At 69.7% G+C, this 230,686-nt stretch carries 187 protein-coding genes, 2 pseudogenes and 1 riboswitch (2 of these 190 cut by a window edge); of the genes and pseudogenes, 95 read left to right on the forward strand and 94 right to left on the reverse strand.

The features are described from left to right. From ACIHFB_RS26865 to ACIHFB_RS26890, 6 genes are all read right to left on the reverse strand, one after another. Positions 1–600: the start of an alpha-galactosidase gene (locus tag ACIHFB_RS26865; protein ID WP_400128143.1), read on the reverse strand. 1,491 nt of this gene lie to the left of the window's left edge; only the first 600 of its 2,091 coding nucleotides appear in the window; it begins with the start codon at positions 598–600; the stop codon falls past the left edge of the window. Continuing rightward, positions 597–1,466 (reverse strand): carbohydrate ABC transporter permease, encoded by an 870-nt coding sequence (locus ACIHFB_RS26870; protein ID WP_400128144.1) that lies wholly within the window; start codon positions 1,464–1,466, stop codon positions 597–599. Before ACIHFB_RS26870 ends, ACIHFB_RS26865 begins: the two co-directional genes overlap by 4 nt. Next, a complete protein-coding gene (locus ACIHFB_RS26875) occupies positions 1,466–2,401 on the reverse strand; it encodes a sugar ABC transporter permease (RefSeq protein WP_365282903.1) in 936 nt (311 codons plus the stop codon). The genes ACIHFB_RS26870 and ACIHFB_RS26875 overlap by 1 nt, the downstream gene beginning before the upstream one ends. Position 2,402: 1 nt before the next feature. Continuing rightward, positions 2,403–3,689: an extracellular solute-binding protein gene (locus ACIHFB_RS26880; RefSeq protein WP_365282902.1), complete on the reverse strand. Its 1,287-nt coding sequence runs from the start codon at positions 3,687–3,689 to the stop codon at positions 2,403–2,405. Between the two features lie 115 nt (positions 3,690–3,804). Further along, complete coding sequence (locus ACIHFB_RS26885) at positions 3,805–5,964, reverse strand: glycoside hydrolase family 27 protein (RefSeq protein ID WP_400128145.1); 2,160 nt, start codon at positions 5,962–5,964, stop codon at positions 3,805–3,807. Positions 5,965–6,132: 168 nt separating this feature from the next. After that, on the reverse strand, positions 6,133–6,972 hold the full coding sequence (locus tag ACIHFB_RS26890) for a GntR family transcriptional regulator (RefSeq protein ID WP_365282901.1): 840 nt from the start codon (positions 6,970–6,972) through the stop codon (positions 6,133–6,135). 261 nt (positions 6,973–7,233) lie between these two features. Here ACIHFB_RS26890 and ACIHFB_RS26895 point away from each other — a divergent pair, with 261 nt between their 5' ends. The 10 genes from ACIHFB_RS26895 (at position 7,234) to ACIHFB_RS26940 (ending at position 16,765) form a co-directional block, all read left to right on the forward strand. After that, positions 7,234–8,502 carry an extracellular solute-binding protein gene (locus ACIHFB_RS26895; protein WP_400128146.1) on the forward strand — a complete coding sequence of 423 codons (1,269 nt, stop codon included), beginning with the start codon at positions 7,234–7,236 and terminating at the stop codon, positions 8,500–8,502. Between the two features lie 32 nt (positions 8,503–8,534). Beyond that, positions 8,535–9,527: a sugar ABC transporter permease gene (locus tag ACIHFB_RS26900; RefSeq protein ID WP_365282899.1), complete on the forward strand. Its 993-nt coding sequence runs from the start codon at positions 8,535–8,537 to the stop codon at positions 9,525–9,527. Beyond that, on the forward strand, positions 9,524–10,363 hold the full coding sequence (locus ACIHFB_RS26905; RefSeq protein ID WP_365282898.1) for a carbohydrate ABC transporter permease: 840 nt from the start codon (positions 9,524–9,526) through the stop codon (positions 10,361–10,363). The genes ACIHFB_RS26900 and ACIHFB_RS26905 overlap by 4 nt, the downstream gene beginning before the upstream one ends. A gap of 37 nt (positions 10,364–10,400) precedes the next feature. Continuing rightward, on the forward strand, positions 10,401–11,915 hold the full coding sequence (locus ACIHFB_RS26910; protein WP_400128147.1) for a beta-N-acetylhexosaminidase: 1,515 nt from the start codon (positions 10,401–10,403) through the stop codon (positions 11,913–11,915). A 52-nt stretch (positions 11,916–11,967) separates the two neighbouring features. Beyond that, positions 11,968–13,398, forward strand: a complete 1,431-nt coding sequence (locus ACIHFB_RS26915; RefSeq protein ID WP_400128148.1) for a cellulose binding domain-containing protein — start codon at positions 11,968–11,970, stop codon at positions 13,396–13,398. Positions 13,399–13,764: 366 nt separating this feature from the next. Beyond that, a complete protein-coding gene (locus tag ACIHFB_RS26920) occupies positions 13,765–14,277 on the forward strand; it encodes a lytic polysaccharide monooxygenase auxiliary activity family 9 protein (protein ID WP_365282895.1) in 513 nt (170 codons plus the stop codon). Positions 14,278–14,403: 126 nt separating this feature from the next. Next, positions 14,404–15,129, forward strand: coding sequence for a chitinase (locus ACIHFB_RS26925; RefSeq protein WP_365282894.1), 726 nt, complete (start codon positions 14,404–14,406; stop codon positions 15,127–15,129). A gap of 280 nt (positions 15,130–15,409) precedes the next feature. Continuing rightward, positions 15,410–15,868, forward strand: coding sequence for an SRPBCC family protein (locus ACIHFB_RS26930; protein ID WP_365282893.1), 459 nt, complete (start codon positions 15,410–15,412; stop codon positions 15,866–15,868). A gap of 118 nt (positions 15,869–15,986) precedes the next feature. Next, positions 15,987–16,229, forward strand: a complete 243-nt coding sequence (locus tag ACIHFB_RS26935) for a DUF6411 family protein (protein WP_365282892.1) — start codon at positions 15,987–15,989, stop codon at positions 16,227–16,229. 167 nt (positions 16,230–16,396) lie between these two features. Continuing rightward, positions 16,397–16,765 (forward strand): low affinity iron permease family protein, encoded by a 369-nt coding sequence (locus ACIHFB_RS26940; protein ID WP_400128149.1) that lies wholly within the window; start codon positions 16,397–16,399, stop codon positions 16,763–16,765. A gap of 107 nt (positions 16,766–16,872) precedes the next feature. Here the strand turns inward: ACIHFB_RS26940 and ACIHFB_RS26945 are convergent, their stop codons facing one another. Next, positions 16,873–17,739 carry a helix-turn-helix domain-containing protein gene (locus ACIHFB_RS26945; protein WP_400128150.1) on the reverse strand — a complete coding sequence of 289 codons (867 nt, stop codon included), beginning with the start codon at positions 17,737–17,739 and terminating at the stop codon, positions 16,873–16,875. 79 nt (positions 17,740–17,818) lie between these two features. On the opposite strand from ACIHFB_RS26945, the gene ACIHFB_RS26950 reads away from it, so the two are divergent. Together ACIHFB_RS26950 and ACIHFB_RS26955 are read left to right on the forward strand one after the other, a co-directional pair. Further along, entirely contained in the window at positions 17,819–18,637 is an 819-nt protein-coding gene (locus tag ACIHFB_RS26950; protein ID WP_400128151.1) for an alpha/beta fold hydrolase, read from the forward strand. Between the two features lie 69 nt (positions 18,638–18,706). After that, on the forward strand, positions 18,707–19,897 hold the full coding sequence (locus ACIHFB_RS26955; protein ID WP_365282888.1) for an MFS transporter: 1,191 nt from the start codon (positions 18,707–18,709) through the stop codon (positions 19,895–19,897). A 19-nt stretch (positions 19,898–19,916) separates the two neighbouring features. On the opposite strand, the gene ACIHFB_RS26960 is transcribed toward ACIHFB_RS26955, so the two are convergent. Both ACIHFB_RS26960 and ACIHFB_RS26965 read right to left on the reverse strand, forming a co-directional pair. Then, positions 19,917–20,333 (reverse strand): universal stress protein, encoded by a 417-nt coding sequence (locus tag ACIHFB_RS26960; RefSeq protein ID WP_365282887.1) that lies wholly within the window; start codon positions 20,331–20,333, stop codon positions 19,917–19,919. A gap of 1 nt (position 20,334) precedes the next feature. Beyond that, entirely contained in the window at positions 20,335–21,834 is a 1,500-nt protein-coding gene (locus tag ACIHFB_RS26965) for an APC family permease (RefSeq protein ID WP_400128153.1), read from the reverse strand. A gap of 217 nt (positions 21,835–22,051) precedes the next feature. Here ACIHFB_RS26965 and ACIHFB_RS26970 point away from each other — a divergent pair, with 217 nt between their 5' ends. The 3 genes from ACIHFB_RS26970 (at position 22,052) to ACIHFB_RS26980 (ending at position 25,603) form a co-directional block, all read left to right on the forward strand. Beyond that, the gene (locus ACIHFB_RS26970; protein ID WP_365282885.1) at positions 22,052–22,723 is read left to right on the forward strand and encodes a response regulator transcription factor; all 672 of its coding nucleotides are present in this window, start codon (positions 22,052–22,054) and stop codon (positions 22,721–22,723) included. Next, the gene (locus tag ACIHFB_RS26975; protein WP_365282884.1) at positions 22,723–23,826 is read left to right on the forward strand and encodes a histidine kinase; all 1,104 of its coding nucleotides are present in this window, start codon (positions 22,723–22,725) and stop codon (positions 23,824–23,826) included. Before ACIHFB_RS26970 ends, ACIHFB_RS26975 begins: the two co-directional genes overlap by 1 nt. Before the next feature lie 70 nt (positions 23,827–23,896). Beyond that, a complete protein-coding gene (locus ACIHFB_RS26980; protein ID WP_400128154.1) occupies positions 23,897–25,603 on the forward strand; it encodes an ATP-binding cassette domain-containing protein in 1,707 nt (568 codons plus the stop codon). Positions 25,604–25,640: 37 nt separating this feature from the next. Here the strand turns inward: ACIHFB_RS26980 and ACIHFB_RS26985 are convergent, their stop codons facing one another. Further along, positions 25,641–27,107 (reverse strand): aminotransferase class V-fold PLP-dependent enzyme, encoded by a 1,467-nt coding sequence (locus tag ACIHFB_RS26985; RefSeq protein ID WP_400128155.1) that lies wholly within the window; start codon positions 27,105–27,107, stop codon positions 25,641–25,643. A 129-nt stretch (positions 27,108–27,236) separates the two neighbouring features. Between ACIHFB_RS26985 and ACIHFB_RS26990 the strand changes: the two genes are divergently transcribed. Further along, the gene (locus ACIHFB_RS26990; protein ID WP_365282881.1) at positions 27,237–27,452 is read left to right on the forward strand and encodes a DUF4177 domain-containing protein; all 216 of its coding nucleotides are present in this window, start codon (positions 27,237–27,239) and stop codon (positions 27,450–27,452) included. Positions 27,453–27,459: 7 nt separating this feature from the next. On the opposite strand, the gene ACIHFB_RS26995 is transcribed toward ACIHFB_RS26990, so the two are convergent. From ACIHFB_RS26995 to ACIHFB_RS27020, 6 genes are all read right to left on the reverse strand, one after another. Further along, complete coding sequence (locus ACIHFB_RS26995; RefSeq protein WP_400128156.1) at positions 27,460–29,103, reverse strand: PQQ-binding-like beta-propeller repeat protein; 1,644 nt, start codon at positions 29,101–29,103, stop codon at positions 27,460–27,462. Beyond that, on the reverse strand, positions 29,100–30,944 hold the full coding sequence (locus ACIHFB_RS27000; RefSeq protein WP_400128157.1) for a flavin-containing monooxygenase: 1,845 nt from the start codon (positions 30,942–30,944) through the stop codon (positions 29,100–29,102). The genes ACIHFB_RS26995 and ACIHFB_RS27000 overlap by 4 nt, the downstream gene beginning before the upstream one ends. A 172-nt stretch (positions 30,945–31,116) precedes the next feature. Next, positions 31,117–32,805, reverse strand: a complete 1,689-nt coding sequence (locus ACIHFB_RS27005; RefSeq protein WP_400128158.1) for a hypothetical protein — start codon at positions 32,803–32,805, stop codon at positions 31,117–31,119. A gap of 108 nt (positions 32,806–32,913) precedes the next feature. Further along, the gene (locus ACIHFB_RS27010; RefSeq protein ID WP_400128159.1) at positions 32,914–35,160 is read right to left on the reverse strand and encodes an MMPL family transporter; all 2,247 of its coding nucleotides are present in this window, start codon (positions 35,158–35,160) and stop codon (positions 32,914–32,916) included. Between the two features lie 97 nt (positions 35,161–35,257). After that, complete coding sequence (locus tag ACIHFB_RS27015) at positions 35,258–36,442, reverse strand: GDSL-type esterase/lipase family protein (protein ID WP_400128160.1); 1,185 nt, start codon at positions 36,440–36,442, stop codon at positions 35,258–35,260. 16 nt (positions 36,443–36,458) lie between these two features. Then, the gene (locus tag ACIHFB_RS27020; protein WP_365282875.1) at positions 36,459–37,037 is read right to left on the reverse strand and encodes a WHG domain-containing protein; all 579 of its coding nucleotides are present in this window, start codon (positions 37,035–37,037) and stop codon (positions 36,459–36,461) included. 162 nt (positions 37,038–37,199) lie between these two features. On the opposite strand from ACIHFB_RS27020, the gene ACIHFB_RS27025 reads away from it, so the two are divergent. The 4 genes from ACIHFB_RS27025 to ACIHFB_RS27040 all read left to right on the forward strand — a co-directional run bounded on the left by ACIHFB_RS27025 (position 37,200) and on the right by ACIHFB_RS27040 (position 40,239). Further along, positions 37,200–37,820, forward strand: a complete 621-nt coding sequence (locus ACIHFB_RS27025; protein ID WP_400128161.1) for a lipoprotein — start codon at positions 37,200–37,202, stop codon at positions 37,818–37,820. 146 nt (positions 37,821–37,966) lie between these two features. Further along, on the forward strand, positions 37,967–39,190 hold the full coding sequence (locus ACIHFB_RS27030) for an SLC13 family permease (RefSeq protein ID WP_400128283.1): 1,224 nt from the start codon (positions 37,967–37,969) through the stop codon (positions 39,188–39,190). A gap of 4 nt (positions 39,191–39,194) precedes the next feature. After that, positions 39,195–39,695 carry a universal stress protein gene (locus tag ACIHFB_RS27035; RefSeq protein ID WP_400128162.1) on the forward strand — a complete coding sequence of 167 codons (501 nt, stop codon included), beginning with the start codon at positions 39,195–39,197 and terminating at the stop codon, positions 39,693–39,695. Positions 39,696–39,774: 79 nt separating this feature from the next. Continuing rightward, positions 39,775–40,239, forward strand: coding sequence for an N-acetyltransferase (locus tag ACIHFB_RS27040; RefSeq protein ID WP_400128163.1), 465 nt, complete (start codon positions 39,775–39,777; stop codon positions 40,237–40,239). A gap of 76 nt (positions 40,240–40,315) precedes the next feature. On the opposite strand, the gene ACIHFB_RS27045 is transcribed toward ACIHFB_RS27040, so the two are convergent. The 14 genes and pseudogenes from ACIHFB_RS27045 to ACIHFB_RS27110 form a co-directional block, all read right to left on the reverse strand. Then, positions 40,316–41,677, reverse strand: a complete 1,362-nt coding sequence (locus tag ACIHFB_RS27045) for an endo-1,4-beta-xylanase (protein WP_365282871.1) — start codon at positions 41,675–41,677, stop codon at positions 40,316–40,318. Positions 41,678–41,840: 163 nt separating this feature from the next. Next, positions 41,841–42,473, reverse strand: a complete 633-nt coding sequence (locus ACIHFB_RS27050; RefSeq protein ID WP_400128164.1) for an SRPBCC family protein — start codon at positions 42,471–42,473, stop codon at positions 41,841–41,843. After that, positions 42,466–42,825: an ArsR/SmtB family transcription factor gene (locus ACIHFB_RS27055; protein ID WP_400128165.1), complete on the reverse strand. Its 360-nt coding sequence runs from the start codon at positions 42,823–42,825 to the stop codon at positions 42,466–42,468. Before ACIHFB_RS27055 ends, ACIHFB_RS27050 begins: the two co-directional genes overlap by 8 nt. A 136-nt stretch (positions 42,826–42,961) precedes the next feature. Continuing rightward, positions 42,962–44,389 (reverse strand): alkaline phosphatase family protein, encoded by a 1,428-nt coding sequence (locus ACIHFB_RS27060; protein ID WP_365282869.1) that lies wholly within the window; start codon positions 44,387–44,389, stop codon positions 42,962–42,964. Between the two features lie 258 nt (positions 44,390–44,647). Beyond that, complete coding sequence (locus tag ACIHFB_RS27065) at positions 44,648–46,447, reverse strand: serine/threonine-protein kinase (RefSeq protein WP_400128166.1); 1,800 nt, start codon at positions 46,445–46,447, stop codon at positions 44,648–44,650. A 105-nt stretch (positions 46,448–46,552) separates the two neighbouring features. Further along, positions 46,553–46,981, reverse strand: coding sequence for a hypothetical protein (locus tag ACIHFB_RS27070; RefSeq protein WP_365282867.1), 429 nt, complete (start codon positions 46,979–46,981; stop codon positions 46,553–46,555). A 33-nt stretch (positions 46,982–47,014) separates the two neighbouring features. Continuing rightward, positions 47,015–47,467: an SHOCT domain-containing protein gene (locus ACIHFB_RS27075; protein ID WP_365282866.1), complete on the reverse strand. Its 453-nt coding sequence runs from the start codon at positions 47,465–47,467 to the stop codon at positions 47,015–47,017. Between the two features lie 211 nt (positions 47,468–47,678). Then, positions 47,679–48,338, reverse strand: a complete 660-nt coding sequence (locus ACIHFB_RS27080; RefSeq protein ID WP_365282865.1) for a DUF308 domain-containing protein — start codon at positions 48,336–48,338, stop codon at positions 47,679–47,681. Between the two features lie 147 nt (positions 48,339–48,485). Further along, positions 48,486–48,689 carry a hypothetical protein gene (locus ACIHFB_RS27085; protein WP_365282864.1) on the reverse strand — a complete coding sequence of 68 codons (204 nt, stop codon included), beginning with the start codon at positions 48,687–48,689 and terminating at the stop codon, positions 48,486–48,488. Between the two features lie 125 nt (positions 48,690–48,814). Further along, on the reverse strand, positions 48,815–49,327 hold the full coding sequence (locus ACIHFB_RS27090) for a hypothetical protein (protein ID WP_365282863.1): 513 nt from the start codon (positions 49,325–49,327) through the stop codon (positions 48,815–48,817). A 16-nt stretch (positions 49,328–49,343) separates the two neighbouring features. Continuing rightward, entirely contained in the window at positions 49,344–50,960 is a 1,617-nt protein-coding gene (locus ACIHFB_RS27095; protein ID WP_400128285.1) for an MFS transporter, read from the reverse strand. A 176-nt stretch (positions 50,961–51,136) separates the two neighbouring features. Continuing rightward, positions 51,137–51,355 (reverse strand): annotated as a pseudogene (locus ACIHFB_RS27100) (site-specific integrase); the annotation flags it as partial. A 376-nt stretch (positions 51,356–51,731) separates the two neighbouring features. Further along, positions 51,732–52,478 (reverse strand): 4-hydroxy-tetrahydrodipicolinate reductase, encoded by a 747-nt coding sequence (gene dapB / locus ACIHFB_RS27105; RefSeq protein WP_365282862.1) that lies wholly within the window; start codon positions 52,476–52,478, stop codon positions 51,732–51,734. 260 nt (positions 52,479–52,738) lie between these two features. Further along, positions 52,739–52,897, reverse strand: coding sequence for a hypothetical protein (locus ACIHFB_RS27110; protein WP_365282861.1), 159 nt, complete (start codon positions 52,895–52,897; stop codon positions 52,739–52,741). Positions 52,898–53,156: 259 nt separating this feature from the next. Between ACIHFB_RS27110 and tcuA the strand changes: the two genes are divergently transcribed. The 11 genes from tcuA to ACIHFB_RS27165 all read left to right on the forward strand — a co-directional run bounded on the left by tcuA (position 53,157) and on the right by ACIHFB_RS27165 (position 72,847). Next, positions 53,157–54,605: an FAD-dependent tricarballylate dehydrogenase TcuA gene (gene tcuA / locus ACIHFB_RS27115; protein WP_400128167.1), complete on the forward strand. Its 1,449-nt coding sequence runs from the start codon at positions 53,157–53,159 to the stop codon at positions 54,603–54,605. Between the two features lie 155 nt (positions 54,606–54,760). After that, positions 54,761–56,137, forward strand: a complete 1,377-nt coding sequence (locus ACIHFB_RS27120; protein WP_400128168.1) for a lysine N(6)-hydroxylase/L-ornithine N(5)-oxygenase family protein — start codon at positions 54,761–54,763, stop codon at positions 56,135–56,137. Between the two features lie 21 nt (positions 56,138–56,158). Further along, the gene (locus ACIHFB_RS27125; RefSeq protein WP_365282858.1) at positions 56,159–56,434 is read left to right on the forward strand and encodes an MbtH family NRPS accessory protein; all 276 of its coding nucleotides are present in this window, start codon (positions 56,159–56,161) and stop codon (positions 56,432–56,434) included. A gap of 72 nt (positions 56,435–56,506) precedes the next feature. After that, on the forward strand, positions 56,507–56,920 hold the full coding sequence (gene panD, locus ACIHFB_RS27130) for an aspartate 1-decarboxylase (protein WP_365282857.1): 414 nt from the start codon (positions 56,507–56,509) through the stop codon (positions 56,918–56,920). Positions 56,921–57,440: 520 nt separating this feature from the next. Beyond that, a complete protein-coding gene (locus tag ACIHFB_RS27135; RefSeq protein ID WP_400128169.1) occupies positions 57,441–59,306 on the forward strand; it encodes an SIP domain-containing protein in 1,866 nt (621 codons plus the stop codon). 41 nt (positions 59,307–59,347) lie between these two features. Beyond that, positions 59,348–60,331, forward strand: coding sequence for an ABC transporter substrate-binding protein (locus ACIHFB_RS27140; protein WP_400128170.1), 984 nt, complete (start codon positions 59,348–59,350; stop codon positions 60,329–60,331). 44 nt (positions 60,332–60,375) lie between these two features. Beyond that, positions 60,376–61,374: an iron chelate uptake ABC transporter family permease subunit gene (locus ACIHFB_RS27145; protein ID WP_365282854.1), complete on the forward strand. Its 999-nt coding sequence runs from the start codon at positions 60,376–60,378 to the stop codon at positions 61,372–61,374. After that, positions 61,371–62,480: a FecCD family ABC transporter permease gene (locus ACIHFB_RS27150; protein WP_400128171.1), complete on the forward strand. Its 1,110-nt coding sequence runs from the start codon at positions 61,371–61,373 to the stop codon at positions 62,478–62,480. The genes ACIHFB_RS27145 and ACIHFB_RS27150 overlap by 4 nt, the downstream gene beginning before the upstream one ends. Beyond that, positions 62,477–63,367 carry an ABC transporter ATP-binding protein gene (locus ACIHFB_RS27155; protein WP_400128172.1) on the forward strand — a complete coding sequence of 297 codons (891 nt, stop codon included), beginning with the start codon at positions 62,477–62,479 and terminating at the stop codon, positions 63,365–63,367. Before ACIHFB_RS27150 ends, ACIHFB_RS27155 begins: the two co-directional genes overlap by 4 nt. Positions 63,368–63,470: 103 nt before the next feature. Then, on the forward strand, positions 63,471–70,943 hold the full coding sequence (locus tag ACIHFB_RS27160) for an amino acid adenylation domain-containing protein (RefSeq protein WP_400128173.1): 7,473 nt from the start codon (positions 63,471–63,473) through the stop codon (positions 70,941–70,943). A gap of 107 nt (positions 70,944–71,050) precedes the next feature. After that, entirely contained in the window at positions 71,051–72,847 is a 1,797-nt protein-coding gene (locus tag ACIHFB_RS27165; RefSeq protein ID WP_400128287.1) for an SIP domain-containing protein, read from the forward strand. A 75-nt stretch (positions 72,848–72,922) separates the two neighbouring features. On the opposite strand, the gene ACIHFB_RS27170 is transcribed toward ACIHFB_RS27165, so the two are convergent. The 4 genes from ACIHFB_RS27170 to ACIHFB_RS27185 are packed head-to-tail and all read right to left on the reverse strand — an operon-like array spanning position 72,923 to position 77,517. Beyond that, a complete protein-coding gene (locus ACIHFB_RS27170; RefSeq protein WP_210587078.1) occupies positions 72,923–73,174 on the reverse strand; it encodes a phosphopantetheine-binding protein in 252 nt (83 codons plus the stop codon). Between the two features lie 55 nt (positions 73,175–73,229). Then, positions 73,230–74,087: a class I SAM-dependent methyltransferase gene (locus ACIHFB_RS27175; protein ID WP_400128174.1), complete on the reverse strand. Its 858-nt coding sequence runs from the start codon at positions 74,085–74,087 to the stop codon at positions 73,230–73,232. Further along, positions 74,084–75,847, reverse strand: a complete 1,764-nt coding sequence (locus ACIHFB_RS27180; protein WP_400128175.1) for an ABC transporter ATP-binding protein — start codon at positions 75,845–75,847, stop codon at positions 74,084–74,086. The genes ACIHFB_RS27175 and ACIHFB_RS27180 overlap by 4 nt, the downstream gene beginning before the upstream one ends. After that, positions 75,844–77,517 (reverse strand): ABC transporter ATP-binding protein, encoded by a 1,674-nt coding sequence (locus ACIHFB_RS27185; protein WP_400128289.1) that lies wholly within the window; start codon positions 77,515–77,517, stop codon positions 75,844–75,846. Before ACIHFB_RS27185 ends, ACIHFB_RS27180 begins: the two co-directional genes overlap by 4 nt. A 390-nt stretch (positions 77,518–77,907) precedes the next feature. On the opposite strand from ACIHFB_RS27185, the gene ACIHFB_RS27190 reads away from it, so the two are divergent. Beyond that, complete coding sequence (locus ACIHFB_RS27190) at positions 77,908–87,402, forward strand: amino acid adenylation domain-containing protein (RefSeq protein ID WP_400128176.1); 9,495 nt, start codon at positions 77,908–77,910, stop codon at positions 87,400–87,402. A 62-nt stretch (positions 87,403–87,464) separates the two neighbouring features. Here ACIHFB_RS27190 and ACIHFB_RS27195 read toward each other — a convergent pair whose 3' ends face one another. Next, positions 87,465–88,685: an FAD-dependent oxidoreductase gene (locus ACIHFB_RS27195; protein ID WP_400128177.1), complete on the reverse strand. Its 1,221-nt coding sequence runs from the start codon at positions 88,683–88,685 to the stop codon at positions 87,465–87,467. Positions 88,686–88,689: 4 nt separating this feature from the next. Next, the gene (locus ACIHFB_RS27200) at positions 88,690–90,315 is read right to left on the reverse strand and encodes a (2,3-dihydroxybenzoyl)adenylate synthase (RefSeq protein WP_400128178.1); all 1,626 of its coding nucleotides are present in this window, start codon (positions 90,313–90,315) and stop codon (positions 88,690–88,692) included. Positions 90,316–90,416: 101 nt separating this feature from the next. Between ACIHFB_RS27200 and ACIHFB_RS27205 the strand changes: the two genes are divergently transcribed. Continuing rightward, positions 90,417–91,103: a 4'-phosphopantetheinyl transferase gene (locus ACIHFB_RS27205; RefSeq protein ID WP_400128180.1), complete on the forward strand. Its 687-nt coding sequence runs from the start codon at positions 90,417–90,419 to the stop codon at positions 91,101–91,103. On the opposite strand, the gene ACIHFB_RS27210 is transcribed toward ACIHFB_RS27205, so the two are convergent. Beyond that, positions 91,070–91,372, reverse strand: a complete 303-nt coding sequence (locus ACIHFB_RS27210; RefSeq protein ID WP_400128181.1) for an alpha/beta fold hydrolase — start codon at positions 91,370–91,372, stop codon at positions 91,070–91,072. The genes ACIHFB_RS27205 and ACIHFB_RS27210 overlap by 34 nt on opposite strands. Positions 91,373–91,381: 9 nt before the next feature. Here ACIHFB_RS27210 and ACIHFB_RS27215 point away from each other — a divergent pair, with 9 nt between their 5' ends. Continuing rightward, complete coding sequence (locus ACIHFB_RS27215; RefSeq protein WP_400128182.1) at positions 91,382–91,690, forward strand: hypothetical protein; 309 nt, start codon at positions 91,382–91,384, stop codon at positions 91,688–91,690. Positions 91,691–91,925: 235 nt separating this feature from the next. Further along, positions 91,926–92,309 carry a hypothetical protein gene (locus ACIHFB_RS27220; protein ID WP_400128183.1) on the forward strand — a complete coding sequence of 128 codons (384 nt, stop codon included), beginning with the start codon at positions 91,926–91,928 and terminating at the stop codon, positions 92,307–92,309. On the opposite strand, the gene ACIHFB_RS27225 is transcribed toward ACIHFB_RS27220, so the two are convergent. Continuing rightward, positions 92,240–94,891 (reverse strand): LuxR C-terminal-related transcriptional regulator, encoded by a 2,652-nt coding sequence (locus tag ACIHFB_RS27225; RefSeq protein WP_400128184.1) that lies wholly within the window; start codon positions 94,889–94,891, stop codon positions 92,240–92,242. The two genes, ACIHFB_RS27220 and ACIHFB_RS27225, sit on opposite strands and share 70 nt — an antisense overlap. Before the next feature lie 175 nt (positions 94,892–95,066). On the opposite strand from ACIHFB_RS27225, the gene ACIHFB_RS27230 reads away from it, so the two are divergent. Continuing rightward, positions 95,067–95,999: a GNAT family N-acetyltransferase gene (locus ACIHFB_RS27230; protein WP_400128185.1), complete on the forward strand. Its 933-nt coding sequence runs from the start codon at positions 95,067–95,069 to the stop codon at positions 95,997–95,999. Between the two features lie 82 nt (positions 96,000–96,081). On the opposite strand, the gene ACIHFB_RS27235 is transcribed toward ACIHFB_RS27230, so the two are convergent. After that, on the reverse strand, positions 96,082–98,088 hold the full coding sequence (locus tag ACIHFB_RS27235) for a DUF1996 domain-containing protein (protein ID WP_400128186.1): 2,007 nt from the start codon (positions 98,086–98,088) through the stop codon (positions 96,082–96,084). A 356-nt stretch (positions 98,089–98,444) separates the two neighbouring features. Here ACIHFB_RS27235 and mgrA point away from each other — a divergent pair, with 356 nt between their 5' ends. Beyond that, on the forward strand, positions 98,445–99,488 hold the full coding sequence (mgrA, locus tag ACIHFB_RS27240) for an L-glyceraldehyde 3-phosphate reductase (RefSeq protein ID WP_400128187.1): 1,044 nt from the start codon (positions 98,445–98,447) through the stop codon (positions 99,486–99,488). Between the two features lie 64 nt (positions 99,489–99,552). Beyond that, positions 99,553–100,239, forward strand: coding sequence for a class I SAM-dependent methyltransferase (locus tag ACIHFB_RS27245; protein ID WP_400128188.1), 687 nt, complete (start codon positions 99,553–99,555; stop codon positions 100,237–100,239). 5 nt (positions 100,240–100,244) lie between these two features. On the opposite strand, the gene ACIHFB_RS27250 is transcribed toward ACIHFB_RS27245, so the two are convergent. Then, the gene (locus ACIHFB_RS27250) at positions 100,245–100,886 is read right to left on the reverse strand and encodes a class I SAM-dependent methyltransferase (RefSeq protein ID WP_400128189.1); all 642 of its coding nucleotides are present in this window, start codon (positions 100,884–100,886) and stop codon (positions 100,245–100,247) included. A gap of 296 nt (positions 100,887–101,182) precedes the next feature. Here ACIHFB_RS27250 and ACIHFB_RS27255 point away from each other — a divergent pair, with 296 nt between their 5' ends. The 5 genes from ACIHFB_RS27255 to ACIHFB_RS27275 all read left to right on the forward strand — a co-directional run bounded on the left by ACIHFB_RS27255 (position 101,183) and on the right by ACIHFB_RS27275 (position 104,786). Beyond that, complete coding sequence (locus ACIHFB_RS27255) at positions 101,183–102,334, forward strand: S1 family peptidase (protein ID WP_400128190.1); 1,152 nt, start codon at positions 101,183–101,185, stop codon at positions 102,332–102,334. A 182-nt stretch (positions 102,335–102,516) separates the two neighbouring features. Then, the gene (locus ACIHFB_RS27260) at positions 102,517–102,969 is read left to right on the forward strand and encodes a hypothetical protein (RefSeq protein WP_365282835.1); all 453 of its coding nucleotides are present in this window, start codon (positions 102,517–102,519) and stop codon (positions 102,967–102,969) included. A gap of 60 nt (positions 102,970–103,029) precedes the next feature. Next, the gene (locus ACIHFB_RS27265) at positions 103,030–103,404 is read left to right on the forward strand and encodes an SH3 domain-containing protein (RefSeq protein WP_365282834.1); all 375 of its coding nucleotides are present in this window, start codon (positions 103,030–103,032) and stop codon (positions 103,402–103,404) included. Positions 103,405–103,468: 64 nt separating this feature from the next. Beyond that, positions 103,469–103,843, forward strand: a complete 375-nt coding sequence (locus tag ACIHFB_RS27270) for a peptidase M23 (RefSeq protein WP_365282833.1) — start codon at positions 103,469–103,471, stop codon at positions 103,841–103,843. 184 nt (positions 103,844–104,027) lie between these two features. Then, positions 104,028–104,786 carry a carbonic anhydrase gene (locus ACIHFB_RS27275; RefSeq protein ID WP_400128191.1) on the forward strand — a complete coding sequence of 253 codons (759 nt, stop codon included), beginning with the start codon at positions 104,028–104,030 and terminating at the stop codon, positions 104,784–104,786. A 37-nt stretch (positions 104,787–104,823) separates the two neighbouring features. Here ACIHFB_RS27275 and ACIHFB_RS27280 read toward each other — a convergent pair whose 3' ends face one another. The 3 genes from ACIHFB_RS27280 to ACIHFB_RS27290 all read right to left on the reverse strand — a co-directional run bounded on the left by ACIHFB_RS27280 (position 104,824) and on the right by ACIHFB_RS27290 (position 108,207). Next, on the reverse strand, positions 104,824–105,276 hold the full coding sequence (locus ACIHFB_RS27280; protein ID WP_365282832.1) for an NAD(P)H-dependent oxidoreductase: 453 nt from the start codon (positions 105,274–105,276) through the stop codon (positions 104,824–104,826). 59 nt (positions 105,277–105,335) lie between these two features. Continuing rightward, positions 105,336–106,814, reverse strand: coding sequence for an MFS transporter (locus ACIHFB_RS27285; RefSeq protein ID WP_400128291.1), 1,479 nt, complete (start codon positions 106,812–106,814; stop codon positions 105,336–105,338). 169 nt (positions 106,815–106,983) lie between these two features. Continuing rightward, positions 106,984–108,207 (reverse strand): PP2C family protein-serine/threonine phosphatase, encoded by a 1,224-nt coding sequence (locus ACIHFB_RS27290; protein ID WP_365282831.1) that lies wholly within the window; start codon positions 108,205–108,207, stop codon positions 106,984–106,986. 195 nt (positions 108,208–108,402) lie between these two features. Here ACIHFB_RS27290 and ACIHFB_RS27295 point away from each other — a divergent pair, with 195 nt between their 5' ends. From ACIHFB_RS27295 to ACIHFB_RS27310, 4 genes are all read left to right on the forward strand, one after another. Continuing rightward, entirely contained in the window at positions 108,403–110,886 is a 2,484-nt protein-coding gene (locus ACIHFB_RS27295; protein WP_400128192.1) for a SpoIIE family protein phosphatase, read from the forward strand. 82 nt (positions 110,887–110,968) lie between these two features. Next, positions 110,969–113,710, forward strand: coding sequence for a SpoIIE family protein phosphatase (locus ACIHFB_RS27300; RefSeq protein WP_400128193.1), 2,742 nt, complete (start codon positions 110,969–110,971; stop codon positions 113,708–113,710). Between the two features lie 155 nt (positions 113,711–113,865). Continuing rightward, complete coding sequence (locus ACIHFB_RS27305; RefSeq protein ID WP_400128195.1) at positions 113,866–114,675, forward strand: chitosanase; 810 nt, start codon at positions 113,866–113,868, stop codon at positions 114,673–114,675. Positions 114,676–114,858: 183 nt separating this feature from the next. Continuing rightward, the gene (locus ACIHFB_RS27310) at positions 114,859–116,223 is read left to right on the forward strand and encodes an FAD-dependent oxidoreductase (protein WP_400128196.1); all 1,365 of its coding nucleotides are present in this window, start codon (positions 114,859–114,861) and stop codon (positions 116,221–116,223) included. Between the two features lie 284 nt (positions 116,224–116,507). Here ACIHFB_RS27310 and ACIHFB_RS27315 read toward each other — a convergent pair whose 3' ends face one another. Next, a complete protein-coding gene (locus tag ACIHFB_RS27315) occupies positions 116,508–117,077 on the reverse strand; it encodes a GNAT family N-acetyltransferase (protein WP_365282826.1) in 570 nt (189 codons plus the stop codon). Between the two features lie 270 nt (positions 117,078–117,347). Here ACIHFB_RS27315 and ACIHFB_RS27320 point away from each other — a divergent pair, with 270 nt between their 5' ends. Then, complete coding sequence (locus tag ACIHFB_RS27320) at positions 117,348–118,457, forward strand: hypothetical protein (RefSeq protein ID WP_400128197.1); 1,110 nt, start codon at positions 117,348–117,350, stop codon at positions 118,455–118,457. Positions 118,458–118,477: 20 nt separating this feature from the next. Here ACIHFB_RS27320 and ACIHFB_RS27325 read toward each other — a convergent pair whose 3' ends face one another. Next, positions 118,478–119,470 (reverse strand): hypothetical protein, encoded by a 993-nt coding sequence (locus ACIHFB_RS27325; RefSeq protein ID WP_365282824.1) that lies wholly within the window; start codon positions 119,468–119,470, stop codon positions 118,478–118,480. A gap of 201 nt (positions 119,471–119,671) precedes the next feature. On the opposite strand from ACIHFB_RS27325, the gene ACIHFB_RS27330 reads away from it, so the two are divergent. The 3 genes from ACIHFB_RS27330 to tgmB all read left to right on the forward strand — a co-directional run bounded on the left by ACIHFB_RS27330 (position 119,672) and on the right by tgmB (position 121,331). Next, a complete protein-coding gene (locus ACIHFB_RS27330) occupies positions 119,672–119,968 on the forward strand; it encodes a YkvA family protein (protein WP_365282823.1) in 297 nt (98 codons plus the stop codon). A 177-nt stretch (positions 119,969–120,145) separates the two neighbouring features. Then, a complete protein-coding gene (gene tgmA / locus ACIHFB_RS27335) occupies positions 120,146–120,337 on the forward strand; it encodes a putative ATP-grasp-modified RiPP (protein ID WP_210594334.1) in 192 nt (63 codons plus the stop codon). 16 nt (positions 120,338–120,353) lie between these two features. Further along, on the forward strand, positions 120,354–121,331 hold the full coding sequence (gene tgmB / locus ACIHFB_RS27340) for an ATP-grasp ribosomal peptide maturase (protein WP_365282822.1): 978 nt from the start codon (positions 120,354–120,356) through the stop codon (positions 121,329–121,331). A gap of 30 nt (positions 121,332–121,361) precedes the next feature. On the opposite strand, the gene ACIHFB_RS27345 is transcribed toward tgmB, so the two are convergent. Together ACIHFB_RS27345 and ACIHFB_RS27350 are read right to left on the reverse strand one after the other, a co-directional pair. After that, the gene (locus tag ACIHFB_RS27345; RefSeq protein ID WP_365282821.1) at positions 121,362–121,583 is read right to left on the reverse strand and encodes a hypothetical protein; all 222 of its coding nucleotides are present in this window, start codon (positions 121,581–121,583) and stop codon (positions 121,362–121,364) included. A 103-nt stretch (positions 121,584–121,686) separates the two neighbouring features. Next, positions 121,687–122,157, reverse strand: coding sequence for a hypothetical protein (locus ACIHFB_RS27350; protein ID WP_365282820.1), 471 nt, complete (start codon positions 122,155–122,157; stop codon positions 121,687–121,689). A 176-nt stretch (positions 122,158–122,333) separates the two neighbouring features. On the opposite strand from ACIHFB_RS27350, the gene ACIHFB_RS27355 reads away from it, so the two are divergent. After that, a complete protein-coding gene (locus tag ACIHFB_RS27355) occupies positions 122,334–123,296 on the forward strand; it encodes a helix-turn-helix domain-containing protein (RefSeq protein WP_365282819.1) in 963 nt (320 codons plus the stop codon). A gap of 26 nt (positions 123,297–123,322) precedes the next feature. On the opposite strand, the gene ACIHFB_RS27360 is transcribed toward ACIHFB_RS27355, so the two are convergent. Further along, positions 123,323–123,577: a DUF5133 domain-containing protein gene (locus tag ACIHFB_RS27360; RefSeq protein ID WP_365282818.1), complete on the reverse strand. Its 255-nt coding sequence runs from the start codon at positions 123,575–123,577 to the stop codon at positions 123,323–123,325. Positions 123,578–123,821: 244 nt separating this feature from the next. On the opposite strand from ACIHFB_RS27360, the gene ACIHFB_RS27365 reads away from it, so the two are divergent. Next, positions 123,822–124,178, forward strand: a complete 357-nt coding sequence (locus ACIHFB_RS27365; protein WP_365282817.1) for a hypothetical protein — start codon at positions 123,822–123,824, stop codon at positions 124,176–124,178. 11 nt (positions 124,179–124,189) lie between these two features. Here ACIHFB_RS27365 and ACIHFB_RS27370 read toward each other — a convergent pair whose 3' ends face one another. Further along, a complete protein-coding gene (locus ACIHFB_RS27370) occupies positions 124,190–125,959 on the reverse strand; it encodes an ABC transporter ATP-binding protein (protein WP_365282816.1) in 1,770 nt (589 codons plus the stop codon). 115 nt (positions 125,960–126,074) lie between these two features. Continuing rightward, positions 126,075–126,533 carry a hypothetical protein gene (locus ACIHFB_RS27375; protein WP_365282977.1) on the reverse strand — a complete coding sequence of 153 codons (459 nt, stop codon included), beginning with the start codon at positions 126,531–126,533 and terminating at the stop codon, positions 126,075–126,077. A gap of 279 nt (positions 126,534–126,812) precedes the next feature. On the opposite strand from ACIHFB_RS27375, the gene ACIHFB_RS27380 reads away from it, so the two are divergent. Both ACIHFB_RS27380 and ACIHFB_RS27385 read left to right on the forward strand, forming a co-directional pair. Beyond that, the gene (locus tag ACIHFB_RS27380) at positions 126,813–127,043 is read left to right on the forward strand and encodes a DUF397 domain-containing protein (protein ID WP_365282815.1); all 231 of its coding nucleotides are present in this window, start codon (positions 126,813–126,815) and stop codon (positions 127,041–127,043) included. Positions 127,044–127,138: 95 nt separating this feature from the next. After that, positions 127,139–128,062 (forward strand): helix-turn-helix domain-containing protein, encoded by a 924-nt coding sequence (locus ACIHFB_RS27385; RefSeq protein ID WP_400128198.1) that lies wholly within the window; start codon positions 127,139–127,141, stop codon positions 128,060–128,062. Between the two features lie 39 nt (positions 128,063–128,101). Here ACIHFB_RS27385 and ACIHFB_RS27390 read toward each other — a convergent pair whose 3' ends face one another. The 3 genes from ACIHFB_RS27390 to ACIHFB_RS27400 all read right to left on the reverse strand — a co-directional run bounded on the left by ACIHFB_RS27390 (position 128,102) and on the right by ACIHFB_RS27400 (position 133,658). Continuing rightward, positions 128,102–128,920: an SAM-dependent methyltransferase gene (locus ACIHFB_RS27390; protein WP_400128199.1), complete on the reverse strand. Its 819-nt coding sequence runs from the start codon at positions 128,918–128,920 to the stop codon at positions 128,102–128,104. A gap of 169 nt (positions 128,921–129,089) precedes the next feature. Beyond that, positions 129,090–131,399, reverse strand: a complete 2,310-nt coding sequence (gene metE, locus ACIHFB_RS27395) for a 5-methyltetrahydropteroyltriglutamate--homocysteine S-methyltransferase (RefSeq protein ID WP_400128200.1) — start codon at positions 131,397–131,399, stop codon at positions 129,090–129,092. A 156-nt stretch (positions 131,400–131,555) separates the two neighbouring features. Beyond that, a riboswitch (cobalamin riboswitch) is annotated at positions 131,556–131,779 on the reverse strand. Positions 131,780–131,849: 70 nt separating this feature from the next. Next, entirely contained in the window at positions 131,850–133,658 is a 1,809-nt protein-coding gene (locus ACIHFB_RS27400) for an FAD-binding dehydrogenase (protein WP_365282811.1), read from the reverse strand. 193 nt (positions 133,659–133,851) lie between these two features. On the opposite strand from ACIHFB_RS27400, the gene ACIHFB_RS27405 reads away from it, so the two are divergent. Further along, a complete protein-coding gene (locus ACIHFB_RS27405) occupies positions 133,852–135,015 on the forward strand; it encodes a helix-turn-helix domain-containing protein (RefSeq protein ID WP_365282810.1) in 1,164 nt (387 codons plus the stop codon). Between the two features lie 7 nt (positions 135,016–135,022). On the opposite strand, the gene ACIHFB_RS27410 is transcribed toward ACIHFB_RS27405, so the two are convergent. Further along, positions 135,023–135,880, reverse strand: coding sequence for an aldo/keto reductase (locus ACIHFB_RS27410; protein WP_365282809.1), 858 nt, complete (start codon positions 135,878–135,880; stop codon positions 135,023–135,025). Between the two features lie 211 nt (positions 135,881–136,091). On the opposite strand from ACIHFB_RS27410, the gene ACIHFB_RS27415 reads away from it, so the two are divergent. Beyond that, positions 136,092–136,964, forward strand: a complete 873-nt coding sequence (locus ACIHFB_RS27415) for a Gfo/Idh/MocA family oxidoreductase (RefSeq protein WP_365282808.1) — start codon at positions 136,092–136,094, stop codon at positions 136,962–136,964. A 129-nt stretch (positions 136,965–137,093) separates the two neighbouring features. Here the strand turns inward: ACIHFB_RS27415 and ACIHFB_RS27420 are convergent, their stop codons facing one another. Continuing rightward, complete coding sequence (locus tag ACIHFB_RS27420; protein WP_365282807.1) at positions 137,094–137,990, reverse strand: GNAT family N-acetyltransferase; 897 nt, start codon at positions 137,988–137,990, stop codon at positions 137,094–137,096. 342 nt (positions 137,991–138,332) lie between these two features. Between ACIHFB_RS27420 and ACIHFB_RS27425 the strand changes: the two genes are divergently transcribed. Together ACIHFB_RS27425 and ACIHFB_RS27430 are read left to right on the forward strand one after the other, a co-directional pair. Further along, positions 138,333–139,523 (forward strand): beta-1,3-glucanase family protein, encoded by a 1,191-nt coding sequence (locus ACIHFB_RS27425; protein ID WP_365282805.1) that lies wholly within the window; start codon positions 138,333–138,335, stop codon positions 139,521–139,523. Positions 139,524–139,683: 160 nt separating this feature from the next. Continuing rightward, entirely contained in the window at positions 139,684–139,887 is a 204-nt protein-coding gene (locus ACIHFB_RS27430) for a hypothetical protein (protein WP_365282804.1), read from the forward strand. A gap of 142 nt (positions 139,888–140,029) precedes the next feature. On the opposite strand, the gene ACIHFB_RS27435 is transcribed toward ACIHFB_RS27430, so the two are convergent. After that, on the reverse strand, positions 140,030–141,157 hold the full coding sequence (locus ACIHFB_RS27435) for a sulfite oxidase (protein WP_365282802.1): 1,128 nt from the start codon (positions 141,155–141,157) through the stop codon (positions 140,030–140,032). 147 nt (positions 141,158–141,304) lie between these two features. Between ACIHFB_RS27435 and sthA the strand changes: the two genes are divergently transcribed. The 3 genes from sthA to ACIHFB_RS27450 all read left to right on the forward strand — a co-directional run bounded on the left by sthA (position 141,305) and on the right by ACIHFB_RS27450 (position 145,409). After that, the gene (sthA, locus tag ACIHFB_RS27440; RefSeq protein ID WP_365282800.1) at positions 141,305–142,708 is read left to right on the forward strand and encodes a Si-specific NAD(P)(+) transhydrogenase; all 1,404 of its coding nucleotides are present in this window, start codon (positions 141,305–141,307) and stop codon (positions 142,706–142,708) included. 257 nt (positions 142,709–142,965) lie between these two features. Beyond that, a complete protein-coding gene (locus ACIHFB_RS27445) occupies positions 142,966–144,438 on the forward strand; it encodes an APC family permease (protein WP_365282798.1) in 1,473 nt (490 codons plus the stop codon). Positions 144,439–144,449: 11 nt separating this feature from the next. Continuing rightward, positions 144,450–145,409 (forward strand): hypothetical protein, encoded by a 960-nt coding sequence (locus ACIHFB_RS27450; RefSeq protein ID WP_365282796.1) that lies wholly within the window; start codon positions 144,450–144,452, stop codon positions 145,407–145,409. Positions 145,410–145,681: 272 nt separating this feature from the next. Here the strand turns inward: ACIHFB_RS27450 and prcB are convergent, their stop codons facing one another. The 4 genes from prcB to ACIHFB_RS27470 form a co-directional block, all read right to left on the reverse strand. Further along, a complete protein-coding gene (gene prcB, locus ACIHFB_RS27455; RefSeq protein WP_400128201.1) occupies positions 145,682–146,536 on the reverse strand; it encodes a proteasome subunit beta in 855 nt (284 codons plus the stop codon). A gap of 65 nt (positions 146,537–146,601) precedes the next feature. After that, entirely contained in the window at positions 146,602–147,537 is a 936-nt protein-coding gene (locus ACIHFB_RS27460) for a lysylphosphatidylglycerol synthase domain-containing protein (RefSeq protein WP_400128202.1), read from the reverse strand. Next, positions 147,534–149,009, reverse strand: coding sequence for a hypothetical protein (locus tag ACIHFB_RS27465; protein WP_400128203.1), 1,476 nt, complete (start codon positions 149,007–149,009; stop codon positions 147,534–147,536). Before ACIHFB_RS27465 ends, ACIHFB_RS27460 begins: the two co-directional genes overlap by 4 nt. 163 nt (positions 149,010–149,172) lie before the next feature. Next, entirely contained in the window at positions 149,173–149,568 is a 396-nt protein-coding gene (locus tag ACIHFB_RS27470) for an SgcJ/EcaC family oxidoreductase (protein ID WP_365282790.1), read from the reverse strand. 181 nt (positions 149,569–149,749) lie between these two features. Here ACIHFB_RS27470 and ACIHFB_RS27475 point away from each other — a divergent pair, with 181 nt between their 5' ends. The 4 genes from ACIHFB_RS27475 (at position 149,750) to ACIHFB_RS27490 (ending at position 153,678) form a co-directional block, all read left to right on the forward strand. Next, positions 149,750–150,412 carry a nucleoside/nucleotide kinase family protein gene (locus tag ACIHFB_RS27475; protein WP_400128204.1) on the forward strand — a complete coding sequence of 221 codons (663 nt, stop codon included), beginning with the start codon at positions 149,750–149,752 and terminating at the stop codon, positions 150,410–150,412. A gap of 10 nt (positions 150,413–150,422) precedes the next feature. After that, positions 150,423–151,181: a DUF429 domain-containing protein gene (locus tag ACIHFB_RS27480; RefSeq protein ID WP_400128205.1), complete on the forward strand. Its 759-nt coding sequence runs from the start codon at positions 150,423–150,425 to the stop codon at positions 151,179–151,181. Positions 151,182–151,193: 12 nt separating this feature from the next. Further along, positions 151,194–151,874, forward strand: coding sequence for a class I SAM-dependent DNA methyltransferase (locus ACIHFB_RS27485; RefSeq protein ID WP_400128206.1), 681 nt, complete (start codon positions 151,194–151,196; stop codon positions 151,872–151,874). A 163-nt stretch (positions 151,875–152,037) separates the two neighbouring features. Further along, a complete protein-coding gene (locus ACIHFB_RS27490) occupies positions 152,038–153,678 on the forward strand; it encodes a SpoIIE family protein phosphatase (RefSeq protein WP_400128294.1) in 1,641 nt (546 codons plus the stop codon). Positions 153,679–153,702: 24 nt separating this feature from the next. Here the strand turns inward: ACIHFB_RS27490 and ACIHFB_RS27495 are convergent, their stop codons facing one another. The 6 genes from ACIHFB_RS27495 to ACIHFB_RS27520 form a co-directional block, all read right to left on the reverse strand. Continuing rightward, complete coding sequence (locus ACIHFB_RS27495; RefSeq protein WP_365282975.1) at positions 153,703–155,532, reverse strand: hypothetical protein; 1,830 nt, start codon at positions 155,530–155,532, stop codon at positions 153,703–153,705. A gap of 70 nt (positions 155,533–155,602) precedes the next feature. Beyond that, positions 155,603–157,321, reverse strand: a complete 1,719-nt coding sequence (locus ACIHFB_RS27500) for a hypothetical protein (RefSeq protein WP_400128207.1) — start codon at positions 157,319–157,321, stop codon at positions 155,603–155,605. 2 nt (positions 157,322–157,323) lie between these two features. Continuing rightward, positions 157,324–158,226, reverse strand: a complete 903-nt coding sequence (locus ACIHFB_RS27505; RefSeq protein ID WP_400128208.1) for a carbohydrate ABC transporter permease — start codon at positions 158,224–158,226, stop codon at positions 157,324–157,326. Beyond that, positions 158,223–159,134 (reverse strand): sugar ABC transporter permease, encoded by a 912-nt coding sequence (locus ACIHFB_RS27510; protein ID WP_365282781.1) that lies wholly within the window; start codon positions 159,132–159,134, stop codon positions 158,223–158,225. The genes ACIHFB_RS27505 and ACIHFB_RS27510 overlap by 4 nt, the downstream gene beginning before the upstream one ends. Positions 159,135–159,253: 119 nt before the next feature. Next, entirely contained in the window at positions 159,254–160,576 is a 1,323-nt protein-coding gene (locus ACIHFB_RS27515; RefSeq protein WP_400128209.1) for an extracellular solute-binding protein, read from the reverse strand. A 273-nt stretch (positions 160,577–160,849) separates the two neighbouring features. Further along, positions 160,850–161,983 carry an ROK family protein gene (locus tag ACIHFB_RS27520; RefSeq protein WP_400128210.1) on the reverse strand — a complete coding sequence of 378 codons (1,134 nt, stop codon included), beginning with the start codon at positions 161,981–161,983 and terminating at the stop codon, positions 160,850–160,852. Positions 161,984–162,279: 296 nt separating this feature from the next. Here ACIHFB_RS27520 and ACIHFB_RS27525 point away from each other — a divergent pair, with 296 nt between their 5' ends. The 5 genes from ACIHFB_RS27525 (at position 162,280) to ACIHFB_RS27545 (ending at position 168,824) form a co-directional block, all read left to right on the forward strand. Then, positions 162,280–163,179, forward strand: a complete 900-nt coding sequence (locus ACIHFB_RS27525; protein ID WP_365282775.1) for a BadF/BadG/BcrA/BcrD ATPase family protein — start codon at positions 162,280–162,282, stop codon at positions 163,177–163,179. A 201-nt stretch (positions 163,180–163,380) separates the two neighbouring features. After that, positions 163,381–165,318, forward strand: coding sequence for a phosphatase PAP2 family protein (locus ACIHFB_RS27530; protein ID WP_400128211.1), 1,938 nt, complete (start codon positions 163,381–163,383; stop codon positions 165,316–165,318). A gap of 201 nt (positions 165,319–165,519) precedes the next feature. Beyond that, positions 165,520–167,124: a phospholipid carrier-dependent glycosyltransferase gene (locus ACIHFB_RS27535; RefSeq protein WP_400128297.1), complete on the forward strand. Its 1,605-nt coding sequence runs from the start codon at positions 165,520–165,522 to the stop codon at positions 167,122–167,124. 101 nt (positions 167,125–167,225) lie between these two features. Continuing rightward, positions 167,226–168,149: a MurR/RpiR family transcriptional regulator gene (locus tag ACIHFB_RS27540; RefSeq protein ID WP_365282772.1), complete on the forward strand. Its 924-nt coding sequence runs from the start codon at positions 167,226–167,228 to the stop codon at positions 168,147–168,149. Positions 168,150–168,452: 303 nt separating this feature from the next. Beyond that, positions 168,453–168,824: a hypothetical protein gene (locus tag ACIHFB_RS27545; RefSeq protein WP_365282770.1), complete on the forward strand. Its 372-nt coding sequence runs from the start codon at positions 168,453–168,455 to the stop codon at positions 168,822–168,824. Between the two features lie 9 nt (positions 168,825–168,833). Here ACIHFB_RS27545 and ACIHFB_RS27550 read toward each other — a convergent pair whose 3' ends face one another. After that, a complete protein-coding gene (locus ACIHFB_RS27550) occupies positions 168,834–169,469 on the reverse strand; it encodes a peptidoglycan-binding protein (RefSeq protein ID WP_400128212.1) in 636 nt (211 codons plus the stop codon). 223 nt (positions 169,470–169,692) lie between these two features. Between ACIHFB_RS27550 and ACIHFB_RS27555 the strand changes: the two genes are divergently transcribed. Both ACIHFB_RS27555 and ACIHFB_RS27560 read left to right on the forward strand, forming a co-directional pair. Further along, a complete protein-coding gene (locus ACIHFB_RS27555; protein WP_365282973.1) occupies positions 169,693–170,370 on the forward strand; it encodes a TetR family transcriptional regulator in 678 nt (225 codons plus the stop codon). Between the two features lie 160 nt (positions 170,371–170,530). Continuing rightward, complete coding sequence (locus ACIHFB_RS27560; RefSeq protein WP_365282768.1) at positions 170,531–170,944, forward strand: zinc ribbon domain-containing protein; 414 nt, start codon at positions 170,531–170,533, stop codon at positions 170,942–170,944. A gap of 25 nt (positions 170,945–170,969) precedes the next feature. On the opposite strand, the gene ACIHFB_RS27565 is transcribed toward ACIHFB_RS27560, so the two are convergent. Further along, positions 170,970–172,322, reverse strand: a complete 1,353-nt coding sequence (locus ACIHFB_RS27565; protein ID WP_400128213.1) for a Gfo/Idh/MocA family protein — start codon at positions 172,320–172,322, stop codon at positions 170,970–170,972. A 213-nt stretch (positions 172,323–172,535) separates the two neighbouring features. Between ACIHFB_RS27565 and ACIHFB_RS27570 the strand changes: the two genes are divergently transcribed. Further along, positions 172,536–175,301 carry an alpha/beta hydrolase family protein gene (locus ACIHFB_RS27570; protein WP_400128214.1) on the forward strand — a complete coding sequence of 922 codons (2,766 nt, stop codon included), beginning with the start codon at positions 172,536–172,538 and terminating at the stop codon, positions 175,299–175,301. On the opposite strand, the gene ACIHFB_RS27575 is transcribed toward ACIHFB_RS27570, so the two are convergent. Further along, the gene (locus ACIHFB_RS27575; protein ID WP_400128215.1) at positions 175,298–175,699 is read right to left on the reverse strand and encodes a PPOX class F420-dependent oxidoreductase; all 402 of its coding nucleotides are present in this window, start codon (positions 175,697–175,699) and stop codon (positions 175,298–175,300) included. The two genes, ACIHFB_RS27570 and ACIHFB_RS27575, sit on opposite strands and share 4 nt — an antisense overlap. 56 nt (positions 175,700–175,755) lie before the next feature. Beyond that, entirely contained in the window at positions 175,756–176,934 is a 1,179-nt protein-coding gene (locus tag ACIHFB_RS27580; protein ID WP_400128216.1) for a MalY/PatB family protein, read from the reverse strand. Between the two features lie 25 nt (positions 176,935–176,959). Between ACIHFB_RS27580 and ACIHFB_RS27585 the strand changes: the two genes are divergently transcribed. Together ACIHFB_RS27585 and ACIHFB_RS27590 are read left to right on the forward strand one after the other, a co-directional pair. Then, positions 176,960–177,991 (forward strand): hypothetical protein, encoded by a 1,032-nt coding sequence (locus ACIHFB_RS27585; RefSeq protein WP_365282760.1) that lies wholly within the window; start codon positions 176,960–176,962, stop codon positions 177,989–177,991. A gap of 96 nt (positions 177,992–178,087) precedes the next feature. After that, entirely contained in the window at positions 178,088–179,452 is a 1,365-nt protein-coding gene (locus ACIHFB_RS27590; protein ID WP_365282759.1) for a S1 family peptidase, read from the forward strand. A gap of 49 nt (positions 179,453–179,501) precedes the next feature. On the opposite strand, the gene ACIHFB_RS27595 is transcribed toward ACIHFB_RS27590, so the two are convergent. Both ACIHFB_RS27595 and ACIHFB_RS27600 read right to left on the reverse strand, forming a co-directional pair. Continuing rightward, complete coding sequence (locus tag ACIHFB_RS27595) at positions 179,502–179,687, reverse strand: hypothetical protein (protein WP_365282757.1); 186 nt, start codon at positions 179,685–179,687, stop codon at positions 179,502–179,504. A 100-nt stretch (positions 179,688–179,787) separates the two neighbouring features. Then, positions 179,788–180,936, reverse strand: a complete 1,149-nt coding sequence (locus tag ACIHFB_RS27600; protein ID WP_400128217.1) for an ROK family protein — start codon at positions 180,934–180,936, stop codon at positions 179,788–179,790. Between the two features lie 163 nt (positions 180,937–181,099). Between ACIHFB_RS27600 and ACIHFB_RS27605 the strand changes: the two genes are divergently transcribed. From ACIHFB_RS27605 to ACIHFB_RS27620, 4 genes are read left to right on the forward strand one after another with little or no spacing between them, the layout of a single operon-like run. After that, positions 181,100–182,065 (forward strand): carbohydrate ABC transporter permease, encoded by a 966-nt coding sequence (locus ACIHFB_RS27605; RefSeq protein ID WP_400128218.1) that lies wholly within the window; start codon positions 181,100–181,102, stop codon positions 182,063–182,065. A gap of 18 nt (positions 182,066–182,083) precedes the next feature. Then, positions 182,084–183,016 carry a carbohydrate ABC transporter permease gene (locus ACIHFB_RS27610; RefSeq protein WP_400128219.1) on the forward strand — a complete coding sequence of 311 codons (933 nt, stop codon included), beginning with the start codon at positions 182,084–182,086 and terminating at the stop codon, positions 183,014–183,016. Between the two features lie 10 nt (positions 183,017–183,026). Further along, complete coding sequence (locus tag ACIHFB_RS27615) at positions 183,027–184,382, forward strand: sugar ABC transporter substrate-binding protein (protein WP_365282751.1); 1,356 nt, start codon at positions 183,027–183,029, stop codon at positions 184,380–184,382. A gap of 14 nt (positions 184,383–184,396) precedes the next feature. After that, positions 184,397–185,599, forward strand: coding sequence for a Gfo/Idh/MocA family protein (locus tag ACIHFB_RS27620; RefSeq protein WP_400128220.1), 1,203 nt, complete (start codon positions 184,397–184,399; stop codon positions 185,597–185,599). 28 nt (positions 185,600–185,627) lie between these two features. Here the strand turns inward: ACIHFB_RS27620 and ACIHFB_RS27625 are convergent, their stop codons facing one another. Beyond that, positions 185,628–186,323: a L,D-transpeptidase family protein gene (locus ACIHFB_RS27625; RefSeq protein ID WP_400128221.1), complete on the reverse strand. Its 696-nt coding sequence runs from the start codon at positions 186,321–186,323 to the stop codon at positions 185,628–185,630. Positions 186,324–186,510: 187 nt separating this feature from the next. Between ACIHFB_RS27625 and ACIHFB_RS27630 the strand changes: the two genes are divergently transcribed. Next, on the forward strand, positions 186,511–187,905 hold the full coding sequence (locus tag ACIHFB_RS27630) for a pyridoxal phosphate-dependent decarboxylase family protein (protein ID WP_400128222.1): 1,395 nt from the start codon (positions 186,511–186,513) through the stop codon (positions 187,903–187,905). Between the two features lie 5 nt (positions 187,906–187,910). Here ACIHFB_RS27630 and ACIHFB_RS27635 read toward each other — a convergent pair whose 3' ends face one another. From ACIHFB_RS27635 to ACIHFB_RS27655, 5 genes are all read right to left on the reverse strand, one after another. After that, positions 187,911–188,708: an SDR family NAD(P)-dependent oxidoreductase gene (locus ACIHFB_RS27635; protein WP_400128223.1), complete on the reverse strand. Its 798-nt coding sequence runs from the start codon at positions 188,706–188,708 to the stop codon at positions 187,911–187,913. Positions 188,709–188,775: 67 nt separating this feature from the next. Then, positions 188,776–189,690: an SDR family oxidoreductase gene (locus ACIHFB_RS27640; RefSeq protein ID WP_400128224.1), complete on the reverse strand. Its 915-nt coding sequence runs from the start codon at positions 189,688–189,690 to the stop codon at positions 188,776–188,778. 79 nt (positions 189,691–189,769) lie between these two features. Beyond that, positions 189,770–190,162, reverse strand: coding sequence for a DUF4180 domain-containing protein (locus ACIHFB_RS27645; RefSeq protein ID WP_400128225.1), 393 nt, complete (start codon positions 190,160–190,162; stop codon positions 189,770–189,772). Next, complete coding sequence (locus tag ACIHFB_RS27650) at positions 190,152–190,781, reverse strand: MBL fold metallo-hydrolase (RefSeq protein ID WP_365282744.1); 630 nt, start codon at positions 190,779–190,781, stop codon at positions 190,152–190,154. The genes ACIHFB_RS27645 and ACIHFB_RS27650 overlap by 11 nt, the downstream gene beginning before the upstream one ends. Then, positions 190,781–191,869 carry an S-(hydroxymethyl)mycothiol dehydrogenase gene (locus ACIHFB_RS27655; RefSeq protein WP_365282743.1) on the reverse strand — a complete coding sequence of 363 codons (1,089 nt, stop codon included), beginning with the start codon at positions 191,867–191,869 and terminating at the stop codon, positions 190,781–190,783. The genes ACIHFB_RS27650 and ACIHFB_RS27655 overlap by 1 nt, the downstream gene beginning before the upstream one ends. A gap of 115 nt (positions 191,870–191,984) precedes the next feature. On the opposite strand from ACIHFB_RS27655, the gene ACIHFB_RS27660 reads away from it, so the two are divergent. After that, positions 191,985–193,739, forward strand: a complete 1,755-nt coding sequence (locus ACIHFB_RS27660) for an ABC transporter ATP-binding protein (protein ID WP_400128227.1) — start codon at positions 191,985–191,987, stop codon at positions 193,737–193,739. An 8-nt stretch (positions 193,740–193,747) separates the two neighbouring features. Here ACIHFB_RS27660 and ACIHFB_RS27665 read toward each other — a convergent pair whose 3' ends face one another. Then, positions 193,748–195,208 (reverse strand): aldehyde dehydrogenase family protein, encoded by a 1,461-nt coding sequence (locus tag ACIHFB_RS27665; protein ID WP_400128228.1) that lies wholly within the window; start codon positions 195,206–195,208, stop codon positions 193,748–193,750. A gap of 191 nt (positions 195,209–195,399) precedes the next feature. Between ACIHFB_RS27665 and ACIHFB_RS27670 the strand changes: the two genes are divergently transcribed. Then, complete coding sequence (locus tag ACIHFB_RS27670; RefSeq protein ID WP_365282740.1) at positions 195,400–195,753, forward strand: nuclear transport factor 2 family protein; 354 nt, start codon at positions 195,400–195,402, stop codon at positions 195,751–195,753. Between the two features lie 306 nt (positions 195,754–196,059). Here the strand turns inward: ACIHFB_RS27670 and ACIHFB_RS27675 are convergent, their stop codons facing one another. Then, on the reverse strand, positions 196,060–198,006 hold the full coding sequence (locus tag ACIHFB_RS27675) for an RICIN domain-containing protein (RefSeq protein WP_400128229.1): 1,947 nt from the start codon (positions 198,004–198,006) through the stop codon (positions 196,060–196,062). A gap of 166 nt (positions 198,007–198,172) precedes the next feature. Here ACIHFB_RS27675 and ACIHFB_RS27680 point away from each other — a divergent pair. Further along, positions 198,173–199,403: pseudogene (locus ACIHFB_RS27680) on the forward strand (glycosyltransferase). 335 nt (positions 199,404–199,738) lie between these two features. Here ACIHFB_RS27680 and ACIHFB_RS27685 read toward each other — a convergent pair. Continuing rightward, a complete protein-coding gene (locus ACIHFB_RS27685) occupies positions 199,739–200,416 on the reverse strand; it encodes a TetR/AcrR family transcriptional regulator (RefSeq protein ID WP_365282738.1) in 678 nt (225 codons plus the stop codon). Positions 200,417–200,598: 182 nt separating this feature from the next. Between ACIHFB_RS27685 and ACIHFB_RS27690 the strand changes: the two genes are divergently transcribed. Then, on the forward strand, positions 200,599–201,855 hold the full coding sequence (locus ACIHFB_RS27690; protein ID WP_365282737.1) for a YncE family protein: 1,257 nt from the start codon (positions 200,599–200,601) through the stop codon (positions 201,853–201,855). A gap of 12 nt (positions 201,856–201,867) precedes the next feature. On the opposite strand, the gene ACIHFB_RS27695 is transcribed toward ACIHFB_RS27690, so the two are convergent. From ACIHFB_RS27695 to ACIHFB_RS27720, 6 genes are all read right to left on the reverse strand, one after another. Continuing rightward, positions 201,868–202,233: a hypothetical protein gene (locus tag ACIHFB_RS27695; protein ID WP_365282736.1), complete on the reverse strand. Its 366-nt coding sequence runs from the start codon at positions 202,231–202,233 to the stop codon at positions 201,868–201,870. Positions 202,234–202,352: 119 nt separating this feature from the next. Then, entirely contained in the window at positions 202,353–203,558 is a 1,206-nt protein-coding gene (locus ACIHFB_RS27700) for a glycosyltransferase (protein WP_365282735.1), read from the reverse strand. Next, positions 203,555–204,343: a MerR family transcriptional regulator gene (locus tag ACIHFB_RS27705; protein WP_365282734.1), complete on the reverse strand. Its 789-nt coding sequence runs from the start codon at positions 204,341–204,343 to the stop codon at positions 203,555–203,557. The genes ACIHFB_RS27700 and ACIHFB_RS27705 overlap by 4 nt, the downstream gene beginning before the upstream one ends. Before the next feature lie 51 nt (positions 204,344–204,394). Then, a complete protein-coding gene (locus ACIHFB_RS27710; protein ID WP_365282733.1) occupies positions 204,395–206,257 on the reverse strand; it encodes a cellulase family glycosylhydrolase in 1,863 nt (620 codons plus the stop codon). Positions 206,258–206,322: 65 nt separating this feature from the next. Next, positions 206,323–207,798: a TIGR00366 family protein gene (locus tag ACIHFB_RS27715; protein WP_365282732.1), complete on the reverse strand. Its 1,476-nt coding sequence runs from the start codon at positions 207,796–207,798 to the stop codon at positions 206,323–206,325. A 157-nt stretch (positions 207,799–207,955) separates the two neighbouring features. Next, positions 207,956–209,929, reverse strand: coding sequence for a GTP-binding protein (locus ACIHFB_RS27720; protein WP_400128230.1), 1,974 nt, complete (start codon positions 209,927–209,929; stop codon positions 207,956–207,958). A 267-nt stretch (positions 209,930–210,196) separates the two neighbouring features. Between ACIHFB_RS27720 and ACIHFB_RS27725 the strand changes: the two genes are divergently transcribed. Genes ACIHFB_RS27725 through ACIHFB_RS27755 form a run of 7 tightly spaced genes read left to right on the forward strand, consistent with a single transcriptional unit; the run spans position 210,197 to position 217,621 of the window. Next, the gene (locus ACIHFB_RS27725) at positions 210,197–210,667 is read left to right on the forward strand and encodes a (2Fe-2S)-binding protein (RefSeq protein ID WP_365282730.1); all 471 of its coding nucleotides are present in this window, start codon (positions 210,197–210,199) and stop codon (positions 210,665–210,667) included. Then, positions 210,664–213,039 carry a xanthine dehydrogenase family protein molybdopterin-binding subunit gene (locus ACIHFB_RS27730; protein ID WP_365282729.1) on the forward strand — a complete coding sequence of 792 codons (2,376 nt, stop codon included), beginning with the start codon at positions 210,664–210,666 and terminating at the stop codon, positions 213,037–213,039. Before ACIHFB_RS27725 ends, ACIHFB_RS27730 begins: the two co-directional genes overlap by 4 nt. Further along, positions 213,036–213,890: an FAD binding domain-containing protein gene (locus ACIHFB_RS27735; RefSeq protein ID WP_400128231.1), complete on the forward strand. Its 855-nt coding sequence runs from the start codon at positions 213,036–213,038 to the stop codon at positions 213,888–213,890. The genes ACIHFB_RS27730 and ACIHFB_RS27735 overlap by 4 nt, the downstream gene beginning before the upstream one ends. A gap of 6 nt (positions 213,891–213,896) precedes the next feature. Then, positions 213,897–214,781 carry a MoxR family ATPase gene (locus ACIHFB_RS27740; RefSeq protein WP_365282971.1) on the forward strand — a complete coding sequence of 295 codons (885 nt, stop codon included), beginning with the start codon at positions 213,897–213,899 and terminating at the stop codon, positions 214,779–214,781. Beyond that, positions 214,778–215,905, forward strand: coding sequence for a VWA domain-containing protein (locus ACIHFB_RS27745; RefSeq protein ID WP_400128232.1), 1,128 nt, complete (start codon positions 214,778–214,780; stop codon positions 215,903–215,905). The genes ACIHFB_RS27740 and ACIHFB_RS27745 overlap by 4 nt, the downstream gene beginning before the upstream one ends. Next, positions 215,898–217,001: an XdhC family protein gene (locus tag ACIHFB_RS27750; RefSeq protein WP_400128233.1), complete on the forward strand. Its 1,104-nt coding sequence runs from the start codon at positions 215,898–215,900 to the stop codon at positions 216,999–217,001. Before ACIHFB_RS27745 ends, ACIHFB_RS27750 begins: the two co-directional genes overlap by 8 nt. 11 nt (positions 217,002–217,012) lie before the next feature. Next, positions 217,013–217,621, forward strand: a complete 609-nt coding sequence (locus ACIHFB_RS27755) for an SRPBCC family protein (protein WP_400128234.1) — start codon at positions 217,013–217,015, stop codon at positions 217,619–217,621. A 43-nt stretch (positions 217,622–217,664) separates the two neighbouring features. On the opposite strand, the gene ACIHFB_RS27760 is transcribed toward ACIHFB_RS27755, so the two are convergent. After that, positions 217,665–218,165 carry a metallophosphoesterase family protein gene (locus ACIHFB_RS27760; RefSeq protein ID WP_400128235.1) on the reverse strand — a complete coding sequence of 167 codons (501 nt, stop codon included), beginning with the start codon at positions 218,163–218,165 and terminating at the stop codon, positions 217,665–217,667. A 137-nt stretch (positions 218,166–218,302) separates the two neighbouring features. Here ACIHFB_RS27760 and ACIHFB_RS27765 point away from each other — a divergent pair, with 137 nt between their 5' ends. Both ACIHFB_RS27765 and rfbC read left to right on the forward strand, forming a co-directional pair. Then, entirely contained in the window at positions 218,303–220,243 is a 1,941-nt protein-coding gene (locus tag ACIHFB_RS27765; RefSeq protein ID WP_400128236.1) for a glycosyltransferase family 2 protein, read from the forward strand. Positions 220,244–220,247: 4 nt separating this feature from the next. Beyond that, a complete protein-coding gene (gene rfbC / locus ACIHFB_RS27770; RefSeq protein WP_365282722.1) occupies positions 220,248–220,850 on the forward strand; it encodes a dTDP-4-dehydrorhamnose 3,5-epimerase in 603 nt (200 codons plus the stop codon). On the opposite strand, the gene ACIHFB_RS27775 is transcribed toward rfbC, so the two are convergent. The 5 genes from ACIHFB_RS27775 to ACIHFB_RS27795 are packed head-to-tail and all read right to left on the reverse strand — an operon-like array spanning position 220,840 to position 227,048. Continuing rightward, entirely contained in the window at positions 220,840–221,643 is an 804-nt protein-coding gene (locus tag ACIHFB_RS27775; protein ID WP_365282721.1) for a class I SAM-dependent methyltransferase, read from the reverse strand. The genes rfbC and ACIHFB_RS27775 overlap by 11 nt on opposite strands. Continuing rightward, positions 221,640–222,515 (reverse strand): dTDP-4-dehydrorhamnose reductase, encoded by an 876-nt coding sequence (rfbD, locus tag ACIHFB_RS27780; RefSeq protein ID WP_365282720.1) that lies wholly within the window; start codon positions 222,513–222,515, stop codon positions 221,640–221,642. The genes ACIHFB_RS27775 and rfbD overlap by 4 nt, the downstream gene beginning before the upstream one ends. Beyond that, positions 222,512–223,483 carry a dTDP-glucose 4,6-dehydratase gene (gene rfbB, locus ACIHFB_RS27785; RefSeq protein WP_365282719.1) on the reverse strand — a complete coding sequence of 324 codons (972 nt, stop codon included), beginning with the start codon at positions 223,481–223,483 and terminating at the stop codon, positions 222,512–222,514. The genes rfbD and rfbB overlap by 4 nt, the downstream gene beginning before the upstream one ends. After that, positions 223,480–224,547, reverse strand: coding sequence for a glucose-1-phosphate thymidylyltransferase (locus ACIHFB_RS27790; RefSeq protein WP_365282718.1), 1,068 nt, complete (start codon positions 224,545–224,547; stop codon positions 223,480–223,482). The genes rfbB and ACIHFB_RS27790 overlap by 4 nt, the downstream gene beginning before the upstream one ends. Positions 224,548–224,591: 44 nt before the next feature. Beyond that, the gene (locus ACIHFB_RS27795; RefSeq protein ID WP_365282717.1) at positions 224,592–227,048 is read right to left on the reverse strand and encodes a SpoIIE family protein phosphatase; all 2,457 of its coding nucleotides are present in this window, start codon (positions 227,046–227,048) and stop codon (positions 224,592–224,594) included. Positions 227,049–227,210: 162 nt separating this feature from the next. On the opposite strand from ACIHFB_RS27795, the gene ACIHFB_RS27800 reads away from it, so the two are divergent. Continuing rightward, positions 227,211–229,361, forward strand: a complete 2,151-nt coding sequence (locus ACIHFB_RS27800; RefSeq protein ID WP_365282716.1) for a SpoIIE family protein phosphatase — start codon at positions 227,211–227,213, stop codon at positions 229,359–229,361. A gap of 99 nt (positions 229,362–229,460) precedes the next feature. On the opposite strand, the gene ACIHFB_RS27805 is transcribed toward ACIHFB_RS27800, so the two are convergent. Next, positions 229,461–230,686, reverse strand: the 3' portion of a protein-coding gene (locus ACIHFB_RS27805) for a S1 family peptidase (protein ID WP_365282715.1). 55 nt of this gene lie beyond the right edge of the window; only the last 1,226 of its 1,281 coding nucleotides appear in the window; its start codon lies off the right edge, out of view; the stop codon is at positions 229,461–229,463.

A 230,686-nucleotide genomic window follows, 5' to 3' on the forward strand; every position in this document is an offset into this window, starting at 1 on the left:
CCACGGCGCGTACGCGTGACCGGGCGCGCCCTGCGTGCTGCCGATGCTGAACGTGCCGCGGTGCAGGTCGAGTTGAGTGTGCTGGAACTCCTGCGACCACTGCCCGGTGAGGTACGTCAGCCGGGCCCCGGCGGTGACGGGAACGTTCACGGCGGCCGAGTCGAGCCGGTCCAGGCGCAGTTCCTCGCTTCCCGTGCAGGTGAGTTCGGTCCAGCGGTGCAGTACGTCGGTGCCCGGCACGGTGGCGTAGCACAGGACGGTGCGCAGGCCGAGGACGTCGTCGGTGAAGGTCAGCCGGAGGCTGTTCTCGTCCGCCTCCGCTCCCCCGAACGTCCACCACACGCCCCGTTCATGGCCGGGGCGGCTCGCCACGAGGTCGGCTCCGTTGAACGGCCGTAGCCCGTGGGGCAGGTACTCGGCGGGAGCGGCGTCGGCGCGTGTGACGAAGTGGGTGCGGTGGGACCAGTCCAGCGCCGAAGGCCCGGTCTCCACTCCGTGCGGTCCCCATGCGTCGAGCTCGGCCCAGGGGCCGTCCGGGGACAGCCGGACCGTGTAGGAGGTGTGCTCGGTGCGCAGGGTCCAGCGCTGGTACGACGTCACTTCACTGCTCCGAGGTTCAGGCCGGCCACGAAGTGGCGCTGGAAGCGGAGGAAGACGGCCACGGTGGGGGCGGCGGCGATGACCGAGCCGGCGGCGATGACGTTCCACATCGACACGTACTGCCCCTGGAGTCCGATGAGAGCCGCGGTGATCGGCATCTTGGTCTCGCTGCGCAGCACGGTGATCGCCCACAGCAGGTCGTTGAAGATCCAGGTGAACGACAGTGCGCTGAGCGCGGCGAGGGCGGGCCGGGTGAGCGGGAGGATGATCCGCCAGAAGATCTGCCAGGGGCCCGCACCGTCGACGACCGCCGCCTGCTGGATCTCGGCGGGGATGGAGCGCATGAAGCCGTGCAGGACGAAGACGTAGAAGCCGACGCCGAAGCCGATCTGCACGCCGATCAGGGCGGGCAGGGTGTCGTAGACACCTATCAGCTCGCTGAGTTTGGACACCGGGATGAGCAGGATCTGCGGCGGGAGCAGATTGCCGCCGAGCATGAGCAGCAGCAGGGAACGGCGGAACGGCATGTCGTAGCGGCTGAGGGCGAACGCGGCCATCGCGGCCAGCGCCAGCGTCACCAGCACGCACGGGACGGTCACGAGCAGGCTGTTGATCAGAGCGCGCTGCTGGCCTCCGTCGACCCAGGCCTGGCTGAAGTTGTCGAGGGTGAAGGAGCGGGGCCAACTGCCCAGGCCGTGGGCGGCGATGTCGTTGAAGGACCGCAGGCTGGTCACCACCACCAGGGCGATGGGCAGCAGCCACAGCAGCGCGAGGGTGCCTGCACCGAGGTGAAATCCCGCGGTCGCGGCACGGCGGCGGCGCAGCGCGGCGGAGGTACGGACGGTGGAGGTGCGGACGGTCGTCATCAGTCGGCCTCCCGGAAGGCCCGCACCAGGTACGAGGCGATGACGCCGAACGCCAGAATGAAGATGACGACGGCCAGTGCGGAGCCGTATCCCAGCCGCAGGGACTGGAAGGCGGTCGAGTACATGTAGGTGCTCAGCAGTTCGGACGAGTGGTAGGGGCCGCCGCGGGTGAGTGACCAGACGACGTCGAAGGAGCGCAGCGAGTCGATGATGATGACGGACAGCACGACGGCGTTGACACTGCGCAGCTGGGGCAGGGTCACATGGCGGAAGCGCTGCCAGGCTCCGGCGCCGTCGACCTTGGCGGCCTCGTACAGGGCGGGGTCGATGCCCTTGAGGCCGGCGAGGTAGAGGACCATGACGTAGCCGATCTGGCGCCACAGCGCGGGCACGATCACCGCGTACAGGGCGGTGTCCTGGTCGGCGAGCCAGGCATGGCGCAGGCTGTCGAGGCCCACCGCCTCGAGGAGTTGGTTGAGGACGCCGTCGGGCTGGTAGATGGCCTGCCAGACGAGGGCGGTGGCGACCAGGGAGAAGACGACGGGCAGGAAGAGCGCGGCACGGTAGAAGCCGACGCCGCGGCGCTCCTGTTGGAGCAGCAGCGCGGTGGCCAGGCCCAGCAGGGCGGAGAGGCCGCCGAACAGCACGAGCCACAGGACGGTGTGGCCGGCCGCGCTGCGGAAGACGTCGTCGCTCGCCATCTCCCGGAAGTTGTCCAGGCCGACGAACTTCGGCGGCGAGACACCGTCCCAGCTGGTGAGCGAGAGGTAGAAGCCCTGTAGCGCGGGCCAGAACACCCACAGTGCCTCGGCGAGCAGTGGGACCAGGACGAAGGCGAGGACGAGCGGCGGGGTGCGCCGGGGACCCCGGCCCCGGCCGCCACGGGACGGCGCCGGGACCGGGGACTTGCGGTGGGGGGCGGTCAGGACGGCCATCTCAGGCCTTCCAGATCTTCTCGGCCTCGCGCTGCCAGTCGGTGAGGATGCTCCCGATCTCCTTGGGCTTGGCGATGAACTTGGTCAGCGCGGCGTCGGCGGCGGGCTGCATGGCGTCGCTGGAGTCGCGGTTGAAGAACTGGGTGATCTCGGCCGCCTCCTCGATGTGCTTGCGGCCCTTCTTCACCAGCGGCGTGCCGGCGTCCTTCGCGTCGGGGTGGCAGGGCAGGGCCGTGCCGGACGATCCCTTGATGTAGATCTCCTGCGCCTCGGCCGTGGCGAGATAGCGCATCAGGTCGTCCACCCCGTCGCGGCGTCCGGTGCGGGCGCTGGCGAAGTAGCCGTCCGTGGGGGCCTCCTCGGCGAGCGGGACCTTCGCGTCGATGACGGGGAAGCGGAAGAAGTCGATGTCGTCGAGGGCGTCCTTGGGCGCCGCGTCGGCGAAGAAGGTGCCGATCAGCATCGTGCCGGTGCGGCCGCTGAGCAGGGCGGTGGTGGCGTCCTGGAAGGCGACGGCGGTGCCGTCCGGGTCGAAGAACGGCAGCACTTCCTGCCAGCGGTCGAAGACCTTGCGTACCTCGGGGTCGTCGAAACGGTGCTGTCCGGCGAGCAGTTGGCGGTGGTAGGCGGCGCCGTTGATGCGGATGTTCAGGTAGTCGAACCAGGCGGAGGCGACCCAGGCCGTGTTGCCGCCGGCACCCAGACCGATCGGCGCGACGTTCTTGCTCTTGAGTTTGTCGCACAGGTCGAGGAAGTCGTCCCAGCTCTTGGGTTCGCTCACGCCCCACTTGGCGAAGTTGGACTTCCGGTAGAACATGCCCCACCAGTAGTAGGTGGTGGGGACGAACACCTTCTTGCCGGAGCTCGCGGTGCACAGCGAGTTCAGCGCCTTGGAGTAGCGCTTGAGGTCGGGCGAGGCCCAGACGTCGTCGAGGTCGAGCAGCAGGTCCTTCTTCGCGTAGGCCTCCGCCACGGAGCCGGGGTACCAGGTGTACACGTCCGGCGGGTTGGCGGAGGTCAGGTACGTCGGCAGTTGGGTGCGGTAGGTCTCCGCGGCGACCGTGTTGAGGGTGACCTTGCCGGAGTCCTTCTTGCCGTAGGCGGCGACCATGTCCTCCATCGCCGCCTTGGCCTGCGGTGCGGACAGGTTGGACTGGAGGGTGACCGCGCCCTTGGAAGAGTTCTTCGAAGAGGAGGTGGAGGTGACACAGCCGCTGAGCAGCGCCGCCGTCCCGGCGGCGCCGAGTCCGGCGAGGATCTGCCGTCGGCTGGGCTGATGGTTCGTCATGGGTGGCTCCCTGTGGATCCGCGCGGCGGGGCCGGCCCTCCTGATGGCCGGGGCCCCGCTCGCGGCGGATCCAGGTTCGCGTGGCGTTCCCACCACGTCAAGATTAATTACTAATTTATTTGAACTGGGTCCGGTGGATGAGTCCGTCGACTCCGCGGAACACGGCGTCGACCGCACCGTCCGGCGCCGCTACCGCCCCGAGCGCGCCCTCGAAGGCGGCGCCGGGGAACTCCTGCCGCTTGGTCCAGCCCTGCCACGCGCCGGAGACAAAGCGCTGCTGCCAGAGCGTGTAGTCGCCCGCCCTCGCGTACAGCACCACGGCGTCCCCCACGGAGACGAGCGTCGGGCTGCCGCTCACGGTCCCGCCGAGCGAGGTCCAGGCCGACCACTCCCCCGACGCGGCCCGGGACCGTGTCCACACGTCGTCCGCCGCAGTGCGTACGGCGACATGGACGCGCCCCTCGGAGTCGACGACGGCGGACGGCCTGCCGTAGGTCGGACGGTCACCGGGCGCGGCGAGCGACGACCAGCCGGACGCCGGTCCCCGCTGCACGATCCGCCCGTCGGCGCCGCGCGCGACGAGGGTCCAGTGCGCGGGGTCGGAGAACGCGACGGACGGCGCGTCGGTCAACTGCCCGCCCAGGCTCTGCCAGTCGCCCCAGCGCCCCTCGGCGAAGACCCGTCGGTACGCGCGGGAGTCGGCGCCGCGCACGAAGACGTCGATCCTGCCGTCGGCTGAGGCGTAGGCGGCCGGCTGGCCGAGGATCTTCCCCCGCGCCGGGCCCCCGAGGTCCTTGGTGCGGGGCGTGCCGCTGCCGTCCGCGGCCGCCTGGTGCTGGACGAGGCTTCCGCGGGGTCCGCGGAAGAAGGTCGTCAGTGTGGAGCCGTCGCGCACCACGGCCGGGCTCGCCGTCGCGTTCTGGCCCAGGTTCGTACCGGGCAGCGCGTCCTCGCCGCTGAGCTTCAGGAACGCGGTGCCGTGTGCGGGGACCTCGACGGTGTAGGAGCCGGTGTGCGTGCCGCGATCGGTGCGTGCCCGCAGGTCGCGCACCGAGACCGCGCCGCCGAGCGCCACGTCGGAGAAGTTCACGGTGCGTTCGACCGGCTGGTCGGAGCGGTTGAGCAGGACGACCGCGCGCCGGCCCTGACCTGCGAGCACCTTGCTGTAGACGTCGCCCACGGAGTCGCTGGCCACCCGTACGCCCTGGACGGCGAGCGGGTCCTGGTCGACGGCGATGATCTCGGGGTTGCGCAGCGTCTTGATCATCGACGCGGACAGGGTGCGGGGGTCGGAGCCGAGGACGAGAGGCGAGGCCATCTCGGCCCACATCACGAACTGGGTGGTCGACTCCTCCTCGGTCAGCTCCAGGGAGCCGTCGGCCATCCGGCGGGTGGGGATGAGGTAGTCGGGGTCGTTGTAGTGACCGGGCCCCTGCGCCTCGGGATGCCAGGCGTTGGCGTCCATGTTGCGCAGCACGTTGGGCCACTGGCCCGGGCTCGGCGTCCCCCAGGCGATGTCCGTGCCGGTGCGCCAGGAGTCCGCGATCGTCGGCGCGTAGGCGTAGGTGTTGTGCGCGTCCTGCTCGGGCGTGTGCGGCACACCCCAGTCGTCGGTGAGCGGGTTGCACAGGTTGAGCAGCATCCTGCGCCCGGACTTGGCGACGGCGTCGCTGAACTCCTTGAACGCCGGCCCCGGATCGAGCTTCTCGGTGATGCCGCAGAGGAAGTCGACCTTGATGGCGTCGATCTTCCAGCCGGCGAACTGCTGTGCGTCCTCGGTGTAGTGGCCACGGCTGCCGAGCCCGCAGGTCTTGCCACCGTCGTAGGTGCCCGCGTCGGTGTAGATGCCGGCCCGCAGACCGCGTTTGTGCAGGTAGGAGACGAGGGACGGGATGCCTGAGGGGAAGCGGTCGGGGTGGGCCGCCAACCGTCCCTGTGCGTCGCGGGGATTGTCGGCCTGCCAGCCGCCGTCCAGCCAGACGATGTCGTAGCCGCTGTCGCGCAGACCGCTGCTGACGAGCCGGTCGGCGACCGCGCGGACCTCCTTCTCGGTGGGCGCGCCGAGACCGTAGTAGGTGTTCCAGCCCATGTACGGCGTCGGCGCCAGGCCGCTGTCGTAGTACGCGGGCGCCCCCTGGTCCACGGCTGTGTCCGCGGTCTCCGCGGTGGCGGCGGGGACGGCCGACGCGGTCAGGACCACGGCGATCGCGGCGGCGAGGGTGAGCCGAGCGGCCTGTCGGTGTCTGGTTCGTTGTGTGGACGGGCTTGAAGTCACGTGCCTCTCCCGGAGGTTGGGAAGCATGAGGAGGTGACGCGGGCCGCGCGGGTGCCAGGGCCGACGGCGTCACGGCGACGACTGTGTCCCGTGGCCGAAACCCTGTCAATATTTATTACTAATTTAAAGAGACTTCGCGAGCAGGAGCCGCCTGGAAGCCGCAGCGGCTCACGGAGCCGACTGGATGTCCCCTCGCGTGGAGGACTCGATGGTGTCGCGGTGCGCGAAGTCGCCCGGGGGGATGCCGGGGTGGTGGCCGAGCCGGCCCGGCGGGGCCGTGGCCGCGGGGCCGAGGGTGAGCCGGGAGACGATGCGATAGCGGTCGCCGCGGTAGATCGAGTGGACGTATTCGACGGGCTGGCCCGTGGTGTCCGAGGTGAGCCGCTCGAAGAGCAGCGCCGGGGACAGCTCGGGCACGTCGAGCAGCTCGGCCTCGGCCTGGGTGACGACGGTCGGCTCGATCGCCTGGACCGCCTCCTGGACATGCACGCCGTGCTGTTCGCGCAGGTGCTCGTACAGGTCGCCGGCCTCCAGTTCCTGGGCGGACAGGGTGGGGACCAGATCGGCCTTGATGTGCAGATGCTCGATGGCCATCGGGGCGCCGTCGACCAGGCGCAGCCGTGCCACGTAGACGATCTCGGCGGCGGGCGAAAGACGCAGCTTGCGGCCCACGCGGGCGCCCGCCGGGATGGTGGTGAACTCCAGCAGCCGGCTCGACCAGGTCCCGGCGGCCCGAGGCACGGTCATGGTCTGCTGACCGGAGACGAGTTCCTGGGTGATCTTCTCGGGTGCCACGAACATGCCGCGACCGTGCTCCCGCACCAGCAGACCCGCGGCGACGAGCTCGTCGACCGCCGCGCGCAGGGTCGGGCGGGAGACACCGAGCTGGGCGCAGAGGGAGCGCTCGGAGGGGATCGCGTCCCCCGGGCTGCGTGACTCGACGAGGTCGAGGATGAAGTCGCGAACGCGCTCGCGTTTGAGTACCGCACCCGGTTCGTCGGCCTTCATATCGCCCTCCCTCAGGCACGGAATCCCCAGTTGACCAGTTGACCAGTAGCTGTCGGCAACCGCTCCCGTGGTCAGGGAAGTGTAACCGCCACACCTTAGTGATCGTCCCGGCCCCGACTGGCCTGCGCGACAAAACCCCGGAAAGCAAGGGGGGTTGACGCCGCTATTGGTCTATGCCACCTTCATCCCCACATCAAGAGGTGAGCTGTCCAGTGGACCCCACTGGTCAGGTGGTCAGGTCATGTCCTCCAGGGGTGAACCGTGAAGCTCCGCTTGTTTGCCGGCGTATCCGTGCTCGTGATGACTGCCGGGCTCAGTGCCTGCAGCAGTTCCTCCGATACCTCCGACGACAGCTCCGACGGGAGCACGACGATCGACGTCTGGCTGATGCGCGACAGCGTCTCGGCCGCGTTCCAGAAGGACTTCGTCCAGGGCTTCGAGACCGCTCACCCGGACATCAAGGTCAAGGTGCAGATCCAGGAGTGGGACGGCATCGGCGAGAAGGTGACGGCGGCCCTCGCCAGCAACGACGCACCGGACGTCATCGAGACCGGCAACACCCAGGTCGCCCAGTTCGCGCAGAGCGGGGGGCTGCTCGACCTCAGCGACAAGGTCGACGAGCTCGGCGGGAAGGACTGGCTGAAGGGCCTCGCCGAGCCGGGCACCTACGACGGCAAGCAGTACGGCATTCCGTACTACGCCGCCAACCGCGTCGTCATCTACCGCACCGACCTCTTCAAGGCGGCCGGCGTCGACGCGGCCGCCATCAAGACCCGCGACCAGTGGATCGCCGCCACCGAGAAGCTCAACACCGGTGGCACACAGGGCATCTATCTGCCCGGCCAGACCTGGTACGCGCTCGCGGGCTTCATCTGGGACGAGGGCGGCGACCTCGCCGTCGAGTCCGGCGGCAAGTGGAAGGGCAGCCTGGACACCCCCGAGGCGATCCGCGGCATGGAGTTCTACGAGAAACTCCAGGCCCTCGGCAGGGGACCCAAGGACGCCGATGAGGCAAATCCGCCGCAGGCGGACGTCATGGCCAAGGGGAAGATCGCCCAGACCATCGCGACACCCGGCCGCGCGAGCGTCATCATCGAGAACAACCCGGAGCTGAAGGGCAAGCTGGCCTTCTTCCCGATCCCCGGGAAGACCGCCGACACACCCGGCGCGGTCTTCACCGGCGGCTCCGACCTCGTCATCCCCACGGCCTCCGCCAAGCAGGACGCGGCCTACACGTTCATCAGGGAACTCACCGGCGACACCTGGCAGAAGAAGCTCGCCCTCGCCATGAGCTACGTCCCGAACAAGACCACCCTGGCCGACGCGGTCGCCTCCGACCCGGGTGCCGCGGCCATGGCGGTCGGCGCCGCCGAAGGGCACGCCACGCCCAACACACCCGGCTGGGCCGCCGTCGAGGCCAAGAACCCGATCAAGGACTACATGACGGCCGTACTCACCGGAGGCGACCCCGAGAAGGAAGCCGCCGGTGCGTCCGAGGCCATCACCACCGCGCTGAACTCAGGCTCCTGAACCGCTCCGTCCCCACCGGAAGGAGGAGCGCCGTGTCGGCCGCCGTACGAGAACAGACCGCCCCTCGTCCCCCACTCGGCACCGGGCCGCTCCGGCGCTCCGCCGGCCCCGGACCGCGCCGGTCGTCGAAAACCGCCGGGCGCGGGATCTGGCCGTACGTCCTGATCGCGCCCGCGATCCTCGGCACGCTCTACCTGCTCGTGTATCCCCTGGTCCGCGCCGTGGTGATCTCGCTCCAGGACTTCGGACTGCGCCAACTCATCGTGGGCGAAGCGCATTTCGTCGGGTTCAAGAACTACGGGACACTGCTGGGCGACCGCCAGTTCTGGGAGGTCGTACGCCGCACCTTCCTCTTCATGGCGGTCAACGTCGCCCTGATCATGCTGTTGTCCACGCTGGTCGCGCTGATGATCGAGCGGCTCGGCCGGTTCGGCCGCACCGCCGTCCTCAGCGCGCTCGTGCTGACCTGGGCGATGCCCGTCATCGCGGCGACCACCGTCTTCCAGTGGCTGTTCCACTCGGAGTTCGGCATCGTCAACTCGGTCCTGACCGACCTGGGCTTCGAGTCCTTCGACCGCTACCCGTGGTTCGCACACGGTCCGGCCGCCTTCGCCATCGTGGTCGTCCTCGTCGTGTGGCAGTCCGTGCCCTTCGCGGCGATCACCCTGTACTCGGCACTCACCACCGTCCCCACCGAGTTGTACGAGTCGGCGCGGCTCGACGGAGCGTCCGGCCCGCGGATCTTCCGCTCCCTCACCTTCCCGATGATCCGGCCGATCTTCATGCTCGTCTTCTCGCTCGAAGTGATCTGGACCTTCAAGGCGTTCGTCCAGATCTGGGTGATGACCAACGGCGGGCCCGGCGACGCGACCACGATCCTGCCCGTGTACGCGGTACAGACCGCTCTGTCGAGCCAGCGCTACGACCTCGGATCGGCGGCCTCCATGGTCACCGTCGTGCTGATGTCGGGCGTGCTCGTCTTCTACTTCCGCCAGATGTTCCGCCAGGAGGACGAGCTCGCATGAGCACGACCCGGCCCCGCATCCGCCGCCTGCCCCTGAACGCCGCCGCCGTCGTCACGGTCGTGGTCTGCCTCTTCCCGGTCTACTGGATGGTCGCCACCGCGTTCACCCCGACCCGCGACATCCAGTCCGACAGCCCCCGGTTCGTCCCGGAGACCTGGACGCTCGACCACTTCCGCGACGCCGTGGGCGCGGACGGCTTCGGTCTGTTCTGGCGCAACAGCATCCTCGTCACGCTGACCGCCGTCCTGCTCGCCCTCGTCATCGCGCTCGGCGCCGCCTACGCGGTCGCGCGGATGAAGTGGAAGGGGCGCCGCCAGTTCATGCTCATGGTCTTCATCGCCCAGATGGCGCCCTGGGAGTCACTGATCATCCCGGTCTACATCATCTCCCGGGACACCGACATGCTGGACCGGCTGCCGACCCTGACCCTCGTCTACTTCATGATGACGCTGCCCTTCACCGTCATCGTCCTGCGCGGCTTCATCGGCACCATCCCCCCGGAACTGGAGGAGTCCGCCCAGGTCGACGGCTGCACCCGGCTCGGCGCTTTCCGCCGTATCGCCTTCCCGCTCCTCGCCCCGGGTCTGATGGCCACCTCGCTGTTCGGCTACATCACCGCGTGGAACGAGTTCACGTACGCCAACTTCCTGATCATCAAGCAGCAGGACAACCGCACCCTGCCCGTGTGGCTGTCCTCGTTCCAGAACGTCTTCGGCACCGACTGGGGCGCCACCATGGCCGCCTCGACCCTGTTCGCCGCCCCGGCGCTCGTGGTGTTCCTGCTGCTCCAGCGCCACGTCACCTCCGGCTTCGCGGCCGGCGCAGTCAAGGGCTGACCCCGCACACCCCCGCGACCCGTTCCGGAGGCGCCCCATGCCCGCACTAGTACCGCGTCCCACCGAGGCCACGTTCCGGCCTGGCCACTTCACCCTCGACGCCGACACCTCACTGCACATCGGCGAAGGCGCCGAACAGGCCGCAGAGCTGCTGCGCACCCTGCTGGCCCCTGCCACCGGACTGGCTCTACGGCCGTCCCCGGACGGCCGGTTCACCCTGGCGCTCGACCCCGGCCTCGGCGACCTGGGCGAAGAGGGCTACGCCCTCGCCGTCGACCCGAACGCGGTACTGCTACGCGCCGCGCACCCCACGGGTCTGCTGCGCGGCATCCAGACGATCCGTCAACTCCTGCCCGCGCAGGCCCTGTCGGGGCTCCCGCAGTCGGGCATCCGGTGGCTGCTGCCGTGCGCCGACATCACCGACGTCCCACGCCACCCCTGGCGCGGCGCGATGCTGGACGTCGCCCGACACTTCCAGCCCGTCTCCTATCTGCGCCGATACGTCGACGTACTGGCCCTGCACAAGATCAGCGTGTTCCACCTGCACCTCACCGACGACCAGGGCTGGCGCATGCCGGTCGCCGCCTACCCCAAGCTGACGGAGGTCGGCGGCCACCGCGCCGAGTCCCAGATCGGCCCGGCGGGCAGCGACACGTACGACGGCGTCCCGCACGGTGGTTCGTATACGCGGGCCGAACTCGCCGACCTGGTCCGGTACGCGGCCGCTCGCGGTGTCACCGTCATGCCGGAGATAGAGATGCCCGGACATGTACGGGCCGCCCTCGCCGCCTACCCCCGCCTCGGCAACCACCCGGAGCACACCCTCGACGTCTGGACGCGCTGGGGCGTCTGCGACACCGTCCTCGGCGTCCACGACGAGGTCCTCGACTTCTGCCGCACCGTCCTCGACGAGGTGATGGACGTCTTCCCCTCGCCTTACATCCACCTCGGCGGCGAGGAGTGCCCCACCACCGAGTGGACGCAGAGTGCCGCCGCATGCGGACGGGCGGCGGCGGAGGGCCTGGCGAACCCCGAGGCTCTGCACGGCTGGTTCCTCGGGCAGATCGGCGACTTCCTGGTCCGGCGCGGGCGCCGTCCGGTCGGCTGGGCCGAGGCCGGCGCCGAACTGCCCCTGGACTTCACCGTGATGACCTGGCGCGACTCGGCCCACACCCTGACGGCCGCCCGTCGCGGCCATCCCGTGGTCAGCGCGTACCACCGGGCCACCTACCTCGACTACGCCCAGTCCGACGACCCGCACGAGCCGCCGGCCCAGCCCGGAGGCGTCGTCGATCTGCACTCCGTCCACGGCCACGACCCCGTACCCGAGGAGGCGGACGCCGAGTCGGCCGGGCGGGTGCTCGGTACGCAGGCGCAGCTGTGGACGGAGTTCGTGACGACGCCCGCCCACATCGAATACCTCACGTACCCGCGGCTGTGCGCCCTCGCCGACCGCGGCTGGAGCGGCGCGGCCGACTGGGCCGACTTCCGATCCCGCCTCGGCGAGCACACGGCCCGACTCGACGCACTCGGCGTCCGCCACCACCCCTGACCCCTCGACGTCCCGTTCCGGGAAACCCCCACCGTTCTGGAGAGGAACAAGGATGAGATTCGCGAAGAACCGGCTACGCACCACCGCAGTCACCGCCGTGGCGGTGGCCATGGGCGCCGCCACGCTCACCGCGCTCCCGGCCGCCACCGCGAACGCGGCCGCCGACGGGCTCAGCGTGCAGTACCGCACGAGCGCCACGGGAGGCAGTGCCGACCAGGCCGAACCCTGGTTCAAGGTGAAGAACACCGGTGGCACGAGCGTGCAGTTGAGCAGCGTCAAGGTCCGCTACTACTTCAAGGCCGACTCGGCGAGCGCGAGTTATCGCTTCGCCTGTTCCTGGGCCGTCAAGGGCTGTGCCAACGTCACCGGCACCTTCGGTACGCTCACCAACCCGACCGCCACGGCAGACCGTTACCTGGAGATCGGCTTCACGTCCGGCGCCGGCTCACTCGCCCCGGGCGCCGACACCGGCGATCTGCAACTGCGCTTCTACCAGTCGAACTGGGCGCCGCTGAACCAGAGCGACGACTACTCCTTCGGCGCCTCCCAGACCTCGTACGGCGACTGGTCCAAGGTCACGGCGCAGCTGACCGGCGCCACTTTGTGGGGCACGGCGCCTTCGGGCAACGAGCCGACCGACCCGCCCACCGATCCGCCGACCGACCCTCCGGCCGACGGCGCCGCCCTGTTCGACGACTTCAACTACAGCAGCCACAGCGACCCGAACATCTCGGCGCACGGCTGGAACGTGCGGTCCAACTCCGGCGGCCCCGGCGTGCCCGGCGCCACCTGGGCGCCCGAGAACGTCACCTTCGCCAACTCCGGCGGCAACTCCATCATGAACCTGGAGACCTCGACCGCCGGTACCGGAGCGAGCACCGAGCAGACCGAGATCCTCACCAAGTCGATGAAGTTCAAGAACGGCACCTACGCGGCCCGCGTCAGGTTCAACGACGCGCCCAAGTACGGCCCGGACGGCGACCATCTCGTCCAGACCTTCTTCACCATCAACGACCTCAAGGCACCGATGGCGGACGACTACGCCGAGTACGACTTCGAGTACCTGCCCAACGGCGGCTGGGGCGAGCCGTCGAACATCCTCTACACGACGTCCTGGGAGACGTACCAGCCCGACCCGTGGGTCGCGGTCAACCAGCACAGCGAGAGCCGCCAGAGCTTCGCCGGCTGGCACGACCTGGTGCTGACCATCGACAGCAGCACCATCAAGTACTACATCGACGGACAGCTCTTCGGCACCCATGACGCCGCGTACCTGCCGGAGCGGCCCATGTCGATCAACTTCAACCAGTGGCTGATCGACCTCGCGGGCCAGACCAGCACCACCGCGCGGGCGTACGACCAGCAGGTCGACTACGTCCTGCACGTCAAGGACCAGGTCCTCACGCCGGCGCAGGTCGCCGCCAAGTTGGCGGCCTACCGCAGTGCGGGCACCACGTTCGAGGACACGGTCCCGGGCAGCTGAAGCCGTTCACCGGATCCCGGGGCGAGGGCGGCCGCGCACGTCGGAGCGCAGGCACCGAGTGCGCGGCCCTCCTCTCCTGTTCACCACTGCGTACGGCCATTCGAGGGCGTCCCCCCGACTGCGGACGAGCGATTTCCCCGACCAACCGCATCCCACCACACTCTTGACGTGACCACGCCCACGGGTATGGTCTAGTCCAAGTAGCAAATCCCGTCCGGATGGGCGCACTTCATTGCGTCTGCACACGGATCGGTGCTGCCGACCTTCGCACTCCTGGCCCCACCCACGAGAAGTCGACCCGCGCACCAGGTTCCCCACAACCCGGTGCATCCGCGGCAAGACCTGCAGTGAAGGAGAGACACGCACATGAGCAAGAAGACAGCCGTACTCATCGGCGCGGCGCTCGCCCCGGTGATCGCCGTGAGCCTGCCCGCAGCCTCGGCAAGCGCACACGGCTACATCTCCAACCCGCCCAGCCGGCAGGCGCAGTGTGCCGCCGGGACGGTCAGCTGTGGCGACATCAAGTTCGAGCCGCAGAGCGTCGAAGGTCCGAAGGGGCTGACGAGCTGCAGCGGCGGCAACTCCCGCTTCGCCGAGCTCGACGACGACAGCAAGGGCTGGAAGGTCACCCCGGTGAGCAGCAGCACTCAGTTCCAGTGGAACCTGACGGCCCGTCACTCCACCAGCACCTGGCAGTACTTCGTCGGCGGACAGAAGATCGCCGAGTTCAACGACAACGGCGCCCAGCCCGGCTCCACCGTCACACACCAGGTGAACTTCGGCGGCCTCTCCGGCCAGCAGAAGGTGCTCGCCGTGTGGAACATCGCCGACACCGCCAACGCCTTCTACGCCTGCATCGACGTCAACGTCGGCGGCTGAAGCAGCAGTTCACCGGCGGACCCGGACCCACCTCCCCCTCCCCCTCCCCCCACCCCACACCCCCCACCACTCCCCGTCGAGGGGAGACACGCGCTCTCACGCGCGCCTGATCCACGGAGTGATCCCATGCGTCGACGTACGCTCGGACTGCTGACCGCGACCGGTTCAGCGGCCCTGCTCTCCTTCATGACCCTCGCCGTACCGGCGGAGGCGGAACAGACGACGGCCGCGGCCGATTTCGTCGTCAGTGAAGGCCAGTTCAACCAGATGTTCCCGGGCCGGAACTCGTTCTACACGTACAGCGGTCTCACGGCCGCGCTGAGCGCGTACCCCGGCTTCACGACCACCGGCAGCGAAACGGTCCAGAAGCAGGAGGCCGCGGCCTTCCTGGCGAATGTCAGCCACGAGACGGGCGGCCTGGTCCACATCGTCGAGCAGAACACGGCCAACTACCCGCACTACTGCGACGCGAGCCAGCCCTACGGCTGTCCCGCCGGCAACGACAAGTACTACGGCCGTGGGCCGATCCAGCTGAGCTGGAACTTCAACTACAAGGCGGCGGGCGACGCCCTGGGCATCGACCTGCTCAACAACCCCGACCTGGTACAGAACGACTCCGCGGTGTCCTGGAAGACCGGACTCTGGTACTGGAACACGCAGACCGGCCCGGGGACCATGACCCCGCACAACGCCATGGTCAACAGCGCCGGATTCGGCGAGACCATTCGCAGCATCAACGGCAGCCTGGAGTGCAACGGCGGAAATCCGTCGCAGGTACAGAGCCGCATCGACAAGTACCAGCAGTTCACCCAGATCCTGGGCGTGGACCCGGGCGGCAACCTGAGCTGCTGACGCGCCGGCCGACCTGGATACGGGCGGCTGTCGGTGAAGGGAGCGGTCGGCTCCCTTCACCGACAGGGGCGAATCGATCAGCTTCCTGGTCGTGCCGCTCGCCTCGCTGGATGCCCGACGCTCCCGTAGGGTCGAGGTGCTGCTACGACGGGACAGGCGGTACGAGCGGCTCTCGCGCTCGCTCGCCCGTGCGCGAGGCGGTTTCGCGCGGCCCGGGGGTCCGTCTGACGTCCGCCGAGAGGGCGTAGGCGCGTTGCGGCTCGGCTCATCAGGAGTGCCCATGTCAGGACAGTTCGAAGCGGTGGTAGAGGTCGATCGGCCCGTCGAGGAAGTGTTCGCCTACCTCGCCGACGGACGCCACGATCCGGAGTTCAGCCCTCGGGTGCTCAGGATCGAGCGGGTCCCCGACACACCGACCACCGTGGGGACGATCTTCCGGAGCACGGTGAAGGACGCCGGGATGAAGTCCGCCAGGGAGTTCCGCATCACCGACCTCGAAGCCCCGGCGAAGATCCGGTGGGCCGAGGTGTCGAAGAACAGCGTGACGGCACGCGAAGGCGGTTACGACCTGGAGCCGCTGGCCGGCGGCACCACCCGGGTCCGTATCTTCAACGTTCTGGACGGCCACGGGGTGGGCAAGCTCCTCGTCGGCCTGGCGCTCGCCGCCGCCCGCAAGGACGCCGACGACTTCGGAGCCCGGATCAAGACGGCGGCCGAGGCGGCGATCGACCCACACTGAGACGCCCCGGACGGGCCCGCGAGCGGCCCAGCTCACACTCACACATGCGTGCCCCCTCACATACAGGCGACGTGAGGGGGCACTCGTCTCTCCCTCAGCCAATCAAGGGAGCAGGCTCATGGTCGTGGTCGCCATCGTCGCCGTATGTGTGGTCCTGGCCGTGCTGGCCTTCCTCGCCCCCCGCTTTTCCCGCCACCCCGAACGCGGCACGCAGCGATCACTCGGCGTCGGCGCCCGCGCAGGCAGCAAGGCACCCGGCGTCCTCGGCCGGCTCTTCAGCAAGCCCTTCCGCACCAGCTCACGCGCCGTGAGCCGCAGCGGCTCGGCAGGCCGCCGCGCCCGGGGCCGCATGCCCTTCTGACTCCGCCCCAGCTCGTACCGGAGAGGACTTGTGGTGAGTGAACACGGCGTCGCCCTGCCGGCGGCGGACGCACATCTGGAGATCCTGCCGCGGCTGGGCGCTGTGTCCGGCCGGTCCCTCGGCACCCCTGCCGACCGGCGGGCCTCGTGAAGCGGGCAGGCGATGTCATGGCGCCTCAGCACCCCGCGCACCGTGACGGCGACCGGCAGGGCCGGTTCACGCGTCTGGCGGAACACGCGTCGAACTTCACCAGCTCTCCGACCTTCTTCGGGGTGTGCCTCGTGCTGGTCGCCGGCGCGATCACCGCACACCTGCTCAAGCTGCCCACGCAGTGGCTCCTGGTGGTGGGCGAGGCGATGTCCGCGGTGTCGCTGCTGCTTCTGGCGCTGCTGAAGAACTCCGAACGGCGGGCCGAGCACGCCATCCAGCGCAAGCTCGACGCCATCGCCGCCGCGTTGCTGGAGATCCAGCGGCGAGAACCGGGAACTGCGAGCGAGGAACTCCGCCAGGCCGTCGGCATGGAGAACCAGACCTGACCTTCCCCGCGAATCATCAAGACTCCCCACGAACATGAATGCTGCATGGGAGCGGAGAGCCTCTCACGCCGGAAAGACCGGGGCGCGGGTGTCCGTCCGGCGCCGGCTCACACAGAACTCACGGAATCCGGCCCCGTGGGCCACGCGCGGTCGTCCACCGTCAGGAACGGCTCGCGCAGCACGGTCGCCGGGGTGGTGCCGGTGAACGCCATGACGTCCCGGTGCAGATGGGACTGATCGCAGTAGCCGCCGTCCGCGGCGACCTGGGCCGCGCTTTCACCCGCGATCAGACGGTGCACTGCGTGGTCGAAGCGGACCAGCTTCGCTGCACCCTTCGGTGGCAGGCCGATGTTCGCGTGGAACCGGGACCACAGCCGCTTGCGGCTCCAACCGAGTTCGGCCGCCAGGTCGTCGATCCGGACGAGGCCCTTGCCGACGACGATCCGGTTCCAGGCCCATGCCACCGCCGGGTCCACCGGCGACCGCGCCTCGAGCCGGCGGGCGAGCAACCTGTCCATGAAGACGAAGCGGTCCTCCCATGAGGGGATTTCGCGCAGTTGCTCGCGCATCCGTGACGCCTCCCTGCCCCACAGGTCGTCGAGGGACACCGGGGAACCGGCCAGCTCGGCCGGACGGGCACCCAGCACCATGCCCGCGACCACCGGAGACAGCCGCACCTGGACGCACTCGACCTGTTCGCCCCACGCCCGCACCCCGCCTCCCGCGCCGAACCCGGGTCCGGCGACGAGGCTTCCCCCGTGTCGCCGCCCGGAGTCGGCCTCCAGGACGGGCCGGCTCGCCCCGAACTCCAGGATCAGCATCACGGCCGGGTGCGGCACCACCCGCAGACCGCCGACAAGCGGGCCGGGGACCCGGAACCCGGCCATGTCGACACCGGCCACCCGGCCGGGCCGCTGCGGACGTGCGACGTCCCACGCGGCGGAATCGTCATGTGTGCCCGCGATGGACCTCATCACCACATGCTAGGCGACCCAGGAAGGAGGGGAACATTTGTCCAAGCCGCCGACGCACACCTGCGGCGACAGTGGACCCATGACCGAAGACTCGCTCCTCTGCCTGGACCACGGCGACCTCCACGTGCGTCAGGACGGCCCTCACGGCGCCTCCGTGCTCGTGCTCCTCCACGGAACCGCCACCTCGAGCCGTTCGTGGGACGCGCTGGTTCCGCTGCTGACCACGTCCCATCGCGTCATCCGGATCGACCTGCCGGGGAACGGCCGCTCGGCCGAACCGGCCGACGGCGACTACGCGATTCCCGAACAGGCACGCAGGATCGGCACTGCACTGGACCGACTCGGCGTCGAGCACGCCATCGTCGTCGGCCACTCCAGCGGCGGCTACGCGGCCACCGCTCTCGCCGAGCACCGACCCCACCTGGTGACCGCGCTCGTGCTCATCAACACCGGCCCCGGCATGGAGGCCTCCATCGCACCGGGGTCCAACGCGATCGACCCCGCGCACTGGCCACCGACCGACGAGCAGATCCGCCAGTTCGCGAGCACCGGATTCCGCGCGGGCTACCAGGTCCCACAAGAACTCGTCGACGAACTGCGCGGCATGACGTTCCACGCGCTCGCCGCTGCGATGCAGGCGTCCACCGCCTATCTGACGCAGCGTGCGCTCCCGGATCGGCTGAAGACCCTGGGCAAGCCGCTTCAGGTGATTTTCGGCGACCAGGACCGCAGATGGCTCCCCTCGTCCGCGGCCGACTACCACGCGGTGCCCGGCGCGAAGGTCGAGTTGCTGCCCGGCGCCGGACACACACCCATTCTGGAGGATCCGCCGCGGACCGCCGCACTTCTCCTGTCCTTCGCCGAGATCCACACAGCTCGAACGTCCGAAGCCGGCTGACGACTCCCGCCGTCCGACACGGCAGGTCCGGCACGCACCCCGGGCAGGTGCGGGGTTACCGTCGGCGCCATGGACAGTGATCGCCGGGGGTGGCGCGCGTGCTTGCTCGGTGGGGCGGTGTTCGCAGTGTGCATGGCCGGCACCACGCTGCCGACCCCCCTCTACCCCCTGTACCAGGAGAAGTTCGGGTTCTCCGAGCTGACGGTCACCGTCGTGTATGCCGTCTACGCCTTCGCGGTCATCGGCGTGCTGCTGCTGGCGGGCAACGCCTCGGACACCGTCGGCAGGCGTCCGGTGCTGCTGTGGGGCCTGGCCCTCGCGGCGGCGAGTGCCGTCTGCTTCCTGTGCGCCACCGGACTGGGCTGGCTGTACGCGGGTCGGCTGCTGTCGGGACTGTCCGCCGGTCTGTTCACCGGAGCGGCCACGGCGTATGTGATGGAGCTGGCGCCGTACGGCGGTGCCTCCCGGGCCACGTTCGTGGCGACGGCCGCCAACATGGGCGGACTGGGCTGCGGTCCGCTGCTCGCCGGGGTGCTCGCGCAGTACGCGGCGTGGCCGCTGCACCTGCCGTTCGTCGTGCACCTCGCCCTGATCGCCGGCTCGGCCGCTGTCCTGCTGGGACTTCCTGAAACCGTACGGGAGCGCCGGCCGCTGAGCAGCGTACGGCCGCAGCGGCCGGGCCTGCCCACGCAGGTGCGGGCGGTGTTCGGGCCTGCGGCGACCGCCTCGTTCGTGGGTTTCGCGTTGTTCGGTGTGTTCACGTCGGTCAGTCCGGCCTTCCTCGCCGAGTCCCTGGACGTGCACGACCACGCCGTGAGCGGGCTGATCGTCGCGCTGGCCTTCTTCGCCTCGACCGCCGGGCAACTGGCCGTCGGCCGGTTCGGGGTGGCGCGCTCGCTGCCGCTGGGCTGCGCCGTGCTGCTCGCCGGATTGGCGCTGCTCGCGGGCGCGTTGCGGTGGGACCTGCTGCCGCTGTTGGTGCTGAGCGCGATCGTCGGCGGGGTCGGACAAGGACTGTCGTTCCGCGGAGCGCTGTCCGCAGTGGCCGAGGCGTCTCCGGCGGACCGGCGCGCGGCGGTGATCTCGACGCTGTTCGTGGTGGCCTACGCGGGCATTTCGGTGCCGGTCATCGGTGTGGGGCTGCTGACGGGTCCGATCGGCCTGGAGGACGCGGGGCTGGTGTTCATCGCGTCCATGGCCGTCCTGGTCTCGACCGCGGCCGCCTACCTGCTCCGGCGACCGGTACGGGCGAGCGCGTGACCGCGTACGCAGGCAGCCGTCACTCCTCGGGCGGGACGCAGAGGACCGGCACGCTCGACATGTGCAGGAGTTTGTGGGGCGTCGAACCCAGGAGGGCGCCGCGTATCGGGCTCTCGCCCCAGCTGCCGACGACGATGACGCGTGCGGAATGCCGGGTCGCCGCGTCGATCAGGGCCTGGGCCGGCTTTGCGTCGATCACCTCGACGACCGTCTGCACGCCGGCCCGGTCGGCCTCCACGACCGCGTGTTCCAGACCGGCACGGCCGACCTCGCGGATGGCGTCGTAGTGGGACCCGTACTCCTCGCCCGAGGGACCGGGGGCCGCGGCGCCGTAGACCAGCACGAGCCGCTCGTCGAACGCGGCGGCCACCTCGACCGCGATGCGCAGTGCGCGGGCGGCGCCGGGGGACTCGTCGTAGCCCAGGACGACCGACATCTCAGGACTCCTTGCCGTGGACCAGGGCAGGGTCGGCCACGCCCGGCCGCTCCGCCCAGAACGCCGGCGCCCGCAGCCGCCACACGATCATGATGAGCACCCCGGCGACGGCGATGCCGATACCGATGACCAGCGGGGGGCCGAGGCCGAGCCACGAGGTGCCGCTGTAGGAGTTCTCCGGATCGGACATGTCGGAGACCGACCTCACCAGGAGCCACGCCAGCAGTCCGGCCCCGACCAGGGGGCCGAGGCCGATCAGCAGGAAGTTGTGGACGCTCTCCAAGAGATGGCGGCGGTAGTAGACCGCGCAGGCGAGGCCCGTGAGCGCGTAGTAGAAGGCGATCAGCAGCGAGAGCGCGGTGAGTGAGTCGAACAGGGCGTTGGAGCTGATCTGGTTCACCACGAGGTACCAGGCGATGGCGATACCGGCGACCCACCAGGTACTCACGTCAGGAGTGCGGAAACGCGGGCTGATGTGGCCGTAGTGCGCGGGCAGCGCCCGGCGACGCGCCATGGACAGCGCCGTACGCGACGCCGGGATGATCGTGGTCTGCGTGGAGGCGATGGCGGAGGTGGAGACGGCCAGCAACAGCAGCCAGTCCCAGCCGCCCAGCACGTCCGTGGCGAGCTGGGCGAAGATGAACTCCTCTTCCCCGGCGTTCTCGGCCAGGAACGTCGGGCCGGCGTAGGCGACGACCGCGAAGCCCACGGACACGTAGGTCACCAGCAGGATGACGGTCGACCAGAGGCCGGCCTTGCCGGGGGCGGTCGCGGAGTCCTCGACCTCCTCGGTGAGGTTGACCGCCGATTCCCAGCCCCAGTAGATGAAGACGCCCAGGAGCAGCCCGCCGGTCAGCGCCGCGCCACCGGCGCCGAACGGGTTCAGCCAGCTGAAGGCGGGGTCGACCGATTCGTACTTGCTCGTGCCGGCGTAGACGCTGTACATCGCCACACCGACAAAGATCAGCAGACAGGCGACCTGCGCCAGGATGAGGACGTTCTGCACCTTGGCCGACAGCTCGGTGCCGATGACGCACACGGCCGTCATCACGAGGATGAGCAGCACGGTGAGCAGCTGCCTCACGAAGGTGTTGTCCACCCAGCCGTCGAGGCCGAAGGCGAGCAGGGCGAAGGTCACCCCGACATCGGCGAGCGAGCCGACGACCAGGACGCCGGTCATCGCGATGGCCCACCCGCCCAGCCAGCCCGCCCAGGGGCCCATGGCGCGGGTGACCCAGGAGAAGGTCGTACCGCAGTCCTGATCGACCTTGTTCAGGTAGTAGAACGCGGACGCGATCAGCAGCATCGGTACGAAGGACGCGAACATCACGCCGGGTGCGTAGATCCCCACCAGGGCGACGACCGGGCCGATGACGGCCGCGAGGGAGTACGCAGGAGAGGTGGAATTGAGCCCGATGACGAGCGCGTCGACGAAACCGATCGCATTGGCCTTCAGTCCCGCGGGTGGCCCTGCGGGCGCGGCATCCTCGGCGGCGGCCATGTTCCCTCGCTCCGGTTGAGCCCAGACAGAACGGAGAGACGTATGCCCTTATCGTACCGCTGCGTCACGATCTTCACTGGCCGAACCCCCCGACCGGCTGGAACAGGCCCGCCGGTCGGCTGCCCTCGACCGCCGCGATGCCCACGGAGCGCCGGTCACGGCCTAGGGTCAGCAGGCCGACGGTGGCAGGCCGCGGTACGAGTGCGAAGGAACGACTGTGATCCGGGTAGTGGTGGTGGACGACGAGGCCCTGGTGCGATCCGGCTTCGAGCTGATCCTGAACGCGGCGGACGACATCCAGGTCGTCGCCACCGCGGTCGGCGCGGATGCGGTCGCGGCGGTGCGCCGTGAGGACCCCGATGTCGTCCTGCTCGACATCCGGATGCCGGACGTGGACGGACTGACCGTGCTCGCCGAGTTGCGGGCCCTGCCGGTGCCGCCGGTGGTGGCGATGCTGACGACCTTCGACACCGACGACTACGTCATGACCGCACTGCACTCCGGGGCGGCCGGGTTCCTGCTCAAGGACACCGAGCCGGGCCAACTGGCGCAGCTGGTACGCACCTTGGCGGCCGGCGGGGTCGTGCTCTCCCCGCGGGCATCCGGCGCGATCCTGCGGGACCGACCCAGCGATCCGACGCCGGTCGACACTGCGGAGGCCACCCGCGTGGGCCGGCTGACCGAGCGGGAGCGGGAGGTCCTCGCCCTGGTCGCCGAGGGCCTGTCCAACGCCGACATCGGCGCCCGGATGCATCTCAGCGCGGGGACAGTCAAGGACCACGTGAGCGCCATCCTCACCAAGCTGCGCGTCGGCAGCCGGGTCCAGGCGGCCCTCATCGCCCAGCGTGCGGGGCTGCTGGACGCGAGGGACCAGGCGGGCGACGCGTAATGCGGCGATGGTCCGTCCCCGTCCGGGCACGCGACACGGGACTCGTCGCCCTGGCGGCCTTCGACGTCCGGCTGAACCAGGACACCTTCACCCCCACCGCCCTGGCCGTGGCGGTCGTGGCCTGTGCCGCGCTCTTCTTCAGGCGCCGTTCGCCGCTGACCGTGTTCGCGCTGACCTTGCCCGCCACCTGGGTCGTGGACCTTGTGGTCGCCCCGATGGCGGTCCTGTACACGCTCGGGGAGCGCACCCGGGACCGCCGTCTGCTGGCCGGCTGCGCCATCGTCTACGCCGCCGCCCTGGCCGTCCCCTGGCCGGTGACAGCCTTCACCACACCGGGCCAGACCTGGACCCTGATCTACTTCGGATACCTTCTGGCCGCCACCCTGGCGCCCGTTCTCGTGGGCCAACTCGTGCAGGCCCGACGCGACTTGAGGCAGCAGCTCACGGAGATCGAGGAAGCGCGCGAGCACGAGCGGGCGCTGCACGCCCAGGCCCTGCTGGCCCGTGAACGCACCCAGCTCGCCCGCGAGATGCACGACGTCGTCTCCCACCAGGTGAGCCTGATCGCCGTCCAGGCGGGCGCCCTGCAAGTGGCCGCCAAGGACATCGGCACCCGTGAGGCGGCCCACTCGATCCGCTCCCTGAGCGTCACCACCCTCGACGAACTACGGCACATGGTCACCTTGTTGCGCGCCTCCGGAAGCCGGGCGACCGAGCTCACACCGCAGCCCACGCTCGCCCAGCTGGAGCAGCTGATCGCCAACAGCGGCATCGACGTCGAACTCAGCGGGACTCCCGCGACGAACATGGCGGCACCCATCCAGCGGGCGGTCTACCGCACCGTGCAGGAGGCGCTCACCAACGTACGCAAGCACGCACCGGGAGCGAGCGCCCGCATCGAGATCCGCCGGATCGGACAGGACACGGAGGTCACCGTCACCAACACCGCCCCCTCCCGTCCGGCCCTCGCCCTGCCCGGTTCCCGCCAGGGCCTCATCGGCCTGCGGGAACGCGCCGAACTGCTCGGCGGCACCTTCGAGAGCGGGCCGACGGACGCCGGCGGCTACCGGATCCGGCTGCGCCTGCCGACCCACACCGGCTGAACGGCCGGATCGCCGGTCCGCGCCCCCCCACCGGACTGACCGAGCGAAGACCGCCTGGCATGCTGCATCCATGTCGACGCCGCCGCTGCACCCACGCGCACCCATCGATGCACCCCTCCCCTCCGTCAACGGCCTGCGCCTCCAGGCGCGTCGGGTGAGCCGAGATGTTCGCGGGGCCGGTCGGGTACTGCACGACATGTCGTTCGATGTCGCTCCGGGGCAGCTCACCGTGATCGCCGGGAGCAGCGGCGCGGGCAAGACGGTTCTGTTGCAGACGCTGGCGGGGCTGAGCGCGCCGACCGAGGGCGAGGTGCTGCACGACGGGGCGCAACCCGGGCCGCCGGGGCCGGAGTTCGGTTTCGTTCCGCAGGAGGACATCATCCACCGCGAGCTGCCGCTGCACCGGACGCTGGTGTACGCGGCGGGCCTGCGCATGCCTCCCGGGACGCCGGCCCGGACCGTCACCGCACGCGTGGACCGGGTCCTGGACACCCTCGGCCTCTCGGACCGGGCCACCACTCCGGTGCGTGCGCTGAGCGGCGGTGAACGCAAACGGGCCAGTATCGCGGTCGAGTTGCTCACCCGGCCCAGGGTGCTGTTCCTCGACGAGCCGACGTCCGGACTCGACCCGGTCACGGGGGCGGCTCTGCTGCGCACCCTGCGCGCGCTGGCCGAGGACGGCACCACCGTCGTGCTCACCACCCACGTCCTCGCCGATCTCCTCCGCAGCGACCAGGTCGTGTTCCTCTCCTCCGGCGGCGAGGTCGCGTACGCGGGTGAACCGGCCGCTCTGTGCGGGGCGTTCGGGGCCCGCACCGTCGAGGAGGTGTACGAGGCGGTGGCCGGCGGGGCGCGCGTCGAACGTGCCACGCCCGACGATGCCGACCGGTCCGCCGCCGGGTCACCGTCTCCGCAGGCACCGCGCGTCGGTGCCCTGCGCCAGTGGGCGCTCCTCACCCGTCGCGGGACGGCGCTGTTGCTCCACAACCGGCTGTCGGTGGCCGTTCTGGCGGGCTCCCCGGTGATGATCGTGGCGATGTTCGCGGTGCTGTTCCGCGCGGGCGCGTTCGATCCCGTCGCACCGGATCCCGGGTCGACGGCGATGATCATGTTCTGGATCGCGTTCGGGGCGTTCTTCTTCGGGCTGACCTACGGCCTGCTTCAGATCTGCACCGAGCTGCCCGTGCTGCGCCGCGAATGGCTCGCGGGGCTGCGGATCGGCCCGTACATCGCCTCGAAGCTCACGACCATGCTGCCGGTACTCGCCCTCGCCGATGCCCTGCTGCTGGTCGTGCTGCGTGCTCTGGACCGGCTGCCGGCGGCGGGATGGGGCACGTACGGGTCGCTGTTCGCGTCGAGTGTGCTGGCCTCGGCTGCCGCACTCGCGCTGGGACTGCTCGCGTCGGCGGCGGTGTCGGAGCCGGGACAGGCGACGCTGATGCTTCCGCTGCTCTGTTTTCCGCAGGTGCTGTTCTCGGGGGCGTTCGTGCCGGTGCCCCGGATGACGGTGGCCGGGGAGGCGATCAGTTGGGCGATGACCAATCGCTGGGCGTTCGAGGCGCTGGGCAGTGGGGTCGGTCTGGAGTCGCTGTGGCGTGCGGACGGCTCGCCGCTCGGGCCGCCGCTGCTGGATTCGTACGGCGACTCGTTCGGGCATCCGGCGGGTCGGGGGTGGTTGATGCTGGCGGGCTTCGCGTTGGTGTTCCTGGTCCTGACGTGGGTGACTCTGGTCCGCAAGTGCCGGGACGGGGCGGCGCGGACCCGGGCGGGGCGATGAACCCCCGGCCGGAGACCACTCCTTGGGCGTCCGCGGGTCAGCAACCCACCCGCGCGGCCAGTCCCGCCGCCCCGGGCACCCGGTCCCGGTAGGTGTCGGTCACGAACTTCAGGAACGTGTCGATGTCCTGGGGCTGTGACGACACCCCCAGGGAGATCCGGACTGCGCCCGCCGTCGGCAGCCCGAGCAGCTCCAAGTAGTCCTCCAGCGAACCGAGTTGCTTGCGCGCCGCCGAGCGCAGCCGGTGCAGCGGCAGGGCGAAGGCGGCTTCTCCGGCACCCGGATTGCAGAAGCAGCCCGTGCGCAGGGAGATACCGCGCGCGGCACTGTCGCGCGTGACCACGCGTTCGTCGACGATCCGGCCGTCGGCTCCGAGCAGGTTCAGCGCGACCGTGCCGCCGCGGGCCGTGTCGGCGTTCTCGGGGCCGTACACCCGGACCATCGCGGAGCCGTCGCTGTGCCGCAACGTCCGTAATCCCTGGAGCAGTCGGCCGGTCAGCGCGGTGACATGGGCGTGCACGCGGTCCATCCCGATGCCGTTGATCCAGGCGAGTCCCGCGGTCACATCCGGTATGGACAGGAAGTTGACCGTGCCGTCCTCGAAGGCCGCCTCGTCGTCGGCGAGGACGTGCCACTGGGCCTGGGCGCTGACCGCGTAGATGGTGCCGCCCGAGAACCAGGGTCGGCGCAGCTTGGCGAGGGCTGCCCGGCGGGCGATGAGGCTGCCGATTCCGGTGGGATGCCCGAAGACCTTGTACCAGCTGACCACGGTGAAGTCGGGGTGGTACCGGCTGAGGTCCAGGGCGTTGGTCGGTGCGAAGGCCGCCGCGTCGAGCAGTACGTCGTAGCCGTACGCCTGGGCTCCCGCGATCCACTCCAACGGGTGCTGTACGCCGGTGAAGTTGCTCTGCGCCGGATAGGCCAGCAGTCCGCGGGAGCGGCCGCCGGCACGCACGCGGCCGAGGCCTAGTCCCCGGCCGTGTGCGGACAGAGCGGCCCGCAGTCGGCTCTCGTCCATCTGCAGGCCGGGGCCGCTGACGGGCACGTACCCGGTCGCCGCTCCCCGGGCCCGCGCGTACTCCCGCAGGCCGTTGACCGAGTTGTGGTTGTCGAGCGACATCATGAGTCCGGCGGTGCGTGTGAAGGGATACGCCTCGCCGACCAGCCGCAGGGCGCCCGTCGCGTTGGGGGTGAAGATCACGGCGTATTCGGCGGGGTCGGCGTTGAAGTGCCGAAGAACCGCCTGGCGGGCCTCGGTGAGCAGGAGTCCGGAGGCACGGGAGGCCGGGCTCTCGGAGTGCGGGTTGCCGAACAGCCCGCCGGTGATCCGCTCCGCGCTTCCCGCGACGAGGGAGCGCGGGGGAAGCCCGGCGCCCGTGTGGTCGAGGTAGGTGTGTCCGCCCTCGTCGAGGTAGCCGAACTCGCGCGCCCGCAACTCCGCGAACCCGTCGGGAACATCCGCTCCCCGGCCGCCTATGTCACCGGTGGTCCCTGCCGTTTCCATGAGTGCCCCTTCGCATGAAACTTCGACAAAGGTATCCGCGGGGGACGGGTTCGCCGCTGTGCAGGGCACCGAACAGTGATTGGGTGGGCCCCCGACACACCAACCGACGCGCAGGAGAGCCCCGTAGCCATGAGCAACCCCTACACGTACGAGTACAAGGTCGTCACCTTCCGGGAATCGCTGATCGGCGACGCACTGGACGCCGGCAAGCTGGAGAAGGTCCTCAACAAGCACGCCGAGGACGGCTGGGCGCTCAAGGCCATCACGTCCGCCGACGTCAAGGGCCGTATAGGCCCGGGCGCCGTCGAGGGGTTGCTGCTGACGCTGGAGCGTCCGCGCGGCTGACGCGGTCCTACGTGGCCGTTTCCGTTCCGTGTGTGCGTCGTAGCCGCAGCACGGTGCCCTCGCCGTTCGCGGACAGCAGCAGCGTGCCGTCCGGAGCCGTGGTCAGACCGGCGAAGAGGCGGGGGGCGCCGGGCATGCCGTGGGTGAAGAGCGCGGGGTCGCCACGGCTCGTGCCCGGGGGCAGGCCCACCGGCAGGTCCTCGGCCTCGACCCGGCGCTCCCCCGTGGTCAGGGAGATCGCCGTGAGCGTGCGCCGGCCGGTCTCGACGGTGAACAGTTCGTCGCCCAGGACCGCCAGCCCCTGCGGGGCCCGGAGTCCGTCAGCCAGGGTGACCGGCGTGGCCCCGCCGTCGATGTCATCGATGCGCAGCACCGTGCCGAGTTCGTCGTCGCTGACGTAGCAGCGGCCTTCGGCGTCGAACGCCACGTCGACGGGATGCCCGATGCCCTCGGCGAGGACGGTGAGGGTGTCGTCCGCGTCCAGGGCCACGATCCGTCCGGCGCCGGTCTCGGCGACCACGGTCCGGCCGTCCGGCGCCGTGGTGATGCCCGTCGGCCGGTTCAGGCCGCTCGCCCGGACGTGGGTAATGCCGTTCGCAGGGTCGTGGGTTCTGACCTCGCCGTACTGCGAGGTGGTGTGGAGGAGGCCGTCGTCGGCGGTGACCGAGTGGGTCAACTGGAGGTTGCCCTGCGTGCGCACCTCGCCCGGGTCGCGAACGCCGGTGCGCGGCAGGGCGGCCACGCGGTAGTGGTCCGCCGCGTACACGGTGCCTCCCAGGTCGACCGTCAGGCCGAAGGGGCCGTCGAGTCCCATGGGCACGATCTCGCGGGTGCGACCGTCGGGGTGCATCTCGGTGACGCCGCCGCTGGCGTAGCTGGAGACATACATGCGGTTCTCCGCGTCGAAGGCGGCGTTGTCCAGGCCCACGACGCCGCTGGTGGTCACCGTCCGGGCACCGGAACCGTGCAGGTCGATCCTGGTCACGATGCCGGCCTTGCCCCGGGAGAGCACCGTCAGGACGCCGCCCCGGTCGAAGCGGACCGCGACCGGTTCGTGCACGTCCTGCGCGACGCGTTCGGGCGAGCCGCCGTCGGCGGGTATGCGCCACACCTCGCCGGTCACCATGTGCGGGTAGTACAGGCAGCCGTCCGGGCCGAGCTGCATGGCGTTGCCCAGCGCCAGTCCTTCGGTGAGCACCACCGGATCGCGGCCGTCGGGGAAGAGCTCCAGCAGCCGGCCGTTCATCTTCATCTCGTTGACGAAGAGCCGGTCTCCCACGCAGGTGATGCCGTTGGGCACCCGCACCTGGTCGGACACGAGCGTGTAATCGCCCTCGGGACTGCGACGCCACACCCTGCCGGGAACGAGGTCGGCGATGTACATCGACCCGTCGGCGCCGAAGGCGAGGTCGTCCGGCGACTGGACGGGGCCGTCCATCGGGACGATCACCTCGATGTCGGCGGTCGCCGGATCCACGGCGCTGATCTGGCCGGCCAGGAACTGTGCGACGTACAGCCGCCCGTCGGGACCGAAGGCGACGCCGTTGGAACCCCACAGCCGGCTGGGCGGGTTGAGCCGGGCGATGTCCCAGCGGGCGCTGCGGCCGGGCCCGCCGTCCCCGGTGCCGTACCGACTGGCCGACGCCGTCATGCGGTGCCGCCGTCGCCCTGGACGAGGACCTCGTCGAGGCCGCCCTCGGTGCGCCATTTCTCCAGCAGGTCGTGGAAGGCGACCGGTCCGTCGCCGTACGACTCGCTGCGCTGCCTGGGTCGCCCCTCGTTGTTGTAGTAGCCGGGGGTGCACTCGGCCTGGAACCGGTAGAGGTCGGCCGCCTTCTGACGGATCGTCGCCACCCAGGCGTCCTCGGCCTCGGCGCTCGGCTCCACCCGGCGTGCCCGCCGGTCACGCGCGGCGGCCACCACGGCGGCCACATGGGCGGCCTGTTCGTCGAGGACATGGACGAAATTGACGGCGCTGGCGTTCTGGAGCGGGCCCAGCTGGAAGAGGTTCGGGAAACCGTGGCTGTAGAAGCCGTGCAGGGTCTTGGGGCCCTGCCTCCACGCCTCGGTCAGGGTGATCCCGCCCCGGCCGTGGACGGGGAGACGCCCGGTGACCACGCCCGACATCCCGACCTCGAATCCGGTGGCGAAGACGATGCAGTCGACCGCGTACTCCCGGCCCGCGACGACCACCCCGCCCTCGGTGATCCGCTCCACGCCGTGGCTGTCGGCGGTGTCGACGAGGGTGACGTTCGGCCGGTTGAAGGTCTCCAGATAGGAGTCGCTGAAGGTGGGCCGCTTGCACATGTAGCGGTACCAGGGCTTGAGCAGCTCGGCGGTGTCCGCGTCCTCGACGACCGCGTCGACACGGGCACGGATGTCGTTCATCTTCTGGAAGTCGGCGGCCTCGTACGCCCGTTCCCGCTCCTCGGGCGGCAGCTGCCGGCGGTGGCTCTCGCTGGGGATGAGCTTCTGGTGCAGCCGGGCCGTCCGGGTCCAGCCGTCGTCGACGAGATCCTCGTCCGCCGGACCGCCGGTGACCAGCGTGAGGAAGTTCTCCATCCGACGCCGCTGCCAGCCCGGCGTCAACGACTGCGCCCAGTCGGAATCCGTTGGGCGGTTGCCGCGGACGTCGACCGAGGACGGCGTCCGCTGGAACACGTAGAGCTGCTGGGCGTCGGCTCCGAGGTGCGGAACGCACTGGATGGCCGTCGCGCCCGTGCCGATCACACCGACACGCTCGTCGGCCAGCCGGTGGAGGCCCCCGTCGGCGTCTCCTCCCGTGTAGGCGTAGTCCCAGCGGCTGGTGTGGAAGGTGTGCCCCTTGAAGTCGGTGATGCCGGGGATGCCGGGGAGCTTCGGCTCGCTGAGGGTGCCGCTGGCGGTCACCACGAAGCGGGCCCGCATCCGGTCACCTCGGTCGGTCGTGACGATCCACTCCGACTCGGCCTCGTCGAAGCGCAGTTCGGTGACCTGGGTCTGGAAGCAGGCGTCGCGGTACAGGTCGAAGGTGCGGCCGATCGCCTGGGCGTGGCGCCGGATCTCCTCACCGGGGGCGTACTTCCACTGCGGGACGTAGCCGACCTCCTCCAGCAGCGGCATGTAGATGTACGACTCGATGTCGCAGTGGATGCCGGGGTACCGGTTCCAGTACCAGGTGCCACCGAAGTCGCCGCCCTTCTCGATCACCCGGATCGAGGTGACGCCCGCCTGCCGCAGCCGGGCGCCGGCGAGCAGGCCGCCGAATCCGCCGCCGATGACGGCGACTTCGACGCGGTCGGTCAGTGGTTCGCGGCTCGACTCCGCTTCGGCGTAAGGGTCGTCGGCGTAGTAGCCGAACTCTCCGTCGAGCCGCTGGTACTGCGAGCCGCCGTCGGGGCGGATTCTGCGGTCCCGCTCGGCACGGTAGCGGGCCCGCAACGACTCGATGTCGAGGCCGAGTTCGTCAGGGCCGGTGGGGGCGGGGCCGGGTGAGGCGTGGGGGGTGGACATGGATGTCCTCGGTCCTCTCTGCGGGCCGGTCGTCGATCGCCGGGCCATGATCGTGGCGCACGCAGCAGTCAACAGGCAGCCAAAATTTACGTCAAGCAACTGCTTTAAATTTCGGCCATGGGTGATCCATGGGTGATCCCCTACGACCGTGCGGTCGACCGGTCCGCCGCAGTCAGTGCTCCGTGTCGCAGCAGTCGCCCTTGGTGTCGCCGTCCGACGCCCGCTCCAGGCGGCAGAAGCAGGACGCCTCGACGGGGACGTCCGCCATCGCGGCGGCCATCTTCAGCTGCTGGGCCACGATGCGGGCCTCCCCCGTCCTGCCGAGACGGAGCAGGCACTCGTGGAAGCCGTGCAGGGACCAGACGTTGCCGGGGTGTTGCAGGGCGCGCGGGAGGGTGTCGTCCAGGCCGAGGTCGGCGCGGTAGACCGCTTCGGCCTCCGCGACGCGGTCCTGTTCCAGGAGGAGGGCGCCGTAGGCGTGCCGGGTGGGCTGCATCCATCCCCAGGGCTCGTCGTAGGGCAGGTGGTCGTCCAGGTCGATCGCCCTCTCCAGTGCGGCGAAGGCGGTGTCGTGGTTGCCCTTGCGGTACTCCAGCTCGCCATCCAGCATGGCCGAGGCGACGGCGAGGATGTCGGCGCACGTGTTGTTGAACAGCATGCGCGTGGGCGGGACTTCGGCGAGCGCGCGGCGGAACAGCTCGCGTTCGGCCTCCGCTTCCGGGACGCGGCCCGTCGCCGACAGTGCCACGCCGCGGGCGTAGTGCAGCATCGCGGTGGTCACGCTGTAGAGCTCGGGGTCGGCGGGCATGGGCAGTTCGAGGATGTCCGTCCAGCGGCCGAAGCGGATCAGCACATGGACCCGCATGGCCAGAAAGCCCTCGAGCCAGTCGGCCATGGGCGGGCTCTCAACCCGCAGCAGTTCCTCGGGGATGGACGCTTCGAGTTCGGCGGCCGTGTCCAGAGCGGTCCTGGACCTGCCGAGGAACATCGCGCCGTAGATCTTGAAGTGGTAGTTGTGCGACCGGTACAGCGTGTAGAAGTTCATCGCGCCGGAGCGCGCGCGGAACTTCTCGTCGGCGAGGATCGCACGCGTGTTGTCCGACACGACACGCCGGTAGTCGCCGCACAGCACGTCCAGATGCGAGGGCATGTGCTGCAAGTGCCCGGCATCCGGCACCAGGTCGCGCAGCCGGTCCGCGACCGGGATGGCCGTCTCCGGGGTCGGGGACATCTCCATCAGGTGGATGTACAGGTGCAGGACGCCCGGGTGTCGTGCCCCCTCCTCGGTGGCCAGGGCGCGTTCGAGGACGGCCTTGGCGTCGAGTGTGCGGGCGCCTTCCGCGGGCTCGCCGGTGGGAAGGTCCCACAGCTGCCAGGGGGTGAGGTTCATCAGGGCGTCCGCGTACAGCGTGGCGATGTCCAGGTCGTCGGGGGCCAGGTCGTGGACGGCGCGCATGCCGTCGGCGTACGGAGCGTTCCACACCGAGCAGTCCTCCACCGCCCGGGCCTGCGGATAGCGGGCGCGCAGCGCCTGGATCAGGGCCCGCTCGACGGAAGTGGCACCGGCCGCCAGGTCGTGGGCGAGTTCCACGGCGGCGTGGGTCCGGTCGACGGTGCGTTCCAGTTCGTCGCCGTCGAAGGCCTCCCACGGCTTGTTGTAGTTGGGGCCGAGCGCGTAGGCGATGCCCCACTGGGCCATGGCGCAGCCGGGATCGGCGACGGCCGCGGCCTGGAAGCAGCGGACGGCCTCCTCGTGGTGGAAGGCGTACGTCCAGACCAGTCCGCGGTCGAACCACAGCTGTGCCTCGGCGGACGCCGTCGTCACGGGGCGGGAGTGGGTGCCGAGATCGTAGTAGTCCATGGACTTCTCCTCACGTCCGCCACCGGCCCGGTGACGGCCTGCCGGCCGCACCGCCGCCGGCATACCTACCCCGGGACCGCATCCGGTACATCGGACCCCGCCGCCGGGTCACTTCTGTTCACTCTCCCCCTCGGCGTCGATGTGCGGCAGCACCCGGTCGAGGAGGCGGGGCGTCCACCAGGCGTGCGAGCCCAGCAGCGTCATCACGGCCGGCACCAGCAGCAGACGTACGACGGTCGCGTCGATGAGGACACTGACGGCCAGGCCCAGCCCGAGCATCTTCACCACGATGTTGTCGCTGACGATGAACGCAGCGAACACGCTCACCATGATCAGCGCCGCGCAGGTGATGACGCGGGCCGTGATCTCCAGGGCGTGGGCGACCGAGGCCTTGGCATCACCGGTGCGCAGCCATGCCTCATGCACCCTCGACAGCAGGAAGATCTCGTAGTCCATGCTCAGCCCGAAGATGATGGCGAACATCATCATCGGCACATAGCTCTCGATGGGCACCTTGCCGGACACGCCCAGTGCGGGGCCGCCCCAGCCCCACTGGAAGACGGCGACGACGACACCGTAGGACGCGGCGATCGACAGCACGTTCAGCACGGCGGCCTTGAGAGCGACCAGCAGGCCGCGGAAGACGGCCAGGATGATCAGGAAGGCGAGGGCGACGACGACACCGATGATCAGGAACAGACGGGAGGCGACGATGTCGCGGAAGTCGACCTGGGAGGCGGTGGTACCGGTGACGTAGCCCTCGGCACTCGTTCCGGCGACGGCCGCGGGCAGCGTGTCGTCGATCAGACGGTTCGTCAGGTCCGTGGTGTCGGCACTCTGCGGGGACTTCTCGGAGTACACCGTGGCGATCAGTACGTCGCCGTCCTGCGTGGGCGTCAGCGGTGTCACCGTGGATGCGCCCGCGACGCCGTCGAGGGTCTTCTGGGCCTGCGAGCCGAGGTCGGACCGCTGGGAGGAGGGCACCTCGGTCTGGTCGATGACGACGGTGAGCGGGCCGTTCGAGCCGGGCCCGAAGGCGTCGGTCATCAGGTCGTAGGCGCGTCGGTCGGTGAAGGACGTGGGGTCGGCTCCGTCGCCGATGTGGCCGAGTTGGATCGAGAACACCGGGATGGCCAGGACGACGACCGTGGTGACGCCCGCGGCGAGGAACTGCCAGGGTCTGCGCTCCACCCGCTGCGCATAGCGGTGCCATGTTCCCTGAGGCGTCTCGCCGGGGGCCGCGTTGCTCTCCGCCACCGGACGGCGTACGTGGTAGCGGTCGATGCGGGTGCCGACGAGTCCCAGCAGCGCGGGCACCAGGGTCAGTGCAGCGGCCACCGCGGAGACCACGGTCACGGCGGCGGCCACGCCGAGTTTGCCGATGAAGCTCACACCCGACGCGTACAGACCCGCCAGCGCGACGATCACCGTGCAGCCGGACACGAGCACGGCCCGGCCGCTGGTCGCGGTGGCATGCCCCGCCGCGCGCACCGGATCCGCGCCGTCCATCAGGCTCTGCCGATGGCGGGTGATCAGGAACAGGGCGTAGTCGATGCCGACGCCGAGACCGATCATCGTGGCCAGCGTCGGGGACACGGTGGCGAAGGTGAACGCCGCGGCCAGCAGACCCAGACAGGCCAGGCCACAGATCACGCCGATGAGCGCCGACACCAGCGGCATGCCCGCCGCGATCACGCTGCCGAAGCCGACGAGCAGGACGACGATCGCCACCGCGAAGCCGATCAGCTCGCTGACCCGGTCGTCGGCGGCCGGACGCGCCAGCTCGCCGAGCGGCCCTCCGTACTCGACCTCGGCCCCCGCTCCCCGCAGCGGCTGTACGGCGTCGTCGACTCCGTCGAGGTAGTCGTCCCCGAGGGTCGAGGGCTGTACGTCGAAACGGACGGTGATGTAGGCGGTCTTGCCGTCGGAGGACAGCGGGCCGACGTTCTTCTGCGACTGCCCGGAGGAGTCGGTGGAGTCGGACGTGCTCGGGGCGGTCAGCGGGTTCTGGACGGACAGGACGTGCGGCAGCTTCTGGAGATCGCTCACCGTGGTGGACATCTGCGAACCGAGCGACGACAACGACTTGTCCGCGTCGTGCAGCACGATCTGGCTGCCGTACCCGCCGGCCGCCGGATCGTGCGCCTTCAGGACGTCGAGGCCTTCCTGGGACTGGACACCGGGCAGGGAGAAGTCGTCCGAGTACTCCCCGCCGAAGGACCGGTTCACCACCTGGAGCGCGACCAGGGCGACGAGCCACGAGACGATGACGATCACGAAGTGGCGGGCACACCACTCCCCCAGCCTGCGCAGACGCCCCTTCGGGGTGGTCCCCCCATCCCGGGTGGGTGACATGGCCTCGGCCTTCTCTGTCCGGCGGCACGATCAACACCGCCATTACACGACGGTCCGATCAGCCCGGCACGTCGGAGCGGCCCGCCCCGTACCGGTTTCAGGCGCCGCCGTTCGAGAACGGGCCGTCGTCGGCGAAGACACGCTCGGCGAAGCGTTCGCCCATACGGCGGTGGGTGGCGGCGTCCGGGTGGAGCTCGTCGGGGAGCGGCAGTTCGGCGTAGTCGGCCTCGCCGTAGAGTGCACGGCCGTCGAGGTAGTGCAGGTTCGGGTCGTCGGCCGCCCGCTGCTCCACGATCCGGGCCAGTTCGTCCCGGATGACGGCCAGGGTCAGTTTCCCCTGCGCGCGTTCCGCGGGGTCGCCCGCGGCTTGGAACCGCAGTCGCCCCTCGCCGATCTCGCTGAAGTCGGGGAAACAGGGACCGGGCGTGTCCTCGTGGATCGGGGCCAGGATGGGCGAGACGACCAGCAGGGGCACGGTGGGGTGGCCCTCGCGGACGGTGTCGAGGAAGCCGTGGACCGCGGGACCGAAGGCACGAAGGCGCATCAGATCGGCGTTGACCAGGTTGATGCCGATCTTGACGCTGATCAGGTCGGCCGGGGTGTCGCGCAGTGTGCGGGCGGTGAACGGGTCGAGCAGTGCGCTGCCGGCCAGGCCCAGGTTGATCAGCTCCACGCCGCCGAGGGTGGCGGCCAGCGCGGGCCAGGTCGTGGTGGGACCGGCCGCGTCCGAGCCGTGGCTGATGGAACTGCCGTGGTGGAGCCACACCTTGCGGCCCGGGTCCCGTGCGGGCTCGATGGGGGCGTCGGTGCGCAGGACCAGGACTTCCGTGGTCTCGTTGTGCGGCAGCCAGATCTCGACGTCCTTGTCGCGCTCGGGCAGACCGGTGAAGCGGAGGGTTCCGGGCCCGCCGACCTGTGTCTCGAGGGTGCCGGCAGCCATGTCGATGGTCTGCGTGTTGCCGCCCTTGACGCTTGTCCGTCCGGCCGGGCGGCCGTCGACCATCAGGTCGTAGACGCCGTCAGGTCGGGGCGGTACTCCCACGTAGGCCCGCTTGGTGGGCAGGGTGTCCAGCTCGACGGCGGTGGCGCGGGTGCGGAAGGCCAGCCGCACGCCGGAGGGCTGGGACTCGGCCATGGCCAGCTGGGCGTCGGTGTTCTGGGCACGCGCCCACGCGGGCAGCCGGTGCGGCAGCACCCCGTGTTCGGTGCGCTCCACGTCAAGGGCGCCGCGCAGCAGCTCGGCGGTGACGGGCGTGGTGATCCAGTCGTGCTCGGTGTTCATGTCCTCAGCCTGTCGATCAAGGGGTGGGCCGGTCGGGCCAGTTGCGCAGCAGGGCGTCAAGGGCGTCCAGGACTCGCGTCCAGGTCTCCTCGCTGTCGGGGGCGCTGTGGCTGAATCCGCCCGCCACCTCCAGGCTGGCGTAGCCGTGGAAGACGCTGCCCAGCAGCCGCACGGCGTGGGTCTGCTCGGGTTCCGCCAGGTCGTAGCCGCGCAGGATCGCCCGCGTCATCCGGGCGTGCCGGACCCCTGCGCTGGCGGCTGCCGTCTCGGGGTCGAGTGTCATCCGGGCGGCGGCCGCCCGGCCGGGGTGCTCGTGGGCGTAGTCGCGGTAGACGTTCGCGAAGGCGGTCAGCGCGTCCTTGCCGGCCCGCCCCGCCACCGCGTCGGCGGACAGGTCGGCCAGTTCCTCCAGCGCGAACAGGGCGATCCGGGTCTTGAGGTCCTGGGAGCTCTTCACATGCGAGTACAGACTCGCGACCTTGACGTCGAAGCGTCTGGCGAGCTCCGAGACGGTCACCTGATCGAAGCCGACCTCGTCGGCGAGTTCCGCCCCTGCCCGGACCAGACGATCCGGGGTCAGCCCTACGCGTGCCATAACTTCCCTCCTTCCTACCGAAAGTCATCATGCATCTGCCTAATAGCTTTAGGCAAATCGCATAGGCTCCCGCGGTTGAGGCGACGACGCCTCCATCCGGAGCGGGTGCGCACGCGCGGCTCGGATACAGTGGCCCGCCTGGGTCACTGGGGAGGGGCTGCGATGCAGGTCAGGGTGGGGAATGCAGGGCTTGGGGCGGTGCATGTGGCGCTGTTGGCGGCGCTGCTGACGGGGTGCTCGGAGGCCGCGCCGGCAGAGGAGAAGGACACGGAAACGACCGCTTCGGCGAGCGGGGGCACCCTTGGTGCCGCCGGTTCGGCCTGCGAGCTCCCCGTCACCTTCGACATCGCCGAGGACTGGACGGCCGAGGCCGTGGACGGCGGATCGGCCGAGGACGTCGCCGACGCGCTCCTCCGCCAGGGCCCGGTCGCCCTCGTATGCGAGGTCGACGCCAAGCCCGCGGGCAACATCGGCTTCATCCGGGTCTGGACCGGCGATCCGGGCAAGGACGAGGCGCGCGCTGTGCTGGAGGCGTTCGTCGCGGCCGAGAGCGGTGCGAGCAAGGAGGCGTACCGGACGTTCACGACGGGCGACCTCGACGGCGTGGAGGTGGAGTACCTCTACACCAGCGAGATGCTCGACGAGACCAAGCAGGAACGCGCCTTCGCAGTCGTCACCCCCGACGGTCCGGTCGTCCTGCATCTGGGCGGGCTCGACACCGAGGAGCACGAGGAGATGCGCCCTGCGTACGAGCTCGCCAAGCGGACCCTGCGCGGCAACTGAGCACCGCGGCGCTGGCACCTGCTCCGGTGAGGGGCGGATTTACGTCGGCGAAGTACCGTTCGGGGAGATCCACCGGCGGCCTGTCCGCCGCTGCACGGAAGGACCCGAACCTGAACGCCTCGCTCGCGGAGACGCTGTCCGCGGCCATGCTCGTGCTCGTGCTGGTCTGTGCCGTCGTCCGTCCCTTCGGCTGGCCGGAAGCCGTGGTCGCGGTTCCGGCCGCGGTGCTGGTGGTTGCCGCCGGGGCGATCTCACCGGGCGATGCGCTGGCCGAAGCGGAACGGCTCGGGCCGGTGATCGGCTTCCTGGCGGCCGTGCTGGTCCTGGCTCAACTCTGTGACGACGAGGGGCTGTTCCAGGCCTGCGGGGCCTGGATGGCGCGTACGGCGGCGGGGCGGCCACGCCGACTGCTGATGCAGGTGTTCCTGGCCGCTTCGGCGATCACCGCCGTACTGAGCCTGGATGCCACGGTGGTGCTGCTCACCCCGGTGGTGTTCGCCACGGCGGCCAGGCTCGGCGCCCGCCCCAAGCCGCATGTGTATGCCTGTACGCATCTCTCGAACACGGCCTCCCTGCTCCTGCCGGTGTCCAACCTGACCAACCTGCTGGCATTCGCGGCCAGCGGGCTGAGCTTCACCCGCTTCGCCGCGCTGATGGCGCTGCCGTGGCTGGCTGCGATCGCCGTCGAGTACGTGGTCTTCCGGCGCTTCTTCGCCACCGACCTGGATGCCGGGGCGCAGGCCCCGCCCACCGCCGACGCTCCCGAACTGCCGCTGTTCGCCCTGGTGACCGTGGTGTGCACGCTGGCCGGGTTCGTGCTGACCTCTGCCGTCGGCATCGATCCGGCCTGGGCGGCCCTCGCCGGCGCGGCGGCCCTCGCCGTCCGGGCACTGTTCCGGCGCCGAACCACCCCGCAGGCGCTGCTGCGTTCCGTCTCGCTGCCGTTCCTGGCCTTCGTACTGGCGCTGGGGATCGTGGTCCGTGCGGTGGTGGACAACGGGCTCGACACGGCTCTGGGGCATCTCATCCCCCACGGCACCGGACTTGCGGCCCTGCTCGGCATCGCCGCGCTGGCCGCCGTACTGGCCAACGTGATCAACAATCTGCCGGCGGTGCTGGTGCTGCTGCCGTTGACCTCCGCGTCCGGCCCCGGCGCCGTTCTCGCTGTGCTGCTCGGGGTGAACATCGGACCCAATCTCACCTACGCCGGCTCGTTGGCCACCCTGCTGTGGCGGCGTATCGTCCACGCTCACGACGCGGAGGTGGGGCTCGGGGAGTTCACCCGGCTCGGCCTGTACGCGGTACCGGCGAGCCTGTGCGCCGCGGTGCTGGCACTGTGGGCGTCACTGGCCGCGTTCGGAGGAGGCTGATCCCATGTCGGTGGTCGTCTGGATCGTCGAAGCCACCTGGCCCGCCTGCGTGGACGCCGCCCGCACCCACGCCACCGCGGACGCCGACATCGTCCTGCTGCACGTCACCACCCACGATGTGCCGGGCGCGGCGCACGGCGCCTTCGCCGGGCTGCTCGGTCGCGGTCACCCCGAACTCGACCCGGGCACACGCATGGAGAACCTGGCCGCCGCCTCGGCCCAGCAGCTTCTGCGGGCAGCCGCCGATCGGCTGGGCCGCCCCTGCCAACGCACCGAGCGCATCGGCCGCGTCGAGCGCGAGGTCGTCGCCGCGGCCGAGGGCGCCGACCTGCTGATCCTTGCCCGTGACGGCGACCGCACCCACCTGGGCCCGCACAGCATCGGCCCCGCCAGCCGCTTCGTCGTCGACCACGCGCCCTGCCCCGTGCTGTTGGTCTGGCCCGAGCCGGCCCCCGGCCTGACCACCATGCCGCCGCGTCCGCCTCGTCCTCCGCATCACGGGTGAACGACCTCGACCGCCGAGCTGCTCGGCGACACGCGACAGTCAGGTGCCCATGGGAAGGGCCCCGGGGTAGCCTCCCGCGGTGACCTCACCTGATCAGCGCCTCGTGCCCGCCGATTTCGCCGTACCGCAACCGCCCGCCACCGACCGCTTCCGTCTGGAACCCCTCGGTCCTCAGCACAACATCGCCGACCACGCCGCCTGGACCTCCAGCATCGTCCACATCCGGGCCACCCCCGGGTTCGCCGGCCGCTCCTGGCCGCCGCCGGAGGGCATGACCCTGGAGGCCAATCTCGACGACCTGCGCAAGCACGCGGAGGACTTCGACCGGCGCATCGGCTTCACCTACACCGTCCTGTCCGTCCCCGGGGATGACGTCATCGGCTGTGTCTACGTGTACGGCTCACGCCAGGAGCCCGGCGTGACGGACGTCCGCTCCTGGGTCCGAGCGGACCACGCCTCCCTCGATGCCGAGCTCTACCGCGTCGTCAGCGACTGGCTGGCCCGCGAGTGGCCCTTCGAGCATGTGGCGTACGCGCCTCGCTGACCGTGGGCCTGCCCATGTCTCACCGTCCGACCACCCGGCGCGGTGACCCGGTCCGCCGCCGCGCCGGGCATGGCTGTCAGGACGCCGTGCAGGAACCGACCGTGGGGGCCGCGGTGTTGCCGTTGTTCATGACGGTGAATCCGAAGCTCGTGGACGCTCCGGCGGCGAGGGTGCCGTTGCCGTTGGGCTTCATCGTCATGACGTTGCCGCTGCTGTCCCAGGTGGGGGTGCCGTTCCAGGTCGCGGAGATCTTCTGAGGGGACGTCACGGTCACGGTGGTGGTCCAGGTGCTGATCGCCGAACTCCCCGCGGTGACGGTGACCTTGCCGTTGAAGCGGTCGCTCCACTCCTCCGCCTTGCTGTACGACACGGTGCAGGCGGCCGTACCGCCGGAGCCTGTGCCACCGAGGACGGTCAGTACGGCCGTGTAGGCGGGCTTCTTCGCGTAGTTGCCGTCGAAGAGCAGCGGCGTTCCGCCGGCGCGCCACGAGTACTTGTCGGTGACGCCCCAGACGGTGATGCCGGTGCAGCGCGAGACGGCCAGACAGGCGCGTACGACGTTGCTGTAGCTGTTCGCCTGGGCCGTGCCCGAGCCCTCGATGTCCAGTTCGGTGATCTGCACGTCGACGCCCAGGTCGGCGAAGCGCTGGAGGTTGGCCTGGTAGTCGGACGGGACGGGGGACGCGCTGTTGAAGTGGGACTGGAAGCCCACGCAGTCGATCGGGACGCCCCGTGCCTTGAAGTCCCTGACCAGGTTGTAGACGGCATTGCTCTTCGCGTTGACGCCGTCGGTGTTGTAGTCGTTGTAGCAGAGCTTTGCGGCCGGGTCCGCGGCGCGGGCGGTGCGGAACGCCTCCTCGATGAAGCCGTTGCCGAGCTTGTCCTGGAAGGGCGAGCTGCGCCGGGCACCGCTGGAGCCGTCCTGGAAGGCCTCGTTGACGACGTCCCAGGAGTGGATCTTTCCTTTCCAGTGGCCCATGACCTGGGTGATGTGGTTGTTCATGGCCGTTCTCAGGTCCGCCGCAGCCAACGCGCCCACCCAGCTGGGCAGTTGGGAGTGCCAGACCAGGGTGTGGCCGCGGACCTTCATGCCACGGCTCTGGGCGTGGCCGACGATCTGATCCGCCGCGCCGTACGTGAACGTGTTGCGGGTGCGCTCGACGGCGTCCCACTTCATCTCGTTCTCGGGTGTCACCGAGTTGAACTCGGTGTTGAGCGTGGCGGCGTAGTCGGCTTCGCCGAGGTGGTTCGCGGCGACAGCGGCGCCGAAGTAGCGGCCCTTCTCCGCGGCCGCGGCGCCGAGCGTACTGGCCGCCTCGGCGGTGCCCGACAGGGCCGAGATCCCGGCTGCGGCGAGCAGGCTCGCCATGCCGAGGACCAGCGCCCCGCGGGCACGGGAGCGCACGGGGGGCTGAGCGATGGACGTGCGGGTAGCCATCTGTTCCCCTTCCCTAGCGATTCCGAAAATTTCGGAACGATTTCCGAATGTCGCGGGAGACCATAGGGGCGGTCCCGCACGGCGTCAACGGATGTCGCGAGAGGCTAGGAGAGTTGGCTGAAGTGGCCCTTTGGGTCGAATGTTTCGATGAGCGGTGCGGCTCCTACGATCCCGTGTAGGCCGCGATCGTCGCCGTCGTCGTGGCGGCCACGACCTCCGGGTCCGCACCCGAAGCGGCATACGCGGCGCCCCATGCCTCACCCGAGCGTGTCGCGCACTCCTTGCCCTCGGGCGTTGCCTCCCATGCCTCGGTCCCCTCGCTGCTCAGCTCGCCGCCCGCGAGATGCACGGCCAGCCCGACGAGCCCCAGGTCCCAGCCGACCCCGGCCGCACCGGGACCGAACTGTCCCCAGAACTCGTCCGGCACCACGGCCACATGCTCCAGCTCCAGGACCGTGCGGTCCTCTCCGTCCGCCGTGAGCCGCACCTCGACCTCGCTGAAACCGGGGTCGGGCCCGTACAGCCAGCTCACCCGCAGCCGCGTCGGCTCGGCGCATTCGAGGATCTCGCCGCCGGCGTTGCCCTCCAACTGGTAACGCCCGCCGAGCTCGAACTCGCCGCTGACCGGCAGGAACCAGCGGCTGATCCGCTCCGGTGACGTCACCGCGTCCCACACGTCGGCGATGTCGGCGTCGTACGTCCGGCGCAGCAGCATCGTCCTCGCTTCTCCGGTCTCGACCTGACGGAGGCCGACCTCGCGGTGCATGCGGTTGATCTCGTCGACGAAGTCACCCATCCCGGCTCACCTCCTTTCCCTCTCTCAGCCTGCGCTCGCGCCTACCCCGCGCAAGCTCCGTCCCGAGCGCGTCGAGCCGCTGTTCCCAGAACCCCCGGAAGCGGTCCAGCCAGGCGTCCACCTCGCGCAGCGGCGCGGCGTCGACGGCGTACAGCCGCCGGGTGCCTTCCGCTCGTACGGAGGTGAAGCCGCTCTCCCTCAGCACCCTCAGATGCTGCGAGACGGCCGGCTGGGAGATCCCGAACTCGTCCCGGATCACGGCACTGATCTCACCCGACGCCTGCTCACCGGATGCGAGTAGCTCCAATATCCGGCGCCTGACCGGATCTCCAAGGACATCGAAGGCGTGCACGGAGCCGACTATGCCATCGCCGACTTATATAAGGCAAGGCTTAAATAGAGCAGGTCTCAGAGGGCGAGGATCACATGGAGGCCGGGACCGCGGCGAGTCCCACGGTCCCGGTAGTCGGACGTCCGGCCGGCCCTTCTCACACGTGCGGCCGACGCCCCCGCTCCTGGTGCGGGAAGGTCTGGTCGGCTCCGGGCAGCGTCGGCTTCGGCAGGGTCGCCACCTCTTCCTTCGCCTTCTCCAGCTGCTCGGCGGTGTCGTCGGGCAGCCGGGGCGACCGGGGACGGGCGTCCGAGAAGCGGAACGCCGAGGTGAAGTCACCGAAGGTGGCGCGCCGCCAGTCGCTGACGTTCGCCTCCTCCACTCCCGTGAAGCGCTCCAGGAACTGGAGCGCGGAGGTGTGGTCGAACCTCTCCGACGCCACCCAACCGCCCACCGTCCAGGGTGAGATGACGATGGCCGGGACACGGAACCCGCCGCCGATCGGCAGCCCCTGGACGAACTCGTCCGGCGTGCCCGCGGGCGGGGTCGGCGGGGCCACATGGTCGAACAGGCCGTCGTTCTCGTCGTAGTTGAGGATGAACGCGGTCTTGCGCCACACCTTCGGGTTGGACGCGATCGCCTCAAGCTTGGAGGCGACGAAGTCGGCGCCCGCGGCGGGCAGATAGTCCGGGTGCTCGGACTGGTAGCTCGTCGGCATGATCCAGGAGACGGCCGGGAGGCGGTCGTTGCGGGCGTCGTCCTCGAACGTGCCTTCCGGCTGCGGACGTACACCCCGCTCGTACAGGTCGGAGCCCGGCTGCGCGTTCTTGAACGTCGCGAACTGCTCCAGCATGTTGCAGCCGTAGTCGTCGTCCTGCTGGTACACCTTCCAGCTGATCCCGGCCGCCTGAAGACGCTCGGCGTATGTCGTCCAGCGGTACGGCGTCGGCGCCACGTTGCTCAGGATCGGACCGCCCTGCGTGCCGGCGGGGTCGATCGTGCCGGTCATCCAGTACAGGCGGTTCGGCCAGGTCGGGCCGAACACCGAGCAGAAGTAGTGGTCGCAGATGGTGAAGGTCTCCGCGAGCGCGAACTGGAACGGGATGTCCTCGCGCGTGTAATAGCCCATGACGTACGGGCCGTTGACGCCGTCGGCCTTTCGGTGGGCCGGCAGCCACCGGTCCATCTTGCCGCCGTTCCACGCCTCGTGCTGTACCGACCAGGCGTGACTCGTGGACGGGATGGCCTGCGCACTGGACGTACGGGTGTCCAGGTGGAAGGGCAGAAGGTAGCCCTTCGGGTTCTCGGCGTCCGGCTGGTAGAAGACGGAACGTCCGTCGTCGAGCTTGAGCGCGTGCGGGTCGGCGAAGCCGCGGACGCCCGACAGGGTGCCGAAGTAGTGGTCGAAGGACCGGTTCTCCTGCATCAGCAGGACGACATGCTCGATGTCGCGCAGCGAGCTGTGCTTGGGCGGTTCAGCGGCCACGGCCTTCTGCAGGCTCGGCGGGAGGAGGGAGAGGGCCGCGGCGCCGCCCAGCGCGCCGGCGGCGGAACCCAGAAGTCTACGGCGGGTCAACTCAGCCATGATTGCCCCTTACTTGAGCGCCGGAAGCGCTACGAGTGACGGTCGGCCCGGGTGGGGAGACGGGCCGCCGAACACTCTTCGCCCGGGTCGGCGCCGGGCATCAGGGGCGGGTGATGAACTTGTCGCCAACGTGCGGGAAGGGGTTGGCCAAGCCGTGACCTGCAATATTGGCTCGTTGCCGGGGCGTTGCCCCGCCTTGGGGTGTGGATGGCCGCGCCATGAAGTGAGGGCGATCAGCGCGCAGGACCGAAACGCGTCTCACCCGACGCGGGTGAGACGCACCGCGATGCTCTCCGGGTAGCGCAGCTCCAGTTGGTTCTTCGACTTCCAGGTGATGGTCTGAGGTACGCCGCGTGGGCAGCCGATGTTCTTCGGGGTGGAAGCGTCGAGTTCCAGTGGACTCAGCGTCACGACGCTCTTCGTGGCCGACACCAGCTCCGAGGTCCCGTTGCAACGCCAGTCGATCGACCACCCGGTGTACGTACCGACCTTCGTGCCCACCGCACCCTGCTTGATGGTCAGCGTGCCCTGGATCTCGGACCTCCAGGTGCCGAGGAACTTGTCGGGGACCGGCCTGCCGCTGGGCCGCGCCATGGGCTTCAGCTCGACCGTCATGTCCCCCATCGCCCAAGTGAGCCTGCCCGCCGAGGACTTGAGGCCACCGGACCGGCTCAGGTCGCACGCGCCCCGGGCGGCCGTGGCGGGAACCGCCTTCACCACGTCGAAGGAGGCGAGCGTCATCGTGTTCCCCTGCTTCGACCCCAGTCTCGACTCGACCTTGCAGTACGTGTCCTTGCTCAGGTACAGGAATTCGGCGGCCTTCTCACCGCGCGCGGCGGCCCCGTCGACATCGACGCGCAGATACTCGTGCTCGTCGGAGATCGAGCTGTCCGTGCGCTGCACGAGCCCGGCCCAGGCGCCGCCGAACTTCGCCGGCTTCTGGCCTGGGGAGGCGCTGCCGCCCCGGGCGCCGGAGGTCGATCCGGCGTCGGCCTGCTGATCGTCGCCCGTGTTCCCGTCGGGGAGTTGGGTGAGCACGACGGCGGTGGCGGCCGTGACGGCGACGCCGGTCGCCGCGGCGATCCACGCTGAGCGGGAGCGGCGGCGAGGCCGGCGGGTCGGGCCCTGGCTCGCACCCGAGGTAGGGGCCGGTGGCTGTGGCGGTGCGATGCGTACCGCCACAGGGCGCGGCTCGTGTGCGGGGGCGTCCGCGTCGAGGAGTTGGGCCGCGTGGCGCCCGAGCGCGGCGAGCAGCGGACCGGGCAGCCAGGGGTGACCGTTCTCGATATCGGCGTCGGCGGTCCACGCCAACAGGTGGTCCACGGTGGGCCGTTCGGTCGGATCCTTGGCCAGACAGCCCCGTACGAGTTCGAGAATCCCGGGCGGGACGCCGGTCAGATCGGGCTCTTCTTCGGCGATCCGGAACATGACGGCGTGCACACCGCTGTCCTCGGTGCCGAACGGCATGTGGCCGGTCGCGGCGTAGGCGAGGACGGTGCCGACGCAGAACACGTCGGAGGCGGGCGTGAGTCGATGCCCGCGCACCTGCTCGGGGGACATGAACCCCGGTGAGCCGATGACGGCTCCGGTATGGGTCCGCACCCCGTCGGCCACCATGTCGAGGGCTCTGGCGATACCGAAGTCGATGACGCGCGGCCCGTCGATGGTGAGCAGGATGTTCGAGGGCTTCAGATCGCGATGGACGAGTGCGGCGCCATGAATGGTGTGCAGGGCGTGGGCGAGACCGTTCGCGAGGGCCCGCACCGAGTACTCGGGCAGTGGACCGTGTTCCTTGGCGACCACGCTGTGCAGATCCGGACCCGGTACGTAGCCGGTGGCCACCCAGGGAGTCGCCGCGTCGGTGTCCGCGTCCAGGACGGACGCCGTCCAACTCCCGCCGACGCGCCGCGCGGCGGTCACCTCCAGCGCGAATCTTCGCCGGAATTCCGGGTGTTGCGCGAACTCGGCCCTGACCACCTTCACGGCGACGGTACGCCCGCCCTCCGAGCGCGCAAGATACACGCGGCCCATACCGCCGGCGCCAAGACGCGCGAGCATGCGGTACGGGCCTATGCGTGCCGGATCTTCAGTTGTCAACGCGTCCACCCGACGCACTCTAGACCAGACGGTGTCCCCCGTGCTGCCGCTGCCGGCACCGCTCGGTCAAGTGGCCGACTCGGCGGACTCGTTGTCACGCGAGACGCACAGGGCCCAGATGATGAAGCCGGAGATCGCGATCATCACGACCGACCAGACCGGGTAGTACGGCAGGGAGAGGAAGTTGGCGATGATGAGCAGGGCGGCGATGGCCACGCCGCTTACGCGCGCCCAGGTCGCCATCTGGAACAGTCCCATGCTGACGACCACGGCGACCGCGCCGAGGGCCAGATGGATCCAGCCCCAGCTGGTGAGGTCGAACTCGAAGACGTAGTTCTGGGTCGTGACGAAGACGTCGTCCTCGGCGATCGCCGCGATGCCTCGCAGGACGTCGAGTATGCCCCCGATCATGAGCATGACGGCCGCAAACATTGTCAGGCCGCCGGCCCATGCCTGGCCGGTCGTCCGCGTACGTGCGGGCTGTGTGGCGGTCATCCTGCTGCCTCGATTCGGTGTGGTCCGGCGCGCTCAGCGGCCGGAGGTGGGTGACGAGGGTCCGTGGCCGCTCAGAACCAGTTCCTTCGCCCGGTTGAACTCCTCGTCCGTGATGTCACCGCGGGCACGGATCTCGGACAGCTTGGCGAGTTCGTCCGCGCTGGTGGGGCGTTGCCCGCCACCGCCGGCGGTCTCCCGGATGTAGCTGTCGAACGCCTCCTGCTGCGCGCGCGCCTGCGCCGCCTCGCGGTGGCCCATGTTCTTCCCGCGGGCCACGACGTAGACGAAGACTCCGAGGAAGGGCAGGACGATGCAGAACACCAGCCAACCGGCCTTGGCCCCGCCGCTCAGGTCGTCGTCACGGAAGATGTCGACGATGACCCGGAAGAGCAGGACGAACCACAGGATCCACAGGAAGACCACGAAGATGGTCCAGAAGGCGCTCAACAGCGGATAGTCGTACGCGAGGTACGTCTGCGCGCTCATGTCTCTCCTCCGTCCAGGGCGATCGCCCGGAAGCCGTTCGGTTTTCAGCGTGCCCACGGCAAGGGGCGGGGGGCCTCACCCGGGGCGGGTGAGCGTGCGATGGTGACGGGATCTCGGTTCGGCCGCCGCCGGGCCCGGTCCAGGACGGGGACGAACACCGCCACCGGCCTCGTCAGCCGGTTCCGGAGCAGGGGCGCAGGCGCGGTGCCGCTCAGCGCCCGGCCGAGTCGCCCTGCCCCGTGACGCCCGCGCGGCGGAGTGCGGCCCGCCATGCGAGGGCGACCGCCGCTTCGGCCAGGCCGAGCAGGACGAGCCACAGGCCGAGCAGCCGGGTCAGTGCCCGGGCCGACTCGGACGGCAGGGCCAGCACCACGATCCCCGCGACGATGCCGATCACGGCGACGCCGACGACGAAGCCGCGGTGGGGCAGGTCCTTGGCGGCGATCGCGGTGTGCAGGGTGAGGATGCCCGACACCAGCCAGACGGTACCGACGATCAGGGAGAGCGCGGCGATGGTCTGGAGCGGGTTCCGCAGGCACAACACCCCGGCCAGCACGAACAGCAGGGCGAGCAGCAGCCGGGTCACCCGTTCACTCGTCTCCTCACGGCCGAACGCCTCGACGAACCGGAACGCCGCCATCACGAGCAGATACAGCCCGATCAGGACCGCCAGCACATGCAGGGTCTCGTCGGGCCAGACCAGGATCAGGATGCCCGGTACGAGCGTGGCGATCGCCGAGGCGAGGATCCACGTCCATGAGCGTCCGAGCGCCGCGAGCGCTTCCGCGGGGTCACCCATCGCTCCGGGGGCCGCCCCGGCCGGCTTGAACTCCGGTTCGGTGCGCGGTGTCGGGCCACGCGACTCGGTCATGGCTCCTCCTCGCATGGTCGGGCTGACCGCTCCCGGATCGCCGACGGGGCGGTCCGGGAGCCTCACCGGGCCAGATTCCCGCCCTGGGCCTGTCGCCGGGTCACCCCCGGCGGGTGATCCGGACACCCAGCCCGCGTGGCGAGCCGGTCAGGGTGACTCGGGCAGCTGGCGCATCTCGAGGACTCGTAGCCCCAGCGACTGGCAGCGGGCCAGTAGGCCGTACAGCTGCGCCTCGTCGACGACGGGGCCGAACAGGACGGTGTGGCCGGAGATCACGACATGGTCCAGCTCCGGAAAGGCCTTGGCCAGCGTCTCCGACACATGTCCTTCGACACGGATCTCATAGCGCATGAGCTGCCCTCCCGTTGGGAGGCCTGGGGCGGGCGGAGTCCGTCTTCACCTGCGATCGTCCGCCTCGGCAGGTCTCCCGCCCTCACCCGGTGCAGGTGAAGTGTCGCCGTCGCGGCCGATCCACGTCAGTGCGTCAGGTAGATCTTGAACGAGATGATCAGCAGACCGAGCAGTAGATTCACCGCGGCGGTGATGGCCATGAGCCGCCGCGAGGCAGCCGCCCTCCGTGCCGCGGCCACCGACCAGCCCACCTGCCCGGCCACGGCCACCGAGAGCGCCAGCCAGAGCGCACCCTGAACGTCGAGACCCAGCACCGGGCTGATGGCCACGGCGACGGCGGGCGGGACTGCGGCGTTGACGATCGGCCACTCCTCACGGCACACGTGCAGCACGGTGCGGCGGTCCAGCCGCTGCTGTGCCAGACGCGTACCGAAGAGCTGGGCGTGCACATGCGCGATCCAGAACGCCACCCCGGTGAGCAACAGCAGCAGCACCAGTTCGAGGCGGGGGAAGCGACCCAGGGCTCCGGCCCCCACGATCACGGAGGCGGCGAGCATCGAGCCGTAGACCCCGCCGGTGTAGTCGGCGTGAGCCCGGCGCTCGGCGCTGCTCCGCGTGGTCTGCCCGGTCCTGGACATCACGGTCTCCCAAGCGTCAGTCGGGCGGGCCCGTCGCGGCGGCCGGCACGGCCGTCTCCGGTTGCCTGGGCCGGGCCGGGAGGTGCCGTGTGACGAGGAAACTCGCGAGCGTGATGCCACCGGTGGCGAGGATCGCCGCTTTGAGACCGTCGAGTTGCGCCGAAGCGTAGGAGTCGGCAACGGCGTCGACCTCGGCCGGGGGCAGCCCGGCGCGTTCGGCCGCCGAGCGCACCTGTTCGGTGGGGACGAAGGTGACGCCGGCTTCGAGGGCGACGCCGGTCTGCTGCCGGGCCTCCTCCGACAGGCTCGGGTCGGCCTCCACCTGCGTGGTGAAGGCGTGGGCCAGCGCGCCGATGAGCAGCGATCCGATGAGCGCGGTGCCCAGCGCGGAGCCCAACTGCTGAGCCGTGAACTGCAGTCCGCCGACCTCGCTGCGCTCCTTCTCGCCGACGCTGGACTGAACGACGTTGCCCAGCTGCGAGGCGAGCAGCCCCATGCCCACACCGAGCAGGGCCATCGCTCCGGCGAACTGCGCATCGTCGATGACCGGGTCGATGGTGGCCAGCAGCCACACGATGGCCGCGGCGAGGGTCAGCAGGGCCAGCCGGACCACCCGGCGCGGTCCCGCCATCCGCCCCAGCCGGGCGGCGATCAGGGAGGTCGCGAGCATGGTGGCGGACACCGGCAGCAGCCGCAGACCGGTCTCGAAGGCGTCGAATCCCTGAACCACCTGGAGATAGAGCGGGATGGTGAAGAACAGTCCCAGCAGGATGAGGTTCTGGCTCAGCAAGGACATCAGGCCGGCCCGCAGCACGGGCTTGTGGAGCAGCGGCAGATGCACCAGGGGTTCGCTGCCGTGCGCTTCACGACGTCGCTCCCAGTGGGCGAAGACGGCGAGCAGGGCGACTCCGGCCCCGATGACGAACAACGTCGGCGCGAAACCCAGCACGGTGAAGGGCGGGTTGCGGGGCTGCACCCATCCCCAGGAGCCGCTCTGCAGCACCCCGAGCACGCCCAGCGCCAGCCCGCCCGCCGAGAGCGCGGCGCCGACCCCGTCGAGCCGGGGACGCGGACCGGTGCGGGGCGCTTCCGTGATCACCCGGTGGAAGCACAGCATGACCGCGACGACCACGACCTCGCCGGCGAAGACCAGCCGCCAGGTGAGATACGTCGTCACCCAGCCGCCCAGCAGCGGCCCGACCGCGATCCCTGCGCCGGCCAGTCCGCCGATGACGCCGTAGGCCACGGCCCGGTCCCTGCCGCGGTAGGACTCGGCGACGAGGGCGGCCATGGCGGGCAGCACCAGCGCGGCACCGAGTCCTTCGATGACCGACCAGCCCAGCCCGAGCACCCACAGGGTGGGCGCCACGGCGGTCAGGGCCGATCCGGTGCCGTAGACGACGAGTCCCAGGAGGAACAGGCGACGTCGTCCGTAGATGTCTCCGAGTCGGCCGCCGATGACCATGAACGCCGCCATGACCAGCGCGTACAGCGTGATGACGGCCTGGATGGCGGTGACCTCGGTGTCGAAGTCCTCGACCAGTTGGCTGATGGAGACGTTCATGACGGATGTGTCCAGGACCATCAGGAACTGGGCGGTACCCAGGACGATCAATGCCCGCCAGTGCTTCACCTCGTCCACCTCGCCGAGTCGGCCCGGGACGCCGGAAGAGGTGGCGTCCGGCAGCAACCGCCACCGACCGACTGCCAACTCCATCGCAGCTCAGAGGCCCGTCCGGCGCATCACCCGCCACGGGCGAGCCTGCTACCGCGTGGCCATGTCCACGGGCCGGCGGAACCGTGACCAGGTCATGGCAACCGCAGCAGTCCGTCAATGACGGTGCGTCCCTTGCTCCCGGCCTCCGGCATGAAGTGGGCGTAGTAACCAAGCGTGACAGTGGGCGAAGAGTGCCCGAGCCATTGCGCCGGCGTCACCACAGACTCACCTGCCTCGAGCATGATCGAGGCGTAGGTCTGCCTCAGCACGTGAAACCCGTCCCATGGTGCCGCCTGCCACTGCCAAGGTCGCGGGGAACAGCTTCAAGATCGCGTCGATTGCGGCCGTGTACTCAGCCGGCAACGCCACGGACGTATCGAACAGTTATCGCTCGCCGGCGGTCAGGCGCCCGTTCACCTCGTCGAGGCGCCCGTGCGCCGCCATCACCCCTCCTCGCCGCACGAGTTCCGGGCGACTCAGCGCCAGCTCCTGTAACGACGCGTGCGCCCAGTGACGTTCCGACCACGTGCGCGGGTCCACTGAGGTGCGCTATCAGTTTCGCGACATCGTCGACCAGGTCGTTGATCGTCAGGCGGAGAAAGATCGAAGGTCGCCACCCGGTATCCGGCGCCGATCAGCGCCAGGACCAGGTGCAAGGTCCATACGTTGCCCTGTCGTTGCTTCGTTTCAACCCAGGCCCAGTACGGCGTCGAGTCCGACCGTCACTCCGGTGAGATTTGGGACGGCGCGTAGCGCGGTGAGCACTCCGGGCATGAGGGACTCGCGTGTTACGGAGTCGTATCGCAGCCTCAGAATTTCGCCGTCGACGCCGAACAGCACCTCTTGCGATGACATGAACCCACGGACTCGGACCGAGTGTACGGAGACTCCCTCGATCCGCCCGCCCCGCACGCCATGTGGGTCGAGGTAGGTGGCATCGGGTGATGGGGCGCAACCCGCTTCGGCGCGAGCGCGACCGATCAGTTCGGCCGTGTGCAGCGCCGTTCCCGATGGCGCGTCCACCTTGTCAGGATGGTGCATCTCGATGATCTCGACAGACTCGAAGAACGGGGCGGCCTTTGTGGCGAACTTGGTCATCAGCACCGCACCGACCGAGAAGTTCGGAACGACGAACACGCTGACGTCACCATGGTCGACCAGCGCGGCGCGGATCTGCTCCACAGACCGCTCGTCGAAGCCGGATGTCCCCACCACGACGTGAAGCCCTTGCTTGATGCACCACTGGACTTGCTCGTGGGCAACGTCCGGTGGCGAGAACACGAGCACGACATCAGCGTTGTGGTCGACGATGTCCTGCACGTCGTCATCAATGTCGATCTCGGCAACCACGGTCAAGTCGGAGCTGGCCTCAATTGCGCGGACCGACGCCACGCCCATCCGCCCGCGGGCCCCCAACACAGCAACTCGAGTCATATGGTTAGCCTAACCTATGTTGACCTCCCGGCTCCAGTGCCATCAAGCCAAGAAGCTAAGCGAGTTGACGCGCACTGGCTGGCTGCGGATGTGAGCTCCGACATCGTCTGGTGGTCGGTTTCGGCACCACCGAACGGCCTCGCGGTGGGCCGGGTCAGCACCCCTGCCAGCAGCCCCGGGTGGAACCCGGTTCCGCGGGGTTCGCCGGCGAAGGACTCGTCGGAAGCGATCGCAACTGAGTTCGGGTTCGACAGCCTCACTCAAAGCCCGGAGGAGCAGGCGTTGGTGAGGTATCGCCGCCCGGTCGGTGTCGCGTCGATGTACCGGATCGCGGCCACGGCGCGCAAGGCACTCAACGACGCGATGTACGGCGAGGCGCGGTTGATCACCTTCAACCCTGCCGTCGAGCTACCGCGCACGCTCCCTCGCCCGACTCGTCACATCAGTACATCAGTGACAGTGGTCCAGAACACACGAACCTTCAATTTAGGTAAGGCTAAGCTATGTTGCTGCAGGCTGAGTGGCGGACCAAGGACCGGCCGCGGCTCACACGGATAGTGCCGCCGCTCGGCCTGGCCATGGTCGATGCCGGCCGGTCGGGACATCGGCGGCAATTCAGCTGGATTGACGAGGCAGCTTGGTTGCCGAAGGAATGTGACTGTCGGTGGGGAGGCGGACATGCGCGATCCGGAGGTTGTCGTGGTGGGCGGAGGAAACGCCGGTTACTGCGCGGCTCACGCGGCGGCCGAGCGTGGGCGACGCGTAGTGCTGCTGGAGAAGGCGCCGCGGGCGCATGCCGGTGGGAACAGCTACTACACCCTGGGTTCGACCCGGATGGTGCACGACGGGCTCGGCGACCTGCTCGAGGTCCTCGAGCCCGATGAGCGTCACGCGCGTACTGAGGTCCCGCCGTATCCGGCGGCGGAGTTCCTGGCCGATCTGGAGCGGGTCACCGGAGGGCGGGGTGACAAGGAACTCGCCGAGGCCGTCGTCGAAGGCTCGCGTGACGCTGTCCGCTGGCTGCATGCATTGGGGCTGCGATTCCAACTGATGTACGAGCGGCAGGCTCACGAACGTCCCGACGGGACCTTCGCGTTCTGGGGTGGATCGCACGTGTGCAACGTCGACGGCGGACCTGGGCTGATGTCGGCCCATGAGCGCGTCGCATCACGACTCGGAGTCGAGGTGCACTACAGCTGCTCGGTCACGGGGCTGATGACTGATGGTGGTTCGGTCGTTGGCGTTCGGATAGGTGATCAGGAGCTTCCAGCGGAGTCGGTGGTGATCGCCAGCGGCGGTTTCGAGGCGAATGCGCAATGGCGTCAGCGCTACCTGGGAGACGGCTGGCAGCACGCGAAGGTGCGTGGCACGCCGTACAACACCGGTGACCTGATCGGCGCGGCGCTGGAGATAGGCGCAGATCGTGGAGGCGACTGGTCGACTTGCCACAGCGTTCCGTGGGACGCGTCATTTCCCGAGAACGAGAGCAATCGTGCCTTGACGAACCGGCTCAGCCGGTACGGCTATCCGCTCGGCATCGTTGTCAACCGCCGGGGTCAACGGTTCCTCGACGAAGGCGCGGACTTTCGCAACTATACGTACGCGAAGTACGGCAAGGTGATCCTCGAACAGCCGGGTTCGGTGGCGTTTCAGGTATTCGATGCGAAGTCGCGCCCGATGCTGGCGGCGTACGAGTACGAGATGCCAGGGATCGTCCCGGTTGTCGCCAACAGCGTCGAAGAGCTTGCCGCGGCCATGGATGTCGATGTCGACGGATTCGTGCAGACGGTTCGGGAGTTCAACTCATCGATCGACACCAGCCGTCCGCTCGATCCGACGATCAAGGATGGCCGCAGCGCGGCGGTGGAGCCCGTCAAGAGCAATTGGGCATCGGCGGTCGAGGCGCCTCCGTACTACGCGTATCCGGTGACTTGTGGAATCAGTTTCACCTTCGGTGGCCTTCGCGGTGACGTTGATGGCCGGGTGCTCGATCGGTCGGGTGAGCCCATCCCCGGACTCTTCGCATGCGGTGAAACGCTCGGCGGGCTCTTCAGCGCGAACTACCCGACAGGTGCCGGCCTGACCGCGGGAATGGTGATCGGGCGACGTGCCGGCTCGCTCGCCTGAGCCGCTGCCCAGGACGGGTGTCGCGGTGGCTTGCGGCGCACACGGACCAAAGTTAGGTTTACCTAAGTTATGGGTGCTACGGTTGGCCTTCGATGAGGGATGGCCGTTCCTTGCGCCGTTCGTTCGCGACCTGTGGCAAAAGGGGCCATTGCCGGATGACGAAGGATGAGTTGGTCAAGGGCGGTGACCGTCGTCTCGGATCGGGAGATCGTGCCGGCGGCGAGGTCGACATTCTTGGTATCGGTTTCGGGCCGTCAAATCTGAGCCTGGCGATCGCGATTGAGGAACTCAATGATCGTCGTCGTGCGGGCCGGCGACTGACGGCGAGGTTTGTCGATGTCCGGCGGCGGTTCGGGTGGCATGACGGGATGTTGTTGCCGGGCGCGACCATGCAGATCAGTTTCCTGAAAGATCTGGTCTCGATGCGGACCCCGACCAGTCCGTTCACGTTCCTGAACTATCTGCATGAGCAGGGGCGGGTTTCCGACTTCATCAATCTCAAGACGTTCTTCCCGACGAGACGTGAGTTCCACGGTTACCTGAGCTGGGCCGCGAGCCGGATCGACCTTCCGGTCTCCTACGGTACGAGGGCGACCTGCATCGACTGGAGTGGCGGGAGGTTCGAGGTCACGCTCGAGTCCGGGGTCGACGGCTCGGAGGTGACGAGGGTCGCGGCACGTCATGTGGTGATCGGCTCCGGTATCCGGCCCGTGCTGCCGGAGGGGATCGTGCCGGGAGCCAGGGTGTTCCACAACCATCAGTTGCTGAACAGGCTCGCCGAGTTGCCCTCGCGGCCGCACGGCCGATTCCTTGTCGTAGGGTCCGGGCAAAGTGCGGCGGAGGTCGCTGCGTACCTGCACGATTCGTATCCCGATGCCGAAGTACACGCGTCCTTCCGCCGGTACGGCTATACCCCGTCCGATGACACGCCCTACGCCAACCGCATCTTCGATCCGGAGGCGGTTGACGAGTTCTACACAGCACCGCCGGAGCTCAAGCAGCAACTGCTGGACTATCACTGGCAGACCAACTATTCCGCCGTCGATGCCGACCTCATCAAGGATCTCTACCAACGTGAGTACGACGAAAGCACGCGTGGTGTGCGTCGGCTGATCGTGCACCGGGTCACCGGGATCGAGCGGCTGAGCGAGGGCTCCGACGGGGTCACAGTGACGATCCGTGACCTGGGAAACCGGGGCAGCACCACGCTCGAGGTCGACGCTGCCATCTTCGCCACCGGGTTCCGTCCCGCGGACACCCGCAGCATGCTTGGGCCGAGCATTGACGGGTCGTCCTCGTTCGAGGGGGATCTCCCGATCGTCGAGCGTGACTACCGGCTGCGTCTGCGCGGCGTTCCCGAACGGATCTTCCTCAACGGCGGGGTCCTGCACAGTCACGGGTTGACCTCGTCCCTGCTGTCCAACGTCGCGATCCGCGCCGCCGACATTCTGCGTGCGATCACCGGCGAGCAGCCCGATCACCCCGCCACCCAGCAACGATTGCCTGCTGTGATCCGGACCGACCCCCGATAGGAACAACGAGGAGCAGCACTCATGGCCCAGAACCCGTTCGACGACGACAACGGTTCCTTCTACGCGCTGATCAACCGCGAGGAGCAACACTCGTTGTGGCCGACGTTCAAGCCGGTGCCGGCCGGTTGGAGCATCGCGTACGGCGAACCCGGCGGCAGACCGCGCCAGGAAGTACTCGACTGGATCGACGAGCACTGGACCGACATCCGCCCGAAGTCGTTGCGCGATCACATTTCCCGGTACGAGTCACACAACACCGACAAGGCCGCCGGCACCTCCGATGCCGCCCTTGCGTAGCAAGGCAGCCCGAACTTCATCGACTGATTCGCAGAACCCCCCGCACAACTCATAGAGGAAGAGGAGCCGGACATGCTTCGCGAAGTCCTGGGCGGAAAAATCCACCGCGCCACCGTCACCCAGGCCGACTTGCACTACGTGGGTTCGCTGACCGTCGATGAAGACCTCGCGCGTGCCGCGGGCCTGACCGAAGGTGAGAAAGTTCAAGTCGTCGACATCACCAACGGGGCCCGTCTCGAGACCTACATCATCATCGGGCCCGCTGGAGGTGGCGACATCTGCATCAACGGCGCGGCGGCACATCTCGTCCACCCCGGCGACCTGGTGATCATCATGTCTTTCGTGCTGGCCGAGGAGTCCGAACTGGCCGGCTACCAGCCCAAGGTCGTACACGTCGACGCCACCAACCGCATCATCGCCTTGGGCAACGACCTCGCCGAGCCGGTCCCAGGGGCGGACGATCAGGTTTCTTCTCGCGTGAGGTGAGCCTTCCGCACCAAGCCGGTGATATCGCGAACGGGTGCTTGTGGGCGGCATGGTTCGACACCGGCAACTGCAGTGGCCCACTGAACTTGAGCCGGCCACCGGCACCCGACTCGACCAGTGTGGTTTCGCAGGCGAGTCCCGACACCACTGGTTTGGTGGCAGGTTCCTTCGGGTCTGTTGGCGGAGGCGGGTGTTCGCCTCCTCCGGCCAGGAGGTCTTCTTCGAGGGCTGCCAACCCCAACATCGACCCCGCCGTCGTGCACTCACTGGCCAACCATGAATGGGTGAAGAAGGACCTGCCGCTGTCGACGCGTACGTGTGCTGTGCCGGTATGACCCTGATCAGCAACGGACGGCGGGGATGACCTGGCGAATGCGACCGTGCTCCCCAAGTCGGCGGCGGGCCACCGGTGTTCATAGCTGGCTTTTAAGGTAAGGGTTACCTAATATGATCCGAGGCTTGCGTCGATGGAGCGTGGCCTCATCAGCTCGGAAGAAGATCGGAAAGGCCCGCTCTCAGCATGCCGAAGACCTCACGCCGTCTCACGGTGCACCCCCTGACCCTGCGGGAGGTCGAAGTCGTGCGGGTGGTGGACCTGACGCCGGGGATGCGACGGATCACGCTGAGCGGCGAGCAACTCTGCGAGTTCACCTCGGCGAACGGCTTCCCGCAGCCGGCCTTCGACTCCCCTGGATTCGACGACGACATCCGCCTGGTGTTCCGTCACCCCGGCCGTGCCGAGCCGGTGCTGCCGGTGCAGCAGGAGAAGGGCGTGGACCTGCCGAGGAACCCGCGGCCCCTGTCGAAGGTCTACACGGTGCGTCGCTGGGACCCCGAGGCAGGCGAGCTGGACGTGGACTTCGTCAGGCACGGCGTCGGCGTGGGTACCACCTGGGCATACCGCGCCCAGGTCGGTGACCGCATCCACTTCTACGGCCCGAGCGCGTCTCGTGCACTCCCGCACGACACGGACTGGCTCCTTGTCGCCGGTGACGACACTGCGATCCCCGCGATCGCCCGCCTGCTCGACCAACTCCCTGACAACGCGCGGGCACAGGTGTTCGTCGAGGTCGCCGAGAATGCTCACCGGCTGGAACTGCGGGCGCTGCCGCACGTCGAGGTGACCTGGTTGGTACGCGACGGCGCTGAGGCGGGCACGACCAGCCTTCTGCGGGACGCGGTCGGGAACACCAACTGGTGGGAGGGTCGCCCGTTCGCCTGGGTCGCCGGGGAGCACACGGCGGTACGGGATCTGCGCCGCCATCTGGTCGAAGACCGGGCAGTGCCGAAGGAGGACATCGAGTTCACCGGATACTGGCGCCGCGGCGAGGTCGTCGTCCTGGCGACTGACGAGGCGATACCCGACCCCGAGAAGTCGATCACGCCGTTCGAGAAGCTCCATGAGCTGACCGAGCTGATCCGGCCGATCGCGATCCGCACCGCCGTCGAACTGGGCGTACCCGAGCTGATCTCCCGCGGCGTCACCGGTGTCGCGGACCTGGCAGGCAGGACCGAAAGCGATGAGCGAGCGCTGGGCAAGCTGCTGCGCTACCTGCACGCTGTGGGCATCCTGACCGAGACCGAACCGGGCCACTACGGCCTGACGGCGGTCGGCGAGGTTCTGACCAACGAGTTCATGGCCGACACTCTGCACCCTGCCGGGGTGGTGGGCCGGGAGATGCTCGGCGTCCATGGACTCACCGAGTCGATCCGCACCGGCCGTCCCTCCTACGCGTCTGTGACCGGGCAGACCTTCGCCGACGTGCGAGCCGAACAGGGCTACGAGGACCGCTACCTGGAACGCCTGGCGAAGTTCCAGTCCGCGCTGGCCATGTCGATCGCCAAGTCCGAACTGCTCGCCGGGGTCCGGCATCTGGTGATCCACTCCGGCGGTGCGGGCGCCCAGGCGCGCGAGTTCGTCGCCGTCCACGAAGCCCTGCGCGTGACGATCTGCGCGCTGCCCGCCCAGGCCGACTGGCTGTGCCGCGACCTGCCCGCCGCCATCCCCGACGAGCAGCAGCGCGCACGGGTCGGCGTGGTCGAGCAATCCGTCTTCGAGCCCGGCCCGGCCGCCGACGCCGTGTTCATCAGCCGCGCCCTCAAAGCCCTGCCCGACCCGGACGCCGCCCACGCACTGCGCCGAGCAGCCGAGAGCCTCCTCCCGGGCGGGCGGGTGCTGCTGATCGAGGAACTCTTCGACACCGGCGCCCTGGACGAGCACGACGGCGAAGCAGACCTGCTCGGCCTCACCGTGCACGGCTCCGGCCTGCGCACCGCAGCCGAACTCGACTCGGTGATCACTCGCGCCGGACTGGTCCGCACAACCACACACACCGTCGGATGGGGCACCACCGTCCACGAACTCGTACCCGCCGACACCCACTGACCTCCCGTGCCTAAATGAAGAAGAAATGGAAGAGCGCAACCATGACCACGACACCCCTGAGACGGCGAGGCGCGGCCCTGACCGCCGCGATCCTGAGCGCCGCGCTCCTCCTCACGGCCTGCGGCGGCTCCGACGACAGTGGCGACAACGCCGGCAAGACTGACGCGACCCGCACCGTCAAGGCCGGCAACGGCGCCATCAAGGTCCCCGCCGCCCCGCAGCGGGTCGTCACGATCGGCAACACGGACCTGCCGTTCATCGACATGGGCGGCAAGCCGGTGGGCGTCACCGGGGTGGCCGAGTCCGAACTCAGCTTGTTGCCGAAGGCGCAGCGCGCAACGTTCGAGAAAGCCACGAACCTCGGTGAAGAGGTGGACCTCGAAAAGGTCGCCAGCCTCAAGCCGGACCTCATCCTGGTCCAGATTCCCGATGCCGAGTTCAAGAAGATCGAGAAGCAACTCGAGGCGATCGCCCCGACGGCCTTCTGGGGGCTCGACACCGAGTGGAAGGCACTCGCCGATGCGATCGCGGATGCCGGCAATGTGAAGGACGCGCTCGGCCGGCAGAAGGCGGACTTCGAGGGACGCGTCGCCAAGATGAAGCAGACGTACGCGGACGTCATCAAGAACACCAAGTTCGTCAATCTCGACCGCTACGCGAGCTCCGATCCCGGGACGTTCGTCATCGGGGACATCGGGTGCGTCGAAATCGCCCAGGACGACGTCGGCCTGAACTTCCCCAAGGCGGCCGCCGGTGCCGACCCCTTGGCCTACACGAACCTGCCCTTCGAGAAGATCGCAGAGCTGTCCAAGTACGACGTGATCACCTACCCCGCCGACGCCAAGGGCCAGCCGACAGAGGTCTTCGCGCCGGTGGTCCAGACCAACACCTGGAAGGCGCTTCCCAACGTGAAGTCCGGGAACGCGCTCGGCGTCTTCTGCCCCGGCAACAACTCCTACGGCGCCGTTCTGCGGTACTTGGAATCGCTCGACACCGCGCTGGCAACCCTCCCCGCCAAGAAGTGACGGATCTCTCGCTGCGACGACCTGTCGGTCCGGGCACCAGGACGGTGTCCGGACCGCGTCGTCGTCTGATCGGCCTGGCCGTCGCGCTCACAGTGCTCCTGGGGTTGATGGTGGCGAGCATGCTGATCGGTTCGACGGCCATCCCGCCCACCGTGGTGTGGGATGCCCTGTTCCATCCGTCGAACGACATCGATCAGTTCGCGATCCGGGACTTCCGGCTGCCGCGCACCGTCGTCGGACTGGTCGTGGGTACGGCGCTCGGGGTCTCGGGGGCGTTGATCCAGGCGCTGACCCGCAATCCGCTGGCCGATCCGGGCATCCTCGGATTGAACGCGGGTGCCTCCTTCGCGGTGACAGTCGCCGTGGGACTGCTCGGAGTCCGCGACATCCAGGGCTACATGTGGTTCGCCTTTGCCGGAACGCTGCTCGTCACGCTCATGGTGCTCGTCCTCGGATCGACCCGACGCGGCCAATCGCCGGTGATGATGGTTCTTGCCGGGCTCTGTGTCGGCTCGGTGCTCAGTGGTGCCGGTTCGGCACTCGAGCTGACCAACCCGGACGCCTTCGACGCGATGCGATCCTGGAACGCCGGTTCGATCGTGAGCCGCCCGCTCGACCTTCTGTGGCCGACCCTGCCGTTCTTCGCGATCGCGCTCCTCCTGGCCTTCGCGGTGGCAGGCCCGCTCAACGCCATGGCCCTCGGTGACGAGCTGGCCGTCGCCCAAGGCGTCCGGCTGGTGCGCACCCGGATCCTCGCGATCATCGCGCTGACCCTCCTCGCCGGCGGCGCCACCGCGATCGCCGGGCCGATCGGCTTCGTCGGACTGATGGTCCCGCACGTCGCGCGCTGGATCGTCGGCCCGGACCAGCGCTGGATCTTCGCCTACAGCGCGCTGCTGGCCCCGATCCTGCTCCTGGCCTCCGACATTCTCGGGCGGGTCGTGATGCGGCCCGGCGAGATCCCCGTGGGCATCGTCACCGCCTTCGTCGGCGCACCCGTGCTCATCGCGCTGGTACGGCAGAAGAAAGCGAGCGGGCTATGAGCGCACGCAGCGGTTTCGATCCGCAAGCTGGTTCCTCCCCGACGGCCTGGTCGCCGGGGACGCGCCGCGTGGACTTCGGGCGGCGCGTGCTGGTGCTGCGGCGTCGGAGGGTCGCGGTGCGGTTCGACTGGCGCTCGGTCATCGTCTGCTCGGTCCTCGCGCTGGCGGTCGCCTGCATGGCTGTGCTCGCGCTGATGACCGGCTCGTACCAGCTCAGTCCAGGACAGGTGGTCTCAGCGCTGACCGGTGGGACAACCGGGCTCGTCCACGACATCGTGGTCGAGTGGCGGCTGCCCCGCGTCGCCGCGGCGCTGGTGTTCGGTGCCGCGCTGGGGGTGAGCGGCGCGCTCTTCCAGTCGACGATGCGCAATCCGCTCGCCGACCCCTACATCATCGGGTTCTCCCAGGGCTCCTACACCGGGGCGCTGATCGTGATCCTCCTCGTCAACGGAACCTACTGGCAGTTGGCCGGCGGAGCCCTGATCGGCGGAACCGCGACGGCCGTCGCCGTGTACCTGCTCGCCTACCAGCGAGGCGTGCAGGGGTTCCGCCTGATCGTCGTGGGCATCGGCATCTCGTCGATGCTCGCCTCGCTCAACACCTGGCTGATCCTCAAAGCCGACCTGGACCAGGCGATGGCCGCCGCGGCATGGGGAGCGGGGTCACTCAACGGCGTCTCCTCGGCCCAGGTCGTCTTCGGCGGCGCCTGCATCGCCGTACTCCTGCTGCTGGCGGCGATGTCGAGCCGGCCGATGCGGCAACTGGAGCTGGGTGACGATGGGGCCGCGGCCCAGGGAGTGCGGGTCTCAGCAACTCGTCTCGGGCTGATCGTGCTGGGGGTGGCGTTGACGGCGACGGTCACCGCCGCGTCGGGCCCGATCGCGTTCATCTCGCTGGTCGCGCCTCAGATCGCACGCCGGTTGACCCGCAGCGCGGGGATCACCCTCGCTCCCGCCGCCCTGGTCGGCGCGCTGCTCTGTCTGACGGCGGACTACCTTGCCCAGCACGTCGCCCCAACCCCGTTGCCGGTCGGCATCATCACCGTCATGCTCGGCGGTGGGTACCTCGGCTGGCTGCTGATCACCGAGGCCAGGAGACACCTTTGAGCACCGACGCCAGCGCCGTCAACGGCCTTGCGGCAGCGGGAGACGCACCCGCGTCCACTCCGTATCCGAGCGGCTCACGACTCCACGTGGAGTCGGCGACGATCGGCTACGACAAACGCGTCATCTCCCGAGAGCTGTCAGTGGCGATCCCCGACGAGTCGTTCACCGTGATCGTGGGTCCGAACGCGTGCGGCAAGTCCACCCTGCTGCGCGGCCTGTCCCGGCTGTTGAAACCGTCGGCCGGGCAGGTCGTTCTCGACGGCGCCGACATCAACTCCTTCAAGACCAAGGAGGTGGCGCGGCGGGTCGGACTGCTGCCGCAGACCTCCATCGCCCCCGAGGGCATCACCGTGGGCGATCTGGTGGCCAGGGGCCGGTATCCGCATCAGGGGTTCACTCGGCAGTGGACCGAGGCCGACGAGCAGGCCGTACTGCGGGCGATGGACCAAACCGCGGTCACCGACCTGTCCGGCCGCCTGGTGGACGAGTTGTCGGGTGGTCAGCGCCAGCGGGTGTGGGTGGCCATGGCGCTCGCGCAGCACACGAGCATCATGCTGCTCGACGAGCCGACCACCTTCCTCGACATCACCCATCAGATCGAGCTGATGGAACTGTTCACCGACCTGCACCACGTCGGCCACACCCTGGTCGCCGTGCTGCACGACCTGAACCATGCCGCCCGCTATGCCACCCACCTGATCGCCATGAAAGACGGCCATGTCGTCGCCGAAGGCCCGCCGGCTGAGATCGTGACCGCCGACCTCGTGCACGAGGTCTTCGGACTCCGCTGCCTCGTCGTACCCGATCCGGTCGCCGGTACCCCGTCAGTCGTGCCCTTGGGCCGTGAACGCCCACCAGCGGCACCTACAACCGAAACGACATTGTAAGGTTAGCCTAACCTTCATTAGAGTTGCAGTGATCCCTTGCCTCGGTCGGCTCGACCTGGTCTCAAGAGAAGTGGGTGTGCTTCCGTTGACGACTTTCGATCGTGTGGAGTTGACTGCGAGTCAGCGGGGCAACTGGGTGGCTCGGAGTCTTGCTCCCGAGTCCTCGGTGTTTTGCGCAGGTCAGCTGATCTGGCTGAACGGCCCGGTGGATCCGGCCCTGTTCGCGTCCTCGGTGAGTGCTGTTTTCGCGGAGACCGACGCGTTGCGGGTTCGTTTCGGTGACGACGACGGTGTCCCTTTTCAATACGTCGATACCACCACGACACTCACGACAGAGATCGTCGACGCCGGCCACGGCGACGACCAGATCCGGGTACTTGCCCGCGGGCAACTCACCGCAGGACCAGCCACCGCCGCCGGGGAACCGACGACGAACTCGACCCTTGTCCGTCGCGAGAACGGCACCTGGGCATGGATCCTGATCACCAACATCCTGCTCGTTGACGGCTACAGCATTTCTCTGTTCATCCGCCGCGTCTTCGAGGTCTACTCCGCGACGCAAGCCGGCGATTCGGTGCCGGACCGCTGGTTCGGCACCCTGAAAAACATCACGAACACCGACAAGCACAACGATTCCAGCGCCGAAGCAGCCGAAGTAGACGTCACCTACTGGAGCAGTGTCCTCGGGGTCGAGAACACCAGCCAGGTGGATGACTTGTCGGAAGTCTTCGTATCCTCGAGTCAGCCAGTTGTCGTCCCGATACCCGACGACACCTACTCGAAGGTTCAGCGGTTCGCCCGTACGGCACGGGTTTCATGGACCGATTCCCTGATCGCGCTGTGGGGTGTCTACACCGCTTTGGTCGACGGTCGCGATTGTGTAGCGGTCCGGGTTCCTCTGATGTTGCGCGACGATCGCGAATCGCTGAAAACACCAAGCGCGATCTCAAGGGCAATCCCGGTCGTCACCGCGATCAGCCCGTATCACTTGTTTGCCGATGTTCTTGAGGTCGTCGCGGGCCAGTTGAAGACTTCCCGCCGTCACGCAACTGCCGAAGATCACCAAATTGCCCGTTTGTGGCCGAATGGTCAAGCGTCCTATCTCGCACTCCCGACGATCAACATCAGACTCTTCGAATCAATGCCGCGCCTGGGCGACATCGACGCGATCCCTGAAACGATCAGCACCGGCCCGGTCGGATCACTCGACCTCGCGATCTACCGCCACGCCGACTCCGGAATCCGGCTGGAGCTGTCCACCGGATCCGCTACGAGCGATCCGCTCTTGCACGCCGAGCAATTCAGCCGTTTCCTTAATGCTGTCCTCGACGGGTCGCCGGCCCAGACCCTGCACGAACTGAGTACCGGATTCACACCCGATGTTGATGGTCCGGACTCGACGTGGGCACGAGGCGAGACGCTCGATGTTGCGCCCGTGACGGTCGACGCGCTGGTGCGCCGTCGGGTTGCGGCCGATCCGGACGCGGTTGCGGTCGTCGCCTACGATGGCATCGAAGTCACTTACAGTCAGTTCGATGCGCGGGTCAACGCTCTCGCGCACCTTCTGATCGAGGAGGGTGTGCGGGTCGGGGACCGCGTCGCGATCGCTATGACGCGCTCGGTCGACCTGGTCGTGGCGCTTATCGCAGTGATGCGCGCGGGAGCGGCCTACGTGCCGATCGATCCGGGATACCCCGCAGAACGCATCAACCACATCCTGGACAACGCCGCACCCAGCGTCGTGATCACCGACCAACACACCGCCGAAATACACAAGAACGCACTGGGCGAACATTCCGCACCACTACTCCGCATCGATGACCGCGACATACAGCAGCACCTGGCCACTGGTCAGGAAACCGCCCCTGCTCTGACGCGGCCGCTGAATGACCTCGACGCCGCTGTCGTGATCTTTACGTCGGGAACGACGGGCAACCCGAAAGGCGTGGCCCTCACGCATCGGGCACTCGCCAACCGCCTCGCATGGGGTCAGCAGGTACTGGACTACAAGCGGGACAGTGTGGCGCTGTCGAAGAGCGGTGTGGGTTTTGTCGATGCGGTGACCGAGTTGTTCGGGCCGATGATTGCCGGTGCTCGAATCGTGGTCGTGCCCGCAGAAACCGCGCAGGATCCGGCCGGTCTGCTCGCCACGATCGTCCGACACCGTGTCACGCATCTGCTGACGGTGCCCAGTCTGGCCGACGTCCTTGTCCGCCAGGACGGCGCACCCGCGGCGCTGGCCACGGTCCGGTCGTGGGTTTCCTCCGGTGAAGCACTCACCCCGGGGACCGCGACCGCCATGCGAACGGCCGCACCCCAAGCAGTACTGCACAACTTCTACGGCTCGACCGAAGTCACCGGCGACGGCACAGCGGCCGTCATCACCCACGCCGAGAACACCCCGATCGGTGCACCGGTCGCGAACACGACAGCACGTGTTCTTGACGCCTGGCTGCGCCCAGTACCGGCCGGTGTGGCAGGTGAGTTGTACCTGGGTGGAGTGCAACTCGCGGACGGATACGTCGCACGCCCGGGTCTGACCGCTGACCGATTCGTGGCTGATCCGTTCAGTGACGACGGCGCGCGGTTGTATCGCACCGGCGATGTCGTGCGGTGGAACTCCCAGGGACAGTTGGAATACCTGGGCCGTAGCGATGATCAGGTGAAGATACGCGGGTACCGGATCGAGCCCGGTGAAATCCGTGCCGTCCTCGAACAACACCCAGCGGTATCGGGTGCGGCCATCACCGTCTTGGACCGTCCCGCCGGCGGAAAATACCTCGCCGCGTACGTCACCACGACCAGCACCACGACCAGCACCGCGGATGAAGTGCCGTTCGACGCACTCCGCGAGCACCTCGCACGCTCGCTGCCGGACTACATGCTCCCCGCGACGTTCACACGCCTGGACCGATTCCCCGTCACCGCCAACGGGAAGCTCGATCGCCACGCGTTGCCGCAACCAGACCTGACCGCGGGTGCAGCCGACGGCCGGTCACCGCAAACCGCCACCGAGATCGCCCTCGCCAGCATCTTCCGCGACGTACTCCACCTCGACGACAACACCGATCTCGGCGTGGACAGCGACTTCTTCCGCCTGGGCGGACACTCACTGCTCGCCGCACGAGTCGTCGCACGCGCCAACGCACTGCTCAGCGCCGCACTCACACTGCGCGACGTCTTCGACCACCCCCGCATCAGCGAACTCGCCCGAATCGCCGACACCACCACCGCTACCACCGAAACATCCAGCACACGAATCGGCGAACTACCCCGCCCAACCCCACTACCAGTCTCATACGGACAACAAGCACTCTGGCTGATTGATCAGTTGGGTGGGCCGGGTGGGCGGTATGTGGTGCCGGTGGTGCTGCGTTTGGGCGGCGGTCTGGATCCTGATGTTCTGATCACGGCGGTACGGGATGTGGTGTCTCGTCACGAGGCGCTGCGCACGCTCTTGGTGGAGAAGGACGGCACGCTACGTCAGGTCGTCGTTCCAGCGAACGAAACGGCCGACAGGCTCTCTCTGCCCGTCGAGGACGTCACCGGTGTGGATGCTGCCGGCGTGGATGCGCGGGTGGGCGCGGTGGTGCAGGCCGGGTTTGATCTCGCGGTCGACATCCCGATCCGTGTCGCGCTGCTACGCGCCGGCGCCGACGACTGGGTGTTCGTTGTCGCGGTACATCACCACGCAGTGGATGAATGGTCGTTCCCGTCGCTGCTGAGCGACCTGTCGACCGCTTATCAGGCGCGGGCCGCAGGGCAGGAGCCGGGATGGACGCCGTTGCGGGCCCAGTACGCGGACTACGCGATCTGGCAACGCGACGTCCTGGGTGAGGCGTCGGATTCGCGTTCACTGCTTTCCAAGCATCTTGCCTATTGGCGTGACGTCCTCGCGGATGCGCCCGAGGAGTCCACGATCACGCTGGACCGGACCCGACCGGTGGCACCGACCCACCGCGGTGCGGATCTGCGGTTCACCATCGATCCACAGGTCGTGACCGGCCTGCGTCAGGTCGCGGATGAGCAGGGCGTGAGCATGTTCATGATGCTCCAGTCCGCGACCGCGTTGACCGTTTCGGCGCTGGGCGCCGGTGCCGATGTGGTGATCGGTTCACCGGTCGGTGGACGCACCGAGGACGGCCTGGAAGACCTGGTCGGATACTTCGTGAACACACTGCCGATCCGCCATCGGTTCCACGCCGGTGACTCGATCACCGACGTTCTGCAGAACACCAGACGAGCGGTACTCGGCGGGTTCGAGCACCAGGCCGCACCCTTCGAAGAAATCACCCGTGCGCTGGGCACCGAGCCATCCGTCGGCCGTAACCCCCTCTTCCAGATCATGCTCACCCACCGCGTCGCTGACAGGCGCCGCGTGAATGGCCTGCGCATCGGGAATGTCACGACGACACCGAGTCCCGCGGCGGTAGGCGCGGTCAAGACCGATCTCGACCTTGACATCTTCGATTCGCTCAACGATCTGAAGGGGAAACTCTCTTACGCCACCGATCTGTTCGATGGTGCTACCGCCGAGCGGTTCGTCGCCGTCTTCAAGTCGGTGATGGAGACGATCGCTGCCGGTCCAGAGGCGCGGGTCGGTGACATGGACCTGTTGCCCGCACCGGAGTCGCGACAACTCGATGCGTGGTCGTGTGGTGAGACGCTCGATGTTCCCGGGGCGACTCTTGACGAGTTGGTGCGCCGGCAGGTCGCGGCGAGCCCGGACGTGGTCGCGGTCATCGCTGATGACGGCACTGAACTTACCTATGGCGACCTTGATGCGCGGGTCAACGCTCTCGCCCACCTCCTCGTTGAGGAGGGCGTGCGGGTCGGGGATCGGGTCGCGGTCGCACTGCCGCGCTCGGCCGATCTGGTTGTCGCTCTGGCCGGGGTGATCCGTGCCGGGGCGGCGTATGTGCCGATCGACCCCGACTACCCCGCCGAACGCGTCAAGCACATTCTTGCGGACGCCGAACCACGTGCGGTGATCACAGACCGGCACACCGCCGGTGTTCACCATCAGGTGCTCACCGATCATCCTGTGCACATCCTGTTCATCGACGACGAATCGGTGCGGCGACACCTCGATGCCGGCGTGATCGACCCACCGCGGGTCTCGCGTCCGCTGCTCCTGTCGGATGCCGCGTACGTGATCTTCACTTCCGGCACCACCGGACGCCCCAAGGGCGTTCAGATCACTCACCGAGCAATAGTCAACCGACTGTGGTGGATGCGTGATCTCTACCGGATCGGTGCGCCGGACCGGGTGCTGTTGAAGACTCCGTTCACGTTCGACGTGTCGGTGTGGGAGTTCTTCCTGCCGCTGGTCACCGGCGCAGTGGTGGTCGTGGCGCAGGAGGGCGGGCACAAGGATCCGCAGTATCTGCTCGAAGTGATCGATCGTCGTGCGGTGACGGTCACTCATTTCGTGCCGTCGATGCTGCAGGCCTTCCTCACCGCGGACCCGGGCCGGACATCGGTGGGTTCGGTACGACGAGTGTTCTGCTCCGGCGAGGCACTGCCCGTTTCGCCCGCGGCCGGTGCCGTCGCGCTGTTCGAGAACGCGGAGTTGCACAACCTCTACGGGCCGACGGAGGCGGCCGTGGATGTGACCGCTCACCCGGTGGTTCAGGCCGAGCTCGTCGATGCGGTGGGGGTGCCGATCGGTGTTCCGGTGGCGCATACGACGGCGCGTGTTCTTGACGCGTGGTTGCGTCCGGTGCCGGTCGGTGTGGCAGGTGAGCTCTACCTGGGTGGGGTACAACTCGCGGATGGATATGTGGCTCGGGCGGGCCTGACCGCTGACCGATTCGTGGCTGATCCGTTCAGTGACGAGGGCGGACGGTTGTATCGCACGGGCGATGTGGTGCGGTGGAACTCCCGAGGGCAGTTGGAATACCTCGGTCGCAGCGATGATCAGGTGAAGATACGCGGATACCGCATCGAACTCGGCGAAATCAGTGCCGTCCTCGAACAGTATCCAGGAGTGTCGGGTGCGGCGATCGCCACCTTGGATCACCCGGCCGGCGGAAAGTACCTCGCGGCATACGTGACCACGGCCAGTGCCACGACGGCCGAGGACGCGGTGCTGTTCGACGCGCTGCGCGAGCATCTCGCACAGTCGCTGCCGGACTACATGGTGCCCACGGCGTTCCTGCGCCTGGACCGATTCCCGGTCACGGCGAACGGGAAACTGGATCGCCGCGCGTTGCCGCAACCGAGCCTGGCTGCCGGCACAGCCGACGGCCGGCCGCCGGAAACCGACACCGAGATCGCCCTCGCCGGCATGTTCCGCGACGTACTGCACCTCAGCGACGACGTCGAACTCGGCGTGGACAACGACTTCTTCCGCCTGGGTGGCGACAGCATTTCCGCGGCACGACTCGTTGCCTGCGCTCGTGAGCACGATCTGACGTTCAAACTGTCCGAGGTGTTCGTGCGACGGACTATCGGCGCCCTCGCCGCGCTGCTTGCACCGTCGACGCACGGCGCCATTTCGGCCGAGCCGGTTCTTGTGCCGACTTCTGCTGCCCTCGAGCGCCTGCGCGAGGCGGACGCCGCGCCCGACGAGTACGTCTTCACCGAGCTCATCAACTTCCCCGCGCGGTCGACGAGCGAATCGGTCGCCTCGTCTTTCCGCTCACTCGTCGCCAACACGGACGCGCTTCGCCTGTCGGTTGACGCTACCGGCCGGCGGCTCTGGTTCACCTACCTCCTACCTCCGGAAAGAGTCCAGCCCCAGACCGTGGAGCTGACCGCCGACACGAACGTCGACGTGGACGCAATCAGGTCGGCCGCCGTTGATCTCATCGACATCTCGACCGGCCGCCCGGCTGCCCTCGCGTTCACACACAACCCCGAACAGACGGTTGCAGTGCTCGCCGTCCACGCGGCAACCGTCGACCGAGCCTCGCTGCACCGTCTGGCGGAGGCACTTCAGCAGGCAGTGTCCGGTGTAGTGGAAGTGTCCCGCCCACCAGCGCTCGTCCCTGCGCTCGAAGCCATCGAAGCAGCCGGCGACGCGGTCGCTACGGACGGCCTCGATCGCTGGAAAGGCCTTCTCGCCCGAGCCCGGACGATCGACGTACCCACCTTTGCTCATGCCACCGTCTCCACCTTCCGCTGGGACAGCTCCCTCACCGAAGGCGTCGTCAGAAAAGCCATCCGCAACGCGCTCCACTCGACAGGAATCGCACCACTGATCGGCGGCGTGGTCGACGAAGATGTCCAGCTGACTCCCGATGACAACACGATGTCAGTCGGTCCGTTCACCGCGGCCGCCACCATCGCTCTCGACGAGGCCGAGCCGACCGGGACCGCCGAGCTGGCACTGCTGCGCTACCACAACAAGGCCGGACGCCGAGCATTGCGGCGTGCCCCCTCTCCCCCGGTGATCCTCACGCGGGTCTATGGGCCGGACAGCGGGTCACCAACCCCAGAGGGCACCGAGCAGTTGTATCGCGCGATTGTCCGGTATCACATCGCCCCGGACACGACAACGATCACTTTCCTCGGCTTCGCGGAAAAAGTGGTCACCGATCTCCGAGAAGCTCTGGCAGCGGAAATTCGTTAGGTTAGGCAATGCTAAGGTCTTGATTCTGACCTGCTCGATGAGGAGTCGCCGTGCCGCGTCGCGCCCGCCCCAGCGTCGTACACACCATTGCCCTGCGGGAGTTGGAGGTGGCGCGGGTTGTCGACGTCACTCCCGGGATGCGCCGTGTGACCCTGACCGGTGATCAGCTGGGATCGTTCACCGGAAGCGACGGTACGACCTTCCCCGAGTTCGCCAGCGAGGGCTTCGACGACAATGTCCGGCTGATCTTCCCGTACCCCGGCGAGAGCGAGCCCGTGCTCCCGGTCTACAAGGACGGCAAGTACAGGTGGCCGGCCGACCCGCCGGCGCTGTGGCGGGTCTACACGGTACGACGTTACGACGCGCAGGCTCGCGAGCTCGACCTCGACTTCGTGAAACACGGTGTGGGCGTCGCGACGACGTGGGCGTACCGGGCGAAGCCCGGCGATCGCCTCCACGTCGGGGGACCTTCGGTCTCCACCAGGCGGCCCGAAGGTTACGACTGGTACCTCGTTGTCGGCGACGACACGGCCATCCCGGCGATCGACCGGTTGCTCGGGGAACTGCCCGACGATGCACAGGCCGAGGTCTACATCGAGGTGGCCGAGGAGTCGCACCGGATCGACTTCCCGGAACGCCCCGGTGTCGAGGTGACCTGGGTCGTGCGGAACGGACTGGCAGCGGGATCCGAGCCATTGCTGCTGCGGGCGGTAAGCGAGGCCGGCGGCCGGCGAGAGGGCTCGATGTTCGCCTGGCTCGCCGGGGAACAGTCCGTCGTACGTGATCTGCGGCGGTACCTCGTCGAGGAGCGCGGTGTCGACAAGTCCGACATCGACTTCACCGGCTACTGGCGGCGCGCAGAGGTTGTGGCGTTGGACGAAGACCCCGCCATGCCGGACCCCGAGCGCAACGACGAGGCCTTCGAGAAGTTCCACGAGATGTCCGAGTTGCTTCCGCCGTTGGCGATTCGGGTGGCCGCGAATCTAGGCATCGCCGACTGCATCAGCCGCGGGGTGCGCACCGTACCCGCGCTCGCACTGCACACCGGCGCGAACGAACGCTCCCTGGCGAAGTTCTTGCGGTACTTGCAGGCGATCGAACTCCTGGAACAAGAAGGCGATGAATACAAGCTCAGTGAGACCGGCGAGTTCCTGACCAACGAGTCCGTGCTCGATCACCTGGTTTCCGGCGGGGTCGACTTCCGCATGTCGCAGGCCTTCCACGGTCTTGAAGCGGCGGTCCGCCACGATCATCCGGTGTTGGAGTCGGTGACCGGCAAAGACTGGGACGCCCTCCGCAGCGATGCGACCTTTGAGCACAAGCGTTTGGAGAACAAGTCCCGGTTCGCGCAGGTACTCGCCGAGCCGCTCGCGAAGTCACCCGTACTCGGGGGCGTCGGCAAGGTGGTTGTCCACGCAGCTGGTGCGGTGGTCCACGCCGACTACCTCACCGCGGGGCATCCGGAGGCGACGGTGACCATCGTGGCGCTCCCCACCGCGGCGGACTGGTTCCGCAGGGACATTCCGATCAGCATCGCGGACGCGACGCGACGCGACCGGATACGGATTGTCGAGCAGTCGGTGTTCGAGAAGACCGAACCCGCGGACGCCGTACTCATCATCGACACGCTCGGGCAGTATCGTGACGCGGAGGCGAAGCTCATTCTTCAGCGGGCCGCTGCGAGCCTGAGCCCCGGTGGCCGGGTGCTGTTGGTGGAGGACACTCTCGATCTCGACGAGTTGGACGAACACGACGCAGAACTCGACATTCTGCGGTTGACGCTCCACGGGTCCGGATACCGCACCGAGGACGAACTCGAGGCGGTCATTGCCGGCGCCGGATTGAAAGTGATCGCGACGCCGCTCGTGGGATGGGGTAACACGTTGCGAGTGCTGGCGCCGTGACCTGAGGTGGTGGGCCCGCCGAGCAGTCCGGCCGGGTCGTCCACGACGAGCCCGGCGACCGCCCCTACCGCAGGGTCATGAAGCCACTTCGTCACCAGCTTGGAGCTTCTCCATGACCTCGATCCAGTGACCCAGTCGCGAGTCCTCGGCCAGGGTGATGAAGTCGATCCGGTCCACGCCCGCGGTGCGCCACCGCTCCACCAGATCCATGAGGCGCACCGAGTCCATCCCCTGGTCGCGGAGGCTCAACTCGTAGTCGATCTCCGCGGGTTCGAGGTACAACACGTCGGCGACGTCGGCGATCAACTGCTCGGTGCTCAGGCTCATCAGGACTCCTCGTTCATTGCTTGCCCAACCTCTTCTGACAGTTCCAGCCGCTGTGTCACACGGTGGCGATCAGCGCTTCCTCGCCGCTGTACGGTCGCAGGCCGTCGGTCCGGCCCGCGAAGTAGCGATCGGCCAGGTCGGTTGCCGAGACGTGTTCGGCCTCGGCGAAACCTGCTTGTCGCGCCAGTTCGATGATCTGGCCGGGAGTGTAGAAGCCGATGAACGGCGTGCCGGCCCGCCGAGCGCCCTCCCTGGAGGCTCGCCGAATCTGTACGTCCTCGGGCGCGAGATCTTCGAGATGACGGAAGAACGTGAGGATCAGTGAGGAGCCGGACGGCAGACTCGCCACCCGCTTGAGGGTCTCCGTCGTGGCCTGTTCGGTCAGATACATGGTGACCCCCAGCCAGGACACCACCGCGGGACGTGAGGTATCGAATCCCGCCGCCTGCAGCCGATCCCACCAGTCGTCGTTCGCTTCGAAATCGACCGGAACCAGGCGCAGCCAATCCGGGATGTCATATCCGAGTTCGATCAACCGGCTCCGCTTCCATCCCTGCGTCTCCGGCTGGTCGATCTCGAAGACGGTCATGGTCGAGCCCGCATCGGGATGACGCTGAGCGTAGGTGTCCAAGCCCGCGCCGAGGATCACGTACTGATCCACGCCGCGGCTCGCGGCCTGCGCCACCAGGTCCTCGGTCAACCGTGCCCGCCCGACGACGGTGGCGCGCTTTCCTCGCGAGTCGCCAGGGACCATGTCTCCGCGCTCGCGCCATCCGTCGTCGTCCTGCGCCAGCCGGGCACCCAGCACGTCCTCAAGGACGTGCGGCGGCTCGTCCACCTGTGTGTGCAAGGCGCGCCACAATGCGGTCCGTACCGCTGTGTTGTCCGGCGTGCCGACAGCATTTCCCGTCATGAGTCAGTCCTTCCCGACTTGTTGTTCATGCTCCGTCCGGCCTCCCATGCGCTCCACAGCCCGCCGTACACGCCACCAGCGGCGACCAGCTCGTCATGTGTTCCGGTCTCGATGATCCGGCCGTGTTCCATGACGACGATCCGGTCACAGGTCGCGGCTTGGGAGAGGCGATGTGCGATCACCAACCCGGTGCGACCACGCAAAGCCGCCTCGGCGGCACGGTCCAACAACCCCGCATGGGTGGAGCCGGCCTCGGCGGTCGCCTCGTCGAGGATCGCCAGTTCCGGGTCGGCGAGCAGTAGCCGGGCGAGGGCGAGCTGTTGAGCCTGTGCATCGGTGAGCGGATGCCCGCCGGTCCCGATCATCGTGTTGAGATCGTCCGGCAGCAGGTCGAGCAGACCGGCTGCCCCGGTGGCGTCCAGCGCTGCGTGGATGTCGTGGTCGGTGGCCCTGGGGGCGCCGAGCGTGAGATTGTCCCGCAGGGTGCCGGCGAACACGTGCGTCTCTTGGGTGATCAACGTGGTTCGGCCGGGCTGGGCCACCGTCCCGGCGTCGGGTAGATGTATGCCGGCGATGACGGCGGCAAGCGTCGTCTTGCCGGCCCCGGAGGCGCCGACCACAGCGATGCGCTGACCGGTGGGGACGTCGAGGGTGAGGTTGTCGAACACGCGGGGGCCGTCGCCGTAGCTGAATGCGACCTCCTGAAGCCGCACGGCGATGCCCGTGTCCGCTGTCGCTGTCGGCTCGCTCGCTTCCTCCGGGATGGTGGCGACCCCGATAATGCGGCTGAGCGATGCGAGGGCCGACTGGAGGTCGTCGACGACGTACAGCAGCTCGTTGATCGGTCCGAGCAGGCGCAGGACGATCAGCGCCGAGGCGGTGGCGCCGCCGACGGTGGATGCGTCCGCATCGATCAGGACGAAGCCGACGACGAGGACGGTGGCCAGGCTCAGACATTCACCGAAGTTCAGGCGGAGGCTGAGCATGGCCATCACGGTGCGCGCGCGGAGTGTGCGCACCGCGACGCCCCAGGATGCGGCCATCACGGTGTGGTGCCGCTGCTCGGTGAGCCCGAGCCCGAGCACGGTGGCGTAGCCGCGCTGGGACTCGAGGATCTGCTGTGCCCGCGCGCTCATCGCCGCGCGTTCGGCGCCGTATACCTGCGGGCCGATGCGGAGATACCAGCGCATGACGAGTACGTAGACGGGCAGTACGACGACGAACGCGGCGGCGTACGGCCATTCCAGTGCCGCAAGCCCGCCCAGCGACGCGACGATGGTGAACGCGCTGACGGTGACCGCGGGGATCACGGCGGGTGCGGCATCGGCTATGGCGGTGACGTCGTCGCTGGTCCGGGAGATCAGGTCCCCGGTCCCGGCGCGTTCGACGATGTGCTGCGGGAGTGTCATGGCGCGGCCCACGAGCTGTTCGCGCAGCGCGGCGAGGATGGTGTGGTAGACGCGGGTGGCGAGCACGATCGTCACCGCGGTGCCGACCGCGCCGAGAACCGCCGAGAGCGCCATGACGGCCGTGACCATCAGCAGGGTGCCGAGGTCAGCGGTACCAGCCTGCACCCGGTCGACAAGGAACCCGACTATCAAGGGCGGGATCAAGTTGACGCCGGTGCTGACTATCCCCAGCACTCCGACAGTGGCGAGCCGGAGCCGGTGCCCGCGGCTGAGCCGCCACACCTCCCTGGCTGTGTCCCTGCTGCCCGCAACCGGCAGCGCGTGCCCGGTTGCCGCGGATGCCCCGCTCATGACGTTGTCCTTACGCGCACCGGTGCGTCCTCGAGCAGGTCGACGACGCGGTCGCAACTGCCCAGCAACGCGGGGGACGAGGTGATCAGCAGGGTCGAGCGGCCCGCGCGGACGTCGCGCAGCCGCTTCGCGATCGTGTGCTCGGTGACCGAGTCGACCGCCGTGGTCGGGTCGTGCAGCACGAGCACCGGCGCGTCGCTCGCCAGGGCGCGGGCAAGCGCGAGTCGCTGGAGCTGGCCGCCGGAGAAGCGATTGCCGTCCTCGCCGACCGGGAGGTCGAGATCGGTGGCGAAATCACCGCATGCCGCAGCTCGCACCGCAGTTGTCACCAGCTCGGGTGCGGCCGCGGTGGCGGTGAGATTGTCGCGGATCGTTCCGCTGAACAGCATGACTCGGTGCGGCGTGAACGTGACCCAGGAGCGGTACTCCTGCGCAGTCAACTCCCGCGCGGCGATGCCGTCCAGGCGCACGGCCACCTCGCTGCCAGGCCCGCGCGGATCCAGCAGCGCCTCCGCGACGCGGGCAGCAGTCAGGTCGTCGGTGCGCACTCCCACGAGTTCTCCGGGCTCCACCCGGATCGTCGCGCCGGGCGTGGACACCTCCAGCACCGGCAGCTGCTGAACCACCGGCCGCGCCGCGTCGTCAGGCTCGGGCGTCACGGCGACGTCGGTCTTCAGCACGTCGATGATGCGCGCGGACGAGGCGCGGGCTCCGGCGAGGTTGGGGATGGAATCGTTCGCGATCGACTGGATCTGCGGCAGCAGCGCCTGAGCAAGGCCGACGGCGGCGATCAGCTCGCCGATGCTCAGCTGCCCGTCCACGGCGAACCAGCCCGCCAGCCCCATCACCGCTGCAACGAATGTTCCGGTGACCACACCGGAGCCCATCAGAAACCCCCCGAGCAGTCCCGCATTGCGCTTGGCGCCGACCAACGTCTCTTGGCTTGCCTGCCGGTACCTTCTGGTCGCCTCGGCCTCGGCGCGTATCCCCTTGACCACCCGATAGCCGGCCACGACATCCGTGGCCAGTCCGACTGTGGTGGCCAGCAGTCCCTGGTACTCGCGGGTGTCCCGGGACAGCCGCTCACTGAGGATTCCCATCAACCACACAGCCACCGGCGCCCCCACCAGCACCGCAAGCCCGAGTAGCCAGTGCGTCGTCAACAGCGATACAGCGATGAATCCGATGGTCGTGATCCTCGCGATCGGCATGATCACGAGCTGAACCCCGTTCCCCAGGCGGGCGACGTCGCTGGTCATCACCGAGACGACGCCGCCGCCCGGCGCGTGGACGCTGCCGCCGACCGGATGCAGTACGCCGGTCGAGAGGGTGCTCCGGAGGCGGTGCTGCACCAGCTGTATCGCATACGCGGTCAGTTGGACAGCGAACTTCGCCGCCACCGTCAACACGATGTACAAGGCCACCAGTGCGCCAAGCCACAACACCAACTGCCCCGCGTTCCCGGTTGCCAACGCCCGGTCGATCGCAAGGCCCATCACCACTGGGACCGCGGCCTCGCCCACCTGCCACACGATCGCGGCCAGCGCCGCAGGAACGGAGACCCGCCGCACCGAGAGGATCACTCGCAACAGGAATCGACCGGCCGTGGTCCCCGAGCCGGCCTCGAACGGCTGGACCTCGGGCGCATCGGTGGGCGCCTGCCAAAGCACGGGCAACCGACGAGTCAAAGGCCCCCGCCCCAGCCCCAAGGGGTCGGAGTGCGAGGCGTTCCTCATGGCCGCCCCCGGTCCGTGCCCAGCAGCGGGATGTCGGTGTGCTGAGTGAGCGCCGCAGCCACCCACACTCGCTGCTGCCGGGCTCGGGAGAGTTCGTCTTCCTGGAACGACCTGTCCGGGATCGAACACCAACAGGCCGTCGTCGCGGGGCGGTTGTCGTACCTGATGGAGGCTTCTCCTCGGTCGGGTGGGGGGATGGGTGGTGGCACGGGGCAAGGTTAGCCTAACCTTCATTAAGGTTGTAGTGATCGTTGCCTCGGTCGGCTCGATCTGGTCTCAAGAGAAGTGGGTGTGCTTCCGTTGACGGCTTCTGATCGTGTGGAGTTGAGTGCGAGCCAGCGAGGCAATTGGGTGGCTCGGAGGCTTGCCCCTGAGTCCTCGGTGTTCTGTGCGGGTCAGCTGATCTGGCTGAACGGCCCGGTGGATCCGGCCCTGTTCGCGTCCTCGGTCAGTGTTGTTTTCGCAGAGACCGACGCGTTGCGGGTACGTTTCGGTGACGACGACGGTGCCCCTTTCCAGTACGTCGACACCACCACGACACTCACGACAGAGATCGTCGATGCGGGCCACGGCGATGATCAGATCCGGGTACTGGCCCGCGGGCAACTCACCGCAGCACCAGCCACCGCCGCCGGGGAACCGACGACGAACTCGACCCTTGTCCGTCGCGAGAACGGCACCTGGGCATGGATCCTGATCACCAACATCCTGCTCGTTGACGGCTACAGCATTTCTCTGTTCATCCGCCGCGTCGCCGAGGTCTACTCCGCGATGCAAGCCGGCGATTCGGTCCCGGACCGCTGGTTCGGCAGCATGAAGAACGTCATAGACGCCAAGAATTCCGGCGATTCCAGGATCGAGGAAGGTTCCGCGTATTGGAGTAGCATCCTCGGAATCGAGATCGCCGGCCACGAGAACGTGGAGGACTTGTCCGGGGTCTTCGTATCTTCGAGTCAGCCAGTTGTCGTCCCGATACCCGACGACACCTACTCGAAGGTTCAGCAGTTCGCCCGCACGGCACGGGTCTCCTGGACCGATTCCCTGATCGCGCTGTGGGGCGTCTACACCGCTCTGGTCGACGGTCGTGACTATGTAGCGGTCCGGGTTCCTCTGATGATGCGCGACGACCGCGAATCACTGAAAACACCAAGCGCGATCTCAAGGGCAATCCCGATCGTCACCGCGATCAGCCCGTACCACACCTTCGAAAACGTCCTCGAGATCGTCGCAAACCAACTGAAGACTTCCCGGCGTCACACGACTGTCGAAGATCACCAGATCGCCCGTCTGTGGCCGAATGGTCAAGCGTCGTATCTCGCACTCCCGACAATCAACATCAGACTCTTCGATTCAATGCCGCGCCTGGGCGACATCGACGCGATCTCCGAAACAATCAGCACCGGCCCGGTCGGGTCACTCGACCTCGCGATCTACCGCCACCCCGACTCCGGAATCCGGCTCGAGCTGTCCACAGGATCGGCCACGAGCGATCCGCTCTTGCATGCTGAACAATTCAGCCGTTTCCTAAACGCCGTCCTCGACGGGGCCCCGGCCCAGACCCTGCACCAACTGAGCACCGGATTCACACCCGATGCTGATGGTCCGGACTCGACGTGGGCACGAGGCGAGACGCTCGATGTTGCGCCCGCGACGGTGGACGCGCTGGTGCGCCGCCGGGTCGCGGCCGATCCGGACGCGGTCGCGGTCGTCGCCGACAACGGCACCGAACTCACCTACAGCCAGTTCGACGCACGGGTCAACGCTCTCGCCCACCTCCTGATCGAGGAGGGCGTGCGGGTCGGGGACCGGGCCGCGATCGCCATGACACGCTCAGTCGACCTGGTCGTGGCGCTTACCGCAGTGATGCGCGCGGGAGCGGCCTACGTGCCGATCGATCCGGGATACCCCGCAGAACGCGTCCACCACATCCTCGACAACGCCGCACCCAGCATCGTGATCACCGACCAACACACCACAGAAATACATCAACACGTACTCAGTGAACATCGCGCACCAGCACTACGGATCGATGACCGCGACATACAGCACCACCTGGCCACCGGCCAGGAAACCGCCCCTGCTCTCACGCGGCCGCTGAACGACCTCGACGCAGCTGTCGTGATCTTCACGTCAGGAACGACGGGCAACCCGAAAGGCGTGGCCCTCACGCACCGCGCACTCGCCAACCGCCTCGCATGGGGTCAGCAAGTACTGGACTACAAATCGGACAGTGTGGCGCTGTCGAAGAGCGGTGTGGGTTTTGTCGATGCGGTGACCGAGTTGTTCGGGCCGATGGTCGCCGGTGCCCGGATCGTGGTCGTGCCCGCGGAGACCGCGCAGGATCCGGCCGGTCTGCTCGACACCATCGTCCGACACCGCGTCACACATCTGCTGACCGTGCCCAGCCTGGCCGACGTCCTCGTCCGCCACGACAACGCACCCGCAGCGCTGGCCACGGTCCGGTCGTGGGTTTCCTCCGGTGAAGCACTCACCCCGGGCACCGCGACGACCATGCGAACGACCGCACCACAAGCAGTACTGCACAACTTCTACGGCTCAACCGAAGTCACCGGCGACGGCACAACGGCCACCATCACCCACACCGACAACACCCCCATCGGTGCACCGGTCGCGAACACGACAGCACACGTTCTTGACGCCTGGCTGCGTCCAGTACCGGCCGGTGTCGCAGGAGAGCTGTACCTGGGTGGAGTGCAACTCGCCGACGGATACGTCGTACGCCCGGGTCTGACCGCTGACCGATTTGTTGCTGATCCGTTCAGTGACAACGGTGCGCGGCTGTATCGCACCGGCGATGTCGTGCGATGGAACTCCCTAGGGCAGTTGGAATACCTCGGCCGCAGCGATGACCAGGTGAAGATACGCGGATACCGGATCGAACCCGGCGAAATCCGTGCCGTCCTCGAACAACACCCCGCCGTGTCAGGCGCCGCCATTACCGCCTTGGACCACCCCGCCGGCGGAAAACACCTCGCCGCATACATCACCACGACCAGCACCACGGACGACGCAGTGCCGATCGACGCACTCCGCGAGCACCTCGCGCGATCGCTGCCGGACTACATGCTCCCCGCGACGTTCACACGCCTGGACCGATTCCCCGTCACCGCCAACGGGAAGCTCGACCGCCACGCACTGCCCCAACCAGACCTGACCGCAGGCACAGCCGATGGCCGACCACCCCAAACCACCACCGAAATCGCCCTCGCCAGCATCTACCGCGACGTACTCCACCTCGACAACAACACCGACCTCGGCGTGGACAACGACTTCTTCCGCCTGGGCGGACACTCACTGCTCGCCGCACGAGTCGTCGCACGCGCCAACGCACTGCTCAGCGCCGCACTCACACTGCGCGACGTCTTCGACCACCCCCGCATCAGCGAACTCGCCCGAATCGCCGACAACACCACCGCTACCACCGAAACATCCAGCACACGAATCGGCGAACTACCCCGCCCAACCCCACTACCAGTCTCATACGGACAACAAGCACTCTGGTTCACAGAGCAGATCGCAGGGCGTCCGATCTATCGGACTGAAATCGTGCTGCAAGCAGGCGTGCGGCTCGATCTGGATGCTTTGGCAACGGCGGTACGCCGGGTGGTCGCTCGTCACGAGATCTTGCGTACGATCCTCGTGCCGGACGAGGAGTCCTCATCGCTCCGCCAGGTCATCTGCGCGGAACCCGACGACGACACCAAGGTCCTGGAGGTCGAACACGTCGGTCCTGATCTGCTCAGCGACAAGATCGCTCAGGTTGCCGCACTGCCACTTGACTTCACCTCCGAGTTCGGGCTGAAGTTTCATTTGTTGCGCCATTCCGATGGCGATTTGCTCGTAGCTTACGGGCACCACATAGTCACCGATGCGGATTCCTTTGGGATCCTTGTTCACGAGCTGAACAAGTTCTATCTCGAAGCGGCTTCCGGAAATTCCACCGAGGTCGCGCCCTTGGCGATCCAGTATGCCGACTTCGCGGTCTGGCAGCGACATGTGCTGGGCAGCCGGAGAGATCCGGAATCTCGCTATCAATCGGACCTGCGGTACTGGCAGGACACACTGTCGGATCTCCCGACGGAAACCGTCCTACCCCTCGACCAGCCACGCGACGGATCCGAAGAACGAACCATACGACCTGTCACCACGTCCCTCACCAGCAATGAGACAGCCACGGTCGACGAATTCCTGGTCGAGCACAAGGCAACACCGCTGCAGGCGTTGATCGCGGCATTTTCGCTGGCGCTCTGGGATGAAGGTGCCGGAGATACGGTACCTATCGGCACCCCGGCCAGTTTGCGCGACCAGCCCGAATTGCAGGACCTCATCGGGTACTTCGTGAACACCGTCGTGGTGCGCGCCGATATCGACGCTGCAACCGGGTTCGCGCAGACGCTGCTCCGTTGCCGCGATCGCATGCTCGAAGCTGCTGACCACAAGCTCGTTCCGTTCGAGCACGTCGTCGAGGCGGTGAACCCGCCGCGGCAGGTCGGGATCAGCCCGCTTTTCCAGGTGATGGCCGCCTACGTGGATCGCGGTGGAGATTCGGGTGCGGCGTCACCGTTCACCAACTACGCCTCGACCACTGCGGATGGCCCGCTGGCATCCCAGCCTGCGCTGTTCGATCTCGTGTCGAGTATCGAAAGACTTGACAGCGGCGCATTCGGAATGAATCTGAACGCGGCCCGCGAGTTGTTCTCGGCGGAAACCACGTCACGATTGTTGCGGAACACAGCACGCTTCCTTGTGCTTGGATCCCAGCACCCGGATCTGACGGTCAAGCAACTCGCCCAGATCGTTCGTGCCGGCGACGAGGGCCGGACCAGAGCTGACAACAATGTCGGTGACATTCGCCGCTTCCATCTGCCGCTTGAAGATTTCGACATCAGCGTGGCTCCGCTCTGGCGGGCGGCGATCGACCACGTCAGTCACGCTCTGTCGGGAGCAAGCCTCGCCTTGCGATTGGCAATTCGCGACAGCGGCGCCGGTGAACTTGTCGCCGAGACCGGCAATCCTGAGATGCTGGATGCGGTCAGGGAGAAGCTCACCGAGCTGGTCACTGCATATCAGGCAAAGATTCCGATGGTCGTCGTCACGTCCACTCGGGCCGCGTCTGGATACAAGGACGACGAACTGGCGGCTGTCCTTGACGATCCGTTCTGGGAGGACTGGGTAGATCAGCTCGCTGATGCGACCGCCACTGTGCTGCGGCAGCGAGGCGACTCGGTAGCTTCGGAAGCATCAAGTGTCACGGCTGGACGAGCGGTTCCCGCCGCAGACGAAACCTCTCTGCGGTCCGTTGTGCTGGCGGCCGTGGCCAAGGCCTTGGCCGAGATCGCTGAAGGTGATCTGCTCGTGGAACTCCATGAGTCCGACGGTCCCCTGATGACGCGTAGATTCCCCGTGCTGCTCGATGATGGTGATGTCATCGGACTGAGCCCGGAGCGAGCGGCCGAATATGCCTCGCTGGCCGGACACCCCCGGTTCAGCCGCTTCTTCGATGATCTTCCGATCCCACGGATCCGTGTAGGTGTGTTCCGCAGCCACGCGGAGCTGATCACCGAGCCTGCTGCGGGTGTCGGCGTACCAGAGGATGGACTCGACATCCATGTCCTCATCGCGGGTCGTGAGCCCGACGATTGCGTCGTCCGCGTCTGGGTGGAGTCGGCGGAAACCGTTGATGTCGACACCGAGGCACTGGCCGCCGCCATCACCGAAGAGATTGCCGGAGCCGGAGTCCCTGCCCCCGGCCGCGAGCGTCGAGAGGCATTCACTCTGCGTCGCGCCGACCGGGTCACGTTGACACCCGGCGAAGAAGAATCCATCCGAGCCCGCTACGGGCACGACGCCCAGATCCTTCCGCTTGCCCCCTTGCAGCGCGGATTGTTCTATCACCTACTGCGGTCCCGGGAATCAGACGACCACAACACCTACGTCTCGCAGATCACCCGACAGATTGCGGGAGATCTCGACCCCGAGCGGATGACGACCTCCATCGCCAGTGCGATGGAGAGGTACCCCAACCTCCAGGCGGCGTTCGTCCCTCCCGGGGACGTACAGGTGATCCCGTCCGGTGTCGAAGTCCCGGTGCGGGTCATCCGATTGGACGAGTGGGGTGGCCGCGGGGTCGATGTGGAGCAGTTCCTGGCGGCCGAGCGAGGTGAGCCGTTCGACTTCGAGGTCCCGCCTCTGATCCGATTCACACTGCTCGAACACGGCCACCAAGCGTGGACATTGGTCATGAGTTTTGAACACATCCTGCTGGATGGCTGGTCCATCAACGCGCTGTTCGCCGAAATCCTCAGCATCTACGCCGATGACGGATACGTCGATCGCGTGCGACCGGCGTCTTTCCGCTCCTACCTGGACTGGGTCGACGACCAGGATCCCGCTGCCGCCTATCGCGCCTGGGACGGCTACCTTGCGGAACTGGCGGGTCCGACGTTGCTGTGCCCTGACTTCGTCGACCTCGGTGATGCACAGAGCGAGACCGGTGAACTTCACCTCGATCTCAGCCCGGCAGAAGCCGCGATGGTGTTCGGTGCTGCACGAGACGCCATGGTCACGGTGGGTACCCTGCTGCAGACCGCCTGGGGGATCGCGCTCGGCCGGCTCACCGGCAGCAACGACGTTGTATTCGGTAACACGGTTTCCGGACGGCCGCCGTCGTTGCCCGACGCCGACCGAATCATCGGGCTGCTGTTCAACACGGTCCCGATGCGGGTGAGTCTGGCCCCGTTCGAAACGAATCGGCAGCTGCTCGCCCAGGTCCAGTCCGAGCAGCTGCTCGTCATCGACCATCCGCAAGCCGCTCTGACACAGATCCAGACCAATGCAGGCGTTCCTGTTCTGTTCGACACGCTGTTCGTGGTGCAGAACGTGCCGCTCGCCAGGGCTGCGGGGCAAGACACAGCCGGGTTGCAGGTCGTCGACGCGAAGGTCGATGACGCGACGCACTACCCCGTGACGTTCGCGGTAGACCCAGAAGAACGCGACGGAGCGGCGACCGTGCACGTACGCCTGTCCTACCGCCGGGACGTTTTCGATGCCCCGGCCGCGGAGCTGTTGCTCAAGCGCTACGTTCAGGTGCTCGTTTCTCTCACTCGCCGGCTTGACGAGCCCGTCGGTACGTTGTCCGCCCTGTTGCCGGACGAGACTGCCCCGCATACGGGTATCGCCGCTGATCTCATCCGCGACATCGAACCGGTCACGGTCGCCGAGTTGCTGCACCGGCAGGTGCGGCTGTCCGGATCGGAGACGGCGCTTGTCGCCGGCGATCGCCGGTTCACCTTCGCGGAGTTCTTCGCCGAGGTGAACCGCTACGCCCGCCTGCTCCTTGAAGAGGGAGTGTGCCCAGAGCATCGGGTCGCATTGCTGCTGCCGCGCGACGAGCGCACGGTCATCGCGATGTTCGCGGTGTTCGCCATTGGGGCCGCCTACGTCCCGGTGGACAGTGAATTGCCGGACGAACGGATCGGCTACATGATCGAGGTCGCTGAACCGACCGTCACTCTGGTGACCGACCGCGACGTGGATCGGCTCGCCGGCACCGTCGGCAAGGTGATCAACCTGGATTCCGCAACGACGGTGGATCGCCTCGCGCAGATTGCCGCGGCTCCGGTCACCGCAGCGGAACGCGGCGGGCAGGTCTCGCTCGACAACCTCGCGTACATCATCTTCACCTCGGGAACCACCGGACGGCCCAAGGGAGTTGCCGTCGGCTACCGCGGACTGACGAACATGTACTTCAACCACGTCGAGAAGATCTTCGATCGGGTGGTGGACCACCAGCGCGGGCGCCGGTTGAAGATCGCGCACACGACGTCCTTCTCCTTCGACGCCTCGTGGGAGCAGCTGTTCTGGCTGCTGAACGGCCACGAGGTGCACGTCATCGACGAGGAGATGCGACGCGACCATCAGCGGCTGCTGGCGCACTATGACGAGGTGCGTATGGACGGGTTCGATGTGACCCCGTCCTACGGGCAACTGCTGGTCGAAGAAGGGCTGCTCGAGCGAGACCGGCCGGGCGGCCGGTCCGTGTCCTCCGATGCGCCCGGTGTCGTCTTCGTCTCCCTCGGTGGCGAGGCCGTCCCCGACCGGCTCTGGCAACAGCTGCGCGGCGCACCGGGAGTCGAGTCGTACAACCTCTACGGACCCACCGAGTACACCATCAACGCCCTCGGCGCCGACCTGGCCGACAGCACCAACTCGAGTGTCGGGACGCCGATCTTCAACACCCGGGCCTACATCCTCGACGAGAACCTGCAACCTGCCCTTCCCGGTGTCGCCGGCGAGCTCTACCTGGCCGGCGAAGGAACCGCGCGCGGATACTGGGGCCAGTCCGCGCTGACCGCCGAACGTTTTGTCGCCTGCCCGTGGGAACCCGCGGAACGCATGTATCGCACCGGAGATCTCGCCCGGTGGAACGAAGCCGGGATGATCGACTACCTCGGTCGCGCCGACGAGCAGATCAAGATTCGCGGTTATCGCATCGAACCGGACGAGATCCGGGACGTGGTGCAAAAGTTCCCCGAGGTGACGCGCGCCGAAGTGGTCGCCTTCGAGCATGCCACGGGGCTCCAACTGGCTGCCTACTACAGCACGAGCGCGGACCTCGACATCAGTGAGTCGTTGCGCAGCCATCTGGCCAGGTACTTGCCTGACTACATGGTCCCGGCAGCCCTCGTCCCGGTGGAGTCCTTCCCCCTCACTCCGACCGGGAAGCTGGATCGCCGAGCGTTGCCTGCGGCTGACGTGGCCGCGTCCGGAGTCAGCGCGGGCCGGGCACTCGAGTCGGAGACGGAGCTGGCGGTGGCCGCGGTCTTCCGTGCTGTGCTCGACCTCGACGAGGGACTGGTCCTGGGCGCCGCAGACGACTTCTTCCGGCTGGGCGGGCATTCGCTCGCGGCGATGCGGCTTGCGTCGCAGATGAATCGCGCGTTCCCCGTGAACATAGCGATGCGGGACGTCATCACCGCTTCAACGATCGGCGAACTGAGTGCGGTGGTCGACAAGAAGCTGCAGCCGGGTGCCGATCCCGAGGTCGACATCACCACGATCGCGACCCGATTCACTCAGTCCCTGAACGGCCGCACTCTGTTCTGCGCGCACCCGAAGTTCGGCGCCTCGTCCAAGTACTCGGAATTGGCGGGATACCTCCCGGACGGGGTCGGGCTGGTCGGTATCGATGATCCGGCGATCATCGGCCTGGACGTCGAGTTCGATGACCTCGACGACCTCGCCTCGACCTATGCCGACGTCATCCAGGGGCTGCAGCCGGCCGGACCGTACGAACTGCTGGGCTGGTCGTACGGCGCACACATCATGTTTGCCGTGGCGCGCCAGCTTCTCTCCCGAGGGGAACGCATCGACTCCCTGGTGATCGTGGATACCATGCCCGCCGGTTCGGAAAACTCGACGGAACTCCGCGTACGACCGGGAACTGCCGAGTCGATGCGTGACGAGATGTTGAAAGCCTTCGGCGAGGAAGCGTTCAACGAGTTGCTCGCCGACGCAAAGCAACTCAAGGCTGTCGAGACGGCCGCCCGTCGTTGTGATGTCCTGATGTCCGCGCCGACGCGGGGCAGTCTCGACATCGAGACGCTCGTGATCGCGTCATCCGCGACTCACGCGTCTCGAGTGGCGGAGCTGGGCCGCGAGGATGCGCTGGGATGGGACTGTCACTTGACCGACTTCTCGTTCTTCGTCGCTGAAGACGAAGACCATGAGTCCATCCTGGAGCCCGATTCCGGTCTACCGAAATGGGGCCCACTGCTGACGAACCTGTTGGTCGGCTGAGTGGATTTCGTTGTCTGGTGCAGTACGGCGAGCCGTACTGCACCAGACTCGGAGCCGATGGCTCAGGTGATGGCGGCAGCGTCTTGCAGGCTGTCGAACAGGGCCGCGCGGCGCATGTAGGCGCGGGCGGTGTCGAACTTCTCGGCGGTGCGGCGCAGTTCGTTGAAATTGTGTCGACGCACCTCGGGGTCGCGTTCTTCCAACAGCCGTTTGTTGGCGATCGTCTGGGCCTGTACGTAGTTCACCGCGGCATGGCGGCGCTGGCGGCTGTAAAGGTCGAGCAGGTCGTCGCCGCCCTCACCGGCGATCACCTTCGCCAGCTTCTCCGTCAGGTTGATGGCGTCATGGATGCCGCCGTTCATGCCCATGCCGCCGATCGGGTTGTTCACGTGCGCGCTGTCGCCGGCGAGCAGGATGCGCCCCTGACGGAAGCTCGCGGCCACGCGCTGATTGACTGGGTAGACGTTGCGGTACTCGACGTCGTACGAGCCGGTCTTCGGGAGGAACTTCTGCAGCCGCTGCTCGACGCGCGCCGGCGACAACGCGGTGGCATCGTCCTCGTCGTGGCCGATCGGCAGAATCACTCGCCAGAGCCCGTCGGGCGTTTCTCCCCGCACCTTGAACACGTTGGCCCACTCATTGGGGTCGGAGAAGTAGTTGCGAAACGCCAGATCCGGCTTGACGGTCCTGAGGTCGAAGCTGGTCGCGATCTTGATGAACCGCTCCGGATAGGTGAATCCTTCGAATTCGATGCCGGCGAGCTTGCGCACCGTCGATCGGCCACCGTCACAGCCGACGACGTAGGCCGCCGCCATGCGTTCTGTGCCGGCGGGTGAGGTGTACTCCACCTCGATGCCGCTCGCGGTTTCGGTCAGACCGGTCAGCGTGTGGGAGAACCGCACGTCGAAGTCGGATTCGTTCGCATATTCCTCGGCGATGGCAGCGGTCAGCTTGTACTGCTCGTACTGCAGTACGTACGGGAACCGGACCTCGTCCTTGAGCCGGCCGAGATCGAACTCCGCGACGACCTCTCCGGTCGGCCGGTCGTGGAAGCGATAGGTGCTCGAGAGCAGACTGTGCGCCCGGATCTTCTCGGTTATGCCCAGGTCGTCGAGCATCTCCAGTGTGCTCGGATGGATGGTCGCCGCGCGCTGATCCTGAACCGGCTCCGGCTCGGACTCGAGCACGGTCACCGGGATACCGCGCCGATTAAGCGCCAGCGCGCAGACCATTCCGACGGGGCCCGCGCCCACGACGAGGACACGTGTGGTCTTGTTCGACATGCGTCTAGTTCTGCTCGCGCTGCAGACGCTTACTGACCTTGCCGACCGCGGTGTACGGGAACTCGTCGACGACCTCCACGACATCGGGGAGCTTGAACGTGGCGAGACCCTTGTCGCGCAGGAACTGGCGCAGCTTGCCCAAGGTGAGCTCGGCCGCGCTCTCCGGCGTCCGGGGAATCAGGTACGCCTTGATGCGTTCGCCGAGAACCTCGTCGTCGACACCGACGACGGAGACGTTGTGGACGCCGGTATGAGTGAGCAGCGCGTTCTCCAGCTCCTCGGGCGCGATCTTCTCGCCGCCCCGGTTGATCTGGTCCTTCGACCGTCCCACGACCCTGATGAAGCCGCGCTCGTCCCGCTCGACGATGTCGCCGGTGCGGTAGAAACCGTCGCTGGTGAACGCCAGCGCGTTCTGCTCGGGGTTGCGGTAGTACCCGCGGATCACCGACGGTCCTCGCGTCAGCAAGTGGCCGGGTGCACCGGGTGGCACGTCGTTGCCCTCGTCGTCGATGACGATGCACTCGTCGGCCGCCGAGGCCGGCCGGCCCTGGTAGCGCACGCTGGTGGCCCGATCGACGTCGGCGGGATTGCTGACGACGAGGCCCTCGCCCATCCCGAAGCTCTGCGACAGCTGCACGCCGAACTCCGGTTCGACCCGGCTCGCCACAGATTCGGTCAGCTTCGCACCGCCGCACATGAGCGTCTTCAGGCTGGAGAGGTCGTAGCGCTTGCGGAGCGAGGAGTTCAGCCAGGCCAGCAGGATCGGGGGCACCAGCGAAGCGCGGGTCACCCCGTGCTTCTCGATCAGCGGGAACGCCGTATCGGGGCTGCCGTTCGGTGCGATCACGATGGTGGCGCCCACGCTGAACGCGCCGAGGAATCCGGGCGAACGCGTCGACATGCTGTGGCAGATCGGGATGACCAGCAGATGCACGGTGCGCTCGGTGATGCCGCGTTCCCCGACGCTTCGCCGCAGCGCGTAGCCGTACGTCTGGTGAGTGTGCGGCATCAGCTTCGGAACACCCGTCGTGCCGCCTGACATCTGCAACAGAGCGACATCCTGCGGGCTGCACCGTCGCGCGTGCTCGAGCGATCCTTTCGACTGCAACGCCTTGTACTCAGCGCCGCCGCCATCACGTTCGAGTACTACGGTGTGCTCCAGATGGAGCCATCGCTGCTTCAGGTCGGCAGCCATCGCAGCGAGATCGGTGCCGCTGTCCGAGGCGACCGTGATGTAGGCACGCGCCTCGGCGATCTCGATGAAGTGCTCGATCTCGGCACGACGGTGCGCGATGGGAGCGACGACGGGAACCGCCCCGAGCTCCCACAAGGCGAAGACCAAGGCAATGTACTCATAGATGTTGGGCAGGTGCACCACCACCCGGTCGCCACGGCTCAGCCCCAACTCCTGCAGGCCGGCAGCGAGGCGGAGGACCTCGTCCGTGAGCTGTGCATAGCTCAACTCGGCTTTGCGGTCGATGACAGCGAGTTTGTCGGGACAGCGCTCCGCGGTGGCGAACAGCAGCTCCGGCAGCGTCTGATCGCGCCAGTACCCCTCGGCGACGTACTTGGCTGCCGTCTCCGACGGAAACGGAACGACCCCGTCAAGGGCCAACGGTTCGATGCTCAATTGGTTTCCCTTCGAGGAGCCGCCTCCCAGCCCAGCGAGGGTAGGCTACCCTAACCTCACGATCAGCGGTGCTGGATCCGGTCCGCCAGGGGACGCACACAGTGTCGATCAACCACGTGACCGGCCGAACCGGGATCGCGGCGCTGCTACCCGAAGACGTCGAGGTCGACGAGCGGACCAGCGGCATACCCCTCGATGCGCTGATGCCGCAGGAATACGCGGCGATCACGCGCGCCGTACCGACGCGACGCGCGGAATTCGCGACGGTTCGCTGTTGCGCACGGCAGGCGTCGTCCCGGCTCGAACATCCGGCCGTGCCGATCCTGGCGGGGAAGAACCGCGAACCCATCTGGCCCGACGGAGTGGTGGGCAGCCTCATGCATTGCGACGGGTATCGCGCCGCGGCGGTCACGAGCTCACTGGGCATCGCCTCGGTCGGCATCGACGCCGAAGTCCACCAACCGTTTCCTGATGGAGTCGACGAGGCCGACACCGTTGCCGGCGAGGTGCAGATGTTGACCCGGCTCGCGGCCATGTACCCCACGATCCACTGGGGACCGGGGTTGTTCAGCGCCAAGGAAAGCATCTACAAGACGTGGTATCGGCTGACGCATGCGTGGTTGGACTTCACCGACTGCGAGCTCGTCATCGACTCTGAGCACGGTACCTACACCGGACATCTGCTGGTCCCCGGACCGCGCATCGGCGGTACAGCGATCGCCGGGTTCGACGGCCGGTGGTCGGTCATGGGCCGTCAGGTGTTGACGACGGTTCGCCGGCCGCGGTGACTGACACCGGCGTGCCAGGACCGGTCGGCCAGGAAGTCGAGGATCAACTGGTTGACCTTCTCCTGCTGCTCGAGGTCGCCGAAGTAGCCGGCGTCGGGAATCTCGACGTACTGCGCGCCCGGTACGGCATCAGCGACCTCACGGCACAGGTAGGCCCGAATCATCCGGTCATCGGTGAAGCCGATGACGAGCAGTGGCCTCGTGATCGCGTTGTACGCCGCCGCCCGGCCGATACCCCGGACAGAGCCGTCGCAGGAATCCGCACACAAGCCGACCGGGTGCCCGCAGAGCAACGGGCCGCAGCGGACAGGGCCTGCCGCTACCTGGAGAACAACTCCCCCTGTTTCCACTACGACAAGGCCCTCGACACCGGATGGCCCATCGCCAGCGGCATCGCCGAAGGAGCGGCACGTCATCTGGTGGCCGACCGACTCGATATCACCGGCAGCCGGTGGACCGTCCCCGGCGCCGAAGCCGTCCTGACCCTCCGGGCCCTCATCAGCAACAGCGAGCCCCGACCAGCACACCTGCGAACTCCTGGCCTGACCGGCGACCTCACTTCAGAAGAGTCACGCCTGGCTGCGTGAAAATCGGTGCGCGGAGCGTCGAACCGGGTGCGCGCACTCCTGACCGCCGTGTCGTTCATGGGGCGCAGGCCGCGATCCTGGGTATGGAGGCTGTCCGTCCACGTCGATGCGGTTCGGGCATACGCGACCGAAGAAGAGGCTGACGCGGGAGTCAGCCAGGGGCCACCGACTGTTGCCACGTGCACGCCGTTCAGCCTTGCCGTTCCCCTCCGGCTTCCCGGACAGTCGCCACTCCATGGGAGCCCGAGGCCGGGAGGAACTGTGGACGAGCCGCGCGAGGAACTGCAGGACGAGACGGTGGCCCGGGTTCGCCGCGATCGACTTCGCAAAGAACAGCGGCGTGGTGTGCCTGCGGCTGCCGAACGAAACCCGCGAGGGAGCGCGCACCCAGAAGGCGTGGACCGTCGCGGCGACCACCAACGCGATCCTGGAGCTCGGCGACCACCTGGTCTGCCAGGGCGTCCGGTCTGCCGCCGCTGCCATGGCAGCCGAGCCTGCCGCCGGGCGCCTCACCCGCCACGGGCGGGCCCGGCTCTCATCGGCGTGGGATCACAGCAGGCCCAACTCGCGTGCCCGGCGCACCGCGTCGTTGCGCCGGTTCACCGCGAGCTTTCGGTAGACGCTCTTGAGATGCGTCTTGACGGTGTTCACCGACACATACAGGTCAGCGGCGATGTCCTCGGTCGACATCATCTGCGCCAGCCGTTGCAGCACATCGCGCTCGCGTCCGCTCAGCTCCTCCACGACCGGAGCCGTCGCCTGCTCCCGGGGCAGTGGCGGACCGGGGGTGAGCCAGCCGGCGCCCAGCCCGTGCAGGGGTTCCGCACCCAGCAGGGGCCGCAGCCAGGGGCCGGCTTCGAGGAAGGGACGCCGTAGCCGCTCGCGACGCGCCTCGAGGAGCGCCTGGCCGACGAGTCTGCGCGCAGTGGCGGGGTCTCCCAGCATGTCGGCGGCCTGGCCCCGCACGAGCAGGGCCCGGACGGTCAGCGCGGGACCGGCGCGGCCCTCGGGGTGCGCACCGTCCAGCAGGGCGATCGCCAGGTCGGGCTTCCCCGCGGCGAGCTGGGCGCGCGCCGCTCCTACGGCGCACGCCACCTGGTCGTCGGGCACGGCCTGGAGGATCCTGGCGGCAACTTCCGGGCGGCCCTCGGCCAGGTGCACGGCTGAGGCCACGAGCGCGGACTGGCCCTGAGACCAGGGTGAGAGGACATCAGCCAGGACGTCCGATTCCATCGCTTCCAGGGCGGCCTGCGGGTGGCCGCGGGCCAACAGCAGCCGGGCCGTGGCGATGGCCCGGCCCGCCTCGGTCACCGGGTCCCGAAGCGCGGGGGGCGAGTCGGCCGCCGCGTCGAGGAGATCCTGGGCCTGCGCCAGGTCGTTGCGGTCCACGGCCACGGCGGCGAGGACCATGCGATCGATGCCGGAGCCGGACGGCGGGTCCCGGCTGAGCCGCTCTGTCTCGCTCATCGCCGCCAGGGCCTTGCGCTCGGCTCTGCCTGGCCAGCCGTTCAGGTAGTCGATCAACGCCAGGTGGCCCAGGGACTCCTCACGCGGCAGGGCCGTGGCCGCTCCGCCGGTTCCGCCGGCCACCGTGGACAGCGCAACGCGTGCGTCTGTGAAACGCCCGGCCCACAACAGCGCCGAGCCCAGATGGGTCTGCACCAGCGCGGTGAGCTCCGGATGCTTGTCCAGGAGGTGCGCGGGAACCTTGTGGCACAGGTGCCCGGCCGCTTCCGCGGCCCTCTCGGCACGTCCCGGCGATCCGGTCAGCCGGGCCGCCAGGACCTCCAGGAGGGCGCAGCTCAACTGCGCCGCCGCGGCTTCGGGCGCGTCCCCGGTCAGACACTCCTCGGCGTGGTGCAGATGGAGCAGGCCGTGGTCGAGGTCGCTCCGGGACAGCTCACGAGCCGCGCGGACCAGGCTCGTCGCGGGGCTCTCGGCCTCGGGGCCCATCCGGGAGAACAGCTCGGCCAGGTCGGCGGCGCGCAGCCCTGTGAAGAGCTGGCCGATGGCGAGGTCCTCGACCAGCGCGCCGGCGGTGAACTCCCAGTCGCCGGCGGCGGCACCGTGGACGAGCATCTCCGACAGGAACCCGGAGTGCCGCAGCCACTGCGCCGCCCTTCGGTGGAGCTCGGGCTCGAGGCCGGGCGAACGCACGCGCAGATGCGCGCGGAGGATCTCCCCGAACAGCGGGTGGAGCCGGTACCAGGCGTGCCCGAGGTGCTCGACGAACGCGTTCTCGCGGTGCAGACCGGCCAGCAGGGGTTCGGCGTCGGCACGCCCAGTCAGCACGTTCGCCAGATCGGGGCAGAAGCGGTCCAGGACGCTGATCCGCAGCAGGAGGTCCTGCGTCTCGGCGGTCTGCCGCTTGAGCACCTCGGCGAGCAGGAAGTCGGCCACCGTGCTTCGGTCCGCTTCGAACTCCTTCACATAGAGCTCGGGGTTCGGGCTGCTCAGCGCGGCGAGGACGCACAGGCGCAGGCCGGCGGCCCATCCCCGGGTGCGTTCCACGAGCCCGCTCACCGCGGTGGCGTCGAGGTGCAGCCCGTGCTGGGCGAGCAGCGTGGCCGCTTCCTCGGGGGTGAAGGCGAGCTCCGCTCCCCTGATCTCCGTCATGGCACCGGCCGCCCGGTAACGGTGCAGTGGGAGCAGCGGTTCGGTGCGGGTGACCAGGATCAGGTGCAGGCCCGTCCCGGCGTTGTGCAGGACGAATTCCAGTTGATCGGCGATCTCCGGTGCGGACACACGGTCGAACTCGTCGAGCACGACGATCTCCGGCCGGTCGCGGGCGCTCAAATCGGCCGCGAGCCGAGCGAGCAGCGTGTGGTTCACACGGTTCACGTCCGAGGGCCGGCCGACCGATGCGGGCACCTGCGTGCCGGAACCGCGCAGGGCCTGTATCAGGTACGCCCAGAACATTCCGGGGCCCTGGTCCACCGTGTCGGTGGTGAGCCAGACGACGGGCCGGTCCAGCCCTGCGGCCCAGTCGGCGACCAGCAGGGTCTTGCCCGCGCCGGCGGCTCCGTTGACCATGGTCAGCGGCGTTCGAAGGGCCTCGTCGAGGTGTCTGACCAGCCTGTCCCTGCGCAGGAAGGTGGCAGGTCGCGTGGGTACGGCGAAGCTCGCCCGCAGGAATGGATCTCCCAGGGGATCGACGCACGGGCTGGTCGGTCCCGCCCTCTTCTCCTCGGTGCCGGCCACGTCACGCACCCCCACGGTCCGTCAGGGCATGGGCAGCGTTCTTCTCCCCAGGATCCCAGCGTTTCTCCGCATGCGCGCGCGGTCAATCGAGGGCGCGTGGGCACGCTGGGCGGCGAGCCGCGCACGGGGCTGTTAATCCGTTGCGGTCGCTCCCCCTCCCCCGGACCCTGGCCCCATGGCCTACGCCCTGCGCCCCGCCGGACTCATCGACGCACCCGCCATCACCGAGCTGCTCAACGACATCGACCGGATCGAGATCGGCAGGCCCGAGACGGACCTGCACACCGTCGAAGCCGATCTGAAGCACCCGGAAACCGACCTGGAACAGGACTCCTGGCTGGCCTTCCACAGGGACCGACCGGTGGCCTACGGACTGCTGTGGGACGAGTCGGCCGGCGAGCGCATCGACGTCGACCACTATGTGCTCCCCGATCACCAGCCGGCCGGGCTGCGCATTCTGGCGGCCATGGAGGACAGGGCCCTGGTCAGGGCCCGCGAGAACGGCGCGGACAGGGCCGTGGTGCATCTGCACCTCAACACCGAGCCCACACTCGACACGGCGCTGATCCGCGCGCGGGGCTGGTCTGTCGTACGGCGCTATCACGTTCTGCACCGCCCCTTGGATCCTGCCCGGGACCCTGTGCCGCAGCCGCCGCCCGGGGTGCGTCTGCGAGCGTGCACCGAGGAGGCGGACCGGGTGCGCGTTCACGCGTTGTACCAGGCCGGGTTCGCCCAGCACTTCGACTTCCAGCCGCGCACCTACCGGCAGTGGCTGCACGACATCGACGCCGAGACCCTCGACTGGTCCCTGGTGTGGATCGTGAGCGCCGAGGACTCGGGCGACGTCGGATTCCTGATCGCCCGTGACGACCGCGAGGCCATGGGGTGGATCCGGAGCATCGGCGTGCTGCGCGAGGCCCGCGCCCGGGGCATCGGCGGCCTGCTGCTGCGGCACGCGTTCGCCGCCTTCGCCACACGGGGACGGGACACGGTGGGCCTCGGCGTGGACACGGCCAACGCCACCGGGGCTCCCGGGCTGTACGCCCGCCACGGTATGACCGTCCGCTACGCCGTCGACACGTGGGAAGCAGTCCTCTCACCGAAATAGCAGCGGCGCCGGGACAAGAACGGCGGCCGGACCTGCCTCGCAGGTCCGGCCGCCGTTCACTTACCCGTGGGCGCTGTCGGTGTCAGGCCGAGCCGCGTCCGATGCGGCGCAACAGCAGCAGACCGCAGAACACGAGGACCGCCCCGGCCGCGGCCGGCCACAACTGCGCGCCGGTGTCGGCGAGTCCGCCGCCGACGCCCTGCGGTTCGGTCTGTGACGCCTGCTGGTCGGACCCGTCGTCGTTCGCGACCGGCTCCTCGGTTGCCGCGGACCCGATCTCCTCGTCCTGTCCTCCGTCGCCCTGGGCCGGGGCGGCCGCGTCGGACTGTTCGGAGGTCGGTGTGGCGTAGACCTCGGGTTCCTCCGCCGGCTCCGAGGGGTTCCCGGCGCCGTCCTCCGGCCCCGTGCCCGGATTCTCGGCCGGGGGCTCCTCGGTCTGCTGGCCGTTCCCCGGGTCGTCGGGAGTGGCCTCGTCGTTGCCGCCGGACGGCTCCTCGGCGGGCGGCGCGGACTGCTCGGGCTCCTCGGCGGGCGGAGTCGACTGCTCCGGCTCCTCGGCAGGCGGAGTCGACTGCTCCGGCTCCTCCGCGGGCGGCGTCGGCTGCTCGGTCTCCTCGCCCGGACCCGAGCCGTCACCGTCACCCGGGTCAACTCCTGCACCACACTGCTTGCCGCCGTTGATGCAGCCCACCATCTCGTTCATCAGGTTCTCGTCGAAGACGTTGATGAAGTCCCCGTGGTCCGTGACCGGCTTGTGCAGCTGCTCCGGGAAGGAGTCCACTGCGAACAACGGGGTCGTGCTGCCGCCGTCGTCGAGGCTCGGCGCGTCGATGTCGTAGACGATGCGCTGGACCAGCTGCGGGATGGCCTCGAACCCCTCGGGGCAGACGCCTTCGGCGTTCGCGAACGCCACGTGGGTACGGTGGTTGGCGCTGTCGATGTTCTGGCCGTCCCAGCAGCTCTGGAACTTGAAGGTGCGCACCACGTCACTGCCCTGCGGGCAGAGCGGGTACTTGTCCTTCAGCTGCCGGTCCTCGAACCCGGTGCAGCTCCACGAGGCGTTGGCGTTGGCGGTGCCGTTGACGAATGCCTTGGCGTCACCGGTGATGATGCGCAGGAACCGCGGCATGGCCGTGACCTCGCCCTGCGGGCTGCCCACGAACGTCAGCGTCACCTGCTTGGGCGTGACGATCTCGCCGGCGTTCCCCTCGATGCCGCCGCCCGGAGAGTTCGCGTCCTGCTCCTGGGTGCCGTTCTGCAGGCGCACGACGGGCCAGTAGTACGTGGACTTGTCGCCCTGGTCCGTGCAGCTGGTGTCGGCGGCGGCCAGGTCGTCGTCGCTGGCGAAGGCGTCGTTGGACTGATTGCCGACATAGTCGTGGAAGTGGTGCGCGCCGTTGCTGACACCCGGGGCGACGATCACGTTGTCCGAGTTGAACAGGCCGTTCTCGTTGACGCCGCAGCTGGTGGCGAAGGTGCCGCGGGAGGCGTTCTTCTGGAGAGCCGGGTTCTGCACGTTGGGCTGGACGGTGGTGATGTCCGCGTAGTCCCCGGCCACAGGGCCGTTGCCGGCGGGCTGGTCGTCCCCGCCCTGGTCGCCCTGCTGTTCCTGTCCTTGGTCCTCGCCCGTCTGACCGTCGTCGCCGCCCGCCTGGTCCTGGCCGTTCTGGTCGCCGTTCTCGACCTGGGCCTCGGGGGCGCGCAGTTCGCAGGCCGCCAGATCCTCGATTCCTTCGGGGCGGTCCCCGGCGGCGTCGATGGCCTGCGCGATGCCCTCGATCGTGCCGGCCCTGTCCTCCTTCAGCGGATTCATGATCGCGTCGTCGACGGAGCCTACGTCCTGCTGCGCGGCCTGGGCCTCCCGCAGACGCTGGTAGGCATCCGTGATCTGCTGATCGAGGACGGCGAGGTCGCGGTCGACGTCCGTCCGCGCCGCGTCCGGCACCGTCGTCAGCCGGCTGCCCACGTCAGGGCAGTCGATCGTGGCGGCTCCTGAGGCCAGGACCTGGTCGTTCCCGCTCTGCGTGGCGCCGTCCTCGGTCGCCGACGCGTAGACGTTCGCGGCTATCAGTCCCCCTCCGCCCAACATCAAGGCGACCGCTGCAAAGGTCGCGCGCCGCTTGCCCGTTGGTCGTCTGCGCGAGGTCCGAGTCAAGGAAGTACTCCTACGCCTGATGGTCTGCTCTGCATGGAATCCCCTCGCCCCATACGGACCTAGGCCCTCGTGTGTTCAAACCCCTCACAGATTCATGGAAACTTCTCAGGGTGCTCGGGAAGCACACCGGGGCGCACACGGCACCGGGGCCTCCCGAGCCGATTCAGAAATACGACCGCTGAATGGCATGACGGCGCGCTGTTGGACTTCACGATCACGCAGGAGCAGGGTGTGCATGTCCCCGCGATTCCGACGGGACGCTCCTCACCGCACCACCCGGAGACCACCCGATGAACCACATCGCGAATCCCGAGCGCTACAACGGCACCATGCGCTACCGGCGCACCGGACGCTCGGGACTCGACCTGCCCCTGCTGTCCCTGGGCTACTGGCACAACTTCGGGGACGACCGCGCGTTCGACACCCAGCGCGAGATCGCTCTGCGCGCCTTCGACCTCGGCATCACGCACCACGACCTGGCGAACAACTACGGCCCGCCGTACGGGGCCGCGGAGATCAACTTCGGCCGTCTGATGCAGCGGGACCTCGCCCCGTACCGGGACGAGCTGGTGATCTCCACCAAGGCCGGCTGGGACATGTGGCCCGGGCCCTACGGTCAGGGCGGCGGCTCCCGCAAGTACGTCCTCGCCTCGCTCGACCAGTCGCTGCGCCGCACGGGGCTGGAGTACGTGGACATCTTCTACTCCCACCGACTCGACGCGACCACCCCGCTCGAGGAGACGATGGGCGCCCTGGACACCGCGGTGCGCCAGGGCAAGGCCCTCTACGTGGGCATCTCCTCCTACGATGCCGAACGCACCCGGCAGGCGGCCGCCATCCTCCGGGAGCTGGGCACCCCGCTCCTGATCCACCAGCCGTCGTACAGCATGGTCAACCGCTGGATCGAGACCGACGGTCTGCTGGACGCCGCGCAGGAGGAGGGCTTCGGGGTCATCGGGTTCACGGCGCTCGCCCAGGGGCTGCTGACCGGCCGCTACCTCGACGGCATTCCCGAGGACTCGCGGGCCGCGCAGGGCACGTCGTTCGACACCACGTGGCTGTCCCAGGACATGCTGCACAGGCTGCGCGCCCTCAACGACATCGCCGTCCGCCGCGGCCAGACCCTGGCCCAGATGGCCCTGGCATGGGCGCTGCGCGACGAGCGCGTCACCTCGCTCGTCATCGGCGCGTCCCGGACCGAACAGCTGGACCAGAACGTCGCCGCGCTGGAGAACCTCGACTTCAGCAGCGAGGAACTCGCGGAGATCGACAAGTACGCGGGCGACGGCGGCGTGGACCTGTGGCAGGACGCCCGCCTCGGAAAGCTCGGCTGACGGTGCGGCGGGTGCGCGGAGCGCACCCGCCGCCGCTTGTGTGCCGTCCGACCCTGCTGCGACGATGCCCCGGCACACCCGTAGCGAAGGGGGCAGGGTGACCGCACAGGACCAACCGCCGCCGGCCGTAGCGGTGTTCGACGCCTTGGGGGCCACGTACGAGAAGGCCTTCGCACATTCCGAGGCGCATCGGGCCTCGCTGGAGTGGCTGCTCGGCCGTCTCTCACCCGGCGGCCGCGTGCTGGACGTGGGCAGCGGCACGGGGCGGCCCACCGCCGGGACGCTCACCGCGGCGGGACACGGCGTCCTCGGTATCGATGTCTCCCCTGTCATGGTGGACCTCGCGACCCGGCAGGTGCCCGACGCCACCTTCCGATGTGCCGACATCCACGATGTGTCCCTCGATGACGATGCGTTCGACGCCGTCTGCGTGTACTTCTCGCTGTTGCAGATGTCCCGGCGGAGGCAGTCCGACTTGGTGCGGCGTCTGGTGCGAGCGCTCAAGCCCGGCGGACACATGGCGCTCGCCACCGTGCCGGTCGACGTCGAGGACGTCGAGACCGTCTTCATGGGGCAGCCCGTGCGCGCGACCAGCTTCTCCGCCGAGGACTTCACCGCCATGCTGACCGACGCGGGCCTGGCCGTCCTCACCGAGGAGAGCGTGATGTTCAGGCCCGCGCTCCCCGACGCCGCGCCCGAACCGCATCTGTTCGTGGGATGCCGGCGGGAGGCAACGGCTGCCGCGGGTTGACCCGGTCAGTCGCCGGTGCGTCGGATCCGCCACACGTGGTCGTCCCGGTGGCCCTCGATGCCGTCGGGCGAGACACTCGGCCTGCGGACCGTCTCCCGTGTCTCGACGGCCCACCTTCCGTCGGGCAGGGCGAGTTGGGCAAGCACGCCGTCCAGCGTGGGGAACTCCGCGTCGAAGGGCGGTTCGGTCTGCCATGACGGCCAGGCGGCGTGCATCACGATCAGCAGGGTGCCGTCGGCGGCGACCGCTTCCGCGGCCCGACGCAGCACGCCCTCCTGGTCGATTCCCACCGGGGACTGGAGATAGTGGGCGCTCACCAGGTCGAAGCGTCCCTGCGGAAAGGTCTCGCCCAGTTCGTGCCGCTCCCAGACGATCCTGTCGCCGACGCCGGCCGCGACAGCGTGCTCGGCAGCACGTTCGAGTGCGGTGGCGGAGATGTCGATCCCGGTGACACGCCAGCCGCGCGATGCCAGCCACACCGCGTCCCCGCCCTCACCGCACCCCAGGTCGAGCGCGCTTCCCGGGCGGAGGTCCGCCGCCTCACGCACGAGCAGCTCGTTCGGGCGCCCGCTCCACACTCGGGTGGTGTCGCGATAACGGGCCTCCCAGAATGCGGCGGGCCGGGTGACGGGGCTGGTGTCGCTCATGGCGTCTCCTCACGGGATACGGGCTCGTGACATGGGGCGGGCTCGGAAAATGGAGCGGGCTCGTGAAGTGGGCGGGCCCACGCAGGAAGCCTCCGCCGACACCGCACCTCCCGCACAGCGAAATTGCCGGTTTCGCAAATCACGAGCAGCGTCGGACACCTCCCCGCCGAACAATCCCGCGCATTGGCATGGACCTGATAGACCGGCGTGGCTAAGCTCTGCTCAACCCTGGTGAGAGCGCTCTCAGTTTGCGGTTGTTCCACCCCACCTAGTTGGAACGACGAAGGGCAACTTCCATGAGACGCACCAGACTCATGCGCGCCGGCGTGGCCGCCTTGGTCATGCTCGGCAGCTGGGCAGCCGCCGGAACCCTCCCGGCCTCCGCAAGCGACTCCCCTGACGCACCGCCGGCCTCCGCGGGACTGCTTCAGGCGATGCAACGGGACTTCGGACTGACGAAGGACCAGGCAGAAGCACGACTGGCGGCCGAGCGCGCCGCCGGTGACATCGCCCCCGCGGCACGCCGGGCCGCCGGCGCCGCGTACGGCGGTTCGTGGTTCGACGCCAAGAGCGGTCGGCTCACCGTGGCCGTCACGTCCGAGGCCTCCGCCACGACCGTACGGGCCGTCGAGGCGACCGGCGCCACCGTGCGCACCGTCGAGCACAGCGCGCGGCAGCTCGACGCGGCGAAGGCACGAGTCGACCGGCTGTCCGCGCCCTCCGGCGTGAGCAGTTGGCATGTCGATCCGACCGCCAACACCGTCGTGGTGAACGTGGTCGAGGACGAGCGGACTGACAACGATGTCCAGCGCTTCGTCGCCCGAGCCCGCGCGACCGGCCCGGTCACCGTGCGGACCGTCCCGGACGCGCCCGAGACCTTCGCGGCGGGCACCGTCGGCGGCGACCCCTACTACACCGGCAACGTCCGGTGCTCCATCGGCTTCTCGGTGCACGGCGGCTTCGTCACGGCCGGGCACTGCAGCGGCGCGGGCGCCGGAGTGAACGGCTGGGACGGCTCGTACATCGGCAACTTCCAGGGCTCCTCGTTCCCGGACAACGACTACGCCTGGGTCAACGTCGGCAGCGGCTGGTGGACGGTACCGGTGGTCCTCGGCTGGGGTACGGTCCCGGACCAGCTGGTGCGCGGCTCGTCCGTAGCGCCCGTCGGCAGCTCCATCTGCCGCTCCGGCTCCACCACGCACTGGCACTGCGGCACCGTGCTGGCCATGAACGAGACCGTCAACTACAGCCAGGGCGCCGTGCACCAGATGACCAAGACCAGCGTCTGCGCCGAACCGGGCGACTCCGGCGGCTCGTTCATCAGCGGTGACCAGGCACAGGGGGTCACCTCGGGAGGCTGGGGCAACTGCTCCGGCGGCGGGGAGACGTGGTTCCAGCCCATCAACGAGATCCTCAACCGCTACGGGCTGACGCTGCACACAGCCTGACCCGCACGACGGCACAAGGCTCCGCCGGGACGCCCCGGCGGGGCCTCCCCCTCCCTGACAATTGTCAGGTGCCGCAGGCGCGCTGACGGCCCCTAAGGTCGCGAACGAAGCGGTGACCGGCCCTAGTGCCGGTCACCGTCCGGCCGTACGGCCACGAAACCGCGACACACGAAAGAGGGGTCATGCGCCGCCGTTCGCTCAGGACGCTGCTCATTTCCGGAGGTGCCGCCGCACTGCTGGCACTGACCACGCCGTTCACCGCACAGGCCGCTCCGCACTCGGGCGGCAACTACGGGGCCTACGCCCGCGAGGGCCAGTACCCCACCGTCTCCGGCTGCTCGGGCACGTTCCGTCAGGTCGGCGCCACCCAGTACGCCGAGGGTATGGCGCTGAAGTACTTCTACTCCGACAGCTGCGGCTCCTTCGCCCGGATCGAGAACTCGCGGGCCAACTGCGCGGCCGTGCTGGAGCGTTCCAACTCCGGAGCCGCGCGCGCCGACGGGTGGGTCTCCGAGACCGTCGACTCGGGCATCGACTACGCCTATACGAAGATCGGCAACAACCTGGCCGGTCGGGTCTCGCACGCGATGCTCGTCTGCGACGGCCATGTCCTGGCCCAGACGGGCTGGTACTGAGCCACCCGCACCGTCCGTCACCGCCATCCGGCGACATCTCAGCACAGGGGGAACAGCACCATGACCACACGCATCGTCACCAGGGCCGCACTCGTCGGCGCCGGGGCACTCGCCCTGCTCGGCCCGCTCACCGCCACCACCGCCGTCGCGGCCTCCGACGCGGACCGGGGCGGCGACCGTGTCCTGGCGGCGCCGTACGCCGTCGTCCCGTACGAGACCGTCAACGTCCGCCAGGGCCCGGCGAGTACGACCGCCAAGGTCGGCAGTGTCCCGGCGAACCAGCCGCGCGGCGCCTACTGCTGGACGCGCGGCGAGACCATCAGCGACCACGGCTACACCAACAACGTCTGGGTGAAGCTCGTGGAGGGCTATGTGAGCGCCGTCTACCTCAAGGGCAACGAGTACGGCGATCTGCCCGCCTCCGCGACCTGCTGACCGACCACGACGGGCGGATACCGGCCCGTTGTCACCACACCACCCACCACCGGGGGAACCTCACATGAACAAGCTCATACGCCGCTCCGCCACCGCGCTCGCCGTGGCCACGCTCGCCGCCGGGGCGTTCGCCGGCACGGCCCAGGCCGCCCCGTCCGCGGTGAACGGCGGCGACCCGACGCTCACCGACGTCTACATCTGGGCGACCAACGTCAACCTGCGCGAGGACACGAACACCTCGTCCAACGTGCTCGCGGTCCGCTCGCAGTACTGGCTGGACGGCGTGTGCCAGAAGCAGGGCCAGACCGTCAGCGATCCCGCCGTCGGCACGAACAACTGGTGGACCGCGGTCCAGGAGTTCGCCGGCAGCGACATCGCCTGGGTCAACAACCTCTACCTCCGGGGCGGCGAGAAGATCGAGGGCGTCCCGGACTGCTGACACCAGCCGATCGGGCCGTACGGCATGAGGGGCGAGCCGGGTCACCGGCTCGCCCCTCGGTGCGTCATGCACAGCCCTCGATATGCCCAAGGACGGTTCAGCATCCGATCATGAATCGGTCACGCTCGACCATGATTCGGCAACGAAAGAGTCAGGATTCGACCCCGCACATACGTTCTGATCCGTGAACTCTGATGTCACTTCCCACACTTCCGTCGGCTTCGAGCCGACTTCCGCAACACCCGCCCGGCGTGCACTTCTGCGGGCCGGCCTGACCGGGGCAGCTGTCCTCGGTGCCGTGTCCGCCGGCGTCTCCACCGCCTCCGCGGCCACTCCCACCGCCGCCGCCCGGCCGCGACCCAGCACTCCCGCAGAAGCCCTGCGTGCGCTCGCCGCCGGAAACCGGCGCTGGCGCACCTTCCGTGAACAGCACCCGGACGAAACGGCCGCAGTACGGACGGAACTGACGTCGGGTCAGCATCCCTTCGCGCTCATACTCGGCTGCATCGACTCCCGCGTGCCCCCGGAGCTGGTCTTCGACCAGGGCCTGGGCGACCTGATGACCGTGCGGTCGGGCGGTGAGGTGCTGGACGAGGCGGTGCTCGGCAGCGTCGCGTACGGCGTGCTCGAACTCGGCATACCACTCGTCATGGTGCTCGGCCACCAGTCGTGCGGCGCCGTGCGGGCCGCCGTCGAGTCGGACGAGTCCGGTGAGCAACTGCCGGCCCATATCCAGTACCTGGCCGACCAGATCAAGCCGGCCATCGTCCGCAGTGTGGAGGGCGATGCCCGCGTCGACGCCACGATCGACGCCAACGTACGGCTCATCCACTCGCGGCTCGCCGCGGAACCCGACCTCGCGGCCAAGGTCGCCGGCGGCCAACTGGCCATCGTGGGCGCCCGTTACGAGCTGAACACGCAGCTCGTCCACAGCATCGTCTGACCGTCCGGAGGGGCGCGTCACCCGCGCCCCTCCACTCTCAGCCCATCAGTCCGGCGGCGATCGTCGCGCCGAGTTCCCAGCACGCGCCGATGTCGGCCTTGTCCGGCGTGCCGGTCACGGTCACCGGCTCAGCGGCCCGCCGCCAGCCCAGACCCGTCGTGATCGACTCGATGCCGCGGACGGCTCCGGTGACATCGCTCCCGCCGTGCACGTAGTACCCGAACGGCCTGCCCTGCGTCTCGTCCAGGCAGGGGTAGTACACCTGGTCGAAGAAATGCTTCAGCGCGCCGGACATATAGCCGAGGTTCGCGGGAGTGCCGAGCAGGTATCCGTCCGCGGCGAGCACATCGGATGCCGTGGCGGACAGCGCGGCCCTCCGTACGACTCGGACGCCCTCGATCTCCGGCGCCGTCGCCCCGGAGACGACGGCCTCGAACAGCGCCTGGCAGTTCGGCGACGGCGTGTGATGCACGATCAGCAAAGTGGCCACACAGCGAACCCTGCCGTCCCGGTTCCGTCAGCCGCAAGCCGGGCCGGGCGCGACGCACCTCAGGGCACCGGGCCCACCCCGCCCTTGAGGCGTTCCAGGTCGGAGGGGCGGACCTGGATGACCAGCAGGGCGATCACCGCGGCGATACCGGTGAAGATCGCGGCCATGATGAAGGCGGCGGAGACACCGGAGGCGAGGATCTCGTCGGCCCACGGGGCCGGGAGTTGACCGGTCCGTTCGAAGCGCAGCCGCTCGGCCGGGGTCGCCTGGGCGAGGAAGTCCGGGATCTGTTTGTCCGCCTCGTTGTTGCTGGCCGTGCCGAACATCGTGACCAGGATGGACAGCCCGAGGGAACCGCCCACCTGCTGGGTGGCGTTGAGGAGGCCGGAGGCGGCGCCGGTCTCTTGGGTGGGCACGTTCGACAGGGCCATCAGGGTCAGGGACACGAACTCCATGCCCATGCCCAGGCTGAAGACGAGGATCGGGCCCAGGATGCTGCCCGCGTAGGTGGAGTGGACATCGGTCAGAGTCAGCCAGGCGAGGCCCGCGGCGGCCAGGATCGCTCCCGTCACCATGAACGGCTTCGGCCCGTACTTCGGCAGCAGTTGGGAGGCCAGGCCCGCGCCCACGGCGATGACCGCGCTCACCGGCAGGAAGGCCAGGCCGGTCAGGAGCGGGCTGAAGTCCAGCACGTTCTGGACGAAGAGGGTGAGGAAGAAGAACATGCCGAAGATCGCGGCGGCAAGGCTCAGCATCATCCCGTAGGTGCCCGCCCGGTTGCGGTCGGCGAACATGTGCAGAGGCGTGATGGGCTGCTTGGAGCGGCGCTCGACGAAGATGAACAGCACCAGGATCACCACGGCCGCGCCGAAGGAGGCCAGGGTGAGCGGGTCCCGCCAGCCGTCCTGGGCGGCCCGGATGAACCCGTACACCAGCAGGACCATGCCGACGGTCGAGGTGAGTGCGCCGGTCAGGTCGAAGTGCCCCGGGTGGCGCTCGGACTCCCGGATCCAGCGCGGTGTGGCCAGCACGATGAGCAGCGCGATCGGCGCATTCACGAACAGCACCCAGCGCCAGTTGAGCCACTCCACCAGGATGCCGCCGGCCAGCAGCCCGATCGCGCCGCCGCCCGCGGAGACCGCGGCGAAGACACCGAACGCCCGGTTGCGCTCGGGGCCTTCGCGGAACGTCGTGCTGATCAGGGCCAGGGAGGTCGGGGACGCGATGGCGCCGCCGACGCCCTGGAGGGCGCGGGCGGCGAGGAGTTGGCCGGAGTTCTGCGACAGTCCGCCCAGCAGCGAGGCGAGGGCGAACAGCAGCACGCCGAAGATGAACACACGCCGTCTGCCGAGGATGTCCCCGGCCCGCCCGCCGAGCAGCAGCAGTCCGCCGAAGGTCAGCGTGTAGGCGTTGACCACCCAGGACAGGCTGGTCGTGGAGAAGTCGAGCTCGCGCTGGATCTCGGGAAGCGCGATGTTCACGATGGTGATGTCGAGCACCACCATCAACTGGCAGGAGGCGATGACCAGAAGCGCCATCGCGCTGCCCCGGCCACCGCCCTCTTCCTCTTGCCGGGTGGTGGCCCGCGCTTCGGGTGCGGGCTGCGGGCTCGTCATGGAAGTTTCGCCGTACGGCGGGTCAATGGCCGGTTCCGGCCACCATTCGACGGTACGCCGCTGCCCGGCCGACTACCACTCGATCACTTGATCACCTGGGCCGGTGTCGCAGGCGGGCCGCGAGGGCGGCGACGTCGTCGTCCGCCGTCGCGGCGCCCAGGCGCTGGAGGACCTCGTCGAGGAGGTGGGAGACGTCGAGGTCGGAATGCACGTGGATGTGGGCCAGTCGGGCGAGGGAGGCGTCGATGTCCTCGTCCCGGCGTTCGACGAGTCCGTCGGTGAACATCAGCAGGGTGTCCTCGGTGCCGAGCGGCACGGTGGCCGAGTGGTAGTCGGCGAGGCCGGTGCCGAGGGGCGGGCCGACGGGCAGGTCGATCAGCTCGCCGGTGCCGTCCCGGTGGAAGACGGCGGGAGGCAGATGGCCCGCGCTGGAGAAGGCGGCGGTCCCGCGCGCGGGGTCCAGCAGGGCGAGCAGACAGGTCGCGGGACGGCGGTTGCTGTCCTCCGACATCGAGGTGTCCATCTGACGCAGGATCCGATGGGGTGGCAGGTCGGTGGAGGCGACGTAGCGCAGCATCGAACGGTACGCGTTCATGTCGACGGCGGCGTCCAGACCGTGGCCCATGACGTCGCCGATGACGAGGAGGGTGCGGCCGTAGTGCAGACGGACGGTCTCGTACCAGTCGCCGCCCACGAGGGCGCCGCTGCCGAGGGGGAGATAGCGGGTGGCCATGTCCACGTTCGGGTGCGGCTGGCTGGGCGCGAGGAGCAGGACCTCCTGGAGGTTGAGGACCGTCTTCTGGGCCGCGTGATGTTCGGCTGCGTGGTGCAGATGGGCTGCGGCCAGGCGGGCGGCGTAGTGGGCCACGGCCGCTTCGTCGTCGGTGAAGACACGGTCGGTGCGCACGGCGAGGACCACTCCGAAGACCCGGTCCCAGGCCAGGAGCGGCACGGACAGCGCGGCGAGCCGGTTGCCGCCTGCCCGGGTGAACGACGCGGTGAGGGGGCGGCCAGCGTCCAGGGCTCGGACCAGGACGTCGCCGCGCGGAGTCCTGCGCAGGTCGTCCAGCAGATCGCGGCGCCCAGCGGCCGCCACGGGACGCAGGGCGCCCTGCGGGGCGTCGGGCTCCCGGTCCTGCGGAAAGAGGTCGACGGCCGCGGCGTCGCAGAGCACCTCGGCGAGGAAGGCGGCCAGTTCGGCGCCCGTCTTGCGTTCGTCGAGAGTCGTGCCGATGGCGGCCACGGCCCGTTCCGCAAGGGCGAAGCGGTCGGCCGATGCCGTTGCTGGTGGGGCAGCCCGGTCGTCTTCCACCACATCCCTTTCCTACGTTTTCTACCAGTATCAGGTGATGTGATCCGACGATGATGCCTCACCGCGCGCACCGACCGGCACACGAACCGTTTCCCGGCCCGGGGGTCCGGTTCCCGCCGCCCAGGTGCGAACCGGGCGCGTCGTGGCGCATTCTTGCTGTGTCGCCCGAGTGGCGGCACACGGACGAGGTTGGGGCCGATGACTCGGAGCGCCGAGGACACTCACCGGATGCCCGGACGGCTTGCCGCGCTGCTTGCCGACGCCTCGGCGGAGGCGGTCCGCGCGGCCGGCGGTCGCGCGGGCGGGGTCTATCTGCGGTCCAGCACGCCCGGGCTACTGCGCCTGGCCGTGCTGGCCGGCCTGCCCGGGCCGCTGTTCCGCCCGTGGTTCCGGATGCACGTGGACCGTCCGTTCCCCGTCGCCGACGCCTATCGGCTCGGCGTGCAGGTGGTCCTGCCGAACGCCACGGAGACGATGCGCCGCTATCCCCAGTTCGCGGCCGGACTGCCGTTCCCGTTCGGCTCGCTGTACGTGCCCGTCATGGCGGCGGCCGGTTCGACCGGCTCGTCGGGGGTGTACGGCGTCCTGACCGTCCTGCGCCCCGCCGCCCCGGACGCCACCGAACTGCTGCCCGCCCGTGAGCGCCTGACCCGGCTGGCCGAGGAGCTGGGGGCGGACCTGCGAGGCCTGGAGGTCGGGGCCGTCCCACCGGTCGTCTGGGACGGTGAGCCCCTGTGCGTCCTGTCGCCGAGCACGCCGCCGTCCGCGGGGCGCATCGGGCGTTTCGCCTGGGATCCGGCGAGCGATGCCGTGAAGACGGACGAGCGTCTGCACACCCTGCTGGGCGAGCCGGACGTCGCGCAGTCCGTGCAGGACCTCGCGGCCGCCGTTGCCACCACGGCCGACGCACCCCGCGTCCTGGCCGCCTTGCAGGAGACGGCCGCCGGCAGACCGCCGCAGCTGCCGCTCTACGTGCGTGCCGTGGACGGCGCTCTGCGGCTGATGGAGTGCTGGACGGCGTACGACTCGGCGACCGAGCCCCCGGACCCTTACCGGGTGCGAGGCGTCGTGCTGGACTCGGGCCCCGGCGCCGCGGCGGACGCCGCCGCCGATCTCCTGCCGGACGGTGTGTTCTGCATGGACCGGCTGGGAGTGGTGAGGTACGCCAATCCGCGGGCCGGCCAGCTGCTGCGCCGGTCGCGGGACGAACTGCTCGGCCGCTCCCTGTGGGAGGCCGTGCCCTGGCTGAACCAGCCGGCCTGCGAGGACCACATGCGCAGCGCCCTGCTGGCACCCGATCCGGTGCACTGCCACGTCCGGCGGCCGGCGGACGACGGCGGGGAGTTCGAGGGCGACTGGCTCGCCCTGTCCGTGTATCCGAGCCCGGACGTCCTGACCTGCACCGTGCAGCCGGCCGGGCGCGTCGCGGACTCACCGACCGAGCGCGAATCGGCGCCCGGCGTCTCCTCCATGACTCCGCTGTACCGGCCCATCGTCCTCGCCATCGCGCTGACGGAGGCGGTCACCGCCCGCCAGGTGTCCGCGGTGGTCATGCGGGAGCTGCTGCCCGCGTTCGGCGGCCGCCGGCTCGCCATCTACCTGCTTCAGGACCGGCATCTCTACCTGGCGTGGGAGACCGGTTTCCCGGCCGGTTTCCTCGCCCCCTTCGACGGGGTGGGGCTGGATACGCGCCTGCCCGGTGTGGAGACCCTGACGACCGGCCGGCCGCTGTTCTTCGACTCGATGCAGGATCTGGCCGCCGCCTACCCGGGGATCGCGCTCGACGCCACGGAAGGGGCCCGTGCCTTCCTGCCGTTGATCGCCTCCGGACGCCCGGTCGGCTCCTGCATCCTCGGCTTCGACCGCCCCCGCAGCTTCAGCTCCGAGGAACGCACGGTACTCACCGCGCTGGCCGGGCTGATCGCGCATGCCATGCAGAAGGCGCAGCGCTACGAGAGCGAGGCGGCCCTCGCCCGCGGACTGCAACAGGCCCTCCTCCCCCGGCGGCTGTCGGCCCATCCCCGGGTGGAGACCGCGGGGCGCTATCTGCCCGGTACACAGGGCATGGAGGTGGGCGGGGACTGGTACGACGTCGTCGAGGCCGGGGACGGGCTCGCCCTGGTCATCGGGGACGTGCAGGGGCACGGGGTGCAGGCGGCGGCCACGATGGGGCAACTGCGCAGCGCCGTACGGGCGTTCGCGCTGGGCGGGCGCCCGCCGGACGAGGTCATGAGCGGCACCAACCGGCTGCTGATCGACCTCGATCCGGGCCAGTTCGCAAGCTGCTGCTACATCTGGCTGGACCCCGCGACCGGCACGGCCCTGGCGGCCCGCGCGGGACACCTGCCACCGCTGCTGCGCGAACCGGACGGCAGCACCCAGGTCCTGCATCTGCCGGGCGGTGTCGTGCTGGGCGTCGACCCGCGCGCCGACTACCCGGTGACGGAGCTCCGGCTGGAGCCCGGCGCCGTCCTCGCGCTCTACACGGACGGCCTGGTCGAACGGCCCGACGCCGACATCGACATCGGCATCACCGAACTGCGCGTGGCCCTCGCCAAGGCGGCCGCTCCGGGCGGCGGGCAGCTGGCGGGCATGGCCGACCGGCTCACCGCGCGGGCCCGGCACGCCCGCGACCGTCCGGACGACATCGCGCTGCTGCTGGCCACGCGCCGGCCGGCGTGACCACGCCTGTGATCGCGCCGCGGCACTGTCACCCTGTGTGACGCCCCTCGCCTCCTGGGGTCCCGCAGTGTAGACATGGCACATGGTCCGGCATGTGGGTCGATCCGAGGTCCGGTCGACCGGTCGCCCCAGTGGTCCGCGCGCCCAGCGCGCGCCCGGCCATGCCCGTGCGGCCCAGCAGCGGCGGGGGCCGGCCGCCGCGTTGCGGATGGCGCTGAGCGGGCGCAGTGTCGCCGGACAGGTGTTCCTCCTCCAGGTCGTCATCGTGCTGCTGCTGGTCGTGGCCGCCGTGGTGGCGCTGGTGCTTCAGGTGCGGCACGACAGCACCATCGAGGCCCGCAACCGCTCGGTCGCCGTGGCCGAGGCGTTCGCCAACGCGCCGGGCACCCGCGAGGCGCTGGACGACCCCAATCCCACGAAGGTGCTGCAACCACGGGCCGAGGCGGCACGCGAAGCGACCGGGGTCGACTTCATCGTCGTCATGAACACCGACGGGATCCGCTACACCCATCCGTTCCCCGACCGCATCGGCAAGAAGTTCGTCGGCTCCCTCGGGCCCGCGCTCGCGGGGCGCGTCGTGACCGAGGAGATCAACGGCACGATCGGCCCCCTGGTCCAGGCGGTGGTGCCGATCAAGGCCGACGACGGGTCGGTCGTCGGCCTGGTGTCGGCGGGCATCACGACGGAGAACGTGGGCGGGGCCGCGAACGATCAGCTGCCGTTCCTGCTCGCCGCCGCGGCCGCGGGCCTCGCCCTCGCCACCGCCGGTACGGCACTGGTCAGCAGACGGCTGCTGCGGCAGACACACGGTCTGGGCCCGAACGAGATGACCCGTATGTACGAGCATCACGACGCGGTGCTGCACGCGGTCCGCGAGGGCGTGATGATCGTCGGCGACGAGGGACGGCTGCTGCTCGCCAACGACGAGGCACACCGGCTCCTCGACCTGCCCGAGGACGCCCTGGGACGGCAGGTGCAGGACCTCGGCCTCGCACCCGACACCGCCGAGCTGCTGGCCTCCGGCCGGATGGCCACCGATGAGGTGCACCTGGTCGGGGACCGGCTGCTGGCGGTCAACCAGCGGCCCACCGACCTCCAGGGAGCGCCGGCCGGCAGCGTGGCCACCCTTCGGGACTCCACCGAGCTGCGGGCCCTGTCCGGCAGGGCCGAGACGGCACGCGAACGGCTCAACATGCTGTACGACGCCGGGGTGGAGATCGGCACGAGTCTGGACGTGGCCCGTACCGCCGAGGAACTGGCGGAGCTGGTCGTCCCGCGGTTCGCGGACTTCGCCACGGTGGACCTGTTCGAGGCCGTACTCGACGGCGGGCAGCCGGACGCGGGTGCCGATGTGCGCCGTACGGCGGTCAGCGGGATCCGCAAGGACGCCCCGCTCTACCCCCTGGGCCAGCAGATCCGGCTCGTTGCCTCCGCACCGCAGGCCCGCGCCGTGCGCTCCGGCCAGGCGGTACTCGAACCGCGCCTGAGCAAGGCGGCCGGCTGGCGGGCCCAGGACCTGGAGCGGTCCGCCCAGGTCGTGGAGTACGGCATCCACTCGCTGATCGCCGTGCCGCTGCGCGCGGGCTCCCTGGTGCTGGGTGTGGTCAGTTTCTGGCGCTCCGAGAAGCCGGAGCCCTTCGACACGGACGAACTGGCCCTCGCCGAGGAGCTGGTGACGCGGGCCGCCGTCTCCATCGACAACGCCCGCCGCTACACGCGCGAGCACAACATGGCGGTGACGCTCCAGCGCAGTCTGCTGCCGCGCAACCTGCCCGAGCAGGACGCCCTGGAGATCGCCTACCGGTATCTGCCCGCCCAGGCGGGCGTGGGCGGGGACTGGTTCGACGTACTGCCGTTGTCCGGCGCCCGGGTCGCCCTCGTCGTGGGTGACGTCGTCGGCCACGGGCTGCACGCCGCAGCCACCATGGGACGACTGCGCACGGCCGTGCACAACTTCTCCGCCCTGGATTTGCCGCCCGATGAACTGCTGTCCCTGCTGGACGAGTTGGTCGGCCGCATCGACCAGGACGAGACGGCGGAGGGCGGCAACGCCCCGGTCACCGGCGCGACCTGTCTGTACGCGATCTACGACCCGGTCTCCCGGAACTGCACCGTGGCCCGCGCCGGGCATCCGCCGCCGGCGCTCATCCACCCCGACGGCAGCGTCGAGTTCCCCGACGTCCCCGCCGGTCCCCCGCTCGGTCTGGGCGGCCTGCCGTTCGAGACGGTCGACCTCGAACTGGCCGAGGGCAGCCGCCTCGTCCTTTACACGGACGGGCTCGTCGAGGACCGGGAGCGGGACATCGACGTCGGTCTGGAGCTGCTGCGTGCGGCGCTGGAGCAGGCGGGCGAGTCGCCCGAGGACACCTGCCGGGTCGTCCTCGACTCCCGGCTCACGGTCCGGTCGAGCGACGACATCGCCCTGATCGTGGCGCGCACCCGGGCGCTGGACGCCGACCGGGTCGCCGAGTTGCAGGTGCCGTCCGACCCGGCGGCCGTCGCGGACGTACGGGCCTGGGTCACCCGGCAGTTGGCGCACTGGGAACTGGACGAGCTGACGTTCACCACGGAGTTGATCCTGAGCGAGCTGGTGACCAACGCGATCCGCTACGGCGGTGACCCCATCCAGGTCCGTATGCTGCGCGACCGGACCTTGATCTGCGAGGTGTTCGACAGCAGCAGCACCTCGCCCCATCTGCGGTACGCGGCCATGACGGACGAGGGCGGACGGGGTCTGTTCCTGGTCGCCCAGCTCGCCGAGCGCTGGGGGACGCGCTACACGCCGGACGGCAAGGTCATTTGGGCGGAACAGCCCCTTCCATGACACCCGGCGGGCGGCGCTGACGTACGCCCCGCTTGTTCATCCCTACGAAGTTGTGACGCGACGGGTGTCAAACGTCTCCGGCTTCTGATAGGAAACCTTCCTATCAGTGCCACGAACCTCCAACACCCCACCCCCCACCATCACTTGGAGCACACGTGAAGCACCCCACTCGCCGCACCCTGCTCGCCGTGCTCGGCGTGTCCGCGGCCGGCGCGATCCCCCTGCTGAACGCACCGAACGCCGGCGCCGTCCGCGCGCTCGGCCTCGACGACCCGGCGAAGAAGGAGATCGCCATGAAGCTCGTGTCGAGCGCGGAGAACTCCTCGCTCGACTGGAAGGCGCAGTACCAGTACATCGAGGACATCGGCGACGGCCGCGGCTACACCGCCGGGATCATAGGTTTCTGCTCCGGCACCGGCGACATGCTCGACCTGGTGGAGCTCTACGCCGACCGCAGCCCCGGCAACGTCCTCGCCGAATACCTGCCCGCACTGCGGTCGGTCAACGGCTCCGACTCGCACGAGGGGCTCGACCCGAACTACCCCCAGGACTGGCGCAGCGCCGCACAGGACTCCACCTTCCAGCAGGCGCAGAACGACGAACGCGACCGGGTCTACTTCAATCCGGCCGTCCAGCAGGGCAAGGCCGACGGACTGCGGGTACTCGGGCAGTTCGCGTACTACGACGCCATCGTCATGCACGGCGACGGTTCCGACGGCACCAGTTTCAGCAACATCCGCAGGCGGGCCCTCCAGAGCGCACAGCCGCCCTCGCAGGGCGGTGACGAGGTGAGGTACCTGGACGCCTTCCTCGACGCCCGGGTGTGGGCGATGAAGCAGGAGGAGGCGCACAGCGACACCAGCCGGGTCGACACGGCCCAGCGCGTCTTCCTGCGCGCGGGCAACCTCGACCTCGCAACACCGCTGGACTGGAAGGTGTACGGGGACAGTTTCCACATCGCCTGATCCGTCCCGGAAGGCTGCCGCACCGTACGGGGGTGCGGCAGCCGCACGGGGCGCCGCGAACCCCGCACACCCCATAACGTAGGCTTATGAGCTCATAGACCGGACCCGCGTACCGACTTAGGGTTACCTTAGTTTAGGCTTCCCGTTCGAGATCGCTTGTCACCACTCGAAGGGAACCTGACCATGCCCCGCCCCCTGCGGGTAGCCATCGTCGGAGCCGGCCCCGCCGGGATCTACGCCGCCGACGCATTGCTCAAGTCCGACGTGGCCGCCGAACCCGGTGTGTCCATCGACCTCTTCGAGCGCATGCCGGCGCCGTTCGGACTGATCCGTTACGGCGTGGCCCCCGACCACCCCCGGATCAAGGGCATCATCACCGCCCTTCACCAGGTGCTGGACAAGCCGCAGATCCGTCTCTTCGGCAACGTGGACTACCCGACCGACATCAGCCTGGACGACCTGCGCGCGTTCTACGACGCCGTGATCTTCTCCACCGGCGCCACGGCCGACCGCGAACTGCCGCTTCCCGGCATCGAGCTCGACGGCTCGTACGGCGCGGCCGACTTCGTCTCCTGGTACGACGGCCACCCGGACGTGCCGCGCACCTGGCCCCTGGAGGCCGAGAAGGTCGCCGTCCTCGGCGTCGGCAACGTCGCGCTCGACGTGGCGCGCATCCTCGCGAAGACCGCGGAGGAGCTGCTGCCGACGGAGATCCCGCCGAACGTCCACGAAGGGCTCCAGGCCAACAAGGCGCTGGAAGTCCATGTGTTCGGCCGCCGCGGCCCGGCGCAGGCGAAGTTCTCCCCGATGGAACTCAGGGAACTGGACCACTCCCCCAACATCGAGGTCATCGTCGACCCCGAGGACATCGACTACGACGAGGGCTCGATCGAGACCCGGCGCGGCAACAAGCAGGCCGACATGGTCGCCAAGACCCTGGAGAACTGGGCCATCCGCGACGTCGGTGACCGCCCGCACAAGCTGTTCCTGCACTTCTTCGAGTCGCCGTCCGAGATCCTCGGCGAGGACGGCGAGGTCGTCGGCCTGCGCACCGAGCGCACCGCCCTCGACGGCACCGGCAACGTCAAGGGCACCGGCGAGTTCAAGGACTGGGACGTCACGGCGGTCTACCGCGCCGTCGGCTACCTCTCCGACAAGCTCCCCAAGCTGCCCTGGGACCTCGAGACGGGCACCGTCCCGGACGAGGGCGGCCGGGTCATCCAGGAGAGCGGCGAGCACCTTCAGTCGACGTACGTCACCGGCTGGATCCGACGCGGTCCCGTGGGTCTGATCGGCCACACCAAGGGCGACGCCAACGAGACGGTGTCCAACCTGCTGGACGACCACGCGGGCGGCCGTCTGCACACGCCGGCTTCGCCCGATCCGGAGGCCGTGGACGCGTTCCTCGCCGAGCGGGACGTCCGGTTCACCACGTGGGACGGCTGGTACCGGCTCGACGCCGCGGAGAAGGCGCTGGGCGAGCCCCAGGGCCGCGAGCGCGTGAAGCTCGTCGAGCGCGAGGACATGCTCAGGGCGAGCGGCGCGTAGGACAGCGGCTGATCGAGGGGTGCGGGGGCCGGGCGCCCGGCCCCCCCCCCCCCCCCCGCGCGTCAGCAAACCCCCGGGCCCGCGCCCGGGCGGGCCCCCACCCCCGGGGGGTGTGCCCCGCGCCGGGGGGGGGGGGGGCCCCGGGGGGGGGGGGGGGGGGGGGGGCGCGGGGGGGGGGGGGCGGGGCGCGGGGGGGGGGGGGGGGCCCCCGGGGGGTGGGGGGGGGGGGGGGGCGGGGGGCCCCCCCACCCCCGACCACCGCCGTCGATGACGAAACCCTCGGGTCAGGCCACGGTCCTGGCCACCACCCAGTGGTTCTTGCCCAGGCGCCGGGTGCGGGTGAAGCCCTGGGTCTCGAACATCGCCACCGTGCCGTTGTGCAGGAACGAGGCGGACACCGAGCGGCCGTCGGTGTCCTCGGGGAAGCTCTCGACGGTTCCGCCGCCGAGGCGTGCGATCTCGGCGAGGGCGCCTTCGAGTGCGGTGGCGGCGACTCCTCTGTGGCGATGGGCACGGTCCACGAAGAAGCAGGTGATCCGCCAGTCCGGAAGGCCGTCCAGGCCCTGGAGGTACGCGCGACGGTGCTTGATGCGCGGCAGTTCGTCGGTCGGGCCGAACTGGCACCAGCCCACACAGGCCGCACCGTCGTACACCAGGGCGGCGTGCGCCCGGCCGTCCCGGACCCGGGTCTCCTTGTCGGAGCGGTTCTGCTCCGCGGTCCTGGTGCGGCCCACGCCCTCGGCGTGGAAGGCCATGCACCAGCACCCGCCCCAGACGCCGTTGTGACGCTCGACCGGCGCCGCGAAGTCCGGCCAGCTGGCTGTGTCCAGAGGCCGTACCCGCAAGCCCGTCATGATCTGCTCCGTCGCCGACGGGGGGGTGGCGAACAGGACCCGCCCCAATGCGGATGGTGGGCAGGCCCTGTTCACCGGGAGTCATTGTCATGGCCGGGCCTGATCCGGGCCATGAGTGAACGGTGGCGTCCCGAAGTGCGTCACTCACACCCCGAGTGCGCGCCACGCCTCCCGTGCGCCCACGCGCGGGCGCGACCCCGCGTGATCCGACTCGACCTACGGCGACGATACTGGTACAAGCACGCTCTCACCCCGCACACAGATGGACTCATGACGACCTCCCCCACCGTCCACCCCACGGTCCCGCCCACGGTGTGGCTCACTCGCGGCCGCTACGCCGGACCCGACGCGGAAGCCGTTCTCCGGCTCACGCTCCGGCGGCGCAAGGAGAGCGAGGCCCTGGACGACTACCTGGACGTCACCGAGAACTCCTCCGAGGGGGTCTTCGAGGCCCGCTGGCAGGTCGCCGACGCCGTGACCGTACGGGCCCGGCTGACGCTCACCCCCGGTTCCGAGGCCGGACGGGAGTGGGTTCTGGTCGCGGAGGCGGAACGGGCGTGGGACCCCGACTGGCCCTCGCCGGTCACCATGTTCTGGCCCGAGACCCCGGATGCCGCGTGGGACCACGAGCCGGTCACGGGACTGCGCTTCCGGGACGCCAACCGCCTGCCCGCGGACGACAAGGCCCTGCGGCGCGTCCTGCGGGACTCCGTGCGGGGCAGCTGGAGCATCGACGTCATCGTCCACGAGGCCATGACCCCGGACGAGCGCGGACTGCTCCCGCTGACCCGGCTGCTGCCGCCGAGCCTGCGGCACTGCGTGGTCGAGCACCGTGCCGCGCCCCAGCAGCTGCGCGCCCTGAACTGGGCCGTGCGGGAGTTCGGTGTGGAGGTACCGCGCGGCGGTGCCCTCGTACTGCCCAAGGCGTCGCCCCCCACCGGGGACGACGCCCAGGACCTGACCGTACGCAGCGTCTTCCTGGACGGTTCGGAGCCCGCCGAACTGCTCGACACGGTGACCCGGTACGCCGCGCTCGCCAGGCCGATGCCCGACGGCGCCGACCCGGCCCTCTCCGCGCTCCGGGAGAAGTGGCGGCTGCTGACGCTCGAGGAAGAGCTCGCCCGTGAGCGCAAGCTGGTGGCCATGTACGCCGACGCACTCGACGCCATGACGAAGTCCCGGGATCTGTACCGGGAGGCGGCCGAGCGCGCGGGCGAGGCACTGGCCGCCTATCGGGAATCGTCCGGCTCGACGCCCCAGGAACCCGTTGCGCCCGACGCGCAGACCGGCTCTCCGCTCCAGCATCTGACGCGCACGTTCGAGCGGCTCAAGGGCACTCCTTGGACGCGGCGGCGTGACAACGGAGACGACGCCGGCTGAGTCCCCGGAGGAGGTCGGCGTCAGTCCGCCGTACGGTTCGCCTCCGCCATCGCCCGTGCCACCGAGCCGGCGTCGGGCGACTGTGCCGCCAGGTGCACCAACAGGGCGATCAGAGCGGCCAGTGATGCGCACACGGCGGCCAGACCGGTGACCCAGCTCGGTGCGAGCGTGAGATCCAGCGCCCGGGACAGGTCCACCGACTGCAACCGGCCCTCCAAGGACTGGGCCACGGCCAGCGCCGCCGGGCCCACGACGGCCACCGCCAGCACGGGCAGCCCGGCCCGCGCGGACACCAGGACGGCACCGATGAGGCACAGCCCCGACACGCCGAGAGCGAAGCCGTACACGCCCAGGGAGGCGCCGTCGCGGCCGGTCGGGAACCAGAGAAGTCCGCAGAGGGCGAGGGACACGGCGGAGAGCCGACTCGGCCACCGGGGAGCCCTGTTGGCCAGGGGCGCCCGGTCGCGGGACGGAGGAGCGGCCCGATGGGCCACTTCGTTCTCCGGTCCGTGGCCGAGCTGCGGCCGTTCGGACGGCTCGTCCACGGGTTCCGCGCGGCGTGCGACGGCCAGCCGCCCGATCAGCTCCACGAGATCCTCGACGGGCCGCCCGCTCGCGGCGGCCCGTACCGCCTCCTGACCGCAGTGCGGTTCCAGGGGTGCCCGGTGCAACAGGTCCATCAGCCGGGTCACCTCCTCGACCGGGCGCGACCCTGCCGCGGCGCGGATCGCCTCGTCCGCGCTGGCGACATCGCGCGGCGGCCGGGTCAGCAGGGTGACGAGTCGGGTGACGTCCTCCACCGACCGGTTCACTCCCACCGCACGGAGGGCGTCCACCGTGGCCTGCGCGTACTGGGGCGACTGCTCCAACAGCGTGATGAGATGGACGACCTCCTCCAGGGACCGGTCGGCCACGGCGGCCTGCACGAGACCGCTGAGGGGGTCGCCGTACCGAACCCCGGTGAAGGGTATGGCCGGTTCGTTCGAACCGGGGGATGCAGAGCTGGTCGTCATGGTCGGCTCCCTGGGAAGAGTGCGGTTGACCTCGCGCCCCCGATGCGCGACATACGACGTATTGCTGACCATTTCTAGGCGCCCGCGCCGCACCCTGCCACTCAGGTGGGCCACAGGTATGACCTGGTTGCCCCCGGCATGCGATACAAGCGCCGCAAACGGGATATCCGCATAGAGGGAAGCGCACCGCGAGGAGGACCCGTGGATTCGACCACCGAATGGATCGTCCTGGCCGCGGTCCTTGCGGCGGCCCTGCTCACCGTCGCCATCGGATTGCTGATGCGGCTGGTCCGGGCCAGGCGCGCCCTGCGTGAGGCCGGGCTGCCGACCGGGCCGCGCTGGGTGTTCTGGGGCGCCCTGATCTACTTCGTGCTGCCCGCCGACCTCGTGCCCGACCCGGTCTACCTGGACGACATCGGCGTACTGCTTCTCGCTCTGCGCTCCCTGCGCGCGCCCCTCAGCGCTTCGCGCGCCGACCGCCGGGATGGTCCTGCCTGAACCCGAGGACGCGTTTTCGCGTCTCATGAACGGGAACTGACTGTGATTACGCAGCGTAAGGAAACCATTCACTCGTTCGATTCGTATAAGTCTCTGGAAGGCGAAGGAAATCGGCGGACCATGCTTTGCCGCCAGCCGACCGCAGCTGATCGGCACAGCACCGACGAGGGAGAGACGATGCAACCGTTCGCGCTCAACTACGCACGTCCGGCAGCAGAGTTGGAAGCCACCACTCCGTATGCCTATGACTCCGGACTGCAGTTGAACGTGCTCATGGACGGGCGGATAGCCGCCCGGGATCTCGCTCTGCTGAGAGAACTGGGGACCACGACGTCGACCGCGGGCTCGAAGACTCACTTCGACGATTGAACATGGACCGGCGACGATGACCGTCCTGATCCTGACCTGTGAAGCCGATGTGACAGCAGACCTGGTGGTGGTGCACCTCCACACGTCCGAGATACCGGTGGTCCGGCTCGACCCTGCCGATCTGATCGGGGAGGTCGCGCTGTCCGGGGAGTATGTGCACGGTGTGTTCCGCGGCCATCTGTCGGCCGGGGGACGGTTGGTGAGCATCAACGGCGTGCGTTCGATCTGGGTGCGCAGGCCGGGGACTCCGGCCACGCGGGCCCCCGCACCGTCGGCCTGGCTCACCGAGGAGGCCTCGCAGGCTTTGTACGGCATGCTCCGCGGGTCGGGAGCGCGCTGGATGAACCACCCGGACGCGGCGCGCAGGGCCCGCCACAAGCCCTGGCAGCTCCGGCTGGCCCAGCGCTGCGGTCTGCCCGTTCCGGCCACGCTGATCACGACGTTTCCGCAGGCCGCCCGCGAATTCTCCGAGCGCTACCCCGATCTGGTCGTCAAGCCGGTCTCCGGGGCGCACCCGCAGGATCCGCCGCGGGCGGTGCCGACCAGCCGGGTGGCACCGGGCACGGACTTCGCGGCCGTCGCGTTCGGACCGACCCTGCTGCAACGGCGGGTCGCCAAAAGGGCCGACATCCGCCTCACGGTCGTCGGCGACCGGATGTTCGCCGCCCGCAAGCCGACCACCGGCGACACCGACCATGTGGACGTACGCTTCGCCCCCTCGGACTCCCCGTGGTGCGCCGCAGATGTTCCGCCGCGGGTCGCCGCGGCCGTCCGCATCTACCTCCGCGAAGCGGAACTGTCCTACGGCGCCTTCGACTTCGCAGAGGATGCCGACGGCACGTGGTGGTTCCTGGAGTGCAACCAGTCGGGGCAGTTCGGCTTCGTCGAGGTGGACACCGGTCAGCCGATCGCCCGCAGCATCGCGGACTGGCTGGCACAACCGGGTCCGGAACAGCACACACAGGTCAACGGCGCGAACAGGGCGGTTTCTTGAGGGTCTTGACGGGCCCGACGACCCTGACGGTCAGCGCGACCTGGGTCCGGGCGGCAGGGCCGAGCGTTGCCACCCCGCGCCCGGGTGTGACTGGCGTTGCTCCAGGCCGGGTTGGTGTCCTTGGGAGGACTGAAGTGGCCGCATCGCGAACTCCAGTTCCCTGCTGACGCGTTCGGCCTCCCTGCGGGCCTGGGAGGGTACGTCGCCGCGCTCCGCGACGAGCCGGTCGTAGATGGGGGAATCCTGGAACACCCGTCAACGTGCCTTTCGTGTCATGGCCCATGCGTATGGGCACGACTGCCGAGTGTAAGCGCAGGGGCACACGGGGGTGTGAAATCCGCGTGGGGACTTGACGTCAGGCGCCGGTGGTGGATCCGGGCCGAATGATCATGAGGACGGTGACCGTCGCCCACAGGAGATTGAAGATCCCGGTGAACATGGCGAGTTGGGCCGTGTGCGCACGCTCCACGGGCCGGTTCGCGCTCAGTTCGTCGAGGAGCTCGTCCTGGCGGGGCAGGACGAAGGCGACCAGGACACCCGCGGCCGCGGCGGTCAGCGCCATGGAGGTGATCAGCCAGCCGTCACCCAGTACGCCCATCGCGGCGGCCGTGGCGAACCCCAGCAACGGCACTGCCAGTCCGATCCCCGAGTACAGACGGCAGATGCGGTGCAGCAACCGCACGGTGCTCACCCCTGCCGGATCCGACCCCTCACCGCCCGCGTGGACGCGGCGTGCGGCCGGCGGGAACATGCTGGCCGCGACGGTGACGGGGCCGACCGCGACGATGGCTGCGAGGACGTGCAGGGACAGCAGGAACTTGGTCATCGAGGGGAGTCCAGGATCGAAGGGCCTCGGGCTCCGTCCACGTTATGGATCTTCGCGGTGACCGCACAGGGGCTGGAATGACAGCTTTCAACGGATTCTCGCCAAGCCGCTCACCAGGTGATTGATCCTGCACCCTGGTGGACCCTGGTGGCGGGAATCCGTCTATCGTGGCTTTCATGCACAGCGTGGCGATCCTGGTCCTCGACGAAGTGGTGCCGTTCGACATGGCGACACCTCTTCAGGTCTTCGGGCTGACGCGGCTGCCGGACGGCCGCCACCCCTACCGGGTCCGGTTGTGTGCCGAGTCCCCGGACGTGCGCACGCACGGTTTCGCGCTACGGGTCGACGTGGGGCTGGAGGCGCTGGCGGAGGCCGACACCGTCATCGTGCCGGGCTGCGCCGAGGGCGCGCCGCCCCCTTCCGCCCGGGTGATCACGGCGCTGCGGCAGGCGGCGCAGGCCGGCACCCGGATCGCGTCGGTGTGCGTCGGCGCCTTCGTGCTGGCGGAGACCGGGCTCCTGGACGGACAGCGAGCCACCACCCACTGGGTGGCCGCCGACGTACTGGCGCAGCGTTTCCCGGACATCAAGGTGGAGCCGGACGTGCTGTACGTCGACAACGGCCAGCTCCTCACCTCGGCCGGCGCCGCCGCGGGCCTCGACATGTGCCTGCACATGATCCGGCAGGACCTGGGCTCGGCCGTCGCCGCGGACGCCGCCCGGCTGTCCGTCATGCCGCTGGAACGGGAGGGCGGGCAGGCCCAGTTCATCGTGCACGAACACCCGCCCGTGCCGCGCGGCTCGACACTGGAGCCCCTCCTGGAGTGGATCGAGGACAACCTCGGCCACGAGATCACCCTGTCCGCGCTGGCAGCTCGCTCCGGGATGAGCGAACGCACCTTCAGCCGGCGCTTCCGGGAGCAGACGGGCACGACACCGCTGCAATGGCTGTTGCGCGCGCGGGTGCGGCGGGCGCAGTACCTGCTGGAGAGCAGCGACCATCCGGTCGAGCGGGTGGCACAGCTGGCGGGCTTCGGTTCGGCGACCGCGTTCCGGGAGCGGTTCCGCAAAGTGGTCGGCACCAGTCCGCAGTCGTATCGCACGTCCTTCAACGGGAAGTCCGCGGCGGCGCGTCCGTAGCCCGGCGGGCGGGGGCCGCCACCTCGTCAGACGGCCAGCCTGACGCCGCCTTCCGGCTGAGCCGACGTGCCGTCGCCGACCGACCGCGCCATGGCCAGCAGCGTGTCCGCCTTGGCGACCGCGATGTCGACGTCCTTGGTGCCCATCAGGACGCAGAGCGTGAAACTGACGTCCTCCAGCTCGCGTGCCGGCGCCGGCCTCGCCCGCTGTGCCTGCTCGATCCGCAGTGACGCATAGCGAGTCAGCAGCTTTCTGACGGCCTTCGGGTCCGGAACCAGCACGAAATGCCCCTCTCTCTGGTATTCATCGCGTATGCCCGGACCGTGGCAGACCATGCGCATCTCCCGTAACACGGCTCGGACTTGACGAAATGCTGTCGCTTCCCGCCCGACTGCCGCTCGAATCCGACCTGCGCAGTGACGGATGCCCCAGCAACCTACGATCTGCCCGAAACCACCCGCTTCCCCACGCGGCCATGGGCAGTTGAGCAGAAGGCATCCCTCTCCGCATGAACGGTGTACGCCCATGCATGTCTCGCATCGCCTGCTCTGCGCGCTGTACGTCCTCACCAGCACGGGACTCGCCTGGACCGCGGTCCTCGAACTCCTCCACGGCCCCGTGTGGGCGGCGTTGCTGTTCGCGGCCGCCAGTCTCGTCCCGGTCATCGCCGTCCTACGCGAAACGGTCCTGCACGACGAGCGCCGCACCGTCGCCGCGCTGCTCTCCCGGGCGGCAGCCCTGCACGGGCGGATCGCCGACGCCGCCGAAGAGATCGTCCGTACCGAACTGCACGCCGCATGCTGCGAGCGCTGGTGGACCAGCTGCGGCACCGACCACGATGTGTCCTGCCCGCACCGGATCCCACGGAGCAGTGCCGCCTGACGGCCGCGGCGTCAGGCGACCTGTCCGCTGTGCAGCGCGGTGTACTCACCGCCCCGGCACAGGAGTTCCTCGTGCGTGCCGATCTCCCGGATCCGGCCGTCCCGCATCACCACGATCCGGTCCGCGCCCCGCACGGTGGACAGCCGGTGCGCCACCACGAACGTGGTGCGTCCACGCAGCAGCCGGGCGAGCGCCTGCTGGACCAGCGCCTCCGACCGGGTGTCCAGCGCCGAGGTCGCCTCGTCGAGGACGAGCACCTTGGGGTCCCGGATCAGGGCCCGGGCGATGGCGAGGCGCTGCCGCTGCCCACCGGACAGCCGGGCGCCACGCTCGCCGACCACGGTGTCCAGTCCCTGCGGCATCCGGTCGACGAACTCCAGCGCATTGGCGTCACGCAGCGCCGCCCGCACCTTCTTCTCGTCGACCTCGTCCATGCCGTACGCCACGTTCTCCCGGACGGTGCCGTCGAAGAGGATCGACTCCTGCGGCACCACGGAGACGAAACGCCGGTAGGTGCGCAGGTCGAGGCTGTTCATGTCGACCCCGTCGAGCAGCAGCCGGCCCGATGTCGGCCGGATGAACCCGATGACGAGGTTGAGGACGGTGGACTTGCCCGCGCCGGACGCCCCGACGAGCGCGATGGTCTCGCCCGGCGCGACCGAGAGTGAGAAGTCCCCTACGGCGGGCCGGTCGCCGTCGTCGTACGCAAGAGAGACGCTCTCGAAGGTGACGTCCCCGCGTAGTGAGGTCAGTTCGGACTTGCCCTCGTTGTCCTCGAGTTCGGGAGCCTGGAGCACCTCACCGACCGAGCGGACGGACTCGAGCCCCTTGGTGATGACCGGGGCGAGTCCTGCCAACGTTGTCGTGGAGTTGGTGAGCGTCGTCAGGAAGGCGCTGAGCATCACGACGTCGCCGGCGGTGACGCCCCAGACGTCGTAGTACGACACCAGCGCGGCGCCGGCGAGGACGAGCACCCCGACCACGTTCAGGACCACCCAGGCCAGTGAGCCGAAGCGGCCGTTGACGAGATCGAGTCGCATGCCGGAGGTCAGCAGCCGGGACAGGGTGCCGTCCATGCGGCGCAGCGCCTTGCCCTCCAGGCCATGGGCCCGGGTCACGGGGATGAGACGGGTCATCTCGGTGACCCGGGAGGAAAGGGTCTCGACCTCGTGGCGGAAGTGCTCGTTGTGGGTGCGCAGCCGGGCCCTCAGCCGGGCCACGAGGAGCGCCGCGGCGGGTACGACGACGAGGAAGACCGGGACGAACTCGGGGGTGCGGATGGCGATGATGACCAGGCCGCCGACGAGCACGGTGGTCGCCCCGAGGCCGACCTCAGCGGTCTGCTGCACCATCTGCTCGACGGTCTCCACGTCGCGCACGACCTTGGCCTGGAGCACCCCGGCGCTGACGCGGGAGTGGTAGCCGATGGACAGCTGCTGCATGCGGGTGCACAGCGCGGAGCGCAGCGTGGTCCCCATACGGCGGACGCTGCCGTACAGAAGCCGTACGTACAGCACGTGCAGGGGGTAGTTGACCGCCAGGATCAACAGGATGATGCCGGTGCTGGTCCAGAGACGGCTGATCGACTGGTGCTGGACGACGGTGTCGATGATGGACGCGGTGATCAGGGGCAGCAGCCAGACCGGGCTGTGCTTGACCGTGAAGACGCCGACCGCCGCGGCGAGACGGCGGCGGTCGGCGCGGAGCAGGTAGGCGAGGGTGCGAATCGGGTGTTCGCCCCGGTAGCGATGGTCGAGCGGTCTCTCCAACGACGAAGCCATGGATGGCTCTACTTCCCTGGTGGCTGGTGACGGTGCGGCGGGCAAGCGCTTTCTTCCCCGGCGCTTCCTTCCCCGGCCGACCAGAGCTACACCAAGCCATACGGGATCGCTGCGATCAGGCGCCTATGGCCCGTGCCAGCTCCGTCGTGGCCTGGGCGATCTCGGTGTCCTCGTCGTCCATCAGGTGCCGCAGGTCGCCGCGGCGGGCGCGTACGGCCTGCCGGGCCTGGCGCTCCCACACGACGTGGTTCTCGCGATGGTGGAGCAGCTTCGGGTAGACGGCCGCGGTGCTCTCCCACTGGCGGGCGTCGGCGATACTCCGGAGCAGCTGGATGATCTGTGCGCGGCAGGTCACATGGGGAAGTTGGGCGAGCTCCCACAGGAAGGGGACGGTGGCCGCCGTCGCCTGTTCCACCACGAATCCGTACTGGCAGATGCGCCTGCGCAGATCGTCGAGCGCGGAGCGGGCGGTGGCCGCGTCACCCCAGGCGACGCTGTTGAGAAGCAGCGGGATGGCGGCGGCCGAGCCGGTGGAGTCCTTGATCTCACACCACTGCACCCGCCCCACCGCCATCAGGGGCGCGATGCTCGCCACGCCCGTGGGCTGCACGTCGCGGCCTGTTGCCTCGCTCGACGTGTGGCGTGGTCGGTCCGCAGGTGATGACACGGCATCTCCCCGATGCGACATCAGAAGTCGGCGCCGGATGCAGGGTTGACGCCGCAGCTATTATCCACAACGAACGGCTCCTCGTGCAATTGCACGGGAAATTGCGTGAGGATTGAGCCAGAGCGGGTAGGACCGACACGGTGCGCCACAGACACGGCGTGGATCGTGAACAGCAAGGAGACTTCAGTGCCACCAGTACACAACGGAGTGCGGGCCAGTTCGTTGGACGCCCGCTGGATCAAGAGCCGGCACAGCAATGCCGAGGGCAACTGCGTGGAGATCGCCGCTCTGGTCGACGGTGGCGTAGCGCTGCGCAACTCACGCGATCCCGACGGTCCCGCACTGGTCTACACGGCTGCCGAGTTGGCGGCCTTCCTGGCCGGCGCGAAGGACGGCGAGTTCGACCAGCTGCTGTAGCCCGGACGGCCAACTCCCTTGCTGCCACAGGCATGCCAGGGGAACATCGGGTGCGATAGGGTGAATCGCCCTCATGCCGGTCTGCAGGAGTCAGGATGTCAGCCGAGTCGCATCGCATCTCCCTGCTCGAACCCTATCTCGACCGGCCGGAGCCCGCGCCGACTCTGTTGAAAATGCTGGTCGGTGTGCAGCTGGCGGGCTTCCGTGAGGACGCCGGACTCGCCCAGGACCAGGCGGCACGGGCCCTGGGCTTCAGCCCCGCCAAGCTCTCGCGCATCGAGGCGGGCAAGGGCCGCCGTCCCCCGGCCGAGAGCGACGTCCGCGCACTGCTGGAGCTGTACGGCACGGACGACTACGAAGCCTCGGTGCTGCTCAAGCTGTTGCACCGCGCCGGTGAGCCGGGCTGGTGGCAGCGCTACGACAAGCGCCTGATGCCCGAGTGGTTCGACCGGCTGGTGGGACTCCAGGAGGCGGCGGCCGCGATCCGTACGTTCGAGATCCAGTACGTCCCGGGTCTGTTGCAGACGCCGGAGTACACCCGGGCGGTGGTGCGGCGGGGTCTGCCGACCGCGCCCTCGGCCGAGGTACGGCGCCGGGTGGAACTCCGCACGCGGCGGACGGAGCTGCTCCAGCGGGGAGCGGATGCTCCGCAGCTGTGGGCGGTGATCGACGAATCGGTGCTGCTGCGCGTCCTGGGCAGTGTGGACGTCATGCGCGAGCAGCTCGCGCATCTGGTCGAGATGGCTCAGCGCTCGAACGTGACCGTGCAGATCGTGCCGCTGGACGTGACGAACGCTTCGGCGCCCGCCATCCCGATCACGTATCTCCGCTTCGGCGGTCTCGATCTGCCCGACGTCGTCTACCTGGAGCACATAAGGAGCGCCAACTTCCTGGAGGACCAGGACGAGACGGAGGAGTACCGGCTCGCCCTGGACCGGCTGGCCGACGAGGCGCTCACGCCCCGGGCCTCACTGGAGTTGCTGCGGAAGACGATGGAGCAGCGCTACCCCAAGGCCTGACCGGACCGGCCGCTGGACCGGTCCGGTGACTGATCGACGTCAGGGGAGGCGGCCGACGCCGCCGAACTCGATCCATTCGTGGGTGAGCTGACGGGGTGCCACCTCGGAGTCGGGCCGCCAGGTGGACACCTCCACGAGACCCGGCTCAAGGATCTCCAGGCCCTCGAACAGTGCGGCCACATCCTGCTCCTGGCGCACCCGGCCCCAATGGCCCTGGGTCGCCTTGTCCATGAAGTCGGTGACGAAGGCCCGCACTTCGGGGTCCTCGCTGACCAGCTGGCACATGACCAGGAAGCTGCCGGGCGCCAGTCGCGCGGCCACGCGGCGGGCCACGGCGAGCGGGCCGTCCGTGTCACTGTCCGGGATGCAGTGCATCACCGAGTTGAAGAGCACGGCGACCGGCTGGGAGAAGTCGATCAGACGCTGGGTGTCGGGGTGGGCGAAGATGGCGTCGGTCTCACGCATGTCCGCGTGGATGACGGTGGTGCGCTCGTCCTGCTCCAGCAGTGCCCGGCCGTGGACCAGCACCATGGGGTCGTTGTCGACGTAGACCACGTGGGAGTCGGGGTCCACGCGCTGGGCGACCTGGTGCACGTTGTCCTGGGTGGGCAGGCCGGATCCGTGGTCCAGGAACTGGCGGATTCCGTGCTCCTCGGCCAGCGTCCGTACGACGCGCTGGAGGAAGCGCCGGTTGTTGACGGCGAGCCGACGGGTGCTGGGCACTACCTTGTCGAGTTCTTCGCAGGCCGCGCGGTCGGCGGCGTAGTTGTCCTTGCCGCCCAGATAATGGTCGTACATCCGGGCGGCCGTCGGTACGTCGGCGTCGATCGACGTGGACAGCTGCTTGTCGGTGTGCATCGTTCCCCCGGCCTCGTTGCCGCGCCAACTTCACTGGCCTGACTGGGAGTCCATCCTAGGGACCTGGCTTCCACCGCGACCACCCCACCGGCGAACTCGACCCCAGATGAAGGACATCGCGGGTACCGCCGTGACCGGGCCGGGGCGCGGCGCCCCGGCCCGGATCATGTCATGGCGCCGACCGCACCTCGCGGGCCGCCGCCACCAGGTTCTGAAGCGAGGCCCTGACCTCGGGCCAGCCGCGGGTCTTCAGACCGCAGTCGGGGTTGACCCACAGCCGTTCGGCGGGGATCGCCTTCAGGCCGGTGCGCAGGAGTTCGGCGGCCTCCTCGGTGCTCGGCACGCGCGGGGAGTGGATGTCGTACACGCCGGGTCCGGCCTCGCGCGGATAGCCGTGCGCGGCCAGTTCCCGGGCGACCTGCATGTGCGAACGGGCCGCCTCCAGGCTGATGACGTCCGCGTCGAGGTCGTCGATGGCCTGGACGATGTCGCCGAACTCGGCGTAGCACATGTGGGTGTGGATCTGGGTGTCCGGCCGCACGCCGCCGGTGGTGAGGCGGAACGCCTCGGTGGCCCAGGCCAGGTAGGCGGGGTGATCCTCGGCACGCAACGGCAGCGTCTCGCGCAGGGCGGGTTCGTCCACCTGGATCACCGAAGTCCCGGCCGCCTCCAGGTCGTTCACCTCGTCGCGCAGGGCGAGGGCCACCTGCCGGGCGGTCTCCGCGAGGGGCTGGTCGTCGCGGACGAAGGACCAGGCGAGCATGGTGACCGGCCCGGTGAGCATGCCCTTGACCGGCTTGGAGGTCAGGGACTGGGCGTACGTCGTCCAGCGCACCGTCATCGGTTCGGGACGGGAGATGTCGCCGGCCAGGACCGGCGGGCGGACATAGCGGGTGCCGTAGGACTGGACCCAGCCGTGCCGGGTGGCGAGGTAGCCGGTGAGCTGTTCGGCGAAGTACTGGACCATGTCGTTGCGTTCGGGCTCGCCGTGCACCAGGACGTCGATGCCGGTCTGCTCCTGGAAGGAGATCACGTCGCGGATCTCCTCCTCGATGCGGCGCTCGTACGTCTCCCGGTCGATGCGTCCGGCAGTGAGGTCGGCCCGGGCGGTGCGCAGTTCGCCGGTCTGCGGGAAGGAGCCGATGGTGGTCGTGGGCAGGGGCGGCAGGTTCAGGTGGGCGCGCTGGGCGACCGTACGCTCGGCGTACGGCAGTGAGCGGCGGGCGTCGGTGGCGGTGACCGCGGCCGCGCGGGCCCGCACAGCCGGGTTCCGTGTGATGGGCGAGCCCGCCCGGGACGCCAGGTCGGCCCGGTTGGCGGCGAGTTCGGCGGCGATCCGGTCGGTGCCCTGGGCGAGGCCGCGGGCCAGGGTGACGGTCTCGGCGGTCTTCTGCCGGGCGAAGGCGAGCCAGCGGGCGATCTGCGGTTCGATCTCGCGTTCGGCGTCGGCGTCGAGCGGGACGTGCAGCAGCGAGCAGGACGGGGCGACGTCGACGCGGCCGGCCAGGCCGAGCAGGGTGGCGAGGGTGGACAGGGACTTGCCCAGATCGTTGATCCAGATGTTGCGGCCGTCCACCACGCCGGCGACCAGCCGCTTGCCGGGCAGGCCGCCGACCGCGGCGAGATCGTCGAGGTTGGCGGCCGCGGGCCCGGTGAAGTCCAGGGCGAGCCCGTCGACCGGTGCCTTCGCCAGCACGGGCAGCGCCTCGCCGAGCCGGTCGAAGTACGACGCGAGCAGCAGCTTCGGCCGGTCGGTGAGGGAGCCGAGGTCGCGGTAGGCGCGGGCGGCGGCGTTCAGTTCGGCCGGGGTGCGGTCCTGGACCAGGGCGGGCTCGTCCAGCTGGATCCACTCGGCGCCCGCCGCCCGGAGATCGGCGAGGACCTCCGCGTACACCGGCAGCAGCCGGTCCAGCAGGGTCAGCGGCTGGAAGTCGGCCGGTGCGCCGGGGGCGGGCTTGGCGAGGAGCAGGTAGGTGACCGGGCCGACGAGCACCGGCCGCGCGGCCAGTCCGAGCGCGAGGGCCTCCTTCAGTTCGCCGACCTGCTTGGCGGTCTCGGCGGTGAACTCCGTGTCCGGGCCCAACTCGGGTACGAGGTAGTGGTAGTTGGTGTCGAACCACTTCGTCATTTCCAGCGGCGCCACGTCCTGGGTGCCGCGCGCCATGGCGAAGTAGCCGTCCAGGGCGTCCTTCTCGACGGCGGCGCGGTGCCGGGCGGGGATGGCGCCGACCATGACGGTGGTGTCCAGGACGTGGTCGTAGTACGAGAAGTCGCCGGTGGGCACCTCGGTCAGGCCGGCCTCGGCCAGCTGCCGCCAGGTCGAGCGGCGGAGCTCGGCGGCGGTCCGCCGGAGCTCGGCGGCGGTGGCGCGGCCCTTCCAGTAGCCCTCGATCGCCCTCTTCAGTTCCCGGTTCGGGCCCTGGCGGGGGTAGCCGTAGGCGGTGGCCCCTGCTGCCGCGGCTGCGGACTTCGCTGTCACGAGACTCTCCTTCGCGAGCTGTGGGATGACACACGACCCGGAGACCGGTCGTGGACGCGAAGGAGCAGCAGATCCGGCGGGGGCAGCTGTGCGTGTGCCCGTCCCGCCTGGTGTGCGCCGACCCGCCCTCGAGGTCACCGAGTCTCCGCGCACGGGGAGCCGCGCACGGGCAGTGGCAGGTCTTCGGACTCGCGGGCGCGTCTCATGTCGTACGAGACACCTACTGGCCGTCGCTTCCCGGGTCCGGCGCTCCGGATCCAGTGCGTATGACGGCGGTCGTTCCCACTCACCGCTGCGGGGCAGTCCCGGATTCCCACCGGGTTCCCTCTTGCGACGCGTCTGCCTGGCGGGCAGGGCGAACCAGCTGCACGGTCAGCCTATACACAGCTCATGTGTGGGGCGACCCTGAGCCGACGGTTCGGCTCAGGGCCTGGAGCGACTCTCAAGAGTTCAGCTCGCGGCGGCCGCGGCGCGCCCCGCCTGGCGGCCGGAGAACAGGCAGCCGCCGAGGAAGGTGCCTTCCAGGGAGCGGTAGCCGTGGACACCGCCGCCGCCGAAACCCGAGACCTCACCGGCCGCGTAGAGCCCTGGGATCGGGGTTCCGGTCCCGTCCAGGACGCGGCCGGAGAGGTCGGTCTGGAGCCCGCCGAGCGTCTTGCGGGTGAGGATGTTGAGGCGTACGGCGATCAGCGGTCCGGCGCTCGAGTCCAGGATCTTGTGGGCCGAGGCGGTACGGCTGAGGGTGTCGCCGGGGTAGGCGAGGGCGTTGCGGATGCCCATGACCTGGACGTCCTTGGTGTACGGGTTGTCGATCTCCCGGTCCCGTGCCTCGATCTGACGTTTCAGACCGGCCAGGTCGATCAGGTCGTCACCGGTCAACTTGTTCATGCCGGCGACCAGTTCGGGCAGCGTGGTGGCGACGACGAAGTCGGCCCCGTTGTTCTTGAACTTCTCGATCGGCTCGGGGGTCTGCCAGATCCGGGACAGCAGCTGCCAGACGTTCTTGTTGGTGAGGTCGGGATTCTGCTCCGAGCCCGACAGCGCGAACTCCTTGGCCATGATCTTCTGGGTGGTGACGAACCAGGAGTAGTCGTAGCCGGTTTCGGTGATCGACTTGAGCGTGTGCAGCGTGTCGTACCCAGGAATGTCCGGGGTGTTGAACCGCTTGCCGGTGGCGTCGAACCACATCGAGGAGGGGCCCGGCAGGATGCGGATGCCGTGGCCCGGCCAGATGGGGTCGTAGTTGCGCAGGCCCTCGGTGTAGTGCCACATCCGGTCGGGGTTGACGATGCGGCCGCCCGCCTTCTCCGTGATGGCGAGCATGCGTCCGTCGACATGCGCGGGCACACCCGTGACCATGAACTTCGGCGGAGTGCCCATCCGGGCGGGCCAGTTCTGCCGTACGAGGTCGTGGTTGGCGCCGATGCCGCCCGAGGTGACGATCACGATGGGCGCTCGCAGTTCGAAGTCGCCCACGACGGTGCGGGAGCTGGGTTTGCCGCGGGCGGCGTCGCTGGGTTCGAGGATCGCGCCGCGTACGCCGGTGACGGCGCCGCCGGTCGTGACGATGTCGTCGACGCGGTGCCGGAATTTGAAGGTGACCTTCCCATTCTCGACGGCGGCCCGCACCTTCTTCTCGAACGGCTCGACCACCGCCGGACCGGTCCCCCAGGTCACATGGAAGCGGGGCACCGAGTTGCCGTGCCCGTCCGCGAGTCCGCCGCCGCGCTCGGCCCAGCCGACGATCGGGAACCACTGCACGCCCAGGCCGGCGAGCCAGGACCGCTTCTCGCCGGACGCGAAGTCCACATACGCCTCGGCCCATTTGGCGGCCCAGTAGTCCTGCCCGAGCGGATCGGAGACACCGCGGTCGAAGCCGGCCGTGCCCTGCCAGTCCTGCCAGGCCAGCTCGTGGGAGTCCTTGACGCCCATCAGCCGCTGTTCGTCGGAGTTGACGAAGAACAGCCCGCCGAAGGACCAGAACGCCTGGCCGCCGAGACTGGCCTCGGGTTCCTGGTCGAGGAGCAGCACCTTGCGCCCGGCGGCGGCGAGTTCGGCGGTCGCGACGAGTCCGGCGAGCCCGCCGCCCACGACGATCGCGTCCGCGTCGGCGCTCGCGGACGTGGCCGCGAACGCGGGCATCTGTGTGAGGGCCGCTCCGGCGAGCACGCCGCCGGCGACGGTCAGGGCGCGGCGGCGGCTGATCACGGCCGGGGTGGCCGAGGGCTCCGTGCTGTCCGTGTGCTCCGTGGTCACCATGAGCTGCCTTCCGTACGGCGTGCGGGATGCGGGCGGCGCGCAGGGTATTGCTGTGACACGCGTGTTGTTACCGTCGGTAGCGCACAGGGAATCAGGTCTTCACGGCAGCGCGGTAGTCGTCGGGAGTCAACGCGGGCGTCTCCTCGTTGTGGCCCGGCGACAGCGCTCGGACCAGCGGACGAGGGAGGGGCTCATGACGGTCGTCCAGGAGCGGGAGCCGGTCGGAGAGGTCCTGCGAGCCTTGGCCGTCGACACGGATGTGTGCGGCGAACTCGTCCGTGCGGCACGGCTCCACTCCCCCGAGGTCGCCCGGCTCACCGAGGCGGAGACCCGCTCGCATGTGACGGCCATCATCCGTGCGGCCGGCGCCTGGTTCGGGACGTTCGATCCGGCCGCCCGGGGCGGCTTCGACCATGTCGAGGACCAGGACTTCGCCGCCGCCCTGCTGCTGGGTGCCGACCGGGCCGGGCAGGGCGTTCCCATGACGGCCGTGCTGCGCGGTGTCCAGGCGGCGCTCACCCGGGCGGTGGAGATCACGGTGGACCGCTGCCGGACGGCCGGGGTGCCGGACCGCGCGCTGCTCGCTCTCGTACTGCGGCTGAAGGAGTACGGCGACGCGGTCGAACGGCAGGTGATCAACGGGTACCGCGCGGCGGAGCGTGGCGCCCCGCACGGCGTGGGCGAGCTGAGGACGAGACTGCTGCGCCGGTTGCTGACGGGCGAGGTAGCGCCGTCGGCCGAGGAGTTGGCGCGGGTGGGTCTGAGACCGGATGCCAGGCGCCACCTGGTCGTCTCGGACGCCTCCACCCGCCCGGTCCGCCTGCGGGGCGTCTTCGGGCCGGTGGAGGGAAGGCTCGCCGGGCTGTGTCCGCGCAGGCCCACCGGCGAGGAGGTGGGTGATGCCGCGCTGGTCGTGGTCTCACCGGCGGTGCCGCTGGAGGAACTCCGCCGGGCGTACCGGCTCTGCGTCCGCGCGCTGGAGATCGGGGGGCGGCAGGGGCGGCTGGGGCTGTACGACGTCACCGACTTCGCGGCCGAGATAGCGCTGTCGGACCAGCCGCTGCTGGGCTCGTACCTCAGCGACCGGCTCCTGGGCGCCCTCGATCCGTCGGACGCCTTTCACCGGCAACTCGCCCTGACCGCGCTGACGTTCCTCGACAACGGCCGTCGTCTCGACCAGACCGCGGCGATGCTGTTCACCCACCCCAACACCGTCCGCTACCGGCTCGGCCGGCTCCAGAAGATCACCGGGGAGTCGCTGACCGACCTGCCGCCGGAGAGCCGCTCCAACCCCTTGAGCGCCGTGCACTGGTGGTGGGCGCTCACGACGTGGCTGGGGCTGGAGCGGGCCGGCTGACGTCGGCTCAGCCGGCGTCCAGCTCGGTGAGCTCCTCGGGAGTGAGCACGAGGTCCGGCGCGGCGCTGGAGTCTCGGATCGTCTCCGGGCGGCTCGCCCCCGGAATCGGGATGACGACCGGCGACTTGGCGAGCATCCAGGCCAGGCACACCCGCTGCGGGCTCACGCCGTGGGTCTCGGCGATGCGGGCGAACGGCGCGTGGACCGAGCCGAGTTCACCGGAGCGGGTGATGCCGCCGAGCGGGCTCCAAGGCAGGAACGCGATGCCGAGTTCGTCGCACAGGCGCAGCTCGGGCTCGCTGGAGCGGAAGGCCGGGGAGAACTGGTTCTGCACCGAGACCAGCCGGCCGCCGAGGATCTCACCCGCCTCCTTGATCTGGTCCGGGTTCGCGTTGGAGATCCCCGCCATACGGATCTTGCCCTCGTCGAGCAGATCGCGTACCGCGCCGACGGACTCGGCGTAGGGCACGCGCGGGTCGGGGCGGTGGAACTGGTAGAGCCCGATGGCCTCCACCCCGAGCCTGCGCAGGGACGCCTCGCAGGCCTGCTTGATGTACTCGGGGCTGCCGTTCAGGGTCCAGCTGCCGTCGCCGGGGCGCAGATGGCCGCCCTTGGTGGCGACCAGGACATCCGCTCCCCGGTCGTGGGAGGCGAGGGCCTTGGCGATGAGGGTCTCGTTGTGGCCGACTTCGTCGGCGTGCAGGTGGTAGGCGTCCGCCGTGTCGATCAGCGTCACGCCGGCGTCGAGCGCGGCGTGGATGGTCGCGAGGGACCGGGCCTCGTCCGGTCGCCCCTCGATCGACATGGGCATACCGCCCAGGCCGATCGCGCTGACGTCGACGTCACCGATGCGGCGAGTGTGCATGTCGTCGTGACCTCTTTCGACTGTCGTGGAGAGTCATCCCTCAGCCTCGCTGGCCTGCCGCCAGCAGTCCAATAGAAGAAAGAGAACGGATTCAGCACGCGGACGACTCAATCCCCGCTCGCGTGCGTCTTTGCGTAAACCGGGTTGCCGGACGGCCCGGTCCGTGTGCGAGGCTCGCGGCACTCGGCTCGGCATCGCGAAAGGCGACGGCATGCGCATTGGACTCCTCGGTACCGGCCCCTGGGCACAGATGGCTCACGCACCCGCCCTGAGCGAGCACCCGGACCTGGAATTCACCGGTGTGTGGGGCCGCCGTACGGAGGCCGCCAAGGAACTCGCCGACCGGCACGGAACACGGGCGTACGACGACGTCGACGCCCTTCTCGCCGACGTGGACGCCGTCGCCGTCGCCCTGCCTCCGGCCATCCAGGCGGGGCTCGCGGCGCGTGCCGCGCGGGCCGGGTGCCATCTGCTGCTGGACAAGCCGCTCGCCCCGACGGTCCAGGAGGGACAGGCCGTCGTCGAGGCCGTGCGGGAGGCCGGTGTCGCCTCGGTGGTCTTCTTCACCACCCGGTTCCAGACCCTGACGGAGGCGTGGATCACCGAACAGGCGGGGCGAGGCGGCTGGTTCACGGCCCGGGCGCAGTGGCTGGGTTCGGTGTTCACCGGTGACAGCCCGTTCGCCACGCCGTGGCGGCGGGAGAAGGGCGCGCTGTGGGACGTGGGCCCGCATGCCCTGTCCGTCCTGCTGCCGGTGCTGGGCGACGTACGGCGGGTGGCGGCCGCGGCGCCAGGTCCCGGGGACACGACGCATCTGGTCCTCGATCACACCGGCGGCGCGTCGAGCACGCTGACGCTGAGCCTCACGGCGCCGCCCGCGGCGGCCGGGACCGAAGTCGAGCTCCGGGGCGAGGCCGGAGTGACCCTGCTGCCGGAGGGCTCCGAGGGAGCGGTGACGGCGCTGGTGCGGGCCGCCGACGCCCTGCTGACGGCCGCCCGCACCGGAGAGTCACACCCGTGCGACGCCGCGTTCGGCCTGCGGGTCACGGAGATCCTGGCGACGGCGGAGGCGAAGCTGCCATAGGCGCTCCGCCGGCGGCCCGGTGCGTCATCTGCGGGTCCGTCGTGGCTGGTCGCGCCCACGCGGCGGAGCCGCACATCGATACGGTCCCGCGCCCCCGGCACTGACAACCGGGCCTCCGCTCACCCGGTCCTACGTCCGCGCCGCCACGAAGTTGATGCGCTCCCGCACCACCGGATACCCGGCCTTGGCGAAGTGCGCGGCCATGGGGAAGTTCCCCTGGTCCGTGGCGCCCGTGACGAACTCGGCGCCCTGTTCGACGAGGAAGCGGGTGCACTCGACGAGCAGGTCGTAGGCGTAGCCGTGTCCGCGCTGCTCCGGCAGGACGCCGACGAAACCGACGCAGGGGCCGGACGGGTTGTGCAGCGGGACGTGGATGCCGACCGGCTCACCGGCACGCGTGCGTGCCACCTGCCACCACTCCCGGGGCGAGGGGCACCAGTGGAAGAAGTCGAGTTCCTCCTGAGCCGCCTGGTCGACGCCGCCTGCGTCGGTGGCGGCACGGGAATGGGCGTCGAGGGTGACGGAGTGGATGCGACGCAGCGCGTCGTGGAACACGGCGTCGTCCGGCTCGGGCCCGAAGACCAGACGGCCCAGACGCTCGGGCAACCCGCACTCGGGAGTCCACCGGTACAGGAAGCGTTCCACCAGCAGCTCGAATCCGGCGGCTCGTGCGGCCGTGAAGCGGGCCTCGGCGGCCGAGCGCAGTTCCGGCGTGTCGCGCCAGCCGCCGGGCAGGTTCAGCTCGAGTTCCTCGACGTGCCAGGGCGCTGTCCGCAGAAGCTCGGCTCCGGCTTCCTCCTCGCCGTCGGCCACGTCGAACCAGTTGATGTTGACGGGCTCGGTGTCGTCGGGGCCGCCCCACCAGGCCGCGCGGGCGACGACCGTGCCGTCACGCAGCGCCACCCGCTTCCAGTCGGGACGATGGCGGGTGAGCCGGTGTGCCTCGCGGGCGCCCAGCGGGTCCGGGGCCGCGTCGAAAAGATGGGCGTCGCTCTCGTCGAGCGTACGAATGACCAGGTCGGTCACTGAATCCTCCGGGATGCATGCTGCGGGGAGCGCTCCCGGTCGGTCAGACGAAGCACGCCGCGGCAACGGAAAGGGAGCGCTGGGTGGTACGGGCGATCTGCACGGCACTCGCCTCCTTCCGGCCGTCTCGGGGCGTGGCGTCACACAGTACGAGAGCCGTGCCGCACTCGTCGATCGTTTTTCCGGCCGCCGCCGCGTCCACCACGAGGCCGCTTAAGCGCGCCTTATCGGCGAGTTAAGTGATCGCGCCGCCCATCGACCTACTCAAGTGGGCCCAGGTAGAAGGGATGTCACTGAGAGCGCTCTCAGGTCCATATCGACTAGCACGGGAGACAGCCCCACATGACACCCCGTCACCAGCGCACCCTCGGCCGCCGCAGGTTCCTCGTCGCCCTCGCGGGGGCGGCGGTTGCCGCGCCCGGCGTCGCCGCGCTCGCCCCCCACGCCCTTGCCGGCAACTCCACGAAGGCGGCCGACGGCGCCCTCCCGCTGACGCTCGTCAACGACAGCGGGTCCTTCGACAACGCCTCCGTCCACGTCTACATCGTGGGCAACCAGGACGGCAGGCAGGTGCGCGTCACGCCCGACGGCGCCCTCGCCCCGATCGCCGTATCGGACAACGGCGCCGACGGCATCACCGACTACGCGATCAGCCTGGCCGGCAGCGGCGAGACCAAGCTGAACCTGCCGTACATGTCGGGCCGTATCTATGTGTCCCTGGGCGAGAAGCTCAAGTTCAAGGCGGTCACGGACGGAAACGGCAACGCCGCGCTCCAGTACCCGGCCGGCTGGGTCGAGTCGGACGCCAACTACGCGGTGCTGCACGACTGTGCCGAGTTCACGTACAACTCGGCGGGCATGTTCTGCAACACGACCATGGTCGACATGTTCAGCGTGCCGCTGAGCATCCGGCTGACCGGCGCCAAGGACCAGACGACCGGCACGCTGCGCGACGGAGGCCGTGCGGCCGCGTTCGCCGCCGTGCGGGCGGCCGAGGGCTTCGGGTCCCTCGTCGTGGACGACACGCGTGTGATCGCGCCCGGTCACGGTCTGGACGCGGGCCTGTTCGCGGACGACTACCTCGCTCCGTACATCGACGAGGTGTGGAGCACGTACACCGGCCGGGACCTCGAGGTCACCACCAACGCGGGCACCTTCACCGGGCGGGTGCGCGGCGACCAGCTCGTCTTCGAGGGGCCCGCAGCGGTCTCCTTCGCCAAGCCGTCGACCCGGGACGTGCTCTTCTGCGACGGCACGCTCGCCGCGCCCAACGACGGCACGACCGGTCCCGTCGCCGCCGTGCTCGGCGCCGGGTTCAACCGCTCGACACTGGTCAGCAGCGCGGCCCAGCCGGTGACCGATCCCGCGGCCTTCTACGGGACCGGCCTCACCAACCACTACGCCAAGGCGATGCACGCGGCGACCGAGGACGGCAAGGCGTACGGCTTCGCCTTCGACGACGTGGCCGACTTCGCGTCGTACATCCAGGACACGGCGCCCACGGGGCTGCGGCTGACCCTGACGCCGTTCTAGGGTCCGCGCACCGGGCGTCACACGGGCTGCTCCGGGCCCCTCGCGTCACATCCGCCGGCGCCTCAGGATGCACGGCGGGCCGCCGCGATGAATGGTGATAGTGGACCCGATGAATGCACCGGGGCCCGTAGCAGCGTTCCGGACCCGAGGAGCAGAGATCATGACGACGTCACAGTCAGCGTCGGGGCCGTCCGAGGACCGCGCCACCCCGGACGACCTGCTCCACGCCCGTACCGGCACCGATGTGTCGCCGGAGGACCTGGTCCTTGCGTCAGGCAAGGACATCACGCCGCACAATCTGGAATGGGCGAAGCGCAAGCTGTCGAAGGAAGGGCCCGCGGCGCTCGACAAGATGCTGCCGTAGCGCTCCGCCGGGTTTGCCGCGAAGGGTCGTCTGCTCGCTGCGGCGCCGTCGTGGCTCGTCGCGATGGGTGGTCTGTTCACTGTGGCACCGTCGTGGCTGGTCGCGCAGTTCCCCACGCCCCTTTGGGGCGCCGCCGAGCCGCTCAGGGCCCCTCCGCCTCTACGCACAGCACCGGCACCCGCTGGACGAGGTTGTTGGCGAAGCCTCCGCGGTTCCAGAGCGCGTCGAGGGGCTGGGTGTGGCCCTCGGCGTCGGTGGCCCGCGCGCTGAGCACATGCTCACCGGGCGTCGCCGTCCAGGTGAAGCGCCACCGGCGCCACGCCCAGCGGTGCCCGGCGTCCGGGGCCAGCTCCGCCGCGTGCCAGGTGCGTCCGGCGTCGGTGCTGACCTCGGCCCGGGTCACCGGTGCCTGCCCGGACCAGGCGCGTCCGTCGATGGTCACCGGGCCCGGCCGGACGATGCGGGTCCTGGACATGAAGTCCGGGAAGCCGGGCGGGACCAGCAGGGCGCGCGGTGCGATACGGCTGACCGGCTCGCCCTCGTCCTGGGGGTGCTGCCTGAGCCGGTAGGCGACGGCCTGCTGGAAGCCGGTGAACGCCGTGTCGACGGTGGTGATCTCGCGCAGCCACTTCACGTGCGCCATCCCGTACCAGCCGGGGACGAGCAGGCGCAGCGGGCTGCCGTGCTGCGGCGGCAGCGGGGCGCCGTTCATCGCGTACGCCACCAGCACCTCGGGCTCGGCGCCCGTCGCCACGTCCACGGGCAGCGCACGCCGGTAGTCCTGCTCGACCCCGCGCTCCACTCCGTGGTCGGCGCCGGTGAAGACCACGTCGACGGCGTCGGGGGCGACCGACGCCTCGGCGAGCAGCACACGCAGGGGTACGCCGGTCCAGTCAGCGGTGCCGACCGCCTCGACCAGCCAGGGCTGGCTCACCGGCCGGGGTGACAGCAGGGCCCGGCCGTTGCCCGCGCACTCCAGCGTGACACGCACGGTGACCTGGGGATACGCCCGTAGCGCGGCGAGGTCGAGCCGCAGCGGGCGGCGGACCAGGCCGCCGATGGTCAGCGTCCAGGGCTCGTCCTCGGGGACGTACGGGATGTCGTAGTGGGTGAGGACGTAGTGCAGGCCCGGCGGGGTGATGTCGTAGCGCAGCGCCTCGAGCGGCAGACCGTGGTTGCGGGTGGCGAGGGCCAGCTCGTCCCGGCCGATGCCCTCGTCGGGGCCGGCCAGCCGGGCGGGTGCGCTCGCGTCACCGAGTCGATGGCCCATGAGGGCATTATCGCGCCGCGGCGTCACTTGTCGCAGCGCCGGACGCAACTGCGAGCGGTCCTCAGGGACTTCCGGCAGCCCCTGCCGGACGAGGTGGTTACCCGTTCGCCCTTTCGCGAGAGGTCTTCGGGCTGACAGACTCCGGAGGTGCCCGACTTCGACATGCTTGTCATCGGATCCGGCCCGGGTGGCCAGAAGGCCGCCATAGCCGCGGCCAAACTCGGCCGCCGGGTCGCCGTCGTCGACCGCCCCGACATGGTCGGCGGGGTCTCCATCCACACCGGAACCATTCCCTCCAAGACCATGCGCGAGGCGGTGCTCTACCTCACCGGGCTCACTCAGCGCGATCTCTACGGGCAGAGCTACCGGCTGAAGGAGGACATCACCGTCGCCGACCTCACCGCCCGCACCCAGCACGTGGTCAGCCGCGAGGTCGATGTCATCCGCAGCCAGCTGACCCGCAACCACATAGCCCTGTATGCCGGGACCGGTCACTTCGTCGACGACCACACCGTCGCCCTGCGCGAAGTCACCGGCCAGGAGCGGCTGATCAGCGCGGAGCACATCGTCATCGCGACCGGCACCCGGCCCGCCCGGCCGGACAGCGTCGAGTTCGACGGACAGACGATCATGGACTCGGACAACGTCCTCACCCTCGAACGCGTCCCGCGTTCCATGGTCATCGTCGGCGCGGGAGTCATCGGCATGGAGTACGCCTCCATGTTCGCCGCGCTGGGCAGCAAGGTCACCGTGGTCGAGAAGCGCGCCGGCATGCTCGACATGTGCGACGTCGAGATCATCGAGTCCCTCAAGTACCACCTGCGGGACGTCGCGGTCACGTTCCGCTTCGGCGAGACCGTCGCCGCCGTGGAGCGGCATCCGCGCGGCACGCTGACCATTCTGGAGAGCGGCAAGAAGATCCCCGCCGACACCGTGATGTACTCGGCCGGCCGGCAGGGCCTCACCGATGAACTCGACCTCGACAAGGCGGGTCTGTCCGCCGACCCGCGCGGTCGGATCAAGGTCGACGAGCACTACCGCACCGAAGTACCGCACATCTACGCCGTCGGCGACGTCATCGGCTTCCCGGCGCTCGCCGCCACGTCGATGGAGCAGGGGCGCGCGGCCGCGTATCACGCGTGCGGGGAGCCCGTGGGCCGGATGCACAACCTCCAGCCGATCGGCATCTACACCATCCCGGAGATCAGCTTCGTCGGGCGGACCGAGGACCAGCTCACCGAGGACTCCGTGCCGTTCGAGGTCGGTGTCGCCCGGTACCGGGAGCTGGCCCGCGGGCAGATCGTCGGCGACTCGCACGGCATGCTGAAGCTGCTGGTCTCCCCCGAGGACCGGTCGCTGCTGGGCGTGCACTGCTTCGGAGCCGGAGCCACCGAGCTGATTCACATCGGACAGTCCGTCATGGGCTGCGGCGGCACGGTCGACTATCTCGTCGACGCGGTGTTCAACTACCCGACGCTCGCAGAGTCGTACAAGGTGGCCGCCCTGGACGCCACCAACAAACTGCGGCAGATCGACCGGATCGGAGACTGAGGCCGTCTTGCCGGACGGACGCTGAACGAGCCCGAATACCGATTCAGACACGCATCTTGAGCGGTCGTCGAGTGGGGCTATCATCACGTGCACACAGGGCGTAACCGTCTGCCGACGCACCGCAGACGGTGTCCGGCGCCACCCTGTGCCGCCCGTGCCGCGAGGCCAACCCTCCCCGGTTCGCAGCGGGTTCACCCCCCACCCTTACGGCGCCGCGGCACGCCGCGGCGCCGTGTACGACCGAAAGCAGCACAACGATGAGCAACAGCAGGGGCAGAGGCCTCCAGGCCAATGCCCTCAGCACGTTCGACACCGTGGTGATGGCGGTCGCGGGCAGCGCACCGGCGTACTCCCTCGCCGCGACCACCGCGGTCCTGGTCGGTACGGTGGGGGTGGCGAGTCCCGCGGCCCTGCTGTACTGCGCGATACCGATGCTGGGCATCGCGCTGGCGTTCAGCTATCTCGGTCGTATCGATGTGAACGCGGGCGCCAGTTACTCCTGGGTGGGGCGGACGCTGCACCCCTTTCTCGGCTTCATCAGCGGCTGGGCGCTGGTGATCTCGGCGACCATCTTCATGGTGGCCGGTTCGCTGCCCGCCGGTTCGATGACGCTCGCGCTCTTCGACGAGCAACTCGCCGACGACACCCTGCTGTCGACGCTGGTCGGGGCCGCCTGGTTCCTGCTCATGCTGTTCGTGGTGCTCGGTGGCGCCCGGCTCACCGTCCGCGCGCAGCTGGTCATGTCCGGCGTCGAACTCGTCATCCTGGCGCTCTTCGTGGTGCTCGCCCTCTTCCACTCCGGCCATGCGCGCGCCTTCGACTGGTCGTGGCTCGGCTTCGGCCACTTCGACGGCGTGTCGGGCTTCGCGTCGGGTGCGCTGATCGCCGCGTTCTACTACTGGGGCTGGGACGTCACCAGCAACCTCAGCGAGGAGACCCGCAACAGCCGTCGTACGACAGGACTCGCCGGGCTCATCGGAGTCGGCATCGTCTTCCTGCTCTTCGAGGTGTTCACCATCGCGGTGAACGTCCTGCTGTCCGCGCGGCAGATACAGGACAACGACGCCAACGTCCTTGCCCTGCTGGGCGATGAGATCTGGCCCGGCTGGGGCGGCAAGCTGCTGATCATCGCGGTGATGCTGTCCACCATCGCCACGCTGGAGACCACGCTGCTCCAGGTGACGCGGTCGCTGTTCGCGATGGGCCGCGACGGTACGATGCCGTCCGCGCTGGGCCGGGTGCACCGCACCTGGAACACGCCCTGGGTGGCGATCGCCGTGGTGGGCGCGGTGGCACTGCTGATGATCATCGCCTCCAACGCGCTCGGCACGGTCGGCGACATCCTGGGCCACGCCATCTCGGCGATCGGTCTGCAGATCGCCGTCTACTACGGTCTCGCGGGCCTCGCGGTCGTCGTCGCGTACCGCAAGATCCTGCTGAAGTCCCCGGCGAACTTCCTCCTCGGCGGGGTGTGGCCGCTGTGCGGTGCGCTCTTCATGTTCTGGATCTTCGTCGAGTCGCTGGGCGAGTTGAGCGCTCCGGCGATCGCGATCGGCATCGGCGGCCTCGCCGTCGGGCTGATCCCGATGTTCTGGTACTGGCGGCAGGGCAGCGACTACTACCGCCCGGCGAAACTCGACGCCACCCACACCGTCACCGTGGACTATGTGCCCGACAGCCGGCCGGCCGTGCACTCCCGTGTCCACGAGGGTCTCCCCACCGACTTCTGAGGGAGATCCCGATGGCGCGAGACCGCTTCATCCTCGACTTCGATCCCGACTGCGGGGACGCGCCCCTCACCGCCGCCCGCCAGGACATCGTCATCGGCCGCTGGCAGGGCCTCAGAGGGCTCCTGCGGGCCACCGGCCCCGACTGGCTGGCGCGCGGCCACCGGGTGCGGCAGCTCGCCCAGGCCTGCGCGAGCAGCTCCACGGTCGAGTCATGGCTGGCCGCCGAGCCGCACAGTGCCGACGCGCTGGTGCTGCGGGCGGCGACGGAGACCACGCGGGCGTTCAACCTGGCCATCGCGGCCGGCCGGGGCGTGCCGATCGAACGGCACCGCATCGACGCCTCGGTGACCGCGTGCCTGCACGCCGCCGAGGCGTATCCGGAGGACCCCACCCCGTGGATCTCCCTGATCTCCGTCGCCCGGCTGTACCCGTCGGGCGTACGGCGGCAGGAGCTGGCCCGCTGGTGGGACGAACTGCACCGGCGGGACCCGTACAGCGTGGAGGGCCACCTCCAGGTGCTGCACTACTACTCCTCCCGCTGGCACGGCACACACGGCCTCATGTACGACTTCGCACGCGACGCGGCCGGCGTGGCACCGCCCGGTTGCGCGTTGCCGGTGCTGGTCCAGTACGCGCGCGTCGAGGAGTTCCGCTACGCCCTGGACGCCGCGAAGGGCCGGCACGCCGCCATGGGGCTCGGACAGCACTGGACCCACGACGGCGCCGTCAGCGACGTACGCCGCACCTGGCAGCGCTGGATCATGGGCCGCACCGACAGCACGATCGCGCCCGGTGAGCTGCGGGACGTCAACTACCTTGCGCACGCGGCCTGTCTCGCGGACCAGTCGGACATCGCCGCCCCGATGCTGCGGATGCTCGATCGCCAGGCGACCCGCACCCCGTGGTCGTACACCGGCGACCCGCAGCAGCAGATCCTCAAGTGGCGTGCGGAGTCGGGGCTGCGCACGTGACGTTCGAGGCTGCGCCGAAGGGCCGAGGCCAGGGCGGTCACTCCCCCGACCCTGATCCACTCCTGCCGCGCCATGGGAGTGCGGACGCGGTGCCAGGCCGAGCCGATGGGGCCGTGGCGGGGAGGGGCGGAGCGGAGTCAGGGGCGGCCGCCATCGGGGATGCCTTCGGTGAGCGGCCGCACTGGGCAGCCTCCCGGCATACCCCGGCATATGCAATCGATGTGCAGTAAAGGCCGTGGCAGGTCTTCACCATGGTCCGGGAAAGGCCGGTGTCAGACGGTCGCGGTCGGTCCGTCGGGGCTGCCGCGGCGCTGCTCGACCATCTCGCGGCTGAGGGCTTCCGCCTCCGTTTCCGGCAGTCGCTCGAAGCCCTCCTCGGTGATGACCGAGACGATGGGGAAGATCCGGCGGCCGATGTCGGGGCCACCGGTCGCGGAGTCGTCGTCCGCGGCGTCGTACAGCGCCTGAAGCGCGGCCAGGGCGGCGTCGCGCCGGGTCATGCCCTGGTGGAACAGCTTCTTCAACGCGCCACGGGCGTACGGGGATCCGGAACCCTCGGCGTGGAAGTCGGTCTTCTCGTACAGACCGCCGGCGACGTCGAAGCTGAAGATGCGGCCCCTGTCTCCCTCGGGGGCGGACGGGTCGTAGCCGGTGAGGAGGGGGACGACGGCGAGGCCCTGCATGGCCTGGCCGAGGTTCTCGCGGATCATGCCGGCCAGTCGGCGTGCCTTCGCGTTGAGGCTCATCGCCGTGCCCTCGATCTTCTCGAAGTGCGCCAGCTCCACCTGGTACAGCTTCACCATGTCCAGCGCGAGGCCGACCGTGCCGGCGAAGGCGACCGCCGTGTGGTCGTCGGCGGGGTGCACCTTCTCCAGATCGCGCTGGGCGATGAGGTTGCCCATCGTGGCCCTGCGGTCCCCCGCGATCAACACGCCGTCGCGGTAGGCGAGGGCGAGCACCGTGGTGCCGTGCGGAACACGGTCCGGGTCGGCCCGGAGGCCGTCCGGGAGCGGACTGCGCGTGCTCAGCAACTCCGGGCGGTGCGCCGCCAGGAATGCGGAGAACGACGAACTCCCCGGCGTGAAGAACTCGTCCCCCAGTCGACCACCGGTCTCCTCGCCCGCCATCGCACTCCCCCTCGCGTCCGTGCCAGTAACTCACTCCTACCTGAACCCGGTTCGCCGGAAACGCCTCACAGCGCCTTGCGCCGGACCAGCAGCCCGAGCACCAGCAGCCCCGGAACGAGCGGCAGCCACATCGTCAGCAGCCGGTAGCCGAGCACTGCGGACGCGACCGCGGACGCCGGGGCGCCACCCGCGGTGAGCGCGAGGGCGAGTGCGGCGTCGAGGGAGCCGAGGCCGCCGGGGGTGGGCAGCAGCGCGGCCGCACTGCTCGCGGCGAGATAGAGCAGCGCCACCCTGGCCGGGGTCAGCGACAGCGCCACGGCCTGCGTGACGGCGATGAGAACCGCGCAGTGGAGCAACGTGAAGGCCAGCGACCCGCCCCACAGCGCCGCCGCACGCTGCGGGCGGGCGTGCACGGCACGGATGTCGGCCGCCACGGCGGCGAGGGCCCGGCGGCACCGCCCGCTGCTCAGCAGGACCGCCGCCACGCAGGCCACGACGATCACGGCGGCCACCCAGCCGACGGTCAGGGACGGCATAAGCAGAACTCCCGGGCAGGCCAGGGTGAGTACGGCGATCAGGGCGCCGCGGACCACCACGCCCGCGGTCGCCTTCACCGCGAGGGCCGTCGCCGAGCGGCCGGCGGACAGGCCGCAGCGCATGAGGAAGCGGAGGTTGACCGCGCCCGCGCCGAGCCCGGCTGGCAGCAGATGGTTGGCGGCGGAGGCGGCGAGCTGCGCGGCGACGAGCCGTCCCGGGGGCAGCCGATCGGTCACGGCGCCCTGCTGGGCGAGCGCCGAGCACACCCAGGTCGCGAGCGCCGCCGACGCGGCCACGAGCAGCCAGCCCTGGTCGGCGACGGCAAGCCGGACGGCTCCGTGCTCCAGCACCGGCCAGTGCCGACGTGCCAGATAGCCGGCGCCCGCCAGAACGGCGAGCGTGAGGGCGGTGTGCAGGTAGGCGCGTCTTCGGGTGGGTGGGGCGAGGACCTGCTCGGACGTCATACGGGCCCCGGTGCGATGTGGACGTCCAGGCCGTCGAGCCGGTGGGTCTGCCAGGTACGGGCGTACCCGGGCGGGCTGCCGCCGGGCGGAGTGAGGGCGCCGACCGGGAGCGTGCGTGCGGTACGCAGGATGTCCGCCTTGGTGGTGTTGGCGTTGTGGCCGCGGATCGCGCCGGAGGAGCAGCCGGTGTAGTAGGCGACGGGGATGGCCTCGTGCCCGGTGAGCAGACAGGGCGGGCTGACGCCCAGGCGGTGCAGTTCGGCGGCGCTGCGGGTCCAGGCGCGGCGGTCTGCGGTGGTGCGGTCCACGGCTCGCTCCAGGACGACGTACTGCACGGCGAGATGTCCGGCCAGCCCGACCGCGACCAGCGTCGCGAGGACCGGGCGCCATCGCCCGTTCGGTGCGGTGACCAGATGGCGCAGGGCGTCGGCGACGGGGACGGCGAGCAGCGCGTAGGCGGGCAGCAGGAAGCGCGGAGCGGCGTATCCGATCAGGAACAGGTAGGGAACGGCGGCGGTCGTGGCGGCCAGCAGCGGTAGGAGGGTGTACATGGTCCGTCCGGCGCGGATCGCGACCGCGAGACCGAGGGCGGCGAGCAGCGGGAGCACGAACCACCACAGGGTCACCGCCGGATTGGGCATGTCCCCGGTGCAGGGGCGGCACAGGGTGCGTCCGATCAGACTGCGCAGCTGGTCGTCGACGGCGTTGTGCCAGCCGAGTCCGCCCTGGATCCGGGAGGCCTCGGACAGCCGTTCGCCCAGGCCGTCATAGCTGACATACGCCTCGGTGACCCACGCGACGGCGCCGACCGCGAGCCCCGCCACGAGTGCCGCGGCGAGCCGCCACCGACGTACCGAAAGGACCAGCAGGGGCAACACCACCCAGGCCGCGTCCATGGGCCGCATCAGCGCCATGAGCGCCGCGCCCGCCGCGACGCCCCACCAGGCCCGACGGTCGAGTCGGACCGCGCGGGCGCGCAGGAGGCAGCCGACGCAGAGCAGGGCGCCGATCGCCACCCAGTAGTTGGGCATCGCCTGCGGTGCGTAGAAGAGCGTCACCCACAAGGTGGCGAACAGGGCGCCCGCCGCGGCCAGGACGCCGACCGGGAACAGTCCGCGCCAGGCGCGCAGGGCGAGGTAGAGACCGACTCCCGCCAGCAGCGCGAGGTAGACGCGCAGCAGCGTCGTGGACGTCGACCAGGAGGCGACGGGTGCCACCAGCAGCGACACGCCACGGGCACGCGGTGCGCTGAAGAAGGCGGCCGGTGCCTGGGTGCCGACCTGGCTGACATACACGGTTTCGTCCCAGCCGAGGCCCATGGAGGGGTGGACGAGGATGAGCTGGGCGAGGGTGAAGCCGCCGGCGACCGCCGCGAGCAGGCCCCTGTCGCGGGGCCGCCCGAACGTACCGGGCACGGTCGCCTCGTCGCGTCGTCCCATACCGGCGAGCATGGCGTTCGTGCCGTGCGCCATCGTCCACCCCTCACCCGTACGACTCGTAGGGTTCCTGAGACCCAGCAGCCGGGAGGGCTGAAGACAGGGGTCCGGGAAAACATGGACAAACTAACCTAAACCGAGTGACGGCACCTCGCCCAGTACACCCACGTACATCAGTCGGCCGTCCCCCGGCGGGAGATCAGTCGTGCGGGAACGAGTGGTGCTCGTGGGCGACCAGCCAGCGACCGTCCTCCTTGCGCAGGCCGAGGGTGAGCCGCAGGCGCAGCGTGGGGCGCTCGGCGAGCTCCTCCGGGGTGCCGCAGCGCAGCAGGGCGTGTGCGTAGGCGACGTCCGGGCCCGCGGTGATGTCGAGGGACTCGATGTCGAAGCAGGCGCCCTGGGCCTGCCAGACGAAGAACGGCGGCCAGGTCGCGCGGTAGGCGTCGAGGCCGCGGATTCCCTCGTGGGGCGGCGGTACGTCGTACATGACGATGTCCACGGCGTGATCGGCGAGCACGCGGTCGATATCGCCGCGGTGGACGGCCTCGGCCCAGTTCGTGATCAAGGTGCGGATCCGCGCTTCGTCGTCCGACATGGCGGTGGCTCCCTCCTCGTCGGTGACTCTTCGGTGAGGACTCCTGTGCCGACTCCTGTGAGGCTCCTGTAGCGACTTCGGCGAAGACATCAGTGTGGACCTCGGTGAGGAGACTCCCCGCCACTATCGACTTCCCGCACCCGCACAACTCATCGACCCGCCGGGTGCCACACTCTGCTGTGTGCCCGTGACCTTCGACGACCTCCTCACCCGCGCCCGCGGTCTCACCGCCGGCCGCCGTCGCACCGTCCTCGGCATCGCGGGTAGCCCCGGCGCGGGCAAGACGACGCTCGCCGAGACCCTCGTACGGGAGCTGAACGGCTCCGGGGACCCCTGGGTCGCGCACGTCCCGATGGACGGCTTCCACCTGGCCGACGTCGAACTCGACCGCCTCGGTCTCCGGGACCGCAAGGGCGCACCCGACACCTTCGACGCCGCCGGCTACGCGGCTCTGCTGCGACGCGTGCGCGAGGAGGACGACGGGATCGTGTACGCGCCCGGTTTCGAGCGGGTGCTGGAGCAGCCGATCGCGGGCGCGATCCCGGTACCGCCGAGCGCCCGGCTGGTCGTGACGGAGGGGAACTACCTGTTGCTGGACACGGGGGCGTGGGTGCGCGTCCGGCGGCAACTGCACGAGGTGTGGTTCTGCGGGCTCGACGAGCAGGAGCGGATCCGGCGGCTGATCGCCCGGCACGAGGAATTCGGAAAGGACCACGAAGAGGCGGTCGCCTGGGTCCTCGGAACGGACCAGCGCAACGCCGACCTGGTCGCCTCGACCCGGGACCGGGCGGACCTGATCGTGCCGGTCGGTGAACTGACGGCGCCGGCGGGCACACCTACCTAGTCTGTCCCTCATGCGCACCGTCGGGATCGACCTTTCGGCCAGGCCGCCACGGACGGCGGCCGCCGTCATCGAGTGGACGCCGGGCCGGGCCACGGTACTGCCGCCCCGACTCGCCTGCGACGACGAAGAGTTGCTGAAGCTGCTCCTCTCTCTGGGGCGGGACGACCAGGCGGGCGTGGACTGCCCCTTCGGCTGGCCCGCCACGTTCGTCGCCTCCATGAACGCCCACGCCGCACCGCACCCCACCTGGCCCGGCCGGGACGCGGACGGCATCGAGGACCTGGACTCGCTGCGCTACCGCCGCACGGACAAGATCGTCGCCGTGCACGCGCCGCGCCCTCCGCTCTCCGTGTCCTGCGACAAGCTCGGCGCCGTCGCCATCCGGTGGGCGCGACTCCAGGCACTCCTCGCGGCCCGGGGCCTGTCCGTCGACCGCACCGGGCGCGGGTCCGTGGCCGAGGTCTATCCGAGCGCCGCCCGCAGTCAGTGGGGCCTCGTCGCGGGAACCGTCGACGAACTCCTCACGGCGGCACCTTGGTTGCACATCCCCGAAGGCGCGCGCCATGCATACGCGCACAGCCGTGACGCCTATGACGCTCTGATCGCCTCCCTCGTGGCCAGGGCCGTGCGGACGGGCTCCACGTCGTGGCCCGCCGGCGCCGACGCCGAGGCCGCGCGTAGCGAAGGCTGGATTCATCTGCCCGCGGTGGGGACGCTTGCGCGCCTCCCGGATTCATCGAATTGTGAAATAATTCCACAGTCGCAATGAAAGGTGACTTTCGTGATCAATGGAAACAATGGGCTTGATTACGAGAGCATACGGATCGACCGCAGCGGCCAGGCCGAAGCCTTCGATTCCATCGGCGACCGCTATGACGAGGCCTTTCCGCACAAGGAGGGCCAAGTCTCCGCCGGCGAATGGCTGATCGCGTCCCTGCCGGCAGGATCCCGTGTGCTGGACCTCGGCTGCGGCACCGGAGTGCCCACTTCGCGCCAGTTGGCGGACGCCGGTCTCGAGGTGGTGGGTGTCGACCTCTCCGGTGGGATGGTGAGACTGGCCCGGGCGTACGTACCGGCTGCGACCTTCCATCAGCTGGACCTCGCCGACCTGCGACCGGGCGGCCCTGCCCGGCTCGGCCGCTTCGACGCCGTCGCCGCCTTCTTCTCGCTGCTGATGCTGCCGCGCGCCGAGATCCCGCTCGCCCTGCTGACGGTCCGCCATCTGCTGTCCCCCGGCGGCCTGTTCGTCCTCTCGATGGTGGAGGCCGACGTGGACGACTTCTCGATCCCGTTCCTCGGGAACACCATCCGGGTCTCCGGCTACCTGCGCGAGGAGCTGCGCAAGGTCGTCGAGGCCGCGGGCTTCGAGATCGTGAAGGAGGACTCCTACACCTACGCCCCGGCGGTCACCGACGTCCCGCCCGAGGAGCAGGTCTTCTTCTGCTGCCGGCGGCGTGACTGAGAGGGCACCACCGATCACCACGGGCCGCGGCACCGCACCCATCGGACGGACAAGTCATGTGAAGGAGCACCCCACTCCCCACATCGAGGACTCGGACGACACCGGCCCGCAGACCGACCGGCTTCGGTACCTCGACGTGGCGACGCGACGGATCGCCCGTGGGATGGACCTGGACGAGACCCTCCGGGAACTGCGCCAGGCAGCCGTCCCCGCGTTCGCGGACGTGATACTCGTCCATCTCCACGATCCCCTGCCGGTAGGGGACGAGGAGTCGGCCGCCCCCGTCGTCCTCCAGGTGCACAGCATGGCCCGAGCCCCCACCGCTCCGGACACCGAACTCTCCCGTACGCCCTTCCTGAAGGTCGCACCGATGCACTCGACGGTGGTCCACCATGTGCAGGTGGCCGTCACCGGCCGGCTCGCGGAGCTGCTCCTGGCCGGCCGGCCCGTGTTCGGCGACGCGCCGGGCATCGCTCCCGCCGTGGCCGAGCTCCTCGGGCCCACCGTGCAGGTGCAGGGCTCACTCCCACCGGGCCGCAGGCTGATCGTCGCCCCGCTGCACGGCCGCCGGCACCTCATGGGCACCGTCGTCCTCCTGCGCCGGCCCGGCCGCCCCGCCTTCACCGGCGACGACCTGCTCGTCGCCTCGCAACTGGCGACGCACACCGCGCTCGGCGTCCAGAAGGCCGTGATGTACGGCTACGAGGCCTCCGTGGCGGACACGCTTCAGCACAGGATGCTCCCGTCATCGCTGCCCGAGCCCGCAGGCATACGGATGGCCAGCCGCTACCTGCCCGCATCGAAGACCGCCCAGGTCGGCGGCGACTGGTACGACGCGATTCCGCTGCCCGGCAACCGCGTCGCGCTGATCGTCGGCGACGTCATGGGCCATTCCCTGGCCTCCGCCGCGATCATGGGCCAGCTGCGCACCATCGTGCAGACCCTCGCCGGGCTCGACCTGCCTCCGCACGAGGTCCTGCACCACCTCGACGAACAGGCCCAACGCCTGGGCGGTGACCACATCGCGACCTGTCTCTACGCGGTCTACGACCCCATATCGCACCGACTGCTGATGGCGAACGCCGGTCATCCGCCCGCGCTCCTCCTGCGCCCGGACGGCCAGGTGGACGTGGTGCGTGTCCCGCCCGGTGCTCCGATCGGCGTGGGTGGCGTCGCCTTCGAATCCACGGAGATGCCCGCGCCCACCGGAGCGGCCCTGCTGCTCTACACCGACGGCCTCGTCGAGTCCCGCGACACGGACATCGGAACCGGCGTCACGGCCCTGCGCGCCCACCTCAAAGGAACCGCCCACGAGCTCGGCGCCGCCTCGCTGGAACCGCTGTGCGATCACGTGCTGGGCAACCTGGGCCCGGGCACCCGGGACGACGACATCGCACTGCTCGTCGCCCGGTTCGAGGGCTTCCCCATGGACAGCGTCGGGTACTGGTTCCTCGACCCCCACCCGCTGACCGCGGGACAGGCACGCCGGCTGACCCGCAGGACACTCCGCCGCTGGGACCTGGAAGCCCTGCTCGACACGACGGAACTCTTGGTCAGCGAGGTGGTGACCAACGCCGTGCGCTACGCCTCACGGCCCATCGCGCTGCGGCTGCTGCGCACCGACGTGCTGCGCTGCGAGGTGACCGACGACTCGGGCCAGGTCCCCAGGATGCGTCAGGCCGAGCCGGGCGACGAGGGCGGTCGCGGGCTGTTCCTGGTCGACGAACTGGCGCACCGCTGGGGGGCGACGAGGTTGAGCACGGGCAAGGTCGTCTGGTTCGAGCAGCAGATCCCGGAGCTCTGACGCGCGCGTCCTGGGGTGCCCTTGTCACCGGTGAAGCGTCAACTCCGGTTCGCCCTGGGCGTTCCCGGCCGGTGCCCCGATCACCGCGGTGAAGGCCTCGGTCACCACCGTCAGCCCCTGCGTCCCGAGCTCGAACTCCGGGGCGAACGGGCCCTCGGGGCCGTAGCGCACGGCGAAGACATGGAGGTCCTCCGGGCCGCCCGGCGCAGGATCGGCCTCCAAAGCCGTCGATGCCACCAGGTGCTGCCAGCCCTGGTCCGGGTTGCCGTAGCCGCGCGGATCGGCGGCCAGGGCGAAGGCCGCCAGCTCCTGGGTGGTCTCCGAACGCGCGTCGAAGTGGTCCGTGCGCTCCGACTCCGGGTGGGTCAGACGCAGTTCGCCGGCCGCCGTCACCTCGCCGGTCGCGACCCTGCGCACCCGGTCGCCGTCGTCGGCTGCGTAGGGCAGTCCCGCGAGCAGATACGGCGAGCCCGGCAGCCGTTCGACGGCCACCGTCAGCCAGAGGTGCGTGCCGTCGGTGACGTACAGGGACTGGACGTGGCGCAGGACGTGGTCGCGGCCGACGACCGGCTTGGTGACCAGCTTGGCCCGCAGGCCCTCGGCACCGAGGTCGCGGACGCGGACCTCGCCCATGGGGCGGCACAGCAGGAAGCCGTCGGTGACGGGGCCGAAGCCGTGCTGCCGGTTGACAGCCGCGGGCAGGTAGTAGGTGCCGCCCGCCTCGACCAGCGCCGGGGTCATCTTGTCGTCGAAGGCCACCGAGACCGTGCCGGCCCGCAGTTGATGCCGGGCGGCCGCCGTGGACGGCTCCCGGTGCCAGCGCGTGCTGTCCCGGATCTGCCAGATCAGCATCCACGCGAAGTGACCGTCGACCCCGCCGTCCGCCTTCACCGCGTGCCGGCCCCACCGGGTGTCGCCCCGGTAGCGGCCGAGGTCGGAGCCGATACGGCTGCTGAAGTAGCGCAGGCCCAGCACCGACTCGAATCCGGAGTGCTGTTCGCTGTAGCGGGGGCCGCCGTTGTCGAAGCCGCCGGTCGTCAGACGTGCGTCGATGTAGCGCGCGAGCGTGTCGCCGTCCTCGGCGAACATGTCCTCGCCGCTGACCACATGGGCCTGAGCGAGGAAGGACAGGGAGATCGGGCCGTAGTTGTTGTCGTACGCGCCACCGTGCTCGGGCGGCAGGAGCGCACCCCGGTCGCGCACCCGGTGGGCGCGGATCTCGCCGGCGTACAGGCTCAGCGCGCGGCTGCGGACCGCCTCGGCCTGCACCGCGGGGAGGTGTTCGGCCAGCATCAGCCCGCCGACCACACAGCCGATGGCCTGGTTGCCCGCCTCCTGCGGGTTGAAGAAGGTCGCCTCGGTCAGCCAGCGCCAGTAGCCGAACGCCACTTCGACCAGCCGGTCGCGCTGCTCGTCCTCGATCAGGCCGTCCGTCGTGTCCAGCAGGTTCACGGCCTGGAGCAGAGCCCACACCGTGCTGGGCCAGTCCCCGATCGGATGCGCGCCCGCCGCGAGGGTGTAATGGGCGTACGGCAGACCCGAATCGCGGAGCTTCAGGTTCGGGTAGCCGGGGTTGTCGACGACATACACCCGCTCGCGCAGATGGAACGCGAGGCTGCGCCGCACCGCCTCCGGAAGGCGGGGATCCTTGGTGCGCTGCCAGGCGAACGCCAGCAGCGAGGTCACGCCGAGCGAGGTGTCGCCGATGTCGTCCACGCAGTCGGGGTGTTCGAGGTTGCCCTCCGGCGTGATGCGGGCCAGGGCCTGCTCGGCGACATCCGCGAGGACGGCGTCGTACGCCTCGGGGGTGTCCGGCAGGTCGTGCAACGGGCGGAGCTGGCGTGGGAGATACACCGGTGGGGGCGTGTGGTGCACGGGGATCAACCCTTCATGCCTGGGGTGGCCTTGGCGTGGTTCGTGTGGGTCACTCGACAGGTGCGGGCCGCCGCGCACGCAGTGCGACGGTCAGGGTGTGCGGGCCGCTTCCACCGATGTAGACGCGGTTCCCTGTCGTCGCGTCGGTGCCGCCCGCCACGGTGTAGTCCTGCCCCGGGTCGTACCGCAGTACGTCGCTCCGGTCCGGCCCGGCGAGCGGTTCGCCTGCCTCGACGCCGACCTCGACGCGGATCTCGTCGTCGCCGACCCGGTAGGTCATCGGCTCGGTCGTCAGGCACCAGCGTCCGTCGCCGATCGGTACGGCGCCCTCCGCAATGCCGCCCGGCCGGAAGGTCAGTTCGAGCGCCCACGGCACCCGTGGTCCGCTGATGTCGATCCGCAGATCGGCACCGTCTTCTCTCAGGTCGACCTCGACGCGGGTCGTGTGCGAGACCTCGTCCCGAGGTCGGTCGGGGAACGCCATCGCGGCCGAGAAGCGTCCCTCGTCCACCAGCCGGTAGACACCGTCGTCCTGCCTCCGGTCCGGCGGGAGCGGCTGGTAGTAGGCGGCCGTGAGGGTCTCGGTGAGCCGGTATCGGCTGTCGGCGAGCTGCTGCATACCGGCGGCGCGGAACGGGCCCAGGTCGAAGAACCCCCGCGAGAGACGGACCGCGTCGAGAACGGCGTCGCCGGCGAACAGCCGCAGGAAGGTCGGATTGCAGGCGAGGCCCGAGCGGATGCGCCGGTGCCCGGGCACGTCGGAGCCGCCGTACACCACGGTGTGTGCGGTGGCCGAGGCGTGTGCGGCGAGGCGCGCGGTGGTGAGGTGACGGTCGCGGGGCAGCGTCTCCCTGTCCGGTGCGGGCAGGGCGCGGCACAGGTCCGGGGTGAGGAGGGTCTCGGCGAGCAGGTCGGGGTCGTCGATGCCGCCGGCGGCAGCCAGTCGCGCCGCCCGGCTGAAGTCGCCCCGGCCGGTGCGGATCGCGAGCAGCCGGTAGTGCGGCAGGTAGGGCGCCAGCGGGAACGGGTGGTTCTGGTCCTGCCGTCGCGAGTGGACGGTCTCCACCGTGCCGTCCGGCCTGATCAGGTCCAGGGTGGCGGCGAGATTGCGCTCGACGGCGTCCCGCAGGTCGGCGCGGCCGAGGATGTCGGCCAGCAGGAGCAGCGAGGGGTTGGACACGTGGGACGCGTAGACGGCGCTCCGCTCCGAGTACAGGCCCTCCGCGTCGATGTCGACGCCCTCGGAGAGCCACTCCTCGACGCGGTCGAGCAGCCGGTCGTCGGGGAACGACCGGTGCAGCCGGGCCAGTGCCGCGCTCAGCTCCCACCGGTGGTTCGGGGTGTGCACCCCACCGGTGAGGAGACTGGCGGTGGCGGCGCCGGCGATCTCGGCGAGCGCGGCCGTGACATCGCGCAGTTCCGGCCCCGCGCCGGCGGAGAGGAAGTGCGCGTCGCACACGTCGTTGACGGTGAAGGCCGAGTCCGGCGGGGACTGCACGTTGTCGCCGCCGGCGAAGAGGCCGGTGCTGGTCTGCGCGGCCCGCAGGGCGCGCAGGTGGGTCATCGCGGCGGCGACGGCCTGCCCGCTGCCGTGCAGTGCCGAGTCCGGGGAACGGTATGCCGCGACCAGAGTCCTCACCCGCCGCGCCAGACCACGGTGCGGCACTCCGGCGGGTTCCTCGTCGGGGCCGGCCGCCAGTGCGGTGGCGGTCCGGTCGGCGGCACGCGCCGCCGCGCGGACGAACTCGTGGTCGAGCGGGGTGGGCAAGGTCAGTCCTTCAGTCCGGCGTTGATGTCGGCGTTCATCACATAGCGCTGGAACACCAGGAAGACGGCGATCAGCGGGATCATGGAGATGACGGATCCGCCGAGCAGCACCGACCAGTTGATGTTCTGCGCGCCGACGAGGCTCTGGATGCCGATCTGCACGGTGAACTTGTCGGGGTCGTTGAGCATCAGCAGCGGCCAGATGTAGTCGTTCCACCGCCACTGGAACGACAGGATGGCGAGCGTCAGCATGATGGGCCGGGAGATCGGCACCATGATCCGCAGGAAGATGGACAGTTCGCGGGCGCCGTCGATGCGGGCGGCCTCGATGAGCTCGTCGGGGACCGTCAGGAAGAACTGGCGGAACATGAAGCATCCGGTCGCGGTGAGCACGGCCGGGAGGATGATGCCGCCGAACGAGTTGTAGAGGCCGAGGTCGCGGACGACCAGGAACTCCGGGGCGAGCATGACCTCGGACGGCAGCATCGTGGTGGCCAGGATGCAGATGAAGAACACCTTGAGCCACTTGTTGTCGTACTTGGCCAGGGCGTACCCCGTGCAGCAGCTGGCTCCCACCGTGAGGATCGTCGTGATCACGCACACGATGGCCGTGTTGATGAAGTACTGGGAGAAGTTGGCGCTGTCCCACGCCGCCTCGTAACCCGACAGGGTGGGGTCGTGCGGCAGCAGCGTCAGCGGGAGGGAGAACAGGTCTCCCGCCGGCTTGAAGGAGCTGAGGACGAACCACAGCACCGGCAACCCGTACAGACACGCCAGGATCCACAGCAGTGTCGTCGCGGACACCGCCCCCCGGAGCCTGCCGCCGCTCGCGCCGCGGCGCCGCTTCCTGGAGACGGGCCGCCCGGGATCGGCGTCGACCGGGCGGGGAAGGTCTGTGGTGGTCATCGGTTCTCCATCCGCCGGTTGACGATCAGCTGGATGATCGCGACGGCCATCAGGATGAGCATGAGCACGAACGACGCGGCGCTCGCGTAGCCGATCTGGCCCGTTTTGAAGCCGGTTTGGTAGATGTACTGGACGAGCAGGTTGTTCGACGTGCCCGGTCCGCCGTTGTTGAGGGCGAGGAAGAGCGGGTACTCCTTCATCGCGTTGATCGTGTTGAGCAGGATGACGATGAACGAGGTGGGCGCGATGCTCGGCAGGGTGATGCTCCTGAACTGGCGCCAGGGGCCCGCGCCGTCGAGCGAGGCCGCCTCGTAGTACGAGGTGGGCACGTTCTTGATCGCGGCGATGAACAGCAGCATCGAGAAGGCCGTTCCCCACCAGGCGCCTGCCATGACCACCACGCCCAGCGACAGGTCCGCGTTCGACTGCCACGCGATCGCGTTCCCGCCGAGCTTCTCGATGACGTAGTTGATCAGTCCGAAGTTCTCACCGAACAGCCACCGCCACAGGACGCCCACGACGATGGGCGAGATGAGCCACGGGACGAAGAAGATGACACGGGCGATCGACGCGCCCTTGGCCTGCTTGCTCACCACCAGGTTGGCGATGAGCAGTGCGAGCGCGAAGTTCAGCGGAACGACGAGCACGGCGTACAGCAGCGTCCGGGTCAGCGCGTCGTAGAAGGTGGAGTCCCCGAACAGGTTGCTGTAGTTGTCCAGTCCGACGAACTGGAACGCCCCCACACCCGTGTAGTTCGTGAAGGAGTAGACGAGCCCGATCACCGCCGGCCAGACGAAGAACAGCGAGAAGAGCACGACATTGGCCGCGATGAGGACGAGCGGCGCAAGGGTCTGCTTACTGCGTCTCCTGGGCGGGCTCGTGGACACGTCCGAGGCGCGTTTTGTCATCTTCCTGACTCCGTGCTGGTGGATTGGGTTCCGGTGGGCTCAGGCCACGAGCCCGGCATCACGTGGGCCCCGGGCCCGGGTGGCGGGGTCTCGGCCCCGCCACCCGGGCCGGCCTGCGCTCAGCCGCCGACCTGCTGGTTGTAGCCGTCCACGATGTTCTGCAGGGCCTTGTCGGCCGACTGCTGGCCGTTGATCGCCTTGCCGATCTCCGTCTTGGTCGGGTCCTCGGTGAGGCTCTTGCCCTTCAGCACCCAGTTCGTCTGCGCGGTGTTGAAGTAGCCGGAGATCGGGGCGTAGAGCGGGATCGACTCGTTGTACAGCTTGAACGCCGCCTGCGCCGCCTCGGACTTGAAGGGGTACTTCGGGTTCAGACCGCTCTCGACCGGCAGGAACCCGGACGCCTCGCACAGCGCCTGGTAGTGGGCCGGCTCGTACAGCCAGGACAGGAACTTCGTCGCGGCGGTGGCCGCGTCGCCGTTGTTGTTGAAGCCCACCGTCAGGCCGCCGCTGTTGACGTCGCTGGCCTGGACCGGCTCGGCGGGAGTCGGGACACTCGCCCAGTCGAACTTCGTGATGCTGTCCGCGAAAGCGGGAACCTGCCATACGCCGGACCAGTAGGCGACCACGTCACCGCTCTGGAACATGGCCGACGGGTCGGCGCCGCTGGTCCACACCGACTTCGGCATGGTCTTGTCGTCGTTGAGTCCGACGAAGTAGTTCACGGCCTTCTTGGTCGCCGCGTCCGCCGAGAACTTGCCGGAGGAGTCCGCGTGGACGTACTGCCCGCCCATCTCGTACACCATGGCGCGCAGCCGGGACGGCGACTGGTCGAACGTCAGGGAGTACTTGGCGCCGGCCTTCTCCCGGACCTCGTCCGCCGCCTTGATGAACTCGGCCCAGGTCCAGGTCTTCGCGGGCGACGTCGGGAAGGAGACGCCGGCCTTCTTGAACAGCGTCTCGTTGATGAACAGGCCGGACGCGGTGACGTCCGAGGGGATCGCCAGCACCTTCCCGGACGAGTCCTTGGCGACGAAGTTCGCGTTGATCTTGTTGGTCTTGTTGTCGGCGATGGACTTGAGGTCGATCAGCTTGTTCGACCAGATCGGGTCCAGCGCCGGCACGGTCGCCACGTCGGGCAGGGAGTTCGCCTGCGCGGCGTTGTGCAGCTTCGTCGGGTAGCCGTCGTAGGGAATGTTGACGAGCTTGACGTCGACGCCGGCTTCCTTCTTGTACTGCGCCACCATCTTCTTCCAGCCCGCGTCCTGCCCCGGAACCGTGGAGATCCAGAACGTCAGCGACTTGGAGGACCCGCCCGAGTCGGAGCCGGACCCGCAGGCGGAGAGCAGCAGGGCACCTGCCGTGGCGACGGCAGCGAGGGGAACCAGGCGGCGCATACCGCCGCGGCCGAGTCGGCGAGAGCGCCGCACACCCACAGTGGTCATCTTCGAACCCATTTCGTGGTAGGGACGGAGCACGGCGCCGACGGAGGCGGCACGGGTGCATTTTGCAAGAAGGTTCGCTTTCCGAGGGCGCGGCCTCGCCTGGCCGCGTCATCCTGACGAGCGAGGGTCCCCGGCCGCTGTGGCCGTCGCCGCACAAGCACGCCCTGGTGCGGTTGCCGTACGTCGAGTACGGGCGGGACGCTCGCCCAAGCCGACGTCCCGGTCGACTTAGAAAGCGCTTGTCCGGACATTGGCAGACCGAGTCCGAAACCGTCAATCCTTCGTCCGCGCCGCCTCGGTCACGGTTTGGACTCCTCGGGCGACCGCGAGGCGGGCGGCGCCCACGACGGTGCCGAGATCGCCGACCTGGCTGCTGACCACCTCGGTGGGCCAGCTGAGCCGCTCCAGCTCGGCCCGCACACCGGGCAGGAGCTGCGGATACGCACCGGTGCTGCCGCCCAGCACGAGCAACCCCGGATCCAGTACGGCGGTCACGGCGGCGGCCAGCCGGCCCACGTCCACGGCGTGTCGGTCGACGACCGAGCGGGCCGTGGCGCTGCCCTGTCCGGCCAGGGCGAAGAGCTGCTCGGCGGTGCGGGGGCAGGAGTCGTCGGAATCCGGCCAGGCCTCCGTGGCCCGGCGCAGCAGCGAACCGGCCGCGATGTACTCCTCCAGGGCCTCGTGGCGGGGCTCCAGGTCGTCGTCCCAGGGGTAGGGCAGCCGGGCGAGCTCTCCGGCGGCCCCGTTGGCTCCGGCCAGCACCTGTCCTCCGACGACGATGCCGAGACCGATACCGACGCCGATCCGCAGATAGCCGAAGGTGTGCCGGCCGCGGGCGGCACCCTCGTGCAGTTCGGCGAGCGCGGCGCAGTTGACGTTGTTCTCCAGGTGGACGGGGACCCCGGGCGGCAGGGCGACGGCCACGGCGTCGAAGACCGGTCCGGCCTTGGCGGTGGCGGGGCGCGGCTTCTCGGGGGCGGTGACGTCGCCGACGGCCACGACGATGGTGCGCAGCGGGGCGCCGCAGGGCAGCGCGCTCAGGGCGTCGCGCACCACGTCGGCGGCCTCGGCGCGGGGCCCGGTGGCCTCGGCGAGCAGGGTGCCGTCCAGGGCGCAGCCGCGGACCCGGGTGAGGGCGGGGCCGAGGTCGACGGCGAGCACGGCGCCCGCGGCGGGGCCGAGGCGGTACATGGCGGCGCTGCGGCCCGTACCGCCGGAGGAGGTGCCGGAGTGGGCGGCGAGATGCACGCCCTCCAGTTCGGCGACGGCGGAGGAAACCGTCGGCTTGGACAGACGCGCAAGGCTCGCGAGCTGCGGCCGGGTCGCGGTCCCCGCCTGGGCCAGCACGGCGAATACGGCGCTCGCGCTCTCGGTCAGACGGGGGCCTCTCACAACGTCGTTTTCCACACTACCCCCAGCTCACAGGCCGCTCTCCGGTGCCGATCGACTCGGCGGGAGGCGGCGATGGGTTGCCCTGGCGTGCTGCGTACGCGGCCGGACCGGAAGTCCGGCGAGCCGAGTGCGCGACGCCTATTGACACACACTGTACTTCGTTAGTTAACTTCCTAACGAACGTCACGGTACTCGCCTGCCGTGGTCCGTCAGAAGCCCGTCCCGGGGCTTCCCTAGTTCATCAACTGCCTTGTCTCCAGGCGCGGTTCGCCCACCGTCGCAGCACACAGCGCACCGACGAAAGATGTTCCGTGCAGGACACCGCACCCTTGGTGGTCGGCATCGACGTGGGTGGCACCAAGACACAGCTCCGCACCTTCGCGGACGAAACTCTCGTGGCCGATCACGTCCGTCCCAGCAGCGGCTGGCGGCCGCACGATCCCGCGGCCGCCGCCCGATGGCTGGCCGCGCTGGTCGAGGAGGCGCTGCCGACAGGCGTACGTCCGTCCGCGCTGGCCGTGGGCGGACACGCCTGTGAGACGCCGCGGCAGTGCGCGGGGATACGGGACGCGCTCCAAGCCCTGCTGCCCGTGCCCGCGATCGTGGTGGGCGACGCCGAACTGCTCGTCCCCGCCGCGGGCCTGGACAAGGGCGTCGGCCTGGTCGCCGGAACCGGTTCGGTCGCGGTGGGCCGGCTCGCCGACGGCAGCCCCGTACAGGTGGGCGGCTGGGGTGCGGTCCTCGGCGACGAAGGCGGTGCCGCCGGTCTCGTCCGGGAGGCGGCGCGTGCCGCATGGGCCGCGCACGACCGCGGTGAACGCCCCGACGAACTCGCCCTCGCCCTGGTGTCCGCGTTCTCGGTCGCCGAAGTCCCGGCGCTCGGCGCGGCCTTGGAGAGCGCCACCGACGTCTCCGCCGAGTGGGGCAGACACGCTCCCGTCGTCTTCGCAGCCGCCGAAGCGGGTTCGGCACTCGCCCGCGCCGTCATCGCCGAGGGCGGCCGGTCACTCGCCACGCTCGTCGAACGGCTCGCCGCACGCGGGGTCGTGGTGGACGACGTCGTGGTCGCGGGCAGCACCGTGCTTGCGCAGCCCGCCCTGTACGACGCCTTCGTGACAGCGCTCGCCGCGAACGTTCCGCAGGCGCGTCCGCAGCCCCTGCGGGTGGCGCCGGTCCTCGGAGCGGTGGCCCTGGCCAGGGCGATCCTGTGAGCGCCCGAGTCCCCGTTCACGTCCGGGACATGTCGCGGTCGGCAAGCGCTTTGCCGAGAGCCATGCCCCGGCCGTAGATCTTCGCTCGTAAGCCTGGCCCATCACCGCAGGACGCCCAGGACTTACACGTCTCACGCACACCGCGAGACCCTCGCCCCGACCCCGCGGCCGCAGGCCGAAGAACTCAAGAGAGGCACACGCATGCCGTCTTCAGACGGGCAGCAGCCCACCACGTCGTCCGGACGTCACGCGCTGGACCGGCGGCGGCTCCTCAAGACCTCCCTGGTCGCGACGACCGGTCTGATCGGCGCTCCGGCCCTCATCACCTGGGCCGGCGTCGGCCGGGCGAGTGCCGCGACGACCACCACCGCGCCGTTCGTCGACGACTACAAGACCAACGTCACGGCGAATCTCACGCCCGAGACCAACGCGGTGATCCGGATCCTCGGCGGCATGGCCGAGATCTGGAAGACCGGCGGCGCGTGGAACACCGGCACCCCGCTGCGGCCCGAGATCCTGCGCGCCAACATGGGCTACTGCGTCCGGATCACCGCCGCGCGCACGGAGGCGCAGGCGAAGGAGTCGTTCCTCTACGACCGCCAGCACCAGAGTTACGCGATGATCGCCGCGCTCGGACCGCTCGCCGAGCTGTACAAGTCCGGTGCCAAGGCGGTCACTTCGATCACGACGGCGCCGGACACGACACCCGCGACCACGATCAGCGACTCCGTTCCGGCGGACGCCCCGGCCGGATCCGCCCTCGGTGCGGGTTCGTACACCTCGGATCTCGGCCAGGTGGCGAAGCTGGTCGACACCGTGCGCGGGCCGTTCGCCTCCGGCAACCCCGCCAAGTTCGCCTTCCAGTACCCGCGTCCGTGGCGCATGAACGAGGACAGCGAGGTCGTCGACACCGGGCGGACCGACGCGCTCGGCTACCCGGTCTACGACTCCGACGTGGTCGTCGCCACGCAGCTGCTGCGGCAGCGCAGCACGAACCCGGCCGAGGACGGCGGATTCCCCAGCGGGCACACCAACGCCTTCCACCTCGCGGCTCTGGCGTTCGCGTACGCCGTTCCGGAGCGGTTCCAGGAGATCGTGACGCGCGCGTTCGAGCTGAGCCACACCCGAATCATGTCGGGCATGCACTCCCCCGTCGACGTGCTGGGCGGCCGCATCATGGCCACCGCCCTGGCCGCCGCCGCCCTCGCCGACCCTGCCAACGCCGACCTCAAGACCACCGCCCGCGCCCAGGCCCTCGCCTACTTCCTCACCCAGACCGGTACCACGGCCGACTCCCTGTACTCCTACGCGCACCCCGGCACCGGCGACGCCTACGCCGACCGGGACGCGAACCTCCGCACGGTCACGCCCAAGCTGACGTACATCCTCGCCCGCAAGGGCCGGGGCGAGGCGCTGACCGTGCCGAAGGGTGCGGAGGTGCTGCTGGAGACGCGTCAGCCGTACCTCGACTCGGAGCAGCGGCGCGCGGTGCTGCGCACGACCGCGCTGCCCGCCGGGTACGTACTGCTCGACGGCCTCGAGCAGTGGGGGCGCCTCAACCTGTTCGCCGCGGCGGACGGTTACGGTGCCTTCGAGTCCGACGTGACCGTGCGGCTCGACGCGGCGGCGGGCGGCTTCGGCGCGGCCGACACCTGGCGCAACGACATCGACGGCGACGGCGGCCTCACCAAGGCAGGCACCGGAACACTCACCCTGACCGGCCACAACCGGTACACCGGCGGCACCGTGCTGAAGGACGGTGTCCTCACGGCCGCGTCGGCCCACGCCCTGGGCCACGGCGACGTGCGGGTCACGGGCGGCACCCTGCGGGTCTCCACGAAGTCGACGGTGCAGATCCACGGCACGTACGGCCAGGAGTCGGCGGCGCTGGAGGTGACGCTGCGGTCGGGCCGCGGCCCCGCCCTGGAGGTCACGCGGCGAGCGGTGCTCGGCAAGGGCAGCCGCCTGTCGCTGCGGCTCGACGCCGACAGGCCGCCGGCCGCGGGGAGCACGGTGCGTGTCGTCGGCGCCCGGGTGCTGCGCGGTCAGTTCGACCGCGTGGAGCTGAACTCCGACGCGCTGCGGGCCGTACCCGTCTACACGACGGATGGTCTGTCGGTACGACTCCTGAAGCGGTGACGCCCTGAGGTGGCGGGAGCTGATGCAGAGTAGCCCCATGAGGTGGCTCTGGATCGCTCCCGGCACCGCGCGGCCGGTGTCACCGCGGGGCGGATGATGGCGCGCGAACAGCAACTGGTCCTCGATCCCGGGGCAGAGGGACACTCCCCGCCGTCGGTGACCGCGGTGACATCGCCACGCCGGTCGCACCGGCGATGGCTGATGCCGCTGCTCGTGGTCGGGCTGCTCGCCCAGATGGCGGTGGCGATGGTGACCACGGCCGTACAGCAGACACCCACCATCGACGAACCCGTCTACGTCGGCACGGCCGCCGTCTATCTGCACGACCGCAGCCTGCGCTACAACCCCGAGCATCCGCCGCTCGGGAAGCTGGTCGTCGCCGTCGGGGTGGCGCTCGCCGATCCGCACGTCGACCGGCCGTTGCCGGACAACCAGGGCGTGATGGGACGCCATCTGCTGTACAAGTCCGGCAACGACCCGTGGCAGCTGATGCTCTGGGCCCGCCTTCCGGTCATCGCGCTGACCCTGCTGTTCGGGCTGGTCGTGTTCGCCTTCGCCCGCGAACTCGTCGGCATGGCGGGCGCCTTGACTGCACTCGCGCTGTACGCCTTCTCGCCCGACGTCATCGCCCATGGCTCCCTCGCCACGCTCGACGTACCGGCTGCCGGTTTCCTGCTGACGTCGGTGTGGCTGCTGTGGCGGGCGCGTGTCCGGCCGCAGCTGTACGTGCCGCTCGCCGGGATGGCGCTCGGTGCGGCCCTGGCCACGAAGATGAGCGCGCTGGCGGCGGTTCCGGTGCTGGTGGTGCTCGCGGGGGTGTCGGTGTGGCGGGCCGGCGCGGTGGCACAGGCGGGTGCGGGTCCGGTGCTCGACCGCCGGAGAGCACTCTTGCGGGCGGCTGCGGGCGCCGGGATCATGACGCTGGCCGCGATCGCCGTCGTGTGGGCCACCTATCTGATCGTCGATCCCCGACTGCGCTGGACGCCGCCGCAGGCCATGCCGACGGTGCAGGGACTGCGCGGGATGCTGGTCGATCTGCTGCCGTTCCCGGAGGCGTACCGGGACGGCATGCGCATCCAGTTCGGGATGGAGCGACTGCCCTGGCAGAGCTTCCTGTTCGGGCGGGTGTACACGGGTTCGCTGTGGTACTACCTCCCGGCGGCGCTGCTGGTGAAGACACCGCTCGGGATGCTGGTCCTGTGGGCGGCCGGGGTCGTCGCGGTGGTGGCGGTACGGCGGCTGCGGCCGGCGGCGCCGTATCTGCTCGCCGCCCCGGTCGTGCTGCTGGTGGCGGCCATGGAGGGGTCGCGTGACTTCGGTACGCGGTACGCCGTGTTCGTGCCGATGTTCTTCGCGGTGGCGGCAGCCGGCGTCCTCACGCTGCGCTGGCGATGGAGGTTCCTCACGACGGCCGCCCTGGTGCTGTTCGTCGCGATCAGCTCGCTGCGGACGTTTCCCTACTATCTGCCGTACTCCAACGAGGCGTTCGGCGGGCCCGCGAAGACGCATCTGCGGCTGCACGACGCCAACGTGGACTGGGGCCAGGACCTGGGACGGCTCGCCGACCGGCTGCGCGAGCGCTACCCGGGCGAGCGGATCTGGCTCGTGTACAAGGGCAGCGGACTGCCGGCGTACTACGGCATCGACGCGACGGATCCGCGCACCGTCCCCGAACGTGAAGTGCGCGGGCTGCTGGTCGTGTCGGACTCCTCGGTCGCCAAGGCGAAAGGGCGGCTGGCCGAGTTGATCGACAGCAGTCGTCCGATCGACGAAGTCGGTCACTCGATCACGATCTACCGGCGGTGAGCGTCTGCCCCCGCAGCGCTCGATATGCGCTCGTACAAGCCCTGGTCACCACGGTGTGTGAGCTATGTTGAACGACTGTGGGAGACAAAGGAGGCGCACCGGTGCCATCGCCGCAGCAGGCACGTGCACAGGCGTCCGCGATCACCTCGGGCAAGTCGGTTCCGGAGACGGAGGCCGCTCCGAGTTCCCAGCTCAGGTCGCTCTTCGACCGGCCGCGGCTGTCGCCGGGGCAGCGACGTATCGCCCAGTACCTGATCGAGCACATCACCGAAGCGGCGTTCCTTTCGATCACCGACCTCGCCGAACGGGTGGGCGTGAGCCAGCCCTCGGTGACGCGTTTCGCGGCAGCGGTCGGCTTCAGCGGTTACCCCGCGCTACGCGAAAAGCTCCAGTCGATCGCGCTCGGCACGCTCGCCGGCGGCCCCGCGGCGGACGAGGAGAACCAGGGCAACGAACTCCAGGCGGCGGTCGACGCCGAGATCGAGAACCTTGAGAACCTGAGACGGGACTTCGCCGACCCCGACCAGGTGATCAGCATCGGCCGCAAGCTGTCGGAGTCGACCCCGCTGACGGTCCTCGGCCTGCGCATCTCGGTGTCCCTCGCCGAGTACTTCGCGTACGCGGCACGGCGCGTCCACCCCGATGTGCGGGTGGTGACGCGGGGCGGCAGCGTCGCCTACGACGCGCTGCTCCAGTCCCGCGAGGCCGGCGGCACCTGGGTGCTGGCGTTCTCGATGCCCCGGCACGCCCAGGAGACCCTCACCGCGGTCCAGGTCGCGCGCAGCGCCGGGCTGAAGGTCGCGCTGATCACCGACCTGGCGCTCGGGGCCGTGGCCGACGAGGCCGACGTCACCTTCGCCACCGGCACCGGCTCCCGGCTGGTCTTCGACTCCTACGCCGCTCCCGGCGTGATCGCGGCGGCGTTGCTCCAGGCCATGACCGACGCCGACCCGGAGCGCACGCAGGCCCGGCTCGAGGAGTACGAGCAGATCTCCGACCAGCACCAGTTCTTCCTCAGGGACTGATTTCCCGCTCAGGGGCCGTCCGCCGACCCACCCGCAGCGCGCTCCACGAAGTGCCACAAGCGGACCAACCCCCCCAAACCGCGCATGAATGTTTTCATGCGCCTTGCAAAGCGGACGGCATATATAAATACTTCACACCCGAACACCCGAAGCCGCCGTCTCCTACCCGCGTCGGCGCCCAGGGTGTTCGGACGGGCATCGCCTGCGCGAGCGCCCGAGGCGGTCCCGGCCATCCCCTAGGCCGGGACCGCCCAACCTCGTCGGACCACCCCTCACGACGCCCCGCACCCGGAAGCGATCACCATGACCCTGACGACCACGCGCATCAGCTCGGACTGGCCCTGCCAGGTGAAGGCCCCCGGCAGCTACGACTGGGAGCGCACGGCGGCCAAGTGGCTGCGCGAACTGGTGCCGGCCCGCTACGCCAGCTACCCGGCCCTGATCCGCCACCCCGTGCTGCTCGCCCGGCACGCGCAGATCCAGGTCCAGCACGAGATCCGGGTCGCCCGCACCGCCCTGCAGACCGCCCGCGCCGATCTGCCCGCGCTCGGTCTGCCGGAGTCGGTCATCGAGCACACGATCAAGCTCTATGCGGCAGAGGTCCTCCAACTCCAGCACATCGCGCGCAGCGTACGGGCGGTCACACAGGCGCTGGTGGACAACTCCGTACGCTGAAGCGCGGGTTCAGCCGGCGCCCGTGCGGGATTCCAGGTCCCGTCGTGTGTCGTCGCCGTAGACGCCGGTCTCGTCACCGCGGATGCCGTACCAGAGCTGGAAGCGGGCCACGGCCTCGGTGAGGACGGTGTCGTAACTCCCGCTGGTGGAACCGTCCTCGTAGACGTTCGGGATGCGCAGCAGCCGCTCCTGAAGGTCCGTCACCTCCGGGCCGGACGCTCCCTCGCGGAGGGTGCCGGGGCCGTCGGGGTCGGCCGGTGCGCTCGCGGTGGGCGCGGCGGCGGACGTGGTGGGGGCGACGGGTGCGGGGGCGGCCGCGTCGGCGTCGCTGCGGCCGGGGAGCAGGAGGGCGCCGCCGAAGCCGACGACGGCGGCCGCGGTGACGGCGATCGCCACGGCGGTGCGGCGCCGGCCCACTCCGGGACGGTGCACCTTGCCGGCGAGCACGGGCGGCAGTTCCTGTGTCGCGTCCTCGGATCCGGGCAGCGGCGCCGGTACGGGCACGGACTCGTAGGCGCCAGTTCTCGGCGGCAGGTCCTTGAGCAGTTCGGCGAGGGCGTCGGTGCGGCGGGGACGCAGGACGCGTACCGGCTCCAGGGGTGGCCGGTCGTCGTGCGGCTGCCGGGGTTCGGGCGGTGTCGGCACCGCTCTTCTCCTTCCGTCCCGTGCACTGGGGTCCGGGCGGTTCCCCGTGGAGGGATACGTGGCGCCCGCACCGGGAGTTCAGCGGGCCAGGCACCTCACCCTCAGAACCGGCTTGAGCCCTCCGCACCGGGAGCACTCAGTTCCCCCTCAGGTGCGCACTGAGTGCCACATCTCCGGAGCGAGTGCTACGTTCCCGACCATGAGCTCCACCGTGAAACCGCCCATGCGGGACGCCCTGGTCGCGGCGGCCTTCCAGCTGTTCCTGGAGCGGGGCTACGAACAGACCACCGTCGACGACATCGTGGCGCTCGCGGGGGTGGGGCGGCGCTCGTTCTTCCGCTACTTCCCCTCCAAGGAGGACGTGGTCTTCCCCGACCACGAACGGTGCCTCGCCGACATGACGGCCTTCCTGGGCGCCGGCGCGGAGGAGGACGAGCCCGTGCAGCGAGTCTGCGACGCGGCCCGGCTGGTCCTGCGCATGTATGCCGAGAACCCGACGTTCTCCGTGCAGCGCTACCGCCTCACCAAGAAGGTGCCGGGGCTGCGCGCGTACGAGCTGTCCGTGGTCTGGCGCTACGAGCGCGCTCTCGCCGAGTATCTGCGGGGGCGGTTCGCCGGCCGGCGGGACGGGACCCTCCAGGCCGACGTGATTGCGGCCGCCGTGGTCGCGGCCCACAACAACGCGCTGCGTTCCTGGCTGCGTTCGGACGGACAGGACGACGCGGACTCGGCCGTGGACCACGCGCTCGGGTACGTACAGTCCGCCTTCGGCGCGGCCCCTTCCGCTTCCGCCCCCCTCGTGGGCGAACAGCCGGAGGACGTCGTGGTGGTCGTCTCCCGGCGCGGTGCACCGCTGTGGCGGATCGTCCAGGAGATCGAGTCGACGCTCGGACGCGACTGATACACACACGGCTTCCACATCCATCGGGTACGCAGTGCCTTTACGCGTGGCACTGAGTGCCATACGCTGAGGCCGTGCACGGTGGCACGGTGAACCGGGCACGTGCGTGCACGGTCGACCCGCGCACGTGGATTCCGGCCGAGCGCAGGGAGTTGACAGCGTGTACCACCACTCAGGAAGCGTTGCCCGTCAGACAGTCGGCTCCGGAACGGGCGTACTCGACCCCGCTGTTCCGACCGCGGAGGCCATTCACTTCCAGCGCTGCACCTGGTGCGGCACCGCGATGTACCACCGTCTGCTGTGTCCGGTCTGCCAGGGCAGCGACCTGCGGACGGAGCGCAGCGAAGGCGTCGGCACGGTCCGCCACTCGACCGTGGTGCACCGCAACTCCCCCGCCGCGCGCAATGTGTCCCTGATCGAGATGGCCGAGGGGTTCGTGGTGCGCGGCCGGGTCATCGGCCCGGCCATCGGCATCCACAGCGGGGACCGGGTCCGGCTGTCGACGGTCAAGGACCCGGTCCGCGGCGAGCCGGTGTTCCAGCTGGTCGACGAGCCGTTCCGGGCCTGGAGCTGACGAGGTCCCAGCCCACGGAAACCGGTCACGACAGGTCGTACAGGCCAGGTATCAGATCGCGCACGAGCACCGGCCGCCCGGTCTCGAAGCACTCGTTGGCGGCGAGCCCGACGGCCAGGGCGAGCGCGCCGTCCCGTTCCGTCGCCGTCCGCGCCACCGCCTCACCGCCGGTCACCGGATCCCCGGCGTGGACCGGCCCGAAGATCGCCTCCAACATGCGCGGGTCTCCCCCGCCATGGGCCTCGTGCGCGGTCTCCACCTCGATCTCCGTCGGCGGCCGCCACAGCGGACGCAGGGTGAGCCGCACCCCGCCCGCGTGCTCGGCGGCCGTGTCCCCGTGCAGGGCGCCGGAGTGGGAGGCGACCCGGGTCACGGGCGGCTGCCAGTTGCTCTCCTCGACCTCGAGTTCCAGGCGGCCGGCGCTGCCGTTGAACATGACCCGGTAGCCCTCCCACGGCGAGTAGGCCGTGAGGTGGTACGTCATGGTGGCGCCCCGCACATACCGGACCAGGACGGCCATGTCGTCCTCGATGCTGATCGGCCCGTCGAAGACGTTGCGGTCGCGCAGGTAACCGTCGTCCTGCTCGGCGTCGAGATAGAGGGCGCGCAGGGTGTCGTTGGCCGCGAGGTCCAGGGCGAAGGGGTCCTCGGCGGCCGCTGCGGCTCCGTGGGCACGGTCGTACTCCCGGCGCAGTCCGTGACGGGCGCCCGCCTCACGGCCGTAGAAGCCGAGCCGTCCGTAGCCGAAGGCCTCGGCGGGCTGGTCGGCGAGCCACCAGTTGACCAGGTCGAAGTGGTGCGAGGACTTGTGCACCATGAGCCCGCCGCTGTGCCGCTTCTCCCGGTGCCAGCGGCGGAAGTAGTCGGCGCCGTGGCGTACGTCGAGCAGCCACTCGAAGTGGACGGACAGGACCTCGCCGATCGCACCGTCGGCGAGCAGGGCGCGGACCTTCTCGTGCACGGGGTTGAAGCGGTAGTTGAAGGCGACGGTGAGGGAGTTGCCCGTCTCCCGGACGGTGTCCAGGATGTGTGCGCAGCGCTGCGCGTCGACGGTCATCGGCTTCTCGGTGACGACACGGCAGCCCGCCTTCAGGGCGGGGACGATATAGCGGTCGTGCTCGGCGTCGACGGTGGTGACGACGACCTCGTCGATGTCCTCCTTGGCGAGCAGGTCGGTGAACCGCTCGGGTTCCCACCGGGTGGCGGGCGGTTCCCCGGCGTCGGCCAGCAGCAGGTTGTGGAACGCCATCCGGGTGGGGTTGGGGTCGCACAGGGCGACGATCCGGTGGTCGGGGCGTTCGGCGAGGGCGCGGGTGAAGGTCTGGGCACGGTGGCCGGTACCGACGACGACCGCGCGCAGAGGAGTTGATCGGCTCATGAGCGAGCCCTTCCCGCCCGCCGTCCGCGCAGTCCTCGATCAGCCGGATCGTGCGGTCGCCCTTCCGAGCGAGTGAGCCAACTTCCCTTCCTGAAGCTCAACTTGCCCCCTCTTCACAGGCAACCCACAACCCCCACACCTCGTCCTCCGAGACGCGAGGGCCCCTTCGGAATCGGCCGGGGGCGCCCGAGCCGAGGGCGGAGGAGGAGAACGTTGTCACGTGCCCGGCGAATATGGGTGACCGCTGCAGCGGTGCTCGCGGTGGTGGGGGCATCACCAGGAATGGCGCAGGCGCAGCCGACCGGGAGCGCCCCACTCGCGGTGCAGGCGGACCTTCCACCGGGCTGGCAGGTCACCGGCGAAGGCCAGGACCGGCAGTTGGTGTGGCGGTCGGCGGACCCGGTGCCCATGGGTGACGCCCGGGTCGAGTTCTACGACGGTGACCGGCTGCTCGGCAGACCCGCGGCGGCCAGGGACGGCCGTACGTTCCGGCTGGACCTCGACGCCGTACCGCTGAAGTCCACCGAGGACCTTCAAGTCCTGTCCGGCGGACGGCGACTGGACGCGGCCGGGGTCGCCGAGGAGAAGCGGCAGGACCGGCGTTCACCGGCGGTGGCGAACCCGCCTGCCGCGCTGCCGGCGAACTCCGTCGACCCGGGCAAGCCGGGCTCGTACCGGACGGTCACCGGCGAGTACAAGCTCGACTCCGTGAAGCTGCCCGATTTCCCGGAGCCGGTGGAGATGCAGGCCGTGGTGGTGGCACCGGACGGCGCCACCGGCAAGCGTCCGCTCGCTCTCTTCCTGCACGGCCGGCACGGCACCTGCTACAAGCCGGGCGCCGAGGACGCGACCGGCGACTGGCCCTGTCCGTCCGGCATGAAGTCGATCCCGAGCCACCGCGGCTATCTGCGTGACCAGAAGCTGCTGGCATCGCAGGGCTATGTGACGGTGTCGATCTCGGCCAACGGCATCAACGGGCAGGACTTCGCGGCCGACGACGGCGGCGCGCAGGCCCGTTCGTCGCTGGTGCGGCAGCATCTCGCCCGCTGGGCCGACTGGGCCGGGCACCCGGACACGGCCCCCGCGATCGTACGCAAGGCGCCGAAGACGGACCTCTCGCGCGTCCTGCTGGTCGGGCACTCGCGCGGCGGTGAGGGCGTGAACCGGGCCGCGATGGACAGCCTCTACCCGCCGCCGACCGCCCAGGACGGCTACCACGGCCGGGTGCGCTGGCACATCCGCGGCACCGTGCTCATCGGCCCGACGATCTTCGGCCAGAACCCGGTCCCCGACGTGCCGTCCGTGACGATCCTGCCGGGCTGCGACGGCGATGTCTCCGACCTCCAGGGCGAGGTGTACGTCGACGGCACCCGCTCGGTCAGCCGGGGCACCGCACTGCACAGCGCCGTCTACGTGGTGGGCGCCAACCACAACTTCTTCAACAGCGAGTGGACGCCGGGCCAGGCCCAGGCACCCGCGAACGACGACTTCTGGGACGACGAGGAGCAGCCGGACAAGGTGTGCTCGCCGGGCACCCGGACCCGGCTGACGGCCGACCAGCAGCACAAGGCGGGCGCCACCTACATCGCGGCGGCGGCCCGGCTGTTCGTCGCCGGTGACGACCGGGTACGGCCGCTGCTGGACGGCTCGGGCAAGCGGGCGCCGTCGGCGGACCCGGCGCGCGTCCTGACCCACGCGGTCGGCGCGAACCGCCGCGCCGGGTTCCTGCCGGACGGCAAGGTCTCCGTGACCGGCGCTCGGCTGTGCTCCGCGGCCGATCCCGATCCGGCCGTGGCCTGTCTGGACCCCGAAACCGCCGGTGGTTCACCGCACTTCGCGTCCTGGGAGACGGGACGGGAGGTCGGCCGCGGGGCCGTGGCGCTGCGCTGGTCCCAGCCGGGGTCCGTGGCCCGGGTGACGCCCGACAAGCCGTTGTCCCTCGGCGGCGCCAAGGGACTGACGCTGCGTGTGATCGTGCCGCCGAACACCACCGGCACGCAGCTGGACGTGGCCGTCACCGACACCGCCGGGCGACGGGCCACCCTGGGCCGGGTCCGCGTGGACGGGCTGCCCGGCAGTGACCGGACCGCCTCGTACTGGGCGCGCGAGGTCCGCGTGCCGCTGGCGGCCGCCGCCGGTCTCGATCTGCGGCACATCAAGTCCCTTGAACTGACGCCGCGTTCCGGGTCCGGGAAGGCCTGGCTGATGGACGCCTGGGGCTGGCGCCCCGGCACGCCCGCGGTGCGTGCGGCCGCACTGCCGCGCGTCGACATCGGCCGCCTCACCGTCAAGGAGGGCGACTCGGGCGTACGGACCTATCAGGTGCCCGTGCAGGTGTCCGGACAGGGCAGCGGCCAGGTCCGCGTGTATGTCGTCGACCCGGACACGGGCCAGGCCGAGGATCGGCTGGTGACGGTACGGCCCGGCGGCAACGACATCGACGTACCGGTACAGGTCGAGGGCAACACGCGCTTTTCGTACGGCGACGCCACCGACGTGATCGTGAAGGCGGTCCGCAACTCGGTGATCGGCTCGTACCGGGGCGGGGTGACCGCGGAGAACGACGACCCCGCGCCGACGGTCAGCGTGACGCCGGTGGCCGACCGGGTGACCGAGGGGCAGCCCCTGAAATGGCGGGTGTCCCTCTCCGCGGTCGCCGACGCGGACATGTGGGCGTTGTTCAGCGTGGAGCCGGTGACCGGCGGTACGGAACTGTCCACCAAGGACGTCGACCCGCAGTGGCTGGAGGAGTACTCGGGTGAGTCGCCTGACCCGGAACGCCCGCTCTCCCAGTTGGAGGGCCTGTACCTGTGGATGGACATCCCGGCGGGGCAGACCTCCGTGGAGGTGCTCCTGCCCACGGTCAAGGACACGGTGATCGAGCCCGCGGAGTCCGTGCGGTTCCGGCAGGCCGACGACTCCGGTGAGCCGCAGAGCGACGGGGCGGTGCTCAGCGGGACGGTGCTCGACGCGTCCTAGTCGGCCGGCTTCGGGGGCGTGAGCGTCACACGGATGCCCACGGTCCCCTTCAGCCCGCGCCTCACCCTGCTGCCGAGCAGGGTGAGGCGCCCGAGGAGGCCGTACTTGCGCGCGAGGAGTGTGCGGTAGCGGGCGGTGGTGTCCTCGTCGCAGATCTCGGCGGTGGCCGGGACCTGGTCACCGGTCGGGTTCCCGCGCAGATCGCAGGGGCCGACGAGGACATCGCCGCGCGCCCGGATCCGCTTGACCTTCCAGGATTCGGCGGGCGTCCACACCCCGAGCGTGTTCCCGTCGCGCACCACCCACACCGGAGTGGCGACCGGAGTGCCGTTCCGCCGGTAACTGGTGATCAGCAGGTACTGGCCCGCAACGAGCCGCTGCAACGCCGTGTCGTCCATGACCGGCAAGTCTAGGCAGCCGCCGGTCGTTCCAGGCGCGCGAGGTACAGGTCCCCTCACTCCAGCGCCGCCACCATCCTGCGCACCGCTTCCTCGATCACCTCCGGCGACGTCGCCAGATTCAGGCGTACGTGCCCCGCCCCGCCCATCCCGAAGGGGATCCCCGAGTTCAGCGCCACCCGCCCACGCTCCAGGAAGACGTCCGCCGGATCGTCCCCGAGGCCGAGCGCCCGGCAGTCGAGCCAGGTGAGGTAGGTGGCCTCGCCGGGTCGGTGGCCGATCGCGGGGAGGTGCTCGGTCAGCAGGTCGGCGAGCAGCCGCCGGTTGTCGTCGAGGCCTGCCAGCAGCGCGTCCAGCCAGCCGGTGCCGTCACGCAGGGCGGCGGTGTGGGCGATGACGCCGAGGTGGCTCGGCCCGTGACTGACCTCTTCGGGGAGCCGGGCGAGATCGGCGGCGGCTGCGGGGCCCGCGACGGCCAGCGCGGCCTTGAGGCCGGACAGGTTCCAGGCCTTGGACGCCGACATCAACGACAGTCCGTGTCCACCGCCCGGCACGCTGAGGTACGGCACGAAGTCGACGCCGCCGGCGACGAGCGGCGCGTGGATCTCGTCGGCGACGACGCGCACGCCGTAGCGGTCGGCGAGGGCGGCGATCGCGGCCAGTTCGTCGGCGGTGTGCACGGTGCCGGTCGGGTTGTGCGGGCTGCACAGCAGGTAGGCCGCCCGTCGACCGTCCGTGACCGCCCGCCGGAACGCCTCTTCCAGCGTGCCGAAGTCGATCCGCAGTTCCGCATCCAGCGGGGCCTGGAGCACCCGCCTGTCCATGTGCTCCACGAACAGGAAGAACGGCGGATACACGGGCGGGTTCACCACGACCGCGTCCCCGGGGCCGGTGACCAGCTTGATCATCTCGACGACGCCGAGCATCACGTCGGGCACGATCGCCGTATGCTCCACGGCGAGCCCGTCCCAGGCCCACCGCTTGTCGGCGAATTCGGCGAGCGCCTCGGCGTAGGCGGTGCCCGCGGGATAGCCGGTGTCTCCCAGCGCGAGCGCGTCGGTGACCGCGCGGACCACGGGTTCGGCGAGCGGCACGTCCATCTCGGCGACCCACAGCGGCAGCACGTCGTCGGGGTAGGCGCGCCATTTCATGCTCGTACGTCGTCGCAGGCTGTCGAGGGTGAGTGCGCGCAGCGGATTCGGTTCACCGGACGTCTCGTGCGGGATCCTGGTCATGGGGCTCAAGATAGGGGGCTGTGGCGTGACGTGGAATCGCGAGGAGCGACCCGGGGCGACCGCCGGGATTCTGGAGGTGGCCTGCGACGAGTCGGGGTCCGACGGTGAGAATCTCACCGGCGGGAACACCGATGTCTTCGCGCACGGCAGTGTGCGGCTGCCGATGGATTCCGCGGCCGGGTTCGTGCAGGAGATACGGGACCGGATCCGTTCGCCCGCCGAGGAGTACAAGGCGAACCATCTGCTGCGGGAGAAGCACCGGGCGGTGCTGGAGTGGCTGCTCGCGCCCTCGGGCCCGATCCACGGGCATGCGCATGTGCATCTGACCGAGAAGACGTTCTTCGTCGTGGACCGTGCCGTCGATCTGCTGCTCGGCGACTCCGCCGACGCCGTCGCGCTCTTCCGGCAGGGTCCGCCGACGTTCGGGGCTCAGGGCTGGCGGGAGTTCCTGGAGGCGGCGAACCGGCTGCTGCGCGTCAGGAACGACGGTGAGCCGCAGCTGCCCGTCGAGGGGTTCTTCCGCACGGTCGACGGCCTGCGGCGCGCGCGTTCCGGTACGGCAGCGGCGGCCACCCTGGACCGGCTGGCCGCGGCCCGGCCCCGAGCGGACGCCTATCGCGCCGGGCTCCGATACGGCCAGGTACTGGTACCCCTCCTCAATCCCCTGCTGCCCGCCATCGTCCACACCGCCGCCCACTGGAGCGCGGGAGGCAGGCCCGTCCGTCTGGTCCACGACCGGCAGAACATGCTCACCCCGGAGCGCATCGCCTGGATCGAGACGGCGGCTCGGCGGGCCGGTTTCGGGCTCGACGGGCTGCGGCTCGTCCAGGCGGGCCTGGATCCGCGGGTGCAGGTCGCCGACTTCCTCGCCGGGATCGCCCGCAAGATCGCCTCAGACGAACTGAACGGACGCGGGGACCCCGCCCTCACGGCACTGCTGCGCCCCTACGTGGACGCGGAGTCCGTCTGGGGCGACGAGGCAAGCTGGGCACGGCTCGGGCCGGAGGACGTCACCAGGGAAGGGCCGCGGGCCCTGAATGGATCACCGATCCGCTGAACGCGCCCGCACTGGGCCACGTACCTAGGGAGGGCGCTCAACTTCCGGAGGGCCCCGTGGTGTTGACACCACGCTGTTCTGGTTCGGGAGCCATGCATGAGGCACGCACGACGACGGGTCGTCCGGCGGGTGGCACAGCTGGCGGCGGTCGGCGGACTCCTCCTGGGAGGCACGATGGTGACACGGGCGGTGGCGAGCGAGCCGCCCGGCGCCGAGCTGCCGCGTACGTTGGCGCAGTCCGCGGGCGAAACGGGTACCGGGCTGGTGTCACGGTTGGGCACGTCCCATACGGCGGGCAGTTGGGTCGACGCCCAGGGCCGCCCGGTCGTCGCCGTCACCGACGAGGACACGGCCGCCGAGGTGAAGGAGGCGGGAGCCCAGGCCAAGCTCGTGCGGTACAGCATGCAGGACCTGAAGTCGGCCACGTCGACGCTGGGTTCGGCGCCCAAGGTGCCCGGCACCGCCTGGGCCGTCGACTACAAGTCCAACGAGGTCGTGGTGCGCGCCGACCGCACGGTCTCCACCGACGACTGGAACGAGTTGTCCGAGATCGCCGACGGCATCGGCGGTTCGGTGCGCATGGAGCGCACCACCGGCACCTTCACGACCCGCCTCAACGGAGCGAAGCCGATCCTGTCGACCGCGGGCCGCTGCTCCGCGGGCTTCAACGTGACCGACGGACAGCGTGACTTCATCCTCACCGCCGGGCACTGCGGTCCCACCGGTTCCGTCTGGTTCTCCGACAACCGGGGCAACGAACAGGTCGGCAGCACGACCATCCAGAGCTTCCCCGGCGACGACTACTCGCTGGTGCAGTACGCGACCGGCAAGGCGGGCGACGGCGCCGACGTCGTGGCCGTCGGCGAGGGGCGGGGCGTGCGGATCACGGGGCTGGGCGAAGCGTCCGTCGGGCAGCGGGTGTTCCGCAGCGGCAGCACGAGCGGGCTCCGTGACGGTGAGGTGACCGCGGTCAACGCGACGGTCAACTACCCGGAGGGCACGGTCACCGGCCTGATCGAGACGAACGTGTGCGCCGAGCCCGGTGACAGCGGCGGGCCGATGTTCTCCGAGGGGATCGCCCTCGGTGTGACGTCGGGCGGCAGCGGCGACTGCACGGCGGGCGGTACGACGTTCTTCCAGCCGGTGACGAAGGCGCTGGCCGAGCTGGGTGTGAAGCTGCTGGTCGCCGCCCCGGACAACGCCGGGCAGGGCGCTTCACCGGCCCCCGCGGCCACGCAGGGTGCGAACGCTCCCGGCGATGCCTCGCCCGGGTCGTCGGCTTCCGTGACGGGCATCGTGGACGCGTCGACGCTGCTGTCACGGCTCGCGAACCCCAGGAACATCGGTCCGGGCCTGCTGGTCATGGGAGGCAGCTTGATCGCGCTGGTGGCAGCGCGCTACTTCCGTGCGGAACAGGACCGCAAGGCCTATCAGCGCTACTACTCGGCGACATGGGGCTGACGACGGGAATCCGGGCCGGCGGTGACGCGGGGCGGCCGTCCGGCTGCGCTCAGGCCGCCTTCGCCGGCTGCGGGGCCGCTGCGGCCCACTCCAGGACGAGGCGCTGGTACTTCTCGCGCTGCTCGCCGCTCAGTGTCCCGCCCGACCGGCGCCACAGGGCCCGGATCTCGTCGTTGACCTCGTCAGCCGAGCGATCGGAGGCGGGTTCAACAGTGGTGGACATGGTGTGAAGCATACGGTTCCCGAGGTGAAGGCCCCGTGAGTAATCACGAGCATTTCGGACATAAGGGACCGTGTTGCTGATCACGTCCATCTGCCAAGAACTCGTGCGGAGTTCAACCATCCACACCTCCAAGCACCAGTACCTGGATGGCCAGTACGGCCGCCCCGCGCGCCCAGTCGTGAAAATCGGACACCCTCGCTTCCAGGTCAACGGGCGGGGCCAGCGGGTGACGCTGCACCTGTAGCGCCTCGTCCACCGTCTTGCGCGCCACGTCCATCAGGCCGACCCCCTCACCGGCCAGCAGGATCTTCTGCGGCTGCGCGAAGTTGGAGATCTGCGCCACAAGCGTGCCCAACGCCCACGCCGACTCCGCCACGACCCGCGCGGCCACCGGCTCCCCCGCGGCGGCCATGGTGAGGATCTCCTCGTAGGAGCACTCCCGGCCGAGGGCGGCCTGCACCTGGTAGCGGATGCCGGGGATGGTGAGGAACGACCAGGCACTGCCGCGCACCCCGTCCGGCGTGAGCGGCCCGTACCGGTCGATGACCCATCCCGGGCCGAAGCCGACGAAGGGCACCCGCTTGCCGCCCAGGACCAGTCCGTAGCCGATGCCGGCGCCGATGGTGAGGACGACGAAGCGGTCCAGACCCCGGCCCGAGCCGAACCAGGACTCGGCCTCGACCAGCGCCTCGACGTCGTTCTCGACGACCACCGGCAGCCCGGTGCGCTCCTCGACCATGGAGCCCAGCGGCACATCGCGCCAGGACAGGAAGGGCCCGTCACGGACGGTGCTGCGGTCCTGCACCAGACCCCCCACGCCGATGCCGATGCCGGCGACGCCCTGATGGTCACGGGCCAGCTCGACCGTCATCTCGGCGATCAGGTCAGCCACCTCCGCGGGTTCATGCGTGCTGAGCGGGCGGTCGTGACGTGCGGCGATCTCACTTCTGAGGGTGGTGACGACGCCGTACACCATGTCGCCCGTGATCTTGAAGCCGAGGAACGAACGGGACTCGGCGACGACGTCCAGCGGCTGCGAGGGGCGGCCCTGCCGGGCCTCCGCCGGCAGGGTCCCGTCCGGGACCTCGACCAGCAGGCCGGACTCCAGCAGCGGCTTGGTGAGCCGGGTCAGACTGCCCGCCGAGAGATTCAGCCGCCGGGCGATCTCCGAGCGCGACAAGGGCCCGCGCACGAGCACCTCGATCGCCACCGAGCGCTCACCCGCGCTCAGCGGCAGCCAGCTGGCGGCACCTGCGTCCATTCGGCCTGGACCCCCTGGTTTCTTTTGTTACGGAAGCAATGAACCCACTCTATGTGGGCCAGGCGACTTTCAAAAGATTCCTCCCCGCATCTTGACGGCCTGATTCTTTCGCCACAAAAGTAAGTGGCCTGAGGTTGAGCCGCCGCAGACGAGGGAGTCTCTGATGACCATCGCCTCCAGCAGCCCTCCGTCGCGCATGCCGCTCGGCGGCGCGGCGGAGGGACGGACGAAGACCGGCACCGGCCGGACGCGAGCCCGCGAGGGCGGGGGTGACGGCCGGCTCGCGGTCCTGTTCATCGCGCCCGCCCTGCTGGGCTTCCTGGTGTTCCTGTTCTGGCCGACGCTGCGAGGCATCTATCTGAGCTTCACCCGGTTCAATCTGCTCACCCCGCCGGAGTGGGTGGGCTTCGACAACTACGTCCGGATGGTCAAGGACCCCATCTTCTGGGACTCGTTGGCGGTCACCGTCGAGTACGTGGCCATCAACATCGGCATCCAGACGGTCTCGGCGCTGGCGATCGCCGTGCTGCTCCAGCGGCTGACCCAGTCGGCGGTGCTGCGCGGGATCGTGCTCACGCCGTATCTGATGTCGAACGTCGTCGCGGGCATCGTCTGGCTCTGGATCCTGGACACCCAACTCGGCATCGGCAACGAGATCATCGCGGCGGTGGGCGCCGACCGGATCCCGTTCCTGGCGGACGAGACCTGGGCGATCCCGACGATCGCCCTGATCAATGTCTGGCGGCACGTCGGCTACACCGCGCTGCTGCTGTTCGCCGGGCTCCAGGCCATCCCGAACGACATGTACGAAGCGGCGAAGGTCGACGGCGCGAGCGAGTGGCGGATGTTCTGGCGCATCACGATGCCCCTGCTCAGGCCGGTCCTCGCGGTCGTTCTGATCATGACGGTGATCGGTTCGTTCCAGGTGTTCGACACGGTCGCCGTGACCACGGCGGGCGGCCCGGCCAACGCCACGAACGTGCTCCAGTACTACATCTACGGCGCCGCCTTCGGCCGCTTCCAGTTCGGCTACGCCTCGGCGATGTCCGTGGCCCTGCTGGTGGTGCTGAGCGCGATCACCTTCATCCAGTACCGGCTCACGCGGGCCGGCCAGACCGATCTCGGCTGACGGAGAGGAGCAACCGACATGGCTGTCGTGACGGCTACGCCGACGAACGCGACGAAGGTACGGCCCGCACAGCGCCGCAGGCTCTCCCCCGGCCGGGTCCTGGCCTGGGCGGTGATGGCCGCGATCACGCTCATCACCCTGCTGCCCTTCTACTGGATCCTGCGCACCGCACTGTCCTCGAACCCGGCACTCGCCGCCCACCCCGGCGATCCGCTGCCCGTGGACCTGACGACCGGCGGTTTCGAACGGGCCCTGGGCCTGCAGTCCACCGACGAGGCGATCGCCCAGGGCGGCTCGGGCGGCGGGCTGAAGTTCTGGCGCTATCTGATCAATTCGGTGGTCGTGTCCACCCTGATCACCTTCTGCCAGATCTTCTTCTCCGCCATGGCCGCGTACGCCTTCGCACGACTGCGGTGGCGCGGCCGGGACAAGGTGTTCGGGCTGTTCCTGGCCGGGCTGATGGTGCCCACCATCTTCACGCTGCTGCCGAACTTCGTGCTCATCAAGCAACTCGGCCTGGTCGACTCCTTGTTGGGCATCGCCCTGCCGACGATGTTCATGACGCCGTTCGCGGTGTTCTTCCTGCGGCAGTTCTTCATGAACGTGCCCCGGGAGGTCGAGGAGGCGGCTCTGCTCGACGGTGCCGGGAAGATCCGGATCTTCTTCCGGGTCATGCTGCCGATGGCGTCCAGTCCCATCCTCACGCTGGGCGTGCTGACGTACATCACCTCCTGGAACGACTACTTCTGGCCGCTGATGGTCTCCTACAGCGACAGCTCGCGCGTGCTCACCGTGGCGCTGGCCATCTTCCGGGCGCAGACCCCGCAGAGCGGCTACGACTGGTCCGGCCTGATGGCGGCCACGCTCATCGCCGCGCTCCCGATGCTCGTGCTCTTCGGCTTCTTCGCGCGCCGCATCGTCAGCACCATCAGCTTCACGGGCATCAAGTAAGGGGACTGGGATGCGAATTCGTACCTTCGCCGCGCGTGTCGCAGCGCTGACCGGAGCACTCGCGTTGTCCCTGGTGTCCGGGTGCGCGCAGGGCGGCTCGGCCGGATCGGGGGCGAACACGGTGACGTACTGGCTGTGGGACGCCAACCAACTGCCCGCGTACCAGGCGTGCGCGAAGGGCTTCGAGAAGGAGAATCCGGGCCTGAAGGTGAAGATCACCCAGATGGGCTGGGCCGACTACTGGACCAAGCTGACCGCGAGCTTCATCGCGGGCACCGAGCCGGACGTCTTCACCGACCACATCCAGAAGTTCGGGCAGTTCGCCGACCTGAACGTGCTCGAACCGCTGGACGACCTGGGCATCGACGACTCCGCCTACCAGCCGGGGCTCGCCGCCAACTGGACCGGCCAGGACGGCCATCGCTACGGCGCTCCCAAGGACTGGGACACCGTCGCCCTCATGTACAACAAGAAGATGGTCAAGGAGGCCGGGCTCACCTCGGCGGAGCTCAACGACCTCTCCTGGAACACCGAGGACGGCGGCACCTTCGAGAAGGCCATCGCGCATCTGACCGTCGACAAGAACGGCAAGCGCGGCGACGAGGAGGGCTTCGACAAGAACAACGTCAAGGTGTACGGGCTGGCCACCGGCGGCGCGGGCGACAGCGACGGGCAGACCACCTGGAGCCCGTTCGTCGAATCGGCGGGCTGGCACTACACGGACAAGGCGCGCTGGGGCACCAAGTACCAGTACGACGACAAGACCTTCCAGACAGTGATCGACTGGTACTTCGGCCTCGCGAAGAAGGGCTACCTCGCGCCCTTCACCGACTACACCGACGGCGCCAACCCGGCCAACGCCCAGGTCGCCTCCGGCAAGGCGGCAACCTCCCTCGACGGCGCCTGGCTGATCTCCACCTACTACAGCACCAAGGGCCTCGACGTCGGCTCCGCCGTCACCCCGGCCGGCCCGACCGGCAAGCGGGCCACCATGATGAACGGCCTCGCCGACTCCATCACCAAGAACGCCGACAACAAGGCGGGCGCGAAGAAGTGGGTGCGGTACCTGGCCTCCGACGCGTGCCAGAAGACCGTCGGCGGCTACGGCATCGTGTTCCCGGCGACGCCGGACGGCACACAGGCCGCGGTGGACGCGTACGCGAAGAAGGGCATCGACGTGTCCGCCTTCACCGAACCGGTCACCGACAAGAAGGACTTCACCACCTTCTCCTTCCCGGTCACCGACTACGCGGCGGACGTGTACGCCCTGGTGCGGCCCGCGATGCAGGACGTCTATGCCAACGACGCCCCGGCGAGCGACCTGTCCAGGACCAACGACCAGATCAACTTCATCCTCGGCCAGTGAAAGGCACACACTCCATGACGTTCTCCCTCGGCATCGTCGGCGCCGGCCAGTTCTCCGGCCAGTTCGCCACGCTGTTCCAGGCCCACCCCGGAGTCGGCGACGTCCACGTCACCGATCTGCTCCCCGAACGGGCCGAGCAGCTCGCCGCCGCGCAGGGACTCGCCGGGACCTTCCCCTCGTACGAAGCCATGCTCGAATCGCCGGCCGTCGACGCGGTCGCCATCTTCACCCAGCGCTGGACGCACGGCCCGCTGGTGCTCCAGGGCCTGAACGCAGGCAAGCACGTCTACTCCGCCGTCCCGATGGCGATCACCACGGAGGAGATAGCGGCGATCATCGAAGCGGTCAAGGCGACCGGACTGACGTACATGATGGGCGAGACCAGCCAGTACAACCCGGCCACGGTCCACGCCCGCAACCAGATCGCCGAGGGCGCCTTCGGGAGGATCTTCTACGCCGAGGGCGACTACGTCCACGACATGGATCTGGGGTTCTACGAGGCGTACCAGTACAGCGGCGGCGAGAACTGGAAGGCGACCGCCTCCTATCCCCCGCTGCTGTACCCGACGCACGCGGTGGGCGGGGTGCTCGGTGCCTGGCAGACGCATGCGGTGAGCGTGTCGGCGATCGGTGTGGTCGACGACCGCGGCGACGGTGTCTTCGACAAGGAGGTCAGCCAGTTCGGCAACGACGTCTCCAACGCGACCGCGCTGTTCGAGGTGGCCGGCGGTGGTTCGTTCCGTACGAACGAGTTCCGGCGGGTCGGCTATCCGTCCCACATCCGGGAGTCGCGTTTCCGGTTCTTCGGCACGGAGGCGAGCATGGAGCAGCTCGCCACGGTGGCCTTCTGGCAGGACAAGAAGGGGGTCAAGGACATCAGCGAGCTGCTCGAACCCAAGCCCACGCTGTCTCCTGACGACCCGTCACTTCAGCACATCGCACCCGATCTCCGGGCCGCCTTCACCTCCGGCTCGGCTCCGGTGCACGACCGGGCACGGCTGCCGCGATCCTTCGACAACCTGCACAACGGCCATGAGGGCAGCCACCACTTCCTGGTGGACGACTTCGTGACAGCCGTCAACACACGGACCCTGCCGTCGGTGAACGCGTGGGTCGCGGCCCGCTACACCCTGCCGGGCATCGTCGCGCACGAGTCGGCGCGGCAGGGCGGGGCCAGGCTGGACATCCCGGACTTCGGGGACGCGCCCGAGGCGTGACGTTTCCGCAACGCCGGGCGCCTCTCCGTCAGGTGCCCGGCTTGCGGCCGTACACGAAGACGTCGTCACCCTTCTTCAGCATCGACCAGTACTTCTTGGCGGTGGCCTTGGTCATGTTGACGCAGCCGTGCGAGCCCGGCGGGTTCCACATGCTGAGGCCGACGGAGTGGAAGGCCTGGCCGCCGTCGAAGAACTGGGCGTAGGGCATGGGAACGTCGTAGATGGTCGACACGTGGTCGATGTTCCGCCAGTAGATCTTCTTCAGGCCGGTACGGGTCTCGTAGCCGTTTCGGCCGGTGCGGACCGGCACGGGACCGTACACGAGCTTCTTGCCGTCCTGGATCCAGCTCAGCTGGAGGGTGAGGTTGACGCAGGCGATCCGACCCTTGTTCACGGGGCATTTGCCCGCTTTGTTCGGGTTATTCCCCACGGCCTTCTGCTTGTTCATGAGGTCCATCACGCCCCAGGTGACGGGACCCGCATAGCCGATGTTCGGCGTGATGCCGTGCTTGTTCTGGAAGGCCTGGGTGGCCTTGCAGTCCGCGGTGGACTGCTTGCCGTCGACGGGCCGGCCGAGGAACCTCTCCACCTGCTTCTGATACGGGCCGGCCTGTGTGGTGCAGCTCGCGGCCTGCGCGGGCGCGGCGCCCAGCGCGAGCGTGAGCGGTGCCACCAGTCCGGTGATCCCGAGTACGACGGCTGACCGTCTGCGTATGTCCCCCATGGGTCTTCGTGCCTTTCGTGCGAGTGTTCGTCTGCGCTGCCACCAGCTAGACCGGCCGTCGGCGGATTCGGTTGTGGTGGGTCATGCGTCGCGACGAAACGGTGACATTCCGCGAGCCGGGCCTTTCGGGGCCAGTCACCTCTGATTGGACCGAGCCCGGGCGGAAAGGCGCGCCTACCCTGCGCTCATGCACCCCACACTCACCGAGGACCTGGCCCGGCTTCCCGAGCTCCTCCAGTCCGCCCGTGATCTGGCCGCCCGCGAGCTGACGGGGATGGCCGAGCGGCCGGTCGTCTGCCTGGACCGCGCACCCGACCGCACGGCCCTCCCGCCCGAGGGCGTCGGCGCAGAGGCGGCCCTCGCACGCTTCGCCGAGCACTGGGCGCCCGGTATGTCCGGCTCGGCGGGCCCGCGCTTTCTCGGGTTCGTGACGGGCGGAACGACGCCGGCCGCGCTCGCCGGGGACTGGCTGACGAGCGCCTACGACCAGAACGCGATCAATGCCGCCGACTCATGGGCGACCGACCTCGAACGGGAGACGGTGAGCTGGCTTCGGGAGCTGTTCGAGCTGGGCGAGGCGCACAGCGGTGCGTTCGTGACCGGTGCGACCGCGTCCAACATGGTGGGGCTGGCCGTCGCCCGGGAATGGCTGGGCGAACGCAGCGGTGTCTCGGTGGCTCGGGACGGGGTCGCCGCCCTCGGTCCGGTCGAGGTGCTGTCGGGCAGCGCGCACTCCACGGTCCTCAAGGCGCTGTCCGTGCTCGGGATCGGCCGGGACCGGCTGCGCCGGGTGCCCCTTCTGCCCGGCAACCGCGAGGCCGTCGACGTCGACCGGCTCGCCGATGCCCTCGAAGCGTTGGAGGGACGTCCGGCGATCGTCGTGGCCAACGCCGGGACCGTGAACACCGTGGACTTCGACGACCTGCGCGCCATCGCCGCGCTCAAGGAGCGGTACGACTTCTGGCTCCACGTCGATGCCGCCTTCGGTGGCTTCGCCGCCCTCTCCCCTGCGTACGCGCATCTCGTCGACGGTCTCGACGCCGCCGACTCGGTCTGCGTCGACCTGCACAAGTGGCTCAACGTGCCCTACGACGCGGCCATCCAGTTCACCCGCCGCCAGGACCTCCAGGTGAAGGTCTTCCACAACGCGTCGCCCTACATCGGACTGCCCAGCGAGGACCCCGACTTCCTCCACCTCACCCCGGAGAGCTCCCGCCGGCTGCGGGCGCTGCCGGCGTGGTTCTCCCTCATGGCGTACGGCCGTGAGGGGCACCGTGAGATCGTCGAGCGCACCGTCGCACTCGCCCGCCGCCTGGGCGAACACATCGAGCAGACACCCGGCCTGCGCCTCCTCGCGCCGGTCCGGCTGAACGTCGTCTGCTTCACCCTGACCGACGAGCCGACCCGGGAGCGGGTCGACGCCCTGGCGCAGGCTGTCACCGAGTCAGGCGAGGCATTTCTGACGCCGACGGTGTACGGCGGAACTCCCGGCCTGCGGGCGGCATTCAGCAACTGGCGTACGTCCGAGGAGGATGTGGACAGGATCCTGGGCGCGATCCGCATGGCACTGACAAAGGCCTGAACGCCTCAAGCATCTCCCCGTCGCCGGACAGCCGCGTGGAACCCGGTGTTGACCGCGGTGAGGCCGCCGTCGACGGTGAGCGTGGTACCGGTGATCCAGGCCGCGTCGCGGGAGGCGAGGAAAGCGACGGCCGCGGCGATGTCCTCCGGTTCGCCGACCCGGCCCAGGGGATACAGCGAGCGCATCGCCGCGAGTTCGTCGTCCCGTCCCTCCCATGCCGAGGTGCGCACCGTGCCCGGCATCACCAGGTTGGCGCGGACTCCACGCGGTGCGGCGTGCCCGGCGAGGGTCCGGGTCAGGGAGGCGAGGCCCGCCTTGGCCGCACTGTAGGCGTGATTGCCGAAGTCCTGGGCGCCGTTGACCGAGCCGATGCTGACGATCGCGCCACGCCCGGAGGCCTCCAGGTGAGGCAGGGCGGCACGGCAGCAGCGGTAGGCGCCGGTCAGCGTGATGTCGAGGTCCCGGTCCCACGCCTCGTCCGGGCCGTCCTCGAAGAGCGGGGTGTCGACGGTGCAGCAGGCCGCGCTGTTGACCAGGACGTCGAGCGACCCGAAGGATTCGACTGCGTACGCGACAGCCGCCTCCACCGAGGCCCGGTCGGCGACATCGCACCCCAACGCCTCGGCGGAGACCCCGAGTTCCCGCAGTCCCCCCGCAGTCTTCTCGGCCTCCGCCCCATCCCGGTCCGTCACGAGCACACATGCACCCTCTTCACCGAGCCTTCGCGCCACGGCCGCACCGATGCCGCGGGCCGCGCCGGTGACGAGAACTCCGTATCCCTGGAAGCGTGTTGTGTCCGTCATGGATCCGAACCTAGGTGCTCCGCCCGTGATGCGGGTCGTTTGCTGCGGCCGGTGGGGGTACCGGGCCTCACCGGTAGCCGGTCACATCCGCCGGTTTGCCCGGATCCTGTACCTCGACCAGGTAGCGCCAGGCGTCCGGGCGGGTGCCGTCCAGGTCGGTGAAGGCGTACTCCTGGGCGAGGCTGCCGCTGGAGAGGGACTGGCCGTTCCAGCGGGAGACGTCGGGGTCGGTGGCGAGGGCGGTGACGGCGCGGCCCACGTAGTGGGGGGTCTCCGAGATGGCGAAGTGGGGGGAGACCTCGAGGGCGTCGCGCCAGTTCTCCTCGCGTACGCCGTAGTTGTCGAGCATCATCTCCGAGCGGAGCCAGCCCGGGGTGAGGGCCACGGCGGTGGCGCCGCGCGGGCCGAGTTCGTGGCCGAGGGCGTAGGCCATACGCAGGACGGACGTCTTGGCGAGGTCGTAGAAGAAGTTGACGCGGTAGTTCTCGCGATTGTACTCGGCGGTGCCGTCGGTCATCTCGACGACCAGGCCGCCGGGGCTGCGCAGGAGCAGCGGCAGGGCGTGATGGCTGGTGATCGCGTGTGTCTCGACGGCGAGCCGGAGCAGCCTGAGTCCGTTGTCGAGGTCGTGTTCCCAGACCGTGCTGTCCCACTCGAAGAGCTTCTCGCCGCCCCAGATGTCGTTGACCAGGACGTCGAGGCGGCCCTGTTCGTCGGCGATGCGGTCCACGAGGGTGCGGACCTGCGCCGGGTCGAGGTGGTCGGTGGGTACGGCGATGCCGTGGCCGCCCGCCCCGGTGACCAGGTCGGCGGTGTCCTCGATGGTCTCCGGGCGGTCGTATTCCGAGCGCCGTTCGCGGGTGGTGCGCCCGGTGACGTAGACGGTGGCGCCGGCCGCCCCGAGTTCCACGGCGACACCGCGTCCGGCTCCCCGTGACGCTCCCGCGACCAACGCGACCTTGCCCTGTAGCGACTGTGACATGTCCGACCTCCCGTGTGACCTCGTCTCCTTCGAGGGTGACGGGTAAGCCGGACATCCTCTGTCGTGTTTTTCCGGGCAGTCACCCGGTCGGGCGCAGCCGCTCGTCCAGATCGGCGTAGGCGGACAGGAACCAGAGCTGATCGCCCAGATTGCTCTCGTACACGAAGTCCCGCAGCGCCTGGCTGGCGGCGACGTGCTGTGAGATGTCCCCGACGACGGCCAGACGCAGGCGGTACTGGGCGAACTTCTGCACGATCGCGCCCGCGATCCCCGAACGCAGCCGGAAGAATTCGTCCGGCACACGCTCCACGGGCACCGCGACCAGTTCCGCCTCGCGCCACCCGGCATCGCCGATGAGGTCCAGTGCCGCCCGCTCACCGTCGAGCGCAGGCCCGTCGGGAGCGCAACGCAGGACGCTGATGCCGTTCAGCGTCACGATCTCGTCGGCGGGCGGCACGGTGTCAGCGTCCACGGGTGATCCATTCCTCCAGGTGCGGGGCCTCGGCACCGATCGTCGTCGAGTCGCCGTGGCCGGTGAGCACCTTCGTCTCGGGCGGCAGGGTGAGCAGTCGCTCCCGGATCGAGGTGACGATCGTCGGGAAGTGGGAGTAGGAACGGCCGGTCGCGCCCGGCCCGCCCTGGAAGAGGGTGTCGCCGGTGAAGACGGTGCCCAGGCCCCGGTCGTAGAGGCAGACCGCGCCGGGCGCGTGCCCGGGAGTGTGCAGGACGGTCAGGTCGGCGCCCGCGGCCTCGATCACCTGCCCGTCGGCGAGATGGGCGTCCGGCTCGCGGTCGGGGTGGGTGAGCTTCCACAGCGGCAGGTCGTCGGGGTGCAGCCAGATGGTGGCACCGGTGCGGTCGGCGAGGGCGGGCGCGGCGTCGATGTGGTCGTTGTGGGCGTGGGTGCACACGATCGCCGTCAGACGGCGGTCTCCGACGGCCTCGGCGATGGCGTCGGCGTCGTGGGCGGCGTCGATGACGATGGCCTCGTGATCGTCGCCGACGATCCACACGTTGTTGTCGACGTCCCAGGTGCCGCCGTCGAGGGTGAAGTGCCCCGAGGTGACGAGGCGTTCGATACGGGCGGCCATCACAGCACCACCACCGAGCGCAGGACGTCTCCGTGGTGCATCCGCTCGAACGCCTTCTCCACCTCGTCGAGTTGGATCGTCTCCGTCACGAACGCCCCCAGGTCCAGGCGCCCCTGCTGATGCAGGTCGATGAGCATGGGGAAGTCGCGGGAGGGCAGACAGTCCCCGTACCAGGAGGACTTGAGCGCACCGCCGCGTCCGAAGACGTCGAGCAGGGGCAGTTCGAGCTTCATCTCGGGGGTCGGCACGCCGACGAGGACGACCGTTCCGGCGAGGTCACGGGCGTAGAAGGCCTGCTGGTACGTCTCCGGTCGGCCGACGGCCTCGATGACGACGTCGGCGCCGAAGCCGCCGGTGAGCTCGCGGATCGCCTCGACCGGGTCGGTCTCCTTGGAGTTGACCGTGTGGGTGGCGCCCATCGTCCGGGCGGTGGCCAGCTTCCGGTCGTCGATGTCCACGGCGATGATCTTCGCGGCTCCTGCCAGGTTCGACCCGGCGATCGCCGCGTCGCCCACACCGCCGCAGCCGATGACCGCGACCGTGTCGCCGCGTCCGACGTTGCCGGTGTTGATCGCGGCCCCGATGCCCGCCATCACACCGCAGCCGAGGAGCCCGGCCACGGCGGGCGACACCGACGGGTCGACCTTGGTGCACTGTCCGGCGGCGACCAGCGTCTTCTCGGCGAAGGCCCCGATGCCGAGGGCCGGGGACAGCTCCTGCCCGGTCGAGGCGAGCGTCATCTTCTGTCCGGCGTTGTGGGTGTCGAAGCAGTACCAGGGGCGGCCCCGCAGACACGCCCGGCAAAGACCGCACACCGCACGCCAGTTGAGGATCACGAAGTCACCGGGCGCGACGTCCGTCACCCCGTCCCCGACCGACTCCACGACGCCGGCGGCCTCGTGGCCCAGCAGGAAGGGAAACTCGTCGTTGATGCCGCCCTGCTTGTAGTGGAGGTCGGTATGGCACACCCCGCAGGCCTGCACCTGGACGACGGCCTCGCCCGGCGCCGGGTCGGGCACCACGATCGTCTCCACCCGGACGGGCTCGTCCTTGCCCGGTGCGATCACTCCACGGACCTGTTGCGCCATGGGCCTGACCCCTTCTGTCGCTGACCTGCACGTCGTTCCGACCCTACGCGAGTACGGCTCCGGTGCGCGCCGGGGCCGACGTAGCCTGAGTGCTCAGCCACTCCCAAGGAGCGCCGTGAGCATCGCCGCGACGAAGAGCAGCCCGCCCACGTGGCGGCTGCTCCTCGGCTATGTACGACCCCACCGCTGGGCCCTGCTGACAGGTGCCGTGCTCTCGCTCGCCGCGGGCGCCACCGGACTGCTGCTGCCGCTGGTGGCGCGGGAGTTGATCGACGACCTCTCGCACGACCGGACCATCACCGGGGCGCTGATCGCCATGTCGGGTCTGGTGGTGGCCAACGCCGCGGTGGGCGCGCTGGGCGGGTATGTGCTGCGGCGCACCGCCGAGTCGGTGGTGCTCGGCGCGCGGCGCACCCTGTCGTCGTATCTGCTGCGGCTGCGGATCGCGGCCGTGGACCGCAGCGAGCCGGGCGACCTGATGGCCCGGATCACCTCGGACACCACGCTGCTGCGCGAGGTCACCACCGACTCGCTCGTGGGCCTGGGCACGGGAGGGCTCACCCTCGTCGCGACGATCGTGATGATGGGCCTGGTCGATCCGGTCCTGCTCGGGGTCACCCTGGCCGTGATCGCCGGCGCGGGCACGATCCTCGGCGTGATCGTGCCGCACATCAACCGGGCGAGCAAGCAGGCGCAGGACGCCGTCGGCGTCATGGGCGCCTCGCTGGAGCGGATCCTGGGCGCGCTGCGCACGGTGAAGGCGTCCGGTGCCGAGCACCGCGAGGAGCAGACGCTGCACTCGGCGGCCGAGGAGTCGTGGCGGCAGAGTGTGCGGGCCGCCAAGTGGTCGGCGGCGGCGGGCAATACGGCCGGTCTCGCGATGCAGGTCGCGTTCATCACCGTGCTCGCGGTGGGCGGTGCACGGGTCGCGACCGGCGCCGTGGACGTCGCCACGCTGGTGGCGTTCCTGCTGTACGTCTTCTATCTGATGTCGCCGATCCAGCAGGTCGTCGGCGCGATCACCCAGTACCAGACGGGCGCCGCGGCCCTATCCCGCATCCAGGAGGCACTGGCCCTGCCCGCCGAACCGGCGTCCCTGCCCGCCCCGTTGCCGTCGCCCGGCACGGAACCGGCCGCGCTCGCCTTCGCGGACGTCCGCTTCCGGTACTCCGACGACCTGCCGTACGTGCACCACGGGGTGACCTTCGAGGTGCCCGCCCAGGGCATGACGGCGTTCGTCGGCCCGTCCGGCGCGGGCAAGACCACCGTGTTCTCCCTCATCGAGCGGTTCTACGACCCCGAGTCCGGCGTGATCACCGTCGACGGCCGTGATCTCGCGGACTGGGAGCTGACCCAGCTGCGTTCCGCCATCGGCTACGTCGAGCAGGACGCGCCGGTCCTCTCGGGCTCGATGCGGGACAACCTGCTGCTGGGAAACCCGGACGCGGACGACGCGGCCCTGGCGCGGGTGCTGAAGACGACCCGTCTCGACGGTCTGGTGGCCAAGCTGCCGAGCGGCATCGAGACGCTCGTCGGGCACCGCGGCACCAAGCTGTCCGGCGGCGAGCGTCAACGGGTCGCCATCGCGCGCGCCCTGCTGCGCCGCCCCCGGCTGCTGCTCCTGGACGAGGCGACCTCGCAGCTGGACGCGGTGAACGAGGCGGCGCTGCGCGACACCGTCGCCGATGTCGCCCGTACGACGACGGTGCTGGTGGTCGCCCACCGGCTGTCGACGGTGACCATGGCCGACCGGATAGTCGTGATGGACGCGGGCCAGGTGCGCGCGGTGGGCACGCACCGCGAACTCGTGGCCGCCGACCCGCTGTACGCGGAGCTGGCGGCGACCCAGTTCCTGGCCACGGCCGGCTGAAGCGGCGCTCAGAAGGGGTAGTGGGCCTGCTGGGTGGCGATGGTCACCCAGCGGGTGTTGGAGAAGGCCTCGATGCCCCAGCGGCCGCCGAACCGGCCGTATCCGGAGGCATTCGCCCCACCGAACGGGGCGTGCGGTTCGTCGGCCACCGACTGGTCGTTGACGTGCACGATCCCGGTGCGGATCCAGCGGGCGACGGCCAGCCCGTGGGTGGCGTTCTCGGTGATGATGCCGCAGGTCAGGCCGTTCTCCGTGTCGTTGGCGAGGGTGACCGCGGTGGCGTCGTCGGCGAACGACTGCACCACGCACACCGGTCCGAAGGCCTCGGCGTGGTAGAGGTCGGCGCCCTTCGGAACCTCCGTGAGGACGGTCGCCGGGTGCACCGCTCCCTCCGGCTCACCGCCGCCGACGAGGACCTTCGCCCCCTTGGCGACGGCGTCCCGCACCAGGCCGGCCACGCGCTGCGCGGACGACGCGGCGACCAGCGGGCCGACCACGGTGTGCGGGTCGCCCGGGTCACCGGACGGGAGTGAGGCCACCTTCGCCGTGAATCGCTCGGTGAACTCCTCGGCGAGCGATTCGTGGACGAGGATGCGGTCTCCGGACATACAGATCTGCCCGGCGTTCATGAAGACGCTGAACACGGCGGCGTTGACGGCGTACTCCACGTCCGCGTCGTCGAGCACGATCACCGCGTTCTTGCCGCCCAGCTCCAGGACGGCGGGCTTGAGATGACGGGCGGCGTGCTCGCCGATGATGCGGCCCACGCCGGTGGAGCCGGTGAAGTTCACCCCCCGCACCCGCTCGTCCGCGATCAACGCCTCGGCGATCTCGGCGGCGTCCTCACGGGCGTTGGTGATGACGTTCAGCACGCCGTCCGGGAGTCCGGCCTCGCGCAGTACGTCGGCGACCAGCAGCGCGCAGGCGATCGGCGCGTCCTCGCTCGCCTTGACCACCACGGTGTTGCCCGCGGCGAGCGGCGCCGCGACGGCTCGTGCACCGAGGATGACGGGAGCGTTCCACGGGGCGAACGCGGCGACCACACCCAGCGGTTCACGGACCGCCAGACCCAACGCGCCCTGCTCCTGGGCGCTCAGCACCTCGCCGCGCGGCGCGGTGACGGCGGCCGCCGCCTCACGCAGCATGTTGGCCGCGAGGGCCACGTTGAAGTACGCCCAGGGGCGGGTGCCGCCCGCCTCGTTCGCCATCAGCTCGGCGACCTGATCACCCCGTGCGTCCAGCAGGTCGGCCGCCTTCAGGAAGATCGCCCGGCGCGCGAAGGGCGCGAGGGCCGCCCACTCCTCGAACGCCGCGTCGGCTGCGTCCACGGCCCGGCGGACATCCTCGGGGCCCGCGGCTGCGACCGTCGCGTACACCCCACCCGTGTACGGATTGAGGTCCTCGGTGGTACGACCGGAGGCGGCGGGCACGTCCTTGCCGCCGATGAACAGTTCACGGGTGATGGGCATGCTGCCGACCTCTGTGTTCGCCGTGTGAAAGTTGATCCACTATATGCGCATGCTGCGAGCCGGGGGCAGCGATGTCAAGGCCCGCGGGCCCCGGCTGCGCTTGCCCGGCCCAGCGGGTCGGAGGAGTCTCGGAAGGGAGGCCTCTTTCGGCCCGCTCCTCGTCGGGCCGCGGCCTTCGAAGGAGGTCAACGATGGGCACGTTCGACAGCAACACACTGCGCCAGGCCATCGAAGGACACAATGAACAGCCGCTGCTCTCGCTCTACGCGGACGACGCCGAGCTGCGGATCGTGGACCGCAACACACAGCCGAGCCACCCAAAGGTCCTGCACGGCCGGGACGAAATCGCCGAGATGCTCACCGACGTGTACAGCCGTGACATCAAGGCCCATAAGCTGGATCGATGCGTCGTCCAGGGCGACGACGTCGCGTTCAGCGAATCCTGCGAGTACTCGGACGGGGTCCGGGTCCTCTCCGAGTCGATGGTCTCGCTGCGCGACGGCAAGATCGTCCAGCAGACCATGATCCAGGCATGGGACGAGTAGCCAGGAGGCTTCCGAGGGTCGAGATCACCACCCGGCTGAACTGGACCTTCTCTGCCCGGGCCGGGCTGGGACGGCCCGGCCCGCACCCCCCTCGGCGGCGACTGCCGGTTTCCGCAGCGGGCGTGCGGGCGTCCGCCGTTCTGCTGCGGACGGTGCTCCGAGCGGCACGCTCCCGCCGGCTCGCCGCGAAGCCGGACCACATCACGCGCGCAAAGCGCCACAGGTGAGGCCGAGCACGTCGAGGCCGGGAGCCGCTCGGTCCCGCCCGACCTCGCGGCCGGCGGGACCGAGCGATGCCCGCAGTCGCTACGTCAGCGTCCACTTCTGGTTGGTGCCACTGCCGCAGGACCACAGCACGAGCGGGGTGCGGTTGGCCGTGCCCGCGTTGTAGGCGTCGAGGCACAGACCCGCGTTGACATTGGTGATCGTGCCGTCACTGTTCACGTTCCACTGCTGGTTGGCCTGGCCGTTGCAGTCCCAGATCGCGACCTTGGTGCCGTTGGTCGTGCCGAGGTTGTAGGCGTCCAGGCACTTGTTGCCGTACACCACGAGCTCCTTGCGCGAGGTGTACGTCCAGGACTGGTTGCGGCCGCCGTTGCAGTCCCACAGCTCGGCCTGGGTGCCGTTGGTGATCGTGCTGTTGTTGATGTCCAGGCAGCGGGACGACTGGGTGCCGACGACGAGTGAGCCGTTCGTTCCCGACAGGGGCCGCACCGCGATGCCCTCGACCGTGGGCCCGCCCGTGAAGGTGAGCGTGTTGGCGGAGCCCTTGGCGAGGGAGACCTGGACGGAGACGGTGCCCGCGGTGGATCCGGTCGGCGGGAAGGCGACCGTGGTGCTGGTCTGCCCGTTGACCTGGAGGGTCGCCGTGCGGGTCGCGGAGGTGTTGTTGGTGTAGGAGACGTCCACGACCTTCACGCCCGTGTTCGCCGCGGTCACGCCGGTGAAGCGTCCCGTGGTGGCGGGCGCGTACGTGCTGCCCGTCGCCTCCGTGCCGCCGGTGACCGTGAGCATCACCGAGCCGCCCGCCGGGACGCTGGCCGTGTAGCCGGTGGCGGACGACCCCACGTTCTGCCGCGCCCACAGGTCACGGACGGTCGCGGAGGCGTTCGCCAGGCCGAGGTCGCTCCAGCGGACGGTGATGTTGCGCGCGGCGGAGGTGCGGTTGAGCAGGACGACGGCGCGGTTGCCGGTGCCGGACAGGACCTTGCCGTAGACCTGCGCTCCCGTGGTGTCCTCGGCGACCTCGACGCCCTGGAGACCGCGCGGGTCCTGGTCCACGGCGATGACCTCGGGGTTCTTGAGGATGTTCGCGGTCTCGGTGGTCATCGTCGCGAGGTTGTTGCCGGCGAGGAGCGGGGCGCCGGAGATCGCCCACAGGTTCATATGGGTGCGGTTCTGGGCGGCGGTGAAGCCGTCCATGCCGACCATCAGCATGTCGGGGTCGTTGTAGTAGCCGGTGTGCTGGGCCGTGGGGTGCAGGGTCTGGTCGAAGTTGGACAGCAAATTCGTCATCGACGGGTTGTTGCCCCAGAAGATGATGTCGGTGCTGGTACGCCACATCGGGGCCATGCCCGGCGCCCAGTTCCACGGATTCTGCTTGCCCCAGTTGCAGATGGAGAGGGTGAGCGGACGGCCCGTGGTGGCGGCGGCCTTGGTGACCGCGTCGCTGATGGCCCGGTACGTCGACGGTGCGTCGAGCCCCTCGGCGTCGCCGCCGCACCAGTCGACCTTGACGAAGTCGAAGCCCCACTTCGAGAACTGGAGCATGTCCTGCTCGTAGTGGCCCTCGCTGCCCGAACCCGGCGCGGCGGGACGGCCCGTCGGGTAGTAGTAGCCGCACCCGTCCTTGCCGGCGTCGGTGTAGATACCCGCCTTCAGGCCCTTGCTGTGGATGTAGTCGGTGATGGCACTCATGCCGCCCGGCCACTCGGCCTCGTCGATGGTGATGTTGCCCGCGCTGTCGCGCGTGCCCTGCCACCAGCCTTCGTCGAGGTTGATGTACTTGTAGCCGGCTTCCGGCAGACCGGCGGCGACGAACGCGTCGACCTGCCGCTTGATCACGTTGTAGTCGATCACCGCGGCGAAGCTGTTCCAGGAGGCCCAGCCCATCGGGGCGGTGGGCACGGGTATCTGACGGGTCGCCACGGCGGCGGGGGCCGCCTTGAGGGGCGCACTCGGGTTTGCGACGAGGAGTACGGCTGCCACGGCCGCCAGTAAGGCGACCGTACGCAGGACAAGGGTGCGGAACATGCGGCTCCTTTGCCGAGATATCGAACAAGGATCGGTTATCCGAACGAGACGGCGCGCTGAAATTAGAGCCGCCGGGGACGGAAGTCAACGGCTGTGACACGTGCGGGGGTGGGATTGCGCGCGGTCCCGTCCCGGCGGAACACTGGCGGACGTGCGCGTAGCGATCATGACAGCGGGCTCCCGGGGCGACGTGGCCCCCTACACCGGCCTCGGGCACGGGCTTTCGCAGGCCGGGCATGAGGTCACCCTGGTCACCCACGGCTGCTTCGAGCCGCTGGTGGCGGGGGCGGGGCTCGGTTTTCATCCCCCTTCCGCTGGACCCCCGGGCGGAGTTGGAGTCCTCGCGCGGGCGGGGGCTGCATCGCAGCGCGACCGGCGTCGGCAAGCTCGCGCGGGTCGTCGCCATGGCGCGGGCGCTGGTCGGGCGGATGACGGACGACCTCGTCGCGGCCGCTCGGGCAAGCGATGTGCTTTTGCTGTCCAGCTCGTTGGCTCCGCTCGGGCACACCGTCGCAGAGGGTCTGTCGCTGCCGAGCATGGGCGTCTACCTCCAACCGGTCGCCGCCACGCGGGAGTTCGCGCCCGCCGTGCTCGGCGGCGGTTCCTGGGGTGCGGTCGGCAACCGCATCGCCGGACACGGCGTGAGCCTGGCCGTGGAACACATCTTCGCCTCGACCGTCCCCGAGGTAGGGGCCCGACTGGGGCTGCCACGCGCCCGGGCGACGGCGGGGCTGCGGCGCCGGGAGCGGCAGGGATGGCCGGTCCAGCACGGCTTCAGCCCGCTGGTGGTCACCCGGCCGCGCGACTGGCGTACAGGGCTGGAAGTGGCGGGCTACTGGTGGCCGTACGACCCGAAGACCCAACTCCCGCAGCAGCTACGGGACTTCCTGGACGCGGGCCCACCACCGGTCTTCGTCGGCCTGGGCAGCGCAACCGTGCCCGATCCCGAACAGCTCAGCACGACCATCGTGGGCGCCCTGCGCCGGGCCGGACTGCGCGGCGTCATCCAGCGCGGCTGGGGCGGCCTCGGGGCCACCGGCGACGACATGCTCACCATCGACGAGGTCCCGCACTCCGCGCTCTTCCCACGCATGGCCGCCGTCGTCCACCACACGGGCGCCGGCACCACCGCAGCCGGGCTGCGCGCCGGGGTACCAGCCGTGCCCGTACCCATCCAGTTCGACGAGGGCTTCTGGGCGGCCCGCCTGGTAACCCTGGGCGTGGCCCCGCAGGCCGTCCCCCTGCGCCACCTCAGCATCGACACGCTGGCCTCGGCACTGACCCGCGCCACCCAGGGTCCCGGGTACGCGCAACGGGCACGGGCGCTGGGCGTCCGGATCCGCGCCGAGGACGGGATCGCACCGGTCCTGGCTGCGCTGAACCGGCTGGGCGACTGAACGCCAGGGCACATCAACGCGGACCGCCCTGCACTGCCCGGCCTCAGCATCGACACGCCGCCGCGGGCCACCCAGGGTCCCGGGTACGCGCAACGGGCACGGGCGCTGGGCGTCCGGATCCGCAACGAGGACGGGATCGCACCGGTCCTGGCTGCGCTGAACCGGCTGGGCGACTGAACGCCAGGGCACATCAACGCGGACCGCCCTGCACTGCCCGGCCTCAGCATCGACACGCCCGCGGGACCCTGGGGGGCCGAATCCGCGACAAGGACGGAGTCGCACCGGTCCCGACTGGGTGAACCAGCCAGGCAACTGACGGGGCGGGGCACATCGGCTCAGCCGCAGATCGGCTCGCCCTCCCCTTCCTCCCACCCTGCCGGTCGCAGAATCCCCAGGAGTTGCCGGACCAGTTCGTCCACCGCCTCTTCCAGGGTGGCGTCCACCCACCCGGCGCTCCAGTCGTGGAGCAGGCCGTTGACGCTGCCGATGAAGGCCGTGGCGGCGATCCGGTAGTCGCGGGGGGCCGCTTCGCCTCGGGTGACGGCGGCCTGCGCCTCGGCGCAGACCAGGTCGACCCAGCGGGCGCGGCGGGCCAGCCGCTGGTGTTCCAGCCGCGGGCTGACGCCGATGATCTCGACGAAGGTGATGCGGATGCGGCGTGGATCGGCGGTGACGTTGGCGGCGTAGGCGCGGAAGATCGCGGTGGCCCGGTCGGTGAGCGGAAGGCCGTCCGCCTCGGCCACCGCGGCCAGCACGGCCTCCTCGGCCCAGTCGTTGACCTGGAGATGGAGGGCCGCCAGCACATCCTCGAGGGCGCGGAACTCCTCGTAGAACTGGCGGGTCGAGAGCCCGGCGGCCTCGCTGAGTGCGGCGACGGTCGTGGACCGGTAGCCGGGTGTGTCGCCGAACAGCTGGAGCGCGGCGTCCAGAAAGCGGCGCCGGCGATCGGCCTGCCGCTCCTCGGCGGTCTTGCCTCCGTACCGGCCGGTCGGCGCCCTGAGCCTGCCCGCCACGGTGCCCTCCCGTTCCCTCGTCCACCCGACAGCCAATCTTGTCGTGTACGCGGTCTTGCCGGAAAGGACACCCGCTCCTTACTTTTCAGTAAGCCCACTCTGAAATCGCCTCTGTTCAGATTCGGCACTCCACCTTGGCATGTCCCACTCACGACACCCGCCATCCAGAGGAGAGAGCACCCATGCCTGTCTTCAGACCCAGGCACCTTTGCTCCATGGCCGCCGCCCTCGTCCTGACCGTCGCCGCCCCCGCGACCGCCGCAACCGCCGCCACCGCGGCCACCGATGCCGCCGCCCTGCGCGAGGTGCTGTTCGTCGGCAACAACTGGGACGGCACCGCCGACGTCATCAAGTCCTCCGGCGACCTCGCGAAGATCGGCAGGATCAACGTCATCCCCGACAAGGACGAACGGATGGCGCAGATCAACGCGGATCCGATCAAGTGGATCTACTTCATGGCCATCCGCAACGGCGTCGGCGAGGGCCACGACCAGTTCGTGGACGACATGTACACCACCCCGGACGGCACGTCGGTGGTCGTCTCCCGCCCGAGCTTCGCCGACGTAGTCTCGATCGACCTGGCCACCGGAGACATCAACTGGCGCTTCCCCGTGTCGGGTTACCGCTCCGACCACATGGCGGTCTCCCCCGACGGCAAGCGCGTCGCCGTGTCGGCCTCGACCTCCAACACCGTGCATGTGCTGGACATAGCCACCGGCAAACAGCTCGGTTCGATCGCCACGGCCGACAAGCCGCACGAGAACATCTTCACCAAGGACGGCAAGCACCTCTGGAACATGGGCATCGGCGATGTGAACACCGCGACCGACGCGCCATGGCTGGACTGGACGAAGGGCAACCGTTACATCACGGTCGTCGACGCGACCACGTACCAGCAGGTCAAGGTCATCGACATGCGGCAGCGGCTGGACGCGATCGGCCTCACCGACTACTCCGACGCCGTCCGGCCCGCCGTGTTCTCGCCCGACGAGTCCAAGCTGTACTTCCAGGTCTCGTTCTTCAACGGCTTCTTCGAGTACGACATCGCGACGGACAGGATCACCCGTACGAAGACGCTGCCGAAGAACCCGGCGACCAGTGACGACCGCACCACGTTCGTCAACGACTCACGCCACCACGGCATTTCGATGAGCCCCGACGGCAGCAAACTGTGCGTCGCGGGCACGATGGACGACTACGCGACGGTGGTCGACCGCTCGACGCTCCAGGAGGGCCCGCTCGTCACGGCCGCCAAGCCGTACTGGGCCACGGTCAGCGGCGACGGCAAGGCCTGCGTGGTCTCCGAGAGCGGCTCCGACCAGGTCACGGCCATCGACTTCGCCACCGGCCGGAAGACGGTGTCGGTGCCGGTCGGCGACCATCCGCAGCGGGTCCGGCTGGGCCGGGTGGCCGCGGACTGGACGGGAACCTCCGGCTGAGACCGGAGCGGTTCAGGCGGTGGCGCGGTGCCGGGACACCAGCCACCGCCACCGCGGGCGTTCCGTGACCAGGGTGGTGGCGGCCAGCAGCGACACCACGACCGCCGCCCACACGGGCCAGGCCAGCCATGCGCAGACCACGGCGGCGGCCAGTTGGAGCAGCACCAGCAGGATCGTGACCGGCCCGGGCACCGGCACGATCCCGTGGGCCTTGTCCCCTGGTGTGGTGAAGACGGTCGGCAGACCGATCAGCACGACCACGGACAGCGCCGCGAGGAGCCAGGAGTACCCGGCCAGCGCCCAGGGCGTGGCCACCCAGGCGACGAGTTCGGTCGCGAAGCGCGGAACGGCTGCCCGGCGGTCGTCGGGTCGTTGCAACGTCGTCTCCCCCGGAGATGTGCCCGTCAGCGGTGGGCGATCCTACGACTCCTTCCCATCTCCTACGACTCCCTCCCATGTCCTGCGCCCCGGCATGCAGGCGCTCGCTCCGGGGTGGCTCACCCTGTCACCCGCTGCACGGCCTTGAGCACCTGCCCCGCTCCGTCCTCGGTCGCCATGTGCCGGGCGGCGGTCGCGGCGGCGCGGGAGCAGGACTGCTCCTTCACGACACGATCGAGCGCGTCCGCGAGCCGCGCGGTGGTCAGAGCGCCGAAGGGGATGGGCGCGGCGGCGGCACCGAGGGCGGTGAGGCGCCGGGCCCAGAACGGCTGGTCCGCCGTCACCGGCACCGGCACCGCCGGCACCCCGGCGCGCAGCCCGGCCGCCGTGGTGCCGGCCCCGGCATGGTGGACCACGGCGGCGACGCGCGGGAACAGCAGCGCATGGGGCAGGTCGCCGACCGTCAGGACGTCGTCGCCGTCGGCCGCGAGCCCCGCGCCACCGGTCTGGAGGATCCCGCGCAGCCCGGCCCTTCGAAGCGCCCCCACGGCGATGTCGCTCAGCCGTTCGCCGTGGCCGGCGGCCATGCTGCCGAAGCCGATGAACACCGGGCGCTCCCCGGCGGCCAGGAACTCCTCCAGCCGTGTGGGCAGTCGACGGTCCGGGGCCAGGTACGGCCACCAGGGGCCGACGACTTCGAGGCCCGGCCGCCAGTCGGACGGGCGGGGCACCAGCGCTGTGCTGAAGCCGTGGAGCACGGGCCAGTCCGCCAGCTCATGGCGGCGGCGCATCGCGTGGGGCGCGACCGGGGGCCGGCCCAGGCGGCGGCACAGGTCGGCGACCGCCCGGGCGTAGACGCGGTCGGCCATGCGCAGCGCGAAGCGTCCGGCCGCGCGGTTGCCGAGGCCGCCCAGACTGCGGGCGCCGGTGACAACGGGCGGGAATTCGCCGGTCGGTGCGGTGGGCTGGAGGTACGCGCCGATCGCCGGCGTGCCGGTGGCCTCGGCCAGATGCCAGCCGAGTGGCGCCGTCGTGGTCGTCAGCAGGAGGAGATCCGTGCCCTGGCCCACCGCCTCTGCGAAACCCCGGCCGAGCTCGGTGACGAACTCTGCGGCGGCGCGCATCAGTTCACGTCGGCTCCCGCCCATGGGCGAGGTCCGGGCCGGGAGGCCACGGAACTCCAGCCCGGCCTCCCGCGCCAGCGGGGCGAAGGCGTCCGTCGTGGCGAGCGCCACCTCGTGGCCGGACCGGAGCAGTTCGGCGCCGAGGCCCGTGTAGGGCGCGACGTCGCCGCGCGATCCGGCCGCGACGATCAGGATTCTCATCTCTCCTCCGGGGAATCGGTCAGGCGCGACGCATTGGCGTGGGCCGCCTTGCCCAAGTACGCGGCGAGGCCGGGCCGTTGCTGTGACGGCGGCACCACCAGGGCGAAAGCGCGCGGGTCGGCCACGAAGTCGTCCGCGATACGCCGGTGCATGTCCGGCGGGCAGGTGGTGAACCAACGCGTGATGTGCTGCCGATGCTCCTCGGCGAGGTCCATGGCCCGCGCACCGTCAGCGGGCTCCTGCGCGTCGAAGGCGTCGAGCAGCTCCGCGCGCCAGGCCGCGGCCTGCGCCATCAGCTGCCGCCAGTCCTCCTTGCTGTGCACGGCGGCACGTGCCATCGACTCGCGCTGCCCTGCCGAGTCGGCCCACTTGAGCTGTGCCTCGGTGGCGTAGCTGAGGTCGAAGGTGATCTCGCCGAAGACCTCGAAACGTTCCTCGGGGGTCAGGGGCAACCCGGTCTGGTGGACCTCGATGGCCCGCTCGGCGACCTCGGCGAGCCGCTGGAGCCTGGCGATCTCCTCGCTCAACTGCCGTTGCCGGGCGCGCAGCTGTTCCAGGGCGTTCGCCTGCGGATCCTTGAGGATGGCGGTGATCTCGTCCAGAGAGAAGCCGAGTTCGCGGTAGAAGAGGATCTGCTGCAACCGGGCCAGATCGGCGTCGTCGTAGAGCCGGTATCCGGCCCGGCTGCGAGTGCTGGGCGTGAGCAGGCCCGTCCGGTCGTAGTGGTGCAGCGTGCGCACCGTCACTCCGGCGAAGGACGCGACCTGCCTCACGGAGTAGCTCATTCACCTGCCCTTTCGTCAGGGTTCAGCGTCCCCCCTGACGTAAGGGGAGGGTCAACCGACCTTCTGCGCCGCCCAGGCCGCCAGTTCGGACTTGGCGGCACTCAGGAGGGACGCGGAGGGTGCGGTGGACCCGTTGGTCACCAGCGCGTAGTGCAGCGCACCGGAGTCCGTGTCGGTGAGCAGCAGTCGGCGGCTGCCGGTGCCGCCGGGTTCGGGGGCCGCGGCGATCGGGGTCGTGGACGTGTACGACGGCGGGGCGTACGCCGTGCCCAGGTCGGACACGACGGTGGTGGTCGAGGTCGGGAAGGACGCCGGGAGGTGCAGTTCGGTGGGTGCCGAGCCGCTGCCCGAGCGCCACACGAGCAGGCTGTACTGCCCCGACCCGACCAGCTGCGCGACGTTGGGCAGCGAGCTCGGGACGGGGTTCCAGGTGAGGGTGGTGGAGCCGTCGCGGGAACGGTCCTCGTAGGTGAAGGCGACGGTGGTGCCGGAGGTGGCGCTCGGGTAGACACGGTCGAGCAGGCGTGCGTCCTGGCTCAGGACGGCCGTACCGGAGTCGTCGAGGCGGACGGCTGACAGGTCCTCGCCGTTCCAGGCGTCGCCCTCGGTCTGCACCTTGTCGGGGTTGTCGTTCATCAGCTCGTGGTGGCGGCCGTTGTAGATGTCCCACTGCCACTGGCTGCCGGACAGGACGGGACCGGAGCCGGCCGGGTTCGTCCACCAACTCGCCCCCCGCACCCGGGAGTCGAGGGCCTGGTACATCGCCTTGAGGACCGTGGGGGCCTTGTCGGAGACGGTACCGGTCAGCGGGTGGCCGAACTCGCTGACGATCGCGGTCGTTCCGGTGGCGGAGGCCCGGTCGCGCACCGTACCGAAGTCACCCGCGTACTGGCCGTCCTCCGCCTTGCCCCACATGAAGACCCCGGAGATCGCCTTCTGGTCGTAGAAATGGGTGTTGTAGACGAAGCGCGGGCCCAGCGTGCCGATGTCGAGCAGGCCGCCCTCCTGCTTCTGGAAGTCGATGTTGGCGTTCCAGAACAGGTTCGGTTCGACGAAGGCGGGCTTGTCCTGCCAGCCGGCCGCGTCCATCCGCGCCCGGAACTTCACATAGAAGGGCCACAGGACGTCCTTCTCCCAGGCCCGGCTGGTCTGGCCCGAGTCGTAGACGCCCGCATGGGGTTCGTTGTACGGGTCGAAGCCGACGATGCCCGCGAACCGGGCGGTGGTGAGGTTCTGCTTGAGGTACGTCATCGTCTTCTGGGCGGTGGTGAGGAAGGCGTCCTGAAGACCGTAGGTGTTGTGCCAGAAGTCGTACGTCGACTCCGTCACGGCCGCGTTCGAGGTGATGTTCTGGCCCCAGAAGGGGCAGATCCCGCAGTACTCGTCCGGATAGTCACCGAGGTCCACGGCCCACTTGGGGGCGCCGTCGCCGGTGTACCAGCTGTCCGAGTCGAAGAGCCAGCGGGAGTAGAGGTCCTGGTGGAAGTCGGGGTACACGCGGATCCCGGCATCGAGGAACGCACCGATCTGGGCCGTGGCGGCGGCCAGGTAGGCGCTGTCCACCTGGCCGCGCACGGGCTCCGCGTACGCCCAGGACAGCAGGAAGCGGACCGAGTTGCCGCCGCCGAGCGCTCTCAGCGCGGTCGCGGACTTCCGGGCGTCGGCGACCGACGCGAAGGGCAGGCCGTTCTTCTCCTTCAGCTTGGTCTCGCCGGAGACGTTGTAGCCGCGCAGCACGACCTCGCGGCCATGGCCGTCGGTGAAACGGCCGTTCTGCACGGTGAGCGGGGAGTCGTCGAACCAGAGGGAGTCGGGGACGGCGGTCGCGGCGGTGGCGGGGCGAGCGCCCGCAACCGACAGGAACCCACAGAGGAGAACCAGAACAACGAGCACACGCGCACGTTTATTCGGCATGTCCACTACAGTCCGGTGATTTCAGAACACCGTCAACACCACTGACCCGGGAGTAAGTTCGTCGCTCACGGGAAGGGCAACGTGCGCGCGAACAGCGTGACCAGGATCAGGACGACCGGGAAGCAGGCCAGGAACATGGCGAACGTGTAGCCCATGATGTCGCGCGCCTTGAGCCCGAGGATGGTCAGCGTGGGCAGCATCCAGAACGGCTGGAGGAGGTTGGCACTGGCCTCGCCGAGGTCGTACACCACGACCACCCACCCCTGGTTCACCTGGAGTTGGTTGGCCGCGTCCATCACGTAGGGCGCCTCGATGACCCACTTGCTGCCGCCACTGGGCACGAACACGCCCAGGACGCAGCTGTACATGGCGATGAAGGCCGGATAGAAGAACTGGTTCGACACCGACACCAGCCAGCCGGCGATGGTCTTGCTCAATCCGGTGAAGGCGATCATCCCGAAGATGCCGCCGTACAGCGGGAACTGGAGCAGTACGCCGGAGGCCGCGGGCGTACCCTCCTTGACCGCCTGGGCGAGGCGGACCGGACGCCAGTGCAGGATGAGCGCCAGCAGGATGAGGATCAGGTTGACGGTGTTCAGGTCGAGCGCGTTGAGGGCGTTGCCCTCCGCCTCCGCGAAGTGGCGCACCAGGTACCACACGCCGAGCAGGAACAGCAGGATCGCGAAGAACGGGCTGGACTCGATCCACTCCCCGGGCCGGCCGCGCCCCACCGGCGTGCGTTCCTGGCCGACGCCCGGGCCCAGGTCCACGCCGAGCTGTTCGGCGGTCTTGGCATTCTCCGGAGAGGGCGACAGGAACCAGGCCATGCCGACGCCGACACAGAAGACGACCGCGGTGGCGACGATTCCCTGCCACAGGAAGATCGTCTCGGTCAGCGGGATGAGTCCGCTGCCGCGTCCCTCGGCGATGACCTCCTGCACGGCGGGCGGGCTGGACTCCGCGCTCGCCACCTGGAGCGCCGCCGACCCGGACAGGCCCTGGGCCCACACGGTGCCCAGCCCAAGGAAGGCCATCGCGCCGAGCGCCCGGTAGTCCACGCCAGCCACCCGGCGCGCGATCTCCTTGGCCAGGATCGCCGTGAAGATCAGGCTGAACGCCCAGTTCAGGTAGGAGGTGACCATGGCCACGGCCGCGGTGAACGCGATGGCGCCGCGTGGAGTGGCGGGCACCTGCGCGATCCGCGCGATCAGCCGGCCCACGGGCGGGGAGACGGCGACCGCGTACCCGGCGATCACGATCATCGCCATCTGAAGGGTGAAGGTGATCAGGGACCAGAAGCCCTGGCCCCACGCGTCGACGAGACCGAAGCCGGTCGTCGCCTCCGGGTCGGACGGGGAGCCGGTGAGCTTCTCGCCGGTGGCGAGTCCGAGCGCGAAGACGGCGAACGTGCCCACCAGCACGAAGCCCAGGGCGTCGGGCAGCCACTTCTCGGTGAAGGCGGTGAAGCGCAGGGCGAGGCGCGCCAGCCAGTTCTCCCTCCCGGTCTTCGGATCGGGCCCACGCGAGGGCAACACTGCCATGGGTATCTCCAGTGAGGGGTGGGGGCCCTGAGGCGTACGGGCCGGATATGCAGTGGCCGAGATCATGAACGGCATCGGTCCGCAACGGCAATGGCCTTGCACCACACAGCACTTGGCGAATTCACATGGGGAACCACCATGGGAGCGATGGGCGGGCTCAGCCACCCACCCTGCGCGTCACGTTCAACAGATACTCCTTGCGATTGAGCGGGTTGTGGTCGGTGCGCGACCGCCGCCGGACCGTGCCACGGGCGATCGGCGCGTAGTGGTCGAAGGCGCTCTCCAGCTCGCCCTCGCCCCGGGTGAGCCCCGGCAGCCGCTGCTCCAGCTCATGCACCCGCCCCGCCGGGACCGCGCCCTCCAGCACACAGGTGCCGCCCCGGGTGCCGGTGGTCTGCGGTACCGCCCGCAGCGCGGCCAGCACCGGGAGCAGCGCCCCCAGGGTGTCCACCGGTGCCTCGATGCGGAAGCGGTGCATGGGCTCGTACACCTGGGTGCCCGCTCGGCGCAGCGCCTCGATCAGGACCAGCGGCGTCACGCCCCGGAAGTCGGCGCCGGTGCTGGACATGCTCTTGTCGAAGCCCTGGTGGGCGTGGCTCTGCCGGGGCGAGTAGCCGGAGTGGGTCATGGTGACCGTGCAGTCGGTGACCTGCCAGCCGTTCAGGCCCTGTCCGAGGGTCTCGCGCACGGTGTCCTCGACGGCCTTGAAGAAGGCGTACGGCATGGCGCCGAGTTCCACCTCCAGCCGGAACTCGACGCCCGAGCCGGTCGGTGCCGGGTCGACGCGCAGGCCGACCGTCGCGAGGAACGGGTTGGCGTCCTTCTTGTTGAACTCGACCGCCGCTCCCGTGCCCACGGGCCGCTCGACGCAGATCGTCGACGTCTCCCGGAAGGTGACGTCCAGGCCGAAGTCGTCGGCGAGCGTGGCCTGGATGACCTCCTTCTGCACCTCGCCGTAGAGGGACACGGAGATCTCCTGCCGGATCTCGTCGTGACGGAGGCCGATCAGCGGGTCCTGCTCGGCGAGTTGGGTGAGCGCGAGGTGCAGGGACCGCTTGTCCACGCCCGCGCCGGGGACGACGACCGTTTCGAGGGTGGGCGGGGCGAAGAAGTGGTCGTACGCCTTGCGCGGTGCCCCGATCGCGTCGCCGATCCGGACAGCGTCGAGGCCCCAGAGCTTGGCGATCCGGCCCGCCGGGACCGTCTCGGCACGGGCGTGCGCGCCCTCTTCGAAGACGCCGATCGCGGTGATCCTGCCCTCTTCCCCGCCGTCGTCGCCGAAATGGATCCGGTCGCGGACACGGAGGGTCCCGGAGAAGAGCCGCGCGTAGGCGATCTTCTCCCCCGCCGGGCCACGCTCGACCTTGAAGACGGTGCCCGACACCGGTCCGTCCGGATCGCCTTCGGCGGCGGGCAGCAGTTCCTTGATACCTGCGACGAGCGGGTCCACGCCCGCGCCCGTGATGGCGGACCCGAAGTACACGGGGTGCACGAGGGCCTGCCGGGTCTGGTCGGCGAGCACGGCGCGCAGACGGTCGTACGAGACCGCGTCCTCGACGTAGGCGGACAGCAGGTCGTCGTCGTGGTCGGTCAGGACGTCGATCGCGGCCGGGGCGAGCCCGGGCGTGACCTGGGCGTCACGGGTGCCGAGTGCGGTCACCGATCCCATCGGCACGACCGCCGCCGTGAGCCGCTCGGCGATGGCCCGGAGCACGCCGTCGTCCTGCGCTCCACGCCGGTCGATCTTGTTGACGAAGATCAGCGTGGGGATGCGCAGTCGGCGCAGGGTGCGCATCAGGACGCGGGTCTGCGGCTGGACGCCCTCGACCGCCGAGACGACCAGCACGGCGCCGTCGAGCACGCCGAGCACCCGCTCGACCTCGGCGATGAAGTCCGGGTGGCCGGGCGTGTCGATGAGGTTGACCGTCACATCGTCCAGAGGGAACGAGACGACGGCGGACTTGATGGTGATCCCGCGCTGCTTCTCCAGCGCGAGGGAGTCGGTCTGCGTGGAGCCGGCGTCGACGCTGCCGATCTCGTCGACGACTCCGGCGGCGTACAGCAGCCGTTCGGTCAGGCTGGTCTTACCGGCGTCTACGTGCGCCAGAATGCCGAGATTGAGCAAATGCACTGAGCGTCATGTCCTTGGTCATCGGAGGGATTCCTTCCTGGGTGGACATGCACGCAGTGCGCATCTGTGCTCCTTGTGTGACGACGCGGTCGGTGTCATGAAGTGCAGCAGAGCCGGGCGCACCGGGGCAATGGATTAACCGTCAACGAAGCCCGCCGCAGCACTCGCCGCCGTCAGGGCGCAGTCATAGAGTGACGTACATCAAGTGACCTACATCACGTTCCGTCGCTGACTTCCCTCGCTCCCGCCGCACGGCCTGGAGGGCACATGACTCACATCTCGGTGAAGGTGGACGGCACGACGTACGAGGACGAGGTCGAACCCCGTCTGCTGCTGATCCACTACCTGCGCGACCGGCTCGGCCTCACCGGCACCCCGATCGGCTGCGACACCTCCAACTGCGGGGCCTGCACGGTCGACCTGGACGGGGAGAGCACCAAGAGCTGCTCGGTCCTGGCCGTCCAGGCGGACGGGAGCGAAGTGACCACGGTCCAGGGACTGGCCCGGGACGGCGAGTGGACCGACCTCCAGAAGGCGTTCCACGAGCAGCACGGCCTGCAGTGCGGCTACTGCACCCCCGGCATGATCATGGCGGCCCGGGATCTGCTGCGGGAGAACCCCAGCCCGACCTCCGACGAGGTACGCCAGGCCCTGGAGGGCAACCTCTGCCGGTGCACCGGCTACCAGAACATCGTGCGCGCGGTCCTCGCCGCCTCCGGACAGGAGGTTCCGGCATGACCGACCAGATGACCGACCGGACGACCGAGTCCGAGGTCGGCCGTTCCCGTCCCCGCAAGGAGGACGCCCACCTGATCACGGGGCAGACCACCTGGACCGACAACATCCAGGTCAGCGGCCTGCTTCACCTGGCGATCCTGCGCAGCCCCATGGCGCACGCCCGCCTCGACCGCGTCGACGTCTCCGCGGCCCTCGACCGACCGGGCGTCGTCGCCGCGTTCACCGGACGCGACCTCGCCGACGGCATGGGCACGATGCCGTGCGTGTGGCCGGTCACCGAGGACATCGTCATGCCGGACCATCCGGCCGTGGCGGTCGACGAGGTGCGCCACGCGGGCGACCCGATCGCGGTCGTCGTGGCACGGGACCGGTACACGGCGGCGGACGCGCTGGAGTCGATCGAGGTCGACTACACACCGCTGCCCCCGGTGCTCGACCTGGAGGCCGCGCTCGCCGAGGGCGCCCCGCTGGTCCACTCCGACAAGGGCACCAACCGCTGCTACGTCTGGCCGCTCGCCACCGGCGAGAGCTTCGACGCGGTGCGCGAGCGCGCCGACGTCGTGCTGAAGCGGCGGTACACGCAGCAACGCCTGATCCCCAACGCGATGGAGCCCCGCGCGGTGGTCGTCACCCCGATCGCGGCCTCCGGCGAGTACACGATGTACTCCTCCACCCAGGTCCCGCACATCGCACGGCTGCTGCTGGCCATGGTCACCGGCATCCCCGAGCAGAAGCTGCGGGTGATCGCCCCCGACGTGGGCGGCGGCTTCGGTTCGAAGCTCCAGGTGTACGGCGAGGAGGCGCTCGCGCTGACCGTGGCGCGCAAGCTGGGCCGGCCGGTGAAGTGGACCGAGTCCCGCTCCGAGAACTACCTGGCCACCCACCACGGACGCGGTCAGATCCAGGACATCGAGATCGCCGCCACCCGCGACGGCAAGCTGCTCGGCCTGAAGGTCGACCTGCTGGCCGACATGGGCGCCTACCTGATGATCATCACCCCGGGAACCCCGCTGCTGGGCGCCTTCATGTACCCGGGGATCTACAAGATGGACGCCTACGACTTCACCTGTACCGGCGTCTTCACCACCCGCACGCCGACCGACGCCTACCGGGGCGCGGGCCGGCCCGAGGCGACGTTCGCCATCGAACGGATCATGGACGATCTGGCCGCCGAACTCGGCCTGGACCCCCTGGAGTTGCGGCGCCGCAACTGGATCCGGCACGAGGACTTCCCGTACACCTCCGTCGCGGGTCTCACCTACGACAGCGGCAACTACGAGGCTGCGACCGAGAAGGCGCTCGGGCTCTTCGGCTACGACAAGCTGCGCGCCGAGCAGGCGGACCGCAACGAACGCGGCGACACCGTACGACTCGGCATCGGCGTGTCGACGTACACCGAGATGTGCGGGCTCGCGCCGAGCCGGGTGCTCAGGGACCTCAGGTACGCGGCCGGCGGCTGGGAGGCGGCCACCATCCGCATGCTGCCGACCGGCAAGGTCGAGGTCGTCACCGGCACCAGCCCGCACGGGCAGGGACACGCGACCTGCTGGAGCCAGATCGCCGCCGACGCGCTGGGCGTGCCGTTCGAGGACGTCGAGGTCGTGCACGGCGACACCCGGGCCGTCCCGCAGGGCATGGACACCTACGGGTCGCGGTCGCTGGTCGTCGGCGGGATCGCCGTGCACCACGCGGCCGAGAAGGTGGTGGCCAAGGCCCGGAAGGTCGCCGCGCATCTGCTCGAAGCCAGCGAGAACGACCTGGAGTTCACGAACGGCGTCTTCTCGGTGAAGGGCTCGCCGGAGGCGCGCAAGACCATCCAGGAGGTCGCCTTCGAGACGTTCTCCTCGCACGACCTGCCCGACGGCATGGAGCCCACCATCAACGCCGAGCACCTCGTCGACCCGGAGAACTTCTCCTACCCGCACGGCACCCACCTGTGCGCCGTCGAGATCGACACCGAGACCGGACAGACACGGATCCGGTCGTACGTCTGTGTCGACGACGTCGGCAAGGTCGTCAACCCGATGATCGTCGAGGGCCAGGTGCACGGCGGACTCGCCCAGGGCATCGCGCAGGCGCTGTACGAGGAGGCGGTGTACGACGACGAGGGCAACCTGGTCTCCGGAACCATGACCGACTACCTCGTGCCGTCGGCGGCGGACCTGCCCGACTTCGTGACCGACCGCACGGAGACGCCCTCGACGCAGAACCCCCTGGGCGTCAAGGGAGTCGGCGAGGCGGGCACCATCGCCTCGACGCCGGCCGTGGTCAACGCGGTCGTGGACGCGCTGCGCCCGCTGGGCGTCGGCGACGTGCGGATGCCCTGCTCCCCGCGGCGGGTGTGGGAAGCGATCGAGGAGGCGGCGCGATGATTCCCCCGGCATTCGACTACGCCCGGCCGAGCAGCGTCGACGAGGCGGTGCGTGTGCTCGCCGACGCGGGCGAGGACGCGAAGGTGCTGGCCGGCGGACAGAGCCTGCTGCCGCTGCTGCGGCTCAGGCTGGCCTTCCCCGAACTGGTCGTCGACGTCGGCCGCATCCCCGAGCTGCGCGGGGTGCGCGAGGACGGGGACACCCTCGTCATCGGCGCGATGACCACCCACCACGACGTCGTCCGGGACCCGCTCGTCCGCCGGCACGCGGGACTGTTGGCGGCCGCCACCGCCACGGTCGCGGATCCCGCCGTACGGCACCGGGGAACCCTCGGCGGCTCGCTCGCGCACGCCGACCCGGCCGGGGACCTGCCCGCCGTGGTGCTGGCGATGGACGGCGAGCTGGTGGCGCAGGGTCCGCGGGGCCGGCGGACCGTCCCGGCCGCTGAGTTCTTCGTCGACTACCTCCAGTCCGCGCTGGAACCCGACGAGCTCCTCCTCGAGGTGCGGCTGCCGAAGGCGGACGGCTGGGGCTTCCACTACGAGAAGTTCCACCAGTCGGCGCAGGCCTATGCGATCGTCGGCGTGGCCGCGCTGGTGCGCCGAGACAACGGGCGGATCGCCGAGGCACGCGTGGGTCTGACCAACATGGGCTCGAGGCCGCTGCGCGCGTCCGCGACCGAGAACGCCCTGCCGGGTGCGGGTGACCCACAGGCCGTGGCCGGGGCCGCGGAGTCGGCGGCCGAAGGCACCCAGCCCTCGCGGGACACATCCGCCTCGCCGGAGTACCGGGCGCATCTCGCACGCGTACTCACCAGGCGGGCCGTGCTGGCCGCCGCCGGAATGGGGTGAGGGCCGATCACGCACATCGACGGCCCGGCGCAGGTGCGGGCCCGGCTGGAGGAGACGGGGTACCTCGTCGACGAGGGACTTGCCGTCGCCTGCTTCCTGGCCCTGCGCCTGCACCGGCCGCTGTTCTGCGAGGGGGACGCCGGCGTCGGCAAGACCGCGCTCGCGTCCGCCCTCGCCGAGGCGCTCGACGCCCCGTTGATCCGCTTGCAGTGCCACGAGGGCATCGACGCCTCGCAGGCCCTGTACGACTGGGACTTCCCGCGCCAGCTGCTTCACCTGCGGGCCGCGGAGGCGGCCGGGATCACCGACGCCGACCGGCTGGAGGGCGAGCTGTACGACCGGCGGTTCCTGATCGCCCGGCCGCTGCTGCACGCCCTGGAGACCCATCCGTCGGTGCTGCTGGTCGACGAGATCGACCGCGCGGACGACGAGTTCGAGGCGTTCCTGCTGGAGCTGCTGTCCGAGTTCTCGGTCACGATTCCCGAGCTGGGCACATTGCGTGCCGAGCGGCCGCCGGTCGTCGTACTGACCTCCAACCGCACCCGCGAGGTGCACGACGCACTCAAGCGGCGCTGCCTCTACCACTGGTTCGACCACCCCGGCTTCGCCCGCGAACTGGCCATCGTGCGACGGCGGTTGCCGGGTGTGTCGGCACGCCTGGCCGAGCAGGTGACCGCCCTGGTGCAGGCGCTGCGCGGCGAGGACCTGCTCAAACCGCCGGGCGTGGCCGAGACGATCGACTGGGCGCAGGCCCTGGACGCGCTCGGCGCGACCGAAGTGGACGCCGAACTGGCGGTGGCCACGCTCGGGTCGGTGCTGAAGTACCGGGAGGACGCGGAGCGGGCGCGGGGGCTGGATCTGACGGCGGTGCTCGCCGCACGAGGGGCGTGAGCGCCGTGCTCGCCGCGGACGCCGCCCTCCTCGGCTTCGCCCGTGCGCTGCGCGCGGCCGGCGTCGACGCGAGCACGGAACGGCTGCACGCGTTCCTGCGATCGGTGGACGTACTGCGGCCCCGGATGCGGGCGGACGTGTACTGGGCGGGGCGGCTGACACTGTGCGGGGGCCATGACGACCTGGAGCGGTACGAGCGGGTGTTCGCCGCGTACTTCGGCTCCGGCCCGCTCACCGTCGAGACGGTACGGGCCACTCCCCCGCCCCGGCTGCGCCTGGTCGTCCGGGACGCGCACGTCGGGGGCCGGAGCGCCGACGGTCGGCAGGGACCGCCCGCCGCCACCCTGGCCAGCCCCGCCGAGGTCCTCCGGCACCGCGATGTCGCCGAGCTGGACGCCGCGGAGCGCGAGCAGGTGCGCCGACTGCTGGCCGCGTTCGCACTGCGCGGGCAGACCCGGCGCACCGCGCGTCGGCGGCCGGCCCGGCGCGGGGAGGTCGATCCGCACCGGACGGTACGGGAGCTGCTGCGGCGCGGCGGGGAGCCCGCACGGCTGCGGCGGCATGCGCGGGCCGAGCGGCCGCGACGGGTCGTGCTGCTGGTGGACGTCAGCGGCTCCATGGCGCCGTACGCCGACGCGCTGCTGCGCTTCGCCCACGCCGCCGCCCACGCCGCCGCCCGCGGCACCCGCACGGAAGTGTTCACGATCGGTACCCGGCTGACTCAGGTCACCCGTGAACTGTCGCACCGCGACCCGGACTTGGCGATGACCGCGGTCGCGGCGGCCGTGCCGGACTGGCGCGGCGGCACCCGACTGGGCGAGCTGCTGCGGGAGTTCCTGAACCGCTGGGGACAGCGCGGGCTGGCGCGCGGCGCGGTGGTGGTCCTGCTCTCGGACGGCTGGGAGCGCGGCGACCCGGAGCTGCTCGCGGACCAGATGCGCCGTCTGCACCGGCTGGCCCATCGGGTGATCTGGGCCAACCCCCGCAAGGCGCGGCCCGGTTACGCACCACTGGCCGCCGGGATGGCGGCGGCGCTGCCGAGCGTGGACGCGTTCGTCGAGGGGCACAGCGTGGCCGCGTTGGAGCGGCTGGCGGCGGTGGTGAAAGGAGCCGACGATGCGTGACATCCTCCCGGTGCTGCACGGCTGGTACACGGCACGGGTCCCGTTCGGGCTCGCCACGGTCGTCGCCACGAGCCGCAGTGCGCCGCGCGATCCCGGTGCGGCCATGGCCGTGGGCCCGGACGACGAGGTCGTGGGCAGTGTGTCCGGCGGCTGTGTGGAGGGGGCCGTCTTCGAGCTGGCCCAGGAGGTCGTGGCGAGCGGTCAGGCCCGGCTGGAGACCTTCGGTTACAGCGACGAGGACGCGTTCGCGGTCGGGCTGACCTGTGGCGGTGAGATCACTCTTCTCGTGCGTCCCGTGACGGCCGCCGTGGACCCCTCCTTCGCCGCGGTCGCCGAATCGGTCGCCGCGCACCGCCCGGTGACCGTCGCCACGGTGACCGACGGGCCCGCGCTGCGCGGGGCCACGCTCGCCGTCTGGCCCGACACGGTGTCCGGCACGCTGGGCGCCGAGGGCCTGGACGTGGCCGTCACCGCCGACGCCCGCGGCGAACTCGCCCTCGGGGCAACGGGATTGCGCCACTACGGCCCGCGCGGGGAGCGGCGCGAGGACGCCGTCACGGTGTTCCTGCACTCCTTCGCCCCACCCCCGAGGATGCTGGTCTTCGGCGCCATCGACTACGCGGCGGCGGTCGCCCGCATCGGCGACTTCCTCGGCTACCGGGTCACCGTCTGCGACGCCCGCCCGGTCTTCGCCACGCCGAAGCGCTTCCCGGCGGGAGTGGAGGTGATCGTGGACTGGCCGCACCGCTATCTACGGTCCACCGACACCGACGAGCGCACGGTGATCTGCGTGCTCACCCACGACCCGAAGTTCGACGTACCGCTGCTTCAGGAGGCGCTGCGCCGGCCGGCCGCGTACATCGGGGCGATGGGCAGCCGCCGTACGCACGACGACCGCACGAAACGACTCACGGAGGCCGGATTCACCGAGCGCGAGCTGTCCCGGCTGCGCTCGCCGGTCGGGCTCGACCTGGGCGCCCGTACGCCCCAGGAGGTCGCCGTGTCCGTCGCCGCCGAGATCGTCGCGCTGCGGTGGGGCGGGACGGGGGCCCCACTGGCGGGGACGGCCGGGGCCATCCATCCGCAGAGAGCGTGAAGGAGGAAGTCATGGAGCTGCACCACGAGTTCACCGTGCCCGTCTCGGTCGACGACGCGTGGCGGACGCTCCTCGACATCGAGCGGGTCGCGCCGTGCATGCCGGGGGCGAGCGTCGAGGAGTACGACGGCAAGACCGTGACCGGTTCGGTGAAGGTCAAGGTCGGTCCGATCACCGTGACCTACAAGGGCACGGCCGTCTTCGAGGAACAGGACGAGTCGGCGCACCGCATGGTCCTGATCGCCAGCGGCCGGGAGACCCGCGGCCAGGGCACCGCACGGGCCACGGTGACGGGCACGCTGAGTGAACGCGACGGCGGTACGGCCGTGTCGGTACGCACCGATCTGACGGTCACCGGACGTCCGGCGCAGTTCGGGCGGGGGGTCATGGCAGAGGTCGGCGACCGGATCGTGGGCCAGTTCGCCACGTGTCTCTCCGAACGGCTGGGCGAGTCGGCGGGCGCCGAGGAGGCCGAGGAGTACCCGGACGAGCCACTGGACGTGTTCCGCATGATCGGGGTACCGGTCGCCAAGCGGGCAGCCGGGGTGGTCGGGGCGGTGGCCGTGGTGGTGCTGGTCGTCGTGGGCGTACGACGGGCCCTCGGGCGCGGTCGGACCTGATCTCGGCGGCAGCGTCCCCCCACGGCGTCGAAGACCCGCAGGCTCAGCGCACCGGCAGCCGGTGCAGCTCCACGTCCCGGAGGTCGCCGTCGGTCACCGTCGCCGTCATGTAGGTGCAGTGCGGCTGGCGTCGCCGGTCGGTCGGGGAGCCGGGGTTGAGCAGGCGCAGGCCGCTCGGGGCGGTGGTGTCCCACGGGATGTGACTGTGGCCGAAGACCAGCACGTCCAGGTCGGGGAAGCGCGCCGCGCAGCGGGCCTCCCTGCCCTGGGCGGGGCCCGTCTCATGGACGGCTCCGAAACGCAGGCCGCCCAGTTCCGCGTAGGCGACCTCGGGGAGCCGGGCCCGCAGATCGGGGCCGTCGTTGTTGCCGTACACACCGATCAGTCTGCGACTGTGGGTCTCCAGCAGGTCGAGCGTGGCCGCGTCGACCCAGTCGCCTGCGTGGAACACGACGTCGGAGTGCGCGAGTTCGGCGATCAGCCGCGCGGGCAACGCCTTGGCACGCTTGGGGAGATGGGTGTCGGACATCAGAAGCAGGCGCACGTCGTCAGCCTAAGCCGCGATGATCGGCGCCACGCGGTTGACCCTGCGGGCGTCGACCCGGGCAAACGGGTTAGCATCGGGCAACGCTCACCGTGCCACAGTGGAAACGGGAAGCGAACTAAGGGGGCTTCAACCGGATGCCGGTCAAAGTCAGCGTGGTCATCCCGGTGTACAACCCCGGGCCGTATGTCGAGGACTGCATCGCCTCGCTGCTCAGGCAGTCGCTGCCGCCCGACGAGTACGAGGTGATCTTCGTCGACGACGGCTCCACCGACGAGACCCCGGCCCGCCTCGACGCACTCGCCGCCGACCGCCCGGACCTGGTCCAGGTGATCCATCAGGAGAACTCCGGCTGGTCGGGCAAGCCCCGCAACGTCGGCATCGCGGCCGCAAAGGGCGAGTTCGTGATGTTCGTCGACAACGACGACTACCTGGGCGACGAGGCCCTGGAGCGGATGTACGACTACGGCGTGGCCAACGGCGCCGACGTCGTCGTCGGAAAGATGGCCGGCAAGGGTCGCGGCGTCCCGGTGGAACTTTTCCGCCGCAACCACCCGCACGCCACCGTCGAGAACGCCCCGCTGATCGACAGTCTCACCCCGCACAAGATGATCCGCCGTGACTTCCTCGACCGGATCGGCCTGCGCTTTCCCGAGGGTCGGCGACGGCTTGAGGACCATGTCTTCATCGCCGAGGCGTATGTGCGCGCGGACAACGTCTCGGTCCTCAGCGACTACGTCTGCTACTACCACGTCAAGCGGGACGACGCCTCGAACGCCGGCTTCCAGCGCTTCGACCCCGCCGGGTACTTCAAGAACCTCCGCGAGGCGCTCGATGTCGTCGACCAGTACACCGAGCCGGGGCCGGTACGGGATCGGCTGCACCGCCGCTGGCTGCGGGTGGAGATCGTCGAGCGGATGCGCGGACGCCGGCTGCTGGCGATGCCCGCCGAGTACCGCAAGGAGTTGTTCGACGAGATGCGCGGCGTCATCGTGGAGCGCTTCGGCCCAGGTGTCGCGGCCGGGCTCCCGGCGACCCAGCAGGTCGTCGCCGCGCTGATCGCCGCCGACCGGTACGCCGACGTCGAGGCCTTCGCCGAATGGGAGGCCGCCGTCGTACCGAAGGGCGCGCCGAAGGGCGTGGCCTGGCAGGACGGCAAGCTGCGGATCGACTTCACCGCCGAGTACCACTCCGGCCGGACGCCGCTGCTGCTGCCCGCCGACGGGGCCCGCGCGCCGCTGGAGGGGCCGCCGCAGGACGTGTCGGAGGCGGTCGCGTGGGTGGGCGTGGACACCGTCGCCCGGTTCGGCGAGGCCCGGGTCGATCTGCTGCTGCGCGAGCGGTCCAGTGCCGCCCAGTACTTCCAGCCGGTGGAGTTCACCCGCGAAAAGCTCCCGGAAGGCGAGAGCGTCCGGCTGGTGCTGCGCGCCACGGGCACCGTGGATCCCACCACAGCGACGGGCGACGCCCCGCTGTCCGGCGGTGTGTGGGACGCGTTCGTCCGCGTCCGGCTGGGCGGCTGGACCAAGGAGTGCCGGCTCGGCCCGGTCTCCCGGGAGACGGGTCCGACCCCGCCCGCAGGCGTCGTCGGCGGCCGTGTGGTGCTGCCGTACTGGACCGATCCGCACGCCAACCTCTCGCTGGACGTCGACCGCGCGACCAAGCGCCTCGGCCTCGGCGACCTGCCGACGGACGGCGTCTCGGTCTCCGGCGGGCGGCTCCGGGCGACGCTGCCGCTGTACGTCGCCGGTGACACGGACGTGCTGCTGCGCCTCGACGCCGGCGCCGCGGCCACGGGCGCCGTCGATGTGCCGGGAACCCTGTCCGCGGACGGATCCGGAGCACGGCTGGAGGCCGCCCTGCCCGGCCACGGCGTGAAGGGCACGACCTGGCGGGTGGCGATCAGCCCGAGCGTCGCCGAGCCGCGCTTCCTGCTGCTGCCGTTCACGCTCAGGGCGGGTGTCGGCGGAGTCCGCGTGGTGCGCAAGCAGCCTCCCAGCGTGCTGCGGCGGCTGCGGCGCGAGTTCGGCAGGGCCGTACGGAAGGCGGCGGCCAGGATCAGGGATCGAAAGGCGTGACGGCATGCGACCACTGGGGATCACGGGCGCCTGGGTACTGGAGCCCAAGGTGTTTCCGGACGAGCGGGGCAACTTCCACGAGTGGTACCGCGGCGAGGAGTTCCGCGAGGCCACCGGCTACGACCTGACCCTCGCCCAGGCCAACTGCTCGGTCTCCCGCCGAGGCGTGCTGCGCGGCCTGCACTTCGCCGATGTACCACCCGGCCAGGCCAAGTACCTCACGTGTGTGCGCGGGGCCGTGCTCGACGTGGTGGCCGACATCCGCGTGGGGTCACCGACCTTCGGGCAGTGGGAGGCGGTACGGCTCGACGACGACACCCGGCATGCCGTGTTCCTCGCGGAAGGGCTCGGGCACGCCTTCATGGCGCTCACCGACGACGCCACGGTGGTGTACCTGTGCTCGACCGGGTACGCCCCCGGGCGCGAGCACGGGGTGGATCCGCTGGATCCGGATCTGGGGATCGAGTGGCCCCGGGACATCCCGCCGGTGCTCTCCGAGAAGGATGCACAGGCGCCGTCGCTGGCGGAGGCGGAGCGGTCCGGGCTGCTGCCGTCGTACGAGGACTGCTCCGCCCACTACCGGCGGCTGCGCGGGCTCAGCGACTGACGCTGAGCTGCTCCAGGCTGCGACGCAGGGGCTCCCAGCCGCGGGACCGCTTGGTTCCGCGGTTGCGGGCCCGCACGAGCGGGGCCCAGAAGCCGGAGCCCACCAGCGTCTCGGGCGTCACCGCGGAGGCCCGTTCCAGAACCGTCTCCGGCACCTTCTGCGGGTCGGGGACGACGTACTCGGCGACGATCTCGTCGTACTTGTCCTTCAGGACGGTGTTGCCGGGGTCGGCGCCGAAAACGACGAGCTGGCCGGTCGGCTGGGTGTCGACGAGGACCGTCACCAGATCGGGCCGGTACCGGTTCAGCACCTCGATCATCTTGTAGACGTCGCCGGTCCAGGCGTTGGTGTGCCGGTCCCGGGCCGCCTCGTCGACGCTGCGCGGCAGCATGTCGTCCAGGACGATGACGCTCGCCCAGTCGGAGTGCTTCTCGACGTTGATGAAGTCGCGCAGCGCGTACTCGAAGAGGTGCATGCCGTCGATGAACGACAGATCGAGGGTGGTGCCCCGCCAGTAGCCGAACGGGCTGCGGTTGCGGGCCAGGTTGCGCAGCGGGTGCCGGCCGCCCTTCAAATGCCCCAGCGGGTTCTGGCGGGCGAAGAAGTCGTCGCTGGTCGCCTTCGCCAGATGGACGTCGCAGCGGATCTCCGAGACCACCTTGAACGCGGGATCGATCGCGATGCTGGGCACTCGCGACAGTGTCAGGCTGCGGCCGTCGTTGACACCGATCTCCAGGTAGTTGCGGTTCGCGCTGACCTTGTGGAGTTCCCGCAGGAACTCATGACGTTTCACGACGTAATCTCCTTGCGAATCAGGGGCATTGCTTCATTCAGGGCGGCACGCCAGTCGCGCGGGACCGGCAGCCCGATCTGCTGCCACCGGCCGTGCGCGAGCACGCTGTAGGCAGGGCGCGGCGCGGGCCGGGGGAAGGCCTCGGTGCCGGTGGGGCGCACCCGGTCCGGGTCGGCGCCGAGGAGCCGGAACACCTCCCGGGCCAGTTCGTACCAGGTGGCGTCGCCGGAGCTGGTGGCGTGGAACACGCCGTGCACGGCGGGGCCGACGCGGGGTCCGAGGTCGGCGATCGTCGCGGCGACGTCGGCGCTCCAGGTGGGCTGTCCACGCTGGTCGTCGACGACGTCGAGGGTGTCCCGACGGGCCTCGAGCTCGATCATCGTACGGACGAAGTTGCGGCCGTGGACGCCGTACAGCCAGGCGGTGCGCACCACGGCACCCGCGGCCGGGAGTTCCTCCAGCACAGCCCGCTCCCCGGCCAGTTTGGTGCGGCCGTACGCGGTGCGCGGGGCGGGCGGATGGTCCTCCGCGTAGGGGGTGCCCATGTCGTCGCCGGCGAAGACGTAGTCGGTGGAGACGTGGACCAGCCGGGCGCCGCCCGCCGCGCAGGCGCGGGCCAGCAGCCGTGGTCCGTGGCCGTTGATCCGCAGGGCCCGCTCCTCGTCGGTCTCGGCGTCGTCGACGGCCGTGTACGCCGCGCAGTTGACGACCACGTCCGGGCGGTGCTCGGCGAAGGCGGCCGATACGGCGTCGGGCACGGTGATGTCGAGGGCGGCGCGGTCCAGGGGGATCACCGGCTCGCCCCGTCCGCGGAGTTCCTCGACCAGGTCGCGACCGAGCATCCCGCCCGCCCCGGTGACCAGCCACTTCATACGCGCTCCCCGCCGACGCGCCGCTTGAGCGGTTCCCACCAGGCGCGGTTCTCGCGGTACCAGGCGACGGTGTCGGCGAGGCCGGTAGCGAAGTCGTGCCGCGGTCGGTAGCCGAGCTCGGAGCGGGCCTTGCCGCAGTCCACCGAGTAGCGCAGGTCGTGGCCCTTGCGGTCCTCGACGTGTTCCACCATGGCCCAGTCCGCGCCGCAGGCCTCCAGGAGCAGGCCGGTGAGTTCCTTGTTGCTCAACTCGGTGCCGCCGCCGATGTTGTAGACCTCGCCGGGGCGGCCCTCGGTGCGGACGAGTTCCACGCCCTGGCAGTGGTCGTCGACGTGCAGCCAGTCCCGGACGTTGAGGCCCTCGCCGTACAGCGGGACCTTCTTGCCGTCGAGGAGGTTGGTGACGAACAGCGGGATGACCTTCTCGGGGAACTGGTGCGGGCCGTAGTTGTTGGAGCAGCGGGTGACCCGCACGTCCAGGCCGTGGGTGCGGTGGTAGGCGAGGGCGAGCAGGTCGGAGGAGGCCTTGGAGGCGGAGTAGGGCGAGTTGGGGCTCAGCGGGTGGTCCTCCGGCCACGATCCGGACGCGATGGAGCCGTAGACCTCGTCCGTGGAGACGTGCACGAACGGGCCGATGCCGTGCCGCAGTGCGGCGTCCAGCAGGGTCTGGGTGCCCAGGACATTGGTGCGTACGAAGTCGGCGGCGCCGCTGATCGAGCGGTCCACATGGGACTCCGCCGCGAAGTGCACCACCTGGTCGGCCTGGGACATCAGCTTGTTCACGAGTTCGGCGTCGCAGATGTCGCCCTGCACGAACTCCAGCCGTGGATGGTCGAGTTCGAGGTTGTCGAGCGTGCCCGCGTAGGTGAGCTTGTCGAGCACCGTGATGTCGGGCCCGTCCGCGGCGAGCAGATTGCGGACGTACGTCGAACCGATGAACCCGGCGGCGCCGGTGACGAGGAGGTTCATGTATGGATCTGCACCTTGCTGTGGTCTCCGAGGACAAGTCGGTGGGCGCTGGGCACATTGGGCGCCGGGGTCACCTCGACGTGCCGGCCGATCAGGGAGCTCTCGATCCGGCCCACTCCGTCGATCGAGGAGTCCCGCAGGACGATGGAGAACTCCAACTCGCTGTCGGTGATACGGCAGTTCTCCGCGACGGAGGTGAAGGGGCCGACGTACGAGTCGCTCACGACCGTGCCGGCGCCGATGATGCAGGGGCCGACGACGCGTGAGTTGACGACGCGCGCGCCCTCCTCGACCACGACCCGCCCGATGGTCTCGGAGCGTTCGTCCACGTCGCCGTCGATGCGGCGGTCGAGGCCCTCCAGGACCGTGCGGTTCACCTCGAGCATGTCGACGACGTTCCCGGTGTCCTTCCAGTAGCCCTTGATGACCGTGGAGCGGACGTCGGCGCGGGCGTCGATCAGGTGCTGGATGGCGTGGGTGATCTCCAACTCGCCGCGCCAGGACGGCTCGATGGCCCGTACGGCCTCGTGGATCATCGGGGTGAACAGATAGACGCCGACCAGCGCGAGGTCGCTCTTGGGGTGTTCCGGCTTCTCCTCCAGGCCGATCACCTGCCCGGACGCGTCGAGTTCGGCGACGCCGAAGGCGCGCGGGTCGGGGACGTGGGTGAGCAGGATCTGGGCGTCGGGGCGGTTTCTGCGGAAGCCGTCGACGAGGTCGGTGATGCCGCCGACGATGAAGTTGTCGCCGAGATACATCACGAAGTCGTCGTCGCCGAGATAGTCACGCGCTATCAGCACCGCGTGGGCCAGTCCGAGCGGTTGTTCCTGGGGGATGTAGGTGACCTTCAGGCCGAAGGTCGATCCGTCGCCGACCGCGTCCTGGATCTCGGCCGCGGTGTCGCCGACGATCATGCCCACCTCGGTCACGCCGGCGGCGGCGATGGACTCCAACCCGTAGAACAACACAGCCTTGTTGGCCACCGGGACGAGTTGCTTGGCCGAGGTGTGGGTGATCGGCCTCAACCGCGTACCGGCGCCCCCGGACAGTACGAGAGCCTTCATCGGTTCACCATAGCCTCGATCGGCGGAAAGGGAACGTTAACCCTTTATTTGTTCCCCTCCAGAGTGATCTCGCTCCACACCTGCTTGCCACCGCTGACCGGGACGGTCCCCCAGGCCGCCGACATCGCCTCGACCAGGAGGAGGCCGCGACCGCCGGTGGCCTCCCAACCGATGCTGGTCGGCTTGACGGGGGTGCGGGGCGAGGCGTCGGCGACCGCGACGCGCAGCCGGTGGTTGACGAGGGTGAGGTCGAGACGTACCTGGCCGTCGGTATGCACGAGAGCGTTGGTGACGAGCTCGGAGACCACGAGCTGAACGGCGTCCTGTTCCCCGGTCACGCCCCAGGTCCGCAGGGTGCGCCGGGTGAAGCGGCGGGCGTGCCGGACGGCCTCGGGCACGCGCCACACCGTCCAGCTCTCCCTCAGCGGGAGCACGGCCATGCCGTCGTAGCGCAGCAGGAGCAGGGCCACGTCGTCGCTGCGGCGGGCGTTGCCGAGAAGGGCGTCGGCGACGAGCCCGAGATGGGTGGGGTCGCAGGCGGCGAGTTCGCGCGCGAACCGGTCCATGCCCTCGTCGATGTCGGCATCGACGGACTCGACGAGACCGTCCGTGGTCAGGGCGACCAGGGTGCCGGGCTGGAGCCTGAGCGGGCTCATCGGGAAGTCGGCCTGCGTCACCACGCCGAGCGGCGGGCCGCCCTCCGCCTCGGCGATCTCCGTGCTGCCGTCCGGGTGGCGCAGCACCGGCGGCAGATGGCCGGCGCGGACGCACCAGGCGGAGCCCTCCTCCATCGCGATGTCGACGTAGCAGCAGGTGGCGAAGAGGTCGGTCTCCAGCTCCATCAGGAGCCGGTTGGCGTGGGAGACCACGACGTCGGGCGGGTGCCCCTCGGCGGCGTACGCGCGCAGTGCCGTGCGCATCTGTCCCATGAGGGTGGCGGCCGCGGCGCTGTGGCCCTGGACGTCGCCGATGACGAGGGCGACATGGTTGTCGGGCAGGGGGATCAGGTCGTACCAGTCGCCGCCGAGCTCCAGCCCCGCCGTGCTGGGCAGATAGCGGGCGACGGCTTCCGCGCCCGGCAGTCGGGGCAGACGGCGCGGCAGCAGCTGGCGCTGGAGCATGCCGACGAGTTCGTGCTCGGCGTCGAAGGCGCGGGCCCGGTTCAGGGCCTGTCCGGCGAGGCCGGCGGCGGCGGTGAGCAGGGCGCGTTCGTCGGGGCCGAAGTCGTGCGGGGTGTCCCAGCCGATCAGACAGGCGCCGGCCATGCGGCCCGCGGCGGGCAGCGGCAGCACCGCGAGGCCGCCGGGACCGACCTCGGCGAGCGCGGGCTCCAGGGCGGTGCCGGCGGGCCAGATCTGGGCGCGGCCCTCGCGCAGGGCGGCACCGAGGGTGGGCATCGCGCGCACGGGCGCGTCGGGCCACTCGGTACGCCACTCCGTGCGCCACACCTCGGGCCAGGACTCCGGTTCGGGCGGGTCGAGGACCATGACGACGAGCCGGTCGCCCTCCAGCTCGGCGAGCGCGATCCGATCGGCGCGCAGCGGTCCGCGCAGCGCCGTCACGACGGCGTGGCCGACGTCACGCACGGTCCCTGCGACGGCCAGTGCGGCGGCCAGCCGCTGTACGCGGGCCACGTCGGTGACGTCGGAGCGCAGCTTGGACGCGTCGGCGACCGTGCCCATGAGCCGGGCCGGGCGGCCCTCGCCGCCGGGCAGCAGGCGGCCGCGCAGCCGCAGCCACTTCGGCGGTCCGGCGGGCTGAAGGACCCGGAACTCCAGCTCGCGGTCGCCGATGGACATGTGGTCGGCCTCGACGACGGACATCAGGGAGGGCAGGTCCTCGGGGACGGTCAGGCCCAGAAGGGTCTCGACCCGGCCGTCGAAGTCGGCCGCGTCGAGGCCGAACAGCTCCAGGATGTCGTCGCCGACCTCGACGCGGCCGGTGTCCATCGCGAGGCTGAACTCGCCGGCGGGCAGTTCGCCGCCCTCGGCGGACGCGGCCGGGACGGGGGTGACGGCGGCGTCGGCGATCAGTTCGAGGCAGGCGCGGTCATCGGCGTCGTAGCCGTCGGGGCTGTCACTCAGGGCGACGAGACAGCCACCGCCGTCGCCCTGTACCGGCAGGGCGGCCAGGAAGAAGTCCCGGGAGGGCACCCGCCGTGACTCGGGGCCCTCGGCGAGTTCCTGCGGGCCGAGCCACACGGGCCGGCCCGTGCGGTGGACGTCGGCCACCGCGGACCGTCCGGACACCGGATAGCTGTCGCGTACTCCGTACAGCGTCCTGGGCACCCCTGCCGACTCCACCAGGCACAGCATCTCGCCGTCCTCGCTCGGGGTGTACACGGCGGCGAACGACGCTCGGGCGAAGACGAGTACCTGTTCGAGGATCCGCCGCAGCCGATCGGGCGAGTCGGCATCGGCCGTGAGCGTCTTGAGAGCGGATTCGGCACGCAGGGTTCGCGTTCCGCGTCCCGCATCGCCCTCAGTGACCACGTCCGTCATTACAGCGCGTATGGGGCGCTTACGCAGCCCCTGTGACCGTTCGATGCGACAGCGCCTTCACGCATGCGTACCGCTCCTTGATCGTGATGCGCTCGCCGTGCGGGACGGCCCGGCAGGAGAGAGATTTGATCCCGGGACCCGTCAGCGCGGCCGTGCGAGGAGGTGGTCGGCGTGTCGGACGGGCAGCAGTGGTCCGCCCAGGCGCCGGCGGCCGCGAGAACGCGGGTCGGCCGTCCGCTGCTGTCGCTCGCGCTGGCGTCGATGATGGACGAGGTCCACGCGCACTCCGGCGCGGTGTATCTGCTGGCCGCCGACGAGCCGGTGCTGGAGATGGCGGTCATGGCGGGACTGCCCCGCGCGTTCGCCGCCCCGTGGGAGCGGGTGGGTCTGAGCGCCCCCATTCCGGTGTCGGAGGCGCTGCGCGAACGGCGGCTGGTCTGGGTCGGCGGCGAGGAGGAGATGGCACGCCGCTATCCCCGTATCGCCGTGGTGCTCCCCTATCCGTTCGCGCTGGCGGCGCTGCCGGTGGCAACGTCGTCGACCAATTACGGGGCCGTTTTCGTCACCTGGCCCGGCGCGCATCCGCCGGAGCTGTCCGACCGTGAGCGGGACCATCTGACCGCCGCCTGCGACCGGCTCGCGGTGCGACTGGAACGCGCCGTGCAGGACAACCGCCCGCCGCACCACGAGCCGGATCTGCTCGCGGCGCCGCTGGCCGGCGGGACGGCCACCACGCTCGGCACCGTCGAGGCGGCGCGGATGGTGGCGCGGCTGCCGTACGGGCTGTGTTCGCTCGATCTCCACGGGCGGATCTGTTTCGCCAACGCGGCGGCGGCCGAGCTGATCGGGGTGCCGGTGAGCGGGCTGCTGGGCACGCCGCTGTGGGCGGCGGTGCCCTGGCTGAACGACCCCGTGTACGAGGACCGCTACCGGGCCGCGCTGCTCAGCCAGCAGACCACGTCGTTCGTGGCGCTGCGGCCTCCGGGCGACTGGCTGTCGTTCCGGATGTATCCGAGCACGACCGGGCTGAGCGTGCGCATCAGCCGGGCGCGGGCCGTCGCCGAGATGAGCAGAAGCGGGCCGCAGCCGGGCGACGCTCCCTCCCGGCTGGTCACCATCTCCCAGGTACTGAGCCTGGCCGGCGCGCTCACCGAGGCGGTGAGCGTGCAGGACGTGGTGCAACTGGTCGCCGACGAGATCGCACCGGCGGTGGGCAGCCAGGCCCTGGTGGTCCTCGGCTCGCGTAGGGGCCGGTTGCATGTGCTGGGGCATCGGGGCTACCCAGACCCGCATGTCGTGGAGCGGTTCGACGGGCTGCCGCTGGCCGAGCGGACGCCGGGCACACATGCCCTGATCAGCGGGGTACCCGCGTTCTTCGAGTCCCGGCAGCACATGGAGCGGCTGTATCCGGTGCGGCACGCGACCCCGGACGGCTTCGCGGCCTGGGCCTATCTGCCGCTGATCGCCTCCGGCCGGCCGGTGGGCACCTGTGTGCTCGCCTACGCCGAGCCGCACCCCTTCCCCGCCGACGAACGGGCCGTACTCAACAGCCTGGGCGGGCTGATCGCGCAGGCGCTGGAGCGGGCGCTGCTCTACGACGCCAAGCACCAGCTCGCCCATGGACTTCAGGCGGCGCTGCTGCCGCACTCGCTGCCGCGGCTGCCCGGCATCGACGCGGCGGCGCGCTATCTGCCGGCGACCCGGGGCATGGAGATCGGCGGCGACTTCTACGACCTGGTGCCGACCCGGCCGCTGGCCGCCGCGGTGATCGGGGACGTGCAGGGGCACAACGTGACGGCGGCGGGGCTGATGGGGCAGCTGCGTACCGCGGTGCGTGCGTACACGGCCGTCGGTCAGGCTCCCGAGGAGGTCATGCGCAGCACGAACCGGCTGATGATCGACCTGGGCGCCGACCTGTTCGCCAGCTGTCTGTATCTGCGGCTCGATCCGGCTCGGGGGCGGGCCGTGATGGCGCGGGCGGGACATCCGCCGCCGCTGCTGCGCCGGCCCGACGGGCGGGTGCGGGTGCTCGATCTGGCGGGCGGTCCGCTGCTGGGCATCGACGCCTCCGCCACGTATCCGACGACGGAGGTCGACCTCGCTCCCGGCTCTGTGCTCGTCCTCTACACCGACGGGCTGATCGAATCCCCCGGCATCGACATCGAGGACGCGCTCGCCGATCTCGGGCAGCGCCTCGGTGACGCCGGTGACCTGCCGCTGGACGAGTTGGCGGACCGGCTCGTGGAACGGAGCGCGGCGACCGAGGAACGGCTGGACGACGTGGCGTTGCTGCTGCTGCGGGCGCGGGAGTGAGAGGGCTCGATCGCCGTCAGCACGAAACATCGGTGCACAACAGCGGTCCGGTCCTCCCGCCGGAGGGCCGGACCGCTGAGCTCTGCGAGGCGGCTCGGGTCAGTTGTTCTGGGTCAGCCCGGACTGGTCCTCCGTGCCGGTGCCGACCTCTTCACCGGGAGAAACCTCTTCGCCGCCGACTTCCTCACCGGGGGCGACCTCGTCACCGGCACCGGCCTCTTCACCGGCGCCGGCTTCCTCGCCCGCTCCGGCCTCGTCGCCCGCGCCCGCCGCGTCGCCGAGGGTCGCACCGACCGCCTCCAGCGCGGTGGTGACCGGCTGGAAGAACGTCTCGCCGCCGACCGTGCAGTCGCCGCTGCCACCGGAGGTCAGGCCGATGGCACTGCCTTCCTGGGTGAACATCGAGCCGCCGCTGTCGCCGGGCTCGGCACAGACGTCCGTCTGGATGAGCCCGGTGACGGTGCCCTCGGGGTAGTTCACCGTGGCGTTGAGACCGGTGACGGTGCCGTCGGCGAGGCCGGTGGTGCTGCCCATCCGGAAGACTTCCTGACCGACGGCGGCTTCGGCGGCCTGGGTGATCGGGACGGTCTGGTCGCCGAGGTTGACCTCGCTCGGGGCCTCGGTCGCCGGGTCGTCGTACTTGACGAGCGCGAAGTCGCCCTCGCCGGGGAAGACGGCCTGGTCGACGGTGGCGACCGGCGCCCCGGCCTCGGAGTCCGACCACTCGGCGGCGGCGACACCGCAGTGGCCCGCGGTGAGGAAGGCGGGGCTGCCGTCGCCGGCCGTGACGTTGAAGCCGAGCGAGCAGCGTGCGCCGCCGCCGAAGATGGCGTCACCGCCCGACGCGAACGTCTTGAAGGTGCCCGCGGACTTCTTGACGGTCGCCATGTCCGCACCGAGGCCCTGGACGGTCGACTCCAGTCTGTCCCAATTGGCGCCGGTGACCGTGGAGTCGGCGGTGACCTGGATCTTGTTGGTGCGCGGGTCGACGGCCCATGCGGTGCCCGGGATGGTCGCCTCGGCCTTCAAGGTCTGGGCGCCGGACTCCAGTTCGGCCATGCTGTTCTCGACCTGGCGGACCTTCGCGCCGGCCTCCTCGGCCGCCACGATCACCTGGTTGTTGTCGCCGATCACGTTGATGATCAGCTGCTGCTCGGCGGCGTCGTAGTACGAGCCGGCGAAGGCGTCGCCGAGCAGCCCTGAGAGCTGCGAGGCGAGATCCGAGGCGTCCGCCGCCTTCAGAGTCTTGGGCGCGGCGGCGTCCGACGCGCCGTCCTGGGACGCGTTCGCGTGGGGCAGCAGAATCGCGGCCGCGCCGAGCGCCA

It is taken from the genome of Streptomyces sp. NPDC051963, assembly GCF_044593495.1.
Lineage (GTDB): Bacteria > Actinomycetota > Actinomycetes > Streptomycetales > Streptomycetaceae > Streptomyces.

Bases quoted from the DNA above. Each gene is read 5' to 3' on its own strand.
- ACIHFB_RS27065 (WP_400128166.1), bottom strand. From the start codon at position 46,447: ATGCTCGCGCGTCTTGGCGCCGGCGGTATGGGCCGCGTGTATCTTGCG.
- ACIHFB_RS26935 (WP_365282892.1), top strand. From the start codon at position 15,987: ATGGTCGTGGTCGCCATCGTCGCCGTATGTGTGGTCCTGGCCGTGCTG.
- ACIHFB_RS27300 (WP_400128193.1), top strand. From the start codon at position 110,969: ATGGTCCGGCATGTGGGTCGATCCGAGGTCCGGTCGACCGGTCGCCCC.
- ACIHFB_RS27035 (WP_400128162.1), top strand. From the start codon at position 39,195: ATGTCGGTGGTCGTCTGGATCGTCGAAGCCACCTGGCCCGCCTGCGTG.
- ACIHFB_RS27030 (WP_400128283.1), top strand. From the start codon at position 37,967: ATGCTCGTGCTCGTGCTGGTCTGTGCCGTCGTCCGTCCCTTCGGCTGG.
- ACIHFB_RS27265 (WP_365282834.1), top strand. From the start codon at position 103,030: ATGACCACACGCATCGTCACCAGGGCCGCACTCGTCGGCGCCGGGGCA.
- ACIHFB_RS27700 (WP_365282735.1), bottom strand. From the start codon at position 203,558: ATGAGAATCCTGATCGTCGCGGCCGGATCGCGCGGCGACGTCGCGCCC.
- ACIHFB_RS26955 (WP_365282888.1), top strand. From the start codon at position 18,707: ATGGACAGTGATCGCCGGGGGTGGCGCGCGTGCTTGCTCGGTGGGGCG.
- ACIHFB_RS27070 (WP_365282867.1), bottom strand. From the start codon at position 46,981: ATGACCGCCACACAGCCCGCACGTACGCGGACGACCGGCCAGGCATGG.
- ACIHFB_RS27430 (WP_365282804.1), top strand. From the start codon at position 139,684: ATGACGACGTCACAGTCAGCGTCGGGGCCGTCCGAGGACCGCGCCACC.
- ACIHFB_RS27370 (WP_365282816.1), bottom strand. From the start codon at position 125,959: ATGGCTTCGTCGTTGGAGAGACCGCTCGACCATCGCTACCGGGGCGAA.
- ACIHFB_RS27725 (WP_365282730.1), top strand. From the start codon at position 210,197: ATGACTCACATCTCGGTGAAGGTGGACGGCACGACGTACGAGGACGAG.
- ACIHFB_RS27765 (WP_400128236.1), top strand. From the start codon at position 218,303: ATGCCGGTCAAAGTCAGCGTGGTCATCCCGGTGTACAACCCCGGGCCG.
- tgmB (WP_365282822.1), top strand. From the start codon at position 120,354: ATGACCGTCCTGATCCTGACCTGTGAAGCCGATGTGACAGCAGACCTG.
- ACIHFB_RS27230 (WP_400128185.1), top strand. From the start codon at position 95,067: ATGGCCTACGCCCTGCGCCCCGCCGGACTCATCGACGCACCCGCCATC.
- ACIHFB_RS27285 (WP_400128291.1), bottom strand. From the start codon at position 106,814: ATGGCGCTTCTGGTCATCGCCTCCTGCCAGTTGATGGTGGTGCTCGAC.
- ACIHFB_RS27060 (WP_365282869.1), bottom strand. From the start codon at position 44,389: ATGGCTGAGTTGACCCGCCGTAGACTTCTGGGTTCCGCCGCCGGCGCG.
- ACIHFB_RS27045 (WP_365282871.1), bottom strand. From the start codon at position 41,677: ATGGCTACCCGCACGTCCATCGCTCAGCCCCCCGTGCGCTCCCGTGCC.
- dapB (WP_365282862.1), bottom strand. From the start codon at position 52,478: ATGACTCGAGTTGCTGTGTTGGGGGCCCGCGGGCGGATGGGCGTGGCG.
- ACIHFB_RS27480 (WP_400128205.1), top strand. From the start codon at position 150,423: ATGCGCACCGTCGGGATCGACCTTTCGGCCAGGCCGCCACGGACGGCG.
- ACIHFB_RS26925 (WP_365282894.1), top strand. From the start codon at position 14,404: ATGCGTCGACGTACGCTCGGACTGCTGACCGCGACCGGTTCAGCGGCC.
- ACIHFB_RS27715 (WP_365282732.1), bottom strand. From the start codon at position 207,798: ATGGCAGTGTTGCCCTCGCGTGGGCCCGATCCGAAGACCGGGAGGGAG.
- ACIHFB_RS27665 (WP_400128228.1), bottom strand. From the start codon at position 195,208: ATGCCCATCACCCGTGAACTGTTCATCGGCGGCAAGGACGTGCCCGCC.
- ACIHFB_RS27635 (WP_400128223.1), bottom strand. From the start codon at position 188,708: ATGACGGACACAACACGCTTCCAGGGATACGGAGTTCTCGTCACCGGC.
- ACIHFB_RS27355 (WP_365282819.1), top strand. From the start codon at position 122,334: ATGCACAGCGTGGCGATCCTGGTCCTCGACGAAGTGGTGCCGTTCGAC.
- ACIHFB_RS27180 (WP_400128175.1), bottom strand. From the start codon at position 75,847: ATGAGCGGGGCATCCGCGGCAACCGGGCACGCGCTGCCGGTTGCGGGC.
- ACIHFB_RS27565 (WP_400128213.1), bottom strand. From the start codon at position 172,322: ATGAGCCGATCAACTCCTCTGCGCGCGGTCGTCGTCGGTACCGGCCAC.
- ACIHFB_RS27450 (WP_365282796.1), top strand. From the start codon at position 144,450: ATGGCGCGAGACCGCTTCATCCTCGACTTCGATCCCGACTGCGGGGAC.
- ACIHFB_RS27310 (WP_400128196.1), top strand. From the start codon at position 114,859: ATGCCCCGCCCCCTGCGGGTAGCCATCGTCGGAGCCGGCCCCGCCGGG.
- tcuA (WP_400128167.1), top strand. From the start codon at position 53,157: ATGCGCGATCCGGAGGTTGTCGTGGTGGGCGGAGGAAACGCCGGTTAC.
- ACIHFB_RS27025 (WP_400128161.1), top strand. From the start codon at position 37,200: ATGCAGGTCAGGGTGGGGAATGCAGGGCTTGGGGCGGTGCATGTGGCG.
- ACIHFB_RS27260 (WP_365282835.1), top strand. From the start codon at position 102,517: ATGCGCCGCCGTTCGCTCAGGACGCTGCTCATTTCCGGAGGTGCCGCC.
- ACIHFB_RS27320 (WP_400128197.1), top strand. From the start codon at position 117,348: ATGACGACCTCCCCCACCGTCCACCCCACGGTCCCGCCCACGGTGTGG.
- ACIHFB_RS26950 (WP_400128151.1), top strand. From the start codon at position 17,819: ATGACCGAAGACTCGCTCCTCTGCCTGGACCACGGCGACCTCCACGTG.
- ACIHFB_RS27655 (WP_365282743.1), bottom strand. From the start codon at position 191,869: ATGGCGCAACAGGTCCGTGGAGTGATCGCACCGGGCAAGGACGAGCCC.
- rfbB (WP_365282719.1), bottom strand. From the start codon at position 223,483: ATGAACCTCCTCGTCACCGGCGCCGCCGGGTTCATCGGTTCGACGTAC.
- ACIHFB_RS27140 (WP_400128170.1), top strand. From the start codon at position 59,348: ATGACCACGACACCCCTGAGACGGCGAGGCGCGGCCCTGACCGCCGCG.
- ACIHFB_RS27250 (WP_400128189.1), bottom strand. From the start codon at position 100,886: ATGAGCGACACCAGCCCCGTCACCCGGCCCGCCGCATTCTGGGAGGCC.
- ACIHFB_RS27435 (WP_365282802.1), bottom strand. From the start codon at position 141,157: ATGGGCCATCGACTCGGTGACGCGAGCGCACCCGCCCGGCTGGCCGGC.
- ACIHFB_RS27080 (WP_365282865.1), bottom strand. From the start codon at position 48,338: ATGACCGAGTCGCGTGGCCCGACACCGCGCACCGAACCGGAGTTCAAG.
- ACIHFB_RS26880 (WP_365282902.1), bottom strand. From the start codon at position 3,689: ATGACGAACCATCAGCCCAGCCGACGGCAGATCCTCGCCGGACTCGGC.
- ACIHFB_RS27295 (WP_400128192.1), top strand. From the start codon at position 108,403: ATGACTCGGAGCGCCGAGGACACTCACCGGATGCCCGGACGGCTTGCC.
- ACIHFB_RS27410 (WP_365282809.1), bottom strand. From the start codon at position 135,880: ATGCACACTCGCCGCATCGGTGACGTCGACGTCAGCGCGATCGGCCTG.
- ACIHFB_RS27150 (WP_400128171.1), top strand. From the start codon at position 61,371: ATGAGCGCACGCAGCGGTTTCGATCCGCAAGCTGGTTCCTCCCCGACG.
- ACIHFB_RS27460 (WP_400128202.1), bottom strand. From the start codon at position 147,537: ATGACGTCCGAGCAGGTCCTCGCCCCACCCACCCGAAGACGCGCCTAC.
- ACIHFB_RS27505 (WP_400128208.1), bottom strand. From the start codon at position 158,226: ATGACCACCACAGACCTTCCCCGCCCGGTCGACGCCGATCCCGGGCGG.
- ACIHFB_RS26960 (WP_365282887.1), bottom strand. From the start codon at position 20,333: ATGTCGGTCGTCCTGGGCTACGACGAGTCCCCCGGCGCCGCCCGCGCA.
- ACIHFB_RS27415 (WP_365282808.1), top strand. From the start codon at position 136,092: ATGCGCATTGGACTCCTCGGTACCGGCCCCTGGGCACAGATGGCTCAC.
- ACIHFB_RS26870 (WP_400128144.1), bottom strand. From the start codon at position 1,466: ATGACGACCGTCCGCACCTCCACCGTCCGTACCTCCGCCGCGCTGCGC.
- ACIHFB_RS27270 (WP_365282833.1), top strand. From the start codon at position 103,469: ATGAACAAGCTCATACGCCGCTCCGCCACCGCGCTCGCCGTGGCCACG.
- ACIHFB_RS27445 (WP_365282798.1), top strand. From the start codon at position 142,966: ATGAGCAACAGCAGGGGCAGAGGCCTCCAGGCCAATGCCCTCAGCACG.
- mgrA (WP_400128187.1), top strand. From the start codon at position 98,445: ATGAACCACATCGCGAATCCCGAGCGCTACAACGGCACCATGCGCTAC.
- ACIHFB_RS26980 (WP_400128154.1), top strand. From the start codon at position 23,897: ATGTCGACGCCGCCGCTGCACCCACGCGCACCCATCGATGCACCCCTC.
- ACIHFB_RS27510 (WP_365282781.1), bottom strand. From the start codon at position 159,134: ATGACAAAACGCGCCTCGGACGTGTCCACGAGCCCGCCCAGGAGACGC.
- ACIHFB_RS26930 (WP_365282893.1), top strand. From the start codon at position 15,410: ATGTCAGGACAGTTCGAAGCGGTGGTAGAGGTCGATCGGCCCGTCGAG.
- ACIHFB_RS27595 (WP_365282757.1), bottom strand. From the start codon at position 179,687: ATGCTTCACACCATGTCCACCACTGTTGAACCCGCCTCCGATCGCTCG.
- ACIHFB_RS26890 (WP_365282901.1), bottom strand. From the start codon at position 6,972: ATGAAGGCCGACGAACCGGGTGCGGTACTCAAACGCGAGCGCGTTCGC.
- ACIHFB_RS27000 (WP_400128157.1), bottom strand. From the start codon at position 30,944: ATGTCCACCCCCCACGCCTCACCCGGCCCCGCCCCCACCGGCCCTGAC.
- ACIHFB_RS26910 (WP_400128147.1), top strand. From the start codon at position 10,401: ATGCCCGCACTAGTACCGCGTCCCACCGAGGCCACGTTCCGGCCTGGC.
- ACIHFB_RS27465 (WP_400128203.1), bottom strand. From the start codon at position 149,009: ATGGCGCACGGCACGAACGCCATGCTCGCCGGTATGGGACGACGCGAC.
- ACIHFB_RS27075 (WP_365282866.1), bottom strand. From the start codon at position 47,467: ATGAGCGCGCAGACGTACCTCGCGTACGACTATCCGCTGTTGAGCGCC.
- panD (WP_365282857.1), top strand. From the start codon at position 56,507: ATGCTTCGCGAAGTCCTGGGCGGAAAAATCCACCGCGCCACCGTCACC.
- ACIHFB_RS27615 (WP_365282751.1), top strand. From the start codon at position 183,027: ATGCGAATTCGTACCTTCGCCGCGCGTGTCGCAGCGCTGACCGGAGCA.
- ACIHFB_RS27490 (WP_400128294.1), top strand. From the start codon at position 152,038: ATGGACCTGGACGAGACCCTCCGGGAACTGCGCCAGGCAGCCGTCCCC.
- ACIHFB_RS27620 (WP_400128220.1), top strand. From the start codon at position 184,397: ATGACGTTCTCCCTCGGCATCGTCGGCGCCGGCCAGTTCTCCGGCCAG.
- ACIHFB_RS27580 (WP_400128216.1), bottom strand. From the start codon at position 176,934: ATGACCAGGATCCCGCACGAGACGTCCGGTGAACCGAATCCGCTGCGC.
- ACIHFB_RS27555 (WP_365282973.1), top strand. From the start codon at position 169,693: ATGCGGGACGCCCTGGTCGCGGCGGCCTTCCAGCTGTTCCTGGAGCGG.
- ACIHFB_RS27015 (WP_400128160.1), bottom strand. From the start codon at position 36,442: ATGAACACCGAGCACGACTGGATCACCACGCCCGTCACCGCCGAGCTG.
- ACIHFB_RS26965 (WP_400128153.1), bottom strand. From the start codon at position 21,834: ATGGCCGCCGCCGAGGATGCCGCGCCCGCAGGGCCACCCGCGGGACTG.
- ACIHFB_RS27235 (WP_400128186.1), bottom strand. From the start codon at position 98,088: ATGTTGGGCGGAGGGGGACTGATAGCCGCGAACGTCTACGCGTCGGCG.
- ACIHFB_RS27795 (WP_365282717.1), bottom strand. From the start codon at position 227,048: ATGACGGACGTGGTCACTGAGGGCGATGCGGGACGCGGAACGCGAACC.
- ACIHFB_RS27690 (WP_365282737.1), top strand. From the start codon at position 200,599: ATGCCTGTCTTCAGACCCAGGCACCTTTGCTCCATGGCCGCCGCCCTC.
- ACIHFB_RS27545 (WP_365282770.1), top strand. From the start codon at position 168,453: ATGACCCTGACGACCACGCGCATCAGCTCGGACTGGCCCTGCCAGGTG.
- ACIHFB_RS27090 (WP_365282863.1), bottom strand. From the start codon at position 49,327: ATGTCCAGGACCGGGCAGACCACGCGGAGCAGCGCCGAGCGCCGGGCT.
- ACIHFB_RS27365 (WP_365282817.1), top strand. From the start codon at position 123,822: ATGCATGTCTCGCATCGCCTGCTCTGCGCGCTGTACGTCCTCACCAGC.
- ACIHFB_RS27175 (WP_400128174.1), bottom strand. From the start codon at position 74,087: ATGACGGGAAATGCTGTCGGCACGCCGGACAACACAGCGGTACGGACC.
- ACIHFB_RS27425 (WP_365282805.1), top strand. From the start codon at position 138,333: ATGACACCCCGTCACCAGCGCACCCTCGGCCGCCGCAGGTTCCTCGTC.
- ACIHFB_RS27755 (WP_400128234.1), top strand. From the start codon at position 217,013: ATGGAGCTGCACCACGAGTTCACCGTGCCCGTCTCGGTCGACGACGCG.
- ACIHFB_RS27390 (WP_400128199.1), bottom strand. From the start codon at position 128,920: ATGCACACCGACAAGCAGCTGTCCACGTCGATCGACGCCGACGTACCG.
- tgmA (WP_210594334.1), top strand. From the start codon at position 120,146: ATGCAACCGTTCGCGCTCAACTACGCACGTCCGGCAGCAGAGTTGGAA.
- ACIHFB_RS27350 (WP_365282820.1), bottom strand. From the start codon at position 122,157: ATGACCAAGTTCCTGCTGTCCCTGCACGTCCTCGCAGCCATCGTCGCG.
- ACIHFB_RS27730 (WP_365282729.1), top strand. From the start codon at position 210,664: ATGACCGACCAGATGACCGACCGGACGACCGAGTCCGAGGTCGGCCGT.
- ACIHFB_RS27575 (WP_400128215.1), bottom strand. From the start codon at position 175,699: ATGGACGACACGGCGTTGCAGCGGCTCGTTGCGGGCCAGTACCTGCTG.
- ACIHFB_RS27375 (WP_365282977.1), bottom strand. From the start codon at position 126,533: ATGGCGGTGGGGCGGGTGCAGTGGTGTGAGATCAAGGACTCCACCGGC.
- ACIHFB_RS27750 (WP_400128233.1), top strand. From the start codon at position 215,898: ATGCGTGACATCCTCCCGGTGCTGCACGGCTGGTACACGGCACGGGTC.
- ACIHFB_RS27710 (WP_365282733.1), bottom strand. From the start codon at position 206,257: ATGCCGAATAAACGTGCGCGTGTGCTCGTTGTTCTGGTTCTCCTCTGT.
- ACIHFB_RS27670 (WP_365282740.1), top strand. From the start codon at position 195,400: ATGGGCACGTTCGACAGCAACACACTGCGCCAGGCCATCGAAGGACAC.
- ACIHFB_RS27170 (WP_210587078.1), bottom strand. From the start codon at position 73,174: ATGAGCCTGAGCACCGAGCAGTTGATCGCCGACGTCGCCGACGTGTTG.
- ACIHFB_RS27735 (WP_400128231.1), top strand. From the start codon at position 213,036: ATGATTCCCCCGGCATTCGACTACGCCCGGCCGAGCAGCGTCGACGAG.
- ACIHFB_RS27650 (WP_365282744.1), bottom strand. From the start codon at position 190,781: ATGGCCGCCCGTATCGAACGCCTCGTCACCTCGGGGCACTTCACCCTC.
- ACIHFB_RS27125 (WP_365282858.1), top strand. From the start codon at position 56,159: ATGGCCCAGAACCCGTTCGACGACGACAACGGTTCCTTCTACGCGCTG.
- ACIHFB_RS27010 (WP_400128159.1), bottom strand. From the start codon at position 35,160: ATGTCACCCACCCGGGATGGGGGGACCACCCCGAAGGGGCGTCTGCGC.
- ACIHFB_RS27590 (WP_365282759.1), top strand. From the start codon at position 178,088: ATGAGGCACGCACGACGACGGGTCGTCCGGCGGGTGGCACAGCTGGCG.
- ACIHFB_RS27640 (WP_400128224.1), bottom strand. From the start codon at position 189,690: ATGTCACAGTCGCTACAGGGCAAGGTCGCGTTGGTCGCGGGAGCGTCA.
- ACIHFB_RS27535 (WP_400128297.1), top strand. From the start codon at position 165,520: ATGCCGCTGCTCGTGGTCGGGCTGCTCGCCCAGATGGCGGTGGCGATG.
- ACIHFB_RS27675 (WP_400128229.1), bottom strand. From the start codon at position 198,006: ATGTTCCGCACCCTTGTCCTGCGTACGGTCGCCTTACTGGCGGCCGTG.
- prcB (WP_400128201.1), bottom strand. From the start codon at position 146,536: ATGGCGGGCGAGGAGACCGGTGGTCGACTGGGGGACGAGTTCTTCACG.
- rfbD (WP_365282720.1), bottom strand. From the start codon at position 222,515: ATGAAGTGGCTGGTCACCGGGGCGGGCGGGATGCTCGGTCGCGACCTG.
- ACIHFB_RS27530 (WP_400128211.1), top strand. From the start codon at position 163,381: ATGCCGTCTTCAGACGGGCAGCAGCCCACCACGTCGTCCGGACGTCAC.
- ACIHFB_RS27470 (WP_365282790.1), bottom strand. From the start codon at position 149,568: ATGTCGGACGACGAAGCGCGGATCCGCACCTTGATCACGAACTGGGCC.
- ACIHFB_RS27220 (WP_400128183.1), top strand. From the start codon at position 91,926: ATGGGAGCCCGAGGCCGGGAGGAACTGTGGACGAGCCGCGCGAGGAAC.
- ACIHFB_RS27610 (WP_400128219.1), top strand. From the start codon at position 182,084: ATGGCTGTCGTGACGGCTACGCCGACGAACGCGACGAAGGTACGGCCC.
- ACIHFB_RS27400 (WP_365282811.1), bottom strand. From the start codon at position 133,658: ATGGTGACCACGGAGCACACGGACAGCACGGAGCCCTCGGCCACCCCG.
- ACIHFB_RS26985 (WP_400128155.1), bottom strand. From the start codon at position 27,107: ATGGAAACGGCAGGGACCACCGGTGACATAGGCGGCCGGGGAGCGGAT.
- ACIHFB_RS26915 (WP_400128148.1), top strand. From the start codon at position 11,968: ATGAGATTCGCGAAGAACCGGCTACGCACCACCGCAGTCACCGCCGTG.
- ACIHFB_RS27020 (WP_365282875.1), bottom strand. From the start codon at position 37,037: ATGGCACGCGTAGGGCTGACCCCGGATCGTCTGGTCCGGGCAGGGGCG.
- ACIHFB_RS27315 (WP_365282826.1), bottom strand. From the start codon at position 117,077: ATGACGGGCTTGCGGGTACGGCCTCTGGACACAGCCAGCTGGCCGGAC.
- ACIHFB_RS27705 (WP_365282734.1), bottom strand. From the start codon at position 204,343: ATGAGCTACTCCGTGAGGCAGGTCGCGTCCTTCGCCGGAGTGACGGTG.
- ACIHFB_RS27605 (WP_400128218.1), top strand. From the start codon at position 181,100: ATGACCATCGCCTCCAGCAGCCCTCCGTCGCGCATGCCGCTCGGCGGC.
- ACIHFB_RS27135 (WP_400128169.1), top strand. From the start codon at position 57,441: ATGCCGAAGACCTCACGCCGTCTCACGGTGCACCCCCTGACCCTGCGG.
- ACIHFB_RS26920 (WP_365282895.1), top strand. From the start codon at position 13,765: ATGAGCAAGAAGACAGCCGTACTCATCGGCGCGGCGCTCGCCCCGGTG.
- ACIHFB_RS26905 (WP_365282898.1), top strand. From the start codon at position 9,524: ATGAGCACGACCCGGCCCCGCATCCGCCGCCTGCCCCTGAACGCCGCC.
- ACIHFB_RS27600 (WP_400128217.1), bottom strand. From the start codon at position 180,936: ATGGACGCAGGTGCCGCCAGCTGGCTGCCGCTGAGCGCGGGTGAGCGC.
- ACIHFB_RS26990 (WP_365282881.1), top strand. From the start codon at position 27,237: ATGAGCAACCCCTACACGTACGAGTACAAGGTCGTCACCTTCCGGGAA.
- ACIHFB_RS27630 (WP_400128222.1), top strand. From the start codon at position 186,511: ATGCACCCCACACTCACCGAGGACCTGGCCCGGCTTCCCGAGCTCCTC.
- ACIHFB_RS27625 (WP_400128221.1), bottom strand. From the start codon at position 186,323: ATGGGGGACATACGCAGACGGTCAGCCGTCGTACTCGGGATCACCGGA.
- ACIHFB_RS27325 (WP_365282824.1), bottom strand. From the start codon at position 119,470: ATGACGACCAGCTCTGCATCCCCCGGTTCGAACGAACCGGCCATACCC.
- rfbC (WP_365282722.1), top strand. From the start codon at position 220,248: ATGCGACCACTGGGGATCACGGGCGCCTGGGTACTGGAGCCCAAGGTG.
- ACIHFB_RS27790 (WP_365282718.1), bottom strand. From the start codon at position 224,547: ATGAAGGCTCTCGTACTGTCCGGGGGCGCCGGTACGCGGTTGAGGCCG.
- ACIHFB_RS27245 (WP_400128188.1), top strand. From the start codon at position 99,553: ATGCCCCGGCACACCCGTAGCGAAGGGGGCAGGGTGACCGCACAGGAC.
- ACIHFB_RS27515 (WP_400128209.1), bottom strand. From the start codon at position 160,576: ATGACCACTGTGGGTGTGCGGCGCTCTCGCCGACTCGGCCGCGGCGGT.
- ACIHFB_RS26945 (WP_400128150.1), bottom strand. From the start codon at position 17,739: ATGAGGTCCATCGCGGGCACACATGACGATTCCGCCGCGTGGGACGTC.
- ACIHFB_RS26875 (WP_365282903.1), bottom strand. From the start codon at position 2,401: ATGGCCGTCCTGACCGCCCCCCACCGCAAGTCCCCGGTCCCGGCGCCG.
- ACIHFB_RS27085 (WP_365282864.1), bottom strand. From the start codon at position 48,689: ATGCGCTATGAGATCCGTGTCGAAGGACATGTGTCGGAGACGCTGGCC.
- ACIHFB_RS26995 (WP_400128156.1), bottom strand. From the start codon at position 29,103: ATGACGGCGTCGGCCAGTCGGTACGGCACCGGGGACGGCGGGCCCGGC.
- ACIHFB_RS27405 (WP_365282810.1), top strand. From the start codon at position 133,852: ATGACGGTCGTCCAGGAGCGGGAGCCGGTCGGAGAGGTCCTGCGAGCC.
- ACIHFB_RS27195 (WP_400128177.1), bottom strand. From the start codon at position 88,685: ATGTCGAACAAGACCACACGTGTCCTCGTCGTGGGCGCGGGCCCCGTC.
- ACIHFB_RS26940 (WP_400128149.1), top strand. From the start codon at position 16,397: ATGGCGCCTCAGCACCCCGCGCACCGTGACGGCGACCGGCAGGGCCGG.
- ACIHFB_RS26975 (WP_365282884.1), top strand. From the start codon at position 22,723: ATGCGGCGATGGTCCGTCCCCGTCCGGGCACGCGACACGGGACTCGTC.
- ACIHFB_RS27005 (WP_400128158.1), bottom strand. From the start codon at position 32,805: ATGGACTACTACGATCTCGGCACCCACTCCCGCCCCGTGACGACGGCG.
- ACIHFB_RS27255 (WP_400128190.1), top strand. From the start codon at position 101,183: ATGAGACGCACCAGACTCATGCGCGCCGGCGTGGCCGCCTTGGTCATG.
- ACIHFB_RS27120 (WP_400128168.1), top strand. From the start codon at position 54,761: ATGACGAAGGATGAGTTGGTCAAGGGCGGTGACCGTCGTCTCGGATCG.
- ACIHFB_RS27385 (WP_400128198.1), top strand. From the start codon at position 127,139: ATGTCAGCCGAGTCGCATCGCATCTCCCTGCTCGAACCCTATCTCGAC.
- ACIHFB_RS27050 (WP_400128164.1), bottom strand. From the start codon at position 42,473: ATGGGTGACTTCGTCGACGAGATCAACCGCATGCACCGCGAGGTCGGC.